205 protein-coding genes, 6 tRNA genes, 3 pseudogenes and 1 riboswitch (2 of these 215 running past the window's edge) are annotated in these 229,040 nt (G+C 67.5%); of the genes and pseudogenes, 111 read left to right on the plus strand and 103 right to left on the minus strand.

The features are described from left to right. Positions 1-224, plus strand: the 3' end of a protein-coding gene (locus DWQ67_RS04145) for a DUF3060 domain-containing protein (protein WP_147433615.1). 286 nt of this gene lie to the left of the window's left edge; the window shows 224 of its 510 coding nt (coding positions 287-510); the start codon falls outside the window, past its left edge; the stop codon is at positions 222-224. A gap of 67 nt (positions 225-291) precedes the next feature. On the opposite strand, the gene DWQ67_RS04150 is transcribed toward DWQ67_RS04145, so the two are convergent. From DWQ67_RS04150 to DWQ67_RS04175, 6 genes are all read right to left on the minus strand, one after another. Further along, positions 292-813 (minus strand): QcrA and Rieske domain-containing protein, encoded by a 522-nt coding sequence (locus tag DWQ67_RS04150; RefSeq protein ID WP_158595363.1) that lies wholly within the window; start codon positions 811-813, stop codon positions 292-294. A gap of 241 nt (positions 814-1,054) precedes the next feature. Continuing rightward, on the minus strand, positions 1,055-3,178 hold the full coding sequence (locus DWQ67_RS04155; RefSeq protein WP_121484341.1) for a 3-hydroxyacyl-CoA dehydrogenase NAD-binding domain-containing protein: 2,124 nt from the start codon (positions 3,176-3,178) through the stop codon (positions 1,055-1,057). Position 3,179: 1 nt separating this feature from the next. Beyond that, entirely contained in the window at positions 3,180-4,415 is a 1,236-nt protein-coding gene (locus tag DWQ67_RS04160) for a thiolase family protein (protein WP_121484342.1), read from the minus strand. A 264-nt stretch (positions 4,416-4,679) separates the two neighbouring features. Continuing rightward, complete coding sequence (locus DWQ67_RS04165) at positions 4,680-5,948, minus strand: HRDC domain-containing protein (protein ID WP_121484343.1); 1,269 nt, start codon at positions 5,946-5,948, stop codon at positions 4,680-4,682. A 31-nt stretch (positions 5,949-5,979) separates the two neighbouring features. Further along, positions 5,980-6,576, minus strand: a complete 597-nt coding sequence (locus tag DWQ67_RS04170; protein WP_233555900.1) for a DUF3000 domain-containing protein — start codon at positions 6,574-6,576, stop codon at positions 5,980-5,982. 54 nt (positions 6,577-6,630) lie between these two features. After that, on the minus strand, positions 6,631-7,683 hold the full coding sequence (locus DWQ67_RS04175; RefSeq protein WP_233555901.1) for a threonine aldolase family protein: 1,053 nt from the start codon (positions 7,681-7,683) through the stop codon (positions 6,631-6,633). 136 nt (positions 7,684-7,819) lie between these two features. On the opposite strand from DWQ67_RS04175, the gene DWQ67_RS04180 reads away from it, so the two are divergent. Then, positions 7,820-9,070, plus strand: a complete 1,251-nt coding sequence (locus DWQ67_RS04180) for an alpha/beta hydrolase family protein (protein ID WP_121484346.1) — start codon at positions 7,820-7,822, stop codon at positions 9,068-9,070. A gap of 7 nt (positions 9,071-9,077) precedes the next feature. Here the strand turns inward: DWQ67_RS04180 and DWQ67_RS04185 are convergent, their stop codons facing one another. The 4 genes from DWQ67_RS04185 to DWQ67_RS04200 all read right to left on the minus strand — a co-directional run bounded on the left by DWQ67_RS04185 (position 9,078) and on the right by DWQ67_RS04200 (position 11,595). Then, complete coding sequence (locus DWQ67_RS04185) at positions 9,078-9,665, minus strand: hypothetical protein (RefSeq protein WP_121484347.1); 588 nt, start codon at positions 9,663-9,665, stop codon at positions 9,078-9,080. Next, positions 9,662-10,165, minus strand: coding sequence for a Cys-tRNA(Pro) deacylase (ybaK, locus tag DWQ67_RS04190; protein ID WP_121484348.1), 504 nt, complete (start codon positions 10,163-10,165; stop codon positions 9,662-9,664). The genes DWQ67_RS04185 and ybaK overlap by 4 nt, the downstream gene beginning before the upstream one ends. A gap of 96 nt (positions 10,166-10,261) precedes the next feature. Then, positions 10,262-10,693, minus strand: a complete 432-nt coding sequence (locus DWQ67_RS04195) for a SufE family protein (RefSeq protein ID WP_121484349.1) — start codon at positions 10,691-10,693, stop codon at positions 10,262-10,264. Next, on the minus strand, positions 10,690-11,595 hold the full coding sequence (locus DWQ67_RS04200) for a sulfurtransferase (RefSeq protein WP_121484350.1): 906 nt from the start codon (positions 11,593-11,595) through the stop codon (positions 10,690-10,692). The genes DWQ67_RS04195 and DWQ67_RS04200 overlap by 4 nt, the downstream gene beginning before the upstream one ends. Positions 11,596-11,791: 196 nt before the next feature. On the opposite strand from DWQ67_RS04200, the gene zapE reads away from it, so the two are divergent. Next, positions 11,792-12,832 carry a cell division protein ZapE gene (gene zapE / locus DWQ67_RS04205; RefSeq protein WP_121484351.1) on the plus strand — a complete coding sequence of 347 codons (1,041 nt, stop codon included), beginning with the start codon at positions 11,792-11,794 and terminating at the stop codon, positions 12,830-12,832. A 124-nt stretch (positions 12,833-12,956) separates the two neighbouring features. Here the strand turns inward: zapE and DWQ67_RS04210 are convergent, their stop codons facing one another. The 5 genes from DWQ67_RS04210 to DWQ67_RS04230 all read right to left on the minus strand — a co-directional run bounded on the left by DWQ67_RS04210 (position 12,957) and on the right by DWQ67_RS04230 (position 13,798). Next, a complete protein-coding gene (locus tag DWQ67_RS04210) occupies positions 12,957-13,196 on the minus strand; it encodes an antitoxin (protein WP_121484571.1) in 240 nt (79 codons plus the stop codon). Between the two features lie 189 nt (positions 13,197-13,385). Further along, positions 13,386-13,462: transfer RNA gene (locus DWQ67_RS04215), tRNA-Gly, on the minus strand. Between the two features lie 36 nt (positions 13,463-13,498). Further along, positions 13,499-13,570, minus strand: a tRNA-Val gene (locus DWQ67_RS04220). 33 nt (positions 13,571-13,603) lie between these two features. Then, positions 13,604-13,674 (minus strand) — tRNA-Cys (locus DWQ67_RS04225). Between the two features lie 50 nt (positions 13,675-13,724). Further along, positions 13,725-13,798 (minus strand) — tRNA-Gly (locus DWQ67_RS04230). 266 nt (positions 13,799-14,064) lie between these two features. Between DWQ67_RS04230 and DWQ67_RS04235 the strand changes: the two genes are divergently transcribed. The 9 genes from DWQ67_RS04235 to hisF all read left to right on the plus strand — a co-directional run bounded on the left by DWQ67_RS04235 (position 14,065) and on the right by hisF (position 22,156). Continuing rightward, positions 14,065-14,910 (plus strand): cytochrome, encoded by an 846-nt coding sequence (locus DWQ67_RS04235; protein ID WP_121484352.1) that lies wholly within the window; start codon positions 14,065-14,067, stop codon positions 14,908-14,910. A 153-nt stretch (positions 14,911-15,063) separates the two neighbouring features. Next, entirely contained in the window at positions 15,064-15,660 is a 597-nt protein-coding gene (def, locus tag DWQ67_RS04240) for a peptide deformylase (protein WP_121484353.1), read from the plus strand. Then, positions 15,657-16,589: a methionyl-tRNA formyltransferase gene (gene fmt / locus DWQ67_RS04245; RefSeq protein WP_121484354.1), complete on the plus strand. Its 933-nt coding sequence runs from the start codon at positions 15,657-15,659 to the stop codon at positions 16,587-16,589. The genes def and fmt overlap by 4 nt, the downstream gene beginning before the upstream one ends. Then, positions 16,586-18,163, plus strand: coding sequence for an RsmB/NOP family class I SAM-dependent RNA methyltransferase (locus tag DWQ67_RS04250; RefSeq protein ID WP_121484355.1), 1,578 nt, complete (start codon positions 16,586-16,588; stop codon positions 18,161-18,163). Before fmt ends, DWQ67_RS04250 begins: the two co-directional genes overlap by 4 nt. A gap of 29 nt (positions 18,164-18,192) precedes the next feature. After that, complete coding sequence (gene rpe, locus DWQ67_RS04255) at positions 18,193-18,858, plus strand: ribulose-phosphate 3-epimerase (protein ID WP_267899643.1); 666 nt, start codon at positions 18,193-18,195, stop codon at positions 18,856-18,858. 76 nt (positions 18,859-18,934) lie between these two features. Next, positions 18,935-19,073: riboswitch (FMN riboswitch) on the plus strand. A 114-nt stretch (positions 19,074-19,187) separates the two neighbouring features. Beyond that, entirely contained in the window at positions 19,188-19,904 is a 717-nt protein-coding gene (gene pnuC, locus DWQ67_RS04260; RefSeq protein ID WP_121484356.1) for a nicotinamide riboside transporter PnuC, read from the plus strand. Positions 19,905-20,030: 126 nt separating this feature from the next. Continuing rightward, on the plus strand, positions 20,031-20,294 hold the full coding sequence (locus DWQ67_RS04265; protein ID WP_121484357.1) for a phosphoribosyl-ATP diphosphatase: 264 nt from the start codon (positions 20,031-20,033) through the stop codon (positions 20,292-20,294). Between the two features lie 126 nt (positions 20,295-20,420). Then, on the plus strand, positions 20,421-21,269 hold the full coding sequence (hisG, locus tag DWQ67_RS04270; protein WP_121484358.1) for an ATP phosphoribosyltransferase: 849 nt from the start codon (positions 20,421-20,423) through the stop codon (positions 21,267-21,269). Positions 21,270-21,388: 119 nt separating this feature from the next. Next, on the plus strand, positions 21,389-22,156 hold the full coding sequence (hisF, locus tag DWQ67_RS04275) for an imidazole glycerol phosphate synthase subunit HisF (RefSeq protein ID WP_121484359.1): 768 nt from the start codon (positions 21,389-21,391) through the stop codon (positions 22,154-22,156). Between the two features lie 97 nt (positions 22,157-22,253). On the opposite strand, the gene DWQ67_RS04280 is transcribed toward hisF, so the two are convergent. Next, positions 22,254-22,895, minus strand: a complete 642-nt coding sequence (locus tag DWQ67_RS04280) for a TIGR03085 family metal-binding protein (RefSeq protein WP_121484360.1) — start codon at positions 22,893-22,895, stop codon at positions 22,254-22,256. Between the two features lie 83 nt (positions 22,896-22,978). Between DWQ67_RS04280 and hisI the strand changes: the two genes are divergently transcribed. The 11 genes from hisI to pyk all read left to right on the plus strand — a co-directional run bounded on the left by hisI (position 22,979) and on the right by pyk (position 38,360). After that, positions 22,979-23,386, plus strand: a complete 408-nt coding sequence (gene hisI / locus DWQ67_RS04285) for a phosphoribosyl-AMP cyclohydrolase (RefSeq protein ID WP_121484361.1) — start codon at positions 22,979-22,981, stop codon at positions 23,384-23,386. A gap of 25 nt (positions 23,387-23,411) precedes the next feature. Beyond that, positions 23,412-24,977, plus strand: coding sequence for an anthranilate synthase component I (locus tag DWQ67_RS04290; RefSeq protein ID WP_121484362.1), 1,566 nt, complete (start codon positions 23,412-23,414; stop codon positions 24,975-24,977). After that, entirely contained in the window at positions 24,974-25,600 is a 627-nt protein-coding gene (locus DWQ67_RS04295) for a Trp biosynthesis-associated membrane protein (RefSeq protein ID WP_158595364.1), read from the plus strand. The genes DWQ67_RS04290 and DWQ67_RS04295 overlap by 4 nt, the downstream gene beginning before the upstream one ends. Before the next feature lie 169 nt (positions 25,601-25,769). Continuing rightward, positions 25,770-26,027: an HGxxPAAW family protein gene (locus DWQ67_RS04300; protein ID WP_121484364.1), complete on the plus strand. Its 258-nt coding sequence runs from the start codon at positions 25,770-25,772 to the stop codon at positions 26,025-26,027. 10 nt (positions 26,028-26,037) lie between these two features. Beyond that, positions 26,038-26,847 (plus strand): indole-3-glycerol phosphate synthase TrpC, encoded by an 810-nt coding sequence (gene trpC, locus DWQ67_RS04305; RefSeq protein WP_121484365.1) that lies wholly within the window; start codon positions 26,038-26,040, stop codon positions 26,845-26,847. A gap of 52 nt (positions 26,848-26,899) precedes the next feature. After that, complete coding sequence (trpB, locus tag DWQ67_RS04310) at positions 26,900-28,207, plus strand: tryptophan synthase subunit beta (protein WP_121484366.1); 1,308 nt, start codon at positions 26,900-26,902, stop codon at positions 28,205-28,207. 5 nt (positions 28,208-28,212) lie between these two features. Continuing rightward, complete coding sequence (gene trpA, locus DWQ67_RS04315; RefSeq protein WP_121484573.1) at positions 28,213-29,016, plus strand: tryptophan synthase subunit alpha; 804 nt, start codon at positions 28,213-28,215, stop codon at positions 29,014-29,016. Next, positions 29,013-30,275, plus strand: coding sequence for a prolipoprotein diacylglyceryl transferase (gene lgt / locus DWQ67_RS04320; RefSeq protein WP_199712595.1), 1,263 nt, complete (start codon positions 29,013-29,015; stop codon positions 30,273-30,275). The genes trpA and lgt overlap by 4 nt, the downstream gene beginning before the upstream one ends. A 414-nt stretch (positions 30,276-30,689) precedes the next feature. Next, positions 30,690-35,270: a glutamate synthase large subunit gene (gltB, locus tag DWQ67_RS04325; RefSeq protein ID WP_121484367.1), complete on the plus strand. Its 4,581-nt coding sequence runs from the start codon at positions 30,690-30,692 to the stop codon at positions 35,268-35,270. Then, complete coding sequence (locus tag DWQ67_RS04330; protein WP_121484368.1) at positions 35,263-36,714, plus strand: glutamate synthase subunit beta; 1,452 nt, start codon at positions 35,263-35,265, stop codon at positions 36,712-36,714. Before gltB ends, DWQ67_RS04330 begins: the two co-directional genes overlap by 8 nt. A 122-nt stretch (positions 36,715-36,836) precedes the next feature. Continuing rightward, positions 36,837-38,360: a pyruvate kinase gene (gene pyk / locus DWQ67_RS04335; protein ID WP_121484369.1), complete on the plus strand. Its 1,524-nt coding sequence runs from the start codon at positions 36,837-36,839 to the stop codon at positions 38,358-38,360. A 117-nt stretch (positions 38,361-38,477) separates the two neighbouring features. On the opposite strand, the gene DWQ67_RS04340 is transcribed toward pyk, so the two are convergent. After that, on the minus strand, positions 38,478-39,062 hold the full coding sequence (locus DWQ67_RS04340) for an ANTAR domain-containing response regulator (RefSeq protein ID WP_121484370.1): 585 nt from the start codon (positions 39,060-39,062) through the stop codon (positions 38,478-38,480). Between the two features lie 91 nt (positions 39,063-39,153). Here DWQ67_RS04340 and DWQ67_RS04345 point away from each other — a divergent pair. From DWQ67_RS04345 to DWQ67_RS04355, 3 genes and pseudogenes are all read left to right on the plus strand, one after another. Beyond that, positions 39,154-39,238 (plus strand) — tRNA-Leu (locus DWQ67_RS04345). Positions 39,239-39,453: 215 nt separating this feature from the next. After that, positions 39,454-40,647, plus strand: a pseudogene (locus DWQ67_RS04350) (anion permease); the annotation flags it as partial. 345 nt (positions 40,648-40,992) lie between these two features. Continuing rightward, on the plus strand, positions 40,993-41,226 hold the full coding sequence (locus DWQ67_RS04355; RefSeq protein WP_325049609.1) for a hypothetical protein: 234 nt from the start codon (positions 40,993-40,995) through the stop codon (positions 41,224-41,226). A 21-nt stretch (positions 41,227-41,247) separates the two neighbouring features. On the opposite strand, the gene DWQ67_RS04360 is transcribed toward DWQ67_RS04355, so the two are convergent. Continuing rightward, positions 41,248-41,709 carry a hotdog fold thioesterase gene (locus DWQ67_RS04360; RefSeq protein ID WP_121484372.1) on the minus strand — a complete coding sequence of 154 codons (462 nt, stop codon included), beginning with the start codon at positions 41,707-41,709 and terminating at the stop codon, positions 41,248-41,250. Between DWQ67_RS04360 and polA the strand changes: the two genes are divergently transcribed. The 4 genes from polA to DWQ67_RS04380 all read left to right on the plus strand — a co-directional run bounded on the left by polA (position 41,708) and on the right by DWQ67_RS04380 (position 48,080). Beyond that, a complete protein-coding gene (gene polA, locus DWQ67_RS04365; RefSeq protein WP_121484373.1) occupies positions 41,708-44,485 on the plus strand; it encodes a DNA polymerase I in 2,778 nt (925 codons plus the stop codon). The two genes, DWQ67_RS04360 and polA, sit on opposite strands and share 2 nt — an antisense overlap. Before the next feature lie 84 nt (positions 44,486-44,569). Continuing rightward, the gene (locus tag DWQ67_RS04370; protein ID WP_121484374.1) at positions 44,570-45,877 is read left to right on the plus strand and encodes a GNAT family N-acetyltransferase; all 1,308 of its coding nucleotides are present in this window, start codon (positions 44,570-44,572) and stop codon (positions 45,875-45,877) included. A gap of 214 nt (positions 45,878-46,091) precedes the next feature. Then, on the plus strand, positions 46,092-47,567 hold the full coding sequence (rpsA, locus tag DWQ67_RS04375) for a 30S ribosomal protein S1 (protein WP_121484375.1): 1,476 nt from the start codon (positions 46,092-46,094) through the stop codon (positions 47,565-47,567). 165 nt (positions 47,568-47,732) lie between these two features. Next, positions 47,733-48,080 carry a hypothetical protein gene (locus DWQ67_RS04380; protein ID WP_121484376.1) on the plus strand — a complete coding sequence of 116 codons (348 nt, stop codon included), beginning with the start codon at positions 47,733-47,735 and terminating at the stop codon, positions 48,078-48,080. Here DWQ67_RS04380 and DWQ67_RS04385 read toward each other — a convergent pair. Further along, positions 48,064-49,260 carry a class I SAM-dependent methyltransferase gene (locus tag DWQ67_RS04385; protein WP_233555902.1) on the minus strand — a complete coding sequence of 399 codons (1,197 nt, stop codon included), beginning with the start codon at positions 49,258-49,260 and terminating at the stop codon, positions 48,064-48,066. The two genes, DWQ67_RS04380 and DWQ67_RS04385, sit on opposite strands and share 17 nt — an antisense overlap. After that, positions 49,257-49,946, minus strand: a complete 690-nt coding sequence (locus DWQ67_RS04390) for an IMPACT family protein (RefSeq protein WP_121484377.1) — start codon at positions 49,944-49,946, stop codon at positions 49,257-49,259. The genes DWQ67_RS04385 and DWQ67_RS04390 overlap by 4 nt, the downstream gene beginning before the upstream one ends. Positions 49,947-50,052: 106 nt before the next feature. Between DWQ67_RS04390 and coaE the strand changes: the two genes are divergently transcribed. Beyond that, positions 50,053-50,667 (plus strand): dephospho-CoA kinase, encoded by a 615-nt coding sequence (gene coaE, locus DWQ67_RS04395; protein WP_121484378.1) that lies wholly within the window; start codon positions 50,053-50,055, stop codon positions 50,665-50,667. A 13-nt stretch (positions 50,668-50,680) separates the two neighbouring features. On the opposite strand, the gene DWQ67_RS04400 is transcribed toward coaE, so the two are convergent. After that, positions 50,681-51,664: a GlxA family transcriptional regulator gene (locus DWQ67_RS04400; protein WP_121484379.1), complete on the minus strand. Its 984-nt coding sequence runs from the start codon at positions 51,662-51,664 to the stop codon at positions 50,681-50,683. Positions 51,665-51,758: 94 nt separating this feature from the next. Between DWQ67_RS04400 and DWQ67_RS04405 the strand changes: the two genes are divergently transcribed. The 4 genes from DWQ67_RS04405 (at position 51,759) to DWQ67_RS04420 (ending at position 57,742) form a co-directional block, all read left to right on the plus strand. Next, positions 51,759-53,060, plus strand: coding sequence for an APC family permease (locus DWQ67_RS04405; protein WP_158595365.1), 1,302 nt, complete (start codon positions 51,759-51,761; stop codon positions 53,058-53,060). A gap of 4 nt (positions 53,061-53,064) precedes the next feature. Further along, entirely contained in the window at positions 53,065-55,179 is a 2,115-nt protein-coding gene (gene uvrB, locus DWQ67_RS04410; protein ID WP_121484380.1) for an excinuclease ABC subunit UvrB, read from the plus strand. Positions 55,180-55,367: 188 nt separating this feature from the next. Then, on the plus strand, positions 55,368-56,444 hold the full coding sequence (locus DWQ67_RS04415) for a TerC family protein (RefSeq protein ID WP_407645793.1): 1,077 nt from the start codon (positions 55,368-55,370) through the stop codon (positions 56,442-56,444). Continuing rightward, entirely contained in the window at positions 56,441-57,742 is a 1,302-nt protein-coding gene (locus DWQ67_RS04420; protein WP_121484381.1) for an MFS transporter, read from the plus strand. Before DWQ67_RS04415 ends, DWQ67_RS04420 begins: the two co-directional genes overlap by 4 nt. Positions 57,743-57,751: 9 nt before the next feature. Here the strand turns inward: DWQ67_RS04420 and DWQ67_RS04425 are convergent, their stop codons facing one another. Genes DWQ67_RS04425 through DWQ67_RS04435 form a run of 3 tightly spaced genes read right to left on the minus strand, consistent with a single transcriptional unit; the run spans position 57,752 to position 62,356 of the window. Further along, entirely contained in the window at positions 57,752-59,104 is a 1,353-nt protein-coding gene (locus tag DWQ67_RS04425; RefSeq protein WP_121484382.1) for an alpha/beta fold hydrolase, read from the minus strand. A 2-nt stretch (positions 59,105-59,106) separates the two neighbouring features. After that, the gene (locus DWQ67_RS04430; protein ID WP_121484383.1) at positions 59,107-59,766 is read right to left on the minus strand and encodes a hypothetical protein; all 660 of its coding nucleotides are present in this window, start codon (positions 59,764-59,766) and stop codon (positions 59,107-59,109) included. Between the two features lie 43 nt (positions 59,767-59,809). After that, positions 59,810-62,356 (minus strand): DEAD/DEAH box helicase, encoded by a 2,547-nt coding sequence (locus DWQ67_RS04435; RefSeq protein WP_121484384.1) that lies wholly within the window; start codon positions 62,354-62,356, stop codon positions 59,810-59,812. A 44-nt stretch (positions 62,357-62,400) separates the two neighbouring features. Here DWQ67_RS04435 and DWQ67_RS04440 point away from each other — a divergent pair, with 44 nt between their 5' ends. Next, positions 62,401-63,183: a trans-aconitate 2-methyltransferase gene (locus tag DWQ67_RS04440; RefSeq protein ID WP_121484385.1), complete on the plus strand. Its 783-nt coding sequence runs from the start codon at positions 62,401-62,403 to the stop codon at positions 63,181-63,183. On the opposite strand, the gene DWQ67_RS04445 is transcribed toward DWQ67_RS04440, so the two are convergent. Genes DWQ67_RS04445 through DWQ67_RS04455 form a run of 3 tightly spaced genes read right to left on the minus strand, consistent with a single transcriptional unit; the run spans position 63,171 to position 65,221 of the window. Then, positions 63,171-63,728 (minus strand): TetR/AcrR family transcriptional regulator, encoded by a 558-nt coding sequence (locus DWQ67_RS04445; protein WP_147433616.1) that lies wholly within the window; start codon positions 63,726-63,728, stop codon positions 63,171-63,173. The two genes, DWQ67_RS04440 and DWQ67_RS04445, sit on opposite strands and share 13 nt — an antisense overlap. After that, the gene (locus DWQ67_RS04450; protein ID WP_121484387.1) at positions 63,721-64,542 is read right to left on the minus strand and encodes an alpha/beta fold hydrolase; all 822 of its coding nucleotides are present in this window, start codon (positions 64,540-64,542) and stop codon (positions 63,721-63,723) included. The genes DWQ67_RS04445 and DWQ67_RS04450 overlap by 8 nt, the downstream gene beginning before the upstream one ends. A gap of 40 nt (positions 64,543-64,582) precedes the next feature. Further along, positions 64,583-65,221 (minus strand): MBL fold metallo-hydrolase, encoded by a 639-nt coding sequence (locus DWQ67_RS04455; protein ID WP_121484388.1) that lies wholly within the window; start codon positions 65,219-65,221, stop codon positions 64,583-64,585. Between the two features lie 114 nt (positions 65,222-65,335). Between DWQ67_RS04455 and DWQ67_RS04460 the strand changes: the two genes are divergently transcribed. The 13 genes from DWQ67_RS04460 (at position 65,336) to secG (ending at position 79,601) form a co-directional block, all read left to right on the plus strand. Next, complete coding sequence (locus tag DWQ67_RS04460; protein ID WP_121484389.1) at positions 65,336-65,707, plus strand: GntR family transcriptional regulator; 372 nt, start codon at positions 65,336-65,338, stop codon at positions 65,705-65,707. A gap of 139 nt (positions 65,708-65,846) precedes the next feature. Further along, positions 65,847-68,732 carry an excinuclease ABC subunit UvrA gene (uvrA, locus tag DWQ67_RS04465; protein ID WP_233555904.1) on the plus strand — a complete coding sequence of 962 codons (2,886 nt, stop codon included), beginning with the start codon at positions 65,847-65,849 and terminating at the stop codon, positions 68,730-68,732. Between the two features lie 93 nt (positions 68,733-68,825). Then, positions 68,826-69,515 (plus strand): HAD hydrolase-like protein, encoded by a 690-nt coding sequence (locus tag DWQ67_RS04470; protein WP_158595366.1) that lies wholly within the window; start codon positions 68,826-68,828, stop codon positions 69,513-69,515. After that, a complete protein-coding gene (locus DWQ67_RS04475; RefSeq protein WP_121484392.1) occupies positions 69,512-70,183 on the plus strand; it encodes a lysophospholipid acyltransferase family protein in 672 nt (223 codons plus the stop codon). Before DWQ67_RS04470 ends, DWQ67_RS04475 begins: the two co-directional genes overlap by 4 nt. Positions 70,184-70,187: 4 nt before the next feature. Then, positions 70,188-72,095: an excinuclease ABC subunit UvrC gene (uvrC, locus tag DWQ67_RS04480; RefSeq protein ID WP_121484393.1), complete on the plus strand. Its 1,908-nt coding sequence runs from the start codon at positions 70,188-70,190 to the stop codon at positions 72,093-72,095. A 44-nt stretch (positions 72,096-72,139) separates the two neighbouring features. Then, the gene (gene rapZ / locus DWQ67_RS04485) at positions 72,140-73,033 is read left to right on the plus strand and encodes an RNase adapter RapZ (protein ID WP_121484394.1); all 894 of its coding nucleotides are present in this window, start codon (positions 72,140-72,142) and stop codon (positions 73,031-73,033) included. A 5-nt stretch (positions 73,034-73,038) separates the two neighbouring features. Then, positions 73,039-74,076, plus strand: coding sequence for a gluconeogenesis factor YvcK family protein (locus DWQ67_RS04490; protein ID WP_121484395.1), 1,038 nt, complete (start codon positions 73,039-73,041; stop codon positions 74,074-74,076). A 38-nt stretch (positions 74,077-74,114) separates the two neighbouring features. Further along, entirely contained in the window at positions 74,115-75,095 is a 981-nt protein-coding gene (gene whiA, locus DWQ67_RS04495; protein ID WP_121484396.1) for a DNA-binding protein WhiA, read from the plus strand. Between the two features lie 175 nt (positions 75,096-75,270). Next, positions 75,271-75,900 carry a superoxide dismutase gene (locus DWQ67_RS04500; RefSeq protein ID WP_121484397.1) on the plus strand — a complete coding sequence of 210 codons (630 nt, stop codon included), beginning with the start codon at positions 75,271-75,273 and terminating at the stop codon, positions 75,898-75,900. A 261-nt stretch (positions 75,901-76,161) separates the two neighbouring features. Then, on the plus strand, positions 76,162-77,172 hold the full coding sequence (gap, locus tag DWQ67_RS04505; protein ID WP_121484398.1) for a type I glyceraldehyde-3-phosphate dehydrogenase: 1,011 nt from the start codon (positions 76,162-76,164) through the stop codon (positions 77,170-77,172). 83 nt (positions 77,173-77,255) lie between these two features. After that, a complete protein-coding gene (locus DWQ67_RS04510) occupies positions 77,256-78,488 on the plus strand; it encodes a phosphoglycerate kinase (protein WP_121484399.1) in 1,233 nt (410 codons plus the stop codon). Positions 78,489-78,491: 3 nt separating this feature from the next. Next, on the plus strand, positions 78,492-79,316 hold the full coding sequence (tpiA, locus tag DWQ67_RS04515; RefSeq protein WP_121484400.1) for a triose-phosphate isomerase: 825 nt from the start codon (positions 78,492-78,494) through the stop codon (positions 79,314-79,316). Positions 79,317-79,349: 33 nt separating this feature from the next. Continuing rightward, positions 79,350-79,601 carry a preprotein translocase subunit SecG gene (gene secG, locus DWQ67_RS04520; RefSeq protein ID WP_121484401.1) on the plus strand — a complete coding sequence of 84 codons (252 nt, stop codon included), beginning with the start codon at positions 79,350-79,352 and terminating at the stop codon, positions 79,599-79,601. Positions 79,602-79,778: 177 nt separating this feature from the next. On the opposite strand, the gene DWQ67_RS04525 is transcribed toward secG, so the two are convergent. The 5 genes from DWQ67_RS04525 to tkt all read right to left on the minus strand — a co-directional run bounded on the left by DWQ67_RS04525 (position 79,779) and on the right by tkt (position 87,338). After that, a complete protein-coding gene (locus DWQ67_RS04525) occupies positions 79,779-80,723 on the minus strand; it encodes a glucose-6-phosphate dehydrogenase assembly protein OpcA (protein ID WP_121484579.1) in 945 nt (314 codons plus the stop codon). Continuing rightward, positions 80,720-82,270 (minus strand): glucose-6-phosphate dehydrogenase, encoded by a 1,551-nt coding sequence (gene zwf / locus DWQ67_RS04530; RefSeq protein WP_199712597.1) that lies wholly within the window; start codon positions 82,268-82,270, stop codon positions 80,720-80,722. The genes DWQ67_RS04525 and zwf overlap by 4 nt, the downstream gene beginning before the upstream one ends. Before the next feature lie 201 nt (positions 82,271-82,471). Beyond that, positions 82,472-84,094, minus strand: a complete 1,623-nt coding sequence (locus DWQ67_RS04535; protein ID WP_121484402.1) for a glucose-6-phosphate isomerase — start codon at positions 84,092-84,094, stop codon at positions 82,472-82,474. A 1-nt stretch (position 84,095) separates the two neighbouring features. Beyond that, a complete protein-coding gene (tal, locus tag DWQ67_RS04540; RefSeq protein ID WP_121484403.1) occupies positions 84,096-85,208 on the minus strand; it encodes a transaldolase in 1,113 nt (370 codons plus the stop codon). A 30-nt stretch (positions 85,209-85,238) separates the two neighbouring features. Continuing rightward, on the minus strand, positions 85,239-87,338 hold the full coding sequence (gene tkt / locus DWQ67_RS04545; protein WP_233555905.1) for a transketolase: 2,100 nt from the start codon (positions 87,336-87,338) through the stop codon (positions 85,239-85,241). Positions 87,339-87,590: 252 nt separating this feature from the next. On the opposite strand from tkt, the gene DWQ67_RS04550 reads away from it, so the two are divergent. Continuing rightward, a complete protein-coding gene (locus tag DWQ67_RS04550) occupies positions 87,591-88,574 on the plus strand; it encodes a heme o synthase (protein WP_121484405.1) in 984 nt (327 codons plus the stop codon). A gap of 611 nt (positions 88,575-89,185) precedes the next feature. Here DWQ67_RS04550 and DWQ67_RS04555 read toward each other — a convergent pair. Genes DWQ67_RS04555 through DWQ67_RS04565 form a run of 3 tightly spaced genes read right to left on the minus strand, consistent with a single transcriptional unit; the run spans position 89,186 to position 91,971 of the window. Next, the gene (locus DWQ67_RS04555; RefSeq protein ID WP_121484406.1) at positions 89,186-90,115 is read right to left on the minus strand and encodes a COX15/CtaA family protein; all 930 of its coding nucleotides are present in this window, start codon (positions 90,113-90,115) and stop codon (positions 89,186-89,188) included. Between the two features lie 48 nt (positions 90,116-90,163). Beyond that, positions 90,164-90,931, minus strand: a complete 768-nt coding sequence (locus tag DWQ67_RS04560; RefSeq protein WP_121484407.1) for an ABC transporter permease — start codon at positions 90,929-90,931, stop codon at positions 90,164-90,166. After that, positions 90,928-91,971 (minus strand): ABC transporter ATP-binding protein, encoded by a 1,044-nt coding sequence (locus tag DWQ67_RS04565; protein WP_233555906.1) that lies wholly within the window; start codon positions 91,969-91,971, stop codon positions 90,928-90,930. Before DWQ67_RS04565 ends, DWQ67_RS04560 begins: the two co-directional genes overlap by 4 nt. 143 nt (positions 91,972-92,114) lie before the next feature. Between DWQ67_RS04565 and DWQ67_RS04570 the strand changes: the two genes are divergently transcribed. The 5 genes from DWQ67_RS04570 to DWQ67_RS04590 all read left to right on the plus strand — a co-directional run bounded on the left by DWQ67_RS04570 (position 92,115) and on the right by DWQ67_RS04590 (position 96,756). Beyond that, positions 92,115-92,852, plus strand: a complete 738-nt coding sequence (locus DWQ67_RS04570) for a helix-turn-helix transcriptional regulator (RefSeq protein ID WP_158595367.1) — start codon at positions 92,115-92,117, stop codon at positions 92,850-92,852. After that, on the plus strand, positions 92,849-94,309 hold the full coding sequence (gene sufB, locus DWQ67_RS04575) for a Fe-S cluster assembly protein SufB (protein ID WP_121484409.1): 1,461 nt from the start codon (positions 92,849-92,851) through the stop codon (positions 94,307-94,309). The genes DWQ67_RS04570 and sufB overlap by 4 nt, the downstream gene beginning before the upstream one ends. Positions 94,310-94,311: 2 nt before the next feature. Continuing rightward, entirely contained in the window at positions 94,312-95,595 is a 1,284-nt protein-coding gene (gene sufD, locus DWQ67_RS04580; RefSeq protein WP_121484410.1) for a Fe-S cluster assembly protein SufD, read from the plus strand. 75 nt (positions 95,596-95,670) lie between these two features. Continuing rightward, the gene (sufC, locus tag DWQ67_RS04585; RefSeq protein WP_121484411.1) at positions 95,671-96,426 is read left to right on the plus strand and encodes a Fe-S cluster assembly ATPase SufC; all 756 of its coding nucleotides are present in this window, start codon (positions 95,671-95,673) and stop codon (positions 96,424-96,426) included. A 3-nt stretch (positions 96,427-96,429) separates the two neighbouring features. Beyond that, the gene (locus tag DWQ67_RS04590; protein ID WP_121484412.1) at positions 96,430-96,756 is read left to right on the plus strand and encodes a metal-sulfur cluster assembly factor; all 327 of its coding nucleotides are present in this window, start codon (positions 96,430-96,432) and stop codon (positions 96,754-96,756) included. Between the two features lie 89 nt (positions 96,757-96,845). Here DWQ67_RS04590 and ypfJ read toward each other — a convergent pair whose 3' ends face one another. Genes ypfJ through DWQ67_RS04610 form a run of 4 tightly spaced genes read right to left on the minus strand, consistent with a single transcriptional unit; the run spans position 96,846 to position 99,764 of the window. Next, complete coding sequence (gene ypfJ, locus DWQ67_RS04595; protein WP_121484413.1) at positions 96,846-97,763, minus strand: KPN_02809 family neutral zinc metallopeptidase; 918 nt, start codon at positions 97,761-97,763, stop codon at positions 96,846-96,848. Then, positions 97,760-98,413 carry a hypothetical protein gene (locus tag DWQ67_RS04600; RefSeq protein WP_121484414.1) on the minus strand — a complete coding sequence of 218 codons (654 nt, stop codon included), beginning with the start codon at positions 98,411-98,413 and terminating at the stop codon, positions 97,760-97,762. Before DWQ67_RS04600 ends, ypfJ begins: the two co-directional genes overlap by 4 nt. Then, the gene (locus tag DWQ67_RS04605) at positions 98,410-99,153 is read right to left on the minus strand and encodes an energy-coupling factor ABC transporter ATP-binding protein (RefSeq protein WP_199712599.1); all 744 of its coding nucleotides are present in this window, start codon (positions 99,151-99,153) and stop codon (positions 98,410-98,412) included. Before DWQ67_RS04605 ends, DWQ67_RS04600 begins: the two co-directional genes overlap by 4 nt. Next, positions 99,150-99,764 carry a biotin transporter BioY gene (locus DWQ67_RS04610; protein WP_121484415.1) on the minus strand — a complete coding sequence of 205 codons (615 nt, stop codon included), beginning with the start codon at positions 99,762-99,764 and terminating at the stop codon, positions 99,150-99,152. The genes DWQ67_RS04605 and DWQ67_RS04610 overlap by 4 nt, the downstream gene beginning before the upstream one ends. 145 nt (positions 99,765-99,909) lie before the next feature. Here DWQ67_RS04610 and DWQ67_RS04615 point away from each other — a divergent pair, with 145 nt between their 5' ends. Continuing rightward, the gene (locus DWQ67_RS04615) at positions 99,910-101,511 is read left to right on the plus strand and encodes an ABC-F family ATP-binding cassette domain-containing protein (RefSeq protein ID WP_121484416.1); all 1,602 of its coding nucleotides are present in this window, start codon (positions 99,910-99,912) and stop codon (positions 101,509-101,511) included. Between the two features lie 17 nt (positions 101,512-101,528). Here DWQ67_RS04615 and DWQ67_RS04620 read toward each other — a convergent pair whose 3' ends face one another. From DWQ67_RS04620 to DWQ67_RS04630, 3 genes are read right to left on the minus strand one after another with little or no spacing between them, the layout of a single operon-like run. Next, positions 101,529-102,428: an SURF1 family cytochrome oxidase biogenesis protein gene (locus DWQ67_RS04620; protein ID WP_121484417.1), complete on the minus strand. Its 900-nt coding sequence runs from the start codon at positions 102,426-102,428 to the stop codon at positions 101,529-101,531. Further along, on the minus strand, positions 102,428-102,814 hold the full coding sequence (locus tag DWQ67_RS04625) for a hypothetical protein (RefSeq protein WP_233555907.1): 387 nt from the start codon (positions 102,812-102,814) through the stop codon (positions 102,428-102,430). Before DWQ67_RS04625 ends, DWQ67_RS04620 begins: the two co-directional genes overlap by 1 nt. Further along, positions 102,807-103,379 (minus strand): DUF3099 domain-containing protein, encoded by a 573-nt coding sequence (locus tag DWQ67_RS04630; protein WP_121484418.1) that lies wholly within the window; start codon positions 103,377-103,379, stop codon positions 102,807-102,809. The genes DWQ67_RS04625 and DWQ67_RS04630 overlap by 8 nt, the downstream gene beginning before the upstream one ends. A gap of 115 nt (positions 103,380-103,494) precedes the next feature. Here DWQ67_RS04630 and fabG point away from each other — a divergent pair, with 115 nt between their 5' ends. Further along, complete coding sequence (fabG, locus tag DWQ67_RS04635) at positions 103,495-104,235, plus strand: 3-oxoacyl-[acyl-carrier-protein] reductase (RefSeq protein WP_121484419.1); 741 nt, start codon at positions 103,495-103,497, stop codon at positions 104,233-104,235. Positions 104,236-104,317: 82 nt separating this feature from the next. Then, a complete protein-coding gene (locus tag DWQ67_RS04640; RefSeq protein ID WP_121484420.1) occupies positions 104,318-105,064 on the plus strand; it encodes an SDR family oxidoreductase in 747 nt (248 codons plus the stop codon). 124 nt (positions 105,065-105,188) lie between these two features. Here the strand turns inward: DWQ67_RS04640 and DWQ67_RS04645 are convergent, their stop codons facing one another. Next, positions 105,189-107,126 carry a VanW family protein gene (locus DWQ67_RS04645; RefSeq protein ID WP_158595368.1) on the minus strand — a complete coding sequence of 646 codons (1,938 nt, stop codon included), beginning with the start codon at positions 107,124-107,126 and terminating at the stop codon, positions 105,189-105,191. 155 nt (positions 107,127-107,281) lie between these two features. Beyond that, positions 107,282-108,169, minus strand: a complete 888-nt coding sequence (gene serB, locus DWQ67_RS04650; RefSeq protein ID WP_233555908.1) for a phosphoserine phosphatase SerB — start codon at positions 108,167-108,169, stop codon at positions 107,282-107,284. A 92-nt stretch (positions 108,170-108,261) separates the two neighbouring features. On the opposite strand from serB, the gene DWQ67_RS04655 reads away from it, so the two are divergent. The 3 genes from DWQ67_RS04655 to DWQ67_RS04665 are packed head-to-tail and all read left to right on the plus strand — an operon-like array spanning position 108,262 to position 110,657. Continuing rightward, the gene (locus tag DWQ67_RS04655) at positions 108,262-109,044 is read left to right on the plus strand and encodes an ABC transporter ATP-binding protein (RefSeq protein ID WP_121484422.1); all 783 of its coding nucleotides are present in this window, start codon (positions 108,262-108,264) and stop codon (positions 109,042-109,044) included. 15 nt (positions 109,045-109,059) lie between these two features. Beyond that, positions 109,060-109,851 (plus strand): sulfite exporter TauE/SafE family protein, encoded by a 792-nt coding sequence (locus tag DWQ67_RS04660; protein ID WP_121484423.1) that lies wholly within the window; start codon positions 109,060-109,062, stop codon positions 109,849-109,851. Beyond that, on the plus strand, positions 109,848-110,657 hold the full coding sequence (locus DWQ67_RS04665) for a TrmH family RNA methyltransferase (RefSeq protein ID WP_121484424.1): 810 nt from the start codon (positions 109,848-109,850) through the stop codon (positions 110,655-110,657). The genes DWQ67_RS04660 and DWQ67_RS04665 overlap by 4 nt, the downstream gene beginning before the upstream one ends. 21 nt (positions 110,658-110,678) lie before the next feature. Here the strand turns inward: DWQ67_RS04665 and DWQ67_RS04670 are convergent, their stop codons facing one another. Then, the gene (locus DWQ67_RS04670; protein ID WP_121484425.1) at positions 110,679-111,119 is read right to left on the minus strand and encodes a VOC family protein; all 441 of its coding nucleotides are present in this window, start codon (positions 111,117-111,119) and stop codon (positions 110,679-110,681) included. Between the two features lie 209 nt (positions 111,120-111,328). On the opposite strand from DWQ67_RS04670, the gene DWQ67_RS04675 reads away from it, so the two are divergent. The 3 genes from DWQ67_RS04675 (at position 111,329) to DWQ67_RS04685 (ending at position 113,995) form a co-directional block, all read left to right on the plus strand. Next, positions 111,329-111,583, plus strand: a complete 255-nt coding sequence (locus DWQ67_RS04675) for a type B 50S ribosomal protein L31 (RefSeq protein WP_121484426.1) — start codon at positions 111,329-111,331, stop codon at positions 111,581-111,583. Positions 111,584-111,722: 139 nt separating this feature from the next. Further along, positions 111,723-112,805 carry a lipoyl protein ligase domain-containing protein gene (locus tag DWQ67_RS04680; protein ID WP_121484427.1) on the plus strand — a complete coding sequence of 361 codons (1,083 nt, stop codon included), beginning with the start codon at positions 111,723-111,725 and terminating at the stop codon, positions 112,803-112,805. Further along, a complete protein-coding gene (locus DWQ67_RS04685; protein WP_121484583.1) occupies positions 112,802-113,995 on the plus strand; it encodes a benzoate/H(+) symporter BenE family transporter in 1,194 nt (397 codons plus the stop codon). Before DWQ67_RS04680 ends, DWQ67_RS04685 begins: the two co-directional genes overlap by 4 nt. A gap of 126 nt (positions 113,996-114,121) precedes the next feature. Here the strand turns inward: DWQ67_RS04685 and pepN are convergent, their stop codons facing one another. The 3 genes from pepN to DWQ67_RS04700 all read right to left on the minus strand — a co-directional run bounded on the left by pepN (position 114,122) and on the right by DWQ67_RS04700 (position 119,819). Beyond that, positions 114,122-116,773, minus strand: a complete 2,652-nt coding sequence (pepN, locus tag DWQ67_RS04690; RefSeq protein ID WP_121484428.1) for an aminopeptidase N — start codon at positions 116,771-116,773, stop codon at positions 114,122-114,124. Between the two features lie 227 nt (positions 116,774-117,000). After that, positions 117,001-119,085: an acyl-CoA dehydrogenase family protein gene (locus tag DWQ67_RS04695; protein WP_121484429.1), complete on the minus strand. Its 2,085-nt coding sequence runs from the start codon at positions 119,083-119,085 to the stop codon at positions 117,001-117,003. A gap of 11 nt (positions 119,086-119,096) precedes the next feature. Beyond that, positions 119,097-119,819 (minus strand): TetR/AcrR family transcriptional regulator, encoded by a 723-nt coding sequence (locus tag DWQ67_RS04700; RefSeq protein ID WP_158595369.1) that lies wholly within the window; start codon positions 119,817-119,819, stop codon positions 119,097-119,099. Between the two features lie 114 nt (positions 119,820-119,933). Between DWQ67_RS04700 and DWQ67_RS04705 the strand changes: the two genes are divergently transcribed. From DWQ67_RS04705 to DWQ67_RS04715, 3 genes are read left to right on the plus strand one after another with little or no spacing between them, the layout of a single operon-like run. Continuing rightward, complete coding sequence (locus DWQ67_RS04705) at positions 119,934-121,232, plus strand: acetyl-CoA C-acetyltransferase (protein WP_233555909.1); 1,299 nt, start codon at positions 119,934-119,936, stop codon at positions 121,230-121,232. A gap of 2 nt (positions 121,233-121,234) precedes the next feature. Further along, positions 121,235-122,572, plus strand: a complete 1,338-nt coding sequence (locus DWQ67_RS04710) for a 3-oxoacyl-ACP reductase (protein WP_121484432.1) — start codon at positions 121,235-121,237, stop codon at positions 122,570-122,572. Between the two features lie 2 nt (positions 122,573-122,574). Next, positions 122,575-123,513: a MaoC/PaaZ C-terminal domain-containing protein gene (locus tag DWQ67_RS04715; protein WP_121484433.1), complete on the plus strand. Its 939-nt coding sequence runs from the start codon at positions 122,575-122,577 to the stop codon at positions 123,511-123,513. Here DWQ67_RS04715 and DWQ67_RS04720 read toward each other — a convergent pair. Both DWQ67_RS04720 and DWQ67_RS04725 read right to left on the minus strand, forming a co-directional pair. Then, the gene (locus tag DWQ67_RS04720; RefSeq protein WP_158595370.1) at positions 123,510-124,718 is read right to left on the minus strand and encodes a glycosyltransferase; all 1,209 of its coding nucleotides are present in this window, start codon (positions 124,716-124,718) and stop codon (positions 123,510-123,512) included. The two genes, DWQ67_RS04715 and DWQ67_RS04720, sit on opposite strands and share 4 nt — an antisense overlap. Positions 124,719-124,943: 225 nt before the next feature. Then, a tRNA-Leu gene (locus DWQ67_RS04725) sits at positions 124,944-125,027 on the minus strand. A 223-nt stretch (positions 125,028-125,250) separates the two neighbouring features. Between DWQ67_RS04725 and DWQ67_RS04730 the strand changes: the two genes are divergently transcribed. The 3 genes from DWQ67_RS04730 to DWQ67_RS04740 are packed head-to-tail and all read left to right on the plus strand — an operon-like array spanning position 125,251 to position 128,491. Continuing rightward, a complete protein-coding gene (locus DWQ67_RS04730) occupies positions 125,251-126,570 on the plus strand; it encodes a M20/M25/M40 family metallo-hydrolase (protein ID WP_121484435.1) in 1,320 nt (439 codons plus the stop codon). Between the two features lie 14 nt (positions 126,571-126,584). Further along, a complete protein-coding gene (locus DWQ67_RS04735; protein WP_325049610.1) occupies positions 126,585-127,739 on the plus strand; it encodes an acyl-CoA dehydrogenase family protein in 1,155 nt (384 codons plus the stop codon). 2 nt (positions 127,740-127,741) lie between these two features. Continuing rightward, on the plus strand, positions 127,742-128,491 hold the full coding sequence (locus DWQ67_RS04740; protein WP_121484436.1) for a class I SAM-dependent methyltransferase: 750 nt from the start codon (positions 127,742-127,744) through the stop codon (positions 128,489-128,491). Here the strand turns inward: DWQ67_RS04740 and DWQ67_RS04745 are convergent. Further along, entirely contained in the window at positions 128,488-128,733 is a 246-nt protein-coding gene (locus DWQ67_RS04745; RefSeq protein ID WP_121484585.1) for a DUF5703 family protein, read from the minus strand. The two genes, DWQ67_RS04740 and DWQ67_RS04745, sit on opposite strands and share 4 nt — an antisense overlap. Positions 128,734-128,812: 79 nt before the next feature. Between DWQ67_RS04745 and DWQ67_RS04750 the strand changes: the two genes are divergently transcribed. The 3 genes from DWQ67_RS04750 (at position 128,813) to mshC (ending at position 131,357) form a co-directional block, all read left to right on the plus strand. Continuing rightward, positions 128,813-129,127 (plus strand): hypothetical protein, encoded by a 315-nt coding sequence (locus tag DWQ67_RS04750; RefSeq protein ID WP_121484437.1) that lies wholly within the window; start codon positions 128,813-128,815, stop codon positions 129,125-129,127. Positions 129,128-129,186: 59 nt separating this feature from the next. After that, positions 129,187-130,023, plus strand: coding sequence for an undecaprenyl-diphosphate phosphatase (locus DWQ67_RS04755; RefSeq protein WP_121484438.1), 837 nt, complete (start codon positions 129,187-129,189; stop codon positions 130,021-130,023). A gap of 62 nt (positions 130,024-130,085) precedes the next feature. Further along, the gene (gene mshC, locus DWQ67_RS04760; protein WP_121484439.1) at positions 130,086-131,357 is read left to right on the plus strand and encodes a cysteine--1-D-myo-inosityl 2-amino-2-deoxy-alpha-D-glucopyranoside ligase; all 1,272 of its coding nucleotides are present in this window, start codon (positions 130,086-130,088) and stop codon (positions 131,355-131,357) included. Between the two features lie 17 nt (positions 131,358-131,374). On the opposite strand, the gene DWQ67_RS04765 is transcribed toward mshC, so the two are convergent. After that, positions 131,375-132,307: a PAC2 family protein gene (locus DWQ67_RS04765; RefSeq protein WP_158595371.1), complete on the minus strand. Its 933-nt coding sequence runs from the start codon at positions 132,305-132,307 to the stop codon at positions 131,375-131,377. Positions 132,308-132,361: 54 nt separating this feature from the next. Between DWQ67_RS04765 and DWQ67_RS04770 the strand changes: the two genes are divergently transcribed. The 15 genes from DWQ67_RS04770 to DWQ67_RS04840 all read left to right on the plus strand — a co-directional run bounded on the left by DWQ67_RS04770 (position 132,362) and on the right by DWQ67_RS04840 (position 150,599). Further along, complete coding sequence (locus tag DWQ67_RS04770; protein WP_158595372.1) at positions 132,362-133,522, plus strand: site-2 protease family protein; 1,161 nt, start codon at positions 132,362-132,364, stop codon at positions 133,520-133,522. Next, positions 133,519-134,727 (plus strand): tRNA (adenine-N1)-methyltransferase, encoded by a 1,209-nt coding sequence (locus DWQ67_RS04775; protein WP_121484442.1) that lies wholly within the window; start codon positions 133,519-133,521, stop codon positions 134,725-134,727. The genes DWQ67_RS04770 and DWQ67_RS04775 overlap by 4 nt, the downstream gene beginning before the upstream one ends. Further along, positions 134,724-136,367, plus strand: coding sequence for a proteasome ATPase (gene arc, locus DWQ67_RS04780; protein ID WP_121484443.1), 1,644 nt, complete (start codon positions 134,724-134,726; stop codon positions 136,365-136,367). The genes DWQ67_RS04775 and arc overlap by 4 nt, the downstream gene beginning before the upstream one ends. Then, complete coding sequence (gene dop / locus DWQ67_RS04785; RefSeq protein WP_233555910.1) at positions 136,364-137,977, plus strand: depupylase/deamidase Dop; 1,614 nt, start codon at positions 136,364-136,366, stop codon at positions 137,975-137,977. Before arc ends, dop begins: the two co-directional genes overlap by 4 nt. Before the next feature lie 37 nt (positions 137,978-138,014). Then, positions 138,015-138,206: a ubiquitin-like protein Pup gene (locus tag DWQ67_RS04790; RefSeq protein ID WP_199712601.1), complete on the plus strand. Its 192-nt coding sequence runs from the start codon at positions 138,015-138,017 to the stop codon at positions 138,204-138,206. Then, positions 138,203-139,603 carry a Pup--protein ligase gene (gene pafA / locus DWQ67_RS04795; RefSeq protein WP_121484444.1) on the plus strand — a complete coding sequence of 467 codons (1,401 nt, stop codon included), beginning with the start codon at positions 138,203-138,205 and terminating at the stop codon, positions 139,601-139,603. The genes DWQ67_RS04790 and pafA overlap by 4 nt, the downstream gene beginning before the upstream one ends. Positions 139,604-139,678: 75 nt before the next feature. After that, the gene (locus tag DWQ67_RS04800) at positions 139,679-140,665 is read left to right on the plus strand and encodes an FKBP-type peptidyl-prolyl cis-trans isomerase (protein ID WP_121484445.1); all 987 of its coding nucleotides are present in this window, start codon (positions 139,679-139,681) and stop codon (positions 140,663-140,665) included. A gap of 105 nt (positions 140,666-140,770) precedes the next feature. Beyond that, positions 140,771-141,172: an FKBP-type peptidyl-prolyl cis-trans isomerase gene (locus tag DWQ67_RS04805; protein ID WP_121484446.1), complete on the plus strand. Its 402-nt coding sequence runs from the start codon at positions 140,771-140,773 to the stop codon at positions 141,170-141,172. Positions 141,173-141,280: 108 nt separating this feature from the next. Next, positions 141,281-143,350: a helix-turn-helix transcriptional regulator gene (locus DWQ67_RS04810; protein WP_147433618.1), complete on the plus strand. Its 2,070-nt coding sequence runs from the start codon at positions 141,281-141,283 to the stop codon at positions 143,348-143,350. Positions 143,351-143,382: 32 nt separating this feature from the next. Continuing rightward, positions 143,383-143,736, plus strand: a complete 354-nt coding sequence (locus DWQ67_RS04815) for a hypothetical protein (RefSeq protein WP_199712622.1) — start codon at positions 143,383-143,385, stop codon at positions 143,734-143,736. 65 nt (positions 143,737-143,801) lie between these two features. After that, a complete protein-coding gene (tatA, locus tag DWQ67_RS04820) occupies positions 143,802-144,095 on the plus strand; it encodes a Sec-independent protein translocase subunit TatA (protein WP_121484449.1) in 294 nt (97 codons plus the stop codon). A 58-nt stretch (positions 144,096-144,153) separates the two neighbouring features. Next, a complete protein-coding gene (gene tatC, locus DWQ67_RS04825; protein ID WP_121484450.1) occupies positions 144,154-144,921 on the plus strand; it encodes a twin-arginine translocase subunit TatC in 768 nt (255 codons plus the stop codon). A 3-nt stretch (positions 144,922-144,924) separates the two neighbouring features. Then, the gene (locus tag DWQ67_RS04830) at positions 144,925-148,083 is read left to right on the plus strand and encodes a DEAD/DEAH box helicase (protein WP_121484451.1); all 3,159 of its coding nucleotides are present in this window, start codon (positions 144,925-144,927) and stop codon (positions 148,081-148,083) included. Next, a complete protein-coding gene (locus DWQ67_RS04835) occupies positions 148,080-149,732 on the plus strand; it encodes an amidohydrolase (RefSeq protein WP_325049611.1) in 1,653 nt (550 codons plus the stop codon). The genes DWQ67_RS04830 and DWQ67_RS04835 overlap by 4 nt, the downstream gene beginning before the upstream one ends. 132 nt (positions 149,733-149,864) lie before the next feature. After that, positions 149,865-150,599: a polyprenol monophosphomannose synthase gene (locus DWQ67_RS04840; RefSeq protein WP_121484453.1), complete on the plus strand. Its 735-nt coding sequence runs from the start codon at positions 149,865-149,867 to the stop codon at positions 150,597-150,599. Between the two features lie 83 nt (positions 150,600-150,682). Here the strand turns inward: DWQ67_RS04840 and DWQ67_RS04845 are convergent, their stop codons facing one another. The 4 genes from DWQ67_RS04845 to DWQ67_RS04860 all read right to left on the minus strand — a co-directional run bounded on the left by DWQ67_RS04845 (position 150,683) and on the right by DWQ67_RS04860 (position 153,670). Further along, positions 150,683-151,030: an RNA polymerase-binding protein RbpA gene (locus DWQ67_RS04845; RefSeq protein ID WP_121484454.1), complete on the minus strand. Its 348-nt coding sequence runs from the start codon at positions 151,028-151,030 to the stop codon at positions 150,683-150,685. A gap of 101 nt (positions 151,031-151,131) precedes the next feature. Further along, complete coding sequence (locus tag DWQ67_RS04850) at positions 151,132-152,145, minus strand: SPFH domain-containing protein (protein WP_121484455.1); 1,014 nt, start codon at positions 152,143-152,145, stop codon at positions 151,132-151,134. 38 nt (positions 152,146-152,183) lie between these two features. Next, positions 152,184-152,642: an NfeD family protein gene (locus DWQ67_RS04855; RefSeq protein WP_121484456.1), complete on the minus strand. Its 459-nt coding sequence runs from the start codon at positions 152,640-152,642 to the stop codon at positions 152,184-152,186. Positions 152,643-152,779: 137 nt separating this feature from the next. Continuing rightward, positions 152,780-153,670: a putative RNA methyltransferase gene (locus tag DWQ67_RS04860; RefSeq protein ID WP_121484457.1), complete on the minus strand. Its 891-nt coding sequence runs from the start codon at positions 153,668-153,670 to the stop codon at positions 152,780-152,782. Between the two features lie 74 nt (positions 153,671-153,744). Here DWQ67_RS04860 and DWQ67_RS04865 point away from each other — a divergent pair, with 74 nt between their 5' ends. Beyond that, positions 153,745-155,886, plus strand: a complete 2,142-nt coding sequence (locus DWQ67_RS04865) for a S9 family peptidase (protein WP_158595373.1) — start codon at positions 153,745-153,747, stop codon at positions 155,884-155,886. Here DWQ67_RS04865 and DWQ67_RS04870 read toward each other — a convergent pair. Both DWQ67_RS04870 and DWQ67_RS04875 read right to left on the minus strand, forming a co-directional pair. Further along, the gene (locus DWQ67_RS04870; protein ID WP_121484459.1) at positions 155,883-156,479 is read right to left on the minus strand and encodes a peptide deformylase; all 597 of its coding nucleotides are present in this window, start codon (positions 156,477-156,479) and stop codon (positions 155,883-155,885) included. The two genes, DWQ67_RS04865 and DWQ67_RS04870, sit on opposite strands and share 4 nt — an antisense overlap. 26 nt (positions 156,480-156,505) lie before the next feature. Then, complete coding sequence (locus tag DWQ67_RS04875; protein ID WP_121484588.1) at positions 156,506-157,672, minus strand: MalY/PatB family protein; 1,167 nt, start codon at positions 157,670-157,672, stop codon at positions 156,506-156,508. Positions 157,673-158,225: 553 nt separating this feature from the next. Here DWQ67_RS04875 and DWQ67_RS04880 point away from each other — a divergent pair. Next, positions 158,226-158,639, plus strand: coding sequence for a DUF6924 domain-containing protein (locus DWQ67_RS04880; RefSeq protein ID WP_121484589.1), 414 nt, complete (start codon positions 158,226-158,228; stop codon positions 158,637-158,639). Between the two features lie 8 nt (positions 158,640-158,647). On the opposite strand, the gene DWQ67_RS04885 is transcribed toward DWQ67_RS04880, so the two are convergent. Continuing rightward, positions 158,648-159,202, minus strand: a complete 555-nt coding sequence (locus DWQ67_RS04885) for a dihydrofolate reductase family protein (RefSeq protein WP_121484460.1) — start codon at positions 159,200-159,202, stop codon at positions 158,648-158,650. Positions 159,203-159,519: 317 nt separating this feature from the next. On the opposite strand from DWQ67_RS04885, the gene DWQ67_RS04890 reads away from it, so the two are divergent. Both DWQ67_RS04890 and DWQ67_RS04895 read left to right on the plus strand, forming a co-directional pair. Then, positions 159,520-160,083, plus strand: coding sequence for a GNAT family N-acetyltransferase (locus tag DWQ67_RS04890; RefSeq protein WP_121484461.1), 564 nt, complete (start codon positions 159,520-159,522; stop codon positions 160,081-160,083). Positions 160,084-160,516: 433 nt separating this feature from the next. Beyond that, positions 160,517-161,962, plus strand: coding sequence for a glycoside hydrolase family 16 protein (locus DWQ67_RS04895; protein WP_121484462.1), 1,446 nt, complete (start codon positions 160,517-160,519; stop codon positions 161,960-161,962). 101 nt (positions 161,963-162,063) lie between these two features. On the opposite strand, the gene DWQ67_RS04900 is transcribed toward DWQ67_RS04895, so the two are convergent. The 3 genes from DWQ67_RS04900 to DWQ67_RS04910 are packed head-to-tail and all read right to left on the minus strand — an operon-like array spanning position 162,064 to position 167,716. Next, on the minus strand, positions 162,064-165,423 hold the full coding sequence (locus DWQ67_RS04900) for an ATP-binding protein (RefSeq protein WP_121484463.1): 3,360 nt from the start codon (positions 165,421-165,423) through the stop codon (positions 162,064-162,066). Beyond that, the gene (locus DWQ67_RS04905) at positions 165,420-166,157 is read right to left on the minus strand and encodes a DUF4194 domain-containing protein (RefSeq protein ID WP_121484464.1); all 738 of its coding nucleotides are present in this window, start codon (positions 166,155-166,157) and stop codon (positions 165,420-165,422) included. Before DWQ67_RS04905 ends, DWQ67_RS04900 begins: the two co-directional genes overlap by 4 nt. Next, positions 166,154-167,716 carry a DUF3375 domain-containing protein gene (locus tag DWQ67_RS04910; protein WP_158595374.1) on the minus strand — a complete coding sequence of 521 codons (1,563 nt, stop codon included), beginning with the start codon at positions 167,714-167,716 and terminating at the stop codon, positions 166,154-166,156. Before DWQ67_RS04910 ends, DWQ67_RS04905 begins: the two co-directional genes overlap by 4 nt. A gap of 148 nt (positions 167,717-167,864) precedes the next feature. Here DWQ67_RS04910 and DWQ67_RS04915 point away from each other — a divergent pair, with 148 nt between their 5' ends. Beyond that, entirely contained in the window at positions 167,865-168,935 is a 1,071-nt protein-coding gene (locus tag DWQ67_RS04915; protein WP_121484466.1) for a DUF808 domain-containing protein, read from the plus strand. Between the two features lie 124 nt (positions 168,936-169,059). Here the strand turns inward: DWQ67_RS04915 and DWQ67_RS04920 are convergent, their stop codons facing one another. The 4 genes from DWQ67_RS04920 to DWQ67_RS04935 form a co-directional block, all read right to left on the minus strand. Beyond that, complete coding sequence (locus tag DWQ67_RS04920; protein WP_121484467.1) at positions 169,060-169,353, minus strand: DUF1540 domain-containing protein; 294 nt, start codon at positions 169,351-169,353, stop codon at positions 169,060-169,062. A gap of 238 nt (positions 169,354-169,591) precedes the next feature. Next, positions 169,592-169,774 (minus strand): hypothetical protein, encoded by a 183-nt coding sequence (locus tag DWQ67_RS04925; RefSeq protein ID WP_121484468.1) that lies wholly within the window; start codon positions 169,772-169,774, stop codon positions 169,592-169,594. Positions 169,775-169,873: 99 nt separating this feature from the next. Continuing rightward, positions 169,874-170,524, minus strand: coding sequence for a hypothetical protein (locus DWQ67_RS04930; protein WP_121484469.1), 651 nt, complete (start codon positions 170,522-170,524; stop codon positions 169,874-169,876). 120 nt (positions 170,525-170,644) lie between these two features. Further along, positions 170,645-171,304 carry a hypothetical protein gene (locus tag DWQ67_RS04935; protein WP_199712604.1) on the minus strand — a complete coding sequence of 220 codons (660 nt, stop codon included), beginning with the start codon at positions 171,302-171,304 and terminating at the stop codon, positions 170,645-170,647. A gap of 129 nt (positions 171,305-171,433) precedes the next feature. On the opposite strand from DWQ67_RS04935, the gene DWQ67_RS04940 reads away from it, so the two are divergent. Both DWQ67_RS04940 and DWQ67_RS04945 read left to right on the plus strand, forming a co-directional pair. After that, a complete protein-coding gene (locus tag DWQ67_RS04940; RefSeq protein WP_121484470.1) occupies positions 171,434-171,811 on the plus strand; it encodes a DUF3054 domain-containing protein in 378 nt (125 codons plus the stop codon). A gap of 86 nt (positions 171,812-171,897) precedes the next feature. Then, positions 171,898-172,179, plus strand: a complete 282-nt coding sequence (locus tag DWQ67_RS04945; RefSeq protein WP_121484471.1) for an Lrp/AsnC family transcriptional regulator — start codon at positions 171,898-171,900, stop codon at positions 172,177-172,179. A gap of 6 nt (positions 172,180-172,185) precedes the next feature. On the opposite strand, the gene trpD is transcribed toward DWQ67_RS04945, so the two are convergent. Further along, on the minus strand, positions 172,186-173,229 hold the full coding sequence (gene trpD / locus DWQ67_RS04950) for an anthranilate phosphoribosyltransferase (protein WP_121484472.1): 1,044 nt from the start codon (positions 173,227-173,229) through the stop codon (positions 172,186-172,188). A 232-nt stretch (positions 173,230-173,461) separates the two neighbouring features. Between trpD and ctaE the strand changes: the two genes are divergently transcribed. The 4 genes from ctaE to qcrB all read left to right on the plus strand — a co-directional run bounded on the left by ctaE (position 173,462) and on the right by qcrB (position 177,772). Beyond that, a complete protein-coding gene (gene ctaE, locus DWQ67_RS04955) occupies positions 173,462-174,112 on the plus strand; it encodes an aa3-type cytochrome oxidase subunit III (RefSeq protein WP_407645787.1) in 651 nt (216 codons plus the stop codon). A 64-nt stretch (positions 174,113-174,176) separates the two neighbouring features. Beyond that, positions 174,177-174,983, plus strand: coding sequence for a cytochrome bc1 complex diheme cytochrome c subunit (qcrC, locus tag DWQ67_RS04960; RefSeq protein WP_121484474.1), 807 nt, complete (start codon positions 174,177-174,179; stop codon positions 174,981-174,983). Positions 174,984-175,049: 66 nt separating this feature from the next. After that, on the plus strand, positions 175,050-176,102 hold the full coding sequence (gene qcrA / locus DWQ67_RS04965; RefSeq protein ID WP_121484475.1) for a cytochrome bc1 complex Rieske iron-sulfur subunit: 1,053 nt from the start codon (positions 175,050-175,052) through the stop codon (positions 176,100-176,102). 5 nt (positions 176,103-176,107) lie between these two features. After that, entirely contained in the window at positions 176,108-177,772 is a 1,665-nt protein-coding gene (gene qcrB, locus DWQ67_RS04970) for a cytochrome bc1 complex cytochrome b subunit (protein WP_121484476.1), read from the plus strand. Between the two features lie 78 nt (positions 177,773-177,850). On the opposite strand, the gene DWQ67_RS04975 is transcribed toward qcrB, so the two are convergent. From DWQ67_RS04975 to DWQ67_RS05005, 7 genes are all read right to left on the minus strand, one after another. After that, entirely contained in the window at positions 177,851-178,291 is a 441-nt protein-coding gene (locus DWQ67_RS04975) for a DUF7832 domain-containing protein (protein WP_121484477.1), read from the minus strand. A 47-nt stretch (positions 178,292-178,338) separates the two neighbouring features. Continuing rightward, positions 178,339-179,178 (minus strand): GntR family transcriptional regulator, encoded by an 840-nt coding sequence (locus DWQ67_RS04980; RefSeq protein WP_121484478.1) that lies wholly within the window; start codon positions 179,176-179,178, stop codon positions 178,339-178,341. Between the two features lie 84 nt (positions 179,179-179,262). Beyond that, positions 179,263-179,661, minus strand: a complete 399-nt coding sequence (locus tag DWQ67_RS04985; protein ID WP_121484479.1) for a cytochrome c oxidase subunit 4 — start codon at positions 179,659-179,661, stop codon at positions 179,263-179,265. A 6-nt stretch (positions 179,662-179,667) separates the two neighbouring features. Then, complete coding sequence (gene ctaD / locus DWQ67_RS04990) at positions 179,668-181,389, minus strand: aa3-type cytochrome oxidase subunit I (protein WP_121484480.1); 1,722 nt, start codon at positions 181,387-181,389, stop codon at positions 179,668-179,670. A gap of 6 nt (positions 181,390-181,395) precedes the next feature. Beyond that, a complete protein-coding gene (ctaC, locus tag DWQ67_RS04995) occupies positions 181,396-182,283 on the minus strand; it encodes an aa3-type cytochrome oxidase subunit II (protein WP_121484481.1) in 888 nt (295 codons plus the stop codon). Positions 182,284-182,449: 166 nt separating this feature from the next. Then, on the minus strand, positions 182,450-182,815 hold the full coding sequence (locus DWQ67_RS05000; protein WP_121484482.1) for a HesB/IscA family protein: 366 nt from the start codon (positions 182,813-182,815) through the stop codon (positions 182,450-182,452). 79 nt (positions 182,816-182,894) lie between these two features. Further along, on the minus strand, positions 182,895-184,313 hold the full coding sequence (locus DWQ67_RS05005) for a M20/M25/M40 family metallo-hydrolase (protein WP_121484483.1): 1,419 nt from the start codon (positions 184,311-184,313) through the stop codon (positions 182,895-182,897). A 71-nt stretch (positions 184,314-184,384) separates the two neighbouring features. On the opposite strand from DWQ67_RS05005, the gene DWQ67_RS05010 reads away from it, so the two are divergent. Then, complete coding sequence (locus tag DWQ67_RS05010; RefSeq protein ID WP_147433619.1) at positions 184,385-184,954, plus strand: DUF3043 domain-containing protein; 570 nt, start codon at positions 184,385-184,387, stop codon at positions 184,952-184,954. A 116-nt stretch (positions 184,955-185,070) separates the two neighbouring features. Beyond that, complete coding sequence (locus DWQ67_RS05015; RefSeq protein WP_121484485.1) at positions 185,071-185,670, plus strand: SRPBCC family protein; 600 nt, start codon at positions 185,071-185,073, stop codon at positions 185,668-185,670. A 32-nt stretch (positions 185,671-185,702) separates the two neighbouring features. On the opposite strand, the gene DWQ67_RS05020 is transcribed toward DWQ67_RS05015, so the two are convergent. The 11 genes from DWQ67_RS05020 to hrcA form a co-directional block, all read right to left on the minus strand. Further along, positions 185,703-186,770, minus strand: coding sequence for a quinone-dependent dihydroorotate dehydrogenase (locus DWQ67_RS05020; RefSeq protein WP_121484486.1), 1,068 nt, complete (start codon positions 186,768-186,770; stop codon positions 185,703-185,705). Between the two features lie 5 nt (positions 186,771-186,775). After that, positions 186,776-187,624: an isoprenyl transferase gene (locus DWQ67_RS05025; RefSeq protein ID WP_121484487.1), complete on the minus strand. Its 849-nt coding sequence runs from the start codon at positions 187,622-187,624 to the stop codon at positions 186,776-186,778. Beyond that, complete coding sequence (recO, locus tag DWQ67_RS05030; protein ID WP_233555911.1) at positions 187,575-188,429, minus strand: DNA repair protein RecO; 855 nt, start codon at positions 188,427-188,429, stop codon at positions 187,575-187,577. Before recO ends, DWQ67_RS05025 begins: the two co-directional genes overlap by 50 nt. A gap of 101 nt (positions 188,430-188,530) precedes the next feature. Beyond that, on the minus strand, positions 188,531-190,273 hold the full coding sequence (gene leuA, locus DWQ67_RS05035; protein WP_121484489.1) for a 2-isopropylmalate synthase: 1,743 nt from the start codon (positions 190,271-190,273) through the stop codon (positions 188,531-188,533). A gap of 189 nt (positions 190,274-190,462) precedes the next feature. Continuing rightward, the gene (gene era, locus DWQ67_RS05040) at positions 190,463-191,413 is read right to left on the minus strand and encodes a GTPase Era (protein WP_121484490.1); all 951 of its coding nucleotides are present in this window, start codon (positions 191,411-191,413) and stop codon (positions 190,463-190,465) included. Then, entirely contained in the window at positions 191,410-192,696 is a 1,287-nt protein-coding gene (locus DWQ67_RS05045; protein WP_121484491.1) for a hemolysin family protein, read from the minus strand. Before DWQ67_RS05045 ends, era begins: the two co-directional genes overlap by 4 nt. After that, positions 192,696-193,169 (minus strand): rRNA maturation RNase YbeY, encoded by a 474-nt coding sequence (gene ybeY / locus DWQ67_RS05050; RefSeq protein ID WP_121484492.1) that lies wholly within the window; start codon positions 193,167-193,169, stop codon positions 192,696-192,698. Before ybeY ends, DWQ67_RS05045 begins: the two co-directional genes overlap by 1 nt. Continuing rightward, on the minus strand, positions 193,166-194,233 hold the full coding sequence (locus DWQ67_RS05055; protein ID WP_121484493.1) for a PhoH family protein: 1,068 nt from the start codon (positions 194,231-194,233) through the stop codon (positions 193,166-193,168). Before DWQ67_RS05055 ends, ybeY begins: the two co-directional genes overlap by 4 nt. A 73-nt stretch (positions 194,234-194,306) precedes the next feature. Continuing rightward, on the minus strand, positions 194,307-195,140 hold the full coding sequence (locus DWQ67_RS05060; RefSeq protein ID WP_121484494.1) for a 16S rRNA (uracil(1498)-N(3))-methyltransferase: 834 nt from the start codon (positions 195,138-195,140) through the stop codon (positions 194,307-194,309). Between the two features lie 2 nt (positions 195,141-195,142). Then, complete coding sequence (gene dnaJ, locus DWQ67_RS05065) at positions 195,143-196,264, minus strand: molecular chaperone DnaJ (protein ID WP_121484495.1); 1,122 nt, start codon at positions 196,262-196,264, stop codon at positions 195,143-195,145. A gap of 30 nt (positions 196,265-196,294) precedes the next feature. Further along, complete coding sequence (gene hrcA, locus DWQ67_RS05070; RefSeq protein ID WP_121484496.1) at positions 196,295-197,323, minus strand: heat-inducible transcriptional repressor HrcA; 1,029 nt, start codon at positions 197,321-197,323, stop codon at positions 196,295-196,297. Between the two features lie 199 nt (positions 197,324-197,522). On the opposite strand from hrcA, the gene DWQ67_RS05075 reads away from it, so the two are divergent. Both DWQ67_RS05075 and DWQ67_RS05080 read left to right on the plus strand, forming a co-directional pair. Beyond that, positions 197,523-198,380, plus strand: coding sequence for a DUF3097 family protein (locus tag DWQ67_RS05075; protein ID WP_121484497.1), 858 nt, complete (start codon positions 197,523-197,525; stop codon positions 198,378-198,380). Between the two features lie 148 nt (positions 198,381-198,528). Further along, complete coding sequence (locus DWQ67_RS05080) at positions 198,529-198,948, plus strand: DUF4870 domain-containing protein (protein WP_233555912.1); 420 nt, start codon at positions 198,529-198,531, stop codon at positions 198,946-198,948. Positions 198,949-198,977: 29 nt separating this feature from the next. Here DWQ67_RS05080 and hemW read toward each other — a convergent pair whose 3' ends face one another. Together hemW and lepA are read right to left on the minus strand one after the other, a co-directional pair. Further along, the gene (gene hemW, locus DWQ67_RS05085) at positions 198,978-200,225 is read right to left on the minus strand and encodes a radical SAM family heme chaperone HemW (protein ID WP_121484498.1); all 1,248 of its coding nucleotides are present in this window, start codon (positions 200,223-200,225) and stop codon (positions 198,978-198,980) included. Further along, positions 200,225-202,075 (minus strand): translation elongation factor 4, encoded by a 1,851-nt coding sequence (lepA, locus tag DWQ67_RS05090; protein ID WP_121484499.1) that lies wholly within the window; start codon positions 202,073-202,075, stop codon positions 200,225-200,227. The genes hemW and lepA overlap by 1 nt, the downstream gene beginning before the upstream one ends. 131 nt (positions 202,076-202,206) lie before the next feature. Here lepA and DWQ67_RS05095 point away from each other — a divergent pair, with 131 nt between their 5' ends. Beyond that, complete coding sequence (locus tag DWQ67_RS05095) at positions 202,207-202,842, plus strand: type II toxin-antitoxin system PemK/MazF family toxin (RefSeq protein ID WP_121484500.1); 636 nt, start codon at positions 202,207-202,209, stop codon at positions 202,840-202,842. A 148-nt stretch (positions 202,843-202,990) separates the two neighbouring features. After that, positions 202,991-203,251 (plus strand): 30S ribosomal protein S20, encoded by a 261-nt coding sequence (gene rpsT / locus DWQ67_RS05100; RefSeq protein WP_121484501.1) that lies wholly within the window; start codon positions 202,991-202,993, stop codon positions 203,249-203,251. A gap of 135 nt (positions 203,252-203,386) precedes the next feature. Here rpsT and holA read toward each other — a convergent pair whose 3' ends face one another. Next, entirely contained in the window at positions 203,387-204,403 is a 1,017-nt protein-coding gene (gene holA, locus DWQ67_RS05105) for a DNA polymerase III subunit delta (protein WP_121484502.1), read from the minus strand. 159 nt (positions 204,404-204,562) lie between these two features. Between holA and DWQ67_RS05110 the strand changes: the two genes are divergently transcribed. Continuing rightward, the gene (locus DWQ67_RS05110) at positions 204,563-205,294 is read left to right on the plus strand and encodes an alpha/beta fold hydrolase (RefSeq protein ID WP_121484503.1); all 732 of its coding nucleotides are present in this window, start codon (positions 204,563-204,565) and stop codon (positions 205,292-205,294) included. A gap of 239 nt (positions 205,295-205,533) precedes the next feature. Here the strand turns inward: DWQ67_RS05110 and DWQ67_RS05115 are convergent, their stop codons facing one another. Next, entirely contained in the window at positions 205,534-206,232 is a 699-nt protein-coding gene (locus DWQ67_RS05115) for a CPBP family intramembrane glutamic endopeptidase (protein WP_121484504.1), read from the minus strand. A gap of 102 nt (positions 206,233-206,334) precedes the next feature. On the opposite strand from DWQ67_RS05115, the gene DWQ67_RS05120 reads away from it, so the two are divergent. Further along, positions 206,335-206,946 (plus strand): TetR/AcrR family transcriptional regulator, encoded by a 612-nt coding sequence (locus tag DWQ67_RS05120; protein WP_158595375.1) that lies wholly within the window; start codon positions 206,335-206,337, stop codon positions 206,944-206,946. A gap of 58 nt (positions 206,947-207,004) precedes the next feature. On the opposite strand, the gene DWQ67_RS05125 is transcribed toward DWQ67_RS05120, so the two are convergent. Continuing rightward, complete coding sequence (locus DWQ67_RS05125) at positions 207,005-209,395, minus strand: ComEC/Rec2 family competence protein (RefSeq protein WP_158595376.1); 2,391 nt, start codon at positions 209,393-209,395, stop codon at positions 207,005-207,007. A 64-nt stretch (positions 209,396-209,459) separates the two neighbouring features. Continuing rightward, entirely contained in the window at positions 209,460-210,332 is an 873-nt protein-coding gene (locus DWQ67_RS05130) for a ComEA family DNA-binding protein (RefSeq protein ID WP_121484507.1), read from the minus strand. A 155-nt stretch (positions 210,333-210,487) separates the two neighbouring features. Between DWQ67_RS05130 and DWQ67_RS05135 the strand changes: the two genes are divergently transcribed. Beyond that, positions 210,488-211,288 carry a hypothetical protein gene (locus DWQ67_RS05135; protein ID WP_121484508.1) on the plus strand — a complete coding sequence of 267 codons (801 nt, stop codon included), beginning with the start codon at positions 210,488-210,490 and terminating at the stop codon, positions 211,286-211,288. A 45-nt stretch (positions 211,289-211,333) separates the two neighbouring features. Here DWQ67_RS05135 and DWQ67_RS05140 read toward each other — a convergent pair whose 3' ends face one another. From DWQ67_RS05140 to DWQ67_RS05160, 5 genes are all read right to left on the minus strand, one after another. Beyond that, the gene (locus tag DWQ67_RS05140) at positions 211,334-212,299 is read right to left on the minus strand and encodes a DegV family protein (protein ID WP_121484509.1); all 966 of its coding nucleotides are present in this window, start codon (positions 212,297-212,299) and stop codon (positions 211,334-211,336) included. A 4-nt stretch (positions 212,300-212,303) separates the two neighbouring features. Further along, complete coding sequence (leuS, locus tag DWQ67_RS05145) at positions 212,304-214,808, minus strand: leucine--tRNA ligase (RefSeq protein ID WP_267899644.1); 2,505 nt, start codon at positions 214,806-214,808, stop codon at positions 212,304-212,306. Between the two features lie 269 nt (positions 214,809-215,077). Beyond that, on the minus strand, positions 215,078-216,598 hold the full coding sequence (gene glpK / locus DWQ67_RS05150) for a glycerol kinase GlpK (RefSeq protein WP_121484510.1): 1,521 nt from the start codon (positions 216,596-216,598) through the stop codon (positions 215,078-215,080). Between the two features lie 27 nt (positions 216,599-216,625). After that, complete coding sequence (locus tag DWQ67_RS05155; RefSeq protein ID WP_121484511.1) at positions 216,626-217,402, minus strand: MIP/aquaporin family protein; 777 nt, start codon at positions 217,400-217,402, stop codon at positions 216,626-216,628. A 100-nt stretch (positions 217,403-217,502) separates the two neighbouring features. After that, positions 217,503-219,254 carry a glycerol-3-phosphate dehydrogenase/oxidase gene (locus DWQ67_RS05160; protein WP_121484512.1) on the minus strand — a complete coding sequence of 584 codons (1,752 nt, stop codon included), beginning with the start codon at positions 219,252-219,254 and terminating at the stop codon, positions 217,503-217,505. 200 nt (positions 219,255-219,454) lie between these two features. Here DWQ67_RS05160 and DWQ67_RS05165 point away from each other — a divergent pair, with 200 nt between their 5' ends. From DWQ67_RS05165 to DWQ67_RS05175, 3 genes and pseudogenes are all read left to right on the plus strand, one after another. Next, positions 219,455-220,405 carry a sugar-binding transcriptional regulator gene (locus tag DWQ67_RS05165; RefSeq protein WP_147433620.1) on the plus strand — a complete coding sequence of 317 codons (951 nt, stop codon included), beginning with the start codon at positions 219,455-219,457 and terminating at the stop codon, positions 220,403-220,405. A 9-nt stretch (positions 220,406-220,414) separates the two neighbouring features. Beyond that, complete coding sequence (locus DWQ67_RS05170) at positions 220,415-221,311, plus strand: alpha/beta fold hydrolase (RefSeq protein WP_121484514.1); 897 nt, start codon at positions 220,415-220,417, stop codon at positions 221,309-221,311. A 164-nt stretch (positions 221,312-221,475) separates the two neighbouring features. Then, positions 221,476-222,490: pseudogene (locus DWQ67_RS05175) on the plus strand (transposase). Between the two features lie 109 nt (positions 222,491-222,599). Here the strand turns inward: DWQ67_RS05175 and DWQ67_RS05180 are convergent. The 7 genes and pseudogenes from DWQ67_RS05180 to gmk form a co-directional block, all read right to left on the minus strand. After that, positions 222,600-222,899: a hypothetical protein gene (locus DWQ67_RS05180; RefSeq protein WP_147433621.1), complete on the minus strand. Its 300-nt coding sequence runs from the start codon at positions 222,897-222,899 to the stop codon at positions 222,600-222,602. Positions 222,900-223,434: 535 nt separating this feature from the next. Next, positions 223,435-223,580, minus strand: a pseudogene (locus tag DWQ67_RS13975) (recombinase family protein); the annotation flags it as partial. 50 nt (positions 223,581-223,630) lie between these two features. Continuing rightward, a complete protein-coding gene (locus DWQ67_RS05190) occupies positions 223,631-225,676 on the minus strand; it encodes a primosomal protein N' family DNA-binding protein (RefSeq protein ID WP_158595377.1) in 2,046 nt (681 codons plus the stop codon). An 81-nt stretch (positions 225,677-225,757) separates the two neighbouring features. Beyond that, positions 225,758-226,960 carry a methionine adenosyltransferase gene (metK, locus tag DWQ67_RS05195; protein WP_121484516.1) on the minus strand — a complete coding sequence of 401 codons (1,203 nt, stop codon included), beginning with the start codon at positions 226,958-226,960 and terminating at the stop codon, positions 225,758-225,760. Further along, positions 226,957-228,270, minus strand: a complete 1,314-nt coding sequence (gene coaBC, locus DWQ67_RS05200) for a bifunctional phosphopantothenoylcysteine decarboxylase/phosphopantothenate--cysteine ligase CoaBC (RefSeq protein WP_121484517.1) — start codon at positions 228,268-228,270, stop codon at positions 226,957-226,959. Before coaBC ends, metK begins: the two co-directional genes overlap by 4 nt. A gap of 13 nt (positions 228,271-228,283) precedes the next feature. Then, entirely contained in the window at positions 228,284-228,583 is a 300-nt protein-coding gene (rpoZ, locus tag DWQ67_RS05205) for a DNA-directed RNA polymerase subunit omega (RefSeq protein ID WP_121484518.1), read from the minus strand. Positions 228,584-228,636: 53 nt separating this feature from the next. Continuing rightward, positions 228,637-229,040, minus strand: the 3' portion of a protein-coding gene (gene gmk / locus DWQ67_RS05210) for a guanylate kinase (RefSeq protein ID WP_121484519.1). Its footprint extends 184 nt past the window's final position; only the last 404 of its 588 coding nucleotides appear in the window; its start codon lies off the right edge, out of view — the gene reads right to left on this strand; it ends in the stop codon at positions 228,637-228,639.

Here is a 229,040-nt window from a genome sequence, read left to right on the forward strand (position 1 = left end):
GCGAGTGCAACAAGCTCACCGTGAGCGCCATAGGCGCCCTGGTCATCGCGGACTCGATCGGTTCCCTTGACGTCACGGGCACCGGCGTCGCCGTGGCAGCGGGCTCGCTGAAGCGGCTCACCATCAGCGGCACCGGCACCATGATCTCCTACGCCGGGACGCCGCCCGCCGTGGAAGATCGAGGCTCCGGCTCCGCAGTGTCCTCAGATCCGCTCACGGACTGAGGCCGGCGGTCCCACTGCCAACCTGTGGCCACAGGCGAACAGCGACCGGCTGCCCGCGACGGCGGGATCACAGGTAGACCATCACCCGGTCCTTTTCGATCGCGGCCGCGTAGCGCTCCAAGGGGCGCGGCGCCGGGCCGGACACCACGGAGCCGTCCTTGGCGCTGAAGGTGGATGAGTGGCAGTCACAGAAGAACTGCGTGTTCTCTGACGTGCCGACCTGGCACCCGGCGTGCGTGCAGACCGCCGAGTACGCCAGCACCGTGGTCTCGTCCTGGCGGTAGAGCAGCACATTGGCCTTATTGATGCTCACGGCCGCCTCCGCGCCCACGGCCAGCTCCGACGCCGCGAGCACGTCATGCCCCGTGCCGGACGCCGAGTCTGGGGCGGCAGGGGCCTGCTCCGGCGCGGCGGGGGCGGCGCATGCGGCCAGGCCCAACGCGGCGCCGGCAACCACGGTGCCGCCAAGCAGGGTCTGCCCCAGCATCTGGCGCCGGCTGCGACAACAGGAGCCGGCCTCCGTCACGGGCCTCGATGCGGCGGCAGAGGCAGAGGCAGAGGCAGGGGAAGAGGTCTCGGTGTGGCTCATTCCGTCATCTTTCCACCTCGGCGCTGTGATTGCGCTGAGCATGATGCGGAAACTCGGTGCGGATGTTGGGTTGGGTAAAACGGATTCTTTGCACGGCAGTCACACGGCAGTCACACGGCAGCCGCCCGGCACGTGCCAGCGCCGTTGTGCTGCCCAAGATCCCGCAGACGCCGACGGCGGCCGCCTGAGTCAGGCGACCGCCGCTGGGCAGTGTGTTCCGAGTGTTCCCGGACGGTGAGGATCAGCCGTGGAAGCGGCGACCGTTCACGCGCTCCGAGGCGCCCTCTGCGTCCAGGTACGGCGTGAGCCCGCCGATGAACATGGGGAAGCCCGCGCCCAGGATCATGCAGAGGTCAATGTCCTCTGGCCCGGCAACAACGCCCTCATCCAGCATGAGCTGAGCCTCCAACGCCAACGCATCCTGCGTGCGGCGCAACAGCTCCGGGCCCGTGAGGGGGCTGTCCCCGAAGCTCATGACGTCCATGGTGGACTGCGGGATGGAGACGGAGCCGTCCTCAGCCTTGACCCAGAGCGAGGTGATCTTGTGATCAATCAGGCTCTGGATGTTGGTGGAGAGCGGGAAGCGATCCGGGAAGGCGTGGTGCAGCGTCCCGGACACGTGCTGGGCCACCGGCAGGCCCACCATCGCGGCCAGCGTGAACGGCGACATGGGCAGGCCCATGGGACGCAACGCGGTATCCGCGACCTCCGCCGGCGTGCCGGCGTCGAACGCCGCCTGGACCTCGCCCATGAGGCGCAGCAGTAGGCGGTTGACCACAAAGGCCGGAGCATCCTTGACCAGAACCGCGGTCTTGCGCAGGCCCTTGGCCGTCACGAACGCGGTGGAGAGCACCTCATCCGTGGTGGAGGGGCCACGCACAATCTCCACCAGCGGCATGTGCGCCACCGGGTTGAAGAAGTGGAAGCCCACCAGACGCTCGGGGTGCTTCAGGTCAGCGGCCATCTCCGTGACGGAGAGCGAGGAGGTGTTGGTGGCCAGGATGCACTCGGGGGAGACAATGGCCTCCACCTCGGCAAACACGGCCTTCTTGACGCCAATCTCCTCAAAGACCGCCTCAATGACCCAGTCGGCGTCCGCGTAGACGGACTTGTCCACGCTGCCCGTGATGAGTGCCTTGGTGCGGTTGGCGGCGTCCTGGCTGAGCTTGCCGCGGGAGAGCTGCTTCTCAATCTCAGAGTGGGCGTGGGACACACCCTTGTCCACGCGCGCCTGGTCCATGTCCGTCATGACCACGGGAACCTTGAGCTTCTGGGCAAAGACGAGCGCCAACTGGGCGGCCATGAGGCCGGCACCCACCACGCCCACCTTGGTGACCGGGCGGGCCAGCTTCTTATCCGGCGCGCCTGCGGGGCGCTTGCCGCGCTTCTGCACCAGGTCAAGGAACGCGTAGACCGTGTGGTGGAACTGCGGCGTGCCCATCAGCTCGGTGAGCGCCTCCACCTCCAAAGCGGCGCCCTCCGGCTGGGAGAGCGTGCGGTTGGCCTCAAAGACGTCCAACACGCGCAGCGGGGCAGGGGCGGCTCCGGAGGTCTTGGCCTCCACCAGCGCGCGGGCCTTGGCAGTTGCCTTGGCCCAGCGCTGGGCCACCGCCTCATCCAGCGGATCCACAGCAAAGGGACGCTTGACCTCCACCGTGCCCTGGAGCACCTTGTCCGCCCAGAGCAGGGACTGCTCCAGGAAGTCGGCGGGCTCAAAGAGGGCATCGGCGCCGCCAAACTTGGCCAGGGTGGCGCCGTTCAGCGAGCGATTGTTGCTCAGCGGGTTCTCGATCATGACCGTCAGCGCGGCCTCGGGACCCACCAAGCGCGGCAGGCGGTAGACGCCGCCCCAGCCCGGGACCAGGCCGATGAAGGCCTCCGGCAGGCCCAGCCCGTTGGCACCCGTGGAGACGGTGCGGTAGGTGCAGGCCAGGGTGACCTCAAGGCCACCGCCCAGCGCCACGCCATTGATGAAGGAGAACGTGGGCACGCCCAGGTCTGCGAGCTGGTCGTAGACGGCGTGGCCAAGGCGGGCCATGTCGCGGCCCTGCTCCGGCTCTCGCAGCGAGGACACGGCGGACAGGTCCGCGCCGGCCGCAAAGACGTAGTCGGACCCGGTGACGCCAAGCGCCTGGATCTGGCCGGACGCGGCGCGGGCGCCCTGCTCGGCGATGGCGCGGCCAAACTCAATCATGGTCGCCGGGCCCAGGGTGGCCGGGCGGGTGTGATCATGCCCGTTGTCCAGGGTGATCAGCGCCAGGACCTGGCCGGAAGGCAGCTTGATGTCCTGCACGAACGAGTGCGTGACGACCTCGTCCGGGAGGATGTGAGTGAGGGACTCAAAGCGGGCAAACGCGTCGTTCATCTCAAGCGTCCTTTCCGTAGTTGGCGTGGTGCGGGTTTTCCCAGATGACGGTTGCGCCCATGCCGAGGCCAATGCACATGGTCGTGAGGCCATAGCGCACCTCCGGCTGACGCTCAAACTGGTGGGCCAGCTGGTTCATGAGGCGGATGCCGGAGGAGGCCAGGGGGTGACCCATGGCAATGGCTCCGCCGTACTGGTTCACGCGGGAGTCATCCTCGGCAATGCCGAAGTGATCCAGGAAGGCCAGGACCTGCACGGCGAAGGCCTCGTTGACCTCAAAGAGATCGATGTCCTCGATGCTTAGGCCGGCCTGCTTCAGCGCCTTCTCCGTGGCCGGAACCGGGCCAATGCCCATGACCTGCGGCTCCACACCCGCGTAGGCGAAGGAGACCATGCGCATGCGCACGGGCAGGCCCAACTCCTCGGCGGCGTCGGAGGAGGCCAGCAGGGCCGCCGTCGCGCCGTCGTTCAGGCCTGAAGCGTTACCAGCCGTGACGCGCCCGTGAGCGCGGAACGGGGTGCGCAGGGACGCCAGGTCCTCCAGGGAGGTGCCCGGACGCAGGGACTCGTCGGTGCCCTGCAGTGCAAAGCCGCCGTCCTTGACGCGAGCGGCGACCTCTACCAGGTTGTCCTGGATGTCACCGCGTTCGTACGCTGCGCTGGCCTTGGCCTGGCTGGCCACGGCGTAGCGATCGGCGCGGTCCTTGGTGATGGCCGGGTAGCGATCATGCAGGTTCTCCGCGGTGTTGCCCATGTTCAGCGCGGCGGGATCCACCAGGCGCTCGGAGACAAAACGGGGGTTGGGGTCCACATTGGAGCCCATCGGGTGATGGCCCATGTGCTCCACGCCGCCGGCCACGACCACGTCCGCCGCGCCAAACGCGATGGCGCCGGCCAGGCTGGTGACTGCGGTCATGGCGCCTGCGCACATGCGATCCACGGCGTAGCCGGGAACGGTGTTGGGCAGGCCGGCCAGCAGGGCCACGGTGCGGCCAAGGGTCAGGCCCTGGTCGCCGGTCTGGCTCGTGGCGGCAATCGCGACGTCGTCGATGCGTGCCGGGTCAAGGCCCGGGTTGCGGCGCAGCAACTCGCGCACCGTCTTCACGGAGAGATCATCCGCGCGGACGGAGGCAAACATGCCCTTGTCGCCGGCCTTGCCGAACGGGGTACGGACCCCGTCAACAAATACGACGTCGCGGACCGCGCGATTGCGGTGGGTAGTGGGTTCTGGCGACACAATGCCTCCCAGGAGGTGATAGAGGGTTCCCGACCAGCATGTCAGGAAAGGTGATCCTCGACATACGCTACTCACCGGTAACACTTCGGTGCAAGCCGGACGCGCCCTGAGCGTAAAAGCCCCCGTTCGCGGAGGCGAACGGGGGCAAAAACGGGGGCAAAAACGGGGGCAAAAAAGGGAGCTCAGGGTGCCCGAAAGTGCGAGCCGTGCTGGCCGCGGAAAGCTGGCGCTACCTCCGCGGCTGCTCGGGCGCTTCTTCCGCCACTACTTCCGCAGCTGATCCGGGTCAAGGAAGGCCACGGTGAGCACGGCGGCCGTGCGCTCCACCTGCCAGGTGCGTGCTCCCAGGCGGTAGAGCTCCTGGCTCATCCCGCTCAGGTCCACGGTCTGCGGCGGTCGCCAGCAGATCTGCTTGAGGATGGCCGGCGTGATCAGGTTCTCGCTCGGCATGCCCAGCTTCTCTGCCTCCCTGGCCACGCGATCCTTGGCGGTTTGATAGCGGGCGGCGGCCTCCGGGTGGCGCTCCGCCCACGCGCGCGGCGGCGGCGGGGTGTCGCTCTTGACGTGCAACAGCGGCAGGTCCTCTGTGGTGCGGGCGCGCTGCAACGCCGCCAGCCACCTGGGGGCCTCCTTGGACGCAAAACGCCCCACAAACCCTGAGGTGGCGATGAGCTGGGGCACTGTGCGGGGCATGGCACGGGCGGCGGCAATGAGAGCTGTGTCTGGCAAGAGGCGGCCAGGGGCGCGGTCCTTGGCCTCCGCCAGGTGCTCGCGCTCCATCCACAACTCCCGCACCGCGGCCAGCTGGGCCGGCTTGCGCAGCTGGTGCAGGCCGTGGGTGCGCCGCCACCGATCCTTCTTGGGGGCCGGGTCAGGCGCCGTGCGCTCCGCCTCAAACTCCTGGCGGGCAATCTCTTCCTTGCCCTGGCCGCGCAGCAGGGCGCCCATCAGCTCACGCAGCGGGATCAGCACCTCCACGTCAAGAGCGGCGTAGTTGAGCCACGGCTGGGGAAGGGGGCGGGTGGACCAGTCGGCGGCCGAGTGTTCCTTGGCCAGCTTGAGCCCCATCATGGTCTCCACGACCGGCCCGAGACCCACGCGAGGCAGGCCGGCCAGCCGGGCGGCCAGCTCCGTATCGAAGAGCGCATCGGGGCTCATCCCCACCTCGTGGAGGCACGGAAGGTCCTGGTGCGCGGCATGCAGAATCCACTCCACCCCGCGCAGCGCCTCGTTGATGTCCGCGAGGTCTTCAAAGGCCTCCGGATCAATCAGGATGGTGCCGGAGCCCTCGCGGCGCAACTGCACCAGGAACGCGCGCTGACCGTAGCGGAACCCGGAGGCCCGTTCGGCGTCAACGGCCACCGGACCGGTGCCTGCAACGAGGGCCCGGACGGCACCCTCCAGCGCGGTGGGCGTGTCAATGACGGGAGGGACGCCGTCTGAGGGGGCGGTGAGCGGGTGCAGTTGCTCCGGGTCGCGTTCAGGGATGAGGCCTGAGGCAAGGTCCGAAGGATCGAGGGGGAGAGCGGTCATGATGACCCGATTCTAGCCGCGATGGCGCGGCCTACGTGAGCCGGACGCGGGGGAGGGGGATCACGCCCTCCGGGAGCGGCGGCAGTCCGGCGAAGGAGGCCACCATGTCCACCCAGGCCTCCAGGTGGCTGGTGACGTTGGGATGCAGCGGGGTCCAGGAGGCGCGCAGCTCAATATCGATGCGCTCCTCGCTGCCAGCCATGGACCCAAAGTTCTCCCCGAGCACGCGGGTGGCGGTGCCCCCGGCCATGGTGTGCGGCGCGTGGTGATCACGCAGCGCGTCCACCAGCCAGGTCCAGGCCACGGAGCCGAGCATTTGGTCGTTGCCCATCTGCGGATCCAGCTGGGCCCGTAGGAAGGTCACGATGCGGAAGGATCCGCCCCAGACGGGCTGCTCCTGCGGGTCATACAGCAAGATGAAGCGGCCGGTGGCCAGTTCCTCTTCTTCCTGGCCGGCCAGGACGGAGCCGCTCACGTCCGCGGAGAGTGCCACGGCGAAGGGGGCCAGTCGGGTGGGGGCCGGGATCTCTTCCAGGGTGACCTCGGAGCGCAGCGCGGCCCGGCGCAGGGAATCAAGCGCCGTTTCGAAGTCCCGGGGGAGGCCCACCCCCTGCCGTGTTACCGTCACGCTCCCAGAGTAGGGTCGCTGGTCGACGCCGCGTGGGAACCACGCCGTTCCGGCTCACTGTGCCTGGCTGAGGAGCCGCGCCGCGGCCAGGAGATCCGTCACGGCGGAGCCGGGCGTATCAAAGGCGCACATGAGCCGCGCGGGGGCGGCGGGGGTGCCCGCGCCGTGGAAGGTGAACTGCTGGCGCAGTGGCTCAAGCATGGCCTGAGGCAGGGAGACAAAGACCGCGTTGGATTGCACTGGCTGGGCCAGTTCCACGCCGTCCAGTTGCTGCAGCTCCTGGCCAAGGCGTGCGGCCAGCCGGTTGGCGTGGGCCGCGTTGTTGCGCCACAGTTCTGAGCCATAGAGCGCGATGAGCTGGGCGGAGACGAAGCGCAGCTTGGAGACCAGCTGCAGGCTCCCCTTGCGCAGCAGCGGCACGGCGTTGGCACCGGCCTCCGTGAAGGTCACAACCGCCTCCGCGAGCATGGCCCCATTTTTGGTGCCGCCCAGGCTCAGCACGTCCACCCCAGCGCCAGACGTGAGCTGGCCAAGGCCAACCCCCAGGTGTTCCGCGGCGTGCACCAGACGGGAGCCGTCCACGTGCAGCGCCATGCCATGAGCATGCGCGGCCTTGGCCAGGGCCGCGGTCTCCTGTGGCGTGTAGGCGGTGCCGAGCTCAGTGACATTGGAGATGGACACCGTGGTGACTTGGGCATGGTGCTGATTGCCCAGGTCCTGGGCCGCGGCGTGGATCTGCTCCGGTCGCAGCTTGCCGTCCGGGGACGGCACGCTCACAATCTTGAGGCCGGCGCTGCGCTCCGGGGCGCCCGCCTCGTCCAGGTTGATATGGGCGCAGTGCGGAGTGAGGACCGCGCCCCAGCGTGGGGTCACCGCCTGCAGCGCCAAGACGTTGGCGCCGGTGCCGTTGAGCACGGGAAACGCCGTGACGCCTGGCCCAAAGTGTGAGCGGAGCACCTGTTGGAGCTGCTCCGTGTAAGGGTCTTCGCCGTAGGAGTCCACGTGGCCGCCGTTCGCGGAGGCAATGGCCGCCAGAACCTCCGGGTGGATCCCCGCGAGGTTATCGGAGGCAAAGGTGTGGCGATTCACGGGGTGCAAGGGGTTCACGCACTCATCGTAAAGCGGTGGGTGCGACGTTGTGGCGCCGACGGAGGCACACAGGCGACCAGCCGCCGTCGAGCAGTAAACAACGATGTTGCTACACATACCCCCAGCGTTCAGGATCAAATGAGAGGATGACGCTATGCCCAAGCGCTCGAATTCCCAGCCCGAGACCGCCCGCCGACGTGGACTTGGACCCACCGCCTGGACCTTCCTTGGTCTGGGCATCGGTGCCGCCGCCGGATCAGCCGTAGCCGGCGTGATTGGCGGCCTTGCCACGCTCTTTGCCCGCGAGGTGGTGACCCCGGCCAAGGAGCCCCTGGAAGACATCGACATCCTCGCCGTGATCCAGACGGCGCACGGGCTTGAGGTGGTGCTCCCGGTCACCGAGGAGAGCGTCAAGCCCGGCACTTACTCCCTCTGGTTCGACGGCGACCGCGGCCATGCGCGCCTGGGTGAGGTGACCAAGCGCGGGGTGGATGGAACGCTCCAGCGCAGCATCATCACCGTGGACAAGGGCGAGCTGTCCAAGGCCAAGCGCGGCCGCATCGGTGGCAGCGTGTACCTGCTCCCCTCAGATGTGGGACTTGAATACCAGGACGTGGAGGTTCCGGTCTCCGCAGGCAAGGCCCCGGCCTGGCTCATTCCAGGGACCACCCGCCAGGACACGTGGGCCATCATGGTGCATGGTCGCGGAACGCGGCGCCTGGAAACCCTCCGCGCCCTCCCGACCGCTCACGCCGCCGGCATGACCTCCCTGATCGTTAGCTACCGCAACGACGGCGAGGCCCCGGATGTGAACAACGGCCGCTACGGGCTTGGCACCACCGAATGGCGAGACATTGACTCCGCCATGGCCTACGCGATTGAGCACGGCGCGCGGGACATTGTGCTCTTTGGCTGGTCCATGGGCGGCTCCATCACCTTGCAGGTGGCGGACCGCTCCCAGCACCGCACGCGCATCCAGGCTCTGGTCCTAGACGGCCCGGCGGTGAACTGGTTTGACATCCTTGATCACCAGGCCAAGCTCAACAAGATCCCCTACGTCTCCGGGCGCTTGGGCACCTGGCTGCTCTCCCACCCGTTCGGCAAGCGCATCACCGGGCTCACCGCGCCGCTAGACCTGCGCGCCCTGGATTGGGTGGCCCGCGCGGAGGAGTTGCGCGTCCCCACGCTGATCCTGCATTCCGAGGACGACGACTTTGTGCCGTTTGCCTCCTCCGCCGCGTTGGCCGCAAAGAACCCGCGCGTGGTGGAGCTGGTCCGCTTCCGCACGGCCGGGCACGTTCGCGAGTGGAACGTTGATCCCACGCGCTGGGAAGACACCGTGGCGAACTGGCTTGAGTCCGTGTTCACCGCCCCCGTACCCGGCATGGTCCCGGCCGCCAAGTAGGGCCGGTTCAGCCCAGCAGCGTGTCCCACTGGGGCATGACCAGGCGTCGCGGCTCTTCTAAGAGATACCGCGAGCCGAACCAGTCGAACTCCAGTGCGGCCATGAGTTCCGTGTCGATGAGCGCGCGCCCCACCCGTTGGGGCGCGCCGCCGTCCTCCGGCGCATTCACGAGCACCTCAAAACGCGTTCTGGAGATGCGCGTGATGGACGCGGGGGTACCAGAATTGCTTGGCCCGCCCCAGATGGGCAGGTGCAGCGGGTTGGCCATGGCCAGGGGAGGGAATCCCGCCGGGTAGGCCCGGTCGCTCTCCTCATGCACACGCCCCGGCCCCTCCTGGATGCGCAGCACACGCGTGGCCGGGGTGTATCGCATGGAGAAGCCGCCATCCACGCTCTGGCAGGCCGCGCTGGCGCCATCCACCCACATCTCCAGCCGGTAGTGCGCGCTCTCCCCGTCCTGCCCCACATGCCGCACGCTCGCGGTGAAGGGGTGGCGGGTGCGCTCGTCCTTCAGCCCAGCAATAAACCGGATCAGAGCCACAGGATCCATGCCCGACGCCGCGTGGTCACGCGCCGCCGCCGCCGGCGCGTTCATGGGCGCACCGCCAGTTCGGCGACGGTGGCGTGGGTGAGGCGGGCCAGGTCTGCCCCGCCCAATTCCACGTCAAGCCCGCGGCGCCCGCCGGAGACATAGATGCTTGGCAGGCGCAGGGCGGAGGCGTCCAGGGCCGTGGGGAGCAGCTTCTTTTGTCCCAAGGGGGAGATGCCGCCGGGCACGTAGCCGGTGCGCTGGGCAGCCAGGTGCTTGTCCGCCAGGCTGACCTTCTTCACGCCAAGCGCGATCGCTGCTGCCTTGAGGTCCAGCTTCGCATTCACCGGCACGACGGCCACCGCCAGATCGCGGCCGTTGCCCACGTCAAGCACCAGCGTCTTGAAGACCCGTTCTGCGCTGACGCCCAGCTCGCGTGCCGCCTCCGCGCCAAAGTCCGTCGCGGCGTCGTCGTGCTGGTAGGCGCGCACCGTGTGCGCCGTTCCGGCCTGTTCCAACAGCACCAGTGCCGGGGTTCCCGCGGCTTCCTTGCTCTTCTTACCCATATGGCCAGTGTGCCAGGACGGGGCGTCAGGAACGGGTGCCACGGGGACGAGGGCGGCCCGCACGCTGCGGGCCGCCCTCGGGAAACGAACGCGAGGCTAGGCCCGGACCTCGAGGGCCACGCGCCGTTTGATGCGGCCGAGCATGGCGCTCATGCCGCGCAAGCGCAGGGGACTCACGGCCCGGGTCAGGCCAAGCATGGACGGGAAGTCATCCGGCACGGCGAGCACCTCTGCGGCGCTGAGGCCGTGCAGACCCTCGGTGAGCACGCCCGCAAAGCCGCGGGTGGTGGGGGCCTCACGCGGGGCCGTAATGAACACGCCCACCGTGCGGTCCCCGTCCTGGGCTACCTCCACGGTCAGGAACACGGGGGACTGGCACTCCTCCACCCGCTCCAAGTCGGCATCGGCATAGCGTGCCGGCAACTCGGGAAGGTTGTCAGAGAACTCCAGCAGCAGCTCAAGGCGCTCATTCTCTGGCATGGCGTTGAAGTCCTCGGCGATCTCCGCCAGCTCTGCGGGCAGGCTCATCGGGCGGCCCCTACGGTGCTCAGTTCCCCGGCGTCCGGGCCCACGGCGACCGGCACGCCGACGGAGTTGCCCCACTCCGTCCAGGAGCCGTCATAGTTGCGCACGTTCTCAAAGCCGAGCAGGTGCTGCAACACAAACCAGGTGTGGGAGGAACGCTCACCGATGCGGCAGTACGTCACCACGTCGTCGCCGGCCTTGAGGCCCGCGGCATCCAGGTAGACGGCCTCCAGCTCGGCGCGCGGAAGGAAGGTGCCATCCGCGGCCACGGCCTTGGCCCACGGCACGGAGGCGGCCGTCGGGATGTGGCCCCCACGCAGGGCGCCCTCCTCCGGGTAGTCCGGCATGTGGGTGCGCTCACCCGTGTACTCCGGGGCGGAGCGCACGTCGATGAGCGGGCCCTGGCCCAGGTGGTTCAGGACCTGAGGAAGGAAGGCCCGCAGCGTGCTGTCATCTCGCTCAATCACGGGGTACTCGGTGAGCTGGCGCTGCGGCTTCTGGCGCGTGAGTTCGCGTTCCTCTGCCACCCACTTGTCGCGGCCGCCGTCCATGAGGCGCACGTCCTGATGGCCAAAGAGGGACAGGACCCAGAGCGCGTACGCGGCCCACCAGTTGCTGCGATCGCCGTAGATCACGATGGTGTCCTCGCGGGAGATGCCCTTGGAGGAGAGCAGCGCGGCCAGGCCGGCGCCGTCCACATAGTCGCGGCGCACCGGATCATTGAGTTCCGTGTGCCAGTCCAACTTCACCGCGCCGGGCAGGTGCCCGGTCTCGTAGAGCAGCACGTCCTCATCAGACTCGACGATCACCACGCCGGGGGTCTCAAGATTCTGGGCCACCCACTCGGTGGAGACCAGGCGCTCCGGGTGCGCGTACTGCGTGTAGTCGGGCTGTTCGCTGCTCATCTTGGCTTCTTTCCACGGGGGCGTTCCGCTGTCTGCCGCGGGGTATCAGCCCGCGTGGTGCTTCCCTGTGAGCCTAGTAGCCAGACCCGCGGCGCGCTGTGTGGCGGCACACGTGAGGTCACAGTCCGCGATCGGCGTAAAATCGTCTGGTCCGCCCTCCACCACGCATCAGCGCGATAAAGGAGAACCACGACTCGTGGCTCAGATTCAGCACCTCACCGACATCACCCCGCAGGTCTCCGCCGACCAGCTCCTCGCGGAGATGCATCCCTCGTACCGCTTCGGTGAGGTCTCCTTTGACACCTACATCCCGGACCCCAACCAACCGAGCCAAGCGGCCGCCGTCGAGCGTTTGCGCCGTTTTGCCGGTTCCGTGGGGCAGGGCACCGGGGGCGGCTTCCTTGGCAAGCTTTTTGGCAAGTCAAAGAGCAAGGAACCAGCCGGGCTCTACCTGGACGGCGGCTTTGGTGTGGGCAAGACCCACCTGCTGGCCTCGCTGTGGCACGCCAGCAGCGGCAAGCGCGCCTTTGGCACCTTCGTGGAGTACACCAACCTGGTCGGCGCGCTCTCCTTCCGCAAGGCCGTGGACGTGCTCAAGGGGTACGACCTGGTCTGCATCGACGAGTTTGAGCTGGATGACCCGGGGGACACCGTGCTGATGTCCCGTCTCATGCGTGAACTGGCGGACGCTGGCGTGAAGCTGGCCGCCACCTCAAACACCCTTCCGGGCTCGCTGGGCGAGGGGCGATTCGCCTCGCAGGACTTCAAGCGCGAGATCCAGGTGCTGGCGGATCAGTTTGAGTCAATGCGGATCGACGGCGTTGACTTCCGCCACCGCGGGCTGCCGGACGCGCCGGCACCGCTGCCGGATTCCGAGGTGGACGCCGTGGCGCAGGAGCGCTACCCGGACGCCACCATCGCGATCGATGACTTTGCTGCGCTGATGGACCACCTCTCCAAGGTGCACCCCTCGCGCTACCGGCAGATGCTCAAGGGCACGGACGTGCTGGCGCTGCACAACGTCGAGACCGTCACCAACCAGGCCACGGCGCTGCGCTTTGTGGTGCTCGCGGACCGCCTGTATGACAAGGACGTGCCGATCCTGGCCTCCGGGCTCCCCTTTGATCAGCTCTTCACGGAGGAGATGATGACAGGCGGGTACCTGAAGAAGTATCACCGCGCCGTCTCCCGCCTCACCTCGCTGGTGCGCGAGGGGCAGGGAGTGGCCGAGCGCTGAGCCGGTGGCCCAGGCACGGAGCAAGGGCCCGGTCCCGTCTCACGACGGTACCGGGCCCTTGTTCATCCTTACGACGACGCCGCGAGTGACTCGCTGCGCCGGGGCAAGGGGGAGGGGGAGGTGATCAGGCCTTGGGCTCGCCCGGCTTGTCTTCTCCAGCCATCTTCTCGGTCAGACCGGAAGCGGCGCCTTGCACCTTGTCGACCTTGTCGGCGAACTTGCCGCCAGTCTTGTCGTCAATGAAGTCGCCGGCCTTCTCGATGCCGCCCTTGATGGCCTCCTCGTTCTTCGCAACCAGATCCTGCGCCTGGCCAACGAGTCCCTCGGCCTTGCCCTTAATGCCGTCGATGAAAGACAAAGGCACCTCCTCTCCGCTGGTGGGGTACACGTGACCCCGTTCGGAAACGAGCTTAGGGCAGGCCGGGCCTCTGGTGAAGACCCTGAGCGCCGCGGCGTGCAATGTTTGCTGAGGGCTGACACCGCCGGCAAGGCAGCGCGATCGCCAGCCCCACAACGAAGAAGGGCCCCACTCAATGAGTGGGGCCCTTCACTTTGGAGCGGACAACGGGATTCGAACCCGCGACCTCCACCTTGGCAAGGTGGCGCTCTAGCCAGCTGAGCTATGTCCGCATGTTGCTACTCACACCAAAAACCCGGGGGTTTTCGTGCGCGATACTGGGATCGAACCAGTGACCTCTTCCGTGTCAGGGAAGCGCGCTACCGCTGCGCTAATCGCGCCTAAACATCAGGCTGTGCAATCCTCAAACCACGAGGTGGGGACGGGATTCGAACCCGCGTATACGGCTTTGCAGGCCGCTGCCTCGCCTCTCGGCCACCCCACCATTTCCGTGTAAACACGGTGCCCGGCAAGCCGGGCAGCAAGTGGATTGCGAGCGGACAACGGGATTCGAACCCGCGACCTCCACCTTGGCAAGGTGGCGCTCTAGCCAGCTGAGCTATGTCCGCATGATGGATTGCTGCGCCGTTTCACCGGAGTTACCGGTGTCCCAATCGCTTCGATCCAACGAGTGAAGACTCTAGCCCACGGCGCAGACTTCCTCCAAATCGGTGCCTCCCTCATTGGGGAACGTGGCGATGCCTTGGCGATAGCGGCCGCTTGCGCCGATTGGCGCGGAATCTGCGGGGACACGGCCGGTACAAGATGCGGGGCAGAATCCAGTGGGCAAGGAGCCCGCCAGCGGGGTGTCGGGGCCCCGTGACAGGATGAATCCATGACCCAACCGCAGCTAGCCCACAGCACCGATTTTGGACGGATGTACTCCCGCACCTTGGGCGGGCTGCCAGAGGTCCCCTCCATCACCACAGTGATAGGGCAGGGCAACACGGACCTGAGCGGCTGGGCGGCCCACATGGCCGCCACAGCAGTGGTAGCTGATGACCGGCTCCCGCAGGCCATGGGCCAGCCGGCCCAGCTGCGGGCCATCGCCCGCCAGGCCACCGGTGCGGCTGAACGCTTCCGCGATGACGCGGCGGCGCGGGGGGATCGGGTGCACTCCTACGCGGAGCAGATGGCGCTGCGCACGCTGGGCCGCCCACATGACGTCGCAGGGCACAGGGAGTTGCTCAAGGAGCACGGGGAGGGTGCCTTCGCGGACCGCTTTGACGACTGGTGGGATGGCTACGGGGTGCGCCCGTTGGACCCCGAGGTCACCGTCTGGAACGCCGAGGTGGGGTACGCAGGCACCCTGGACCTGGTCGCGGAGATTGGCGGGCGCGTGTGTCTCATTGACTACAAGACCAAGGGCACCACCAGGGACGGGCGGGTGAAGCCACTGGATCCCAAGGTGGTGATGCAGCTCGCCGCAGGCGTCCAGGCTCAGGAGCGGCTGGTGGATGCGGAGAAGGGCACCTGGGAGGCGTGGCCCTACCCCAAGGACGCCATGCTGCTTGGGGTGGCCTTGGGTGAGACGGAGGTGCTGACGCAACGCGCGGAACCGGCCGTTTTACCTGCCTACTGGCGCCGTTTTTGGGCCCTGCGCCAGGTCTGGGAATCCGGGCATCAGCTGGCCTCGCTTGGGCCGGCCCTGCGGCCCGTGCCACCGCCGGCTGGCTCGTAGCCACCACGCAGCGTTCGCCGTGAGAACCAGCAGCGGCCCGAGTGCTGCCCACGCGCTGGATCTGCCAAGCAGGCCCCGGGCGGCCGCTCACCGTAGAATGGGGCCGATGCCCCGAACGGGGCTGTTCCCCATTCCTTGCAGGAGGACCCGCCAGTGACGATCCTGGCCGTTCGCCTGGTGGGCGACCCCGTGTTGCGCACCCCGGCCGAGCCCGTGACCCGCTTTGACGACGCCTTCCGGCGGCTGTGTGCGGACATGCACCAGACCATGGACGAGGTGGACGGCGTGGGACTCGCCGGCCCGCAGGTGGGGGTGGGCCTGCGCGTCTTCACCTACCACGTGGGAGATCAGCGCGGCACGGTGTGCAATCCCGTGCTTGACCTTGCCCCGGCCCGGGACCTTGAACCGGATCCCGGTTCCGAGGGCTGCCTCTCCGTGCCCGGACTCTCCTTTGCCCTGCCCCGTGCTGCGCGGGTATCCCTTCGCGGCCAGGACGAGCACGGCGAACCGCTCAGCTTGGAGGGCGAGGGGTTGCTGGCTCGCTGCTTCCAGCATGAGACGGACCACCTCAACGGAATCCTCTACGTGGATCAGTTGAAGGGGGAGACGCGCAAGCGCGCCTGGGCCTCCATCCGGGACGGCCGCTTTGCCCAGCACGCCGCTGGCGTCGAGGCCGAGCGTTCCTTCGCCGTGGGCTCTGCCTTTGGTGGCGCCGTGGGCGGCGCCTTTGGCACGGGTGCTCGCCGATGAGCCGCCTCATTTTTGCCGGCACCCCGGTCACGGCGGTCCCGGCCCTGCGCAGGCTGGTGGCGGACGGCCACGAGATCGTTGCGGTCCTGACCCGCCCGGATGCGCCGCTTGGACGCAAACGCGTCCTCACGCCGTCGCCCGTGGCACAGGTGGCGCAGGAGCTGGGGCTCGCCCTCATCAAGTCATCCAAGATCGACGACGCCACGCACACCGCGCTGGTCTCCGCCGGTGCGGACCTCGCAGTGGTCGTGGCCTACGGCGGGCTGATCCCGCGCCGCACCCTGGACGGCGTTCCCCACGGATGGGTGAACCTGCATTTCTCTTTGCTTCCGGAACTCCGCGGCGCCGCACCGGTCCAGCACGCCCTGATCCGTTGCGCCGACATCACGGGGGCGTCCGTCTTTGTCCTGGAGGAGGGCCTGGATACCGGCCCGGTGCTGGGCATGATGACGGAGGCTGTTCGGGACAAGGACACCACCGGAACCCTTCTTGACCGCCTGGCCCACGCCGGATCCGAGCTGCTCTCGCAGGCCGTGGCCGGCTATGTCTCCGGACAGGTGGTTCCGATTCCCCAGACGGGAGAGCCCACGCTGGCCCCCAAACTGGGGCGGGAGGACGGGCGGGTGGACTGGACCCAGCCCGCCCGCGCCGTGAGGGGTCGCATCGCCGGCACCACACCGGAGCCTGGTGCTTTCACCGAGATCAGCGAGGCGGTGCTCAAACTGGCCCGCGTGGAGGAGGAACCGCTCGTGGACCACCTTTCGCCGGGCACGGTGTGGGTGGAACCGGGCAAAAACGGGCGGGTGCTGGTCGGCACCGGCTCTCACGCCGTGGCTCTCACCGAGGTGCAGCCAGCAGGCAAAAAGATGATGAGGGCCGCCGATTGGGCGCGTGGCCTCCAAAGCGAGGACAAGGTGTTGCTGGGATGAGCGGGAACGACGAACGACGCGGCGGCGGTCAGAACAAGGCAAAGCGGGGCGGGCGCGGGCAGGGCGGCTCGGACCGCCGCGATGAGCAAGGCCGCCAGCGCCACCGCGGGCAGGGCGGGGGAGAGCGCCAGTTTGGCGCCATGGCCCCCGGGACTCGCTCGCGCACCGCAGACCCCGCGCGAGCAACGGCCTTTGAGGTGCTGCGCGCGGTGGAGGAGAACGACGCCTACGCGAACCTGGCGCTCCCGGCCGCCATCCGGCGGCACCAGTTGGACCGGCGCGACGCAGGCTTTGCCACGGAGCTGACCTACGGCGCGCTGCGCGAGCGTGGGCGCCTTGACGCGATCCTCAGCCGCTGCATTGATCGGCCGCTGGCGCGGGTGGATGCCCCGGTCGTGGACGCCCTGCGTTTGGGCGCCTACCAGCTGCTGCAGATGCGCGTGCCGGCGCACGCGGCGCTGGACGCAACCGTCGCGCTCACGCGTGACCTCATCGGCGCAGGAGCCGGCGGTTTTGTGAACGCCGTGCTTCGCCGCGTGAGCGAGCGCACCCCGCAGGAGTGGGATGCGTTGGTGGTGGAGGGCGCCGCGGATGAGATGGAGGCCCTGTCCATCCTCACCTCACACCCCGCGTGGATTGTGCGCGCGCTGAAGCAGTCACTGGTGGTGCACGGGCGCTCCGCAGAGGATCTTCCCGGGCTCCTGGCGGCGGATAACGCCGCGCCGACCGTGAACCTGGTCTCCCTTCCCGGCTTGGGGGATCCGGATGCGTTGGCTGAGGCCGGCGCGGAGCCCTCCGATCTGGTGCCGGGGGCCTGGCTGAGCGGCCTTGGCGGTGACCCCGGCCGGCTTCCAGGCGTGGCAGAGGGCACCGTGCGGGTCCAGGATGCCGGGTCGCAGCTGGTGGCCCGGGCGTTGGCCGCCGCGGAACTTCCGCAGGGCGGGCCCGACGCCGCGTGGCTGGATCTGTGCGCGGGTCCCGGCGGTAAGGCGGCCCTGTTGGCTGCCATCGCCGCGGATCGGGGTGCGCACCTGGAGGCCAACGAGGTGGCGCCACACCGCGCCCAGCTCGTGACCCAGGGTCTCAAGGCCGTGCCGCAGGACGCCTGGCACATTGAGGTGGGAGACGGGCGCCGCTACGCGCAGGAGGCGCCGGCGCGTTTCGATCGCATCATGCTGGACGCCCCGTGCTCCGGCCTTGGCGCGTTGCGTCGGCGCCCCGAGGCCCGTTGGCGCAAGCAGCCCTCTGACATCCCCGCGCTGACCAAACTCCAAGGTGAGCTGCTGCTCTCAGCCTTTGACGCCCTGCGACCCGGAGGCGTGCTGGCCTATGTCACGTGCACCCCGCACGCCGCGGAGACGCTGGCCGTGGTGGAGGACCTGTTGCACCGCCGCCCGCAGGCACGGCTCATGGACACCGGTTCCGTGGTGGACTCGGTGGCCTGGCCGGACACGGTGGGTGCCACACGTCCCGCCGATGCGATGATCGGCTCAAGCACCGGATCCACGGTGCAGCTCTTCCCGGACGCGCAGGGCACGGACGCCATGTTTATGGCGCTGTTCACGCGCGTCTGATCCCTTCCCGCCGGACCCCAGGAGTTTTTGTGAGCCACGCAGCCCGTCCCTGTGCCATTCATCCCAGCATCCTCTCCGCGGACTTCATGCGGCTGGAGGCGGAACTGCAGGCCATCTCAACGGCTGATGCGGTGCACGTGGACGTCATGGATAACCACTTTGTGCCGAACCTGACGCTGGGGTTGCCGATTGTGCAGGGGGTGCAGCGAGTCTCCCCGATTCCCCTTGACGTTCACCTGATGATCGCGGATCCGGACCGCTGGGCGCCGGCCTACGCGGAGGCGGGGGCGGCGTCCGTGACGTTCCATGCCGAGGCGGCCGCGGCCCCCATCAAGCTGGCGCGGACCCTGCGTGAGCTGGGCTCCAAGTCCGCCATGGCCCTGCGCCCGGCCACCCCGGTGGAGCCGTTCCTTGACCTGCTCCCCGAGCTGGACATGCTGTTGCTGATGACGGTGGAGCCCGGCTTTGGCGGTCAGGCGTTCCTGGAAGTTGTGGTCCCCAAGATTCGGCGGGCGCGTGCGGCGATCGACGCCGCGGGCGGCACGGTGGCGCTGCAGGTGGACGGAGGCGTGACCACTCAGACCATCCGCATGGCAGCGGATGCTGGGGCGGACACCTTTGTGGCCGGTTCCTCGGTGTATGGCGCGGAGGACGTCGCGGCGGCGATTGAGGGGCTGCGCCACGCCGCACGGTAGGGCGTCACGTTGCGTCGCACGCCGCACCCCGGATTTCCCACGGGCCGGATCAGGTGGTGTGATGTGCGTACACATTTACGTGCTCCGGGGTCGGTGAAATTCCGAACCGGCGGTGATAGTCCGCGACCCGCAGACCGCCTCTCACGAGGCAACGTGCGGTTGAACTGGTGAAATTCCGGTACCGACAGTCAAAGTCTGGATGGGAGAAGCACGGATGCGGCGCAAGCCGTGTCGGCATGCGCTGGCGACCTCACGTCGTCGAGCGCGCATGCCGGCACCGTTAGTGTCTGCGTTCCCCCCGGAGCCATCGCGGTTTCGAGAGGAGAACAATGGATTTTCTGCGATGGCTCACTGACGCCTTCAATTCATACATCACCCTGCCAGGCGGCCAAGCGCTGCTGGTGCGAGAGGTGGTGGGCAACGTCTTTGGCCTGGCCAGCGCGCTGGGCGGAATGCGACGCAAAATCTGGGCCTGGCCCGTCGGCATCATCGGCAATCTGCTGCTGTTGACCGTCTTCCTGAGCTCCATCCTGAGCCCGGATAGCTCGGCGCCGTCCCTGCTGGGGCAAGCCGGACGCCAAATCATGTTCATCGCCGTATCCGTCTACGGATGGGTGCAGTGGAAGCGGTCCAAGAACGAGGGCGGCACCGCAGTGGTGCCCCGCTGGGCCTCCTGGCCCACGCGCCTTGGCCTGGTGCTGGTGTTGGTGATCGGCACCGTGGCCCTGACCCCGCTCTTCAAGCTGCTTGGCTCCTACGATCCCGTCTGGGCGGACGCCTGGACGTTTGTGGGATCGCTGCTGGCCACCTACGGGATGGCCAAGGGGTGGACGGAGTTCTGGCTCATCTGGGTGGCCGTTGACGTGGTGGGGGTGCCGCTGCTGTTCAGCGCCGGCTACTACGCCACGGGGTTCATGTACCTCTTCTACGGCTGCTTCACCGTGGTCGGGTTCATCGTCTGGGCCCGGGCGCAACATCACGCCAAGCCAAGCGTGGAGACCCGCCACCTTGACCCACGAGTGGGGGCCAACCGCCCCGAGAACTGATGCCTCCCCGCATGACCCATCGCCATGGCCCGTGAGCACCCGCTCGCGGGCCTTGGCGTCTGGGTAGCGCAGGTCACGTCGTCATGAGTGCGGGCCCGGAGCCGGCACGGCGGTACTCTGAGGCACGTGAAAACCTTCGAATCGCTTTTTGCGGAGCTCTCCGCCAAGGCGCAGGAACGCCCCGAGGGCTCCGGCACTGTCGCGGAGCTTGATGCCGGTGTCCACTTCATCGGCAAGAAAATTGTTGAGGAAGCGGCCGAGGTCTGGATGGCCTCCGAGCATGAGAGCCTCGACGAGGCCGCTGCGGAGATGTCCCAGCTGCTGTACCACCTGCAGGTCATGATGCTCGCCAAGGGCATCTCTCTGCAGGACGTATACAAGCACCTGTAGCCGCTACCGACGCCCCGTGCGTCCGCAGCGGCCGCCCCCGCCCCCTCCACGACGTGCGCCCAGCGGCGCACACCGCAGCGCGAGCCGCCCCAGAGCAGGCTGGCGCACCCAGGAAGGCTTGACACCATGCTTCGTATCGCCGTGCCCAACAAGGGCTCCCTCTCAGACGCCGTCTCCTCCATGCTCGTGGAGGCCGGCTACCGCCAGCGCCGCGACCACCGCGAACTGGCCATCATTGACCCCGAGAATGACATCGAGTTCTTCTACCTGCGCCCGCGAGATATCGCCGTGTACGTGGGCAAGGGTGTGCTGGACCTCGGCATCACCGGCCGCGACCTGTTCCAGGACGCCGAGGTGGATGGCGGCGCTGAGGAGCTGATGCCCCTGGGGATCGGCAAGTCAACGTTCCGCTTTGCCGGGCACACGGGGGAGTTCACCTCCATTGAGCAGCTCAATGGCAAGCGCATCGCCACCAGCTACCGGTCCCTGGTGGATCACTTCCTGGCGGAGCGCGGCATCGACGCCACGACGGTCCGCCTGGACGGCGCCATCGAAACCTCCATCCGCCTGGGTGTGGCGGATGCCATCGCGGACGTGGTGGAGACCGGATCCACCATGCGCGCCGCCGGGCTGGAGCCCTTCGGAGACTCCCTGATGCAGTCGGAGGCCATCCTGATTGGGCCCGCGGGGCACGCCCCTGCCGGGCTTGATGTGCTCCAGCGCCGCCTCACCGGTGTGCTGGTTGCGCGGCGCTACGTGCTCCTTGACTACGACATCCGCAAGGATTTGGTGGAGCAGGCCGCGGCACTGACCCCGGGCCTTGAATCTCCCACGGTCTCCCCGCTGCGAGACTCCGACTGGGTCGCCGTGCGCTCCATGGTGCGCAAGGAAACCACCAACCAGGTCATGGATGACCTCTATGACCTGGGCGCCCGCGCCATCTTGGTCACAGCGATTGACGCCTGCCGTATCTGAGGCACAGCAAGACTGAACTGCCCGACGCCGCGTGGCAACGCGGCGTCGGGCAGGTGGCCTTCCAGCCGTACCCCCGTTCACCGGCTGCCTGGCGGCCGCCGCAACCCAAGGAGCCTCCCGTGCCTGTCGCCATTCGTGTGATCCCCTGCCTTGATGTTGACCACGGGCGCGTGGTGAAGGGCGTGAACTTTGAGGGCCTGCGAGACGCCGGGGATCCGGTGGAGCTTGCTGCACGCTACGGCCGCGAGGGCGCGGATGAGCTGACCTTCCTGGACGTCACCGCCTCCTCCGGTGACCGCGAGACGGTCTACGACGTGGTGCGCCGCACCGCGGATCAGGTGTTCATTCCGCTGACCGTCGGCGGGGGAGTGCGCGCGGTCGCGGACGTGGATCGCCTGCTGCGCGCCGGGGCTGATAAGGCCTCCATCAACACCGCCGCGGTGGTGCGCCCGGAGGTCATCAACGAGATCACCGAGCGCTTTGGGTCCCAGGTGCTCACGCTGTCCCTTGACGCCAAGCGCTCGGAGAAGGCGCTGCCCTCCGGCTTTGAGGTCACCGTCAAGGGCGGTCGCGAGGGCACCGGGATCGACGCGGTGCAGTGGGCGCAGGAGGCGGCCAGGCGCGGCGTGGGAGAGATCCTGCTCAACTCCATTGACGCGGACGGCACCAAGGACGGCTTTGACCTGGAGATGATTAGGGCGGTGCGCCGCGCCGTCAACGTCCCGCTGATCGCCTCCGGTGGTGCGGGGACCCCGGAGCATTTTGCCCCCGCGGTGCACGCAGGCGCCGACGCAGTGCTGGCCGCATCGGTGTTCCACTTTGGCCCGGATGACATGATCTCGCGGGTCAAGGCGGCCATGCGCGCGGCCGGCTGCGAGGTCCGCTAGCAGTCAGGTTCGCTAACCGTCAGTATCGCTAGCAGTCAGCTTCGCTGACGGCCAGGCGCGCCCGGCCGCTCGCGAGGGGCGTCCCTTGGGTCGCGGCTCAGACCTGCGCGGTGTAGGCGGTGAAGCGCCGCACGGCGGCAGGGGCGCCCTCAAAGGTCACCAGAGCGTGGTCGTTGCGCCCGTGGGCGTGCATGGCCAGTTCGCCGATCTGGCCAAAGAGGGCCACGGAATCCGCGCCCTGGCGCACGCGCCGGCGTTGACCGTCCGAGCGCACCAGGATCACGCCAACCCCCGCGCCGCGGTACAGCATCCCCGCGCGCTTGAGCAGTTGGTTCCACAGCGCCTCGTCGTAGCCGGCCTCCAGTGCCCGCGGTGCCCAGCGCTCGCGCGAACGGCGGGCGTCCTCGGTGTGGACAAAGTACTCCAGCAGGTTTGCGGCCTCATCCACCCGGCGCGAGCGCAGCGGGCTGACCTTGCCGGGCCCGGCCCGGAACTTGGCTACCAGGAGGGCGTAGACGTCCGGGTCCTTGGCCTGCGTCGCGATGGTCTCTAGGCGCCGCTCCATGCCTTTTTGCAGGGGCCCACCAATGATTCCGGCGGCCCAGACGCTGTGCTCTCGCAGCATCAAGTGAGCCGCCAGGTGCCGGGTCTGCCACCCCTCGCACAGCGTGGACTCCGTGGGCCCTGCGGCGAGCAGGGTCTCGGCCAGTGCTTCTCGGGAATTCGCTGCGTAGTCCATCACCGCGATACTAGCCCGGAGTGGGGCCGCTGTGGAGGCTGACACGGGCGGATCCGTGAGCCCGCCCGCGTACGATGGACCCGATGTCTCAGAATGCCCCGGAACCCCGCCCCGTCTCCAGCCCACTCGATCCCGCGATTGCCCAGCGCCTCAAGCTGGATGATCACGGGCTGCTCGCGGCGATTGTGCAACAGCACGACACCGGTGAGGTGCTGATGCTTGGCTGGATGGACGCCGAGGCGCTGCACCGGACGCTGACCACGGGCCGGGTGACCTTCTGGTCCCGTTCCCGGCAGGAGTACTGGCGCAAGGGGGATACCTCCGGGCACGTGCAGTGGGTGCGCTCCGTTGCGCTGGATTGCGACGGCGACGCGCTGTTGATCCGGGCGGACCAGGTGGGGGCCGCCTGCCACACCGGAAGCCGCACCTGCTTTGATGGCCGGGACCTTGGCGCCGTGGTCGGCACCGGTCACTTTGCCGTTCAGGACTAGATTGCAGCTCTCGAAAGGAGATGCCGTGCCCCGCTTCGGTGTCATTGACCCCACCCCAGAACGCTTCGCGGAGCTGGCCGCCTCTCGCCGCGTCATCCCCGTCACCCTGACGGTGCTGGCGGATGCTCTGACGCCGGTCGGCGTGTACGAGCGGCTGGGCGCCGGGCGCCCGGGCACCTTCCTGATGGAGTCCGCGGCGGAGGGCGTTTGGTCCCGCTACTCCTTTATTGGCGCCGGTTCCGCTGCCACGCTGACGAGCCAAGACGGCCGGGCGGTGTGGCTGGGCGACCCTCCGGCCGGCGTGCCAAGGGAGGGCAACCCGGTGGAGGTGCTGCGGGACACGGTGGCGTATCTGGCCACCCCGCGCCCTTCCACCGGCGCGCCCTTCACTTCCGGGTTGGTCGGTTTTGTGGGCTGGGAGGCGGTGAGGCACTGGGAGCGCCTGCCCCACCCGCCGCTGGATGACACGCACCTGCCGGAACTGGCGATGAACCTGGTCACCGACATGGCCATTCACGACAACGTTGACTCCAGCCTGACGCTGGTGGCCAACGCCTACAACAAGGACGGCTTGGACACGGGCGTTCAAGGCGCGTACGACGACGCTGTGGCGCGTCTGCGCCGAATGGTCACCGAGCTGGGACGCCCGGCGACGACGCCAGAGGCCCCCGCCGTCGTCGGGCAGCTGGACGTTTCCCGCGAGGAGCTCTTTGGCGCCGTGCGCCACACCTGGCCTGAGGAGGCCTACCGCGAGGCCATCAGCCGCACCAAGGAGGCCATCATTGACGGCGAGGTGTTCCAGGCGGTGGTGGCGCGCCGCTTTGAGCTGGAGACGGACGCCGCGCCGCTGGATGTGTACCGCGTGCTGCGCGCCACCAACCCCAGCCCGTACATGTACCTCTACACCTTTGAGCACCCGGACGGCGGCACGTACTCCGTGGCAGGCTCCTCGCCGGAGGCGCTCGTGACCGTCAAGGGCCGGGACGTGGTTACCCACCCGATCGCCGGCTCGCGCCCGCGCGGCGGCAACTACGAGGAAGACCAGCTCCTGGAAAAGGATTTGCTGGGAGATGAAAAGGAGCGCAGCGAACACCTGATGCTTGTTGACCTCTCCCGCAATGACCTGTCCAAGGTCTGCGTGCCAGGCACCGTGGAGGTCACGCAGTTCATGGAGGTGGAGCGTTTCAGCCACATCATGCACCTGGTCTCCAACGTGGTGGGGACACTCGAGGCGGACGTGAGCGCGTATGACGTGCTCGCCGCCACCTTCCCCGCGGGCACCCTCTCCGGCGCGCCCAAGCCGCGCGCCCTGAGCCTGCTGGATGAACTAGAACCGGTCCGGCGGGGGGTCTACGGCGGGGTGGTGGGCTACTTTGACCTCTCCGGGGACATGGACATGGCCATTGCCATCCGCACGGCGCTGCTGCAGGACGGCGTGGCCCATGTGCAGGCGGGCGGCGGGATCGTGGCGGACTCGGATCCGGACGCGGAATCCCTTGAATCCATGAACAAGTCCTTTGCCCCGCTGCGGGCGGCCTACGCGGCGGGCAGCCTTCGCGCCGCGGCAGAAGTGATGGGAAACGAATCGTGACTGAGACAGAGCCCAAGCGGCTGTTGAGCCGCCGCAACGTGATCCTGCTCGGCATCGCCGCCGGCCTAGTGGGCCTGCTAGGGGTCACCCAGACCTGGATCACGGTGCCGCCGCCCAGCTCGGGTGTGCAGCTCGGCAGCGTCGCCGTCTCCGGTGCGGACGCCGCGAGCGCCGTCCTGGCGCTGACGGTCGTGGGCCTGGCCTGCGCCGTCGCCGCCACCATCGCCGGCAAGATTGCCCGCTACATTGTGGCCGCCGTGCAATTCCTGGTGGGGGCCGGAGTGGTGGGCTTTGTTATCCCGGTGCTGCTTGACCCGCACAAGGCGGCAGCGGCCAAGGTCTCCGAGGCCTTTGGGCTGCAGGTGGTGCCGGATGCCGCGTATCAGCTGAGCTTCTGGCCCGTGGTCTCCATGGTGGGTGGCGTGTTGATGGTGTTGGCGGCTCTGGCGCTGGCGTGGTCAAGTCGCGGTTGGACCAGCGGTCACCGCTACGAGCGCACCACGGGTGGGCGGGCGGTGGTCACCAACGAGACGATGGATGACATTGACCGCTGGGATGCCTTCACGGAGGGGGAGGACCCCACGGAGGGCGACGGGGACGTCAAGGGCGCTCGCTACCACTAGGCCCACGGCCGGCCGCGCCCGCCGCCACGCCCCGCTCGCCCCGCCGCCACGCGACTCCGATGGGCTTTTCGACGGCGTGTAGTGGCACAATGTTTGTGGCGGTCTTCTGGATCGTTCATCGCATCACCCTGACGCGGCCCGCCGCCGCACCCGAGAAGGAGCCCACCCCATGGTGACCACGCAGCAGCAGATTACCCACGACCCGGTTTTTGAGGACGTGCCAGGCCACGGCAATACCATCGCCGCGTGGGCCATGTTTGGTGTCATGTTCATCGGTGTTGTCATCGGCTGCTTGGCCTTCGTGTGGGCCAACCTCATGGGTGTCGCCATTGGCGGCGGCGTGATCATCCTCGGCCTGATCGTGGGCCTGGTGCTCAAGGCCGCGGGCTTCGGTGTGGGCGGCAAGCACACCAAGTCGGATCACTGACCGTATCGCCGTGACGGTCCTCGACGACATCATTGCGGGGGTCCGAGAGGACCTCGAGGTCCGGCGGGCCGCGGTTTCCGAGGCGCAGTTGCGAGAGCGTATTGCGCTCACCGCTCCTGCCCGGGATGCCTTGGCTGCGCTCACGCCCTCTGCGCAGCGTCCCTTTGGTGTGATCGCCGAGGTTAAGCGCAAGTCGCCCTCCAAGGGCGAACTGGCCGCCATCGCAGAGCCGGCACAGCTGGCCGCGAGCTACGCGGCCGGCGGCGCCGCGGTGATTTCCGTCCTGACGGAGCAACGCCGCTTTGGCGGCTCCCTCGCCGACCTGGACGCCGTGCGTGCCGCGGTGGACGTGCCGGTGTTGCGCAAGGACTTCACGGTTGATGCGTACCAAATCCTGGAGGCCCGCGCTCATGGGGCTGACCTGATCCTGCTCATCGTTGCGGCGCTGAGCGATGCACAGTTGCGCCAGTTCCTGGACCTGACCCACTCGCTTGGCATGAACGCGCTGGTGGAGACGCACACCGCCGAGGAAGTCCGGCGAGCCAGAGCCCTTGGCGCCAGGCTCGTGGGCGTCAACGTGCGCAACCTGAAAACCCTGGACGTTGACCCGGCCCGCTTTGCGGACCTGGCTCCGTCCCTCCCCACCGGTACCGTGGCCATCGCGGAATCCGGTGTGGCCGGCGTCGAGGACGTCACGAATTATGCGCGCGCGGGCGCGGACGCCGTTTTGGTGGGTGAGGCCCTGGTCAAGGGTGCCGACCCCCAGGACGCCGTGGCCCGCTTCACCGCGGCGGGGGCCGCAGTGCGCGCCAAGAGCTGACCGCCACGGCGCGCGAGCCGCGCCGGTCGGACCGAGCGAGTGAGGAGCACTCATGTCCACGCAATCCCCGTCCTCCATTCCGGATGACGCAGCAGAGCGGTTCCTGACTAACGGTGGACTGCGCCACGCGCCCGGCCCGTACTTTGGCGAGTATGGGGGCCGCTGGATGCCGGAGTCCCTCATCGCCGCCCTTGATCAGTTGGAAGAGACCTTTGAGAAGGCCAAGCTGGACCCGGAGTTCCTGGCGGAGCTGGAGGATCTCTCACACAACTACGCCAACCGCCCGTCGCTGCTGACGGAGGCCAAGCGCTTTGCTGAGCACGCCGGCGGCGTGCGCGTCTTCTTGAAGCGTGAGGACCTGAACCACACGGGATCTCACAAGATCAATAACGTGCTGGGGCAGGCGCTGCTGGCTCGTCGCATGGGTAAGACGCGCCTCATCGCGGAGACCGGGGCTGGCCAGCATGGCGTGGCCACGGCGACGGCGGCCGCACTCTTTGACATGGAGTGTGTGGTCTACATGGGTGAGGAAGACACCCAGCGCCAGGCCCTGAACGTGGCCCGGATGGAGCTGCTTGGCGCCACCGTAATCCCCGTCAAGGCGGGCTCCCGCACCCTCAAGGACGCCATCAACGAGGCGCTGCGAGACTGGGTCACCAACGTGGAGACCACCCATTACCTTCTGGGCACGGCCGCTGGCGCCCACCCGTTCCCGGCCCTGGTGCGGTACTTCCACGAGGTCATTGGCGAGGAGGCACGGGAGCAGATCCTGGCTCAGACCGGGCAGCTGCCGGACGCCGTGTGCGCGTGCGTGGGCGGCGGGTCAAACGCGATCGGGATCTTCCACGGCTTCCTGGATGATTCCTCCGTGGCTCTGTACGGCCAGGAGGCCGGGGGAGACGGCGTGGAGACCGGACGCCACGCCGCGACCATCAATCTGGGCCGCCCGGGCGTGCTGCACGGCGCGCGGACCTACCTGATGCAGGACGAGGACGGGCAGACGGTGGAGTCCCACTCCATCTCCGCCGGTCTTGACTACCCAGGCGTTGGGCCGGAGCACTCCCACCTGGCGGACATTGGCCGCGTGGTCTACGAGCCCATCACCGATGCGGAGGCTATGGACGCGCTGCGCCTGCTCAGCCGCACCGAGGGCATCATTCCCGCGATCGAGTCCTCCCACGCCCTGGCCGGAGCCATCAAGGCCGGCCAGCGTCTCGCGGAGCAGGCGCGCGCGGAGGGCACGGACGCCTCCAGCAAGATGGTGCTCGTGAGCCTCTCCGGTCGCGGGGACAAGGATGTGGCCACCGCCGGTACCTGGTTTGGCCTCATCGATGAAGCCACAGCGAAGAAGGGGGAGTGAACGCCATGAGCGCCACCGCTCAGATCGTCTCCAAGTCCGCGGCCGCCATTGAGGCTGCGCGCGCGCAGGGGCGTCCTGCCCTCATCACCTACCTGCCGGCGGGCTTCCCCGACGAACAGGCCACGATCGACGCAGCTGTGGCGATGGCCCAGAACGGCGCCGACGTGATTGAGGTGGGCATCCCCTACTCAGACCCGGTCATGGACGGCCCGGTCATCCAGGCCGCCACCACTCAGGCCCTGGCCCGCGGATTCCGTGTGGAGTCCATCTTTGAGATCGTTGCGGGCATCACCACCCGTTGCGACGCCGCGGTGCTGGTGATGACGTACTGGAACCCCGTGATGCGCATGGGCGTTCACGAGTTCTCCCGCCGCCTTGCCGAGGCGGGCGGCGCCGGACTCATCACCCCAGATTTGATCCCGGACGAGGCCGCAGAGTGGTTCGCGGCCAGCGACGAGTTTGGCCTTGACCGCGTGTTCCTCACGGCACCGTCCAGCACCCCCGAGCGGGTCGCGGCCACGGTGGAGGCCTCCCGCGGTTTTGTGTACTGCGTCTCCGTGATGGGAGTCACCGGCGCGCGCACCGAGGTCTCGGCCGCCACCCGTGGTGTGGTGGATGCAGCGCACCAGGCGGGGGCCCAACGGGCCTGCGTTGGCCTGGGTGTCTCCCGCCGCGAACACGTGGTGGAGATTGGTGAATACGCCGACGGTGTCATCGTCGGTACGGCGCTGGTGGCAGCACTTGGTGAGGGCGGCGTTCCCGCCGTCGCCGAGCTGACCGCCAGCCTGAGTGGCAAGGACGTGGCATGAGCCTCCCCATCGCGGCAGCTGTGCTGCCCCTCTCCATCCCCTCCCCGCCTCAGGAGATGGCCCGCTTCAGCTTGGGCCCCCTGACCATCCACATGTACGCCCTGTGCATCCTGCTCGGCATTGTGGTGGCGCTCTGGCTCACGGTGCGCCGGTGGCGAGCCCGCGGCGGCGAGTCTGACGTGATCTGGGACGTGGCCATCTGGGCCATCCCCTTCGGCATCATCGGCGGCAGGCTCTATCACGTGGTCTCCTCGCCGGATGCCTACTTTGGGCCCGGCTATGACGGCACGGGAGACCCGATCAAGATCCTTTACATCTGGAACGGTGGACTGGGCATCTGGGGCGCCGTGGCTTTGGGCGCCGTTGGCGCCTGGATCGGCACCCGCCGCGCCGGCGTGCGGCTCTCCGCCTTCGCGGACGCCGCCGCCCCTGGCCTGCTCCTGGCGCAGGCGATTGGCCGCCTGGGCAACTGGTTCAACCAGGAGCTCTTCGGCAGCCCCACCACCCTGCCCTGGGGCCTGCAGATTGATCCCACCAGCCCCAATTTCCCGCCGGGTTTGCCAGCGGACACCCTGTTCCACCCCACGTTCTTGTACGAGATGCTCTGGAACCTGGCGGGCGTGGCGGCCCTGTTGCTCCTCGATCGCCGCCTCAAGCTGCGCTTTGGACAACTGGTCTGGCTGTACGTGGTGATCTACACCGCCGGCCGCACGTGGATCGAGGCCCTGCGCATCGATGAGGCCCAGATGATCACCATCGGTGGCATTGAGCAGCGCCTGAACGTGTGGACCTCCTTGCTCCTGTTTGTGCTTGCCGTGGTGATCCTGACCTTCTGCGCCGTCAGGGCGCGCCGCATGGACCAAGCGGACTTCATGTACCTTCCCGGGCACGGCCCGGCGGAGCTGGAGGAAGCCGGGGACGGCGACCAGGCGGACACCCTGCCCGACGCCGCTGGCTCGGCTCCCGGGGCGACGCCCGGTCGTGCCTCCACGACGGACACGGGCACAGTCACAGCCGCAGGTACGGCCACCACGACGCTGCCCACCGCGAGCGAGTCGGCCGTCCCGACCGCAGCGGCGCAGACCCGAGCCAGGCGCAAGGCGGGCCCGCGTCACGCACCCGAGGCGGCGGCGTCCAGCACAGAACCGGCCACCGCCGAGGACTCTCCGTACCCCACGGCCGAGGATCTGGCAGATGATTCCGGCGCCGTGACGACACATGACGACGGCTCGATTGACGGTCAGCAGAGGGATTCCTGACCGCACGGGAGGCCAGTAAACGCGCGGATTCTGATCCGCGCAGGAAACAGGGAAGGCACGCGTGGGCAATGCGCCTGCGACGGCCCGTTTACATCCCTGACATGATTCAGCCGTAGTGTGACGGCACCCACTCCGAGCAAAAGGGTGGGTGCAGGGGAACGTCGCTAGATGCCCCCACCACTCGACCCGATGCGCCACCCGTCACCCCGGGCGGCGAGCAGGGGAGAGGGGCAGCCCACCAGGCAGCCCATCAGCCCACGACGAGGTGGGCGAGTGTTCCCGATCTGCAACGCAATCGGGGACGGACAGCCGGTTCGCGGGGCAGACACAGCCGCCCTGAGCTCAGGCTGCGACGAGGCTCGCCGCATCCCCCTGGGCGCGTCTCGCCCATCACGTCGATGCGAAGGACGCCTCATGACACCGTCCCAGCCGGGTACGCCCGAGTTGAACCCGTTCCGCCGCTTTGCCGCGATCCCGGAGGCCACCGGCCTGTACGATCCGGCCAACGAGAAGGACGCCTGCGGGCTGGCCGTGGTGGCCACCCTGCACGGGGCACCCACCCACGACCTGGTGCAGAAGGCCCTGGAGGCGCTGCGCCGGCTGGAGCACCGCGGCGCCGTGGGCGCAGACGAGGGCTCCGGAGACGGTGCTGGACTCCTGACGCAGATCCCGCACGAGTTCCTCGCGGCAGAGGTGGACTTTGCCTTGCCCGCCCCCGGGCACTACGTGGTCGGCACGGCCTTCCTGCCGGACGACGATGCGGACGAGGCGGAGGCCCGCGCCGGCCTAGAGGAATTGGCCCGTGACGAGGAGCTGACGGTGCTTGGCTGGCGCCAGGTGCCCACCGACCCCTCCGTGCTTGGCGCAGGCGCGCGCTCCTGCATGCCGCGCTTTGCCCAGCTGTTTGTGGCCCCCACCGACGGGGACATCAGCGACCTTGATCAGCGAGTCTTCCGGGTGCGCAAGCGCGGGCAGAACAAGTTTGGTGTGTATTTCCCCAGCTTCTCTTCCAAGACCATGGTCTACAAGGGCATGCTCTCCACGGCGCAGCTGGCGCCGTTCTACCCGGATCTCTCCGACCCGCGTTTCACCACGCGCATCGGCATTGTGCACTCCCGCTTCTCCACCAACACCTTCCCCTCGTGGCCGTTGGCCCAGCCCTTCCGCACCATTGCCCACAACGGCGAGATCAACACCGTCAAGGGCAACCGCAACTGGATGCGCGCCCGCCAGTCCCAGCTGGCCTCGCCGCTGCTGGGTGAGGTCCCGGAGGAGCTCTACCCCATCTGCACCCCAGGCGCCTCTGACTCGGCCTCCTTCGACGAGGTGGCGGAGTTGCTGATGCTGGCCGGGCGCCCCTTGCCGCAGGCGATCATGATGATGATCCCCGAGGCCTGGGAGAACGACACCCAGATGGACGCGGATAAGCGCGCGTTCTACGAATACCACTCCATGCTCATGGAGCCGTGGGATGGCCCCGCCGCCGTGGCGTTCACCGACGGCGAGCTGGTGGGGGCCGTGCTGGATCGCAACGGCCTGCGCCCGTCTCGTTATTGGGTCACGGAGGACGGCTTTGTGGTGCTGGCCTCCGAGGTGGGTGTGGTGGACCTTGACCAGTCCACCGTGGTGCGCAAGGGGCGCGTCTCACCGGGCAAGATGTTCCTCATCGACACGGTCCAAGGCCGCATCATCGAGGATCAGGAAATCAAGGCCACGGTGGCGCAGGCCAATCCGTGGCGGGACTGGGTCAAGCAGAATCTGCGCAGCCTGGCTGAGCTGCCGGAGCGCGAGCACATTGTGCACGGCGCGGGTTCCATTGAGCTGCGCCAGCGCACCTTTGGCTACACGCATGAGGAGCTCAAGATCCTGCTGGCGCCGATGGCCACCACGGGCGCCGAGCCCCTGGGCGCCATGGGAACTGACACCCCGGTGGCCGTGCTGGCCCAGCGCCCACGCCTGCTCTTTGACTACTTCCATCAGTCCTTTGCGCAGGTCACCAATCCGCCCCTGGATGCCATCCGCGAGGAGCTCGTCACGAGCCTGCGGACCACCATTGGGCCGGACGGGAACCTGCTGGCCGGCCGCTTTGAGCCCACCAGCCAGATTGCCCTTGACTTCCCGGTGATGACCAACGATCAGCTGGCCAAGATCGTCCACCTGCGCAACGAGGACGGCGTCAAGGAGACGCTGCGCGTGCGCGGGCTCTACCGGCCCGACGGCGGCGCGGATGAGTTGGCTGCGCGCCTCACGGAGATCTGCGAGAAGGTCTCGGCGGCCATCAATCGCGGCGTGAAGTTTGTGGTGCTCTCGGATCGCGATTCAACCGCCCAATGGGCGCCCATCCCGTCCCTGCTGCTCACCTCCGCGGTGCACCACCACCTGCTGCGCGCCGCGAATCGCGTGCGTGCCTCTCTCCTGGTTGAGGCGGGCGATGTGCGCGAGGTACACCATGTGGCGGCACTGGTGGGCTTTGGCGCCACCGCCGTGAACCCCTACCTGGCGTTGGAGACCGTGGAGCACATGGCCCGCCGGGGGGACCTGGAGGGTGTGAGCCCGGACCAGGCCAACAAGAACCTGGTGAAGGCCCTTGGCAAGGGCGTGCTCAAGATCATGTCCAAGATGGGCATCTCCACGGTGTCCTCTTACTGCGGCGCGCAGACCTTTGAGGCGCTTGGCCTGGCCCGCCCCTTGGTGAATGCCTACTTCTCAGGGACCGCCACGCAGATGGGTGGCGCCGGCCTTGACGTGCTGGCGGAGGAGACCCGTCAGCGTCACGAGGCCGCGTACCCGGCGGATGGCAACGAGATGCCCCACCGATCCCTGTGGACCGGAGGCGAGTACCAGTGGCGCCGCGACGGTCCTCCGCACCTGTTCAATCCGGAGACGGTGTTTAAGCTTCAGCACGCCACCCGCGAGCGGCGCTTTGACATCTTCCGGGAGTACACGCGGGACGTGGACCAGCAGTCCCACGAACTGAAGACCCTGCGTGGTCTCTTCCGCTTCCGCGACGGTGAGCGCCCGGCCGTGCCGGTGGAAGAGGTGGAGCCCGTCTCCGCGATCGTGAAGCGCTTCTCCACCGGGGCCATGAGCTATGGCTCCATCTCCAAGGAGGCGCACGAGACGCTCGCCATCGCCATGAATCGGCTGGGCGGAAAGTCCAATACCGGAGAGGGCGGGGAGGATGTTGACCGCCTGCTTGATCCGGAGCGCCGCAGCGCCGTGAAGCAGATTGCTTCTGGCCGCTTTGGTGTGACGAGCCTGTACCTTAGCAACGCGGATGACATTCAGATCAAGATGGCCCAGGGCGCCAAGCCGGGCGAGGGCGGCCAGCTGATGGCGCAGAAGATGTACCCGTGGGTGGCCAGCACGCGCCACAGCACTCCCGGTGTGGGGCTCATTTCCCCGCCGCCGCATCACGACATCTACTCCATCGAGGACCTGGCCCAGCTGATCTTTGACGCCAAGCGCGCCAACCCCTCCGCCCGGGTGCACGTCAAGCTGGTTTCCGAGGTGGGGATCGGCACCGTGGCGGCCGGCGTGACCAAGGCCAAGGCCGACGTCGTGCTGGTGTCTGGGCACGACGGCGGCACCGGTGCCAGCCCCCTGAACTCGCTCAAGCACGCCGGCGCCCCTTGGGAGCTGGGGCTCGCAGAGACGCAGCAGACGCTGATGCTCAACGGCCTCCGCGAGCGGGTGGTGGTCCAGGCGGACGGCCAGCTCAAGACTGGCCGCGACGTGGTCATCGCGGCGCTGCTCGGGGCCGAGGAGTTCGGTTTTGCCACGGCGCCCCTGGTGGTCTCTGGCTGCGTCATGATGCGGGTCTGCCACCTGGACACGTGCCCGGTGGGAGTGGCAACGCAGAATCCGCTGCTGCGCTCCCGCTTCACCGGCAAGCCGGAATTTGTGGTGACGTTCTTTGAGTACTTGGCCCAGGAAGTCCGCGAGCTGCTGGCGCAATTGGGCTTTCGCAGCATCGAGGAGGCCGTGGGCCACGCCGAGATGCTGGAGCTGGATGATGCGATTCGGCATTGGAAGGCGGATGGCCTTGACCTCTCCGGCCTGTTTGGTGAGTACCAGCGTCCCTTTGGCGGGACGCTGCACAACTCCACCGCGCAGAACCACGAGCTGGACAAGCATTTTGACAATCAGCTCATTGAGCTCAGCCACGACGCGCTGAAGCATCGGGATCCCGTGCGGATCACGCTGCCGGTGGTCAACACGGACCGCTCCGTGGGAACCATGCTTGGCCACACGGTCACCAAGACCTTTGGCGTGGAGGACCTGGCACCGGACACCATCGACATCACGCTCAGCGGCCCGGCCGGGCAATCCCTTGGCGCGTTCATGCCAGCTGGGATCACCCTGCGCCTGTGGGGCGAGGCCAACGACTACGCGGGCAAGGGGCTCTCCGGTGGGCGCATCATCATCCGCCCGGGGCGCGAGGCCGCGTTCTGTGCGGAGGAGAACGTGGTGGCAGGCAACGTGATTGGTTACGGCGCCACCTCAGGTGAGCTGTTCCTGCGCGGACTGGTGGGGGAGCGCTTCCTGGTGCGCAATTCCGGCGCCACGGCGGTGGTGGAGGGGATTGGCGATCATGGGCTGGAATACATGACCGGTGGAACCGCTCTGATCCTCGGTTCGGTTGGCCGCAACCTGGCCGCCGGAATGTCCGGAGGCGTGGCGTACGTGCTGGACTTGGACCACTCCAGGCTCAACCGCGAGGCGGTGGCAGGGAGCGAGCTGATCGTGGAGACGCTGCCCACGGAGGACGCCGAGCTGGTGCGCACCCTCCTGCAGCGCCATGGCGAGGAGACCGGCTCAGACGTAGCGGCCAAGTTGCTCCTTGACTGGCAGGAAACCAGCACCCGCATCACCAAGATCATGCCGCGCCACTACGCCACCGTGCTTGCCACGCGGGCGCAGGCGGTCGCGGAAGGCCTGGACCCGGACGGCGAAGCCGTGTGGTCCCGAATCCTGGAGGCAACCCGTGGCTGACCCGCGCGGATTCCTGACCACCCGTGAGCGCGAGACCCAGAAGCGCAGGCCAGTGCCAGTGCGCCTCATGGACTTCAAGGACGTCTATGAGAAGCCGGACCCGACGGTGCTGCACCGTCAGGCCGGGCGCTGCATGGACTGCGGCGTGCCGTTCTGTCACCAGGGTTGCCCGCTGGGCAACCTGATCCCGGAATGGAACGACCTGGTGTGGCGCGGCCGCATGGATGAGGCCGTGGAGCGGCTGCACGCGACCAACAACTTCCCGGAGCTCACAGGCCGCCTGTGCCCCGCCCCCTGCGAATCATCGTGTGTGTTGGGCATCAATCAGCCCGCCGTGACGATCAAGCAGGTGGAGGTGGCCATTGCGGACGCGGCGCTGGCGGGGGAGGGCATAGCGCCCCAGCCGCCCGTGCGCCACACCGATTACACCGTGGCCGTGGTGGGCTCCGGCCCGGCGGGCCTCGCCGCCGCCCAGCAGCTCACGCGTGCCGGTCACACCGTCGCGGTGTATGAGCGCGATGCGGAGATCGGCGGCCTGCTGCGCCTTGGCATCCCCGACTACAAGCTGGAAAAGGAGATCCTTGACGTCCGCGTGGAGCAGATGATGGCAGAGGGCACCCGCTTCCGGACCAACGTCGAGGTGGGCAAGGACATCTCGTGGTCTCAACTGCGCCGTGGCTACGACGCGGTGATTGTGGCCACGGGCGCCACCGTCCCCCGGGAATTGGGCATCCCGGGTCGCGATCTGCACGGTGTGCACCACGCCATGGAGTACCTGACCCGGTCCAATCAGACCGTCTCCGGGCAGGCCCCGGCGGACCCGATCGACGCGCGCGGCAAGCACGTGGTCATCCTCGGCGGCGGCGACACCGGCGCGGATTGCATCGGCACCGCGCACCGCCAGGGTGCCGCATCGGTGACCACCCTGGCGATCGGCAAGCAGCCACCAAGCGAGCGCGTGGCGAACCAGCCGTGGCCGGTGCACCCTGCGCTCTTTGAGGTCGCGAGCGCCCATGAGGAGGGTGGCGAGCGCACCTACCTTGCCTCTACGGTGGAGTTTGTTGGGCACGACGGCGTGCTGACGGGCCTCAAGGTCGCGGAGACGGAGTACACGGATAATGGGCGCGTGCCCAAGGCCGGTACCGAGCGAATCATCCCTGCGGATCTGGTGTTTTTGGCACTGGGGTTCACCGGCCCGGAGAAGGCCGGCTTGGACGCCCAGCTCGGCGCCGCCTTTGACGAGCGCGGGCAACTCACGCGCAGCGAGGACTACGCGGTGGCTCCGGGAGTGTTTGTGGCAGGCGATGCCGGCCGCGGGGCCTCGCTCATCGTCTGGGCCATCGCCGAGGGACGCTCGGTGGCGGCCAGCGTGGAGCGCCACCTGCAGGGTGCCACGGCCCTTCCGGACCCCGTCCGTCCCACAGATCGAGGCTTTAGCCTCTGAAGAGTAGTACGCTGGTGATGGTGACCACAGGAGTTTTCTGGGGTGACCACCACCGCACGGTGCGCCGAGGAAGTCGCCCGCAATTTTTGACATCAAACGTTGAAAGAGAGGGCTGACTCAAGGTGAGACGAGCTAAAATCGTCGTCACGTTCGGACCCGCCATCGCCACCCTGGATAAGGCCAGGGAAGCGATTGAGGCAGGCATGAATGTGGCGCGACTCAACATGAGCCACGGCGACCACGCAACCCACGCGGACATTCTGGCGAATCTTCGCCAGGCGTCCTCTGACCTCCAGCAGCCCATCGGCGTCTTTGCCGATCTGCAGGGGCCCAAGATCCGCCTCGAGACCTTCGCGAACGGCCCCCACCTGCTCAAGGAGGGTGACAAGTTCACCATCACGACGCGGGATGTGCCGGGCGACGCCACGGAGTGTGGCACCACGTTTAAGGGACTTCCCGGAGACGTTGCCCCGGGCGATGCGCTGCTGATCAACGATGGCAAGGTGCGCCTGCGCGCCGTGTCCGTGACGGACACCGACGTGGTGACTGAGGTCATCGTCGGCGGAGAGGTGTCCAACAACAAGGGCATCAACCTGCCCGGCGTTGCCGTGAACGTCCCCGCCTTGAGCGAGAAGGACGAGGACGACCTGCGCTGGTCGCTGCGTGCCGGCGTGGACATGATCGCGCTCTCCTTTGTGCGCCGTGCCGACGACATCGATCGCGTGCACCAGATCATGGAAGAGGAGGGGCGCCGCGTCCCCGTCATCGCCAAGATCGAGAAGCCGCAGGCCGTGGAGGCCCTGGAAGAAATCATCGACGCGTTTGACGCCATCATGGTGGCGCGCGGCGACTTGGGCGTCGAGCTGCCCCTGGAGGACGTGCCGATCGTTCAGAAGCGCGCCGTGGAGCTGGCGCGCCGCTGGGCCAAGCCGGTCATCGTCGCCACTCAGGTCCTGGAGTCCATGATTGACGCCCCGACGCCGACGCGCGCCGAGACCTCCGACTGCGCCAACGCCGTCCTTGACGGCGCGGATGCGGTGATGCTCTCCGGCGAGACCAGCGTGGGCAAGTACGCGATCGGCGCCATCAAGACCATGGCGCGGATCATCGAGTCCACCGAGGATCACGGGCTCACCCGCATTCCGCCGCTGCTGGCCCGCCCCCGCACACGCGGTGGCGCCGTCACGCGCGCCGCCGTAGAGGTGGCACAGGAGGTGGGTGCCAAGTTCATCGTTGGCTTCACCCAGACCGGAGACTCGGCCCGCCGCCTCTCCCGTATGCGCCCGGAGACGCCGATGTTTGGCTTCACCTCCAATCGCCAGACGGTGAACTACATGTGCCTCATCTGGGGCATCACCCCGCGCCTGGTGGAGTTTGTGGACCACACCGACAAGATGAGCCAGCAGGTGGAGGAGGAACTCCTCGCGCTGAAGCTGGTGGCTCAGGATGACATGGTGGTGGTGGTTTCGGGTTCGCCTCCAGGCAAGGCCGGCTCCACCAACTCATTGCGCGTGCACCGCATTGGGGACATCCTTGAGGGTGGCCCGGCCGGTGAGCGCAACGAGAAGCGTCATGAGGAGATTCGTCCTTGGCGCACCCGTGAACAGGCCGCGGTGGACATCGTCCGTCGCATGAACGAGCGCTGATCCTGCGCTGAGTCCAGCGGCAAGCCTGCCGGACACGACAAAGCCGCCGCACCCCTCTTCGGGGAGCGGCGGCTTTGCGCTGTCCGTATGGAGTCGGAAGGCCGTGCCTGCCGGTGCTTAGCCCTTGATCTGATCCAGCACTGCGTCTGCGACCTCTCGCATCGAGAGCCGCCGATCCATGGAGGTCTTCTGGATCCACCGGAACGCGTCCGGCTCCGTGAGGTTGAGCTGTTCCATGAGCCGGCTCTTGGCGCGGTCCACCAGCTTGCGGGTCTCAAACTGCTCCTGCAGATCGGAGATCTCCGCAGCCAAGGCGGAGATCTGCTCGCCACGGGAGATCGCGATCTCGATGGCGGGGACCAGGTCCGCGGCGGTGAACGGCTTGACCACATAGGCCATGGCTCCGGCCTCCTGCGCGCGCTCCACCAGTTCGCGCTGGCTGAAGGCGGTGAGCAGGACCACGGGCGCAATCCGCTCCGCGGTCAGGGTCGCCGCAGCCGTGATGCCGTCCATGATGGGCATCTTGACGTCCATGAGGACCAGGTCGGGGCGGAACTCGCGTGCCAGTTCCACGGCCTGCTCGCCGTTGACCGCCTGAGCGACCACGTCATAGCCCTCGTGTTCAAGCATCTCGACGATGTCGAGTCGAATGAGGGTCTCGTCTTCAGCAACAACAACGCGACGAGCGGGCTGGGTGCTCATGTGAGCGGCTCCTTGGATGGGTGCGGCAGGTGGCTGGTGAGCTCGATGTGCGAGTTCACCCCTCAGCCTAGTAGAGTAGAGCGAGTGCCTCGCCCGAGTGGCGGAATTGGTAGACGCACCGCACTCAAAATGCGGCGATGAAAGTCGTGCGGGTTCGAGTCCCGCCTCGGGCACCACAGCAAGGCCCCCACACTCCGGTGTGGGGGCCTTCGCGTTTCCCGGACCGCGCCCGCTGAGCCCCCTGTCCACCCCAGCAGGGAATTGACCCTTAGCGCACAGGCTTTAGTATGGTTCCGGCCCTATGTCTGAACGCAGGGTGAACGCCCGGTGACCCACGCCCTCCCGTGGGGTGAACGGCACGTCCGTCCCGTCATCTCAACAGAGGAAATGCATGGACCCGCTCCTGCTCGTGGTCATTGTCATCGCCCTGGCGTTGTTCTTCGACTTCACCAACGGCTTCCACGACACCGCCAACGCCATGGCCACCCCCATCGCCACCGGCGCCATCAAACCCAAAACCGCGGTGGCCCTGGCCGCCGTGCTGAACCTGGTGGGTGCCTTCCTCTCCACAGAGGTGGCCAAGACCGTCTCCCACGGCATCATCAACGAAGGCGACGGATCCGGCAGTGTGGCCATCACGCCGTCGATCATTCTTGCCGGGCTCATGGGCGCCGTGGTCTGGAACCTGTTGACCTGGTTGCTTGGACTTCCCTCCAGCTCCTCCCACGCGCTCTTTGGTGGGCTGATCGGCGCCGCGATTGTGGGCGCCGGCTTCGGGGCCGTGAACTACGGGACCCTGGTGGATAAGGTGCTGTTGCCCGCCCTGGCCGCGCCGCTGATTGCGGGCTTTGCCGCCTACCTTGCCACCAAGTTGGCCTATTGGATCACCAAGCGCCCCTCCGGCTCCGCCTCTCCCAGGCGCGGCGGTTTCCGCGTGGGACAGATCTTCTCCTCCTCGCTGGTGGCGCTGGCCCACGGCACCAATGACGCCCAGAAGACCATGGGCATCATCACCCTGGTCCTGATCTCCGCTGGGCATCAAAGCAAGGGCAGCGGGCCCGAGTTCTGGGTGGTCGCTGCGTGTGCCGTCGCGATTGCGCTGGGCACCTACACCGGCGGCTGGCGCATCATTCGCACCATGGGCACGGGCCTCACCGATGTGAAGCCGGCCCAGGGCTTTGCGGCCGAGGTCTCCACCGCGTCCGCCATCCTGGCCTCTTCCCACATGGGCTTTGCGCTCTCCACCACGCAGGTGGCCTCCGGCTCCGTGATTGGCTCCGGCCTGGGCCGCAAGGGCGCCGGCGTGCGCTGGCGCACCGCAGGGAAGATCGCGACGGGCTGGCTGTTCACCCTTCCCGCCTCCGCCGCTGTCGGGGCTATCGCCGCGGCACTCACGCACCTTGGCCTGCCCGGCCTGATCGTCCTCATCGTGCTTGGCCTCACCGCGATCACGGGCATCTTTGTGCTGTCCCAGCGCCAGTCGGTGACCCATGACAACGCCATGGCGGACGTTGAGGCCTCCAGCGCGGCCGTGCACATTCCCAGCAAGAAGGAGCGCCGTGCCGCCGGGCGCCAGGCCCGCGAGGCCGCTTCTCAGGCGCGCAAGGCCCGCAAGGCGGCCGACGAGGCCGCGAAGCAGGCCAAGGAGGCCAAGCACCAGGCCGCGACCGAGCTGCGCGACGCCCGCCGTCGCCTCGATCGCGACGATGCGGCGACCCGCTCGCTGCGTACGCCCTCTGCCGCCACCCCCGCTGACACGCTCGACGCCGCCGCTGACGCCGGCTCCGGCGTGTCGGAACCGTCCGACGTCGAGCGGGCCGCTGACTCGCGGGCCGTTGAACCGTCCAACGCGGGTGGCTCACGCACCGCACCCGCAGCTCCGGAGGGCCAGCACCGCCCGGAGTCCAACCCCACCCAGGAGCGCTGACCCATGATCGAGTGGATCTCATTTGTGCAGGTCGCCGGCGCAACCATGATCTCCGCGCTGCTGGTCGTGGGGCTGTATGGCCTCGGCGTGCGGCTCCAGGCGGTCGCTGAGGATCAGAACCGAAACCGGACCCTGCAGCGAGCGGGGTCATGGCTGTGCTTTGGCCTCTGCGGGGTGCTGGTGCTGTTCGGGATCATCCTGATCATCCCGGCCCTGCACTCCATCGTTGGGCTCTAGCCTTCCGATTCTCAGCGCGTCTCAGCGCGGGTCAAGTAGCTGATTGGTGATGCGCGCTGTGGCGATGCGCTTGCCCGCCTCGTCAAAAACCTCGATCTGGTGCGAGGTGCTGCTGCGGCCCAGGTGCAGGGGAGTGCAGATGCCCCGGACCACGCCGGAGCTGGCCCCGCGGTGGTGGGTGATGTTCAGGTCCACGCCCACCGGGTTCTTGCGGCCCTGGGTGTGGATCGCGGCGGCGAAGGAGCCCAGCGTCTCCGCGAGCGCGGCGGTGGCCCCGCCGTGCAGGATCCCGACCACCTGCTGATTACCCTGAACCGGCATGGTGGCGACCACCCGCTCCACGGTGAGTTCCTCGAAGTGAATGCCGAGTTTGGGGCCAAGGGTTCCCACGCCGTGGCTGGTCAGCATGGGCCAGATCTCGAGGGGGACGCCGGCCTCGGTGAGCTGGGCGGCAAACGGGTGGGATGCGAAGTTGTCAGTCATGGGCACTAGGCTTGCAGTTGTGAGTCCAGCCGCCAAGTCTTCCTCCGTGTCCTCCGCCGCCGCTAGCGCCTCCGGTGAGGCCAAGCGCCCCCGGCTGCTCATCCTTGATGGGCACTCCATGGCCTTCCGCGCCTTCTTTGCGCTCCCGGCGGATAACTTCTTGACGGCCACCGGTCAGTACACCAATGGCGTGTACGGCTTCGTGGCCATGCTGCTCAAGATGATTGAGCAGCGCGAGCCCACTCACGTCGCGGTGGCCTTTGACCTGGACACGCCCACCTTCCGTTCGGAGTCCTATGCCGAGTACAAGGGCGGGCGCAACGCGACGCCGGAGGAGTTCAAGGGCCAGATCCCGCTGATTGATCAGGTCATGGGCGCCCTGAATATCGTCACGATCACCAAGGATGGCTACGAGGCGGATGACATCCTCGCGACCCTCTCCTCGCGTGGAGAGCGGGACGGCTTTGACGTGATTGTGGTCTCCGGTGATCGCGACGCGTTCCAACTCATCGATGAGCACGTCACGGTGCTGTACCCCAAGAAGGGCATCTCAGACCTCCCGCCCATGGACGCGGCCGCGGTGTTTGAGAAGTACGGCGTGCAGCCTGCCAACTACCCGGACCTGGCGGCGCTGGTGGGTGAGAAGGCGGATAACCTGCCGGGCATCCCCGGCGTGGGTCCCAAGACGGCGGCGAAGTGGATTTCCCTCTACGGAGACACGGAGGGGGTGCTGGCCCACGCAGACGAGGTCAAGGGCAAGGCGGGCGAGAGCCTGCGGGCACACATGGACGATGTGCGCCGTAACCGCGAGCTCAACGCGCTGCTGCGTGACCTTGACCTGCCGCAGACCTGGGCGGAGATGGAGCTGCGTGCCCCCAACTCCGAGCTGGTGGATGAGCTCTTCAACGTCTTGGAGTTCAGGACGCTGCGCAAGCGTGTGGCGGACGTGTTCGCGGCCCCAGAGGAGCCAAAGGAACTGACCGAGGTGGCCCAGGCGCTCCTGCCCACGACCGCCAAGGAGCTGAACGCCTACCTCGATGCCGCCCCAGAGGCACTGCAGGCCCTGGACGTGGTGCTGGAGCCGGTGGCGGGGGCGTCCCCTGGGACGCCGGATGAGGTTCTGGCCATCGGCTTGGCGCGGGAGGGCGCCACCGCGTGGCTGGACCCGACCCAGCTCGACGACGCGAGCAGCCGCGCGCTCTCGGCCTACCTCGCGGACGGTGCGCGTCCCAAGGTCATGCATGACTACAAGCGCTCGTTTAAGGCGCTCCGGGCCCGCGGCCTGGAGCTGAGCGGCGTGGTAGATGACACCATGATCTCTGCCTATCTGGACCAGCCGGATCGGCGCAGCCACGATGTGGTGGATCTGGTGCAGGTCTACCTGCACGAGTCCCTGGAGGAGGAGCCTGCCTCCGCCCAAGGCGAGCTGGCCCTTGATTTGGACGGCGGCGACGGCGCTGAGGCGGCGCGCGCGGCACACTCGGTGCGGCGCGCCGATTCCATCCTTCGCCTGCACCAGGAACTGGCGGAGCGGCTGGCGCAGAACGGCCAAGGCGCCCTGCTCACCGACCTGGAGCTGCCGCTCTCTCGCATCTTGGCTGACATGGAGGACGCCGGGATTGCCGTGGACGTGCCCGCGCTGGAGGCACTCATGGATCAGTTCAAGGCGACCATGGAACAGGCCAAGCAGGAGGCCTACGAGGCCATTGGTCATGAGGTCAATCTGGGTTCGCCCAAGCAGCTCCAGGTGGTCCTCTTTGAGGAGCTTGAGCTACCCAAGACCAAGAAAATCAAGACCGGATTCACCACGGACGCGGCCAGCCTGCAGGAGCTGCTAGAGAAGACGGGGCACCCGTTCCTGGTGGCGCTCATGGCCCACCGCGACGCCTCCAAGCTGCGCCAGACGGTGGAGGGGCTGCGCAAGGCGGTGTCAGAGGACGGACGCATTCACACCACGTACGCCCAGACCATCGCCGCCACCGGCCGGCTCTCTTCGTTGAACCCCAATCTGCAAAACATCCCCGTGCGTTCGGAGGAGGGCCGCCGCATTCGCGAGGTCTTCACCGTTGGCCAGGGCTACGAGACGCTGCTGACGGCGGACTACTCGCAGATTGAGATGCGCATCCTGGTGCACCTGGCAGAGGACGAGGCGCTGATTCAGGCGTTCAAGGACGGAGAGGACCTGCACCGCTTTGTGGGCGCCCACGTCTTTGATGTTGCCCCGGAGGATGTCACCTCCGCCATGCGCTCCAAGGTCAAGGCCATGTCTTATGGCCTGGCGTACGGCCTGAGCCAGTTTGGTCTGTCCAAGCAGCTCAACATCTCAGTCGATGAGGCGCGGACGCTGATGAAGGACTACTACGCACGCTTTGGCGCGGTGAAGACCTACCTGGCGGAGGTCGTCATGAAGGCCAAGGATGACCTCTACACGGAGACGCTCCTGGGGCGCAGGCGCAATCTGCCGGACCTGGCCTCTGACGTGCGCCAGCTCCGGGACATCGCCGAGCGCGCCGCGCTGAACGCGCCGATTCAGGGATCCGCCGCGGACATCATCAAGCTAGCCATGCTCGCCGTCCGCCGTCGCCTTGACGCGGAGGGGCTCAATTCCCGCCTGCTGTTGCAGGTGCATGACGAACTCATCGTGGAGGTGGCACCCGGGGAGCGCCAGGCCGTGGAGGCCCTCCTAGTGGAGGAGATGGGCTCCGCGATGGAACTCAAGGTGCCGCTGGACGTGCACGTCGGCAGCGGCCGCACCTGGCAGGACGCCGGGCACTAGCCGGCCGCCGCATCACCGCGGCGCGCCATCACAGCGCTTCACAAGAGACCTACACAGACGACCAGGAAAGGGCAGCTGCCCAGCATGAGCGAACTGCGTTTTGAAAGCTTCACCGTCCAAGGCGAGCCCGGCTCAGCGGATCCCCGCGGCGCCGAATTTGTCAACGCCATTGACTACGGCTTCCTCGAGGCCGTGCGTGAGCCGGAGCAGTTGCTGACGCAGCTGGACCGTTTCCGCGCGGACGGCGCCCTGCTCAGTGCGGTCTATGACGACGAGCAGGACCCGCGCGCCGTGGAGGCCGCTCGCCCGGTGGCGACCTTCGGTGAGTACCTGGGGCAGGTCTGCGTGGCTGAGGGAGAGGTGCTCCCTTCCCACATGATCACGGAGGTGACGGTCCGGGGCACCCACCGCCGCCGCGGCATTCTTTCGCGGCAGATGCGCGCGGGCCTGCAGCGAGCCCGGGAGCAGAATCTGCCCCTGGCGCTCCTGACGACCTCCGAGGGTGGGATCTACGGACGCTTTGGCTTTGGCATCGCGGCGGAGTCCGCCACGGTGACGGTTCAGGCGCGCGGCGGCCTTGGCCTGCGACCGGAGGTCGCGGAGGCGCTGAAGGCCTCCGGACTGCGCACCTTTGTGCCCTCATGGGAGGCCTTCCCCGGCCTGTACCTGGACGCCTTTGCCGCCTTCCAGTCCGTGACTCCCGGCCAGACCGGCCACACCCAGGCCTACCGCGACCGTGCGGCGGGCAGCAAGAATCCTTGGGGAGTTCCTGGCCAGGACACGGACTGGCGACCGCTGGTGGTCGTGGATGAGGCCGGAGCCGTGCAGGGCTACGCCATCTCCTATGTGAAGGAGGTCCATCAGGACCAGGTCCTTCACATCGCGGACCTCGGCGCCGTGAATCCGCTCGCGGAGCTGGCCCTGTGGGAGGCGCTGGCGGCCACCGACCTGGTGGAATCGCTGCGCTGGCGCGAGGCGCCCCTTGACTTCGCCCTGCCCGCGGCGCTGGTGAATTACCGCGATGTGGCCACCGAGCGTCGTTCTGATCGCCTCTGGGCCCGCGTTCTTGACGTCGCGGCCGTTTTTGAGGCGCGCGGTCTGAGCCAAGACGGGGCCCTTGCCCTGCGGGTGAGCGATCGGCTTGGACTGATCGAGGGGGAGTATCTCCTGACCCGTGAGGGCGGCGAGACGCTCGTGAAACCCGGCCCCGCGCCGTCGGGCACCGCCACTCTTGAGGTGGACGCGGAGACCCTTGGCTCCATCCTCTTCGGCACCGCCCGCGTCGCGAACCTGGTGGCGGTGGGCCGCGCCACGGCCATCGGCGCCACCGGCACCGAACTGGGACGCCTGCTGGACACCGAGCGCGCCTCGCGCAACAGCTACACCTTCTAATTCACGCGCGCCCGCCGCCCCGCATTGCGGGGCCGGCGGGCGCGCGTGTGAGGCCCGCCACGGCGCGTCGGCGCTTTGACCAGGCACCCCCTTGAGCCGTACACTGGAGCGGTCCGCGCCTTCTGTGCGCGGGAGCAATAAACCCAATCATCTTGGCGTGCGCCCCGAGTGTGCGCGCCGACCGACTTCCTATCCGCATCGGAGCCCCTTCTACATGACCATCACGAACCCGGAGAAGACCGGAATCCCTCAGGTCGCCATTAACGACATCGGCTCGGAAGAGGACTTCCTCGCCGCTGTTGATGCAACGATCAAGTACTTCAACGATGGCGATCTCGTTGAGGGCCAGGTCGTTAAGGTCGATCATGACGAGGTCCTCCTGGACATCGGCTACAAGACCGAGGGTGTCATCCCGTCCCGCGAGCTCTCCATCAAGCACGATGTGGATCCGTCCGACGTCGTCGCCGTGGGCGACACCGTGGAGGCCCTTGTTCTCACCAAGGAGGACAAGGAAGGCCGTCTGATCCTGTCGAAGAAGCGCGCTCAGTACGAGCGTGCCTGGGGCGACATCGAGAAGATCAAGGAAGAGGACGGCGTCGTCACCGGCACCGTCATCGAGGTCGTCAAGGGTGGCCTCATCCTGGACATCGGCCTGCGTGGCTTCCTCCCCGCCTCCCTCGTGGAGATGCGTCGCGTCCGCGACCTGGCCCCGTACATCGGCCAGCAGCTGGAAGCCAAGATCATCGAGCTGGACAAGAACCGCAACAACGTGGTCCTGTCCCGCCGTGCCTGGTTGGAAGAGACGCAGTCGGCCGTTCGTACCGACTTCCTCAACAAGCTCGAGAAGGGCCAGGTCCGCGAGGGCGTTGTGTCCTCCATCGTCAACTTCGGCGCCTTCGTCGACCTGGGCGGCGTGGACGGCCTCGTGCACGTCTCCGAGCTCTCCTGGAAGCACATCGACCACCCCTCCGAGGTGGTTGAGGTGGGCCAGAAGGTCACCGTTGAGGTCCTCGAGGTGGACATGGACCGCGAGCGCGTGTCCCTGTCGCTGAAGGCCACCCAGGAAGATCCGTGGCAGGCATTCGCCCGCACCCACGCCCTGGGCCAGGTTGTCCCGGGCAAGGTCACCAAGCTGGTTCCGTTCGGCGCGTTTGTGCGTGTCGAGGACGGCATCGAGGGCCTGGTGCACATCTCCGAGCTGGCCGAGCGTCACATCGACCTCGCCGAGCAGGTTGTCTCCGTTGGCGAAGAGATCTTCGTCAAGGTCATCGACATCGACCTGGAGCGTCGCCGCATCTCGCTGTCGCTGAAGCAGGCCAACGAGGGCGTCGATCCCGAGGGCACCGAGTTCGATCCGGCTCTGTACGGCATGGCCGCGGAGTACGACGAGCAGGGCAACTACAAGTACCCCGAGGGCTTCGATCCGGAGACCAACGAGTGGCTTGATGGCTACGAGGCTCAGCGTTCGGTCTGGGAAGGCCAGTACGCCGAGGCTCAGGCCCGCTGGGAGGCCCACAAGAAGCAGGTTGCCGCCGCTGCGGAGCAGGATTCCGCTGCAGGCACCGCCGCTGCTGCACCGGCCACCTACTCCTCAGAGGCCCCCGTGGCCGAGGATTCGGAGACCGATTCCGGCACGCTGGCTTCCGACGAGGCGCTTGCCGCCTTGCGTGAGAAGCTCACCGGCAACTGATTGCTTCCCGGTCACTGACCGGGGCGCGTCAACCGCTTGAGAGGGCGGGCCTTCCCCACGGGGAGGGCCCGCCCTCTTGGCGTTTCAGGAGCCAGAAGCGGGAGCGCGTGCCGGCGGGCGGCCGGCGCAAGAATGAGGAACACGACGCACGGAAGGGAAGCCAACATGAGCCAGGACTGGGTCAAGGTCACGCGAGAGGACGGCGAGACGGTGGGCTGGCTTGAGCCCCTGGATGCCGAGTATGCGCTGTTGCGCCCGAGGGATGTGCTTGGCCACGTGGCCGGTCCGGATGCCGAGTGGGTTCCGGCGGAGGAGTGCCTGCAGGAGCTGGGGCTGGCGCATGTGGCGGAGGCCTGGAACCTAGATGGGGATCCGCGGGCCCTCAGCATCGTGGAGCTCTCGTCAGCTGGGATCTGGGTGGGCGACCGGATGCTGACGAAGGCCCTAGCACCCACCGAGCGGGTGATGGTGGCGTGGCCGGATACCGCGGGGCGGCTCAGCCGCGGCGCGTAGAGACCGTCAGCGTGAAGGTCTTATCCCTGGCCAGCTGCTGGGTGGGCCCCACCAGCCGTTCAAGGCGTGGCCTGTAGCGCAGGTGGGAGTTCCACACGCAGACGAGCGTGCCGCCCGGGCGCAGCATGCGGGCGGCGGAGCGGATGAGCTTGCTGGCGATGCCGGTGTGCACGGTGCCGCCCTGATGGAAGGGCGGGTTCAGCAAGACCAGCTCCGCCGCGCCGTCTGGGAGATGATCGCCGCCGTCCGCTCGCACCACGCTCACGCGGTCCTGCACGCCGTTCAGCGCGGCGCTCAGCTCGGCGGATGCTACGGCGTCGGCGGAGTCATCGGTCGCCTCGATGTGGGCCTGGGGCCAGGTGAGGGCGGCCCAGCAGGCGATGGTGCCGTTGCCGCACCCCAGGTCAACGACCAGGGGCGTGGCGAGGGCGGCCTCCCCAGGGGGTAGCTGCCAATCGCTTTGATCAAGGGTGCGCAGCATCAGGGCGGTGCCCGGATCCAGGTCCGCGCCGCCAAAGGCCTCTGCCAGGGCGGCCAGTTTCAGGCGCCGCCCCCCGGCGTTGACGGTGCTGTGGACGGGCGCAGGCATGCCCGACGCCGCTGGGTTACCTTGCGCGCCCGGCCCGGCCACCGCGCTGTGTTGGGCCAGCAGCAGCCGGGACTTGCGTTCAGCGCGCTGGGGTTGCACCTGGCCAAAGTGCTGGGCCAGCGGTGCGTTCATGCCAACGCTGAGGTGCTTGATGCGCCCGCCGGCGATCAGGAGCGCGTCCGGGGCGGCGTGGGCCGCCATCCGGGCCCCGCGCTCCACGGCCGCCACGGACCGGGGCAGCTGCCACAGGATGAGCCGGGCCCCAGCGAAGGAGTCCGGATGAGCTGGCAGGTGGCGGTAGCCGGCCGGATCCAGCTGCACTTCCGCGGCGTTGGCATCGAGCGCACGCTCGTGCACCAGGCGATCTTGGATCACGCGCATGCCGTGCAGGCCCTGGGCAAGAAGGGAGAGCGTGATGGCGCCGTGGCGTTCTCCGACCACCACGACGTCCGCCCCCGTGAGGCCCCGCTCGCGGGCAGCAACCAGGCCCTCGCGGACCAAGAGTTCGTCAGTGGCGTCGTGCGCCTGCAGGGTGGGATCCTCCACGTCGGGGCGGCGGCTGAGCAGGTCCAAGTCCAGGGGAGTGCTCACTGCGCCCACACCGCCCGGCCCCTACTCGTGCTTGCGCGTCCGCCCAGTGCCTGTGCCACGCGGTCGGTGGCTGCGCGCAGCGCGGCTTCCGCGTCGTCGACCGCCAAGGTGACGTGTGCGGCGTCGGCCGTGTACTGGGTGGAGGTGACCGCGGGGCCCAAGGCGCGCAACGCATGCTCGGCGCGGCCAGCCTCGGCGATGGGAATCGTGACGACCAGCTCGCGGCGGCGGATCCAGGTCAAGGGGGTCGCGACGCTGAGGGCCTGGGAAACCGAGTCGGAGTATGCGCGCACCAGCCCGCCCGCTCCCAGGAGGATGCCGCCAAACCAGCGCGTGGTCACGGCGACCACGTCGCTCAGGTTCCGCACGCCCTGGGAGACCTCACGCTGGAGCAGGGCCTGCATCATGGGGACCCCGGCTGTGCCGCCAGGTTCGCCGTCGTCGCTGGAACGCTGGATCTCGCGATCAGGGCCAAGCACAAAGGCGCTGCAGTGATGGCGCGCGTCATGATGGGCTCTGCGCTGTTCCTCAATCACCTGGCGCGCCGCGTCCTCGCTACCCACCGGAACCAGGCGGGTCAGGAAGACCGAGCGCTGAATCTCCAGGGTGTGCTCCACCTCAGCCGCCACGGTGGTGTACGCCGTGGCGCGCGCCTGATCGGCGGGGTGAACGGGGAGGGAAGACACGGGCCCAGTCTATCCGGCCGCGCCGCGCGATGGTCCTCAGGTGCCGCCCCGGCGTTCGCCTTCAGCCGCGGCTCCCGCCGTCCACCGTTTGGGGCAGAATGGCGGCATGTCTCCCACTGCCTCCCCCCGCCCTCGCATCGGCCTCACCGGCGGCATCGCCTCCGGCAAGTCCACCGTGGCCCGACTGCTGGCGGCCAAGGGCGCCGTCATCATCGACGCCGACGCCATCGTGCGCGAGCTCCAACAGCCCGGGGGAGCGGCCCTGGCCGGCATCGTCTCCGAGTTTGGGGAGGGCATGCTGGCGCCGGATTCAACCCTGGACCGGGCGGCCCTCGGGGCGCTCGTCTTTGGTGATGACCGGGCCCGCGAGCGCCTCAACGCGGTGGTCCATCCGCTCGTCCGGGAGGAGGCCGCCCGGCGCATCGCGGCGGCGCCGGAGGGTTCCACGCTCGTGGAGGACATCCCCTTGCTGGTGGAGACGGGCCAGGCCGGCCGCTTCGATCGGGTTGTGGTGGTGCAGGCATCGCGGGAGGAGCGCATCCGCCGGATGGTCTCGGACCGGGCCATGACGCCCCACGACGCGGCGGCACGCATCGACGCGCAGGCCACCGATGCCCAGCGCGCGGAGGTGGCGACCGACGTGATCACGAACGACGCCGACGTCGAGCATCTCAGCGCTCAGGTGGACGCCTTCTGGGAGTCCCTGGGACGGGCCGAGTAGCGGGCCGTCAGGTCTAGGAAGCCGGTCTTCCGGCGGCGGGCTCTTCGGCACCTGCACGAAAAGCGTGGCGGTAGCGAGCCGGGGTGATGCCCAGCGCGCGCACGAACTGCAGCCGCAGGCGGTCCGCGTCCCGGTAGCGAACCCTGGAGGCGATGGCGTCCAGGGGGAGGGCGGAACGCTCCAGAAGTTCCTGGGCTGCCCCCACCCGCCGGCTGGTGAGCCACTGGTGGGGGGTCGTTCCCAGTTCGGCGGCAAAACGCCGCGCAAAGCTGCGGGGGCTCATGCACGCGAGTGCCGCCATGCTCCCCACCGTGTGCGGCTCGGCGAGCTTCGAGAGGACCCTTTCCAGGCTGGGACCGAGCGTGGCGTCCCTGGTGGCAGGCACGCCGACCTCGAGGTATTGCTTTTGATTTCCTTCCCGATGCGGCGAAACCACCATGCGTCGGGCGATGGCGCTGGCGATGGTGTGCCCCAGCTCGCGGCGAACCAGGTGGAGAAGTGTGTCGATGGCGGCGCCAGTGCCTGCAGCGGTGATCACGGATCCGGCGTCGATGTACAGGGCATCGGGCACAACGGTCACCGACGGGTACTGCTCCTGTAGCTGATCCGCGTACATCCAGTGTGTGGTGCAACTGAGGCCGTCCAGCAGGCCGGAGTCGGCCAAGAGGAAGGCGCCGCTACACAGCGACACCAAGATGGCACCGTTGTCCCGCGCTTGGAGCAGGGCCCGGCGCTCCGCGTCCGAGCAACGAGAGGGCAGCGAGGCGCTGACGATCACGATGTCCGCGTCGAGCAGGCCGGCGAGCGAATGCGTGGCCTGCACGCTCACCTGCGCGGTGTGCTTGGTGACGACGGAGCGGGGGCCGTCCTCCGCGCAGACCCGATAGTCAAAGCGGGGCACGCCGGCGTCGGTGCGGTCGATGCCGAAGACCTCCGCCGTCATGCCGAATTCAAAGAGGGAGAGCCCGTCCCTGACCAGAACCGCCACGCTTTTCATGTTTCATGAGCTTACGCGCGGATTGGCAAGAAAGCACGGGAAGCTGTCCTTTCTACCAGTCGACCGGCCACACCACGCCTACAAGACTGGAGGAATGAGAAAAAGCGCGGCAGTGGAGAACGAATCAGGCTTCCTCTCGCGCACGGGCGCCGTGGTGGTGGCCTTCGCCTCGGTGGTCGGATCCGGAGTGGTAGTGGTCCCTGCGGCCGTCCTGGCCGGGAGCGGCTCCGCGGCGGTGCTGGTGTGGGTCTCGACCGCCTTGCTGTGCGTGCCCATGATCATGCTGTTCCGCGACACCGTCCTCCGTTCGGGTGGAGCGGCGGATCCACTGCGCCACAGCGTGCACCGAGGGCTGGGCCCCACTGCTGGCCGTATGATTCCGCTCTGCTTTGTTCTGGTGGTGGTGGTGGGTTTACCGACCAGCGCCGTCGCCGGAGCGCACCTGCTCGCTGCGGTGGTCCCGCTTCCGTTCCCACCCGTGGCCCTGGCCGTGGTGGTGTTGGGGATTGCCGTCGCGGCGAATCTGGTGGGAGGCAGGGCCAGTGCGCAGGTGCAGGCATGGGGTGCCGGAGCGCTGGTCGCGGTGCTGATGGTTGCCGCCGCGGTGGCCGCGCAGCACCCGGCTCATGATCTCCGGTTGGTCCCGGAGGCGGCCGGTCTATGGGCGGTTCCGAGCGGGATGCTCATCGCATTCTGGGCCGTCGTGGGCTTCGAGAACCTCACCTTCGTGGCCAGGGACATGCGCAACCCACGACGTGATTTTGGCTTTGTCTCCGTGATTGCGCTGATACTCCTGGTGGGGCTCGCGATTCTCCTGACCGTCGTTACCTCTCTGCGTTTGGCCACGGCGGACCCGGTGACGGGGGTGATCGACGCGGTGCAGGCCGGCATCGGGGGACAGATCCTTGCGCCGATCGTGGCCGGGGTCGGCGCCGGTGGGGTACTGCTCAACGCCCTGGCCTGGGTGCGGGGATGTGCGATGGTGTTGCAGGGTGCCTCCCGCGAGGGCATCATCCTGCCCGGGCGGCTGGTCTCTCCCGGGGAGGCCCCGCGCAGGGCCATCTGGGTGCTGTCGGTGTGCTTTGTGCTCACGCTGATGGTGCTGTCTCTGTGGCCGGAGCGGGTGGTTGACCTGCTCGCCGCGGCCAGCGCAGTGTTCGTGCTGATCTATGTGATGTGCATTCTTGCGTACCTCAGGCTGCGTCCGCCGCTGGGATGGGCGCTGGCGAATGTTCTTGTGCTGGCCGTCATGATGCTGATGCTGCTCGGTTCCGGAGTCAGATCCGTGTACGGGGTGTGCGTGCTGCTCGTGGCCGCTGTGGTGGCCGGGCCGGTCTTCCGGAAGCGAAATCCGGCCGATCCGGAACCGAGGTGTCGGCCCCGAGCCGTACCCTAGGAGCATGTCTCTTGCTCAGAAAATTGAACGCGTTGTTGCCCCCTTTGAGGTGATCTCGGAGTTCCGTCCAGCCGGGGATCAGCCCAAGGCCATCGCAGAACTTTCCGAGCGCATCAACGGCGGGGAAAAGGACGTGGTGCTGCTGGGCGCCACAGGAACGGGCAAGTCCGCTACCGCGGCCTGGCTCGTGGAGGCCGTGCAGCGGCCCACGCTGGTGTTGGTCCAAAACAAGACCCTGGCCGCGCAGCTGGCCAACGAGTTCCGCGAGCTCTTGCCCAATAACGCGGTGGAGTACTTCGTCTCCTACTACGACTACTACCAGCCTGAGGCCTATGTGGCGCAGACGGACACCTTCATCGAGAAGGACTCCTCCGTCAACGAGGAGGTGGAGCGCCTGCGGCACTCCGCCACCAACGCGCTGCTGACGCGGCGGGACGTGATCGTGGTCGCCACGGTCTCCTGCATCTACGGCCTGGGTACTCCTGAGGAATACATCGAGCAGATGGTCACGCTCAAGGTGGGCCAGGAGATTGACCGCGATGTGCTGCTGCGCCGCTTCGTGGGAATGCAGTACGCGCGCAACGACATCGACTTTCACCGCGGCACCTTCCGCGTGCGTGGTGACACGGTAGAGATCATCCCCATGTATGAGGAGCTCGCCGTGCGCGTGGAGCTCTTTGGGGACGAGATCGAGTCCATCCAGACGCTGAACCCGCTCACGGGTGAGGTGGTGCGGGATGAAACGGAGATGTACATCTTCCCGGCCTCGCACTACGTGGCCGGCCACGACCGCATGCAGAAGGCCATCACGTCCATCGAGGACGAACTCGCGGTGCGGCTGCAGGAGTTTGAGGAACAGCACAAGCTGGTGGAGGCTCAGCGGCTGCGCATGCGCACCACCTATGACCTCGAGATGATGCAGCAGATGGGCTTCACCAACGGCATTGAGAACTACTCGCGCCACATCGATGGACGCGGGCCGGGCTCCGCCCCTCACTGCCTGCTTGACTACTTCCCGGATGACTTCCTGCTGGTCATTGACGAGTCCCACGTGACGGTGCCGCAGATCGGCGCCATGTATGAGGGGGACATGTCCCGCAAGCGCACCCTGGTGGAGCACGGCTTCCGCTTGCCCTCCGCCATGGATAACCGGCCCCTGAAATGGGACGAGTTCCAGGAGCGCATTGGCCAGACCGTCTACATGTCCGCCACACCAGGCAAGTACGAGCTGGGTAAGGCGGATGGTTACGTGGAGCAGATCATCCGGCCCACGGGCCTGGTGGATCCCCACGTGGTGGTCAAGCCAACCAAGGGCCAGATCGATGACCTGCTGGGAGAGATCAACGAGCGCGTTCAGAAGAATGAACGCGTGCTGGTGACCACCCTGACCAAGCGCATGGCAGAGGACCTGACGGGGTACCTGGCGGAGAACGGCATCAAGGTGGAGTACCTGCACTCCGATGTTGACACGCTGCGACGCGTTGAGTTGCTGCGTGAGCTGCGCCAGGGCGTCTTTGACGTGCTGGTGGGCATCAACCTGCTGCGAGAGGGCCTAGACCTCCCAGAGGTCTCCCTCGTGGCGATCCTGGATGCGGACAAGGAGGGCTTCCTGCGCTCGGCAACCTCACTCATCCAGACCATCGGGCGTGCCGCTCGTAACGTCTCCGGTGAGGTCCACATGTACGCGGATCGCATCACGGATTCCATGCGCCAGGCGCTGGATGAGACGGATCGCCGCCGCGAGATCCAAGAGCAGTACAACACCGACCACGGCCTCTCGCCGCAGCCGCTGCGCAAGAAGATCGCTGACATCACGGACCAGCTGGCCCGGGAAGACGCAGACACCGCAGAGCTCCTGGGCAACTTTGACTACGGCAAGGGCCACCGCGGCTTCACGGCCATCGGAGGCGACGGGAAGGCCGCGAATCAGGCCGAGCGCGCGCTGGCCCGCGACGGCCTGGTGGTGGCACCAAGCGAGGACCTGGCCTCGCTCATCAAGCACCTCACCGACCAGATGCACACCGCCGCATCCGATTTGCACTTCGAGTTGGCGGCACGCCTGCGTGATGAGGTGCAGGATCTGAAGAAGGAACTGCGCGCCATGCGCTCCGCGGAATGAGCACCGCGCCGCTCGTGTAATATTGGTCAAAGCGTAGGGGAGTATCCTTCAGCGCCGAACTCGTCAACACGTGGGGCACCGTTGCCCCGCCGGGTACGGCGGCCGCCCAGGGCGGTGGAGAGACTTGCGGGAATCTCAGCACCCTCGCCATTGCGGGCGGGGGCTCCCCGAAAGGCAGATCCCCCGTGATCACACCGACCCTGACGCTCGCGGCCGGCGGCTCCGTGCCCGCCGCCTCAGCAATTCCCCCGCTCTTTGAAATCGGCTCCTTTGTGGTGCTGATCGCCGTGCTGATCTTTGATCTGGTCTACGTCTTCAAGCGGCCCCACATCCCCTCCATGAAGGAGGCGGCGCTCTGGGTCTCCTTCTACGTGGCCCTGGCGCTTGGCTTCTTTGGCCTCATGTGGACACTGGTGGGGCAGGGCGAGGCCCTGCAATTCCTGGCCGGTTGGGTCACCGAGTATTCGCTGTCGGTAGATAACCTCTTTGTCTTCATCATCATCATGGCGAACTTCGCGGTGCCGCGGAAATATCAGCAAGAGGTGCTGATGGTGGGCATCATCATTGCCCTGGTGCTGCGCGGAATCTTCATCATGGTCGGCGCCACCGTGATTGAGAACTTCACGTGGGTCTTCTACCTCTTTGGTGCCTTCCTGCTCTTCACCGCCGTGCAGCAGATGCGCTCCGCCACCTCCTCGAACGGACACGGCGAGGAATCCGGGCTGATCAAGAAGATCACTGGCCGGCTCAAGCTAGCGCCGGACTTTGACGGCAACAAGCTGCGCACCACGGTCAACGGCAAGCGCATGTGGACCCCCATGCTCGCGGTGCTGATTGCCCTTGGCCTCACCGACCTGATGTTTGCCGTGGACTCCATTCCCGCGATCTTTGGCATCACCCAGAGCCCCTTCATCGTCTTCACGGCCAACATCTTTGCCCTGATGGGACTGCGCCAGCTCTACTTCCTGCTGGGTGGTCTGATGGACCGCCTGGTGTACCTCACGCACGGCATCGCGGTCATCCTTGGCTTCATCGGCGTGAAGCTGCTCTTCCACGCGCTCTCCCACAACGAGCTGCCGTTCCTGAACGGCGGCGAGCGGATTGCGGTCCCCGAGATCAGCACCGAGCTCTCACTCCTGGTCATCGTGGGCACCATTGCGCTGGCGGTCGTGGCCTCGCTCGTTTCACCCAAGGGCCGCGCCGTAGCATCCGCGCACCGTGAGGAGGTCGTCCGCATCAAGGAGTCATCTAAGCTGAGCCAGTGACCGCCCAGGACGATGCCAAGCCCACGCCACCGGAATCGGCTCCGACACCGGCCCAGGCTCGCGCCCACACCAAGCATCTCTTCGTCTTGGCCTCGGCGCAGATCCTGTCTGGCGTGGGCAACGGCGCCGGCCTGGCGCTGGGTGCGCTGCTGGCGGCCAAGCTCTCCGGCAGTGCTCACTGGGCCGGCACGGTGACGGTGGCCATCTCCTTGGCCGGTGTGATCACGGCTCTGCCGCTGGCCCGGCTGGCGGTGAACAGAGGGCGCCGATTCGCCCTGACGACCGGATACGCGCTGGGCGCGGTCGGTGCCGCCGGGATGATGCTGTCCGCGGCGCTGGGAAGCTTCGCTCTCCTGCTGTTGGCGGCACTGTTGCTTGGCGTGGCTGCCACCACGAACCTGCAGGCACGCTTCGCCGCGACGGACGGCTCGGCGCCCGGACGCCGGGCGCGTGATCTCTCCATGGTGGTGTGGGCACTCACGATCGGCGAGGTCGTGGGGCCAAGTCTTGCCGGGCCAGGAGCGGACCTTGCAGCCGGACTTGGCCTGCCCACGGACGCCGGGGCCTTCCTCTTCTCCACCGTGGGCCTGATCTTCGCGGCCGTCATCATCGCCGTGGGCCTGCGCCCGGACCCGCTACCCGCCCGCAGCGAGGCAAGGGACCTGGCGCCCAAACCCTCCATCGCGCAGGGCCTGCGGGCGTTGCGCAGCGCACCCGGCGCCGGGGTGGGGGTTGCGGCCGTCGCCGCCGGGCATGCGTGCATGGTGGCCGTCATGTCCATGACCACACTGCATCTCGCCGCCCTTCACCACGACCAGGGTGCGGCGGGCCCGTCCGCACACACGCTCACGATCGTTGGCCTCACGCTCTCCGGCCACTTCGCCGGGATGTACGCGTTCTCCCCGGTGGTGGGGTTCCTTGCCGATCGCTGGGGTCACCGCCGGGCCCTGCTGTGCGCTCAGCTGCTCTTTGCGCTGTCCGCGCTGGCCTGCATCCTGTTCCCAGGAAACGTTGGCCTGGTCTCCGTGGCGCTCTTTGTGCTTGGTGTGGCCTGGTCCTTCTCTTCCATCACCGGCTCCGCCGTGGTGGCTGACCTGGTTCCGGACAAGGGCCGTGTGGCGGCGCAGGGGCTGACGGATGCCTGCATGAGCGGCGGCGGCGTGCTGGCCGGCCTGGGGTCCGGGTTCCTGCTGGCGGCGTTGGGCTATCAGGGCCTCAACGCGGCCTCGCTCGCGATCGCGGTGCTGATGACCGTGCTGATCGTGGCGAGGGTCCCCGCCGCGCGGCGTGCCGCATAACGGGCGGCCTCACACCTCTTCGCTGGCGGCGATCGCCGCGTCCGTCATGGCCAGCAGTGCGCCAATGATCAGGTCGGGGTTGTCCCCAATACCGTCGTGGTGAAACTCGTCGCTCTCCCAGACCTGCACGCCGCGCACGGCGGCGGCGGTGGCGAGGGAGAGCTCGCGGTCAACGTAGATGTCGTCCGTGTACATGGCCGCGGCCACTGGCACGGTATTGGCGGCCAGCTGCGCGGTGTTGTACAGCGGGCCCCAGCCCTGATATTCGGCCAGGGCATGCGCCAGCGGTGCCAGGGGGATCAGCGCCGGGTCCTGCTCGTAGTCGGCGGGCAGGGCCATCTCTCCCAACAATCCGGGACGCTCGGCGTCCTGGCGGAACTGCGGGAAGGACTCATCCAACACGCGCTGCGCCGCCCACCGCGTGGACTGGCCCGAGGAGTAGATGCTCTCCTGCAGCAGCCAATAGAGCGGGTTGGCGCGGTGGTCCAGCTGGGATTGCAGCGTGGAGAGGAAAGACGCGGACAGGCGGTCCTGACCGTCCACCTGCACCACTGCCTCCTCCAGCGCGTAATGCAGCCCCTCCACGCGGGTGTTTCCACCCAGGAACATGCCCAGGTGCTGCACCGTCAGCTCGGTGACCTCGCGGCCGTCGGCCAGGCGCTCGGGTTCGCCGGCCGCCCGACGCGAGCGCACGACGTCGTACACCTGGCTCAGGCGCGCGGCGTCCTGCGGGTGCCGGCCAAGGAACTCGGCCTCGCGGGCAGCGATGCGGGGGAAGGTGGCGCGGTAGACCGTCGCGGCATCGCCGCGCAGCTCTCCCAGGCCGCCCGTGATGAGGCAGCGCTCCAGCGACGCCGGAGCCAGGGACAGGTAGCTCAGCGTGATGAAGCCGCCGTAGGACTGGCCCAGGCTGCTCCATTGCTCAATCCCGAGCGTCTGCCGCACCGCCTCGGCATCGGCGACGATGTCCGGGGCGCGGAAATGGCTCAGGTACTCCACCTGCGCCCGCACCGGACCAAGGGCCGCAAGCGTCCTGGCATCGATGGGGGAGGAGAGGCCGGTGCCGCGCTGATCAAGGAGCAGCACGCGGAAGCGGGGTAGCAGCGCCTTGAGCCAGCCGCTGGCCCCGCCGGTGGGGCGCAACGCGGCAAAGCCCGGCCCGCCCTGGTGATACACCAGCCACGGCCGCTCCTGCGCCTCGTCGGTGTCCTCGCTGACGGCGCGCGCGTACACGGTGATGGTGCCGCGAGCGGGGTCGGCGTGATCCAGCGGCACCTCAAAACGGTGCCCGGACGCGCGAACGCCCCGCCACTCGGTGGGCTCTTCGCTCCAGGTCAGTGTGGCGGGGCGTGTCAGCGTCATGCTCAGCGGGTCGCGGTGAGCGTGAGCGTGGCGTCGGCGGTCTTGAGGGTGGTCTTGTTTCCCTCGGTGCTTTCGGTGACCTTGCCGGTGAACGCCTGGTGGATCTGGCCGGCGGCGACCGCACCCGCGGACGTGCCGCACTTGCTGGTGGTGGTGCCCTCGGGCAGTTCCACCGTGAGCTTGTCGGCCTTGCCGGTGACGGTGAAGACGGCTCCGGAGCACAGGCCAATGGTGGTGAGCTGGGTGCCCTCCGGGGTGGCGGGGTCACCCATGACGCTGAGGCCACGGAAGGTTCCTGCCTGCACCGGCTTGCCCTTGATCTCGATGGAGTCCACCGAGTAGGTGACGGAGCTCTTGCTCTTCAAGATGGAGGCGTCTGCGGCGGAGTCTGAGGTCTCGGCGGCGTGGCCGCCGGCGGACTCGGAGGGCTGTCCCGACTCGGAGGCGTGACCCGACTCAGAGGCGGATTCGCTGGCGTGCTCCGACTCGGAGGAGTGCGGCGCAGGCGCGTAGGTGGAGGCAAGGTTTGAGCCCGACGGGGTCGGGGAATCCATGCTGGTGATGTGGTCCGGGTTGCAGGCGGTCAGACCAAGGGCCACCAGCGCGAGCGGGGCGACGACGGCCAGGCCGCGGCGCAGGGAAGGGCGAGAGTTCAACGACATGCTCCTATCTTAGCGACGCGACCGCCCGAGTGCCGTCAGGCGCTCAGCCGTCTAGTCGTCCCAGTCGTGTCACGTGCACCACGGCCTCCCCGGCCTCATCCGAGGCGTCCAGGTCCACGACCGCGTCAAAGCCCCAGTCGTGATCCCCGGCCGGGTCGGCAAAGGCCTGACGGCAACGCCAGATTCGCTTGCCATCCGCGTCCTTGCCCGGCGTGATGGAGACCAGGGCGGGGGAGCGGCCACCGGGGCCGTCGTTGAGATCCTCGTGCTCGGCAAAGTAGTCATCCAGCAGATCCGCCCACGCATCGGCGTCGAACCCGTCCTCGCCGTCCAACTCGCCAAGGGCCCGGTCATCCTCGCGTCCAAAGAGCTTCACGCGGCGGAAGAGCTGGTTGCGCACCATGACCTTGAAGGCGCGCTCGTGGTCGGTGAGGCGGGAGGGTGGCTGGGGAATTTCGTGGCCGTCGTCGCCAGGAACCTTGCCTGCGGAGAGTGCCTCCCACTCATCCAGTAGTGAGGAGTCGGTCTGTTCGATGATCTCTCCCAGCCACGCCACCACGTCCTGCAGGGTGTCCGTGCGGCCCTCCTGGGGCACGGTCTGGCGCAGCGCCTTGTAGGCATCCGTGAGGTAGCGCAGCAGCACACCCTCTGACCTGGCCAGGCCGTAATACTGCACGTAGTCGCCAAAATCCATGGCGCGCTCAAACATGTCACGCACCACCGACTTGGGCTTCAGCTCCAGGTCCGCCAGCCATCCGGCGCCCTTGCGGTACTGCTCAAAGGCGGCGTCCAGCTGTTCCTCCAGCGGGCGCGGCTCGGTGATCAAGTCAAGGCGGGCCATGCGCTCGTTGTACTCCACGCCGTCCGCCTTCATGGCGGCGATGGCCTCACCCTTGGCCTTCTTGATCTGGGCGGTGATGACCTGGCGCGGGTGCTCCAGCGTGGCCTCGATGACGGAGATGACGTCCAGGGCGTAGCCGTCATCCTCCGGCTGGAACATTTCCAGCGCGGCGATGGCAAAGCCGGAGAGGGGCTGGTTCAGCGCAAAGTTCTCTTGCAGGGTCACGGTCAGGCGCAGGTGGTTGCCGTAGCGGTCCGGTGTGCTGGTTCGCTCAATCACGCCCGTCGCCATCAGCTCCCGCAGGATGCCGAGCGCCCGGATGATGTGTGCGCGCTGGCGCACCGGAGGCTCGTGGTTCTCCGTCAGCAGGGCCCTGGCCGCGCCGAAGGTATCGCCCTCGCGCGCCAGCAGGTTCAGGATCATGGAGTTGGTGACCTTGAAGGAGGAGTTCAGCGGCTCCGGATCCGCATTCACCAGCCGGTCAAAGGTCTTCTCCGTCCAGGAGACAAAGCCCTGGGGCGCCGACTTCTTCTTCACCTGGCGCAGCTTCTTCTGGTCATCGCCAAACTTGCCGCGCGCCTTGGTCATGGCCTTGGCGTTTTCGATGTCATGCTCCGGCGCCTGCACCACCACGTCCCCGGCGGTGTCGTACCCCGCGCGCCCGGCGCGGCCGGCAATCTGGTGGAACTCGCGGGCGCCAAGATGGCGGGTGCGTTCGCCGTCGTACTTGGACAGCGCGGTGATGAGCACCGTGCGGATGGGGACGTTGATGCCCACGCCCAGCGTGTCGGTGCCGCAGATGACCTTCAGCAGGCCGGCCTGCGCCAACTGCTCCACCAGGCGGCGGTACTTGGGGAGCATCCCGGCGTGGTGCACACCAACGCCCTGGCGCACCAGCCGGTTCAGCGTCTTACCAAAGCCGGCCGAGAAGCGGAACCCGCCGATCAGCTCGCCGATCCGGTCCTTCTCCTGGCGCGTGCACAGGTTCAGGGAGAGCAACGACTGCGCCCGCTCGATGGCCTCCAGCTGGCTGAAGTGGACCACGTAGACCGGCGCTCGGTGCGTCTGCACCAGCTCCTCCAGCGTCTCTTGCACCTGCTCGGTGCCGTAGTGGTAGTACAGCGGGATGGGACGCTCGGCGCCGGCCACCGTCACGGTCTTGCGCCCGGTGCGCTCCGTCAGGTCATCCTCAAAGAAGTCGGTGGGGCCCAGGGTCGCGGAGAGCAGCAGGAATTGGGTGTCCGGCAGCGTGATCAGCGGGGTCTGCCAGGCCCAGCCGCGCTGGCGATCGGCGTAGAAGTGGAACTCGTCCATGATGACGACCCCCACATCGGAGTCCGCGCCGTGGCGCAGCGCAAGGTTCGCCACAATCTCCGCGGTGCAGCAGATGATGGGTGCGTCCGGGTTCACGGCGGAGTCGCCGGTGACCATGCCGACGTTGTTGGCGCCAAAGATGCCGATCAGGTCAAAGAACTTCTCAGAGACCAACGCCTTGATGGGCGCCGTGTAATAGCTGCGCTGGCCCTTCGCGAGGGCAACAAAGTGCGCGGCGACCGCGACCATGGACTTACCCGAACCGGTGGGCGTGGCCAGGATGACGTTATTGCCCTGGACCAGTTCCATCACCGCCTCGTCCTGGGCGGGGTAGAGCGAGAGGCCTCGGGAGGTGACCCATTCCGTGAACGCGCCGTACGCGGCGTCTGGCAAGTGGGCGGCGGTGACGTCCGGGACGCGGTCTGCGAGGTTCATGATGCTGCCAGCCTAGCCGCGTTCGGCGGGCGTACGGTGGCCCTATGAGATGGAATCCACAGCAATATTCACGCTTCGGCGATCACAGAACACGTCCCTTTCACGATCTGGTGGCGCGCGTCGGCGCGGAGGATCCGCTGACAGTGCTCGACGTCGGGTGCGGGCCTGGCGACGCGACGGCCACCTTGCTTGGGCGCTGGCCCGGCGCACAGATCCGCGGTGTGGATTCCTCCGTGGACATGATTGAGGCGGCCTCCGGGCTGGCACGCCCCGGGCTGGGGTTCAGCGTGCAGGACGCCCACGAGGTGGACGTGAGCCAGGCCGATGTGGTCCTGAGTAACGCCATGCTGCAGTGGCTGCCGGATCACAGGGAGCTACTGGGGCAGTGGGCGGCGAGCATGCGGCCGGGTGCGTGGCTGGCCTTCCAGGTTCCAGGCAACTTTGACGCCCCCAGCCACGCGCTGATGCGCACCCTGGCCGAGTCGGAGTCCTGGTCCGGGGAGCTGGGAGGGTTGCTGCGCGGCGCCGAGTCGGTGGCTGATCCGGCCGAGTACGCCGGGCTGCTCCTTGACGCGGGCTGGCGGGTGGACGCCTGGGAGAGCACCTATCTGCAGTGGCTCCCGGGCCAGGATCCGGTGCTGGAATGGGTCCGCGGGACCGCGTTGCGCCCCATCCTTGACCGGCTGGACGCGGAGGCGGCCGCGCGCTTTGAGGCGGAGTATGCGGCGCTGCTGCGTCAGGCGTACCCCACCCGCCGGGGGCCGGACGGTGAGCCGACCACGGCGCTGCCGTTCAGGCGCGTGTTTGTGGTGGCTCAGCGGGTCTGAACCCCTAACGCTCGCTCCACCGCGAGCGCAAAGCTCTGGTCGGTGCTTTCGGGGAGGGCAAACGCTCCGCTGGACTCGAGCGAAATGAAGCCATGCACCGTCGCACGGAAAACGCGCACGGCATGGACGGCGTCCGTCTCGTTGAGCCGATGGGTTCCCAGCGCGGCATGAACAATGCCGAGCAGCGCGGCACTGATCTGCTCGTCGGCATGGTCCCCGGCCTCCGGCGCGCGCACGGTCAGCGGATACAGCGCCGGATGCCTGCGCGCATAGTCCCGGTATGCGTCAGCGAGCGCCCGCGCGGCGCAAGGGCCGGACAGGCCAACCGTGGCCGCGGCGAGATCGCGGGCCAGCTCCGTTTTGGCTGAGTAGGTCACGGCACTGCGGAGCTGCCCCAGGCCGTTGACGTGCTTGTAAAGGGATGGAGTCTGGACCCCCAGGTCCTTGGCCAACGCGGCCAAGCTCAGCTCATCGGTGGGGTGGGCATCCATGAGTTCTGCCGCGCGCTCCACCACTCGCGCGGCGTTCAGGCCGGCCCTAGGCACCGGGCATCACCCGCTGGAGAAAAGCCGCGACGGCATCCGCTGTGAGTTGGGGTTCCTGGGCATGTGGGTAGTGACCGCTCTCCCGTGCCATGACCTGCTCGGCGCCCAGCGCGTCAGCCAGCCAGTCGGCTTCCGCCTGAGGATCCTTAAAGTCCGGGTCCTGCGTCCCCATGATGACAAGAGAGGGGGCGGTGACTTCCGCGAGCCTGGCCTCCGCGACCGCATGGTCCGTCTGGGCCACGGTGCGGGAAAAGGCCCTGGCGTAGCCGGGCCTGCGCAGGGCGGCCCCGACCGCGTTGCGGTACTCGGCGAAATCGGCGGGTTGAGTTCCGGCATACAGGGTGGGCATGTACGCCTTCCAGACCTGGGCCGCCCACGCCGGCTTGGTGATGAAGCGCAAGAGGGCCTTGCCCAGCGCGCTGTGCGGCGGGTTGCGGACAAAGGGGCCCACCAGGATCAGCGCGGAGACCAGCTCCGGCCGCTCGGCTGCGGCGATCACCGCCGCCCCTGCCGCCAGGGAATTGCCGAGCAGTACGGCCGGTTCGCCGATCGCCTCCGTCAGGGCGATCAGGTCGGAGGCGGTCTCCGGGTCGCCGTAGGCGGGGAAATCCGCGTCGCTATCGCCATGCCCGCGCAGGTCAGTCGTCACCACCCGATACCCCGCAGCGACCAAAAGCGGGCTGAGGTGGCGGAAGGTGGAACGCAACTCCGCCATGCCGGGAACCAGGATCACGAGCGGACCGGCACCCTGTTCGTCGTAAGCAATCCGCCCGTGAGGGAGTTGCAGGAACTGTGTGGCGGGAGCAGGGGTCATAAAGCTAGGCTAGTTAGCCACTAGGCTAATAGCAATAGCTTTACCATCCGCGTTCCTTCCACTCCGTCAGGTGCGCTCGCTCCCGGCCAAGCGTGGTCGGCTCGCCGTGGCCCGGCAAGACCTGCGCCGCGTCGTCGAACACACCAAAGAGACGCTCAGTGACGTCGGTCAGGAGCGATGAAAAGCGCTGAGGGTCCTGCTCCGTATTTCCCACGCCACCCGGGAAGAGGCTGTCGCCGGTGAAGAGCAGCGTCGCTTCCGGGCGGCGCAGCGCAAAGGCCACCGAGCCCGGCGTGTGACCGCGCAACGCGATCACCTCCAGCGTGAGGGGGCCGCTGCTCACCGTGTCCCCGTGCGCCAGGCGGGTGGAGATCCGCACCCCGCGCTGGGCCTCGATCGCGTCCGCATCCTCGGCGCCGGCCACCAGCCGGGCCCCGGCAAAGGCGGGCAACGCTCGCGTGTGATCCCAGTGCTGATGGGTGGTCGCGACCACCAGCTCGCCGGCCTCACACGTCCCAGCGGAGACGTATTCGCGCAGCGCCGGGGCATCGTCGGCCGCGTCGATGAGGATCTGCGCACCGGAGGCCCGGTGGCTGATCAGGTAAGCGCGGTTGTCCATGTCAGAGACCGCGAGGGACTGCACCAGTAGTTCCGTGTCCTCAAAAATCCTTGTGCTCATGCCGGCCACGCTACCGAAAGGCGCCGCGCGCGGAGGCGACGTACGCTGGGGGCCACGCCACACGCCGTCGGGCACTGCGCCCTCCCGCAGGCCCCGCCAAGCACAGGAGATCGCATGCCGCAGAGCCTGGAGACCTTTGTCCCGCAGGGGCAGGAGCCGCCGTACCTGCAGGTGCGCCGCCGCATCGCCGCGGACATCGCCTCCGGCGAGATCGCGGTGGGCACCAAGCTTCCCAGTGTGCGGGCGCTCGCGGAGCAGCTGGGACTCGCGAACAACACGGCGGCGCGGGTCTACAAGGAGCTGGAGGCCACCGGGGTCGTGGAGACGCGCGGGCGCAACGGCACCATAGTGACCCGGCGCGGCTCCAGCACCCCGGCGCGCGTGGAGGCGGCGGCGCAGAAGCTGGCCGCAGAGGCGGCCACGGCTGGAATGCCCGACGACGCGGTGTTGGCTCTGGTGCGCGCGGCGTTGGCCTCGCAGCGCTAGGCCTGCAGAGCCGGTCGTGTCATCGGGTGGCGCACAGAAGGTCAAGACACGCCAAGTGGACTAGAACATATGTTCGCTTTGGGCGATGTGAGGGCTTTGTCGCAGCAAAGTGTCCGGGTGCGCCGCTAGACTCGCGCTCGTGCCACAGAAGACTTCCAGCCCCGCCGTGCCCACGCGTCCCGACCTCACCCGCCTGGTGGTTCAGGGGGCCAGGGAACACAACCTGAAGAACGTGTCGGTTGACCTGCCGCGTGACTCCATGATCGTGTTCACCGGCCTCTCCGGATCCGGCAAGTCCTCCCTGGCGTTTGACACCATCTTTGCCGAGGGGCAGCGCCGCTACGTGGAGTCGCTCTCCGCGTACGCCCGCCAATTCCTTGGCCAGGTGGACAAGCCGGACGTGGACTTCATCGAGGGGCTGTCCCCGGCCGTCTCCATCGATCAGAAGTCCACCTCCAAGAACCCGCGCTCCACCGTGGGCACCATCACGGAGATCCACGACTACCTGCGCCTGCTCTTTGCGCGCGTGGGTCACGCGCACTGCCCAATCTGTGGCGAGCCCATCACCAGGCAAACGCCGCAGCAGATCGTGGACAGGCTGATGGAAGAGGAGACCGGGACGCGGCTGCAGATCCTGGCGCCCGTGGTCCGGGCCCGCAAGGGCGAGTTCGTGGACCTCTTCCAGGAGCTCTCCACCGCCGGGTACTCCCGCGCCCGCGTAGACGGGGAGACCGTGCAGCTCACGGACCCACCCAAGTTGGCCAAGCAGATCAAGCACACCATCGAGGTGGTGGTAGATCGCATCGCCGTCAAGGACAGCGTGAAGCAGCGCCTCACCGACTCGGTGGAGACGGCGCTCAAGTTGGCAGATGGCCGCGTGATCGCGGAGTTCGTGGATCGCGACGCTGAGGACCCGGCGCGCACGCGTACGTTCTCCGAGAAGTTGGCGTGCCCCAACGAGCACCCGCTGGCCCTCGATGAGATTGAGCCGCGGACCTTCTCCTTCAACAACCCCTTTGGCGCTTGCCCCACCTGCTCCGGCATCGGCGTGCGCCTCGAGGTGGATGAGGAACTTGTGGTCCCGGATCCCGAGGCCACGCTGGCCGGCGGCGCCATTGCCCCCTGGTCCATTGGCAAGTCTGTGGCCGAATACTGGACCCGCCTGCTGGCCGGGCTGGGGGATGAGCTGGACTTTGACATCGAGACCCCCTGGCAGGAGCTGCCGTCCAAGGCCCGCAAGGCCATTTTGCACGGCAAGGATCACAAGGTGGTGGTGCAGTACCGCAACCGATTTGGTCGCGAGCGCAAGTACGCCACCGGCTTCGAGGGCGTCATCTCCTACATTGAGCGCAAGCACGTGGAGACCGAGTCGGAGAACGCCCGCGAGCGCTACGAGGAATACATGCGTGAGGTGCCGTGCCCTGATTGCCAGGGCGCGCGCCTGAACCCGGCCGCACTGTCCGTGACCGTGGGGCATAAGTCCATCGCAGAGGTCTCTGAGCTGCCGCTGCGCGAGGCACTGGACTTTGTGGATCACCTTGAGCTGTCCCAGCGCGAGATCAAGATTGCCTCAGAGGTGCTGAAGGAGGTGCGTTCCCGCCTGCGCTTCCTCCTGGACGTGGGGCTGGACTATCTCTCCCTTTCCCGCGCCTCCGCCACCCTTTCCGGCGGCGAGGCCCAGCGCATCCGGCTGGCGACGCAGATCGGTTCCGGGCTCGTCGGCGTCCTGTACGTGCTGGATGAGCCCTCTATCGGGCTGCACCAGCGCGACAACCGCCGGCTGATAGAGACCCTGACGCACCTGCGGGATCTGGGCAACACCCTGATCGTGGTGGAGCACGACGAGGACACCATCGCAGAGGCCGACTGGATCGTGGATGTGGGTCCCGGCGCGGGCGAGCACGGCGGCGAAATTGTGCACTCCGGGTCCCTGGCGGAACTGAAGAAGAACCAGCGCTCGGTGACGGGCGCCTACCTCTCCGGCCGCAGGAACATCGAGCTGCCCAACTCCCGCCGCAACGTGGACGCTGAGCGCATGCTGAGGGTCATTGGCGCGCGTGAGAACAACCTGAAGAACGTGTCAGTGGACATCCCGCTGGGAACGCTCACCGCCGTGACCGGCGTGTCCGGCTCCGGCAAGTCCACCCTGATCAACGACATCCTCTACCGGGTGCTGGCGACCAAGCTCAACCGCGCCAAGCTGGTGGCGGGCCGCCACACCCGTGTGGAGGGACTGGAGCATCTGGACAAGGTGATCCACGTGGACCAGAGTCCCATCGGGCGCACCCCGCGCTCCAACCCCGCCACCTACACCGGCGTCTTTGACCACGTGCGCAAGCTGTTCGCGGAGACGCAGGAGTCTAAGGTGCGCGGTTACCTGCCCGGACGCTTCTCCTTCAACGTGAAGGGCGGGCGCTGTGAGGCCTGCTCAGGGGATGGCACGCTCAAGATCGAGATGAACTTCCTCCCGGATGTGTACGTGCCGTGCGAGGTGTGCCACGGGGCCCGCTACAACCGCGAGACCCTCGAGGTGGAGTACAAGGGCAAGACCATCGCGGACGTGCTCAACATGCCCATCGAGGAGGGTGCCGAGTTCTTCGCGGCCTTCCGTCCCATTGCGCGCCACCTTGAGACGCTGGTGGACGTTGGCCTGGGTTATGTGCGCCTTGGGCAGCCGGCCACCACGCTCTCCGGCGGCGAGGCGCAGCGCGTCAAGCTGGCCGCGGAGCTGCAGAAGCGCTCCAACGGCCGGTCCATCTACGTCTTGGATGAGCCGACCACCGGCCTGCACTTCGAGGACATTCGCAAGCTGTTGCTGGTGATCCAGGGGCTTGTGGACAAGGGCAACTCCGTCGTCGTCATTGAGCACAACCTTGACGTCATCAAGAGTGCCGACTGGGTCATTGACCTTGGTCCGGAGGGCGGCTCCGGCGGTGGCACCATCGTTGGCCAGGGAACGCCGGAGCAGTTGGCCAAGGTGAAGGCCAGCCACACGGGATTGTTCCTCAAGGAAGTCCTTGGCTGATGGTGCGGCGCGGCTCCGTGCCAGCGACACGGGTAGATACCGCTAGGGGCATGGATCGCGTTGTCTGAGCATGCCGATGGCAGAATACCGAGCGTGTCGCACTCTGCCGCCAACCCAGTCGCCGTCTTCTTTGATCTTGACGGCACCCTTGTTGACCCCGCCGGCGGCATCACGGGCGGAATAGCCCACGCCCTGGAGGCCAATGGCCTGGCGGTTCCGGAGGAATCCGTGCTGTCCTCGCTCGTGGGGCCGCCGCTCTCGATGGGCCTGCGCAGCATTGCCGGCGTACCGGAGGGGCAGGTGCCGGCAGTGATCGAGTCCTACCGGGGCTGGTATGAGACGCACGGCATGGCCCAGTCAACGGTGTATCCGGGCATCCCCGAGGTGCTGGACGCGTTGGCGGCCAGCGGGGTGCGAGTGGCCGTGACCACGGCCAAGCCCCAAGCCCTTGCGGTGCGATTGCTGAGCCTGCACGGGCTCGCGGCCCGCTTCGAGGCCATTGTGGGAACCTCAAACAACGAGCTGGAGGCGCACGCCGCCTCCGGTTCCAAGGAGGCGTTGGTGCGCTCGGCCTGCCAACTGCTCTCCGTGGAGGCCTCGCGCAGCGCCGTGGTGGGTGATCGGCACTTCGACATCCTGGCTGCCGTCGCCACCGGCGCCCGCGCCATCGGCGCCGGCTGGGGCTTTGCCGTGGGGGACGAACTCCTCGAGGCAGGCGCAGACGTCGTTGTTGATTCGCCGTGGCACCTTGCCCACACGTTGCTGAAGGAGGACGCAGCATGAGCATCGGAATGACGATGTTGAAGCCGGTGGTCGCCGGTGTCATCCGCACTGCCTTCCGTCCCATCGTGACCGGCATGGAGAACGTCCCGAAGGACGGGCCCATCATCGTGGCCTCCAATCACCTCTCCTTCTTTGACTCGGTCATCATCCAGGCGCTCATGCCGCGCAAGGTCGCCTTCTTTGCCAAGGCCGAGTACTTCACCACCCCCGGCTTCAAGGGGCGCTTCATGAAGGCCTTCTTCACGGGAGTGGGTTCCATCCCCGTGCAGCGCGGCGAGCAGGCCGCCTCCGTTGCCGCGCTGGATGCGCTGGTAGAGATCCTTGAGGCGGGCGGCGGAGTGGGAATCTACCCCGAGGGAACCCGCTCCAGGGACGGCTTGCTTTACCGCGGACGCACCGGAGTGGGATGGCTTGCCCTGACCACCGGAGCCACCGTGATCCCCGTCGGCCTCATCGGCACGGACAAGCTGCAGCCCGCGGACTCCAATCGCATCCGGCTACACCGCTTCACCCTCAAGGTCGGCGCTCCGCTGCGCTTTGAGCACCCCGGTGCCAAGCATCCGCTCCCGCTGCGCCGCAAGGTCACGGATCAGATCGTTGACGCGGTGGCCGAGCTCTCCGGCCAGGAGCGCGCTGCGGGCTACAACCAGACGCCAAGCGCAGAGTAGAGCCATGCCGGATCCAGCGTCATACCGTCCCAAGACAGGCGAGATCCCCACAGACCCGGGTGTGTACCGGTTCCGCGACCCGCACGGGCGTGTCATTTACGTGGGCAAGGCCAAAAACCTGCGCCAGCGCCTCACCTCCTACTTCCAGGACCAGCGCCACCTGACGCCCAAGACCCGCAGCATGGTCACCACGGCGGGCAGTGTGGAGTGGACCGTGGTGGGCTCCGAGCAGGAGTCCCTGCAGCTGGAGTTCACCTGGATCAAGGAGTTTTCTCCCCGGTTCAATATCATGTTCCGGGATGACAAGACCTACCCGTACCTGGCCGTGACGATGGGGGAGAAGTACCCCCGCGCCCTGGTCATGCGAGGGGATAAGCGCAAGGGCACCAAGTACTTTGGGCCGTTTTACCCGGCCAAGGCGGTACGCGAGACGCTGGATACGGTCCTGCGCGTCTTCCCGGTGCGTTCCTGCACCGCGGGGGTCTTCAACCGCGCAGAGCGCAGTGGACGCCCCTGCCTCCTGGGTTACATCGGCAAGTGCTCAGCCCCGTGCGTCGGGCGTGTCACGCCTGAGGAGCACCGCGACCTAGCCAACGAACTGTGCGACTTCATGGGCGGGGATGGCACCAAGTTCATTCGCCAGATCGAGGGCCGCATGAAGCAGGCCGTGGCACAGCTTGACTACGAGTCCGCCGCCCGGCACCGGGACGACATCGCGGCGCTGCGCCGCGTGTTTGAACGCAACGCGGTGGTCCTGGATGAGAAGACGGACGCGGACATCTTTGGGCTGGAAGAGGATGACCTTGAGGCCGCGGTTCAGGTCTTCCACGTGCGCGGCGGGCGCATCCGCGGCCAGCGCGGCTGGGTCATGGAGAAGGTGGAGGACGTCACCGACGGCCAACTCCTGGAGCAGTTGCTGCAGCAGGTCTACGGGGACATGGAGGACGCTGATCGCATGCCGCGAGAGGTCCTGGTGCCCGTGCAGCCTGATGATCAGGAGGCGCTGACCGGGTGGCTCTCCGGCCTGCGCGGCGCCAAGGTGGACGTGCGTGTACCCCAGCGTGGTGCTAAGCGTGAGCTGGCCCAGACGGTGCAAGAGAACGCCAGGCAGGCCCTGGCTCTGCACAAGACGCGGCGCGCTGGCGACGTGACGGTGCGCTCCGCCGGCCTGCAACAGATCCAGGACGCCCTTGACCTGCCGGAGCCGCCGCTGCGCATGGAGGGTTACGACAACTCGCACGTCTCCGGCACCAATGTGGTGGGCTCCATGGTGGTCTTTGAGGACGGGCTGCCCAAGAAGAGTGACTACCGCCGCTTCACCGTGAAGGGTGAGGCTGCACGGGATGACACCTCCAGCATGTATGACGTGATCTCCCGCCGCTTCCAGCACTACCTGGAGGAATTGGCGGGGGAATCGGAACTGGTCTCCGGAGAGGTGGACGCGGAGGAGAAGGCGCCGGCTCGCTTCTCTTACCCGCCCTCCCTGGTGGTGGTGGACGGCGGTCCGCCGCAGGTCGCGGCGGCACAGCAGGCGCTGGCTGACCTGGGCATCACCGATATCTCGGTGGTGGGCCTGGCCAAGCGCCTGGAGGAGGTCTGGGTGCCCGGGGATGACTTCCCCGTCATCCTCCCGCGCAACTCCGAGGGACTCTTCCTGCTCCAGCGCCTGCGAGATGAGTCCCACCGCTTTGCCATCACCTTCCACCGTGAGCGCCGCGGTAAGAGCATGATTCAGTCCCTCCTGGACGATGTCCCGGGTCTGGGCGCCTCCAAGCGCGCGGCGTTGCTGAAGCACTTTGGCTCCGTCAAGAAGATGCGCGCCGCCTCCCTGGAGGAACTGCAGCAGGTCAAGGGCGTGGGGCCCACCTTGGCGGCGGCGGTCCTCTCCGCGCTCAGCGACGAGAGCGCGTAAGCCGCGGCGCACGGGTGGGCCAGGCCGCGGGCTAGGGTGGTGCCATGACATCGACGCCGCAGGTCGTGAAGCCAACGCAGTCAGAGGTGGTTGTCCTCACCGGTACGTCCGGTGCCGGGCGGACCACGGCAGCCCATGCCCTGGAGGACATGGGCTGGTACGTGGTGGACAATCTGCCGCCGCAGATGCTCCAGCCCCTCACGGACCTGGTGGCGCGCACCCCTGAGGCGTTGCCCAAGCTCGCCGTGGGGGTGGACATTCGCTCCCGCAACCTCTTTCCCACGCTGCGAGACGCCCTGGACGCTATGCGCGCCGCCGGCGTGAACTACCGCGTGGTGTTCCTTGACGCCAATGACGACGTTTTGGTGCGCCGCTTTGAGCAGGGGCGCAGGCCTCACCCGTTGCAGGGCGAGGGGCGCATCGTGGACGGCATTCAGGCGGAGCGCCTGCTGCTGGCAGATCTGAAGGACTCGGCGGAGATCGTCATCGATACCTCCACCACCAACGTCCACGAGCTGGCCGCCAATGTGCACGAGGTGTTCTCCGAGGACGGCCCCATCGTGTTGCGCCTGAACGTCATGAGCTTTGGCTTCAAGTACGGGCTCCCGGTGGACGCCAATTACGTGGCGGATGTCCGCTTTGTGCCCAATCCCCACTGGATCCCGGAGCTGCGCCCGCACACGGGCCTTGACCCGGACGTCTCCGAGTTTGTGCTCTCCGCGCCCGGTACACAGACCTTCATTGACCGCTTCGTGGAGGCCTTGGTCCCTGTGCTGGATGGCTACCGGCGCGAGCGCAAGCATTACGCCACGATTGCCGTGGGGTGCACGGGCGGCAAGCACCGCTCGGTGGCGATCTCTGAGGAGATTGGCAAGCGCCTGCGCCAGATGACGGACGTCCGGGTCGCGGTGACCCACCGCGACCTGGGACGGGAGTGAGCTAGATGGATATCCCCACCGGCTTTTTGCCGATGCTTGCGCCCCGACTCAGCCCGCCCACGTCTGCGGCGCGCTGGCGGGTGACCGCCTTGGGCGGTGGCCATGGCCTGTCCGCGTCGCTGCAGGCGCTGCGCAGCCTCGATGCTGAGCTCACCGCGGTGGTCACGGTCGCGGACGACGGCGGTTCCTCCGGCACCCTGCGCCAGGAGTTTGGGGTGCTCCCTCCGGGGGACCTGCGCATGGCCCTTGCGGCTTTGTGTGATGACACCGAGTGGGGCCGCACGTGGGCGGATGTGATGCAGCATCGCTTCACCACGCTGCCTGACTCGCCGGGCACCATGGACCAGCACGCCCTGGGGAACCTGCTGATTGTGGCGCTCTGGGAAATGATGGGTGACCCGGTGGATGGCCTGCGCTGGGCCGGGTCGTTGCTTGGCGCGCGGGGCACCGTGTTGCCCATGAGCCTGGCGCCGCTGACGATTCACGGCAATGTCCTCACACAGCTCGACGGCGGCGGGCTCAGTACCCGGCGCATCGTGGGTCAGTCGGCTCTGGCGATCGCGGCCCAAGCCGGCACGGTCAGCGACGTCACCTTGGAGCCTGAGGACGCCGCTGGCACCCCGCAGGCGCTCGCAGCCCTGGAAGCTGCGGACTGGAACATTCTTGGCCCCGGCTCTTGGTACACCTCGGTGCTCCCGCACCTGCTGCTGCCGGATGTGCGCAGGGCCTTGGAGGACTCTCCGGCCCGGACGCTGGTGACCATGAACCTGCAGACCCACACCACGGAGACCAACGGCATGGATGCCGCGGCTCATCTGGACCTGCTGGGTCGCTACGCGCCTGGGCTGGTGATTGACGCCGTGTTGGCTGATCCCAGCTCTGTGGAGGACGAGTCGCGCTTCCGTGCGGCGGCGGAGCGGCTGGGTGCTCGCGTGTTCTTCGATAGAGTGAGCGTTCGGAGCGGTGAGCCGGTGCATGATCAGTTGCGCTTGGCCGCCGCCTATCGCGATGTCTTCGAAACATTCGAGACGACCGGCTCATAAGCCGGCTCGCGCAGTGAAGTGAAGGGACCCGGTTCGCTATGGCATTGACGGCCTCCGTCAAGGACGAACTCTCGCGCCTCGAGGTCAGGCAGACCTCCCAGCGCCGTGCAGAGGTGTCCACCCTGCTCCGCTTTGCCGGTGGGCTGCACATCATCTCCGGCCGCATTGTGATTGAGGCGGAGGTTGACTCGGCGGCCACGGCCCAGCGGGTTCGCAGGGCCCTGGCCGAGGTCTACGGCCACCGTGCGGACGTGATTGTGGTCTCCGGCGGCGGCCTGCGCAAGGGCGAGCGTTACGTGGTTCGTGTGGTGCGCGATGGCGAGTCGTTGGCCCGCCAGACCGGACTGCTGGACGGGCGAGGACGCCCCGTGCGCGGGCTGCCAGCCACAGTGGTCAACGGCGCGGTCGTGGATGCCGAGGCGGTGTGGCGCGGGGCCTTCCTTGCGCACGGATCGTTGACGGAGCCCGGCCGTTCCTCCGCGCTGGAGATCACCTGCCCAGGCCCCGAGTCGGCGCTGGCGTTGGTGGGCGCGGCCCGCAGGCTTGGGCTCACGGCCAAGGCCCGCGAGGTGCGTGGCGTGGATCGCGTGGTGCTGCGGGACGGCGACGCCATCGCGGAGTTGCTGCGTCGCATGGGTGCCTTCGGCACCCTCAAGGTCTGGGAGGAGCGCCGTCAGCGCAAGGAGGTGCGGGCCACCGCGAACCGCCTTGCCAACTTTGACGACGCGAACCTGCGGCGCAGTGCGCAGGCCGCGGTCGCGGCAGGCGCCCGCGTGGCGCGTGCCCTGGAGATCCTGGGTGACGACGTCCCGGAGCACCTGAGCGACGCCGGTCGGTTGCGTCTGCAGCACAAGGAGTCCAGCCTGGATGAGCTGGGCCACCTGGCAGACCCGCCGCTGACGAAGGACGCGATTGCGGGCCGCATCCGGCGGCTCCTGGCCATGGCGGACAAGGCGGCAGCGGAGCGCGGCGAGCCCGGAACAGAGGCGGCAGTGTCCATGGAGGACCTGGACGACTAGCTCCGGACACGCCCGGGCGTAGTACCCGCCGGGAATATCCGGCACGTCACAGTGTGTTGTCTAAGACGTACCCTTCCGCGCTAGTGTCGAGGGGTAAGGCGGGCCGCGCAGGTCGTGGGTCGTCAGAGGAAATCGCGGGCGGACAGCGTGCCGCCCTTCGAGTTGGAGGAATCACATGTCGCAGTACACCCTCCCGGAACTGCCGTACGACTACGCAGCTCTGGAGCCCAACGTCTCCGCCCGCATCATGGAGCTGCACCACGATAAGCACCACGCCACCTACGTGGCGGGCGCCAACAAGGCCCTGGAGCAGCTCGCCGAGGCGCGCGAGAAGAATGACTTCGCCAACGTCGCCAAGTTCTCCAAGGACCTGGCCTTCAACCTGGGTGGGCACACCAACCACTCGATCTTCTGGAACAACCTCTCCCCGGAGGGCGGCGACCGTCCCGAGGGCGAGCTGGCCGCCGCGATTGACGACGCCTTTGGCTCCTTCGACGCCTTCCAGGCGCACTTCACGCAGGCCGCGCTGGGCATCCAGGGCTCCGGCTGGGCGCTGTTGGCGCTTGAGGGCCTGGGCGGCAACCTGGTCATCGAGCAGCTCTACGACCAGCAGGGCAACGTCCCTGTGGGCACCACCCCGCTGTTGATGCTGGACATGTGGGAGCACGCCTTCTACCTGGACTACGTCAACGTCAAGGCCGACTACGTCAAGGCCTTCTGGAACATCGTGAACTGGGCGGATGTCTCGGCTCGCTTTGAGGCCGCGCGCTCCGGCGCCCAGGTCCTCATCACCCCGGCTCGCTGAACCGGCCCAGTGGCGGGCAATAGCGCCTGTGAGAGCACTCACAAGATCGCTATTTCCCGTGTAGACTGAAGGCAACTCAGCACCCGCGCTGGCGCCGTCACTGACGTGGCGGCGCCGCCGCGCGGGAGAGTTTTAGCCCCGCTTAGGGGTCTCCAGACACGACGATGTGTCCCCGGTCCATCATGGAAATCCGGGCCGCGTCGATCTGAGTCGGATCACTTTCCCCCTCGCCGCGGCCTGCTCGTCTCAAGGAGCACAGCAGTGACGACACGCATCGGCATCAACGGGTTCGGCCGCATCGGCCGCAACGTCCTCCGCGTTATTCAGGCCCAAGGGCGCGACGTGGAGATTGTTGCAATCAACGATCTCGCCCCCGTGGAAGACATCGCGATGCTCATCAAGTACGACACGATCCTGGGCGCATACCCGGGCACGGTTTCGGCTGACGGCCAGAAGCTGATCGTGGACGGTAAGACCATCACCGTGACGCAGCACCGCGACCCCGCGGAGAACGAGTGGGCTGCCGCTGGCGCCGACGTTGTCCTCGAGTGCACCGGCCTGTTCACGGATGGCGAGAAGGCCAAGGCGCACCTGGCAGGTGGGGCCAAGAAGGTCATCATCTCTGCTCCCGGCAAGAACGTTGACGGCACGTTTGTGATGGGCGTCAACGAGGACAAGTACGACTCGGCGAGCATGAACGTGATCTCCAACGCCTCGTGCACCACCAACTGCCTGGCCCCGCTGGCCAAGATCATCAACGACGAGTTTGGTGTCGTTGAGGGCCTCATGACCACGGTGCACGCCTACACGGGCGATCAGAACCTGCACGACAACGTCCACAAGGGCGACAAGCGCCGTGCCCGCGCCGCCGCGCAGAACACCATCCCCACCTCCACCGGTGCCGCCAAGGCCATTGGCGCCGTGCTGCCGGAGCTGGATGGCAAGCTCAACGGTTCCGCCCTGCGCGTCCCAGTCATCACGGGCTCCATCACCGACCTCACGGTCCTCGTGGAGAAGCCGGTGTCAGTGGAGGCCGTTAACGCCGCCTACAAGAAGGCAGCCGAGTCCGGTCGCATGGCCCAGTACGTGAAGTACAACGAGGACCCGATCGTGTCCTCTGACATCGTGACGGACCCGCACTCCATGATCTTTGACGCGCCGCTGACCCAGGTCATTGGCCAGACCGTCAAGGTCTTTGGCTGGTACGACAACGAGTGGGGCTACAGCTCCCGCCTGGTGGACATCGCCGCGTTTGTTGGCGAGAAGCTCTGATCTAGGCCCTTGTTTGGCTCCGGCGCCCGTCACACCCCCTGTGGGTGCGGCGGGCGCCGTGCTGACCGCCTAGAGTTGACACCATGAGTGCACAAACCCTTGATGACCTGCTCTCCGCCGGCGTAGCTGGCCGCACGGTGCTGGTCCGCTCCGACCTGAACGTCCCGTTGGACGACGACCGCAAGATCACCGATGATGGCCGCGTCCGCGCCTCCATCCCGGTGATCACCAAGCTCTCTGAGGCCGGCGCTCGCGTCGTCGTGATGGCCCACCTTGGCCGCCCCAAGGGCGAGCCGGACCTCACGTATTCCATCCGCCCCGCGGCGGAGAAGTTGCGTGAGCTCTCCGGGCTGGACGTCGCGGTCGCCACCGATGTGGTGGGTGAGGACGCGCAGGCGCAGGCCGCCTCCTTGCATGACGGCCAGGTGCTGGTCGTGGAGAACGTCCGCTTTGAGGCGGGGGAGACGTCCAAGGACGACTCGGCCCGCCAGGAGCTGGCCGCTCGCTACGCCGCTCTGACCGGAGAGAACGGCGCCTACGTCGACGACGCGTTTGGCGCCGTGCACCGCAAGCACGCCTCGGTCTTTGACATTGCCGCGGTGCTGCCCGCGTACCAGGGTGACCTGGTGCGAGATGAGCTGCTGGTGCTCAAGCGCCTCACCGAGGACCCTGAGCGCCCCTTCGTGGTGGTGCTCGGCGGGTCAAAGGTCTCTGACAAGCTGGCCGTCATTGACCGCCTCCTTGACATCGCGGATGAGCTGCTGGTGGGTGGCGGCATGATGTTCACCTTCCTCAAGGCGCTGGGCCACGATGTGGCCGGAAGCCTGCTGGAGGAGGATCAGCTGGACACGGTGCGCGCCTACCTGGCCCGCTCGGAGGCCGGTGCCGCCAAGATCACCCTGCCCACCGACGTGGTGGTGGCGGCCCGCTTTGCGGCGGATGCGGACCACGAGATTCGCCCGGCTGATTCCATCTCCGGCGGCAGCATCGGCTCCTCCGGGCTTGGCCTGGACATTGGTCCTGATTCTGCGGCGGCCTTTGCCGAGCGGATCAACGCTGCCAAGACGGTCTTCTGGAACGGCCCCATGGGCGTGTTCGAGATCCCGGCTTACGCGGAGGGCACCCGCACCGTGGCGCAGTCCCTGGCGGACACCAAGGCCTTCACCGTGGTGGGTGGCGGCGACTCCGCCGCCGCGGTGCGCGCCCTCGGCTTTGCCGATGCTGACTTTGGCCACATTTCCACCGGCGGTGGCGCTTCCCTTGAGTACCTCGAGGGCAAGCAACTCCCCGGCCTGATCGCACTCGAGGGGAACTAACTCATGGCAACGCTGACCAATGGCGCCTTTGATCGCCGCCCGCTGATCGCGGGCAACTGGAAGATGAACATGGATCACCGCCAGGGCATCACGCTCCTGCAGAAGACCGTGTGGACCCTCCAGGATGCCAATCACGACTTTGACCGGGTTGAGGTCGCGGTGTTCCCGCCCTTCACCGATCTGCGCGGCGTGCAGACGCTGGTGGCCGGCGATGACCTGCCGGTCGCCTACGGCGGCCAGGACCTGTCCCCGGCGGAGTCCGGCGCCTACACGGGTGACATCTCCGGCCAGTTCCTCCAGGCCCTCGGTTGCACCTTTGCCCTGGTGGGGCACAGCGAGCGCCGCACCCTGCACAGCGAGGGCGACGACGTGGCGTTGGCCAAGGTCCAGGCGGCCCTGCGCCACGAGCTGACCCCCATCCTGTGCGTCGGTGAGGACCTTGAGGTTCGCCGTGCCGGCACACACGTTGCGCACACGCTGGACCAGGTGCACGCGGTCATCAACGAGTTGGACGCCGCCACGGTGGCAACCCTCGTGATTGCGTATGAGCCCGTCTGGGCCATTGGCACCGGCGAGGTGGCCGGCCCGGAGGATGCGCAGGAGATGTGCTCCGCGATCCGCGAGGCCGTGCGTGCCCAGCACGGGGACGACGCCGCTGCGGGCGCACGCCTGCTGTACGGTGGCTCCGTCAAGGCCAACAACGTGGCCCAGATCATGCGTGAGCGTGACGTGGACGGCGTGTTGGTCGGGGGAGCCAGCCTTGACGCAGCAGAATTTGCTAGTATTGCACGGTTCGAGCAGCACCTTGTCACCGACGAAGCCCGCTGATCGACACCGCGAACTGAAAGAGGAAGTACTGACGTGAACGCGTTGACGATCGCCCTGCAGGTCCTCGTGGCCGTATGCAGCATCCTGCTGGTCATGACCGTGCTCTTCCACAAGGGTCGCGGCGGCGGCATCTCCGACATGTTCGGCGGCGGCATGGCCTCCTCGCTGGGCTCCTCCGGCGGCGCCGAGAAGACCCTGACCCGCCTCACGGTGGGCATCGCCCTGGTCTGGATCGCCGCCATCATCGGCCTTGCTCTCATCATGCGCTTTAACGTCGAGGCCTAAGAGCCCCGGCAGCAGCACAGCAAAGGGCGGAACCCGCAAGGGTTCCGCCCTTTGCTGTGCCCGGGCACCTGGCCCCGAAGGGCAGCCCGAACCGCCGCCCTGACGGCGCCTGTCACCCGCTGCCTCGGGACCTTCCCTGGAGTGCGTTGCCCGACGCCGCGGCGTCGGGCAACGCACTCAGCGCGGGCTGGGTGCCACGGAAGAGCGGTCGTACTGCGCCAGGCCGCGCGTGAGGACGCGACCAAACACCACGTCGTCGTCCAGGCGTCGCAGCTCCTCGGTGAGGCAGGCCGCGAGCGAGCGGACCGGCATGGAGACGCGTTGCACGCTCTGGCCGGGCAGGTAAAGCTCTGCCAGATCGCCCCGGGGGCGCGAGAGTTCCACGTCCCCGCCGCGGCGGGAGAAGCGCACGCCAACCAACGGCGAATCCCCGGCGGCCTCTGCCATGAAGACGGGCACGTTGGGCAGGGCCAGCTGCAGCCAGGCCGCCAGCAGCGCGGTGCTGGGGGAGCCGACGGAACCCTGAACGGTGATGTCGCGCAGCGTGTGGACGCCAAACTGCTCCGTGATGCTGGCGATCTGCGTGCGCCACAGGGTCAGGCGGGTCCAGGAGAGGTCGCTATCGCCGGGGCGCCAGCCACGGGCCAACCGCTCCAGTGCCTCACTTGGTTGCTCCTCCGCGCTCGCGTCCGTGATGCGGCGCTGAGAGATGCGCCCGAGCGGCGTCGTGGAGACGTCCTCTGGCACGCCGTCAGGCCACCAGGTGACCACCGGGTCATCGGGGAGCATGATCGCGGAGATGAGGGACTCGTTGGGCTGGGCCAGCTCACCCTGAACACGCAGGGTGATGACCTCTGAGGCGCCGGCGTCTCCACCCACGCGAACCTGCGCGTCCATGCGGGTGGGAGCGTCCGGGTCGCCAGTGACCACGGCAATGACGCGGCAGGGATGCTCACGCGCGGCCTCCTGGGCGGCGGTGATGGCCCGCTCCTCGCGGCCGGGCCGGGTGACCACCACCAGGGTGAGGACGCGGGCGGTGCCGCCAACGTCCCCCTGCTTGCGCAGCATCACGAGGGTCTTGGCAACCTTGGCGGTCAGGGTGTCCGGGAGATCAACAATCATGGGCGGCGCCACGTCCTTCCATCTTTGGCCAGCAGCTCGTGTGCGGAGTCCGGCCCCCAGCTTCCGGGGGCATAGGGCTCTGGTTGCTGGGTCAGCTCAGCCCAGAACTCCTCAAAGGGATCAAGGATGCGCCAGGACTGTTCCACCTCCGCGTGGCGGGGGAAGAGCGGCGGCTCGCCCAGGAGAACGTCCAGGATAAGGCGCTCATAGGCCTCCGGGGAGGACTCCGTGAAAGAGGTGCCGTAGGAGAAGTCCATGGTCACATCCCGCACCTCCATCTGGGTGCCGGGCACCTTGGAGGCGATGCGCAAAGTGGCCCCCTCGTCAGGCTGCACGCGGATCACCACGGCATTCTGACCAAAGTCAGCGCCGGTGTTGTCGTGGAAGAGCAGATTGGGGGCCTTCTTGAACACCACCGCGATCTCGGTGACGCGCCGGCCAAGGCGCTTGCCAGCCCGCAGGTAAAACGGCACGCCGTCCCAGCGCCGCGTGGCAATCTCCAGGCGGATGGCGGCAAAGGTCTCCGTAGTGGAATGCGGATCAAAGCCCTCCTCCTCCAGGTAACCGTTGACCTGCTCGCCGCCCTGCCAACCCCCGGCGTACTGACCGCGGGCGCTGGCCGAGCCCAGGTCAGTGGGCACCTTGACGGCGCTGAGCACCTTCTCCTTCTCGGAGTGCAGCTGCGCGGCGTTGAAGCTGATGGGCTCCTCCATGGCCGTGAGGGCCAGGAGTTGGAGCAGGTGATTCTGGATCACGTCCCGGGCCGCGCCCACGCCGTCGTAGTAGCCGGCACGGCCGCCAATGCCGATGTCCTCCGCCATGGTGATCTGCACGTGGTCTACGTGCCCCGCGTTCCAGAGCGGCTCAAAGAGCCGGTTGGCAAAACGCAGGGCCAGCAGGTTTTGGACGGTTTCCTTGCCAAGGTAGTGATCGATGCGGAACACATCGTCCGGGCGGAACACCGTCTCCACCACCTCGTTGAGCTCCCTGGCGCTGTCCAAATTGTGGCCAAAGGGCTTCTCAATCACCACGCGGCGGTAAGGCTGCAGGCCGGTCTCCGGGTCCTGCCAGCTCTGCTTGGCCAGGCCGTGCTCATTCAGCTTGCCGCAGACTGCCTCAAAGGCCTTGGGCGGGATGGACAGGTAGAAGGTGCGGTTGCCGCCGGTGCCGCGGGTGTCGTCCAGTTCCTGGAGCACCTCGCCCAGGCGCTCAAACGCGTCATCATCCTCAAAGCCGCCGGAGACAAAGCGAAAACCACCGGCCAGCTGGTTCCACACGTCCTCGTTGAAGGCGGTGCGGGCACGTTCCTCAACCCACACCCGCGCCTGGGCCACAAACTCCTCGTGGCTCCAGTCGCGGCGGCCAAAGCCAATCACACCGAAGCTGGCCGGGAGCAGGCCACGATTGGCCAGGTCATAGACGGCCGGCAACAGTTTCTTGCGGGCAAGGTCGCCGGTGACGCCAAAGAAGATCAGCGTTCCCGGGCCAGAAATGCGCTTGAGCCGGCGGTCTTGCCGATCGCGCAAGGGGTTTGCGGTGGGGGACATGGTGGCAGCAGCCTCCGCGGGGAAAGGAATGGGGGGGATGTGCGCCACGCTGAGGGCCGGCGCCCGCCACACGGACCCGGTCAGGGGCCCACGGACGCGCGGCCCGGTTCCGGGCCGTAGGCAACCCCGTGCCAGGGAACCCCTTGGTAGGGGTTGCCTGGCCCAGGACTCCCTATGAGAGGAACCGGGCCGCGCACCGCATCAGAGCTGGGCCAACGCCTCGCGCAGCTGCGCCAGGCCCGTCTCGGTGTTGGTGAAGCGCAGGCGCAGCACGGGCAACTCGTGATCCGCCAAGACCTGAGCGTCGCCGTCGGCCTGGGCCTGGATCAGCTCGCCGAAGGTGAACTCGCGCTCGGGGATCTGCAGATCGTTGCCATCCGTGGCGCTGAGCTGCAAGAACGCGCCCTCGGCGGGGCCGCCCTTGTGGAACTGCCCGGTGCTGTGCAAAAAGCGTGGTCCCCAACCAAAGGTCACCGGACGCTGCAGCGCCGCGGCCAAGGGGCCACGAACCTCCGCGAGGTCCACCAAGCCGATGCGGTCAAGGTAGGCCTGCACGGCCACGTAGCTGCGCGGACCAAGCGCACCAAAGAGCGCGGCGAGGCCGGAGCGCAGATCGGTGATCCCGCCCGCGATGGACGCGGAGGCACGCAGCTCCACCGCGCCGTCCACCGCCAGGGGCGTCTCCGGCTCCGGAGTGGCATCCAGCAGGCCGCGGGCGGCCACCTTGGCGGCCTCCACGTCCGGCTGGTCAAAGGGGTTGATGCCCAGCAGCTGTCCTGCCACGGCGGTGGCGTGCTCCCAGATCGCGAACTGCGTCCCCAGCGAGCCGGAGAGCAGCACCTGGTCCTTGACTGCAGCATCGGAATCGGCGCCAGCCGGTGCGTCCAGGTCTTCCACCAGGCGCACCAGCAGGACATCGTCCCAGCCGCCGGTCGCATCGGCGTCTCCCGGATGGGCCACGACCGGAAGGATGCCCTGGCCGTGCTTGCCCGTGGACTCGGCGATCAGCTGCTCCGCCCAGTCACCAAAACCGACCAGGCCGGAGCCCTCATCAACGATCACGATCTTGTTGCGCAGGGGCTTGGTGCCGCCCAACGCGGCGCCGAGCACCAAGGCCGGGTTCGCGTCGTCGTCCTCAGCCAGCTCCGCCTCTGTAGCCTCCGCGTCGTCCAGCAACGAGAGGATATCCACGCCGGCCAGGCCGGAGGGGACCAGGCCAAAGGCCGTCAAAGCCGAGTAACGCCCGCCCACGTTGGGGTCGGCGTTAAAGACGCGGTAGCCGGCCTCGCGGGCGGAACCGTCCAGCGGTGAGCCGGGATCGGTGACCACCACGATGCGGGTGGCGGGATCGATGCCGGCGGCGGTGAAGGCAGCCTCAAAGATGCGGCGCTGCGAGTCGGTTTCCAGCGTGGAGCCGGACTTGGAGGAGACCACCAGGACGGTGGCCTCGATCCGGTCCTCGACGGCGCGGTGCACCATGGTCGGATCGGTGGAGTCAAGCACGGTCAGCTCCACGCCTGCGGTCCTGGTGATGACCTCGGGGGCAAGCGAGGAGCCGCCCATGCCGGCCAGCACCACACGGTCCACGCCCTGGGCACGCAGCTCATCGCGCAGCGCAAGGATGGGCTCAATCAGCGGGCGGGAGGCGGCGGCCGGGTGCACCCAGCCCAGGCGCTTGGACGCCTCCGGCTGGGCCTCGGCGCCCCACAGCGTGTCCGTGAGGGCAGAGAGCTGGCTGGCAAAACGCGACTCGACAAGCTGGGGGACTAGTTCGTCAGCGGCCACTGCGGCTGCGCCGCCGGTGGCGATACCGAAGGCTGCCATCTCAGGCCTCCTTCGCGGCGTCGAGGGAGGCCTGCAGGTTCTGCAGCAGCTCCGCCCACGCGACGTCGAACTTGTCCACGCCCTCGGTCTCCAGCTGCGACACCACATCGTCGTAGTCGATGCCCAGCTTGGAGAGCGCGTCAAGAACCTCATCTGAGGCGGCGTACTTGCCCTCGATGGTGTTGGCACCGTCCGCGCCGTGGTCCGCCACGGCGTCCAGCGTCTTCTCCGGCATGGTGTTGACCGTGCCGGGGGCAACCAGGCCGTCCACGTAGAGCGTGTCGGAGTAGTCGGGGTTCTTCACGCCGGTGGAGGCCCAGAGCGGGCGCTGCGGGCGGGCTCCTGCATCCGCCAGAGCCGCCCACCGCTCGGAATCAACGGCCTCCTCGTAGACCTGGTACGCCAGGCGGGCGTTGGCCAGTCCGGCCTTGCCGCGCAGCGCCAGGGCCTCATCGGTGCCGATGGCCTCCAGGCGGCCGTCGATCTCCGCGTCAACGCGGGAGACAAAGAAGGAAGCCACGGAGTGGATCTTGGAGAGGTCGTGGCCGGCGGCGCGCGCCTTCTCCAGGCCAATCATGAAGGCATTGATGACGCCGCGGTAGCGCTCCAGATCAAAGATCAGGGTGACGTTGACGGAGATGCCTGCACCAAGCACCTCGGCGATGGCCGGGAGGCCCTCCTCCGTGGCGGGAATCTTGATCAGCACGTTCTCGCGGGCCACCGTCGCGTGAAGCTCCTTGGCCTGGGCGATCGTGGCCTCGGTGTCACGAGCCAAGCGCGGGTCAACCTCGATGGACACGCGGCCGTCGATGCCGTCGGTGGCACGGGAAATGTCCGCGAACACATCGCACGCGTTGGCGACGTCGTTGGTGGTGATGGCCATGACGGCCTCGTCAACGCTCGCGCCGGAGAGCGCCAGCTCCTTGACCTGCGCGGCGTAGGACTCACCCTGAGACAGGGCTGCGGCGAAGATCGAGGGGTTGGTCGTCACACCGGTGACGTCCTTGGAAGTGATGAGGGCGGCGAGGCTGCCGGAGGTCAGGCGCTCGCGGGAAAGATCGTCAAGCCAGATGGACACACCGGCGTCCGCCAGTGCACGGGTAGCTGAAGTCATGAGTAAAGCCTTTCGCTAGGAAGGAAGAGGTCAGGAGCGGGTTGCGGCCAGGGAGTCGCGGCCCGCCTGGGCCACCGCCTCCGCCGTAATACCGAAGTCGCTGTACAAGGTCTTGTAGTCCGCCGAGGCGCCAAAGTGATCAAGGGTCACCAAGCGGCCCAGGTCGCCAACCCACTCGTGCCAGCCCTGGGAGGACGCGGCCTCCACGGCGACACGTGCGCGCACGGCTCGGGGCAGAACCAGCTCGCGGTACTCGGCGGACTGATCGCGGAACCACTCCACGGACGGCATGGACACCACGCGGGTGGGGACACCCTCCGCCTCCAGTGCGGACTGGGCCTCCACGGCCAGCTGCACCTCAGAGCCGGTGCCGATCAGGATGACCTCGGGAGCGCCGTTGGACGCGTCCTTGAGGGTGTAGCCGCCACGGGAGGCCAGCTCTGCGGAGGCGAATCCGTCTTCGCCGCGCGGGAAGGTCGGCACGTTCTGACGGGTCAGGACAATGCCGGTCGGGTGGTCCTGGATCTCTAGCATGCGCCGCCAGGCCTGGGCCACCTCGTTGGCGTCCGCCGGGCGGATGACGTCCAGCTTGGGGATGGCGCGCAGCGCGGCCAGCTGCTCCACCGGCTGGTGCGTGGGGCCGTCCTCGCCCAAACCAATCGAGTCGTGCGTCCACACGTAGATGGAGGGGATCCCCATCAGCGCGGACAGGCGAATCGCGGGGCGCTGGTAGTCGGAGAAGATCAGGAACGTGCCGGAGTAGGCACGCAGGGTGGAGGAGGTCACGATGCCGTTGACGATCGCCGCCGCGGCATGCTCGCGGATGCCAAAGTGCAGCACGCGACCGGCCAGGTCCGCCTTCCACGACTTGGTCGTGAACTCCACCGGGTTAAAGGACTTGGCGCCCTCGATGGTGGTGTTGTTGGAGCCGGCCAGGTCAGCGGAACCGCCCCAGAGCTCCGGGAGCTCGGGAGCCAGGGCGTTGATGACCTCGCCGGAGGCCTGGCGCGTGGACTTGTCCTTGCCCGCCTCAAAGGTGGGCAGGGCGTTGAGCCAGCCATCGGGGAACTCGCCGCGGTTAATGCGGTCGTACTGGGCCACCAGCTCGGCGGGGGTGCGCTCGCGCCAGGCGGCGAAGGCGGCATCCCACTCGGCGTGTGCCTTGGCGCCGCGGGCGCCAACCTCGCGCACGTGAGCCAACACCGCGTCGTCGAGCATGAAGGACTGATCCGGGTCAAAGCCCAGGATCTCCTTGAGGCCTGCCAGCTCCTCCGTGCCCAGCTTGGAGCCGTGGATCCCGCCCGTGTTCTGCTTGGTGGGGGAGGGGAAACCGATGATGGTGCGCAGGGCGATGATGGAGGGCTTGCCCGTCTCCTGCTCAGCGTTGCGCACGGCCGAATCCAGCTCGGCAACGTCCTCCACGTACTGACCCGTCTTGGTCCAGTCCACGCGCTGGGTGTGCCAGCCGTAGGCCTCGTAGCGGGCCAGGACGTCCTCGGTGAACGCCACATCGGTGTCGTCCTCGATGGAGATCTTGTTGTCGTCGTAAATCACCACGAGGTTGCCCAGCTGCTGGTGACCGGCCAGCGAGCTGGCCTCAGAGGTGACGCCCTCCTGCAGATCGCCATCAGAGGCAATCACGTAGATGCGGTGATCAAACGGGGAGGTGCCGGCCTGGGCGTCGGCGTCAAACATGCCGCGCAGGCGGCGCTGTGAGTAGGCAAAGCCGACGGAGCTGGCCAGTCCCTGGCCCAGCGGGCCGGTGGTCATCTCAACGCCGGGGGTGTGACCGTACTCCGGGTGACCCGGGGTCAGCGAGCCGGAGGCACGCAGCGACTCAAGGTCCTTCATCTCCACGCCGTAGCCGGAGAAAAAGAGCTGCAGGTACAGGGTCAGCGAGGTGTGGCCCGGGGAAAGAATGAACCGGTCGCGGCCGGCCCAGTCCGGGTCCGAGGGATCGTGGCGCAGGTGGCGCTGGAAGAGCAGATACGCGGCCGGTGCCAGCGACATTGCGGTTCCGGGGTGGCCGCTTCCGATCTTTTCCACCGCGTCTGCCGCGAGGACGCGGCTGCTGTCGACTGCGCGCTGGTCCTGCTCGGTCCACACGAACTCGGGTTGAGTGTTCGACACCTTAGGTTCCTCCGATTCACTGCCAATTGAGCGGGGCCTCATGGATTGAGCGAGGCCCCAAAGACAGCACACAACGCCGCAGGGATGCGGTGTCGTGCTGCCCTGGACGTCCTACCGTGTAACACCCTATCCCGAAGGGCTATTCCATAGACGGTCCATTTCACACCGCGTCGCCGAGGGCCCATCGCCCCAAAGACTTCTACAAGCGGTAGACTGACTTGGATCACCTGTGCCGTAGAAGAGGTCATACGCATGTCCATCCCCACCGCGGTCGCCGAGACCAGCCAGGCGGACCCTTCCGTCCGCCAACCCGGCGAAGGCCTCGGCGAATTCGTCCAGCGCAAATCCAAGGCCTACCTTGCGCTGACCAAGCCGCGCGTCATCGAGCTGCTGCTCGTCACCACGCTGCCCACCATGATCTTTGCCCAGCACGGCTGGCCGGATGTCATGGTGATGGTCGCGACCATGGTGGGCGGCGCCCTGGCCGCCGCATCCGCAGGCGCCTTCAACTGTTACATCGATCGCGATGTCGACAAGATCATGAAGCGCACCAAAAACCGCCCGCTGGTCACCGGCGAGATCACGCCAGGCAAGGCCCTCGCATTCTCTTGGGTGCTCGGCGTGATCTCAGTGGCGATCCTCTGGCTTGGCGCCAACGCGCTGGCCGGGTTGCTCGGCATCGCCGCCATCTTGCTCTACGTGGTCTTCTACACGCTGATCCTCAAGCGCCACACCACCCAGAACATCGTGTGGGGCGGCGTGGCCGGCTGCATGCCCGTCTTCATCGCCTGGGCCGCCGTCACCGGGACCATCGAATGGCCCGCCGTCGCGCTCTTCCTGGTGATCTTCCTCTGGACGCCCTCGCACTACTGGCCGCTGTCGATGAAGTACGCGGATGATTACGAGGCCGCGGACCTGCCCATGCTCGGCGCCGTCGCCACTGGCCGCACGGTCGCCACGCAGGTGGTCCTGTACGCCTGGGCCACGGTGGCCTGCTCGCTGCTGCTGATCCCGATGGGCGCGGCCGGCTGGGTCTACACGGTCGTGGCGCTCGTGGTTGGCGGGATGTTCATCGCCGAGACGCACCGCCTCTACGCCGAGGCCCAGACGGATCACAACGCCAAGTCGCTGAACCGCAAGGCCATGCGCGTGTTCCACTTCTCCAATCTGTACCTGACCTTTCTGTTCATCGCCGTGGCGATCGACCCGTTTGTTGGGCAGCCGGTCCTGGGCTAGTCCCTGATTCCTGGTGCGCGAGCGCCCCGTCCGCGTTGATGCGCGGGCGGGGCGCTTTCGTGTTCGGGGGGGTGGTCCGGAGGTCCGGGTGGTCGGGCGGTCGGTCGGTATCAGCGCGCGGGAAGCGGGCTTATCGGCGTCGAGCGGCCTTGAAGGGTGCTTCGTGGCGATAGGGCCGCTTGGGCGCGCGGCGTTCGGTCGGGTTCGGAGCTTGGGCGTGCGGCGGCGGGTCGCCGGGGCCGACGCGGAGGTGGGCCCGCTGCGTTCGGCGCGCGGGGAGCGGGCTTATCGGCGTCGAGCAGGGTTGTGGGGTGCTTCGTGGCGATAGGGCCGCTTGGACGACGGCGTTCGGTCGGGTTCGGAGCTCAGCCCGCGGCGTTCGGCGCGCGGGAAGCGGGCTTGTCGGCGTCGACCCGTCAACAGGCGCGCCCATAGCGGCGCTCCAGCCACCACGCGCCTGACACTCCAGGCCTAGAAGAGACTCGTCCGTGGGCTAAGCCTTGGCGGCTTGCGGACACAACAACAGCGCCGTCCCGGACACCCCGGGACGGCGCTGTTGTTGTTGTAGGTGCCTCAGCCGCGGGCGCCACGCCCTGCTTCGGCGTCCAGCCTCACTTCGTCGGCACCAACGCGGTCGCGCGGTCCCACACATTGGTCGCAGCCACCATGAGCAGCGCTGACCCGAGCATGTGGCACAGCACCAGCCAGATGGGCAGGCCGGTGAAGTGCTGGGTGTAGCCGATAGCGCCCTGCACCAGGATGACCACGACCAGCCACACCAGCCCGTGGCGTAGCAAGGCGGGGGCCTTGCGGCGGTAGGCCAGGAGCAACGCCACGAGTGCGGCAGCGACCAGCAGGTACACGGGCACCACGTGGATGCGGGTCACCAGGTCTGGGTTGAAGTCGTGGCGGGGTGCTTTGGCATCGCCGGCGTGGGGGCCGGTGCCGGTGACGATGGTGCCGAAGATGACGGCGAGGGAGGCCAGGACCAGGATGGCCCAGGCCAGCATGCGCTGGGTGGAGTCCACCGAGCCGCCGGAGATGCCGCCGGGGTGCGGGTGGGAGGCCAGGCCGGTGCGGTTGACCAGCAGGGTGGCCATGCACACCAAAAAGGCTGAGGCCAGGAAGTGTAGCGAGACCACCCAGGGGTTGAGGTGCGTCCAGACGGTGATGCCGCCGATGATGGCCTGGATGGGGATGATCGCCAGCAGCCCAAGCGAGAGCAGGAAGATGGTCCGGTGCTGCTTGCGCGCGCCCCAGACGGACACGATCGTGGCGACCGCGATGGCCACGAGCACAAAGGTCAGCGTGCGGTTGCCGAACTCGATGATGCCGTGAATGCCAGACTCGGGGACCGGAGTCATGGTGCCGGGCATGCAGTTGGGCCAGGAGGCGCACCCCAGGCCGGACTTGGTCAGGCGCACGGCCCCGCCGGTCACGATGATGCCGATTTGGGAGATCAGGGAGGCGATCGCGAGGCGGTGCGCCAGCGGTGTGATCTCGGTGGGCAGGCGCCGCCGGCGGGTGGTAGCGGTACTCATGGTGTCAGTCTTCTTTCTTCTTCCGGGCTGCGGCGAGGCGCGCCCGCGTCATTCCCAGCGGAACCAGCGCACGGCCGCTGCGGTGCCGAGGACGGCCCACACGGCGAGCACCAGCAGGCTCGTTGGATCGAATCGCCCGTGGATCAGGGCCGCGCGCAGCCCCTCTCCCAGGGCGGAGGAGGGCAGGAGGGTCGCCACCGTGCCCAGTAGCCCTGGCAGCTTCGCCAGCGGCAGGAGCAGGCCCCCGACTGCGGCGAGCAGGACCCAGATCAGATTGGTGATGGCCAGGGTGGCTTGGGGGCGCAGGGTGCCCGCGATGAGCAGCCCCAGGGACGTGAAGGCGGCGGCGCCGAGCAGCAGGATCACCAGCGCGGGCAGCCAGCCGGGCAGGGCGGGGTGCCATCCCATCAGGCGGGCAACCACGCCGATCACCACCACCTGTACAGCGATGACGGCCAGCACGGCCAGGCCCTTGCCAAGGATCAGCCCGCCGCGCCCAAGCGGCGTGGTGGCGAGCGAGCGCAGCACCCCGTATTGGCGATCAAATCCGGTCTGGATGCCCTGCCCGGTAAAGGCGACGGACACCACGCAGAGCGCCAGCACGCCGGGAGTCGCGGCATCTATCCGTGACGGCGCGAAGCCGTCAAGTAAGTCAAGCCAGGTCAGCGCCACCATGGCCATCAGCGGCAGTGCCAGGGACACCAGGAGCTGCTCGCCGTTGCCAAGAATGGTCTTGATCTCGTACCCGGCCTGTCGCAGCGCGCGCAGCGCGGCCGGCGCCGGGCGGGACGGCACCAGGGTGCTCTGGGCGCTCATCGCTGCCTCCTGCCGGCCACGCGAGCCAGCCGGGCGCGGGGGCCCTGCGGTGCCGGTGGCGTCTGTTCGGTGCCGGTTTCTGTGCCCGACGGCGTCTGCTCGGCTTCCGCCGCCAGCGTCAGGAAGGCGTCCTCGAGGCTGCGACGCTCCAGGCGCAGCTCGCGCGGCAGGATTCCGGCGGCCGCCCATTCGGCGGTGATTCTGGCCAGTGTCGCGGGGGAGTCAAGCGCCGGGACCTGCCAGCGGCCGGCCGCGAGAGGGAGGGCATTGATACCACTGGGCCAGGTCGGGACCACGCCGTCGGCAAAGGCCACGGTCAGGTCTCCCGGGCCGTCCGCCCCAATGAGTTCCTCTACGGTTCCGTGGGCCACGGTCCGGCCGCGATCAATCACAAAGATGGTGTCGGAGAGCCGCTCGGCGTCCTCCAGCAGGTGGGTGGTCAGCACAATGGCGCGGCCGTCCGCTCGCAGCTCGGTGATGAGCTCAAAGACGACTTGGCGCGATTGCGGGTCTAGCCCGGCGCTTGGCTCGTCGAGGAAGAGCACCTCGGGGTTGCCCACCAGAGCCACGGCCAGGGCGACCCGCTGCTTCTGCCCGCCGGAGAGTCGGCGGATGCTGGTTCCAGCAAACTCGTTCAGGCCAAGCCGTTCCGCCAACTCGTTGACGGGCCGGGGTTGCGCGTAGAGGCCGGCCACGTGACGCAAGTAGGCCAGCGGCTTCTGCGAGGGCGGTAACCCGCCGTCCTGCAACATGACGCCCACTCTGGCGCGCAACTGAGCCGGGGCGCGCCAGGGTTCCTGATCCAGCAGGCGCACCGTGCCGCCGTCGGGCTGGAGAAGGCCCTGCGCGCAGGCAAGGGAGGTGGATTTTCCGGCGCCGTTGGTGCCTAGCAGCGTGGTCACTGCGCCGCGTTGGGCACTGAAATCGACGCCGCGCAGCACGTCCTGGTGGCGCCCACCGGCCCCACGGAAGCTTTTGAGCAAGCCCGAAACGTAGACGGCGGGGGCCGTGTCGGGGGTGGTGATGACGTTCGGGGGCACCTGATGATCCTACTGTCTTCGACGCCGTGTAGTAGAAGCCGGGGGCGTGAAGGCATGCCTTACTGGCAGTGCTCAGGGTATTAGGGGAGACTGTAGTTGTGTATTTAGAGGCTCCGGGGACCGCGCCCGTCGATGAAGCGCCGGTGAACGTGAAGGATGCCGATCGCAGTACCCGCGACCGGGTCTTGAGGACTGTGCTTGAGCACGGTCCCATTACGGCCGCGGAATTGGGCCGACGGCTGGGTTTCACCCCCGCCGCCGTGCGCAGGCACTTGGATCGGCTGGAGGAAGACGGCCTGATTGGCGTCAAGGACGTGCCGCAGAAGCGTGCTCGCGCCGGCCGCCCGGCCCGTCACTACGTGGTGGATCCCACCGCGCAGGTCCGCCTGGGCAACGAGAACGGCAGGATGGCCGTCCAGGCCATTCACATGCTGCGGGAGATGGGCGGCCAAGAGGCTGTGAAGGCCTTTGCCCAGCGGCGCGCCGCCGAGCAAGAGGAGCGCTACCGCGACGCAGTCAAGGACGTCCCGGCAGGCGTGGAGAGGGCGGATGCCCTGGCCGCGGCCCTGTCGGAGGATGACTACGTGGCCTTCACCCGCGTGGTGGACGTCTCCACCGGCACTCACGCCATGCGCAGCCTCCAGCTGTGTCAGGCGCACTGCCCCGTGGTGGACGTGGCCCACGACGTCCCAGAAATCTGCGAGGCGGAAACGGAAATGTTTGCCCGCCTCCTGGACGTTGACGTGAGAAGGCTCGCCACGATGGCCGCGGGCGGCCACGTCTGCACCACCCACATACCCCTCGGTCGCGACGTGGATAACGGCGTACCCGAGAAGAGAACCAGAATCACGATTTCCAAGAAGCAGGAGAGGACGCGATGACGGAACAGATGGCCCCCAGCGCCACGGATCCCGGCGTAATCGCCGAGATCCTCGAGAACAACCCTGAGCTCGAGGGAATCGGCAACTACCAATACGGTTGGTCAGATGCCGATTCCGCGGGTGCCTCCGCCAAGCGCGGAGTCAACGCGGATGTTGTTGCCGATATCTCAGGTAAGAAGAGCGAGCCGGAGTGGATGCTCCAGCGCCGCCAGAAGGCCCTGAAGTACTTTGACCGCAAGCCCATGCCGACCTGGGGTCCCGACCTCTCCGGCATCGACTTCGACAACATCAAGTACTTCGTGCGCTCCACCGAGAAGATGGCAGAGTCCTGGGAAGATCTTCCCGCTGAGATTCGCGACACCTACGAGAAGCTCGGCATCCCCGAGGCCGAGCGCAACCGCCTGGTCTCCGGCGTGGCCGCCCAGTACGAGTCCGAGGTGGTCTACCACCAGATCCGCGAGGACCTTGAGCAGCAGGGTGTCATCTTCCTTGATACCGACACCGCTCTGAAGGAGCACCCGGAGATCTTCGAGGAGTACTTCGGCTCCGTCATCCCGGCCGGCGATAACAAGTTTGCCGCGCTGAACACCGCGGTGTGGTCCGGCGGCTCCTTCGTTTACGTCCCCAAGGGCGTGCACGTGGAGATCCCGCTCCAGGCCTACTTCCGCATCAACACGGAGAATATGGGCCAGTTTGAGCGCACGCTCATCATTGCCGATGAGGGCTCCTACGTTCACTACATCGAAGGGTGCACGGCCCCGATCTACAAGTCGGATTCGCTGCACTCCGCCGTGGTGGAGATCATCGTGAAGAAGAACGCCCGCGTTCGCTACACGACCATCCAGAACTGGTCCACCAACGTGTACAACCTGGTGACCAAGCGTGCCATCTGCGAAGAGGGCGCCACCATGGAATGGGTGGATGGCAACATCGGCTCCAAGGTCACCATGAAGTACCCGGCCGTCTACCTCACGGGCGAGCACGCCCGCGGCGAGACCCTGTCCATCGCCTTTGCCGGCGCCGGGCAGCACCAGGACACCGGGTCCAAGATGGTGCACATCGCCCCCAACACCTCCTCCTCGATCGTCGCCAAGTCGATCGCGCGCAACGGCGGCCGCTCCGGCTACCGCGGCCTGGTGCAGGTGCGAGAGGGTGCCAAGGGCGTCAAGAACAACGTGGTCTGTGACGCCTTGCTGGTGGATCAGATCTCCCGCTCGGACACCTACCCCTACATCGACGTCCGCGAGGACGACGTCACCATGGGGCACGAGGCCACGGTCTCCAAGGTTTCCGAGGAGCAGTTGTTCTACCTGATGGCCCGCGGCCTCGCGGAGCAGGAGGCCATGGCGCTGATCGTGCGCGGCTTCGTGGAGCCTATTGCCCGCGAGCTGCCCATGGAATATGCGCTCGAGTTGAACCGCCTCATCGAAATCCAGATGGAAGGATCCGTTGGCTGATCATGGCTGAGTCGATCACCACCCCGCGCCCCAAGGGCGCTCCGCTCATCGCCGGTTTCACCGAGGAGGGCGAGGACCTCTCGCCCCTGAACCTTGCCTCCGCCAACGTCTCCCCGTTGGGCGGTGACGCCGCCAAGGCGCACTCCCACGGTGGCGGCAACAGCGGCGCCAAGGAAGCCTCGCGTGCCGGCCGCCTGTCCTCCTTTAACCCGGAGGACTTCCCGACGCTGACCGGCCGCGAAGAGGACTGGCGCTTCACCCCGCTCAAGCGCCTCAAGGGCTTGGACAAGCTGGAGCTCGACGGCGCGGCCGCACCTCAGGTGCGAGTCGTCACCGAAGAGGGCCAGGACGTCCTGGTCGAGACCGCAGCGCTGGATGATCCCCGCGTGGCCTTCTTGGCCCCCGAGGACCGCGTGGCGGCCAACGCCTTCAAGGGCGCAGGCCAGGCCACCATCGTCACGATCCCCGAGGGCGTCACCGGCGTTCGCGCCGTCGTGACCCTGCGCGGCGAGGGGCTCACCCCCTCCGCCCAGCACCTGGTCGTCATCGCGGCACCGGGCTCGGAGTCCACCGTGGTCCTTGACCACGTGGGAACTGCGGTCCTGTCCCAGAACGTCGAGATTGACGTGCAGGAAGGGGCCCGCCTGAACATGGTCTCCCTGCAGCGCTGGGATGACGACGCGGTGCACGCCTCCGATCAGCAGGCACGCATCGGCAAGGACGCCTACCTGAAGCACACTGCGGTGTCCTTTGGTGGCGACCTGGTGCGCGTCACGCCGTCGGCCCGTTTTGCCGCCCCGGGCGGCGAGGCACACCTCTTTGGCCTGTACTTCGCCGACGCCGGCCAGCACCTTGAGCACCGTCTCTTTGTGGACCACGCAGCCCCCAAGTGCACCTCGCGGGTGCTCTACAAGGGTGCGCTGCAGGGCCACGATGCCCACGCGGTGTGGATCGGCGATGTGCTGATCCGCAAGGAGGCCGGTGGAACCGACTCCTTCGAGGCCAACAAGAACCTGGTGCTCACGGACGGCGCCCGCGCCGATTCCGTGCCGAACCTGGAGATCGAGACCGGGGCCATCGACGGCGCCGGGCACTCCTCCACGACGGGTCGTTTTGACGACGAGCACCTCTTCTACCTGATGGCCCGTGGCATCGATGAGAAGACCGCCCGCCGCTTGGTGGTGCGTGGCTTCTTGAACGAGATCATTCAGAAGATCGGCGTCGAGTCGATCGAAGAGCAGCTCTACGCAGCCATTGAGGCAGAGCTGGCTCAGACAGAGATCTGACCCCACGGTCAGATCCGCTTGATGACCCTTCCGCACTTTTTCGCCGGGCATCCCGGCAGAGAAGAGAAACACCCTATGTCTACCCTGGAAATCAAGGACCTGAAGGTCGGTATTGAAACCGAGCAGGGCCTCAAGGAGATCCTGAAGGGCGTGAACCTCACCATCAACACCGGTGAGACCCACGCCATCATGGGCCCCAACGGCTCCGGCAAGTCCACCCTCGCGGCGACCATCGCAGGTCACCCGCGCTACATCGTCACCGAGGGCCAGATCCTCCTTGACGGCAAGAACGTCCTGGAGATGTCCGTGGATGAGCGCGCCAAGGCGGGCCTCTTCCTGGCCATGCAGTACCCGGTGGAGATCCCCGGCGTCACCATGACGAACTTCCTGCGCACCGCCAAGACCGCGATCGACGGCGAGGCCCCCAGCCTGCGCACGTGGACCAAGACGGTCAAGGGCGCCATGGAAGAGCTGCGCATCGATCCCGACTTTGCAGCCCGCAACGTCAACGAGGGCTTCTCCGGTGGCGAGAAGAAGCGCGTGGAGATCCTCCAGCTGGAGCTCTTCAAGCCCAAGTTCGCCGTGCTGGATGAGACGGATTCCGGCCTGGACGTTGACGCGCTGAAGATTGTCTCCGAGGGTGTCAACCGCGCCCAGGAGCAGAACGAGATGGGCACCCTGCTCATCACCCACTACACCCGCATCCTGCGCTACATCAAGCCTGATTTTGTGCACGTGTTTGTGGACGGCCACGTGGCCGAGCAGGGCGGCCCCGAGCTGGCCGACCGCCTCGAAGAAGAGGGCTACGACCGCTACCTGGCCAAGGCCTGAGCCATGGCTGAGGGCAATGCACAGGCCTCGATCGAGGATGTGACAGAGGCGCTTCACGACGTGATCGACCCGGAACTGGGCGTGAACATCGTGGACCTTGGCCTGCTCTACGGCATGGCTTACAGCGATGACGGCGCGCTGCTGATCGACATGACGCTCACGACGGCGGCCTGCCCGCTGACGGACGTCCTGGAGGAGCAGATCTCCAAGTCGCTGGATGCCATGGTGGATGAGTGGCGCGTGAACTGGGTCTGGATGCCGCCGTGGGGTCCCGAGCGGATCACCGAGGACGGCCGCGACCAGATGCGCGCGTTGGGCTTCAACATCTGATCCACGCGTGATCGCACCAAGCGCCGCGGCCCCGCCACCCTATGGTGGCGGGGCCGCGGCGCTTGTGTCGGAGCCGGGTGCTGGCCCGGCTACGGCGTATTCAGGTTGTCGGTCTGGAAGGTGTCACACACCCCGGGATCGCCGGACTCGTAGCCGGCCATGAACCACGCCTTGCGCTGCTCGGAGCTGCCGTGGGACCAGGACTCGGGGGAGACCCGCCCGGTGGTCTTCTGCTGAATGTGATCGTCGCCGACCGCGGCTGCGGCGGAGAGCGCGGAGTCCACGTCCTGCTCGGTGAGCTGCTTGATGAGGCGGTTGCCGGAGGCGTCCGTGGTGCTGGAGGCGTGGTTGGCCCAGACGCCCGCGTAGCAATCTGCCTGGAGCTCCACCCGCACCGACCCGCCCTGGGAGCCGGAGCCCCGCTGGGAGTTTTCGATGGCTCCGGTCAGGTTCTGCATGTGGTGCCCGTACTCGTGTGCCACCACATATTCCTGGGCCAGCGCTCCGTCATCGGCACCGTAGTTCCGCGTGAGTTCCGCAAAGAAGCTGGGGTCGATGTAGATGGTGGAGTCGCCGGGGCAGTAGAAGGGCCCGACGGCGCTCGTGGCGGAACCGCAGGCCGTGTTGGTGCCGCTGGAGAAGATTTTTACCCCCGGCGCCTGGAACTGGACGCGGACAGAATCCGCGCCCTGATCCTTCCAGTAGGAGTCGAGTGACTGGACCGTGCCAAGGATGCGGCAGTCCTCGCGCTCGTTGGCGCTGGCACCGGTGGTGCAGCTGTTGATCTCTGCGCCTGCTGTGTTCTGGATCTCGCTGGTGCTCTGGGCCGGGTCGCCGTTGACCACCCCGGAAAGGGCCTGCGGCCCGAAGATGATGCTGAGCACCAGGACGATGATGCCGCCGACGCCACCACCGATGGCCAGGCCGGGGCGTCCGCCGCCGCCACCGGCGCCGCGGGCGTCGTTCACGCGTGTGGGGTCCAGCTGGGACCCTTCATTGAAGCTCATGGGGACAGATTACGGCGTGATCGGCGCTGCGCGGGCTCTGGCAGTCCGCGCGCCGCGAGCGCGTCGCCCGCGTCGCGAGCCCTGGCTACCGCAGTGACGCCAAGGTGGGTGGCGGTGCGCAGCGGCGCGCGCCGCAGGCCGCGGGCGGCCGCGGCCTCTCGTGAGCGGGCCCAGTTGGCGCTCAGATCCGGCAGGGTGCGCACTATCAGGGCCAGCACCAGTTCCGCGTGGGAACGTGGCAGCCCGACGACGCCGGCGGCGCGTCCCAGCCCATCCATCAGCACGGCGGTGGGCGTGGTGAGTAAGAGCAGGCGCGCCAGTTGCATCAGCGCAAACATGCTCGCCAGCAGCCCGATCGCGGCGCCGGGACCCTCAATGAAGAATTGGTAGGCGCCCAGGATCAGGAAGAGCCACCACCACCAGCGCAACGGGCTGGCCCAGGCGCCAAGCACCTCCTTGCCCGCTAGTGCGTACAGCAACACGGTCAGCAGCAGCAGGCTCACGCCGACCGGCCAATCACGCCAGATGGTGCCCACGATGCCCAGCGCCACCAGCGCGGCGTACTTGACCCACAGCGGTGCCCGGTGCAGGAGCGACGTCCCAGGTACGGTACGCAGCAGGGTGCCTGGGGAGAGGCGGACATGGCTCACGACGGTGTTTCCTCGCGGGCGGGCCAGGGAGTCTTGCCCTCTGCGGCGGCGATGTACGCGGCGATGAGCTCGGCTGGGTCGCCGTCCGCCACCACCTGGCCGTCGTGAACCCACAGGGCCCGCTCGCAGGTGGAGGCCAGCTCCAGGTCGTGGGTGGCCACCAGGAGCCGCGCGGGTGCGTGCGTCAGGGCCCGCACCACGCGGTGGCGGTTGACCAGGTCTAGGGCCGCGGTGGGCTCATCCGCCAGGACCCACGAGGGTTCGGTGGCGAGCACGCCGGTGAGTGCCACTAGCTGGCGCTCGCCACCGGAGAGGTCAAAGACGCTGCGCTCGGCCAAGTGGCCTAACTCCTGTGCTTCGAGGAGCGCCAGCGCGGCAGCGCGTCGCTCCTTGCGGTTCATGGCGCGCCTGCGCAGGGAGAGCTCTACGTCCTCCACCACGGTGGGCATGATCAGTTGCGCCGCGGTGTCCGCGAAGAGGAAGCCGAGTCGCTGACGCACCCCAGCGGCGTCGAGCGCAGGGTCTATGCCGTCCACCAGGACCCGCCCGCCATGCAGGGGGCTCAGGTGGGCCAGCGCGCGCATCAGGGTGGTCTTTCCCTGGCCGTTGGCGCCGATGAGCGCAATGCGACGCTCGCGCAGGGTCACATCCGTGGGGTGCAGCAGCGTCCGGGCCTGAACGCCAGGGGAGGCGGCCACCGTCACGGTGGCCGCCTCCAAGACGAGTGAGGGGTATGTCACAGGGCGGCGGTCCTGCGGGTCGCAAGGGCGGGGAAGGCCTTGAGGACGCCCACTGCGAGGGCGGCCGCCAGGGCTGACTTCACGAGGTCTCCGGGCCAGTAGGCGATGTCCGCCAGGAACGCGGCCTGCAGGGAGAGGTGCCCGTTGATCATCATGCCGAGGATACCGGCAGGGTGGATGATCAGGATGGAGCCGGCCAGGGCGCAGGCAAAGAGCCACAGGCCGCGCCAGCGGCGGGCCCGGCGCAGCACCAGGGTGGACAGCGTGCCGATCACCACAGCGGCGATGGGGAAGGCGAGCAGGTACCCGGCGCTGGGGGAGGCCAGGGCGCCGAGCCCGCCGGAGAAGCGGGCGAAGACGGGGAGGCCGGCCAGGCCAACCACCACGTAGACCAGGACGGCGAGGCCGCCGCGGCGGGCGCCGAGCAGCAGGGCGGTCAGCGCCACGCCAAGGGTTTGCAGGGTGATGGGCACGCCAAGCGGCCCGACGGGGATGGCGGGGGCCAGGGTGAGGGCGGCGATCAGGGCCGCGAAAACGGCGATGAGGGCCAGGTCTCTGGGCAGGGTGGACTGGCGCGGGGACGCCGGCGCGGTGGGGGAGGCGGTACTCATGCGAATATCGTACTTGAACGCTGTTCAATGCTTGACAAGGTGTTCCATGTCGCACTGACCCCGCGACGGCGCCAAGGCGGCTAAACTTGTTCGGTTGGCCCGGGGTGTCCCGGGTAGCACCCCCGCGAAAGGAACCCGAGCAGTCGTGATCGCCGTCCAGGACTTGGAGTTGCGTGCAGGAGCGCGCCTACTGATGGATCAGGTGAGCTTCCGAATCGACGCGGGGGACAAGGTGGGGTTGGTCGGACGCAATGGCGCCGGCAAGACCACCATGACCAAGGTGCTGGCCGGGCAGACGCTGCCCGCGGGCGGCACGGTCACCCGCACCGGTTCCGTTGGCTACCTTCCGCAGGACACGCACCTGCCGGACATGGAGCAGCTGGCGCGCGCCCGCATCCTCTCCGCCCGCGGTCTTGACGTGGTGACGGCCAAGCTGCAGCAGGCACAGGAGGACATGGCCAGCGAGGACGAGGCCGTCAGCGCCAAGGCCATGCGCAACTACGATCGCCTCGAGTCCGAATTCCTGGCCGGCGGTGGCTATGCCGCCGAGGCGGAGGCCGCTGCCATTTGTAGCAACCTTGCCCTGCCGGAGCGCATTCTTAACCAGCCCATTGGCACGCTCTCCGGTGGTCAGCGCCGCCGTGTGGAGCTGGCACGCATCCTTTACTCCAACGCCGACACCCTGCTGCTGGATGAGCCGACCAACCACCTTGACGCCGACTCGGTGACGTGGCTGCGAGACTTCCTGATGGCGTACGAGGGCGGTTTCCTGATCATCTCCCACGCCACCGATCTGCTGGACGCGGTGGTGAACAAGGTGTACCACCTGGACGCCAACCGGGCCACGATTGATCAGTACAACCTCTCCTGGAAGAAGTACCTGACCCAGCGCGAGACGGACGAGCGCGCCCGACGCCGCGAGCGCGCCAACGTGGAAAAGAAGGCCGGCGTGCTGCTGGCCCAGGCAGACAAGATGCGCGCCAAGGCCTCCAAGGCCGTGGCAGCGCAGAACATGATCAAGCGCGCCGAGCGCATGGTCCGGGGCCTGGAGGACGAGCGCCAGAGCGATCGCGTGGCTGCACTGCGCTTCCCGGACCCGGCGCCCTGCGGCAAGACGCCGCTCACGGCGGAGGGGCTCTCGCGTTCCTACGGCTCGCTGGAGATCTTCACGGGCCTGGACCTGGCCATCGACCGCGGCTCCAAGGTGGTCATCCTTGGCCTGAACGGTGCGGGTAAGACCACCCTGCTGCGCATGCTCGCAGGTGTGGACAAGCCGGATTCCGGTGAGGTGATTGCCGGGCACGGGCTCAAGGTGGGCTACTTTGCCCAGGAGCACGACACGATCGATACCAGCCGCTCGGTGCTAGAGAACATGCGCAGCACCGCGCCCTCACACCTGGGCGGTGCCGATGTGCGCAACATCCTTGGTTCCTTCATGTTCTCCGGCGACGACGTGAACAAGCCCGCCGGAGTGCTCTCCGGTGGTGAGAAGACGCGCCTGGCCCTGGCCATGATTGTGGCCAGCCACGCCAACGTGCTGCTCCTTGATGAGCCCACCAACAACCTGGATCCGGCCTCGCGTGAGCAGATCCTGAACGCGCTGGCCAGCTTCTCTGGCGCCGTGGTCCTGGTCTCTCACGATGAGGGCGCCGTGGAGTCGCTGAATCCCGAGCGAGTGCTGCTGCTCCCGGATGGCACCGAGGACCTCTGGAACGACGAGTACCTGGAACTGGTGACCCTGGCCTAGCGCCCCCGGGCGCCCGCCTAGCGCTGCTGGTGCGAGGGGCCCGCGCCGTCCAGGAAGGCATCCTCCACGTCTTCATCGTGCGGCTTGCCGTCCCTCCGCGGCTTCACTGCTCGGGCCCGCGGGGCCCTGCGGGCACGGAAGATCTGCTCCTCGCCGCGCGCGGCAGCCTCTGCCGCCGCGGCCTTGTCGTCGCGGTTGATCTTGGCCTGTTGCCGCGCCGCGTAGCCAAATCCCACAAAGAACAACACGCCGAACGCGGCCCATTGCAGCGCGTAGGACCAGTGCATGCCCTCATCCGCCTCCGGCTTGGGCAACGCGGTGGGCCGGGTCGCCGCAGCCGGGTCCTCAGAGGCCAGCAGCCCATAGGCGCCGGTCTGCACGGGCAGGCCGGTCTTTTGGGCCGTTGCCGCCAGCTCAATCGAGGCGATTTGGCCCTGGGGTGCATCGCGTCCGATGTTCGGCTCTCCCGGCTTGAGCCGCATGGTCACGGTGACAGTTCCGCTCGGGGGAGCGGGCACATTGTCCGGGTGCTGCTCCGCACCCTGGCCATTGGGCATCCATCCGCGATCCACCATGACCACGGTGCCGTCCTGGGTGCGGAAGGGGACCAGCACCTCCATACCGATGGCGCTGCTCAGGATGCGCTGGCGCACAAAGAGCGTCTGGTCGGGGACGTACTGGCCCGTGAGCCGCACCGGGGCATACAGGCGTTCCTCTGGCAGCTGGGCCAGCCACGACCGCGCCGTGGCAAGGTCCGCAGGGGCTGCGTCCCAGTTCGCGGCCACCTGGCGATTCTCGCCGGAGACCTCCGCACGGCGATCCCACTGCCACCAACTCAGCCCGGCACAGACCACGGCAAAGATCATGACAAGCACAAGCCAACCGACCCAGCGGGTACTGGCGAGGAAGCGGTACATCAACCCTCCGAGGGGGAAGCAGTGGGTGAAGAAGACGAGGTGAGGGCTGCGGGCGGGGAAGCGCGGGGCAGGCTCTCCACCGGCACCGCCTCGCGGAAGAAGCCCCGGGTGGAGAGGTAGTCCGTGAGCCAGTCGCGGTGCTCCGGGCAGGCCAGCCAGGTCTTGCGCCGCTGCGGCGTGTGAATCTTGGGATTGTTCCAGAGCAGCGCCCACGCGGCGTCCTGGCGGCATCCCTTGCGGGAGCACTGCGGGGACTCGGGCCCGTTCGCATGGTGGGGCGGCGAGGACTCAACCGGGCGCCCGGAGTGCCCCGGTGTACCCGAGGAGCTCAACGACCCGGATGAACCGGGTGATCCGAGCGAACCGAGCAGGTCAAAGTCACTCATCCGGCTCGCCCCGGTCCCGATCCCGGTCCTGGCCCCGGTCGCGCGGCGCGGCCTGGGTGGGCTCGTCCTGGAACCACTCGCCGTCGATGATCTCGTGCTCCTGCGCGGCCGCAGCACCGCCGGCGTCGCCGCCCGCGTCAGCAGCCGCCCCAGAGGTGGAGGCGCTGCCTGGCCGCCCGGCCGAGCCAGCGTCGTCGGGCAGGGAAGAATCTTGAACGTCCGCGTCCGCGTCCGCCCCCGTGTTGTGAGTGCCTGCACCCAATTGATCCCGGAGCGGGCCGTCCACAAACGTGACGCCCCCGGGCGCCTGCGGCGGATCCTTAATGAGGTTGGCGCCCATGACGGCCATCCAGGGCAGGATCGTGGCGATCACCAGCAGGGCCAGCCCCCACCAGATGTAGCCGGCGTGCGCCAGCAGCGCGCCGACCACAAAAAACACCACGCGGAAGGCCATCTTGATCACATAAGCGCGAATGCGCTGATGCGACTCGATGGAGGCCGCCTCGTTGGCGTCGGTGATGGAGTGCACGTGGGGTTCCTTGCGCTCTCCGGGCTGAGGATTCATTACTGGACATCATCCCACCGCTGTGGCGACTGCCCCAAACCAACGGGTAGCGTGCGGTGCTGGCTAGGATAGAGCGGCACCGTGAATCAACCGCACACCGCAACGAAGAGGACCCATGAGCACCACGCGGACCAGCACTACGCAGACGCCCGAGCCCCGCACCGTCCTGGTGACGGGCGGCAACCGGGGGATTGGGTTGGCCATCGCCCGGGCCTTTGTTGCCCAAGGTGACCGTGTCGCCATCACCTCCCGTTCAGGGCAGGGGCCCGACGACGTGTTTACCGTAGCGGGCGACGTCACCGACAGCGCCAGCGTGGATGCCGCCGTCACGGCGGTGGAAGAGCACTTTGGCCCCATCGACGTGGTGGTCGCCAACGCCGGCATCACGCACGACATGCTGCTGATGCGTATGAGCGAGGACGACTTCACCTCGGTCATCGATACCAATCTCACCGGCACCTTCCGCGTGGTGCAGCGCACCGTGAAGGGCATGATCAAGAAGCGCCGCGGGCGCATCGTGCTGGTCTCATCCGTGGTGGGCCTGCTTGGCGGCGCCGGTCAGGCCAACTACGCGGCCTCCAAGGCCGGCCTGGTCGGCTTTGCGCGCTCCGTGACTCGCGAGCTGGGCGCTCGTGGCATCACCGCCAACGTGGTGGCCCCCGGGTTCATCGAGACGGAGATGACGCAGGTTCTGGAGCCGGAGCTCAAGAAGAAGTACCAGCAGCAGATTCCCGCAGGCCGTTTTGCCCAGCCGGAGGAGGTGGCGCGCGTCTGCACGTGGCTTGCATCCGATGACGCCGCATACATCTCCGGCGCCGTCATCCCCGTGGATGGTGGCCTCGGCATGGGGCACTAAGCCCCACCCCACACTTTGCCCCCTTGCCGCAGCAGTGGCACGTAGGATTTCGCCGCGTTAGCGGCGCACAGAGAGGAAACACATGGGATCCATGGACGGAAAGACCGTCATCGTCACCGGCAGCTCACGCGGCATCGGCGCAGAGACCGCCAAGCTGCTCGCCGCAGAGGGCGCAGCGGTGGTCATCAACTACCGTGCCAAGGCGCCGCGCGCCAACAAGGTCGTGAAGGCCATCGAGGAGGCCGGCGGCAGCGCCGTGGCCGTCCAGGCGGACCTCACGGAGGCGCAGGGGCGCCAGGCGCTCGTGGACGCCGCACTGATCAACTTTGGTTCCCTGGACGCGCTGGTCCTGAACGCCTCCGGCGGCATGGAATCAGACCGCGGCGAGGACTACGCGCTCAAGCTCAATCGGGACGCTCAGTTGGGCATGCTGGACGCCGCTGCGGCCAAGATGCCGGCCGGGTCGCGGGTGGTGTTCGTGACCAGCCACCAGGCGCACTTTATCGATACCGTCCCCACGCTTGACGCCTACGAGCCCGTGGCACGCTCCAAGCGCGCTGGCGAGGTGGCGCTGCGCGAGTGCATCCCCGCGCTGGCGGAAGAGGGGATCAGCCTGGTTGTGGTCTCCGGCGACATGATCGAGGGCACCATCACCGCCACGCTGCTTGACCGCGTGGAGCCTGGCGCCATCGCGGCCCGCCGCGAAGAGGCAGGCAAGCTCTACTCCGTGGAGGAGTTTGCCGTGGAGGTCGCCAAGATGGTCAGCGCAGACGTTGAGAGCGGCCACACCGAGATTGTGGGCGGCGGCAAGGGATTTGTTGACGCCTAGCCCCACCTGAGGGCCGGTGGCATCTCACAACAACAGCGGCGCTCCTCCCGATCGGGAGGAGCGCCGCTGCTGTTGTACTTGCTCAGGGCTCAGGGCTCAGGGCTCAGGGCTCAGGCCCGTGGTGTCAGCCGCAGCTGACGTTGGGCCAGGCGCCGTACGTGGTGTTGTAGGTCTCCAGCGGCTTGGCCTCACCGTTGTGCGTGAGCTGGCGAGTGACCTTGATGGAGAAGCCCTGCTTGCCGGTGCTCTCTGGGGTGCAGCTGGCGGCGTTGGACTTGATGGTGCGCGGCGAGGTGAAGGCGTATTTGGCACCGGTCTTCGTCTTCACGTCCCAGTACTGCTTGCCCCACACCTGCATCTTGACGTGGCTGTCGGTCACCCACATCTGCACCACCACGGGCGCGTCGGTGGTGTTCTTCCAGCGGACGTTGATCTGACCCTCCCAATACGTGGACTCCTGGCCCACGGGGTAGCGATCAAACCAGCGTGAGTGCGCCTTGTACTGCAGCATCTCGGCACCGGAGAGGAACCCGGCGTTGTAAGACATGGTGGCGATCTGCGAGATGCCGCCGCCCATGGCCTTGGTGGAGACGCCGTTCTCAACGACGCCGGAGGAGTAGTAGCCGTTCTCAGCGGTGATGGCCCCGAACTCCTTGGCGAGGTTAAATTCCTGGCCCGGCAAGACAACGGTGCCGTTGACCTTGGCGGCTCCGGTGCGCAGGTTCTTGGTGCGCACCGAGTCGTAGGTGGGGTAGATGGTGGAGAGCTTGGCCACGACCTTGTCGGCGTTCCACTTCTGGGCCTGCGCGGTGGTCACGGTCGGGGCCGTGACCTTGAGTTCAACGGTTGCGGTGCGATCCGTGGTGGCGGAGGCCTTTTGCACGGCGGCCACCAGGTCCTTGGCGTCAATTCCCTTGCCCTCCTTGGCGGGAACAACGACCGGCTTTGCGCTGCCGCCGGAGCCCTCCAGCTTGAGGGTGGCGTCCTGGCCGGAGGACTTCATGGCGGGATTGGCCTTGACCACATCGGTGACAAGCTTCTCGCCGTCCAGGCTCAAGGCGGGCTTGTCTCCTTCGGTGGACACTGTGGCTGCATCCCCGAGCTTGGCCGCCGTGATGGTGGCGGTTTTGCTGCCATCTGACACGGTCATGGGGCCGGCCACGAGCGGTGCGGCGGTGTTCTTGGCGAAGTCATCCCAGGCCTGAGCCGAGACCTTGGGGGCGGCCACGGTCGTGGTGGCGGGGATCTTGCCATCCGAGTGCAGCCACTGGGTCTTGAAGGCCTTAGCGGTAGCCTCCACATCCACCGTGAGGCCGTCCTTGGGGGCGGTCTGGGAGGCCTTGCCTTGAGCGAAGGTGAGGTTGCCTTCCACCGGCTTGGAATCCAGGTCCTTGGCCGCGGTCTCGATCGCGGATGTGAGCTTGGCCGGGTCGCTCTTCTGCACGGCTGAGGTCTCCGAGGAGCCGAAGATGCGAGAAGAGATGACCTGCGGGTCCCAGCTGAAGCCGGTGAGGTGATCAAGGGTTGCGTCAACGTCCACGCCGAGACCGGCGTCGCTGGGCTTGACTGCCAGGGACTGTTCGCCTGCCGTGAGCTGCAGGGCCTTGTCGGAGCGTGATTCCAGCTCCGTGGCCAACTTGGTGCGAGCGTCCGCTGCGGAGAGGCCAGAGAGGCTGACCCCCTCCACCGTGAGCTGGGAGGGAAGCTTGTCTTGGGTCAGGAAGGCCGCGCCCGCGTAGACGGCGCCGGCCAACACCACCACGCCGCAGATGGTCCAGGCCACTGCCTTGCCCTTGCGACGCTTGGGTGCAGCGGCCACTGCGGGCTCCTCGGGGTCAGTCGGTGCGGATGTGGCGGCCAGGACGGCGGGCTGCACAGCCGTGGGGGCGGGGTCTTGGTCCAGCTCGGTCACCGGTGCGGCGTCCCCGTTCTGGGGGCTCACTCGCGGTGACTCTGGCGGGGGTGCGATCGGCGTCGCTGCCTCGCTGGGTGTGACCGGCTGGGGCGTGGTCTTATCCTCCGCGTCCCCGGGGGTGGGGCCTGCGGGCTGATTCTCGCTCACGACAGTTCTCCTCATACGTCAGCCCCGCGGTGCGACAAGGGCCTTGCACATCGTAGAACTTCCTGCGGGCAGATACCTCCACCTGGAGGCGGAAATCAGGTCACAAATCGGCATTCATCTCCCGTGCGTGTGGCGGCGCCCCGTGGGAGAGGACGTCACGACCACCCGAGTGCCGCGGAAACCGTGTCAAGGCGGCGCACGCCAAGGACCCCGTCGCAGGCGTTGCGCAGGGCAGGCTTGGGGCGCACCCCGACCGCGTATCCGGCGATCGTCAGGAGATCAAGGTCGTTCGCGCCGTCGCCAAGCGCCACGGTGTGGGTGGCCTTGATGTCATCCGCCGCGCACCAGCGGCGCAGCGCCGCGGCCTTCGCCGCGCGATCCACCACCGGACCCTCCACGGTTCCGGTCAACACGCCGTCGCGCACTCCCAGCTCGTTGGCCTGGGCGTGATCCAGTCCCAGCGCCTGGGCCAGCGGTTCAAGCACCTGGATGAAGCCGCCGGAGACGGCTCCCACCCGGTGGCCGTTGGCGTGGGCGGCCGCAATGAGATCAAGCGCGCCCGGCATGGGCGTGACCTGCTCCGCCACCTCCGCGATGACGCGCACCGGGAGCCCCTTGAGCGCCTGCACGCGGTGATGCAGCGAGGCCGCAAAGTCCAGCTCCCCGCGCATGGCACGCTCGGTGACGGCGGCGACCTCCGCCTCGCGCCCGGCGTGGGCGGCCAGCAACTCGATGACCTCCTCTTGGATCAGCGTCGAGTCCACGTCAGTCACCACGAGTGTCCTGCGCGAACCAAGCATGGCGGCAGGGGTCAACAGCGCGCTGAGGTCCTCGGTGGTTTCCTCTTGCAACAGCGCCCGGAGCGCGCTCAGCGCCGACTCCGGGGCGTCCAGCTCCCAGGAGCCGCCCTGCAGCCCCTCCAAGGCAGGGGCCTGGACGGGCCGGGCGTCGATGCCGCAGGCGGAGAGCCAGTCGGCCGCGCGGCGATCCACCGCGGAGGAGCCCGGGGCGGCAAAGAGGCTGAGACGAGGGAGGGTGCTCATGGGACTATCTTGGCCTCGCGCGACGCGTGCGCGTGCATGCGTGACGCCGCGTCGCGCGGCAACCAGGCCCGTGGTGGCCTAGTCTTGACGGCATGAGTGCCGTCCTCCAATTCTCAGATGTTTCCGTGACCCGTGGCCGCCAGCAGCTCTTGCGCAATGTGAGCTGGAGCGTCAACGAGGACGAGCGGTGGATCGTGATGGGCCCCAACGGGGCGGGCAAGTCCACCCTCATGCGCATCGCCTCCACCAAGATGTTCCCCACGACGGGAACGGTCACGGTGCTGGGCGAGCGCATGGGCGCGGTGAATCTGGCGGAGCTGCGCCCCTCGATCGGCGTGGCCTCAGCGGCGCTGGCCAGGGAGATTCGCGAAGACGAAAAGGCGCTCGACGCCGTGGTGTCGGCCGCGTACGGCATGTCCGGTCGGTGGCGCGAACTCTACGACCGCGAGGACGAGCGGCGCGCGCTGCGCTTGCTGGCCGAGTGGGGCGCGTCCACGCTGCTCAGCCGCAGTTTTGTGACCCTTTCTGAGGGCGAGCGTCAGCGGGTGCTGATCGCCAGGGCGCTCATGACGGACCCCGAATTGATGTTGCTTGACGAGCCCGCCGCAGGCCTGGACCTGGCCGGGCGCGAGGAACTGGTGGCTCGCCTCGCCGACTTTGCCGCCTCAGAGGTGGCACCCACCATGGTCATGGTGACCCACCACCTGGAGGAGATTCCCGCGCACTTCACCCACGTGATGTTGCTGCGCGCCGGCCAGGTCGTGGCGCAGGGCCCGCTGGAGCAGACCCTGACGCAGTCCAACCTGGAGACCACGTTTAATCTTCCGCTGGAGCTGCACCGCACGGGGGCCCGTTACACCGCGTTCGCTCGCTAAGCGGGGCCCACCGGCATGGAACTGTGGCAGGCCCTCATCGTCTTGTTCGCCGGAGTGTGGGCAGGCACCATCAACTCCATCGTGGGTTCCGGCACGCTCGTGACGTTCCCGGTCTTGGTGGCCGTGGGACTGAGCCCGGTCAACGCAGTGGTCTCCAACGCGATAGGGCTCGTGGCCGGTGGAGTCTCCGGGGCCTGGGGGTACCGGGCGGAGCTGGCGACAGTCAAGCGGACCGTGTGGCGGCTGCTGCCAGCCTCCGTGGTGGGTGCCCTCATTGGTGCCTACCTCTTGCTGCACCTGCCGGAATCGGTCTTTGGGATCGTGGCCCCCATCCTCATCCTGGTCGCCGTCCTTCTCGTGATCGTCCAACCCAGGATCTCCGCCAGGGCCAAGGCGCGCTCCGGTGCCCAGACGCTGAGCACCCCGGATCTGCAACCGCTTTCCACGCTGTTGGTGATCCTGGTGTTTGGTACCGGCATCTACGGCGGCTACTTCACCGCCGCGCAGGGCGTGATCCTGATGGGCCTGTTTGGCATCATGCTGCAGGGGTCCATGCAACAGGCCAACGCCATCAAGGTGGTGCTCAGCCTCGCCGTGAACCTGGTGGCGGCCATCGCCTACCTCATCTTTGCCTTTGAACGCATCGATTGGACGGCGGCGCTGCTGATCGGCGCTGGTTCCCTCTTTGGTGGCTGGCTCGGCGCGCGGATCGGTCGCAAGCTCTCTCCCAACGTGTTGCGAGCCTGCATCGTGGTGCTCGGCCTCGTGGCGTTTGTGCATCTGGTCTGGGAGCTGTTCGCGGCATGAGCATCGTTGAGATTGGCTCCACGCAGGACCCGCGCCTGGCTGACTACGCGGCGCTGACGGACGCAGCGCTGCGCGGTACGCGCTCGCGTTTCATCGCCGAGTCCACCGTGGTGGTGCGCCGGGCACTGGAGGCCGGGTGCGTGCCGGTGTCCTTCCTCCTGGAGGGCAAGCATCACGAACTGATCGCCGAGCTGGCTGCCTCCCACCCGCAGGCCCCGGTTTTTGTGGGGGACTCAGCGGCGCTCCAGGAGCTGACCGGTTTCCATCTGCACCGCGGGGCCCTTGCCAGCTTTGAACGTCCCCAGCCGCTCCCGGTGGCGAGCCTGCTGCACAAGCTTGACCGCGGCGTCGGGCAGCGCTCCCGCGTGGTGGTCTTGGAGGATCTGGCCGAGCACACCAATGTGGGTGCCGCGTTCCGCTCGGCCGCCGCCTTTGGGGCGGACGCCGTGCTGGTCTCGCCCCAGTGCTCGGATCCGCTCTATCGGCGTTCCATTCGTGTCTCCATGGGCACCGTGTTTCAGGTGCCGTGGACCCGCGTTGAGCCGTGGCCAGCGGGGATCTCCGAGCTGCAAGCGGCGGGATACGTCGTGGCCGGGATGACGCTGGGGGAGGGCGCCATCTCCTTGGATGAGCTGGTGGCACAGGATCACCAGCGACTGGCCCTGGTCTTTGGCAACGAGGGTCACGGCTTGCGCCACGAGACGGAGGCGCTGGTGGACCGGCGCGTCACCATCCCCATGATGGGCGGGGTGGATTCGCTCAACGTGGCGGCGTCCGCTGCGGTGGCGCTGTACTCAACCCGGTAGCAAGGCAGCGGTGCTCTGCCCCTAGCGCTTCTTCGTGAGGTCTTGGGCCAGCATCACCAGGATGCCGCTTGGCCCGCGCAGGTACGTCAGCTTGTAGACGTCCTGGTAGTTGGCCACGCCGCGCAGCGGGACGCAGCCGTGAGTGGCAGCGATCTGCAGGGCGTCTCCGATGTCATCAACGGCCAGGGCCACGCGGTGCATGCCAATCTCGTTGGGCTGCGTGGGCTCGGTCTCGATGGCCTCCGGGTGGATGTACTCAAAGAGCTCAATCCGCCCGCCGCCGTCCGGCGCCTCCAAGAGGGCGATCTTGGCGTGGTTTCCGTCCAGCCCCACCGCCGTGTCCGTCCAGTCGCCGCTGACCTCATCGCGGCCAAGCACGCTCAGTCCCAGGTCCGTGAAGAAGGCCACGGCGGCCTCCAAGTCGCGTACCGCAATGCCCGTGTTGTCCAGCCGTGTTGCCATGAGCGTTCCCGTCGTTGGGCCGCGAAGCTGTGTGCCCGGGCGTGTTGTGATCGTACGCTTGCCGCCGCGCCGGTCGGTGATTCTGACTGGCCGCCTCAGCGTGTAGACTGGAGTGTCGCTCTCGCGCGCTTTGTTGCGTGCATCCGGGCGGCCACCAGACACATTCGCCCCTGGCAAAATCCAGGGGCCACGACCACAAGGTGAAACTCATGAAGCCTGGAATCCACCCGAACTATGGCCCCGTCGTGTTCCGCGACCTGGCCTCCGGTGAGACCTACCTGACCCAGACCACGGCTAAGAGCCAGAAGACGATCGAGTGGACGGATGGCAATACCTACCCCGTCATCGACGTCGAAATCTCTGCCGCGTCCCACCCGTTCTACACGGGCAAGCAGCGCATCATGGACTCCGCCGGTCGCGTGGAGCGCTTCAACCAGCGCTTCAAGGGCTTCGGCGGCAAGTAAGCCTCCCAGCTCCACCGGTCAAAAGCCCCGCTTCCAGTTTCTGGACGCGGGGCTTTTGCGTGCGCCGCCCCTGCGGATTCCCCTGGCGCCGGGGACACAAATTTCCGCGGGCGCTGGCCTGGAGCGATAACCTGGGGGAGTGATTCAGAGCCAACAAGACACCCCCGGTCAGCACCACGGCGAGTACAAGGTCCCCGGCGGAAAGCTGGTGGTTGCCGACCTTCAGGTCAGTGACGGCGCCATCAGCGCGGCGCGGATCAACGGTGACTTCTTCCTGGAGCCGGATGAGGCCCTGGATGACATCAATGCGGCCCTGGTGGGCGTGCCCGCGCACGCCTCCCACGAGGAGTTTTCACGCACGGTGCAGGATGCGATCCGCCCGGACGCTGTGCTCTTTGGGTTCGACGCCCGCTCGGTCGCCACGGCGGTGCGCCGCGCCCTTGGGCTGGCCACCACCTGGGGAGATCACGAGTGGCAGATCCTTGGCCCCACGCCGTATCCCATCGCCGTCAATGTGGCCCTGGATGAGGTCCTGACCCGGCAGGTGGGTGCCGGTCTGCGCCCGCCCACCATGCGCATCTGGGAGTGGAACGAGCCTGCCGTGGTGATCGGCTCCTTCCAGTCCCTGCGCAACGAGGTGGATGCGGAGGGCGCGGAGCGCTTTGGCGTGCAGGTGGTGCGCCGCATCTCCGGCGGCGGGGCCATGTTCATGGAGGCGGGCAACTGCATCACGTATTCGCTCTACCTCCCACAATCCCTGGTGGACGGAATGTCCTTCGCGGACTCCTACCCCTTCCTTGACGCGTGGATCATGGACTCGCTGCAGCGCGTGGGCGTGAACGCCCACTACGTCCCGCTCAATGACATTGCGACGGACGCCGGCAAGATCGGTGGCGCGGCCCAGAAGCGCCTGGCGGGCGGCGGCATGCTCCACCACGTGACCATGAGCTATGACATCGACGCGGACAAGATGACGCAGGTGCTGCGCATCGGCCGCGAGAAGCTCTCAGATAAGGGCATCACGAGCGCCAAGAAGCGCGTTGACCCCCTCAAGCGCCAGACCGGTCGCAGCCGCGAGGAGATTCTGCAGACCCTGCAAGAGGTCTTTGCCGAGCGCTACGGGGCCACCGCCGCCCAGCTGGACACGCGCACGGTTCAGGAGGCGCGGGACCTAGCGCGCACCAAGTTTGAGACGGAGGAGTGGACGGCGCGCGTCCCGTGACACGACCGGATGCACGCCCCCACCCGGGCCAGGATTCAACCGGCCTTCAGGAGGTCTCCGCCGGTGCCGTGACGGCGCTGGTGGGCTTCACCTCTTCCTTCGCCGTGGTGCTGACGGGCCTCGGGGCCGTTCACGCCAGCGGCGCCCAGGCGGCCTCCGGCCTCATGGCGCTGACCCTGTTAGTAGGCCTGACGACGCTGGCGCTGGCGCTAGCTCACCGGCTCCCCATCACGGTGGCCTGGTCCACCCCTGGCGCGGCCGTGCTGGTAGGCGCCGGCGCCGCCGTCGGGCAGTTCTCTGACGCAGTGGGCGCCCTCCTGGTCTGTGCCCTGCTCCTGATCGCCACCGGGCTCTGGCCGTGGCTTGGCCGCCTGGCCCAAAGCATCCCCACGGGAATTGCGCAGGCCATGCTGGCCGGTGTGCTGTTTCCGCTCTGTCTTCAGCCAGTTCTTGGCGTGGCGAGTGACCCGTGGGCGGTGCTGCCGGTGATCCTGGTGTGGCTGCTTGGGCTGCGCTTTGCCCCGCGCTGGGCGGTGCCGCTGGCCTTCGTGGCGGCGGTGGCCGTGATCGCGGTGCACCTGATCGCCAGCGGCCGCGGTGTGGAGGCAGGGGTGCTGCTGCCCGCCTTCGCGTGGACCTGGCCCACCCTTTCCGTCACCTCGCTGATCGGGGTGGCCCTGCCGCTGTACGTGGTCACGATGGCCTCGCAGAACATTCCCGGCGTGGCGGTGCTGCGCAGCTTTGGCTTCACCGCCCCGTGGCGTTCTTCCTTGCTGGTCACAGGCTTGGGCTCTGCGCTCGCGGCCCCCTTGGGTGGGCACGCGATCAACCTCGCCGCGATTTCCGCCGCTCTGGCAGCGGGGGAAGAGAGCGGCGTGCCACAGGAGCGCCGCTGGCGCTCGGCCGCCTGGGCGGGAGGCTTCTACGTGCTGCTGGGACTGGGCTCGGCGGCGGTGGTCGCGGTCGCGGTCCTCGCGCCGAACGGTGTGTTGGCGGCGGTTGCAGGGGTGGCGCTCATCGCCACCCTGGGATCAGCCGTCCAGGGCGCGTGGGAGGACTCGCAGGAGCGCGTCGCCGTGGTGGCGACGTTCCTGGTCGCGGCCTCCGGGGTGGCCTTCGCCGGGATCAGCGCGGCCTTCTGGGCCCTGGTCGTGGGTCTTGTGCTGCGCTGGGCCCTGGCACGGCGGTAGCGGGCGACGGCGGCGGCGACGGTACCGGGCCACGGCGGTAGCGGGCGACGGCGGTACCGGACGACGACGGCGGCGGGGCAGCCAAGCCGCCCCGCCGCCGTCGGGCCCTGCTGTTGTTGCCTGCGCTCAGCCCCGCCCGGCCGCGGCACGCGCGGCGTAGCCCTGCGCAAACAGCCGGCGCTCCAGGTCATCCAAGCCCTCCAGGACCAGGCGGCGCAGGGCCTGCGGCGCCTGAGCGTGGTCCCGCAGCCAGGCCTGAGCCGCCAGCACCTTGGGATGCGTGCTCTCATCACCCAGGTCAAGGTTGGCATCCCCAGGGAAGAGGCCGGTGACCACGCGCGTGGCCTGCCCCTGGCTCTGCCTGGCCCACAGCTCCTCGATGCGCTCCCAGTACTCGGCGTCGTGATCCCCGCTCACGCCGGAGGGATCCACGCCGTAGCCGTCAAGGGTGGCCTGGAGCTGATCGTTGCTGAGCGCGACTCCGTCGGCATCGGTGCCGCGGAAGGCTGCCTCGCGGGCGGCCAGCTTCACGTCCGCATCCGGGCGGGCGGCCAGGGCGCGGCTGAGGCCGGTCTGGCTCACGGCGGTGGGCGCGGCATCGCGGGAGGCCTGCAACTGCTCCGCGTCCACACGGGAGTGCGCGGCCAGCGCGGTCAGCGCCGCCCACGTCAGATCCTCACCCAGGCCAAAGTCCGGGTCCTTGACCCAGGAGGCCACCAGGTCAAGGACCTCGGGAACCGGGGTCTTCTGGTGACTCAGCGCGCCCAAGAGGCAGCGCAGCTTCACGGTGCGGGCGTCGCTTGGCTCCGGGGACTCCAGCACCTCGGTCACCAGGAAGGTGACCCAGCGGCTCACCAACTCCTGGCGTGCGGATTCGGTGGAGTACTCAAAGAGGCCGGTGTTGGCCTGGGAAAAGACCTGCGCCAACACCCCGGAGTCCTGGATCAGTCCCGAATGCGCCACGGCGCCGTCCACAAAACGCTCGGGGGAGAGCAGGCCGTCCCTGGTCAGGTTCCAGGCGGCGGCCAGCGAGATGGCGCGGGCCAGCTCGCCGTCCAGCCCCGCGGAGAGCACCGTGTCTAGCGTGACCGGGTCCAGGCCCAACTTGGCGTAGCTGAGGTCCTCATCGTTGGGCAGCAGGGCCTCGGTGGCGGGGCGGCCCACCAACTCCGGCACGTCCACGGCCGCACCCTCCAAGCGCACCTCAAAGGAGGAGGCGAGCGTGGCGGGCTCAAGGTCTTGTTGCGGCGTGTAGGCGCCCACTCGCACCACGTGCGGGCGCAGCACGGTCTCGCCGCTGCGCGGGTCAGCGCCGTCCTGCAGCAGGCGGGCGGCGGTGATGGTGCCGTCCTGGCCCACGCTGGTCTCCAAGGAGAGCCGGTTGACGCCGGCCGTGGTGAGCCAGGCCTGCGCCCAGCCGGCCATGTCCCGACCTGACGCGGCGGAGAGCTCCTCGAGGAAGTCATCCAGGGTGGTGTTGCCCCAGGCATGCTTGCGGAAGTAGGAGCGGGCTGCGGCCAGGAACGCGTCCTGGCCCACAAAGGCGGAGAGTTGTTTCAGGACGGAGGCACCCTTGGCGTAGGTGATGCCGTCAAAGTTCTGATCGGCGGCCTCCAGGTCAACAATGTCCGCCACGATGGGGTGCGTGGTGGGGAACTGATCCTGGCGATACGCCCAGGCCTTGCGCCGGGAGGCAAAGGTGGTCCACGCCGTGGTGAAGTCGGTGGCCTGATCCACGGCCAGCGTGCCAACGTAGTCCGCGAAGGACTCCTTGAGCCACAGGTCATCCCACCACTGCATGGTGACCAGGTCGCCAAACCACATGTGGCACATCTCGTGCAGGATCGTGTTGGCGCGCTGCTCGTGCTGGGCCTGCGTGGCGGGGGAGGTGAAGACGTAGTGCTCGGTGAAGGTCACCAGGCCGGGGTTCTCCATGGCGCCCAGGTTGTACTCCGGCACAAAGGCCTGGTCGTACTTGCCCCACGGGTAGGCGAAGTCAAAGTGGGTGTGGAACCAGTCCAGGCCGCGCTTGGTGATCGCGAAGACCTCCTCCGCGTCCATGCTCGGGGCCAGCGACGCGCGGGTCATGAGGCCCAACGGGATCTGCACGTCCTCGCCGGAGGCGGTGCTGCCGGCGTAGTGATCACTCCACAGCGCGTACGGTCCGGCCAGGAAGGTGGCGATGTACGTGGACATGGGCTCGGTCTGGGCAAAGCGGCGGGTGCTGTTGGCGCCGGTTGCCTCCTCGACGTCCAGCAGGGCTCCATTGGAGCCCACGTGCCAGGCGGTGGGGGCCGTGATGCTGGTGCTGAAGCGGGCCTTCAGGTCCGGCTGATCAAAGCAGGGGAAGATGCGGCGGCAGTCCGCCGGCTCGTTCTGGGAGTACAGGTAGGTCAGGCCGTCCGCCGGGTCAACAAAGCGGTGCACGCCCTCGCCGGAGCGTGAGTAGAGCGAGCGCGAGGCGATCCGCACGGTGTTGGTCTGTGCCAGGCCGCGCAGGTGAAGGCGTGCCCCGTTCACTACAGCGTCCAGGTCCTGCTCCACGCCGTTGATCTGCACTGACTGCACGGAATGACCCAGGTAATCCAGGAAGGTGGACGTACCGGGGATGGCGTCCAAGCTGATCTGCGTCACGAGGGGGTAGCTGAGCTGGGCCGGGTCAGCGGCCTCGCTGAAATCGAGCTGAAGTGTGTAGGCGTGGGTGCGGACGGCGGCCGAGCGGGCGGCTGCCTCGTCGCGGCGAAGGTTCTCGTTCGGGGGGCGCAATGCGGAACTCATCCAGCTATTTAATCATTGCTTCACATCTCGTGGTCGGTTCTTGGGTGAGCATCTGACAACGGCCCGACGACGCTTGGTTGGGGCCCAGCGCGCCAAGCGGCAGGCCTCGTGCCCTGCACAAACACGCCGGCCCGGGCGCGCTGGGTGCGCGTCCGGGCCGGCGGTCACTGGGTGCGGGCCCGCGTGGAGCCGGCGCTCAGCAGGTGGTGTGCCGAGGGGCGGTGTGCCTAGCGGCGGGCGGCCTTGGCCTCCGCGCGGCGGCGCTTGACCAGCACGCGCTCATCCACGGGGGACTCGGGATCCGCGCGCAGGTGGCGGTAGTACTCCGCGGCCTCGTCCTGGCGGATCTGCTCGGCGCCGGAGGAGATGGGTGCGCGCAGGTGGGCCTGCGTGTAACCAAAGGCGTCCACCAGATCCTGTGCGTGCGGGCGCAGGCGGGTGATCAGGCGGTTGACGTATTCCTTGAGGGTGCGTGCGCGCTGCACGGAGAGGCGGCCGTTCATGAGGAACCAATCCAGCTCATCCTCAATGGTGGTCAGCGCGAAGAGATCGCGGACCCAGGTGAGGACCTTGAGGGAGTCGGCGTCCTTGACGGACTCCAGCCCGCGGGTGAAGGCTTCCCACTGCAGCAGGCGTGCGTGCATGTGGGCGGCCTGAATCAGCTCCTCCTGGTGGGAGTTGAACGCGGCGGCCTGCTCGGCGGGGCTGGCCTTGGCCACAGAGGCCAATGCACGGCCTATCTCGCCGATCGCGACCTCCACCCGCTCGGTGAGCAGGGCGCGCTGGACCTCGGGGTCCTTCAGGTAGTTGGCGGTGCGCTTCTCTGAGCCGGTATCAGCGGCGTCCTGACCCAGGGCGCGCAGGCCGGTGCGGGCCAGGATCTGCTCGGCGCCGGTGCGCAGGGCGTAGCGGGCCAGGTCTGCGGGTTTGGCGCCCTTGAACTGGGCGGAGAAGTCCGTCAGGAGGCGCTTGCCGACTAGCTGCAACAGAATGTTGTTATCGCCCTCGAAGGTCGTGTAGACATCCAGGTCGGAGTGCAGGCCGGTGAAGCGGTTCTCTGCCAGGTAGCCGGCGCCGCCGCAGGCCTCGCGGGCCTCCTGGAGGGTGCTCATGGCGTCCCAGGTGGTGGTCGGTTTCAGGGCCGCGGCCAGGGTCTCCAGATCCTGGCGCCCCTCCTCCGTGTCCTTCTCTCCGGAGAACACGCCGTCGAAGGCCACCAGGAGTTCCTCGTGGCTGAAGGCGCCGGCGTAGGTGCGGGCGATGCGAGGGATCAGGCGGCGCTGGTGGCGCTGGTAATCCATGATCACCTCTTCTTCGATGTCGCTCGCTGCGTTGAACTGGCGACGCTGGTTGGCGTACGTCACGGCGATCTGCAGGGCCACCTTGGAGGCTGCCACTGCGGCGCCATCCAGGGAGACGCGGCCCTGAACCAGGGTGCCAAGCATGGTGAAGAAGCGGCGCCCCGGGGACTCGATGGAGGAGGTGTAGGTGCCGTCCTCATCGACGTTGCCGTAGCGGTTGAGCAGGCTGGTGCGGGGGATGCGCACGTGGTCAAAGTGCAGGCGGCCGTTGTCGATGCCGTTGAGGCCACCCTTGACGCCGTCGTCCTCTCCGCCAATGCCCGGCAGGAAGGCGCGGTTCTCGTCGCGAATCGGCACGTAGAAGCAGTGCACGCCGTGGTTCACACCGTTGGTGATGAGCTGCGCAAAGACCGTTGCGGCGGTGGCGTGCAGGGCGGCGTTGCCCAGGTAGTCCTTCCACGCGGCGCGGAAGGGCGTGTTGATCACGAATTCCTGCGTGGAAGGGTCATACGTGGCGGTGGTGCCGATGCTTGCGACGTCGGAGCCGTGGCCCGTCTCCGTCATGGCAAAGGCGCCCGGGACGGAGAGGTCCATGATGCCTGGGAGGAGCGTGTCCTGGTGCTCCTTGGTGCCAAGGTGCAACACCGCGGAGCCAAAGAGGCCCCACTGCACGCCGGCCTTGATCTGCAGGGACGGGTCCGCGGTGACCAGTTCCTCGAACGCGGCAATGTTGCCGCCGTTGTCATCTGAACCGCCAAGGCGGGACGGGAAGGCGCGGTGCACGGCGCCGGTCTTGACCAGCTCAAACATGTTCTGGAAGGTGCGCTCGCGGTGCTCGGGGACGGGCATGCCCTCCACCTTGTGCAGCTGGGGGTTGGTGGCCAGCTCGCGGGACACGCGGCGGGCGTCCGCCCAGCGGCCCATCAGCTGCTCGCCAACGGCGGCAACATCCAGTCGCGGATCCTCGGTGGTCTTGGAGGCGGAGGCGGAGGTGGGAGTTGTGGAGGTCATGGCCTGTCCTTTCACGCGATGCTGGAGAGCTGCTTGGTGGTGGGGGTGGATCCGGAGTCCGTGGCGGACCCGGTGATCAGGGGAGCGGCGATGCCAGAGAGCAGCCACTCGGTGAGGGTTCCGGCCAGCGCGTCCGCGCTGGGGCTGGAAGTGGGATCCGCGACCCAGCGATCGCCCGCCGCGCGGATCAAGCCAAGGGCCGCCGTGGGCCAGAGGGAGAGCAATTCCGGTGCAGGCACGCGGTTGGTGGCGGCAAGCAAAGCCTGCAGGTGCTCGGTCATGAGGATCACGAGCTCATCCGTCAGCGCCCGCACCTGCTCCTGCGCGTTGCCCTCGGCGGGGCCGAGCACAAAGGCGTAGGTATGTGGGGAGGCGGCGGCTTGGGCCAGGTAAGCGCGGATCATGGCCTGGAGCGTGTCCACAGGCCCGGAGGCCTTGTGGCCCGCGGAGACCACGGCGCGGCGCACACCGAGCACCACGTCGTTGCCGATCGCGGTTCGCAGGCCCTCCTTGCCGCCAAAGTAGCGGTACAGGACTGACTTGCTGGTGCCCGCCTCCGCGGCGATCTGGTCCATGGGAACGGCGGGGCCGCAGCGGTGGATGGACTTGCGGGCCGCGCGGATCAGCTCCGCGCGGCGTTGCTGGCGGTGATCCGCCCAGCGCACGTCGCGGCCGTCGGCAGCGTCGTCTGGCTGTTCGCCAGCAGCGTCGGAGGAGGGTGTGGTGAGGTTCACGATACCGAGCGTATCAGGTACGCTGGGTATCGGTCAGTAGGGGGTGGTGACATTCCCGCGACCACCAGCCAAACAGGTCGCAGCCAGACCATCATGAGGAGCCACGAGATAGCCATGGGCCAGAATCTTTCCCAGAACCGTCCCGCCGTCGTTATTGGCGGCAACCGCATTCCCTTCGCTCGCGCCAACGGCGCCTACGTCGGCGCATCCAACCAGGACATGATGACCGCAGCCCTTGACGGGCTGGTGGCGCGCTTTGGCCTGCAGGGCCAGCGCATCGGGGCCGTCGCCTCCGGCGCGGTGCTGAAGCACTCCCGCGATTTCAACCTGACCCGCGAGGTGGTGCTCGGCTCTGCCCTGAGCCCCCAGACCCCCGCCTATGACGTGCAGATGGCGTGCGCCACCGGCCTGGAGACCATCGGCTCCCTCGCAGACAAGATCAAGTCCGGCCAGATCGAGTCCGGCATCGGTGGCGGCGTGGACACCGTCTCCGACGCCCCGATCGCCGTCTCGGATGACCTGCGCAACGTACTCCTGGCGGCCGGCCGCGCCCGGTCCCTGAAGGACCGCCTCGCCGCCTTCGCCAAGCTGCGCCCGCGTGACTTGGCGCCGTCCGCGCCCGGCACCGATGAGCCGCGCACCGGCCTCTCCATGGGTGAGCACCAGGCGCTGACGACCCAGCGCTGGGAGATCACCCGCGAGGCTCAGGACGAGCTGGCGGCCGCAAGCCACCAGAACCTGGCCGCCGCCTATGACCGCCACTTCTTTGATGACCTGATCACCCCGTACCGCGGGCTGGCCAAGGACAACAACATGCGCGCGGACTCCACGGTGGCCAAGCTCTCCAAGCTCAAGCCGGCCTTCGGCAAGAGCCTGGGGGACCAGGCCAGCATGACCGCAGGCAACTCCACGCCGCTGACGGACGGCGCCTCCGCCGTGCTGCTCGGCTCCGAGGAGTTCGCCGCGGAGCATGACCTGCCGATGCTCGCCAACTTCGTTGACTACGAGCTGGCCGCCGTCGACTTTGTCTCCGGCGAGGAGGGCCTGCTCATGGCCCCCGCCTACGCCGTGCCCCGCATGCTGGCACGCCAGGGTCTGACCCTGCAGGACTTTGATTTCTACGAGATCCACGAGGCCTTCGCCGGCACCGTGCTCTCCACGCTCAAGGCCTGGGAGGACCCGGAGTTCTGCAAGGACAAGCTGGGCCTTGACGCCCCGCTTGGCTCCATCGATCGCAGCAAGCTCAACGTCAACGGCTCCTCGCTTGCGGCCGGTCACCCCTTCGCCGCCACCGGCGGGCGCATCGTCGCCACGCTGGCCAAGATGCTGCATGAGAAGGGATCTGGCCGCGGCCTCATCTCCGTCTGCGCCGCCGGCGGCCAGGGCATCGTCGCGATCCTCGAGGCGCGCTGATCATGGCGGATCAGTACTTGGACTTCGCCAACACTCCCTTTGGCCGCTCGCTGGCCAAGCGACTGGGTTTGCCCGCGCCGGTGCGTCTGCGCCGCTACGAACAGGGCGCCGCCCTGATCCCTGGCGCTGCCATGGTGATCGGCTCCTCCGAGCTGGCTCGCACCACCGGTGAGCTGCTCCTGGGCTGGGGCCTCGAGGTGCGCACGCACGACGCCGGCCACGCCAAGTTGGGTGCCATTGTGGTGGTGCTCGACGACGTGACGACGCCGGCAGATTTGTCCCCGCACGCCTTGACGCTTTCGCCGGCGCTGAAGCGCCTGGCGCCCGGCGGACGCGTCATCACGATCGCACGGCCGGAGCAGGACGGGGACGCCCCCGAGCTCGCCGCCGCCCGCCTGGGTGTGACCGGCATGCTGCGCTCCGTGGCCCACGAGCTGCGAGGCGGAGCCACCGCCAACGGCATCGAGCTGGAGGGCTCGCTTGACCTGAGCGCACCCAGCGCCCAGGCCGCGCTGCGCTTCCTGCTCTCCGGCCGCAGCGCCTACGTCGACGGGCAGTTCCTGCGCGTTGACTCCCAGCGCGGGGTGCTTCCCCAGGACGCGGACCGCCCGCTGGTCGGCAAGGTCGCCGTAGTGACCGGTGCCGCGCGCGGCATCGGTGCGGCCATCGCCAGGGTGCTGCGCCGCGACGGCGCCACGCTGGTCGTGGTGGATGTACCGCAGGCCGGGGACGCCCTGGCCAAGGTCGCCAACGAGGTGGAGGGCACCGCGTTGCAGCTGGATGTGACCCGCCCCGAGGCCGGCGAACTGATTGCGGCCCACGCCAAGGAGCGCCACGGCGCCCTGGACATCGTGGTCCACAACGCCGGCATCACCCGGGACAAGCTGCTCGCGAACATGGACGCGGCCAAGTGGGATTCCGTCATTGCCGTCAACATCGAGTCGCAGCTGGCCATGAACCGGGCCTTCAAGGCCGCGGGCCTTGATCAGCTGCGCATCGTCTCCCTGGCCTCCACCTCCGGGATCGCCGGTAATCGTGGCCAGAGCAATTACGGTGCCTCCAAGGCCGGCGTGATCGGCATGGTGCGCGCCAGCGCGCCGCAGCTGAGCAGCGGCGTGGCGGGCATCAACGCCGTCGCCCCTGGTTTTATCGAGACCGAGATGACGGCCAAGATCCCCTTCGCCACGCGCGCCGCCGGCCGCCTGATTCTGCCCAGCCTGCAGCAGGGTGGCCTGCCGCGGGACGTGGCAGAGGCCATCTCCTTCCTGGCCTCAGACTCGGCCGCTGGCATCAACGGACGCACGCTGCGCGTGTGCGGCCAGAGCCTGATCGGGGCCTAGGCATGCAGACGGTGGTCCTGGACAAGGTGCCAGCGCTTGGAGCCCTCTACGCCCAGGCCGCGCTTGGGGCCACGCGTCGCGTGCGACGCGTGGCGCCGGGCTCGCTCCCGGACGTCAGTGCCGAGGCGCGGGAGGTTCGCATCAGCGAGGAATCGCTGATCCAGTACCAGCGCCTGCTGGGGGACGCGGTCCGCGAGGAGGTGCCGAGCGTGTTCCTGCACGGCACCGTCTTTCCCGTGGCGCTGTGGCTCCTGGCCCGCAAGGACTTTCCCCTGCCGCTGCTTGGCATGGTGCACCTGAGCAATCATGTGCGCCACCTGCGCCCGGTGAGGCCGTCTGAGACCCTGACGCTGCGCGCCCACGCACGCGACCTTCGTGTGCACCGGGCCGGCACCCAGGTGGACCTGATCTCTCAGGTCCTGGTGGGTGAGGAGCTGGTCTGGGAGGGGCGCAGCGTCTACCTGGCCAAGGGCGTGTCACTGGAGGGTTCTTCCCGTCCGGAGGCAGAGCCGCACCCGGACTTTGTCCCGCCAGCGACCACGGGACGCTGGCGCCTTGACGCCACGACCGGACGCCGCTTTGCGGAGGTGCTGGGGGACTTTAACCCCATCCACCTGTCCCTGGTCAGCGCCAAGCTGCTGGGTCTGAAGCGGCCCATCGCCCACGGCATGTACCTGGCCGCCCGCGCGCTCAAGTCCGCGGCGCCGCACGGTGTGGGTTACGCCTGGGAGATTGAGTTCGCCGTTCCGGTGCAGCTACCTGGCAGCGTGGAGTTCGCGCTGACCTCTGCAACGCAGAGCTCCGTGGGGCCCGGCACCTCCGACGAGGAGCCGGGCAGCGTGGGCTTTGTTGGGTGGGACGCACGGAAGGTGCGCCCGCACTTTGCCGGCTCGGTGGTGCCGCTGGCACTGGCCGCGACGGTGGGAGCGGGGACCGACTAGAGGGCTGGCGGTGCCGAGTGCGCCGCTGACAGCTCTGAATACAGCGCGACCAGGGTCCGTGCGGTGGCATCCCAGCCCCGTGCGGACCCTGTCTTTGCGGCCTCGCGCTCCCATTGCTGTGGGGCATGTCCCTGCCGCACCAGGGGTTCAAGGGCGTCCGCCCAGCGTTCGGGGTCAAGGCTGGTCACCAGCATCCCGTCCACGTCGTCGCGGATGAGCGTGCTCAGGCCGCCCACATCGTGGGCCACCACCGGCGTGCCGCTGGCCAACGCCTCCGCGGCGACCAACCCGTAGGTTTCGTGCCGAGAGGGCATCAGCACCAGATCCGCCGCCCGGTACCAGGACGCCAACTCCGCCTGTGGCACCGCTGGCAGGGCCGTCACCCGGTCGCCGATCCCGGCCTGGCGCGCCAGCTCCTCCGGATCCCTCGCGTCCATGCCGGAGCGTTCCCCGATCAGGACCAGGCTCGCCTCCAGGCCGCGCCGTTGCAGTGCCGCCACCGCGCCGAGCGCTATCTGCGGACCCTTGTAGGGCTGAATGCGGCCGGCAAAGAGCAGTCGCAAGCCAGGCGCGGCGACCGGCCAGCGCGCCGCAGGGCCAAGCGGCGTAAAGATCTCTGTATCGATGCCGGGGCTGACCACGTGCACCTTGCCCGGGGCCACGCCAAGGTCCGTCACCAATTCCCGGCGGTCCGCGGCGGTATTGGCCGTCAACGCGTCCGCCTCGGCGCCGATGCGGGTCTCCGCCGCGAGGCGGCCCATGTCCGCCTCAGAGGCCCCTGCGTGGTGCGCCTTGCGCGCCGCGGTGGTGTGCATGGTGTGAATCCACGGTGCGCCAGAGGCGCGGCGCAGCAGCCGTGCGGCCTCCCCGGAGAGCCAGTAGTGGGAGTGGATGGGAGCGGCGGCGTTGAAGTCGGGATGCAGCTGGACCCGGCGGGCAAAGTCGGGGACCACGGCGCGCAACTCCTCCTTGCTCAGCGGTGTGGCTCCGCCGGCGGGGACGCCGTGCACCGTGAGGCCGGGCTCGGGGGAGTGGCTGCGATCCTCCGGCCAGCGCGTGAAGATGTGAACGTCGTATCCAGCTCTTGCCAGAGCGCGGGAGGAATTCAGGACAAAGACGTTCAGCCCACCGGCATCGCCCTGTCCGGGCTGGGAAAGGGGGGAGGTGTGGAGGGAGAGCACGGTGACGCTCTGCGTTCTCGGCACGTGCCCTCCCTTCCGGCGTGTGAGCGCCGTGCAACTGATGGCGCATGACAATTCTTGGCGCATGCGCGCTGTGTCGAAAGATGACCTGGGGAAAAGATGGCCAGGGGAAAAGATAACCAGGGGAAAAGCTGACCACGGGAGCCTGGACTCCGGGCCACAACCAGACCTCACGTAAGGGAACGCGAAAGGCCCCCGGGTTTGATCCCGGGGGCCTTTCCCATCTTGTGCGCGAAGGGGGACTTGAACCCCCACCCCCTTTCGAGGACTAGCACCTCAAGCTAGCGCGTCTACCTATTCCGCCACCCGCGCAGGTGGTGATCCGCTTCCAAAAGCCAGCGGGGCAACGAGAAAATCTTAACACGGGGCCCGGGGGCACCCCAAATCGGGAGGACCGTCCGGTGAACACCTCACCACGGCCCGGGGAGCGAACTAGGGTGGAGGCAGAACGGCCCGCCGCGGGCTCTGGCGCGCGGACAGGGCAGCCCGGGGCGGCGAGTCTGGCCCGCCCGGAAGGACACTAGCGGAGGCTCATGTGACTGGAAACACCGATTCCCTCGACCTGGACGCAGAAGTGGTGCGGATTTGCCGCGAACTGATTCGTTTCGACACCAGTAACTTCGGCGGAGCCGCGGACTCGGCGAATGAACGGCCGGCGGCCGACTACGTGATGGGGCTGCTGCAGGAGGTGGGTCTGGAGCCGGAGCTGTTCGAGTCCGCGCCGGGCCGGGCCAACGTGGTGGTGCGCATTCCGGGCCAGGACCGCGGGCTCCCGGCGCTCGTGGTGCACGGTCACCTTGACGTGGTGCCCGCTTTGGCAGAGGACTGGAGCGTGGATCCCTTTGCCGGCGAGCTGCGCGAGGGCATGATTTGGGGCCGCGGCGCCGTGGACATGAAGGACATGGACGCCATGATCTTGACCGCCATCCGGGACCTGGTCCGCCGGGGGGAGCGTCCGCGAAGGGACCTGATCGTGGCCTTCTTTGCCGATGAGGAGGCCGGTGGCCGCTACGGCGCCCAGTGGCTGGTCTCCGAGCACCCGGAGCTGTTTGCCGGCGCCGGCGAGGCCATCAGCGAGGTGGGAGGCTTCTCCACTGAGGTGGACGGGACCCGGGCCTACCTGGTGCAGACCGCGGAAAAAGGCATGGCGTGGACCGGCCTGACCGCGCATGGCAAGGCCGGGCACGGCTCGCAGATCAATCCGGAGAATCCGGTGGCGCGCCTGGCCCAGGCCATCACCCGCATCACCGAGCACCCGTGGGGCATCAGCTACCGGGAATCCACCACCGAATTGCTCCAGGGCGTGGCGGGCATGAGCGGGACGGCCTTTGACCCCCAGGATCCGCAGCCCCAGTTGGACGCGTTGGGATCCGCCGCGAAGTGGATTGGTTCCACGCTGAGCACTTCCATCAATCCGACGGTGCTGAAGGCCGGCTACAAGGACAACGTGATTCCCTCCACGGCGCAGGCGCGCCTGGACATCCGCACCCTGCCCGGCGAGCATCACTCCACGCTTGACACGGTGCGTGAGCTGGCCGGGCAGGACGTGGACGTCGAGGTGGACGTGGAGTTTGAGGCCATGGAGTCCCCGGCGGACACCGCCCTGGTTGCGGCCATGACGTCGCTGCTGAAGGAGGAGGATCCGGGGTGTGAGGTGTTGCCGTACATGCTGGCTGGCGGTACGGATAACAAGGCGCTGAGCCGCCTGGGCATTGTGGGCTACGGCTTTGCGCCGCTGCGCCTGCCCGCGGATCTTGACTTCACTGGGCTCTTCCACGGCGTGGACGAGCGGGTCCCGGTGGACGCCCTGACGTTCGGTCGGCGTGTGCTCTCCCGCCTGCTGGCCGAGTACTGAGCGGGGACGCGATCATGAGCCTGCGCGTGGAAGAACTCCTCAGCCCTGCCCTGCTGCGCCACCTGCGAGAGCGTGCCGCGGAGCACGACCGCGACAACAGTTTTGCCCAGGAGGACCTGGATGAGCTGATGGAGGCCGGCTATCTCAAGGCCATGCTCCCGGAGGAGTTGGGAGGTCAGGATTGGGGTTTCGCCGAGGCCATCCAGGCCCAGCGCCTGCTCTCCGCCCACTCGCCCGCCACCGCCCTAGCGATCAACATGCACCTGGTGTGGACGGGCGTGGACCGGCTGCTGCTGGCCCGCGGCGACGATCGCCTCGGCTTCATGCGCCGCTGGGTCAGCGAGGGAGAGGTGTTGGCCTTCGGCGTGTCAGAGCCGGGCAACGACGCCGTCCTCTTTGACTCCTTCACCACCGCGACACCGGTGGAGGGTGGCGGCTGGAACCTCACCGGACTCAAGATCTTCACCTCCAACTCCACGGCGTGGACGCGGCTTGGCGTGTTTGGCAAGGACACCTCGGGGGATGAGCCGCGGTTGGTTCACGGCTTTGTCCCGCGCGGCGGCGGCGCGGAATCCGTTCCGAATTGGGACGCGCTGGGCATGCGCGGCTCCGCCTCGCACTCCACCCAGCTCGACGCCGCGTGGCTGGATCCGGCGCATGTGCACAGCATCCTGCCGGTGGGGCCCAACCCTGACGCGCTGATCTTTGGAATCTTTGCCTCCTTCCTCAGCCTGACGGGTGCCGTCTACGTGGGCATCGCGGACCGGGCCGTGCAACTGGCGGCGGGCCATCTGACCCTGCGACGGGACCGCGCCACCCGTCAGAGCCTGAACCAAGACGAGCTGCTGCGCCACCGGGTGGCCCAGGCCGCCATGGCCCAGCTGGCCCTGGACGCTCAGGCCCGGATGCTTGGCCTTGACCTGGATGGGGGAGCGGATCACAGCGCCTCCTGGTTCCCGCGCCTGGTCACCTTCCGCACGCAGGCCGGGGATGTGGCCAGGGATGCGGTTCTGGAGGCCATCAAGGTCTCCGGCGGCGCCAGCTACTCCCGGGGCACTGAGCTGGAGCGGCTCTACCGCGATGTGCTGGCAAGCCTCTTTCACCCCTCCAATGACGAGTCTGCGCACAGGACGGTGGCCGATTGGCTGCTGGGCCCGCTGGAGGACTAGGGATGGCCGACTACGACGAGCGCATTGTCGCCCTCTACGACCTGGACAATCCGGACGGGCCAGATCACGACTTTTACCGATCGCTGGCTGCTCTGAGCCAAGTCAAGGCCATCCTGGACGTGGGCTGCGGTACCGGGATTCTCACGGTCACCCTGGCCGCGGGAGGCCGCCGAGTGGTGGGCGTGGATCCGTCCCCGGCCATGTTGGCCTTTGCGCGTCGGCGTCCAGGCGCCGACGGCGTGGAGTGGATCGACGGCGATAGCCAGGCTGCCCCCCGCGTGCCCTTCGACCTTGCAGTCATGACCGGCAACGTGGCCCAACACATCCCCGAGGCCCACTGGGAGCGAACGCTGCGCGACCTCCGTGCCCGCATGGCGGACGGCGGGATGCTGTCCTTTGAGAGCCGCAACCCGCAGGCGCGGGCGTGGGAAGGCTGGGGCTCGGGGGAGCGGTCCACCCGAGAGACCCCCAGGGGTCCACTCGCTGAGTGGACCGAGGTGGAGCGGGTGGACGAGGGCCTGGGGGACGGGAGCACGGTGCGGCTTCGGGAGCACAACCGCTTCGGGCGGCAGGGCGACACCGTCATCACGGAGCAGACACTGCACTTTCGCTCACGCGCAAAGATCGAGGCGGATCTGCGAGTGGCTGGCTTTGAGGTGGAGGCGGTCTACGGCGACTGGGCGGGCACTGCGCTGGATGCGCCGCGGGAGAAGCCGGCCACGCTCATGGTGTTTGTGGCGAGGGCTCGCTAGGGCCGGGTTGCGCGCAGCGAGCTGGAGACCCGCATGACCCTGCGGCGCATCCAGTAGCGGCGCAGGCCGCCCTGATAGATGCAGGTGCGCGCCAACTCCCAGCGCCCGTACTCGGAATGCTCCGCCAGGGCCCGGCGCGCCTCAGAAACTGGCTCTCCGGGGTTGACGGTCACGATGAGGTATTCAAAGCCCGTATCGCCGTCGCGGTGCCCCGCGGGCGGGGTCATGATCTTCTGCTGCATGGTGGGCTCATTGCACACCTGAATCGGGGCCAAGGGCAAGCCCTGCCATTTCCGGGCCAGCGGCTGTAGCGTCACTGCTATGAGCAACGATCCCCGCGCAGCCCTTGACGCCCTGACCTCCGCCCTTGCCGAGCACCTGAACGCAGTAGCCAACCGACGCAGCGACGAGGATCCGGCGGTTGATGAGGCCTACGATCGCATCGCCGAGACCTTCGAGGCCTATGAGGACTCCCTGTGGGACTCCTACTCCGAATCGACGCCGCTTGACCTCTTTGCCGCAGAGGACGACGAGGATGAGGATGAAGACGGTGACGAGGAAGACACCGAGGACAACAACGAGCTAGAAGACGCCGAGGATGACGCGGATGGGGAGGGCTCAGCCAACCAGGCGTGAGCGTACTCACCGGGCGCGGCGGCTCACGGCCGCGCGCCCGGTGAAGTAGTCTTCACCGAGTGAACTGGTTGTATGCGGCCATCCTGGGCCTGATCCAAGGTCTGACAGAATTCCTGCCCATCTCTTCGAGCGCGCATTTGCGCATCGTGGGCGGCTTCCTCCCCGGGGGAGGTGATCCCGGCGCCGCGTTTACCGCGATCACGCAGTTGGGCACCGAGCTTGCGGTCATCGTCTTCTTCTGGCGAGACATCGTGCGGATCATTAAGCACTGGTACCTGTCCATAGTGGGCAAGATTCCTCGCAATGACCCCGATGCCAAGCTGGGTTGGTTCATCATCCTTGGCTCCATCCCGATCGGCGTGCTTGGCCTGATCTTTGAAGACAAGATCGATAGCACCTTCCGCAGTCTCTGGATTGTCGCGACCATGCTCATCGTCTTTGGCATCTTGCTCGCCGTCGCGGATTCTTACGGCAAGCAGCGCCTTGAACTCAAGGACATGAATGCCCCGCAGGGCGTGCTTTATGGCCTCTTCCAGGCCTTGGCGCTGATCCCGGGCGTCTCCCGCTCCGGCGGCACCATCACCGGTGGCCTGTTCATGGGCTTCACCAGGGAAGCCGCCGCGCGCTACTCCTTCCTCCTCGCGATCCCCGCCGTGTTGCTCTCCGGCGGCTACAAGCTCTTCAAGTCCGTCCGCGACGGCTTCACCGGTCCCTACGACCTGGGCCAGACGGCCTTGGCCACCGGCATCGCCTTCGTGGTGGGCCTGATCGTCATTGGCTGGCTGATGAAGTACATCTCCACGCACTCCTTCCGCGCCTTTGTTTGGTACCGGATCGCCCTTGGCTTCCTGCTCTTTGTGCTGCTTGGCCTTGACCTGATCCCGGCCGTCGCCTGAGCGGCTCCTAGCGGCCACTCACCCCTGCCACACCCCCTCACCGAGTCTGGAGTCACGCCGTAGTGCACGCCTGGTCTGCCCCCACCGTTCCCACCATCCCGGGCACGCCGCCCCCGCTTCGGGTGCATGACACGGCCGCACAGGCGGTCGTGGAGGCCTCCCCGGAACGCGCTGCCTCTCTCTACGTCTGCGGCATCACTCCGTATGACGCCACCCACCTTGGCCACGCCAACACCTATGTGGCCTTTGACCTGCTGCAGCGCCAGTGGCTAGACGCCGGTTTGGACGTCACCTATGTGCAAAACGTGACGGACGTTGACGACCCGCTCCTGGAACGCGCCACCGCCACCGGAGTGGATTGGCGTGATTTGGCCGCCTCTCAGGTGGAGCTTTTCCGCAACGACATGCTGGCGCTGCGCGTGCTGCCCCCGCAGCATTACGTGGGCGCCGTGGAGTCCGTCGAGTGGATTGTTGACGGCGTGGAGGAGCTGGCCTCCCGCGGCCTGGCGTACACGGTGCCCGGCGGGGAGGGCGAGCCGGACGGCGATGTGTACTTCGACGTGGCCGCCTCCGAGTCCGCGCTGTGGCAGCTCGGCAGCGAGTCCCACTACGACGAGGCCACCATGCTGACGCTCTCCGCCCAGCGTGGCGGCGACCCCGACCGCGCGGGCAAGCGCGGGCGGCTTGATCCCCTGCTTTGGCGCGTGGAGCGCCAAGGAGAGCCGGCCTGGGAGGGCCGCAGCCTGGGGGCCGGGCGCCCCGGTTGGCACATCGAGTGCTCCCTGATCGCAGTGCACACGGTGCCAGGGACCCTCACCGTGCAGGGTGGCGGCTCCGATCTGATCTTCCCGCACCACGAGTTTTCCGCCGGGCACACCGCCGCCCTCGCAGATCGCGAACTGGCCCAGCACTATGTGCACACCGGCATGGTGGGCCTGGACGGCGAAAAGATGAGCAAGTCCCTGGGCAACCTGGTGCTGGTCTCCAAGCTGCTCGCGGCCGGCGTGGATCCGCGTGCCATCCGCGTGGTGCTGCTTGGCCAGCACTATCGCTCGGATTGGTTCTACGAGGAAACGCTGCTGACGGCTGCACAGGAGCGCCTCGCTGCCTGGACCGCGCGCCTGCCCTTCACGACGCTGACGAGGGCGCAGGCCCTGGTGAGCGCGCTGCGCTCCGCCATGGCACAGGATCTGGACTCGCCTGCGGCGCTGGCGGCGCTGGATGCGTGGGCGGCTGAGACGGCTGAGCAGGTCACGGAACCCCTGCCCGACGGCGCCGGGTCGGCTTTGGCGCGCGACGCGGTCGACGCGCTGCTCGGCATCCGCCTGGACTGAGCCCAGCACGCCTCTGGTTAGTCGACGGGCGGTCGGCGCTGCAGGTAGCGCTCAAACTCCCGAGCGATGGACTCCGCCCGCGCCTCAGGGAGGGCGGCCGCGTCGGTGCGGGCCTCGAGGGATTCCACGAGCGCCCCGATGCGTGCGTCCGCGGCCGCGAGCCGGTCGGCACCAAGACGCCACGCCGCGGCGTCCTCCTCTAGGTCTCGGACATCCAGCGTGAGGTCGGCGAAGGTTGCCACCGCATCCAGCAGCCGCAGGGTGGCCAGGGGCTGCGGAGCGCCCGCTACGTAGGAGGGGACTCCCACCTCCAGCTGCAAGGTGGGCCAACCGGCCGCGTCCGCCGTGTGGGCCACCACATCGGAGAAACCCAGGGCGCCAAGGCGGCGCGGTTCGTCCGCGTCCAGGTGCCCGCGCACGGTGGGGTCCTCGCTGCTGCACCAGACCGGAAGCGGACGCGTGTGGGGCACCTCCTGGGAGGTGGCCGCCAGCTTGATGGCGCACGTGGCGCCCTCTGAGGCCGCGATGGCCAATAGTTCAGCGGCGAGACCCGCCCAGTGGTGACTCGGCTCCGGTCCGGAGGCGATCAGCAACTCGGTTTCTCCCACGCCGTCCACCCGCATGAGGCGCAGGCGCGGCCATCTGACCCGCCGCACGCCGTCGGGCCCTGTGACCGCCGTGGGGCGGTGCACCCGCAGATCGTGCAGGTCATCCGCCTGGTTTTCTGCTCCCGCCCACGTGGCCTCGACCTTCCTGGTGCCCGGCAGCCCGGCCAGCAGGGCCAGGGCGCTCGTGACCGTCCCGCCGGCGTCCTCCCACCCGCCAAAGCCGAGCAGGAGCACCACGGGACGCTCGCCCGGGGCGGTGTCCCTGTGCATCCAGGCCTCCGCGGCGCTGCGTGGCGCGCGTTCCTGCTCTGGTGGCTGCTCCTGTGCTTGGCCCCGTGTCATGTGGCCACGGTAACGCGCGCCGGGGCACTTGCCCCAGACCTTAGACTTGAACCCATGTCTGCCACGCCCACTCCCGCGCGCCCGTGGTTCGACCGACCCCTCTCCTTGGGTTCGGTGGCGGGTGTTCCCGTGGCGCTGTCCACGTCGTGGCTGCTCATCACCGTCGGCATGGTGGCCCTGTTCACCCCGCGGATTCTGGAGAGCCTGCCGACCTTGAGCTGGGTGGCCGCCGCCGCCGTGGCCCTGGCCTACGCCGTGATCCTGGCCATCTCGGTGCTGTTGCATGAGGTGGCGCACGCGCTGGCCGCGCGCTCGGTTGGCTGGACCGGATCCAGCATCGAGATCACGCTCTGGGGAGGCCACACCAGCTTCCGCGAGGTGGATTCCACCCCCGGGCGCTCGCTCTATGTCTCCCTGGTTGGCCCGCTCGTCAATCTCGTGATCGGCGGGGTGGGGCTGTTGCTGATGCAGGGGCAGCCCCTGTACGGCGTGCCTGGCCTGCTGCTGAGCATGGCCGTGTACTCCAACCTCGCCGTCGGCATCTTTAACGTCTTGCCCGCGCTGCCCCTGGACGGCGGGCGCATCGTGGAATCCCTGGTGTGGCAGCTCACGGGCTCACAGGCCAAGGGGACCATCGCCGGCGGCTGGGCCGGGCGCATCCTGGTGGGTCTAGGCGTGGTGGCGCTGGCCGTGTTTTGGGTCCGCGGCGCGCAGGGCCCCTCCCTCATCCTGCTGGTCCTGGCCGTGGTGGTGCTGCTGCCCATCTGGCAGGGCGCCAGCGCCGCGCTGAAGCACGGACGGCTGCGGCTCTCGCTCGAGCAGGTCAACATTGAGGCCCTCATGTCTCCCGTGGAGATGGTGCCCGCCGGGACCAGCGTGGCCGGCGCCATTGAGGTGGGCGTCTTGGACGGCACCGTGATTCTGGCCATGGACCCGGAGCGCCAGCACCTGCTGCGCGTCATGCCAGAGGCCGTGCTTGCGGTCCCCGAGCAGCTGCGCGCGGGAACCCCCGTGACGCGCGCCGGGGTTCCGGCGGACGACGCCGGCGTGGTCACCTTGGGCTCCAACGGCGACGCGCTGGTGCGCGCGGTCGTCGAATCAGTCAGCGGGACGGTCCTGGTCGTTGATCAGGACGGGCAGTGCATCGGCGCCGTCCGCAGAGAAGTTGTCATCGCGGCCATCGAGGGCCGCGTACGGAAGGAATCCCAGAAGTGAATGACGAGCAGTTCCCCACTCCCACCGGCGCCGACCACCGGCGCGGGCCCTTCCGCCCGGGGGATCGGGTCCAGGTCACGGACCAGAAGCGGCGCATCAACACCCTGACCCTGCGCATCGGCGGGGAGTTTCACTCCCACGTCGGCGTGCTCTCCCACGACGCGATCATCGGCCAGCCAGAGGGCTGCGTGGTAGAGAACTCCGACGAGGTGCGGTACCAGTGCCTGCGGCCGCTGCTCAAGGACTTTGTGCTCTCCATGCCACGCGGCGCGGCTGTGGTGTACCCCAAGGACGCCGCCCAGATCGTCACCATGGGAGACATCTACCCGGGTGCCCATGTGGTGGAGGCAGGCGTGGGCTCCGGCGCCCTGACCATCTCCCTGCTGCGTGCGGTGGGAGACGGCGGCAGCGTGCACAGCTTTGAGCGCCGCGAGGAGTTCGCCGATGTGGCGCGTGGCAACGTCACCACCATCTTTGGCGCGGTTCCCCCGGCATGGAAGCTCTCGCTGGGTGACTTCCAGGAACGGGTCCTGGAGGAGAAGGCGCCCGGTTCCGTTGACCGCGTGGTCCTGGACATGCTGGCCCCCTGGGAGTGCCTGGACGCCGTGGCCACGGTGCTGGCCCCCGGCGGGGTCTGGATCAACTACGTGGCCACCGTCACGCAGCTCTCCCGCGTGGTGGAGGCCATCCGCGCGGACGGCCGCTTCACCGAGCCGGACTCCTTTGAGTCCATGGTGCGCGGCTGGCACGTGGACGGCCTGGCCGTCCGCCCGGATCACCGCATGGTGGCCCACACCGGATTCCTCATGACCACCCGCCGCCTGGCGGACGGTGCCCAGGGCATTCCCCACGCCAAGCGCGTGAAGGAGGCCTCCTACTCCGCTCAGGACCTGAGCGCCTGGACCGCGGATCACTCCGAGGAGGCCTGGGTTCCCGAGGCATTGGGGGAGCGCGGCGTGTCCGTGAAGAAGCTGCGCAAGTCCGGGCGCGAGGCCCTGCGCACCGCCCAGGCCGGCGGCGCCGACGTGGACGAGTTCATGGATCAGGCCATGTCCCGCACCGTCTCTACACCGCGGGCGCCGCGAGCGGCTGATCCTGAGGCGCAGACCCCGGCGGACACGCAGGCCGCGGAACCCGAGAGTCACGCGCGGCATCGCGGCACCGCGCCGGTGGTCGAAGAAGGCGAAGGAGACAGCAAGGCATGAGCCAGACCGGGAACCAGGCAGGCGGCACCGAGGCGCCGCACAACGAGCTGGTGGAGGCGCGACGGCGCGCCCAGGAGCTCTCCTTCAAGCTCACCGAGGTGAGCACGCAGAACACGCGCTTGGTGGATGCCCTGACCCGTTCCCGGGACAAGCTGGACGGCCTGCGTGCGGCGCTGGAGCATGACGGCGACCTGCCCATGGGCCACGGCGTGATTGTGGCCGTACATCAGGGCGGCACCGCGCTTCCCGGCACGTCCATCGCCTCCGCGGACGTGCGCAGCGTGGACGTGGCGCACGGCGGGCGTCGGGTGCGCACCGCGGTGTCCCCGCTGGTGGACTTTGCCGGCCTGCGCGCGGGCACCGAAGTGTTGCTCAACGAGGCGCTGGTGGTGGTGGCCACGCTGCCGCGCACCGGCACTGGCGAGCTCATGACGGTGCGCGAGGTGCTAGATGAGGCCCGGCTGCTGGTGGCCGGACCGGCGGATGATCAGCGGGTCGTGACCCTGGGCGGGGAGCTGCTGATCTCACCGCCGCGGCCGGGGGACCTGGTGATCGTGGAGCCACGCAGCATGGTCGCCACCCAGGTGGTGCGCCCCCAGGGATACTCCGCGCTGGAGTTGGAGCACGTCCCGGACACCCGGTACGCGGACATCGGCGGGCTTGGCCCGCAGATCGAGTCCATCCGCGACGCCGTCGAGCTGCCGTTCCTGCACCAGGAGCTCTTCGCCGAGCACGCGTTGCGCGCCCCGCGCGGCGTGCTGCTCTATGGCCCTCCCGGCTGCGGCAAGACCCTGATTGCCCAGGCCGTGGCGCATTCGCTCTCCGAGGAGACCGGAGCCCAGGGCTACTTCCTCAACATCAAGGGCCCCGAGCTGCTGGATAAGTACGTGGGCGAGACGGAGCGTCAGATCCGCCTGATCTTTGCCCGTGCCCGCGAGAAGGCGGCCGCGGGTCATCCCGTTGTCATCTTCTTTGACGAGATGGACGCGCTGTTCCGCACCCGTGGCACCGGCGTGTCCTCCGATGTGGAGACCACGGTTGTTCCCCAGCTGCTCGCGGAGATTGATGGCGTGGAGACGCTGGAAAACGTGCTGATCGTGGGCGCCACCAACCGCGAGGACATGCTTGATCCTGCACTGTTGCGGCCCGGGCGCCTGGACGTGAAGGTGCGCATCCGCCGCCCGGACCGCGCCGGCGCAGAGGAAATTTTGGGCCTCTACCTCAATGCGAAGGTTCCCCTCTCCGAGGAGGCGCTGGCCCGGCACGACGGCGATCGGGAGGCCACCGCGCGCGCCCTGCGGACCGCGGCGGCGGAGGAGATCTTCCGCACCGACTCACTCACGGCGCTGCTGGAGCTCACGGACGAGGACGGAACGATCACGCAGCTGCACCGCGGCGACCTGGTCTCCGGCGCCTCGCTGCGCAACATCGTTGACCGCGCCAAGCGTGCCGCGATCAAGCGCCTGCTGGCCGGCGGCGTGCGTGGGCTGGACGCGGAGCTGGTGCGCCACGCGGTGATCGACGAATTTGCCGAGTTGGGGCAGATGCCGGCCAGCAGCGATCCGGAGGAGTGGGCCCGGGTCTCCGGGCGCCGCGGTGCCCGGCTGGTGAAGGTGCGCTCGCTGGCGGCCGCGCCGTGAGCGCGCAGGCCCCGCGCGGCGTCGAGCCTCAGGACGGGGGCCGCCCCGGCCGCCGGATCATGGGCTTGGAGACGGAGTTCGGGATCCTGGCCCCGGGCCTCCCGGAGCTGAGCCCCACGCAGCTCTCCGCCGCGGTCGTCACCGCGATGGTGGAGGTGGCCCAGGAGCTGGGTTCACGCGGGGCAGGCGCGCCGTGGGACTACGTGCACGAGCGACCGCTGCAGGACGCGCGCGGTTTTGAGCAGGAGCGCGCCACAGCGGATCCTAGCCAGCTCACGAACGAGGGCGCGGTGCTGGACGCCAGGCAGATTGCGCTGGAGGACGGGGATGCCTGGGCGGCCCTGAAGTCCGAGCAGGACGTGCTCATGAACCTGGTGCTTGGCAATGGCGCCCGCTTTTACGTTGACCACGCCCACCCCGAGTACAGCTCCCCAGAGACCAGCAATGCATGGGACGCCATGACGTGGGACCTGGCGGGGGACCGCCTGGCCTCCCGCGCCGCGGAGTTGGCCGGGCAGCGGCTCGGCACCGAGGTGTTGCTGCACAAGAACAACACCGACGGCAAGGGCCAAAGCTACGGCGCGCATGAGAACTATTTGGTTCCGCGCGCCCTGCCGTTTGACTCCCTCGTGGACGGGCTCACCCCGTTCTTTGTGACCCGGCAGGTCATCTGTGGGGCCGGGCGCGTGGGGCTGGGGCGTCGCGGCGAGCGCCCGGGCTTCCAGCTGTCCCAGCGGGGTGACTTCTTTGAGAATCGGGTGGGGCTGGAGACCACCATCAGGCGCCCCCTGATCAACACGCGCGACGAGCCGCATGCGGACGACGCGCGCTTTAGGCGCCTGCACGTCATCATCGGCGACGCGAACCTCTTCCCCGCCTCCACCCTGATACGAGCAGGGTCCACGTCCCTGGTCCTGCGACTGATCGAGGATGGCCTGGCGCCGCGGATCACGCTGGCGGACCCGGTGGGGGACCTGCAGCGGGTCTCCCACGACCCGGGACTGGGCGCCACGCTCGTGGCGGACGGTGGGCGCCGGCTGACGGCGCTGGACATCCAGGAGCTCTACCTGGGGGCCGCCGAGCGCCATTACGGCGACCCGGAGGATGCCGAGCGGGAGGCGCTGCGCCTGTGGCGCCGCTGCGTTGACCTGCTGCGTGCCGGGGATCCGGCGGCCGGTCACTGGGTGGAATGGCGCGGCAAGCTCAGCCTCATGGAGCGCTACCGCGAGCGCGGCCTGGCGTGGGATGACCCCAAGCTGGCGTTGGTGGACCTGCAGTGGGCGGACCTGCGCCCGGGCAAGGGCCTGGCGAACGCGCTGCTGCAGCGCGGCCAGGCGGCCGGCATGGTGGGGGAAGGTGAGGTGGAAGCGGCGCTGACCACACCGCCGTCGGACACCAGGGCCTGGACCCGTGGACGCACCCTGACCCGCTTCCCGGAGGCCGTGGTCGCCGCCAACTGGGACTCGCTCTCCCTCTCCCTGGATTGCCTGCCCCAGCTGGTGCGCGTGGGGCTGCCGGATCCGTGGCAGGGAACCCAGGCGCTGACGCAGGGGCTCTTTGAGCCGGGGGCGCGCGTGCAGGAGCTGATCAAGTCCCTGCGGGGGCTCTGAGGCGCCACGGCGTGCGCCGTCGTGCCAAGATGGGGGCATGGCACAGGAACGCATGCAGGGGCAGAAGAGCGGCTGGGAGCAGTCCAAGGTCCACGAGAATGAGGCGCTGAGCGCCATCAAGCACAACCGTGACGCCGGGGTGGACAACCTCTTGGATGAGATTGATGGGCTGCTGGAGACCAACGCGGAGCAGTTCGTGAAGGGCTACGTCCAGAAGGGCGGCCAGTGAAGGAACGCATCGTCGGCATCGAGACCGAATATGGTCTGGCCTATGACGCTGCCGGTTCCAAGCCGCAGACCATCGAGGAGATCGCTCGGAGGCTCTTTGCCCCGGTCGTGGAATGGGGACGCTCCACCAACGTCTTCCTGACCAACGGCTCGCGGCTCTATCTTGACGTTGGCTCCCACCCGGAGGTCGCCACTGCTGAGTGTGTGGACCCCCTGGACCTGCTGGCCCAGGACCGCGCCGGAGTGCAGATCCTTGCGGATCTGACCGCGCGGGCCCAGGCCGGGATCCGCGCGAAGGGCGGAGAGGGCAGCATCCACCTCTTCCGCAATAACGTGGACTCCGCGGGAAACTCCTTTGGATGCCACGAGAACTACCTGATCCCCAGGCGCCTTGAATACGCGCGCCTCACGGATCACCTGCTGCCCTTCCTCGTCACCAGGCAGCTGCTCTCCGGGGCAGGGCACGTGGTGCAGGGCCCGGACGGCGCCCGCCTGGTGCTCTCCCAGCGCGCCGAGCACATGTGGGAGGGCGTCTCCAGCTCCTCCACCCGCTCCCGGCCCATGATCAATACCCGCGATGAGCCACACGCGGACGCCGAGCGCTTCCGCCGGCTGCACGTGATTGTGGGAGATACCAACATGGCGGAGGGCAGCACGCTGCTCAAGACCGTCTCCACCCACCTGGTGCTCTCCTTGCTGGAGACGGGACGGGTGATGCCCTCCTGGGCCATCGCCAACCCCGTGAAGGCCCTGCGAGAGATTTCGACAGAGGCCAGCGCCACCACGCAGCTGCTGCTGGCGGATGGGCGCACCGTGACGGCCCTGGAGGTACAGGAGTACTTCCTGGAGGCCGCCACGGAACACGCCAGATCCACCGGCATGGATTCCGGGGTGGTTCCGGAGGTCCTGGAGCTCTGGGCGCGCACCCTGCGCGCGTGGGCCGCGCAGGACCTGGACCCCGTCGCGGACACGCTAGATTTTGCCGCCAAGCGCTCCCTGCTCACGCGCTACGCGGAGCGCCACGGGCTGGACCTGGGGGACCCGAGGGTGGCCCGCCTGGAGCTGGCCTATCACGACGTGGCCCCTGGGGCCGGCCTGGTGCCCGGCCTGGAACAGCGCGGACTGCTGCGCCGCTTTACCGACCCGGCGGCGGTCTCCCAGGCCCGTTCCGAGCCGCCCCGCGGCAGCCGCGCGGAGATCCGCTCGCGCTTCTTGCACGCCGCACGGCGCGCCGGCGTGGACCATCAGGCGGACTGGCTGCACCTCAAGCTCACGGAGGAGCCCTCCAAGACCGTGCTGCTCACGGACCCCTTTGCCACCAGCGACCCCGCCGCGGATGAACTGATCCAGGCGTTGGACACACTGCCCACTGTGCATACTCACAGCACGGCGTTATAGCCTTCAGGGTCGGGTGTTTTGCACCCTCCCTGTCACCAATACCATGCAACCGACACGACGAAAGTGATTCTCCGCGTGCGTAAGCTCTCTGCCGCCGTTCTGGCCGGCGCTCTCATGTTCACCCTGGCCGCCTGCGGCAACGACGATGGCAAGTCCAGCTCGCCCTCGTCCTCTTCCAGCGCGGCCGCCGCCTCATCCGGCGCAGCCCCCGGCAGCAGCGCAGCGCCCGCTCCCGCCAAGGAGTCCGGCGATCAGAGCGTGTTGGGCAAGGCCACCGTCACTCAGAACGAGCAGGGCGCCAAGGAGCCCACCGTGAAGTTTGAGACGCCGGTCGCCGCGGACGCGAAGGTGGGCGCCCGCCTGGCCAACCCCGGAACCGGCGACGAGCTGAAGGAGGGGCAGATGCTCTCCGTCAACATCGCCCCATATGACGCCGCCACCGGCAAGCAGGTGGAGAACGCCGACTACAAGACGCCCAAGAGCATCAAGATGACCGCGGCGAGCTTCGCCGGCGGCCTGGAGGATGCTTGGGCGGTCATGCAGACCGCAAAGGTCGGCGCGGACGTCTCCGTGTTGGTCCCGGCGACGGCCACCGGAGGTAAGGCACAGTTCTGGGTGCTGCACGTCAAGGAGCAGAAGGCGGCAGCCGTGACCTGGAACAAGTCTGACCAGGCCGGAGACAAGATTGAGGTTGCAGAGAAGGCCGGCGCGTACACGCTCACGCTCCCCAAGGGTGATGACCCCACCAAGCTGAAGGTTGACGTGCTCAAGAAGGGCACCGAGGGCAAGGCGGCCACCGCCACGTCCCAGGTCTCCGCCCTGTACGCGGGTGCCCGCTACGCCAACGGCGTGCAGTTCGATGGCAACTTCGACACCAACACCCCGGCGGCGTTTAAGCTCAACGAGGTCATCAAGGGTTGGACCCAGGGCCTGACCGGCCTCAAGGCCGGCTCCGTGGTGGTTCTGACCATCCCGAAGGACCTGGCCTACCCGACCGCTGCCGCAGGCAGCGGCACCGAGGGTGCGCTGGTCTTCCTGGTCAAGATCGACAAGGTTTCTTGATCGCCGGCGGTGGCCGCGGCCACCGCAAACAGGTGTTCTGAACCTCACATTGGCCTCAGCAACATCACGATGTCCTTCTGAAAATCACTACGCAGGAGCATGAATATGTCCTTTGGTAACCGCTCATTTGACCTTGACCGCGGCAAGCCCGAGATTGATTTCCCGGGCACCGACGTCCCCACCGAGCTCGTCATCATCGACGAGGTGGAGGGCACCGGAACCGTGGTGAAGGCGGGCAACACCGTCTCCACCCACTACGTCGGCGTCTCCTGGAGCACCGGCGAGGAGTTTGACGCCTCGTGGAACCGCGGCGCCCCGCTGGACTTCACGGCCGGCATTGGCCAGGTCATCCAGGGCTGGGACCAGGGCCTGCTTGGCATGAAGGTGGGCGGTCGCCGCCGCCTGGAGATCCCCGCGTCCATGGCTTACGGCCACCGCGGTGCCCCGCCGGCCATTGGCCCGGATGAGGCGCTCATCTTTGTGGTGGATCTGCTGGCCGTTCGCTAAGCAGCCACCCGCCGGGACCGGTCTCCCGGACCCCGGTTCGGCAACACCCCGTCCGCCCGCAGCGCAAGCCGCTCGGGTGGGCGGGGTGTTCTCGTATAGCCTGCTGTGGTGCCCCAACAGGATCGGACCGAGAAGCTCGTCAGCCTCACCTACGCGCTCTTAACGACGCGCGTGGGCTACACCCGTACCCAATTGCGGACCATGGTGGACGATTACCAGGACTTGAGCGAGGACGCCTTTGAGCGCAAGTTTGAGCGGGACAAGGAAACCCTGCGCAATCTGGGCGTCACACTCGTAGACGGCAAGGGCCGCCGCGATCACGGCTCCCTGGACTCTGAAAACGAGCGGCGCTATCGCATCCTGGCGGAGGACTACCAGCTCCCGTCGCTGGAGCTCGGCGCCCAGGAGGCCGCGGTCCTTGGCCTGGCCAGCAGCGTGGTGGCCGGCGGCGGATTGGGTCTGCAGGCGGCCCGCGCCGCTGAACGTCTTGGCGTGGACGCCCGCTCCGACCAGGCGCTCTTCAGCCCCCGCATCGATGGGGGAGAGGAGCATCTGGAGCCGCTGATTCGCCACGTCAGCGCCAGCCAGCCGGTGCGCTTTGAGTACCGCACCGCGAACGGGCGCGAGTCCACCCGCACGGTCATGCCCTGGGGCCTTGGCCACCGCCATGGGCACTGGTACCTGGCGGCCGGCGATACCGCGCGGGATGGCGAGCGCCTCTTCCGGTTGGATCGCATCACCAGTTCCATTGCGCGGGCCGCGCCCAAGGCCTCAGATCACATCCCGGACGCCTACGGCCGCCCGGATCGCTTCAGCATGGCCGCCGCCCTTGATCGCCTGGAGCGCTCCAGCCCCACCCGCACGGCCCGCCTGCTGGCGCAGGGCGTCAGCGGTGGCACCCTGGCCGCCCGCGCCGTCTCCCGAACGGACGGCGCTGACGGCGTGGAGCTGGCGGTGGAGTACGCGGATGAGGCGGACCTGGCCAGGGAGATCGCAGCGGAGGGCGTGCGCGTCCTGGCGCCGGCCTCCCTGGCCGCGGCGGTGCTCTCAGTGCTGGACGACGCCGTGGCCGGGGTAAGTGCCCCGGCGCCCCGCTACAAGTTGTCGCGGCACGCCGGCGGCCGGGCCTCCGCTGAGCAGACAGTCTCCCGAGCCCTTGACCTGGTGGCCTTTGTGGTTCAGCGCGGAGGGGCCAGCATCGACGAGGTCATGGAGCGCTTCGGCCTGGACCGGGACGAGCTAGAGGCGGAGCTGACCCGGCTGCGCTTCTGTGGCGTGCCCAACGGGCAACACGATGAGCTGCTGGATGTGGAGTGGGACCAGGAGACGGTCTCCATCACCAACGCCCAGGTGCTCTCCCAGCCCATGAACCTCAGTTTGGTGGAGGCCACCACGGTGCTGATGGGTCTTGACGCCCTGGCCTCGGCACCCGCCGGCGCGCTGAGCGCTGACTCGGCACGCGCCGTCGAGCAGTTATCGGCACGCCTGCGTGGCCTGCGCCCCGAACTGGCGGACTTTGACCGGATCATCGCTGTGCGCGCCGCGGCACGCGAGTCCGGCCCGCTGGTGGGGGAGCTGGCACAGGCCATCGACGAGCGCCACCCGGTCCGGTTGGACTACGCGGGCCGTCACGCCCGCAGCCAGCGCGTGGTGGAGCCCGTGCGGCTCATGGACGTGGGCGGGCGCAGCTACCTACAGGCCTGGTGCCGGCTGCGACAGGGCCCACGCACCTTCCGCCTTGACCGGATGGTCAGCGCGGAGACGCTGTCAGAGGTGTTTGGGGTCGACGACGCGCGGGTGCGCGCCGTGCGCGGCGCGCCCTTTGAGCCAGACGCCGCCGCCCCTGAGGCCGAGGTGCTCTGGGGCGGCGCCTGGGCGGATGCTGCCCACGCACATCACCCGGAACGCACGGGCAAGAGTGCCGAGGGCATGGTGAGTACCATTCGCGTCCGGGACCACGATCACCTGGTCCGGCTGGCGGCCCTCTCCGGCGGCGCGGTCAGGGTGCTGGGGCCGGAGGCGGTGCGCGACGGCGTGCTGGCGGCGCTGGAGCAACGGCGCCAGGCCGCGTCGTTGGACGTGGAAGCGATCCAGACGGTGGGCCAGACGGTGGGCCAGACGGTGGGCCAGACGGCCGCCGCGAAGACAGAGACAACAACTGAGGCGGGGAAAAACTGATGCCGTGGTGGTCATGGACCCTCATATGGATCGTGCTGGTCTTGCTGTTGCTTGGCATGCTGACGCTTGGCGCCATCTACCTGTGGCGCAAGGCCAAGGCGTTGCTGGCGGAGGCGAGCCGCGCCCAGGAAGAAATCACTGCCGCTTACTCCGGCGGTGAGCCGCTGTCCGCCCCGGAAAGCGCCAGGGGTTCCGTGCCCGTGGGCTGGGACGCCGCCTTTGCTGATCCCGCAGTGGTTCGGGCCCAGCGGGAGGAGGACAAGGACGTGCGGGTGGATCGCCGCCGGCGCCGCCGGATCGACTCGCTCTACGCCAACGGCCGGCCGCGGCGCTGGGGAGACGTCATGGACCCGCCGGACGCGCAAGACACGCGTTCATCGGAGTGAGGCTGGCACCCAGGTGGGTCGCCTAGACTGGCCATAACTATTTTTATCGCTGGGAGATTTTCGTCATGCCACATCTTCAGGGATGGCACCTTGTCATCATCATCGTTCTGGCTCTGCTGCTCTTCGCAGGCCCCAAGCTGCCCAAGATTGCGCGCAGCCTTGGACAGTCCATGCGCATCTTCAAGTCTGAGGTGCGCCAGATGAAGGACGACGACAAGCCGGGAACTGCCGCCACGCCGCCGTCGCCCGCCGCTCCGTCTTCCCCCACTGCCGCGCCGCATGACCCGGCGCAGCCCTCGCAAAAGGCCCCGGTGGAGGGACGGATCGTGGACGACGGCCCCCAGGGCCCTCGCGCCTGACCCGCGCTGACTCATAGTGGTCGCGAAATCGAAGCGCGCCGTTAACCCCGAGGGGCGCATGCCCCTCAAGGCGCATCTCATTGAGGCGCGCAACCGCCTGTTCATCTGCCTTGGCGTCTTGCTCCTGGCCATGATCGGTGGTTTCTTCCTGTACCGCCCCGTCATGGAGTTCCTGGGGCATCAGCTCTCGGAACAGGGAGCCACGCTGAACTACGCCAGCGCCGTCTCCCCGCTTGACCTGATGATCAAGGTCTCGCTTTGGATTGGGCTGGTGATCTCCTCACCGGTGATCCTGTGGCAGCTGTGGGCGTTCATTGTGCCCGGTTTGCACAAGAAGGAGCGCCGCATCTCCCTGGCGTTCGTGTGCGTCGCCGTGCCGCTTTTTGTGGGCGGCGTGGCGCTGGGCGTCTACGTCCTGCCGCACGCCACGCAGTTCTTTGCCTCACTGGTGCCAGAGGGGCAAAGTCAGATCATCGAAGCGGGCGCCTACATTCCCTTTGTGGTCCGGCTGACGCTGGCCTTTGGTGTGGCCATGCTGATCCCGGTGCTCATGGTGGGGCTGAACCTGGTCGGCATCCTGCCGGCTCGCACGGTGGTGAAACACTGGCGCATCACCGTCTTTGTCATCGCCCTCTTTGCCGCGGTCGCCGCCCCGGGTGGCGAGGCCATGACCATGATCATCCTTGCCGTCCCGCTGTTCACCCTCTTTGGTGCCGCCTTAGGTTTGTGCTTTGTTTTTGACAAGCGCAAGGCCAAGCGGGCCCAGGCCCAGGCTGAGGAGACGGCGGAAACGGCGGACACCGCCCAACCCCTCGAGGAGCTCTGAGTCTTGCCCTCACGCCGTCGTGCCCCCCGCCCTTCCCACCCGGAAAACGACGCCCAGCCAGGCAGTGCAACCGCGCCAGGCAATTCAACCCGGCCAGGCAATTCGACCCGGCCGCGCGCGGCAGGGCAGGTCGCTTCCGGCCAGCCGGAGGACGCCTCCCCGGCGGCCCGTTTTGCCGCCGCCAAGGTGCGTGCCAGTGAGGCGCGCACGGAGTTGGGGGCCTTCCGCGAGACCCTTGGTTTCCCGCTGGATCCCTTCCAGCTGGAGGCCTGCGCCTCGTTGGAGCAGGGGCGTGGGGTTTTGGTGGCTGCGCCCACCGGGGCGGGCAAGACCGTGGTGGGCGAGTTTGCGGTGCACCTTGCGCTCCATCACGGAACCAAGGCGTTTTACACCACGCCTATTAAGGCACTCTCTAACCAGAAGTATTCCGAGTTTGTGGCCCGCTATGGCGCGGACCGTGTGGGGCTGCTGACCGGCGACACGGCCATCAACTCGGAGGCGGACGTGGTTGTCATGACCACCGAGGTGCTGCGCAACATGCTGTACGCGTCCTCGCCCACCCTGAACGGGTTGGAGTACGTGGTGATGGATGAGGTGCATTACCTGGCGGACAAGGACCGCGGCGCCGTCTGGGAAGAGGTCATTTTGCACCTGCCGCTGAGCGCGCGCGTGGTGTCCCTTTCCGCGACCGTCTCCAACGCCGAGGAGTTTGGTGGGTGGTTGGCAGAGGTGCGTGGGGCCACCGATGTGGTGGTCTCCGAGCACCGCCCGGTTCCGCTGTGGCAGCACGTGCTGGTGGGCAACCGCCTGGTGGATCTCTTTGCTGAGGACGTCTCCTTTGACCGCTCGGCTGATGCGGACATCGCTGCCACGGTCAACCCCGAGCTGGTCAAGCTCTCCCGTCGCGGCCCGGCCCCGATGCGCTCGCGTGAGAACGAGGTCAACGCGAGCCGCGGCAATCACTACCGAGGCGGCAAGCAGCGCGGCCGCGGACGGCCCGGACCCAAGACCCGCGAGGGCATGGGGTCCGGTCGCCTGACGGCGGACGGCGCGGCGAGGCACCGCACCACCTCACGCCCCCAGACGGTTGCCACGCTCGACGACGCGGGGCTGCTCCCAGCCATCGTCTTCGTCTTTTCCCGCAAGGGGTGCGAGGCCGCCGTCTCGCAGTGCGTGCGCGCAGGAGTGCGGCTCACCTCCCGGCAGGAGCAGTTGGAGATTGAGGCGACGCTGGAGGACGCAGCCCGCCGCCTTCCGGCGGAGGACCTGCAGGTGATTGGCTACTGGCCGTGGCGCGAGGGCCTGTTGCGCGGCATCGGCAGCCACCACGCCGGGTTGGTCCCGGTCTTTAAGGAGGCCGTGGAGTATCTCTTTGCCCGTGGACTGGTCAAGGTGGTGTACGCCACGGAGACTCTGGCGCTTGGCGTGAACATGCCCGCCCGCTCGGTGGTCCTGGAGAAGCTGGACAAGTTCAACGGTGAGACCCACGCTCCCGTGACCCCGGGGGAGTACACGCAGCTCACGGGACGCGCGGGCCGCCGCGGGATCGACGTGGAGGGCAACGCCGTGGTGACGTGGCAGCAGGGCATGGACCCGGCCGCCGTGGCCGGCCTGGCTTCCCGGCGCACCTACCCGCTCAACTCCAGCTTCCGCCCCACCTACAACATGAGCCTGAACCTGCTCAGCCGCTTGGGGCAGGTGAAGGCGCGCGAGGTGCTGGAGCAGTCCTTTGCCCAGTACCAGGCGGATGCCTCGGTGGTGGGGCTGGCCCGTCAGCTGTCCGCCCGCCGCGAGTCCCTGGACGGGTACGCCGAGGCCATGCATTGCCACCTGGGTGACTTTGCCGAGTACGCGGAATTGCGCCGCCGCCTGAACCTGGCACAGAAGCACGCCTCCCGCTCGCGCACGCGGGCCAAGCGCTCCGCCGCGGAGCTCTCCTTGGAGGCCCTGGGGCGCGGGGATGTGGTGGAGCTGCATGGCCCGCGCAACCTGGGCCATGCTGTGGTCACGGAGATCTCCCGCTCTTTGAAGGATCCCCGGCCCACCGTCATCACCATGGACGGCAAGCTGCGCCGGGTGGCGCCTGCGGACCTGGACCGTCCCTTGGAGGTGCTGACCACCCTCCGGGTGCCCAAGCACTTCACCGGCCGCACACCGCAGGAGCGCCAGGACCTGGCCGCCGCCATGCGCCACGCCCTGGTGGACGCGCACCCGGAGCCTGCACGCCGCACCCCCGGCTTTGCTTACCCCGGGGCCCCGGATGATCAGGCGGAGGCGGAGCGGCTTGAGCGCGAGCTGAAGCATCACCCCTGCCACGCTTGCCCGGACCGGGAGCACCACTCCCGGTGGGCGGATCGCTACCGCAAGCTCAAGGGGGACGTGGATCAGCTGCAGTCGCAGATCAACGGGCGCACCCACTCCATCGCGCGGACCTTTGACCGCGTCGCCGCGGTGCTAGAGGCCGTGGGCTATGTGAAGGGCCGCGGGGAGGAAACCCGCATTACCGACGCGGGGCACACCATGCTGCGCCTGTACGGCGAGCGGGATCTGCTCAGCGCCTTGGTGCTCAGCGACGGCCTGCTTGAGCACCTGACCCCGCCCGCCATGGCGGCGGCGGCCACGATTTTTGTGTTCCAGCCCAAGCGTGACTCCGACGTGGCGCCGCGGCACTGGCCCCAGGGCGTGAAGCAGGTCTGGGACGGCACGGTCAAGGCGTGGAGTGACCTGGAGGATCTGGAGATCCAGCACAAGGTCAACACCACCCCCGCGCCGGACGCGACGCTGGTGGAGGCCATGCACCGCTGGGCGTGCGGCGAGGACCTGGCGCGTTCCCTGGAGGACGTGGATGTGGAGGCCGGCGACTTTGTGCGCTGGGCCAAGCAGACCATCGACTTCCTGGGTCAGCTGGCCCAGAATCCGGCGGTCTCTCCCACCGTGGCGCAGACAGCGTCCTCTGCCGCGGAGCTGGTGCGCCGCGGCGTGGTGGCGGCCTCCAGCGTGGTGGGCAAGGGCGCCGGACCCGCTGGCCCCGCAGACGTGGAGGACCCGGACCCCGCCATTTCCGAGGCCGAGCAGGCCCGGCTTGAGGCACTGGCGCAGGCGGAAGAACACCCCGCGGCGCCGCAAACATCCGCACCACATTCGGAGGGCCCCGCAGAGTGAGCCACGCAGTCATGTACCTCGGCGCCGCGATCTATGCGGCGGAGGACCCCTTTGCCACGGCGTTGCTGGTGGAGGACGGACAGATTGTCTGGATGGGCACCGACACGGCCGCGCGCACGCTGCTGGGTGAGCACATCCAGAGCGTGGACGTCCGCGGTGCGCTCATCGCGCCCGCCTTCGTGGACTCCCACGTTCACCTCACGGAGATGGGCCGCGCGCTGGAGGGCCTGGAGCTGGGCCACGTGACGGGCGCCGGCCAGCTGCTGGCCGCTGTGGCGCTGGCCGCCGCAGCATTGCCGCAGGGTGCCCCCTTGCTTGGCCACGGTTGGGATGAGTCCACCTGGGATGATCCCACGTTGCCCACTCCGCAGGAGTTGGAGCGCGCGGCGCAGGGCCGCGATGTCTACTTGGCGCGCAGGGATGTGCACACGGGCCTGGTCTCCACCGCGCTGCTGGCGCGGGCTGGCATTGTGCCCGACGCCGCGGGGGAAGGTCCCGACGCGGCCGCCGGTTCCGGCGCGGGGGCCGGTGGGCTCAGGGAGGCGGACCACGCCGCAGTTCGTGACCTGATTCTGACGGCAGATGTGCCCAGCCGCATGCGGTGGCAACGGATCGCCCTGCGTTCCTTGGCCGCCTCCGGGCACGCGGCCGTGGCGGAGATGGCGGCGCCCCACGTCTCCGGTCTCAAGGACCTGACGGCTCTGGTCTCCTTGCTGGATGAGGAGGAGGCCTCCCTTCCCGCTGTGTACCCGTACTGGGGTGAGCTGGTGGAGACCGAGGAAGAGGCCGCGGAGCTGCTGCGCCGCTTTGGCCGGCGACTGTGTGGCCTGGGCGGGGACCTCTCGGTAGATGGCTCCTTCGGCTCACACACGGCCGCCCTGCGCCAGCCCTACGCGGACGCAGAAGGCACGGGTGAGTTGCACCTGAGTGCCGAGCAGGTGGCCGCCCACGTGGTGGCCTGCACCCGCGCGGGCACCCAGGCGGCGTTCCATGCCATTGGCGACGCTGCGGTGGATACCGTGTTGGCCGGCTTTGAGTTGGCAGCGGAGCGGGTGGGGGAGCGGGAGCTGCGGCGCGCGCACCACCGCCTGGAACACGTGGAGGGGATCGATGCACAGGGGATTGAGCGCATGCTTGCCCTGGGCCTCACGGCCTCCGTGCAGCCCCGTTTTGATGAGTTGTGGGGCGGGGAGGACGGGCTCTACGCCACCCGCTTGGGCCCGGAACGTGCCCTGGCCCTGAATCCCTTTGGGTCCCTGTCCGCGGCCGGGGTACCCCTGGCGTTGGGCAGCGACGCCCCGGTGACGCCGGTCCGGCCGTGGTCCGCGGTCAAGGCCTGCATGGATCATCACGTTCCCTCCCAGCGCCTCCCTGCGCGGGCCGCGTTCCTGGCCCACAGCCGGGCGGGTTACCGCGCCGTGGGGGAGCCCAATCCGCTGGCGGGCACACTGCGTTGGGGAGCCCCGGCCACCTTCGCCATCTGGGAACCGTCCGAACTGGTGGTGGCCACCCCAGAGGGCGCCGCGGCCAGTTTCAGCTCCGACGCCCGGGCCCGCACTCCCATGCTCCCCGACCTGGAATCTGGGGCGCCGCGGTGCCTGCGAACGGTCCGTGACGGCGTGGTGCTCTTTGACGCCGGGGTGCTCTAAACCGCGTCGCAGGCTCGTGAGTCCGCCGTCACGGGTGGCAGCGGCGGCAGTTCGCGTATGAGTCGGTAGAATGAGGCCTGGCCACCTCCGTGGGCCGCAGTCCCTTTTCCCTTTCGAAGGACCGATCAGCGCGTGCGAGTGCTCACCATTATTCCGACTTACAACGAGCTTGAGTCACTCCCCAAGACGTTGGGTCGCCTCCGCAAGGCCTGCCCTGACGTGGACGTGCTGATCGCCGATGACAACTCACCGGACGGCACCGGTGACCTGGCGGATTCCTTCGCTGCCAAGGATGAGCGCGTGCACGTGCTGCACCGCCGCGGCAAGGAGGGTCTGGGCGCCGCGTACCTGGCGGGCTTCGCCTGGGGCCTGGAGCGTGACTACGACGTGCTCGTGGAGATGGACGCGGACGGTTCACACCAGCCGGAGCAGTTGCCGCGTCTGCTGGCCGCCTCCGAGGCTGGCGCTGACCTGGTGATCGGCTCGCGTTGGGTTCCCGGTGGCGAGGTGGTGAACTGGCCGCTTTCTCGCAAGGCCATCTCCCGCACCGGTTCCTTTGTTTCCCGTTTCTTCCTTGGCCTCAAGACGCGCGATGTGACGGCCGGCTACCGTGCCTACCGCGCCAGCACCCTGCGCGGGCTTGACCTTGGCGCCGTGGACTCCGTTGGCTACGGCTTCCAGGTGGACATGACCTTCCGTACCGCGCGCGCCGGTTACTCCATTGCCGAGGTGCCCATCACCTTTGTTGAGCGCGAGTTTGGCGTCTCCAAGATGAGCGGCTCCATTGTCCAGGAGGCCGGCATCAACGTGGTGAAGTGGGGCCTGGCCGCGCGCCTTGAGACCCTGCGCAAGAAGCTGGGCCGCTAAAAAGCACGGCACAACAAAAGGGTCCGTTCCCCTTGAGGGGGAACGGACCCTTTAGTGTTCCCCCTGAGGGGGAAGGGACCTGACTAGGCCTTGACCTTCTCGCCGCGCGCCTCGCGGAGGAAGTTCAGGCGATCCTTGAGGATCACCTCGAGGTCCTCCGTTGCGCGACGCTCCAGGAGCATGTCCCAGTGCGTACGCTGCGGCTTGTCCTTGCTCGGCAGTTCCTCGGCACCGTCGGCACGGTGTGCCTTCTTGCCGGTCTTGGTGTGCCACACCGGGGGGACGTCCGCCTCCATGGCGAAGATGACCTCCACCTTCTCCCCGTCGTCGCACAGATAGGTGACGGTCTGGCGCGCTGCCGGCTCCACACCGGCCTCAGACTCCATCGACTGCGAACCAAGGCGCATTCCGCGCAGGCTGCGATCACTCATGCTGACTCCTCACGTGCTTCACTCGCTTCCATAGGCGTTAACCACTAAAGCGGGCTGTGCATTCCCCACGCACGTTTCCGGCGCGGCTCCGACCTCTAAGTCTAGTTGATGTCCGGGTAACCGGGGGACCGATGACCAGGCCCGGTGACGGGCGGGACCGGCGGAACCTGGGGCTCCGGCGCGCGCCAAGCCGTGGGCGTGCCGGGGGTGGGAGCGGAGGACGAGGACGAACCCGAGCCGCCACCAAAGGCACCAAAGGCGCCGGAGACGCCCTTCAGGGCATCGGTCACATCGCTGGGGATGATCCACAGCTTATTCGCGGAGCCCTCTGCGATCTTGGGCAGCTGCTGCAGGTACTGGTAGGCCAACAGCTTGGGGTCAGCATCCGCGGTGTGCACGGCCTCGAAAACCGTCTGGATGGCCTCTGCCTCACCGTTGGCGCGCAGCACGGCTGCCTTGGCCTCGCCCTCTGCGGAGAGGATGGCCGCCTGGCGGGCGCCCTCCGCCGTCAGGATCTGTGACTGCTTGGTGCCCTCCGCGGTGAGGATGGCGGCGCGGCGGTCACGCTCGGCGCGCATCTGCTTCTCCATGGAGTCCTGGATGGACAGTGGCGGATCAATGGCCTTGAGCTCCACGCGGGAGACGCGGATGCCCCACTTGCCGGTGGCCTCATCCAAGACGCCGCGCAGCTGGCCGTTGATCTGGTCGCGGCTGGTGAGCGCCTCTTCCAGGTTCAGGCCACCCACGACGTTACGCAGGGTGGTGGTGGTCAGCTGCTCCACGGCGCGGATGTAGTTTTCAATCTCGTAGGTCGCCGCACGCGGGTCGTTGACCTGGTAGTAGACCACGGTGTCGATGTTGACCACCAGGTTGTCCTCGGTGATGACGGGCTGCGGCGGGAACGGCTGGACCTGCTCACGCAGATCAATCACGTGTCCCAGCTTGTCCACAAACGGAATCACCATGGTGAGTCCGGCGGAGGCCGTGCGGTGGTAGCGCCCCAGGCGCTCCACCAGGCGGGCGCGGGCCTGCGGGATGATGTGAATGGACTTCACCAGGATGACGATCACCACGATCACCAGGACCAGGGCAACAATCAGGGCTGCTTCAGGCATGTCTTCATTCCTCTCTCAAGAGTGGACGGGGGAGCGAATCAGTAGTTTTTGACGTTGGCGGAGAGGTACGCGGTGGCGCCCTCAATCCTGAGCACCACGGCGTGCGTGCCCGGTGCAAGCGGGCCTTGATCCTCGCTGCGTGCGCTCCAGGTCTCACCATCAATCTTGGCGGTGCCGGCCAGGCGGCTGGTGGGCTCAAGCACCAGGGCGGCGGCTCCGATGAGCCTGTCCACGTTGGTGAGGGCGTTGCTATTGGCACGTTTGAGATGGCGCAGCGCAACGGGTCTGAGTCCCACGATCAGCGCCAGGGAGACCAGCCCAAAGACCAGGACTTGGAGCCAGAAGGGCGCGTCCAGGAGCGCGGCGACCACACTGCCGAGGGCGCCACCGGAGAGCATGGCGAACCAAAGGTCGAGGCTGAGCATCTCGATCGCCACGAAGACGAGCATGAGCGCCAGCCAGAAGGCCCAGGAGTTCTGGAGCAACCAGTCGAGCATCGTGCCTCCTCCATTGAGGTCCGGCCAAGGTCCCGGTGCGGGGCCTGTGGTTCAGATATGCCGCGCCGGTGTTCCGGCGCCTCACCAGTCTTTCAGTTGGCGCGAATGATTGCGTCACCCGCGCGGATGACTTGTCCCTACGGGCGTAAGCGGCGGTAGGCGTGGACCACAAAGCGACTGGAAACCGTGCGCTGTTCCGGTCCCGAGTGCATCCGCTCCAGCAGCTGCTCCCGCGTGTGGTGATGACCGGCCGGGCCCATGTGGGCCAGGTCCGCGGCGGCCTCCCGGCCCACCGCAAGATCCGAGGCCACCTCGATCCGCTCCACCTCTTCCCAGCCGGCGCCAAAGGCCTCCGCCAGGCGGTCCTCCTTGCGCTCGTCAATCCCCAAGAGCCCGGCCGCGTCCTCCAGCTGCGCCAAGTGCCCGGGCTGCGGTATCGCGATGAGCGCCACCCCGCCCGGGCGCACCACGCGCGCAAACTCCGGCGGATTGCGAGGGGCAAAGACGTCCAGCAGAACATCGACGCTGTCTGAGGCCACGGGCCACAGCTTCCAGGTGTCCCAGATCAGGGACATCACGCGTGGGTCCCTGGCGGCGCGCTGGGCGCCCGCGCGGGAGAGGTCCATGTCGATGGCGCGCGGCCAATGGCCGGCCTGCTCCAGCGCGTCAAGGACGGCATGGGAGTAGTAGCCAGTACCTGAGCCGGTGTCCGCGAGGAGCACCCTGCGGCCCTGGACGTATTGCAGGGCCAGCCCGGCCAGGGCGCTCGCCAGCGGCGCGTAGTTCCCCGTCGCCAGCCAGCGCTCCCGCGAGGCCACCATCTCCGGGGTGTCCTCCTTAAAGGGGCTGCCCTTGCCACCCAAGAGGCTCACGTGACCCTGCCGCGCGGCGTCGTAGCGGTGGCCCTCCTCGCAGAACAGCGCGGCGGGGCGGCCGTCCGCGCGCGTGCTCAGCTGCAAGTCCAGCCCGCAAACGGGGCAGATCAGGGGCCACTTGGGCGTGGTGGGTGCGGTGGAACGGTGGGACACGCTGACTCCGTGGTCGTAAAACAAGAATGGTAAAAGCGATTGACTTTGTAGTGCGGCTCCGGTGGACTCCGAACATGCTGCCCGAACACCTTGACCTCATCCCCACTCTATCGACGCCGGCGGTCCATCCCGGCGACGCCTGGGCCGCCGTGGCGGTGACGCGGCCGGTCCTCTCGGCGGATCGCTACAGCACGCAGCTGTGGCGGGTGGAGCTGGATGGCACTGGCACCCGGCGTCTCACCCGGGGCGCGGGGGACTCGGAACCGCGTTTCACGCCCGACGGCGAGCGGCTGGTTTTTCTGCGCGAGGACAGTGACGGGCGGGCGCAGCTGGCCGTCATGGACTCCGCGGGAGGGGAGCCGTGGGTCTTCACCGATGGCCCCCAAGGAGTAAGCGAGTTTCAGCTTTCCCCCAACGGCCGCTGGGTGGTCTTCACGGCGGGGCTCCCGGAGGCCGGCCGCGCGGGCACGCTGCCGGAGGTCCCGGCGCACGCCGAGGCGCCGCGTCGCGTGACGGACATGAACTACCAAGCCAACGGTGCCGGCTACCTGGACGGCCGCGCCGTCGGGCTCTATGTGGTGCCGTTGCTGGAGCCGGGGGCCCCGTATCTTGCGCCGACCGGCGCGGCCGCGAGGGACGCCGAGGACACCTTCGAGGAACAGCGCGAGGCTGGCGCCGTTCTGGGTGCAAGGACGGGCCTGCCGCTGGCGTTACGCGTGTTCGATGCGGGGGAGCGGCGCGCTCAGAGCCCGTACGCGGTGCAGTTCGGCGACGACTCTGGGTCGGTGCGGTTCCTGTTGCCAGAGGACGCGGCGCGAACCACGCTCGCGGTGCGGCGGCTGCAGCTGAGCATCGACGCGCTGCTGGATAGCCCTTGGCCGGCCACAGCGGAGGAGGTGGACGCGCTGGATCTGCCACGGGCGTCCGTGCTGGCGACGGAGGCCAGCGACGCGCCCGGTACCGAGTTCGCTGAGGCGGTGCGCTCCGGCGGGCGCAGCTTCCTGTTGGGGGCGCAAACCGGGGAGGACGGGCTGCGATTTGCCGCCCTCAACCTGGCCGTGTGGGCAGAGGCGGCGCCGCGCCGCGAGAGCCTGCGCAGCCTCACGGATCCCGAGCCCGTGGGGTACGCCGCGCTAGCCGCGGATGTGTCCTCCGCCAGAGACTCGGTCCTGGCCGTGCCGGTGGAGCGCGGCAGCTCCGGAGTGCATCGGATCGCGGCGGACGGAACGGTGAGCGTGCTGGTGGACGGGTCGCTCCAGCCGGACGGGGCGCTACAGGTCACCGGAGTAGCCGCCGGCGGCGAGGCCATCGTGGTGGCGTACAGCGATGCGGGGCACAGCGCGGAACTGGGGTTGGTGACGCAGGGTGGTGTGACGCGCCTGAGCAACTTCAGTGCGAACCTCAACGCCGCGGCAGCCCCCATCCTCCCGGTGGAACTGGTGGTGGATTCCTCCGACGGATACCCGGTGCACGGGTGGGTCTTTGTGCCAGAGGGCGCCGGCCCGCATCCAGTGCTGCTCAACATTCACGGCGGGCCCTTTGCCGACTTTGGCTGGGGCTGGTTTGACGAGGCGCAGACCTACGCGCGTGCCGGCTACGCCGTGCTGCAATGCAATCCGCGCGGCTCCGCCGGGTATGGGCAGCAGCACGGGCGCAGCATCCTCCGGGCCATGGGAACGGTGGACGAGCAGGACGTGCTGGCCTTCCTTGACGGCGCGCTTGAGCGGATGGCCGCGCTGGATGGCGAGCGTGTCGGCGTCATGGGCGGCTCCTACGGGGGCTTCCTGACAGCGTGGCTCACCACACGGCATCACCGCTTTGCCGCGGCGATCGTGGAGCGCGGCTTCCTTGACCCCGTGAGCTTTGCAGGCACCAGCGACATCGGCAGCTTCTTTGGCAGCAATTACGTGGGCACCGACCCGCAGGAACTGGCGGCGCAGTCTCCCATGGCGCAGGTCTCGCAGGTCCGCACGCCCACGCTGGTGATCCATTCCGAGCGTGATTTGCGTTGCCCCTTGGAGCAAGGCCAGCGCTGGTTTGCCGGGCTGCAGGCGCAGGGTGTGGAGTCGGAGTTGCTGATCTTCCCGGGCGAGACGCACGAGTTGACTCGTTCCGGCAGCCCCAGGCACCGGCGCGAGCGCTTTGAGGCGGTGCTGGAGTGGTGGGACAGGCACCTTCCCATGCAAGGGACGGCCAAGGCGCCAAGCGGCGCTTAGAAACCGAGCGCCTCGCGCGCCAGTTCCGGTCCTGGAGCGGACCAGAGCCGGGCGTAGTTCTGGCTGGTGGCCAGGCTGCGCGTGTGCGCCTTGTCTATGTAGAGGGTGCCGCTGAGGTGGTCCGTTTCGTGCTGGAAGATCCGGGCCTGCCAGCCGTGCAGCTCCGCGGTGTGCTGGGTCCCGTTCGCGTCCATCCAGGAGGCCAAGATGTCCGCGGGGCGCGTGACCGCAGCCGTGTACCCCTCCATGGAGAGACACCCCTCGTAGTGGGTGGCGGTGCGCTCGCTGGTGGCCTCGTAGCTGGGGTTGATGGCCACCAGAAACTCGAGCGGTGCGCGCTCTCTGGCGCTGGCCACGTCCTCGCTGATGGGCCAGAGGTCCTGGAGCACGGCGAGTCGCAGGGGAAGGCCAATCTGTGGGGCCGCCAAGCCGACGCCCGGCGCGTGCAACATGGTGGAGCGCATTAGCTGGATGAGCTGCGCCAGCTCCTCTCCGCTGGGCTGGCCGGTCCATTCCTGCGCCTGCTGGCGCAGGACCGGATCTCCCAGTTGAACGATCGGCAGGGTGGGCTCAAGGCCAAGCGGAGACGTCATGCACTGATGGTGTCACGGCCCACTGGCTAGGCCGTGCGGGCCGCCAGGGCCTGTCCCATGCGCTCAAGCATCTGGATCAGGATTGGTTCAGGAGTCGCGTACACAAGCCGAACGTGGTTCTCGTAGCCCTGGCCGCACGGTGCGCCGTCGCTCAGCGCCACCCCTGCCTCGCGGCGGAAGAACGCCGCGGGGGGCTCGCCCAGGTTCAGGGCAGAGCAGTCCAACCAGCCAATGTAGGTGGCCTCGGGACGGTCCATCGTGACGCCCGGGAGGTGCTTGGCCACGAGTGAGACCAGCAGATCGCGCTCGGTGTCAAGGTATTCCAGCACCTCATCCAGCCAGGGTCCGCCCTCACGGTAGGCCGCGGTGTTGGCGCAGACGCCCACGGTGGAGGTGAGCTTGTAGGTGCGCTCACCGTGTGCGGCCCATTGCGCCCGGTCCTCCTCGTTGCTCAACACCAACTGGGCGCACTTGAGCCCGGGCAGTCCAAAGGCCTTGGAAGTGGAGGTGGCCGTGATGGCCTGGCGGGCGGCGACGGGGGAGAGGGCTGCGAAGGGCACGTGTTGGGTGCCGGCCAGGACGACCGGGGCATGGATCTCGTCGCAGAAAACGCGCACGCCTTCGTGACGCGCCACCAGCGCCTCCACCGCCTCCAGCTCTGCCCGCGAGTAGACGCGGCCCGTGGGGTTGTGCGGGTTGCACAGCACCAGGAGGCCGCCGTTCTGAGCCAGGGCGGCGTCCAGCCCGTCCAGATCAAGCTCGTAGCGTCCGTTCACGCGCACGTGAGGCACCTGGATGATGGGGCGGCCCATCTCCGTGGGGATCTGCAAGAAGGGCATGTAAGCAGGGGTGGGCACCACGACGGCGGAGCCAGGGCGGGTCAGGAATCGCAGGGCGAATTCCAGGGCGGAGAGCACGTCCGGGAGGGGCTCGATGGACTCAGATGCCAGCTCCCAGCCGTAGCGTTCCCGAGCAAAGTCGGCAAAAGCTCGGCGCATCTGCCCGGTCAGGTGCTCGGGGAGGTAGCCGTAGCCGCAGCGCTCAATCGCATCATGCAGGGCCGCCTCCACCGCTGGCGCCGTGCCGAAGTCCATCTCCGCGATGAAGGCACCCAGGTGCTGGGGCTCGTTGGCCCACTTGAGGCTGCCGCGCCTGCGCAGGGTCTCAATGTTGGTGGCGTTGATCTGGTCCATCAGGGTCACGGCTGGCTCCTTTGCATGCCCTGAGGTGGGCATTTTGAGCGGTCGACTCATAATCTCTTGTTCCCAAGATACACGACGTGCTCCCTGTGTGTCCCGTGGAGCCATAAGATCCGGTGCCTCGGCGGGAGCGAGGAGCGGAGAAGACCTGGACGCAGAGGGGGAGTGGGGCGTTAGAGGCGGAGAAGAACATATCCAAGCCTCATGAATGTGTTTCGCGACGGGAGCGACAGGGCGCGTGAAGACGCTCTCGTGACGAGAATCGGCAGGAGAGTCAGGGGATCGTCTCGGACAGATGAACCCCGACCGAACGGGGGTGGCGCAGCGTGGGCCATCGCCAGCCCGAGGGCCGGCGCCAGCGCCCCCAGCGTGAACGGCGGGTCGGTCGGATTCACCTACCCACGATCGCAGACTCGGGTCCAGTCCAAGAGCATTGTCGTGAAGTAGTGCTGTAGCAGTGACTGAGGTACCGGGCGGGGGAGCGGCCGGTCTCGCGGCACACCAACAAGGGCGCTCAGTGTGCTTGTTGGTGTGCTTCACTGTCGGCATGCCACTCGTTCCGAGCACGGAGAATTCGCTCCTCGTCCGCACCAGCTTTGTTGATCCCGCTGCGTGGACGGACGCGCTGACGGCTGTCAGGACGAAGAGCCAGGATGGTTTTGTCGCTGCAGTTGATGTCCTTGACGATCGGGCGTGGGAGAAGGCCGACTGGGAGCAGGTCCGCAGTGCTGCCCTGGCGGCCCAAGAGCATGCGGCAGTGCTCTTTATTGCGGATGACCAAGCGTTGGTAGCGGATTTTCCCCTCTTGGTCATAGACCTCAGCGAGGCTAAAAACAGGCCTTTCCGGTGCGTGGCCAGCGAGCTGTGGGGAGTGGACAACAATCTGAATATCGCCAACATGGACTACTCAGAATTCGCCGAGGCGACTGACCAGGATGGGGTCTTCAGGGGCTTCGACTAGGGGTTAGATCAGATCGCCGGACGGTAGCGGGCGTAGGTGATCCCGCTGTGGAAGGCTTGCGATCGCAGAAGCTCGAGCTGGGGGATCTCGTAGTTGTCGGGGAAGAGCCTGCGTCCCCGGCCCTGCACCACCGGAAAACAATAGAGGCGGTACTGGTCTACGAGCCCCGCCTGGATCAGTTCGTGGCACAGGGTGATGCTGCCTGTGAGGACGATGTCCTTGCCGGGCTCAGCTTTCAGTGCGCGCACCTGCTCCACCATGTCGCCCGAGAGCAGGGTGGAATTTTGCCACTCAGGGTCGGTCATGGTCGTGGAAACGACGTACTTCTGGACGCTGTTGAGTTGCTCGGAGATCCCCGTCTTGTCGTCCGTCTGATGCGGCCAATACCCGCGGAAGTCTTCGAAAGTCTGCCGCCCAAGCAGGAGTGCGTCTGACTCGCGATCCTCGCGTTCCAGCTGCTGATTCAGGTCGGTGTGGTCCTTGGCTTGAGGGTCAAACCAGTCGCCGAGCATCTCGACGGACCCGTCCAACGTGATGTTCTGGGTGATCGCTAGCGTCCTCATGGCAGCGGCTTCTCTCTGTCGATTCCCACTCCAACCCGATGCTTCGGGCGGATCAGGCGCGCCGGGCCCTTGCGAGAACTCGTCGCGCGCCGTCGCCCGAGTACATCACGCCGTCGAGTTTCTACTCGTTGTGAGTAGGGCCGTGGGCAGGTCGATGAAGACCGTGAGCAGCCCCCTTTTGGGGTGATCGGTAAAGCGCCGATAATCTACATTATGTCAACTAGGCCGTTCGGGACCACTCCTCTTCCCACGAATGCTGACTGCACATCGCGGTGTACCCCGTGGCGCCAGATGAGCGCGCACGTAAGGTGGCGTGCATGCAACTGCGCCCACTCGATGTCAACGACCACCCGGGTATGGTCGCTGCCTTTCAAGTAGAGTGCGCGGCCACCCAGCACGCCCGCCCGGGGCGGGTATCGCAAAGCCAGGACGCGCGCCTGCTGGGTTGGCGTGCCGAGGATGGTTTGCGCAAGCGCCTCATCGGCGCGTGGGACGAAGAGACTTTGCTTGGCTTCGCCGCTGGGATGAATGCCACCGACTCCCCTGAAACCACGTGGGTCTTTGTGTGGGTCGCACCGCAACACCAGGCTCGGGGAATCGGAACCACGTTGGTGCGTGCCATCGAAAACGCCTCAGTGGAATCGACGAACAGCTTTGTTGCCAGCGCCTACAGGCCAACGGCGCAAGAAGTGGAATGGCTCACCCAGACCTTTGCGCGTCGCCTGGGCTACACACTTGCCACCTCGGAGACCGTGGTGGAGCTGGACTTGGCGCACGCCGACCTTCCAGAGGCCTCGGCGGCCCGCGGCTACACGATCTCCCCACACCTGAACGGAGTGCCTCTCCCCCATCGAGTCCATCGCGGTGGACCCTGGCGGTGACGTTGCCGCCTGGACCTGCCTGCTCGTCCCGCCCCACGCCGGCTCGGCACGGTGCGCAGGATCCGCACCAGCAGCGACGATCAGAACGTGTGGATGCGCTCCATTAACGCCCGGCTCGGCTTTGTGCCGGTGGAGGCGGAGGCGCTTCTGCACAAGCGTCGAGGGCCGGTGGAGCCGCGCTGAGTCGGCAAGGCGCAGTGCCCGACGCCGCTTGGCTGGGAATAAATCCCGACGTTAGGTTCAATTCCACAAAGGTAAAGAGGTATTGCACTAGGTAGTGGGTGGCCCGCGTTATGGGTAGTCGCAGGGGAATACTGAAGTATCTATCCAGGTATCCCAGGGTCATTCCCTCACTACATTCTGCGGTATTGTGATCTAACAGTGTTTGCTCTGGCGGCAAGCGCTTTACCCCCATTCCCTGAAGGATATTTCTATGCTTATCACTCGTAGACCACGCCGGGGTGTTTTTGCACTGCCGGTCGTCGCGGCGGTGCTGCTCAGCGGGGTCGTCGTTAGCTCACCCTCGCTGCAGACTCGCGGGGCGCAAACGGCCGCACCGCAGATGGAGCGCGCCGCGGCCATCGTCCTTGACGGCAAGCCCTGGGACCTCAAACCAGGCGAAACCAGGCGTGGTGATCTGGGCACCTCTACGGGTCACACCACCACCAAGCAGCGCGTGACCTTGAGCAGCGGTCAGGGCATCAGCGTGGAGGTGCGCCTGCGTGAGAGCACCGCCGGGTACTACGCCGTGCGCCTCTACCAGGCCAAGGACGGTCAGCGCTGGATCAACGCCGAGCGTGTGGTTGCGGGCAAGCGGGCCACCCTGAAGTCCGTCAAACTCGCCAACGCCCCTGCCACCTCCCAGTCGCTGTGGCTCAGCGCCGAGGTGCAGAATGAGCCCTCCGGCGACCGGATCTGGGCCTCAGCCTGGGACGCGGCTGGCGCCCGTCCCGCAGAACAGATCTCTCATCTTGACCGCCCGGCACTCCCCCGCGCTGCGCCGGCCAAGACCAGCATTCAGGCCACGGCCAACGCCGCGAATACTGGTCCCGTCAAGGTCACCCTCGGCGAGCCCCAGTTCAAGGATGTGGATGAGACCGTCCTGACCCCGGGCACCTGGGGCTCCCCCGCCTTCCGGACCGACTTCCCCACCGGCGCTGCCAATCCGCTCACCGGATGGACGGTGCGCAATGACACCTACGTGGGCTACGACGTGGGCTACGTCAAGGCAAGCAACGTGGAAATCCGCGACGGCGCGGCGATCCTCTCCACGCGCAAGGTGGATACCCCGTGGGTCATGAAAGATGGAGTCAAGCGCTATTACTCCACCGCATACATGGACACAGACACCACCTTCTCCCAGGCCTATGGCCGCTGGGAGATGCGCGCCAAACTGCCGACCGTGAAGCAGAAGTCCAAGGGCATTTGGCCCGCGTTCTGGCTGCGCCCCGTGGACAAGGGAACCGGCGAACTGGACATCATGGAGGCGTACGGAACGCCAAAGACGGTGCACAACGCCTCTGAAACCAATTCCCTGGCGACAGTTCACTACGGAACCATGGCGGGAGAGAACCGCACCCACACCGTGGGCTTCACTCCCAAGGAGATTGACGTCAACGACGGGCGTTTCCACACCTGGACGCTGGAGTGGACCCCCAAGGGCGTGACGTTCTTTGTGGACGGCAAGGCCTACTTCACCCAGCTGCGCGGGGCCAATCCCACCTGGGATGCCCTGTATCAGTCGGGACGGAAGTACTCCATCCGCCTCAACGTCCAGGCCGGCAGCGAATACGCGGGCCAGCCCAATGACAAGGACACGGCTCCCCACACCGAATACGTGGTGGATCACGTGAGGGCCTGGAGCTACAAGGCGGGCTAGGACCGCCGTGACCCCAAAAAAGGGGGGGCAGCGCCATGCGGCGCTGCCCCCCTTTTTAGCTGTGCCTCGACCGGTGCCTCGACCGGTGCCTCGACCTGTGCCTAGACCGCCGGCTCTGCGTCCCTGAATGGGGTGACAAAGGAATAGCCCGTCACCTGGTTCTTCGTCACGGACAGGTTCAGGTCCATGTGCGGTTCAAGGGCGGTGACCTTATCCAAGGGGGCGCCGATCACCAGCTGGAAGCCCAGGCCGATCCACGCTTGGACTGCGCGCCCGGCAAACTCGCTGTCAGACTTCACAAAGCCCTCATCGAGGAACACGGGTGCAAAGCGCGGACGGGTGCGGGTCTCGTCGCCCAGTTGGTAGCGCAACGCGGAGCCCACAATGAAGGCCACCAGCTCCTGGGACTCGCCACCGCTCTTGCCACCAAGGGAGGCGTAGGAGCTAATGACGTTTCCGGCCGGCCCCAGCCGCGCCGCCGTCATCTCCAGGTGCTTGCGCACATCCAGGAGCTCATCGCGGCGGGCGGCACCCTTCCCTTCGGTCTGGGCCAGCAGGCCCATGAACTCGCGCAGGCGCTCAAAGCGCTGCTCGGACTCCGCCTCGCTCCACTCGCTCGCCACATCAGAGGAGAGCTCGCGCAAGCGGCGCCGGAAGCTCACGAGGGCCTCTGGTGCCAGGCGGCGGACCTCAATGCGCAGCCTGTCCCCCTGCGGGCCAAACGGAAGCGACTCAAGGATCTGATTGACCGGCTCCAGGCGCTCCTCGATGTCCGCCATGGATGCGTCATAGGCATCGTGGAGCAGCTTCAGGTCGTTGCCGCTCCAGTTCTGGAAGCGACGGCTGAAGACCTGGCGGCGTTCAAAGAGGCCGTGGCGCTTGATCTCCTCTGAGATCCCCCTGAACTCCTCATAGGACTCCACGCCTGCGCCGCGGTTGGGATCCGGCCAGCGCTGGTTGAAGTGGGCAAAGGTACCCTCCAGCGCCTCGCGGGCCGCGTCCGCCGCCTTGCGTTCCCTGGCTGCCCGCTCATCCAGCTCGTGGCGCAGAGCGCGCACCACCTTGGCCAAACCTCGGTGATCCACCTCGTCGTCGCGCTCGCGCAGCAGCACATCCAGGTGGTCGTGATCATCCTGATCCAGTTCCACCCCCGCCTCATGGCGCAGCTGCTCAATCCCGTCGCTGACCTGGTCCTGGCGGTCCGTGAGAGCGGACCACGCCGCCTCCAGGTCGCGCTCGTGGTCGCGGGCGCGCACCAGCTCCTCGCGCGCCGTCTCCAGCTCGGCGCTGATGCCCTGCTCACGCTGGCGCAGCGCACCCAGGAGGTCAGACTTCTCTAGCAGTTCATCCAGCTGGGCGCTCAGGGACTCCACCTGCGCCTGGGCTGCAGCGGTATCCACCTGCTCCCAGCGCACCGTGGCCAGCGCCGTGAAGGCATCGCAACGCGAGCGCAGCGAGGCCAGCTGCACGCCAATGGCGGCGCGCACGTCCTCGTGTTCACCCAGGCGGGCCGTCAGAGACTCAGCCTCTTGCTCAATCTCCCGGCGCCGGTCGGCATTGGAGAAACCAAGGATGTCCTGCTGTCCACGGGACCTGCCGTGCGCTCCCCCAGAACCACGCGAGGTCTGCCCCTGCGGGGTCACCTTGGGCAGCTCGCCACCTAGCTCGGCGGCGGTGTCCACACAGAGATGATCCACGCCCGGGCGCGTGACCCGTTCGGCGACCCAGGCGGAGAACGGTGAGTCCTTCAAGATGAGCTTGCCGGAGACCATGCCCGAGTCCTGGGGAAGGCGCAGGGTGGCGCTCAGGTCCACGCCCTCAAAACTGACTCGCGTCTCGAGGCGCAGGGAATCGATGCTCTCGCGGATCTGCTGCTGGCGGCGGGCGTCCATCAGCAGCGTCAGCCCGACGCCGCGCAGCGTCACCTCTGCAGCGTGCCGCCAGCTCGCGTGTTCCGGCGCGATATCTAGCAACTCAGCCGCGAAGGGAAGGTCCTCCGCGCGCAAACCGCAGGCCTCGGCAATCTGGCGGCGAGCAGCGTCGTGCCCTACCGGAACGCGGCCGTCGCGTGAACGCAACGACTCGTGTTCCGCCTGTAACTCGGCCCGCCGGGCCTTGAGCAACGGCGCGGCCTCCACCTGAGCGTCGCGCTCGGCACCCAGGGCGGCCTCCCGCTCCGGCGCGGCGGCCAGGAAATCTGCGCCCTGCGCCTGCAGCGAGGCGAGGGCGGCCGCGTTGTCGCATTCCATGCCGAGCGAGCGGCTGAGCCGGTCCAGATCGTGGCGCGCGTGCTCAATCCGCTCGGCACGCGAACGGGCCTCGTCCAGGCGCGAGGTCAACAGGTCAAGGGCCCCGCCACCCTCCGCCCGCTGGCGTTCCTGCACCTGCGCCAACTCCGAGGCAAGAGTGGCGGTGTTCTCCTTGGCGAGCACCAGGCGTGAGCGCGTGGCGGTGCGATCCCGGCGGTTGGCCTCCTCTGCCTCCCCCAGCAACCTCTGCTCCACGAGCAGAGCCCACAGGGAGAACGGGGTCTGGCCGCCCTCCTTGGCCAGCCCAAAGGTGTCCAGACGCCTGGCCCGTTCGTGCGACTCAAGGTAGGCCGCATGCAGCGCGTCGATGCGCTCCAGGGCGTGCACCTTGGCGCCGTCCGTCTCCAGGTCCTCATAGGCCTGGTTCAGGCTGCGGAACTGTTCCAGGGCGCGGTCTGCCACGGCAAAGGTCTGGGGCTCCTCCAGCACCATCTGCTTATACAAGCTGTCAACGGTCTTGACCTGGTACCCGGCCTGGATCCGCGCCAGCAGGCGCAGGGCGTTGTCTCCCCCGCCGTTGGCCCCGATGCCAAGGCGAGTGGTGAGCGCATCGGTGAACTTGAGGTCAGTGTCGTGATAGCTCAGCCCAGCGAAGCGTGCGCGCAGGCTGCGCGGATCAAAGCGGCGCTCGGCAAACTCCTCCAACTCGGAGAGGTCAAGCGCGCCACCCAGGGTGAACTTGCGGGCCAGAACGTCGGTGGAGCGAGTGGCCCCGGCCGCGGCGTAGTAGACGCGCAGCGCGGTGAATAGCCGGCCCCGATCATCAACAAAGGTCATGGCGAGGGCGCCCCACACCGGGGTCTTCTCACCGCGCAACACCTCATCGGTGAGCGCCTCGCCGTCGCGGGCGGAGTCACGCTTGCCACGCAGGTAGGAGAGCACGTTGCGCTGGTCCACGCCGCGGGCCCTGCCCTGCGTTGCGTCATTGGACGCGCCGTTGAACGGAACGGTACTGGGCATCATGAGCGCAAGGTAGGCATCAAGCAAGGTGGACTTGCCGGTGCCAGAGGCCCCGGAAAGCAGGGTGCTTCCGGGGGCAAACTCCACCACGTGATGGCCGTGGAAGCCGCCCCAGTTCACCATCTGCAGGCTCTGCGCCTTCCACTGCATGGTGCCCTCTGAGTAGCCGGGAAACATCGGGATCTCGCTCATGCGGGGTTCTCCTCACTTGCGCTCTCCCCGGCCAGCCCGGGCCGGTTGAGTTCCATCAGACGTCTCACGAGCTCCTCCAGCCTGGGAAGCGGCAGGATCACCTCGATCACGTCGGTGATCTCGAAGCGGTCTTCCTCTGCGCCGCTGACCAACACGCCAGCGGCGCGCAGTGACTCCACGGCGGTGTGCGCGCGGGCTTGATCCCCTGACACGTCCCCGGCGTGGGCGGGCCTAAAGCGCTCCACCGCATCCAGGCAATCCTGCAGGTCAACGAAGACCCGCGCGCTCCCGGCCGAGCGCTCCGCCAGGTGGCGTTGGCGCAGCTGGACCAACAGCACCGTGGCCTCGCGGGAATACGCCGTGTCACGGAGCAGGGCCGGGAAGGCCCCGCCGCCCTCGCCGCGGATTTGCGTCTTGTAGGCCACGCCGCGCTCGTCGTCGATGACCAACTCAAGGAAGAGGTCATGCAGGCGGGAGGAGAGCAGCCGCCTGCTGGGACCGGACAGCGTGGCAAATTCGCGCGGGTGGCGCTCCACCGTGATGACCTGGTGGCGCAGCAGCTCCACGAGGGCGCGGCGTTCCGGCAGGGTCAGCGTGCCCTCATCGCCCTCATAGATGGACAGGCTGGAGGCGGAGTGATCCTCAATGCCAGAACCCGCCTCGTGGGCGGCTGCGGTCTCCAGCGGATCCGCCGCCTCCGCAAAGCGATCGCTACCGCGGTGCTCGGCACTCATCCGTTGTCCTCTTCCTTCTCCTGCTGGCTCCCTTGAGGCGCCGTGGTGCTGTGTGGGCTGGTGCGTGGGCTGTTGCGTGGGCGGTTGTGCGGGCCTGGATCGGCGAGTTCTAGGTGCGGGATGCTCAAGGTGCGCAAGCTCCCGTCGGGGCGCTGCGCCGTCACGACGTCGAACTGCCCGCCGCCCCCTTCTGGGTCAAGGCCCCACTCCGCCGCCAACTCCATGAGGCCATAGAGTTCCACCGGGCGTCTGAGGTGCTCCGGGAGGGTATTGAAGGCCTCTCCGAGGCTGGCGCTCTGCCCCGCGTCTAGGGAGCCAAGGACGCCCTGTCGCACCTCGCGCAGCAGCGGACCGCCGTAGCGGCGGACGTCGCTCAGGCTCAGCGGCTCGGGGGCTTCGTCCAGCACGTGCGCCAGTGGTTCGGCGGGAGGCGGTGGTACCGGGTCGTGGAGGCGAAGGCGCAGGTGCGCCAACTCGGCGCGAGCCGGCATGCGCTCAAGTGAGACGGCGTCGCGCGGACGGGCCGTCTGCATCCACAGCGCCAACTCCTGTTGCAAGCGGTGCAGGACCTGGCTCACCCGCCGATCCGCCGCGGCGTCCGCGCTGGAGAGGTAGTCGGCCAAGGAACGCGAGGCCTTGTGTTGCCTGCTTTGCACGTCGTAGAGGCCGCGGCGCAGCACCGAGGCAGCGCCAAGGAACTCCGAGCGCGCCTTGGGGCTCAGGTTCGCGGCGAAGGGGTGCTCAAGGATGGTGCGCAGATCCTCGCGGAAACGCGCCAACAGGGCGTCGTCGTTCAGGATGCGCAGCGCGCCCTCAAAGGCCCGCCCCTCATCGGTGGCGGTCATGAGGTGCTCGCTGGCCTCGAGGTACGCATCGAGCACCTCGCCCTTGGGGCGGTCATCGCGGCGGAAGTCGTTGATCATCTTGCGGTGGATGCGTTCAAGGGACTCTTCCACGCGGCGGAAGTCACCGGGGAGCTGGGCCAGCAGGTCGGTGACGTCGGCGTAGCCGGTGCCCATGCTCTCCTCGTCCGCGCGGGACATGGCCCCGCCTGCGGCCAACCGCTCCAGCTCTGCGCCGAGGGCATCAATCTGCGCCTGCAGTCCGGCCATGCGGGCCTGCCGATCCGGGTTGGCCTCAGAGGCCCAGCGGCGGGCTGCATCAAGGATGGTGGTGAGGCGGGACTCGCTCAGCAGCGCACGCTCGCTGGTCAGGCCGCCCATGACCCGGTCAGCGACCAGGGCGTGGCTGGTGCGCTCGTAGGCCTCGCCGCCGTCCTCGGTCGGGATGCGGGTCAGCCATTGTTCGTGGGTCCAAGACAGGCACAGGGTGCGGCCGGTGGCATGTGGAGGGACCTCGTGGCCCAGCTCCCGCAGCTCCTCCAGGTAGGAGTCCACCTGGGAGTGCAGCCGCTCGGCACGCACCGCTCCCCCGCGCGCTCCAAAGGTCAGGCGAAAGACGCCAAGGACCAGGGCGGACCACTTGTGATTGATGAGGTTCAGGGCCGGCCCGCGGGCCGCCTGCCCCAGGCGGTGCATCTCCGCCGCGAGATCACTCACCGCGCGCCCATCCAGGAGGGAGTATCGCCACGCCTTTTCACCACGCGCATCCATCCTTTGATCTGGAATTTCTTGGGGACGCCTCGCAAACGCGCCCCCAAGAGCATATCGGCATGGGCCGGGGCGGTGTGCACCTTAGGATGAGTGCATGGCCGGTGGATTAGTAGCACTTCTTGACGACGTGGCAGCCCTCGTGAAAGCGACCGCTGCCTCTCTTGACGACGTGGGCCTGCTGGCCGGAAAGGCCAGCGCCAAGGCGATGGGTGTGGTGGTGGACGACGCCGCGGTGACCCCCCGCTACGTGGAGGGGCTCTCGGCCAACCGCGAGCTACCGATCATCTGGAAGATCGCGCTTGGCTCCATCCGGAACAAGATGCTCTTCATCCTTCCCATTGCGCTGCTCCTGAGCGCCTTTGCACCCTGGGCGCTGACCCCGATCCTCATGGTTGGCGGGCTGTACCTGGCTTTTGAGGGTGCGGAAAAGATCATGGAGAAGCTGCACTGGATCTCCCACCATGAGGCGGAGGGCAACGGACAAAAGGACGAGAAGACCGTCATTAGCGGCGCCGTCCGCACTGACCTGATCCTGTCCGCGGAGATCATGGTGATTGCCCTCAACGAGGTGGATCACGAGCCCGTCTTCCGCCAGGCCATCATCCTGACCGTGGTCGCCTTCCTGATCACCATCCTGGTCTACGGCGTGGTCGCCCTGATCGTCAAAATGGATGACATCGGGCTCAAGCTGGCCGTGCAAAGGAACGGCGCGGTCAAGACCTTTGGCCGCGGCCTGGTCAAGGCCATGCCCATCGTGATGGCCGTGCTGGCCAACGTTGGCATCATCGCCATGATGTGGGTCGGCGGACACATCCTCCTGGTCGGCACCAACGACCTGGGTCTCACGGCCCCCTACGAGCTGGTGCACCACTGGGAGGTCGCCGTCCATGACGCCACCGGCGGCGCCGGGGCCGTCCTCGGCTGGCTCGTGAACACGCTCTGCTCCGCGATTATCGGCTTTGTGATCGGCGCTGCCGTCGTGGGCGTCGTCATGCTGGTGCGCCGTGCCCTGCCCCAGAAGCAGGCTGCCGCGCACGGCGCTGAGCAGGCCGCAGCGGAGCCCACCGGGAAGGACACTGTGCCCGACGCCGCTCGGCCCGGTTCCAGCCGGCCCGTCGCCTCACCGGAGCCCACCGACACGGCGTCGGGCGGCACCGAACGCTAACGCCGGCTTCAAGGCCCGCAGCAACACGTAAGCAGGCCCAACAAGGCCAGATCGCCACAGCGCCGCGTCACCCATGAGGGTGACGCGGCGCTGTCGCGACCGGAGCGGAGTATGTCGGTTGGGGTCAGCTGGCCTGGTAGCTGAGGCAGTCGGCGGCTTCTGCGCCCGGGCCGATGCGCACATTCTGGGCCCCACACATGAGGTCCTCATTGTGCACACACTCGGAGCGCTGGCAGGCGCCCACATGCGCGAGCACCTTGGGCAGACCACCCAGTGCTCCGGTATCGATGAAGGTGCCGCAACTGGCGTGGGATTGGCTGCCAGAAACGGTGATGGCGAAGGCGTTGCAGTCGTGGTCGTGGTTAAAGGCGCAGGCCTGAACCGTGCACCCGGCTACCTCGGTGACGTGAGCGGTCATTCGATCCTCCTGGTCCGTGGGTGGACTGCGAATCTACGCCCCTGCCGCAGCGCAAAGAAGGCCTTTCCTGCGCATGAAATGGGTGCGTGAGGTGGCAAGGGTGTCCTTGCCACCACGCGTCACTCGTGAGCGATCTTGCGCGCTCACGCCAGGCAACGAAGGCCGGGCAGCGCACGCCACTCGTGGCGGGATCAGAGGCCCTGCTGCGCGGCTTCCCGGACTGATGGCCGCGGGCTGCTCAGAGGTAGCCGTCGGTGGAGAGCGTCTCCGCCTTTTCGTCCTGCAGGGCCTCTTGTGCCTCGGCCGCGCGCTGGACGGGGGTGGACTCCACTGCCTCGCCATCCGGCAACCGCTCCACACCCTCTTCGTCCTTGAAGAGCTCGTTCGGCTCGTCGGACTGCGCAATGTGCTTGCCGCTCATGGTTCCTCCACGATCCCGACGGCACGGGCGGCCGTCAAAGGTTCCTTGATCTTCCAGCCTCGGGCGCCTGGGGACAAGCATCCGAGCGGTGTGTTCGCCCTAAGCATGCAGTGTCAGCAGCACCGCGAGCCCCGCGCAGGCGGCCGCGACAAGCACGCTGACGGAGGTTCCAAGGATGAACCGTTCCGCAGCGCCCTGCCCTTGGCTGGACTTCAGTTCCGGGAAGCGGCCAAGCCCCTTCAGCGCAAGCACCACGGCAAGGCCCTCCGGCCATCCGGCCAACAGGGTGCTCGTGACGCCCGCGCGCTCAAACACGCCGATGAGGGATCCGCCGCGCAGAAGCGAGGCTCCGGGATCCGCCGCGTCGCTGGTGGCCTGGCGGCTCTCCCCCGGCGCGGAATCCGCCGGCTGGTTGGATTCCTCTTCCTCGGCGGGCGCGGCACCAGGCGCCGCACCGGGCGTCGGCGCGGCACCTGGAGCCCGCATTCGCGTCAGGGAGAGGACAGCCATGGTGATGGAGGAACCTGCGCTGATCGCCGCAAGCACGCAGAGGGGTTGGGCCCACCAGACAGGAAGCCCCTCGTCATGTTGCGCAGCCACCACCGCACACACGGCGGCGGCCCCGAGCAGCAGGACGGATCCGAGCGCTATGAGCCGTGCCGCGCCCCGTGCCACCCGATGCGGCGCAAACAGTGTGGGTGCAGAGAGCGCCGTGGCCACCACCATGAGCGCAGCAGCGATCCATGCCATGCCTCAGCCTCCAGCCTCGTTGCGACTGCCAGTCACGATGTGCCTGCCAGTCTCGATGTGCCTGCCGGTCTCGATGTGCTCTGTCAGGGATCGCCCGCGAGCGGGCTCCCTGTGTCCAGCCTAGCTTTGGCCGCCGACGCCTCGCTCAGACGCCTCGCCCAGCCGGTCCCGTTTCTCCGCCGGCCCAGCCGCCAACGCGGTGAGGGTGCGCTCCAGGGCCGGCACCACGCTCTCCACGAGCGCCGCCGCCTCCTCCACCTGACCCGCCGCGAGCCGGGAGGACACCGCCTGCTGCGAGATGCCAAGCCGCTCGGCGATCTGAGCCTGGGTGGAACCCGCTGAGCGCAGCGCGGCCGCCTCGGCTTGTTGGGGTGTGCGGCGAGCCAGGGTCAGGCTCAGTAGGCTCAGCTCCGCCTGCAGCCGAGCCGCCTCTGCCGGGTCACTCGGAACCACCACGCCGATACGCCCGCTCAGGGTCTTGGCCCGCTCCACGGCGACGCGCGCCGCTTCGAAGGCCTCGCCGCTGCCCGCCCGCGTCTCGGCCGGGAGCGGCAGATGCACCCGCCCCACCCCCAGGCCGACGCTCCAGCGCCCACCGGCACCCAAGCTCAGGGCAACGCCGATCGCCGCCCCAGCGTCGTCGAGCACTGCCTGGACCTCATCACCCGCCGTGCGCTGAAACGGGCGCACCGTGGGAACACCGGCCAGGCTGGTGATGAGGGCTGGGACTTCGTCCTCGCGGCGGCGCGAGTCGCGCTGGTCTATCGTGATAACGATCATATACAGACTCTAGACCTTGTTTTCCGACTTACAAAGTCTCTGGCTTGTTTTCTTCGATACAACCCATGGGGGCTGTGCCCGCCTCGCGAGTGACCGGCGAGGGTGCCGCGCCAGCCTAGAATCGGAGGCATGCGTCGCTATTCCTGGCTCCCGTGGTTCGCCCTGGACATTGTGTTGGTCATCGTCTTTGCCGCCTCTGGCAGGGCCTCCCACGAGGACACCGCGAGCGTGCTCGGCACCCTGAATGTGGCCTGGCCGTTCCTGGTTGCCCTGGTGATTGGCACCGTGCTCACCAAGCCCTGGAAAACCATCAACGAGGTATGGCCATGGGGATTGCTGGTGTGGCTCATCACCGTTCTTTTCGGCATGGCGCTGCGGGTACTCACCGGTGGGGGCTTTGCCTTGGCCTTCCTCTTTGTGACGCTTGGCATCCTGGGGCTGTTCCTGTTGGGCCGCCGAGCCGTGGCCGGGCTCCTCATTCGCAACCGCGTGAAATTGCGCGGCTAGACGCCGAGCTGCCACCCCGCTCGGGTAGCGTGGGAGGCGCAATGGGACGGCATCAGCCCGCCCCGCGCGAGCCTTGAGGAGGGCCCATGATCACCGCATTTGTCATGATCCAGGTGGACGCTGGCCTCATCCCGGAGGCGGCACAGCAGATCTCCGAACTGGAGGGCGTGGCAGAGGTGTACTCCATCGCCGGCGGCGACTGGGACCTGATCGGTGTGGTGCGGGTGCGCAGGCATGAGGACCTGGCGGACGTGATCCCCAACCGACTCTCCAAGGTGCCAGGCGTGGTCGGGACCACCACCCACATCGCCTTCCGGGCCTTCTCGCAGCACGACCTTGAAGCAGCCTTCAGTCTGGGCCTGGAGTAGTCGCGACTAGCTGTTGGTGGACCGGACCCAGCGCTCAAGGACAGCTGCAGCGGCGCCGGAGTCGACGGCGCGCTCGGCACGTACCAGCGCGGCCGCGATGCGGTCCCTGAGGCTGCCCTCCGCCGAGACGTCATAAGCCACCAGTGCGCCAGCCGCGTTGAGTAGCACCGCGTCGCGGACGGGGCCATGCGCTCCACCAAGCAGATCGCGCACCACCTGGGCGTTGTGCGCCGCGTCGCCGCCGCGCAGGTCATCCAGGGTCGCGCGGGCCAGGCCCACGGATTCGGCGTCAAAGTCACTCTCGGTGATGGAGCCTTCGCGCACCTCCCAGACGTGATTGCTGGTCGTGGTGGTGAGCTCATCAAGCCCGTCGCCGCCACGGAACACGAGGGCCCGTTTGCCACGCGCCGCAAGCACCCCAGCCATGATCGGGGCCATGCGCTCATCCGCGCAGCCGATGGCTGAGGCGGACGGATCCGCCGGGTTCGTCAAGGGCCCCATGAAGTTAAAGGCTGTGGGCACGGAGAGCTGACTGCGCGCCGGAGCGGCAAAGCGCATGGACGGGTGGAAGATCTGTGCAAAGCAGAAGGTCATACCAGCGGCATCGAGGACGGCCGGGAGCAGGGACGGGTTGAGGTCTAGCTTGACCCCCAGTGCACCGATCACATCCGCGGAACCGGAGCTTGACGAGGCGGCACGGTTACCGTGCTTCACCACACGCGCGCCGGCGCCCGCCGCGACGATGGCGGCCATGGTGGAGATGTTGACCGTGTTCTGGCGGTCGCCGCCCGTCCCGACGATGTCCAGGGTTTGCCCGGTCACACTCAAAGGCTGCGCCGCCGCAACCATGGCCTCAACGAGACCGGTGAATTCCTCCACCGTCTCCCCCTTGGAGCGCAAGGCGACGAGGAAGCCCGCCACCTGCACATCGCTCGCGTTGCCGTCCATGATCTCTGCCATGGCCCACTGCGACCAGCGCACGGGCAGGTCCTCCCCGGCGATGAGGGCGCTCAAAACTACGGGCCAGGTCGGATTCATCGGCTCAGTCATGGAGGAACTCACTCCGTCAGATTAGCGGGCAAGTCCGGTCCGTGGCCTCCCCCGCGACGCGATGAAGCCAAGATGACGGCCACCACGACACGCCATGTCTACTACCGGTGGTAGAACTCTGGTGCGCCTAAACCCGCGCCAATCCGCGGATCCGGGCCGCATCGGCGGATTGGCGCGGGACTCGCCCCTGTCCGCGTTGGGTAAATCGGCCCGAAGTGAGGATAATGAACGGGTGACCACTGCGACTTCATCACTCAGCCCCACGGCGCACTCCATCCCGAGGCGCCCAAACATGGTCGCCGTCGGAACGATCGTCTGGCTCTCTTCAGAGCTGATGTTCTTCGCGGCCCTGTTTGCCATGTACTTCACGCTGCGCGCAGCTGTGCCCGAGGTTTGGGCACAGGACGCCGCGGTCTTGAACTTCCCCATGGCCCTCATCAACTCCACGATCCTGGTGCTGTCCTCCGTGACGTGCCAGCTTGGTGTGAACAAGGTGGAAGCCCACGGCAAGCCGGCTCAGCCGCGCCGCACCGGCTCCATCATGGACATCAAGAACTGGGGCATGGCCGAGTGGTTCATCCTCTCGTTCCTGATGGGTGCCGTCTTCGTCGCCGTCCAGGCGTTCGAGTACACCGAACTGATCCACGAGGGCATCAGCCTTTCCAGCTCCGCCTTTGGCTCCGTGTTCTTCCTGACCACCGGCTTCCACGGCCTGCACGTGATTGGTGGCTTGGTGGCATTCCTGCTCATCGTTGCCCGCGCGTACATGGCCCGGAACTTCGGCGCTCACGAGGCCACCAGCGCCGTTGTTGTGTCTTACTACTGGCACTTCGTCGACGTGGTGTGGGTGGCCCTGTTCATCATCATTTACGTCATCAAGTAATCCCGCGGTGCCCCATCCGCAGGGGCGTCAATCTCGCACCACCCCCGAAGTGAGGACTCAGCTCGTGAAGGCTCTCTCGCAACGTCGGCGTTCGCCGCTGGCGGTGTTCGCCCTCCTCGTTATTGGCCTGATGGTGACCGGCGGTCTCTACGCCGTCGCCGCAGGCTCAGTGTCAGAGGCAAAGGCCGCCGAAGGCTCCCAGGCCACCGTTGGCAACGCAGAAAACGGCCAGAAGCTGTTCGCAGCTAACTGCGCCACGTGCCACGGCCTGAGCGCCGAGGGATCCAACTCCGGCCCCTCCTTGGTGGGCGTTGGCGCTGCCTCCGTCGACTTCCAGGTTGGCACCGGCCGCATGCCCATGCAGATGCAGGGCCCGCAGGCGCAGGCCAAGCCGGCTCAGTTTGACGAGCAGCAGACCAGTGACCTGGCCAGCTACGTCGCCTCCCTCGGCGCCGGACCTGCCATCCCCTCAGAGGAAGAGCTGGACACCAAGTCCGTCTCCGACGAGGACCTGGCAGAGGGTGGCGCCATCTTCCGCGTCAACTGCGCCATGTGCCACAACGCTGCAGCAGCCGGCGGCGCCCTGACCCGCGGCAAGTTCGCTCCGACCCTGAGTGGTGTGACTGAGAAGCACATCTACGAGGCCATGGTCACCGGACCGCAGAACATGCCCGTCTTCAACGACTCCAACATCACCCCGGAGGAGAAGACGCAGGTCATCGCTTACCTGAAGCAGCTGGAAACGCAGGGCTCCCCGGGCGGTAACGCCCTCGGGTCGCTTGGCCCGGTGGCAGAGGGGCTGTTCATCTGGACCGCCGGCCTCGGCCTCATGGTTGCTTTCACTATCTGGATCACGTCCCGTCACGCGTGACCCTCAGGGCTTTCAGTCCTCATCACACACTTCACACGCACATCTGAGAGAAGGTAGAGAGACACTATGAGCGACGAAAGTCACGGTGGCTCGAGGAACTCGGGCGCCGTCGATCCGGTCGGTCAGGGAGGCGTGGACCAGTTCCACAATCCCGGTCTGCCTCACCACGCCGAGCGCATCACCGACAAGGATCCGCGCGCAGTCAAGCGCGCCGAGACCCAGGTCATGGTGCTATTCATCATCTCGGTGATTGGAACAGTGCTGTTCTTCGTCGGTTACTTTGGGGTTGGCCACTCGGGCATCGAGATCGGCACCAAGCTTCGACTGCAGAACACGCTGATCGGTCTGGGAACCGCATTCGCCATGCTGGGCATCGGCTTGGGAATCATTCACTGGGCCAAGGCGCTCATGCCGGACCACGAGTCCGTCGAGCTGCGCCACGAGATTGCTCCCGAGTCCCAGCGCGCAGAGGCGCAGGAGATCATCGAGACCATTCTCGAGGAGTCAGGGATGGATCGCCGTAAGGTGCTTCGCAACACCCTGATCGGCGCCGTGCTGGTTGCACCCATCCCGGCCGTCTTCATGTTCCGCGATCTTGACCGCTCGCAGCTGGGCGCCAACGCCATGGTTGACCGCCTGCGCCACACCATGTGGGCCAAGGGCGTGCGCCTGGTGCGTGACCCGTCCGGGCTGCCCATCAAGGCCTCCGACGTTCAGCTGGGTTCGGCGTTCCACGTCATCCCGGAGGGGCTCAACGAGCTCAAGGAGGGCAAGCTCAACGAGAAGGCCAAGGCAGTTGTGCTGCTCATGCGTCTTCCCGAGGACAAGATGACGGTCTCCCCCGGTCGCGAGACCTGGAACGTGGACGGCATCGTTGCCTACTCCAAGATTTGCACGCACGTGGGTTGCCCGGTTGCTCTGTACGAGCAGCAGACGCACCACCTGCTGTGCCCCTGCCACCAGTCCACGTTTGACCTCACGCAGGAATGCAAGGTCATCTTCGGCCCCGCGGGACACGCGCTGCCGCAGCTGCCCATCGAGGTTGATTCCGAGGGTTACCTGGTCGCTCAAAGCGACTTCCAGGAGCCCGTTGGCCCGAGCTACTGGGAGCGTGGCTGATCCTCATGACTCAGACTTCTGAATACACCCCCAAGACGAGCACCGGCCGTATCGCCAACTTCGTCAACGAGCGCACCGGCGCGGCTGGCATGGTCAAGGAGTTTGGCCGCAAGGTCTTCCCCGATCACTGGTCCTTCATGTTCGGTGAGGTCGCGCTGTACTCCTTCGTCATCTTGTTGCTCTCGGGCACCTTCCTGACGTTCTTCTTTGACCCGTCCATGGCGGAGACGCACTACGACGGCTCCTACATCCCGCTGCGCGGGGTGGAAATGTCCGTGGCGTATGAGTCCTCGCTGGCCATCTCCTTCGATGTCCGTGGCGGCCTCTTCATGCGCCAGGTGCACCACTGGTCCGCGCTGCTCTTTGTGGCCGGCATGTCAGTGCACATGCTCCGCATCTTCTTCACCGGCGCCTTCCGCCGCCCGCGCGAGCTCAACTGGGTTGTTGGTGGTGTGCTGCTGATTCTGGGCATGGCCGCCGGCTTCACCGGCTACTCGCTCCCCGATGATCTGCTCTCCGGCAACGGCCTGCGCATTATCGACGGCGTGATCAAGGCCATCCCGGTGGTCGGTACCTACATCTCCTTCTTCCTCTTTGGAGGGGAGTTCCCCGGCACCGCCATCATCGGCCGCCTGTATATGCTGCACATCCTCTTGGTGCCAGCCCTCATCCTGTTGATGATCGTGCTGCACCTGATGATGGTGGTCATCCACAAGCACACCCAGTACCCCGGCCCGGGCCGCACCGAGAACAACGTGGTCGGCTTCCCGGTTGGCCCCGTGTACGCCGCCAAGGCCGGTGGCTTCTTCTTCGTGGTCTTTGGTGTTGTCGCCTTCATCTCGGCACTCTTCACGATTAACCCCATTTGGAACTACGGACCCTATGACCCCTCCCCGGTGTCCGCGGGTACGCAGCCTGACTGGTACATCGGCTGGGTTGACGGCGCGCTGCGCCTCATGCCGGGTGTTCTTGGAGACTTCTCCTTTGAACGCAACGTGGCACTGCCTTGGGGAGAGAACACCTTTGTGTTCAACGTGCTCCTCCCGGCGCTTGGCCCGGCCATGCTCATCCTGGGTCTCATGTTCACCTGGCCCTGGATTGAGCGCTGGATCACCAAGGACAACCGCGAGCACCACCTGCTTGACCGCCCGCGTAACGCCCCCTTCCGCACCGCGGTGGGCGTGGCCGGCGTGGTCTTCTACTGCACCACCTGGGCAGCAGCCTCCTCCGACCTCATCGCCACGCACTTCCACGTGTCGCTGAACGATGTGACGTATTGGCTGCGCACCATCTTCATCGTTGGTCCGTTCATCGCGTTCTGGATCACCCGCCGCATCTGTCTCTCGCTGCAGCGCAAGGATCGCGAGACGGTGCTGCACGGGCGCGAGGCCGGCATCATCATCATGAGCCCCGAGGGTGGCTTTACGGAGAAGCACGAGCCGCTCAACGAGTACAAGCGTTGGCGCCTGGTCTCCTTCGATACCCCGGTCTACGTTCCGGCCCAGCCGGACGAGGACGGCAAGATCACCAAGCAGGAGAAGCGCCGCGCCAAGTGGTCCAAGTTCTTCCTTGAGGATCGAGTGGCACCGGTGACCCCGGCGGAGCTGGAGGCAGCGCACCACCACCATGAGGTGGAGGGCGGCGACGAGCCAAAGGCGTTGGGTCACTGACCTGCCCCGCCACGCAATACCAGCAGGGCCTCCCCCATCGAAAGATGGGAGAGGCCCTGCGGCGTTTCAGACACAGGATCAGTGCAGGCGGGCCTGTCGCTTGCGCCAGCTGGCCAGCGCCTTGTCTAGGTAGGGACGCACGCGGTCGTAGCTCTCCCACGTATCTGGGGCGTGGTACATGGTTTCCAGCCGCAGGCGCCGGACGGCCCGTTCGTAGTCGCGGATGTAGTGCGGGTCCTCATCAGTGCTGGAGTAGTACTCGTGGGCAAAGGCGTTGCCCTCCTCGCTGAGATGGGCGTCCAGGAGCTTGCGATCGCAGCGCTGATGGATGAAGTACGACGGCGCTTGGCGCCGTTGCGACATGACCTCGCGGTCCGCCTCGGTGAAGGACTTGGGGTCCGTCAGCTCATTCTCTAGGCACCAGGCCAGGAAGATGCCAACGTGGGTCACTGCAGCCCGCTCGTTCAGGTTCTCGGGGAAGTCATCACCCAGGTGCCATGCGTCGTCGTCGTACTTCATGCCACGCTCCTTCCCCGCCCGCCCTAGCTGCTCATGTGGCGTCCAGGCTACCGGAAGGGGCGGGTAGGCGTTCCGGAGCGGGTCAGGGGCACGGAGAGCCGGTAGCGGTCGGCGCGGTAGAACACCGCGGAATAGTTGATGAGGGCTTCATCCGCGAAGGCGTGCCGCACCACCTGGAGCAGCGGGTCACCCTCCTTGATGTGCAGTAGCCGGGATTGCACCAGTGATGCGGCAATGGCCTCAATTTGGTCCTCGCCGTACTCCAGCGTGATCCCGTAGCGCGTCTCCAGGAGCCGGTAGAGGGAGCGTGGCGCGCGCTCCGAGGCCAGCCCAGGAAGGCGATCTGCTGGAAGATAGTTCTCATCCACGGCCATGGGGGCGTTATCCGCGAGCAGCAGGCGTTGCAGGTACACCACCGGTGCGCCCACCTCCAGCCCCATCTCACGGGCCAGCCAGCCCGTGGCAGTCGTGGATTCGAACCGCAACACCCGCGAACCGGGGCTCATCCCCCGGCTTTGCATGTCCTCGGAGAAGGAGGTCAGCCCCACCCGTGGCGTGCCCTTGCGCCGTGGGACAAAGGTCCCCAGGCCGGGAACGCGCTCCAGCACCCCCTCTGCCACCAGCGCGTCCGTGGCCTGCCGCAGGGTCCCGCGGGAGACCTGCAGTTCTTCCGCCAGCTCCCGCTCTGAAGGGAACGGGTCCCCGGGGCGGGCCTGCAGCCGGATGATGTGCCCGACGACGCGGGTGAGGGCCTGGTGCCGTGACTCGCCACTGCGCTGGCGGCCGCCGCGCTGGGCCGGCTGCTGTCCAAGCGGTTCCAGGTGCCATGCCGCGGTGAGGGGGGCCAGGAGCTGGCGTCGATCGGCACGCAGACGCAGGGAGGACATGTCCCCATTCTTTCACCCACAACGCCGCAGGGGGCGTACCGCGCATGATGCGCGATACGCCCCCTGCGGGACGGGCGGTCTGGCTCAGTGAGCCCAGTCGCCGCGGGACAGCTCGAACGTCCAGCCGATGACAGCCACGATGGCGAAGCCGGCGCCGATGAACAGGATCCACCAGCCCACTGCCAGTCCGAGGAAGCCGGTGGCTGCGGCCAGGCCGAGCGAGACCGGCCACCAGGACCACGGGGTGAAGGAGCCGTAGATGCCGGCCTTCTCCGCGATCTCACCGTCGGTGCGGTCCTCCGGACGCTCGCCGATGACGGCAGAGTGCTTGTAGAGGTACACGCCGACCATGGTGGTCATGCAGCCCACGAGCATGATGGCCAGGAAGCCCACCCACTCGTGGAATCCGGTGAGGAAGCCGTAGATGGCGCCCAGCGGGATGAAGATGAGGCCCCAGAGGAACAGAGTTGCTTCTTTACGCATCAGTGATCACCGATCGCCTTGGTCGGCCGGGCCGAAGATCCGCGCGACGCCGCCCGTGGGGGTGACGCGGTTGGTAGCCAGCTCGGGGTGGTGCAGGTCAAGTGCCGGTCGCTCCGAGCGGATGCGCGGAAGCGAGTGGAAGTTGTGACGCGGCAGCGGGCACGGGGTGGCCCACTCGAGCGAGGCACCAAAGCCCCACGGGTCATCAACCTGGACACGGCGTCCGTTGCGGGCGGTCAGGAACACGTTCAGGAAGAACGGGATCATGGAGACGCCCAGCAACATGGCACCGGTCGTGGAGACCTGGTTCATGAACTCGAAGCCATCCGAGGGCAGGTAGTCGGCGTAACGACGGGGCATGCCCATCACACCTAGCCAGTGCTGCACCAGGAAGGTCAGGTGGAAGCCTACAAAGAGCAGCCAGAAGTGGATCTTGCCGAGGCGCTCGTTGAGCATCTTGCCGGTCCACTTGGGCCACCAGAAGTAGAAGCCAGCGAACATGGCGAAGACGACGGTGCCGAAGACCACGTAGTGGAAGTGCGCCACCACAAAGTAGGTATCGGAGACGTGGAAGTCCAGCGGGGCGGAGGAGAGCGTGATGCCCGTGAGTCCGCCAAACAGGAAGGTGGAAAGGAAGCCGAGCGACCACAGCATGGGTGTCTCGAAGGTCAGGGACCCTCGCCACAATGTGCCGATCCAGTTGAAGAACTTCACGCCGGTTGGCACCGCAATCAGCATGGTCATGAAGCCGAAGAAGGGCAGCAGGACCGCGCCGGTGACGTACATGTGGTGGGCCCACACGGCAACGGAGAGGGCGGCAATCGCAATGGTTGCGTAGACCAGGCCCTTGTAGCCAAAGATCGGTTTTCGCGAGAACACCGGGAAGATCTCTGACACCACTCCAAAGAAGGGCAGCGCAAGGATGTAGACCTCGGGGTGGCCAAAGAACCAGAACAGGTGCTGCCAGAGAATGGGGCCACCATTCTCCGCGTCGTAAACGTGGGCCCCGAATCGTCTATCAGCTCCGAGGGCAAACAGCGCTGCCGCCAGGGGCGGGAAGGCCATCAGGACCAGCAGCGACGTGATCAGCGTGTTCCACGTGAAGATCGACATGCGCCACATGGTCATGCCGGGTGCACGCAGGCAGATGATCGTCGTGATGAAGTTGACCGCACCGAAGATGGTGCCGAAGCCGGACAGCGCCAGGCCAAAGACCCAGAGATCCCCACCCACGCCGGGGCTAAAGGTGGTGCTAGAGAGCGGCGCGTAGGCAAACCAACCGAAGGAGGCGGCACCCTGCGGGGTGATGTAGCCGGCCATGGCGATGGTGGAGCCAAACAGGAAGAACCAGAAGGCCAGAGCGTTCAGTCGCGGGAAGGCGACGTCGGGTGCGCCGATCTGCACTGGCATGAGGACGTTGGCAAAGCCGGCAAAAAGCGGCGTCGCAAACATCAGCAACATGATGGTGCCGTGCATGGTGAAGAGCTGGTTGTACTGCTCCTTGGTATGCACAATCTGCATGCCGGGCTCCCACAGCTCGGCGCGGATGATCAGAGCCATCACGCCGGCGATGCAGAAGAAGAAGAAGGACACGATCAGGTACATGTACCCGATCTTCTTGTGATCGGTGGTGGTGATCCAGTCAACGATCATCTTGCCCTTGGACCGGGGCACCACCATGGGTGCGATGGTCCGGGCCTCGTCAGTCGCGTACTCGTAAGTTGTCACGACGGATCACTTCCCTTCCGTGCTGGGCTCGGCCGGCTTGTGCGTTGCGTCGTTGGTTGGAACGACCCCAAGGCGGTTGTAGTCGGAACCGACCTCACCCTCGGGCAGCTTGCCAACCTGCTTCTGGAACTCGTCGAGGGAGACCACCTTGACCTGGAACAGCATCTCGGAGTGGTACTCGCCGCAAAGCTCGGCGCACTTGCCCTTGAACGTTCCCTCGCGCTGAGGCGTCAGGTACATGTAGTTGGTCTTGCCCGGGATCATGTCCAGCTTCTGAAGGAAGGCGGGAACCCAGAAAGAGTGGTTGACGTCGCGAGAGTTGAGCTCGAAGGTGACAGGAACGTTGACGGGCAGGTAGAGAGTCGGAAGATTGGACTCATCCACCACCTTGCCGGGCTCGTGCACCTGGGTGGTCTGCGCGTAGTGCTTGTCACCCTTGTAGTCGTAGTTGAAGTCCCACGCCCACTGCTTGCCGTAGACGTTCACGACGAGCGGCGAATCCACCGGCTTATCAACGGCGGTCTGGGTCGCGTCCGTAAACGTGAAGAACGTGACAACAAGTGCCAGCGGCACGGCCGTGTAGAAGACCTCCAGCGGCAGCGAGTAGCTCAGCTGACGCGGGTATCCCGTGTCGCCCTTGCGGCGGCGGTAAGCCACGATGCACCACAGCATCAGGCCCCAGGTGATCAAACCGATCACCAGGGACGCGATCCAGGAATGGTTCCACAGCTCCATGATGGAGCGGGTGTGGTTGGTCGTTTCCGGGTCATCCAGGGGCAACCAGCCCTTGGAGGCCTCGGGCGTGCAGCCGGCGAGAGCCAAAGCTCCCACTGTTGCCAGCCCGGCGAACCGGAAGGCTTTCCGGCGACCGCTGGTTCGGTCTTGCGAACTCACAGACGGCCCTTCCTCTTGGTTATGCGAATGATGATGTCTAGGTACCTCGTCGATCGCGCGGGGGACGCGTGGCTGACGAAGGTTCTCTACCTCGTGTAGAGGATACCCCGATGGGACCCAGGGCGCGGCACTGGCGCGCCGCTAGATGCGACGCGCCAGGGCTGGCTCAGTGGAAGGAATCGCCGCAGGCACAGGAGCCACCGGCGTTCGGGTTATCGATGGTGAAGCCGACCTTCTCGATGGAATCCTCGAAGTCCACCGTGGCGCCGCTCAGGTACGGCACCGACATGCGGTCCACGATGACCTCAACCCCGTCATAATCACGCACGGAGTCTCCGTCCAGGACGCGCTCGTCGAAGTAGAGCTGGTAAATCAGGCCGGAGCAACCGCCCGGCTGCACGGCGACTCGCAGGCGCAAGTCCTCGCGGCCCTCCTGCGTGAGCAGGGTGGACACCTTCTCGGCAGCACCGGGGGTCAGCAGCACCTCGTGGGTGGGCATCTCCGTGGTGTCGCCGCTAGCGATCGTGGTCATGTCGTGCTCCTTCGTGCTCGATCATGTCTGGTGCCCGCTCTCGCGGCCGGACACGTACTCCTAGTCTACTGCGAATGCGCTAGCCCTGGCGCGCTTCTGCGGCGAGCCGAGCCAAGAGCAGCGCCTCCGCAAGAACGGCGTGGTCGAAGTCGCCAAGGTGCAGGGACTCATTGGCGCTGTGAGCGCGTGAATCCGGGTCCTCCACGCCGGTAATCAGGATCTGTGCGGAGGGGTAGAGCTCGGTGAGATCCGCGATGAACGGGATGGATCCGCCGATTCCCATGGACACAGGCGTGGTGCCCCACGCCGTCTCCAGGGCCCACATCTCTGCCTGCGCGGCGCTGCCGCTCAGGTCGGAGCGGAAGGAGGCGCCGGCCTCAGTGGTGCGATACGTCACCTCTGCGCCCAAGAGATCCTGGGCTGCGAAGTGCTCCTCCATGGCACGCGCCGCGTCCTGGGGGTCCTGGCCGGGAGCCACGCGGACGGAGACCTTGCCGCGGCACACGGGCGCGATCGTGTTGGAGGAGAGCGCCACGGAGGTGATGTCCATGCCGATCAGGGAGATGGCGGGCTTGTTCCACAGCCTGTCCGCGACGGGGCCGGACCCCGCCAGACGGACGCTGTCCAGGATGCCGGCGTCCGCGCGCAGGGTCTCCTCGGGGTACTCCACCTGTGAGACCTCTTGCTGGAGCAGCCCCTTGACCGCCACGTTGCCTTCAGCGTCATGCAAGGTCGCGACCAGTCGCGCGGCCAGCGTCGGCGCATCAAGCACCGGGCCGCCGTACATTCCGGAGTGCACGGCGTGATCAAGCACGCGCACCTCAAACTCGCCCGCGGTCATGCCGCGCAGGCTGGTGGTGAGCGCGGGGACGCCGATCTTCCAGTTTCCTGAGTCCGCCACGATGATCACGTCCGCGCGCAGCAGCTCCTGGTACTTCTCCAGGAAGGCGCGGAAGGACGGGGATCCGGCCTCCTCCTCCCCCTCAATGAAGTAGATCAGGCCAAGGCCCTGCGCAGCCGTGGCCTCCGTGATGGCGCGCAGGGCACCCACGTGGACCATGATCCCGGCCTTGTCATCCGCGGCGCCGCGGCCAAAGAGCCGGTCGCCGCGTCGAGTGGCCTCGAACGGTGGGGTGTCCCAGAGCGCCTCGTCACCGACGGGCTGCACGTCGTGGTGGGCGTACATGAGAACGGTCGGCATGCCCGGCGCGGCGGCCCTGCGGGCAACGACGGCGGAGCGGCCCTGCGTGCCGTCTTCGGCTATCGCGTTCAACAGCTGCACATCCTCCAGCCCCGCCTCTCGCAGCAGCTCTGCCACGGCGTGAGCACTGGCCTCGACATGGGCCGGATCCAGTCCGTCCCAGGCAATGGAGGGGATCGCGACCAGGTGCGTGAGATCGGAGATGCGACGCTCCGCGTCGGCGTCCACAAGGTCGGAAAGTCGCTGGATGGTCTCTGCGGTGACGGAGGCAAAGTCCGCGTTGGGCGAATCAGTCATGCCTCCACCCTAGCCATCCTCTGCGGGACGGTACTATTGGAATTGTGTTTGGACTGAAGAAGCAGAATGCGATGCCAGAAGCCGACGAAAGTGTCGAGGAGACTCAGGCGCGCCTGAACGGCGCCAAGTCTGCCCCCACCCCTCGCCGCAAGGACCAGGTTGCTGCTCGTCAGCGCCCGCTGATCGCGTCTGATCGGACGCAGGCCAAGGCCAATGATCGTCAGCGTCGCGCCGAGCAGCAGGATCGCATCCGCCGCGGCATGGCCACGGGTGAGGAGCAGTTCCTGCTCCCTCGCGACCGGGGACCGCAGCGACGCTTTGCACGTAACTTTGCGGATGCGCGCACCTGCATCGCCGAGTTCTTCTTCCCCATCATCATCCTGTTCTTCATCGTCTCCATCGGTCTCTCGCCGTTGTTGGGCTATCAGGGGCAGCTGGCCACCACCTTCAGCATGTACGGCGTGCTCCTGCTGGTGGCGATTGACATGTTCTTCACGTGGCGTGCACTCAAGAAGCGCCTGCTGACCAAGTTTGATTCGGTGGAGCGCGGCGTGCTCTGGTACGGAACCTTCCGCACCCTGCAGCTGCGCTTCATGCGCCAGCCCAAGCCGCAGGTCAAGCGCGGCACCAAGCTGGAGTAAGAGCGGCTCATCGCCAAGGCCCTCGGGAAACCGGGGGCCTCTTGCTTTTTCCCGGCGCCACCCAGACGCCTCACTCACCGCCTCACTCACCGTCCCCTCCCGATCGGAGCCAGATCATGAGCCACTCCCCCGCACAGCACCCCTGCGGCAGCGCCGTCTCCAGGGAGGAGGGCACGGGCCTGGCGTTCCAGCGCAGCTACCCGGTCAGCGCCCGACGCCTGTGGGCCGCCATCGCGAGCAGCGCCGGCATGGCGCCGTGGATCGGCGAATACGACGGAGACCCCGCCGCTGGGTCGGTCAGCTTCCGGATGACCGCGGAGGCCGTTGACGCTCCGGCCATGACGGCACGCATTCACCGGTGCGAGCCCGGCCGGCGTTACGAGGTCAGCACGGCAGAGCCCGCCGGTGGAATCCACCTGATCCTGGAGATCCAGGACGGCGCGCAGGGGGCGGCAGCCAAGGAACAGGGCAGCGCAACGGTGGCAGGCGCGGAGTCCAGCCAGCTGATCTTCACGCACCTGAGTTCCGACCCGGGCGCTGCGAGCATGTGGGGCCCGGGATGGGAGTACTACCTGGACCGGCTGGGACACACGCTGGACAAGGTGACGCCGGAGGGCGCATGGCCCGCCGCGGACACCATCAGCCCCACGTTGCTTGACTTCAACGAGTACCCGGAACGCTTTGGCGCGCACTACGCCGCCATCACGCTGGGCTAAAAGCGCCCCGCGTGATGGACCGCGCCGAATGATTACCGAGCCGTGCGGCGACGAAGCAGTCGGTTGATGCGAGCGGCCCAGAAGGGCCCCTGATACAGGAACGCCGTGTAGCCCTGCACCAGATCGGCTCCGGCCTCCAGGCGCTCCACCACATCCTCCGGGGTGCTGACACCGCCCACCGCGATCAGGGCAATCTCCGCGGGAAGTTGCGAGCGGAGGCGCCGCAGAACCTCAAGCGAGCGCGCCTTCAGCGGCGCGCCGGAGAGCCCGCCTGCGCCCATCTGCTCCACCTTGGCCGCCGGGGTGAGCAGCCCCTCACGGGAGATGGTGGTGTTGGTGGCCACCACGCCGTCGAGCCCTAGCTCCATCGCGAGCCGCGCCACCGCGTCCACGTCCTCATCCGCCAGGTCCGGCGCAATCTTGACCGCCAGGGGAACGCGGCGGTCCGTGGCCCGGTCCGCCTCCTGGCGCACCGCTAGCAGCAGCGGTCGCAGGGACTCCACGTCCTGAAGCAGGCGCAGGCCAGGGGTGTTGGGTGAGGAGACGTTGACGACCAGGTAGTCGGCGTACGGCGCCAGGGTGCGGGTGCTGAGGCGGTAGTCCTCCACCGCCTGCTCCAACCCCACCAGCTTGGTCTTGCCGATATTGATGCCGATGATGGGCCGGGTGGAGGCGCCGTAGCGCTTGCTCAGCTTCTCCCGCGTGGCGGCCAATCGCGGCGCCAGGGCCTGGGCACCCGCGTTATTGAAGCCCATGCGGTTGATCAGCGCCTGATCCTCCACCAGCCGGAACAGGCGCGGGGCCGGATTGCCCGGCTGGGCCTGCCCCGTGATGGTTCCCACCTCAATGTGGCCAAAACCCAGTTCCGTCAGGGCCGTGGTGCCGTGGCCGTGCTTGTCAAAGCCAGCCGCCAGGCCAAAGGGAGAGGGGAAGTCAAGGCCCATGACGGTGACCGGGCCCGCCGGACGCGTCATGGCTCGCAGGAGGGGCCCGGCGCCGCAGCGCTCGGCCAAGCGAATCATGGAGAAGCCGATGGCGTGGGCGCGTTCGGCGTCCATCCCGGAGAAGAAGATCTTGAAGAAGGTGGGGTAAAAACGCATGCTGTTCAGGCTCCGGGTTGGCTCTGCTTGGGCTGGGTCTGTGCCGGGATCTGCGCTGGGGCATCCGCTGGGGTGTCAACGGCGCCGCCGTAGCGGCGATCGCGGCGTGCGTAATCCTCGATGGCACGCCACAGCGTGCGGCGATCAACATCCGGCCACAGCTCATCCAGGAACACCAGCTCGGCGTAGGCGGACTGCCACAGCAGGAAGTTGGAGGTGCGCTGCTCCCCCGAGGTGCGCAGGAACAGGTCAACGTCTGGCACCTCCGGCTCATCCAGCCGCGCGGCGATGCTGCGCTCGCTGATCCCGGAGGGCTTGATGCGCCCGGCCGCCACATCCTCAGCGAGCCGGGTCACCGCATCCACAATCTCCGCGCGACCGCCATAATTGACGCACATGACCAGGTCAAGGACGGTGTTGGATTCCGTCAGACGCTCGGCTTCCTTCAGCTCCTTGACCACGGAGCGCCACAGCCGGGGCTCGCGGCCGGACCACCGCACGCGCACACCCCACTCGTTGAGCTGGTCCCGCTGGCGCCGGAGCACATCGCGGGAGAAGCCCATCAGGAAGCGGACCTCATCCGGGCTGCGCTTCCAATTCTCCGTGGAAAACGCGTAGACGGAGAGGTACCGGACGCCCGCCTCGATGGCGCCAGCAACGACGTCGAGCAAGGCCTCTTCCCCCGCGCGGTGACCCTCCGTGCGCGGCAGGCCACGCTGATTGGCCCAGCGGCCATTGCCGTCCATGACGACCGCGACGTGACGCGGCACCACGGCGTGTGGCCAGCTGGGTACCTGCGCGCCGCTAGGGTGCGGCGCCGGGTGCAGCGGCGTGGGGTTGGTCGCGGGCGGCACTGAAACGGCGGCCTGGCGGCGGGTCAAGCGGGGGCTCACTGGCGGGCGTTCTCTCCACGAGGCGTAAGGATTTGAGGGCACGTTCTAGGTGCCACTGCACGTATTCTCCCACGATGGAATCCGCCTCCCTGACCTCGCCAGCGCTGGCCTGCGCCACCGTGGCCCAGTTCCCCGTGAGCAGGGCTGCCAGGAGGCGGATGGTGCCGGGTGCAGGGCTGCGTGAGCCGGCGGGTCGGCAGGAGGCGCACACCGAGCCGCCCAACTGAATGTTCAGGGCCTCGTGCGGGCCCGGCGTGGTGCACCGCGCGCAGTCCGTGAAGCTGGGCGCCCACCCCGCCGTGGAGAGTGCACGGAGCAGGTAGGAGTTCATGATCGTGGCCGCGACGCCCTCGCCACGGGCCACCATGGCCAGGGCCCCGTGCAGTAGCCGGAACTGGGGGCCGGTGGTGTCCACATCGGTGCTGGTCAGGCGCTCCGCCGTCTCCACCATGGCCGCGGCAGCGGTGTAGCTCTGGTAGCTGGCGGCGATGGGCGCGCCGTACTGATGCAGCAGCTGTGCCTGGGTGATGGTGTCCAGATTCTTGCCGTGGATCAGCTGCAGATCCACGTGCATGAACGGCTCCAGCGTGGCGCCCAGCTTGGAAGAGGTACGGCGAACCCCCTTGGCGACGGCGCGGATTTGCCCGTGATCAGGGGTGAGCAGCACCACGATGCGGTCCGCCTCCCCCAGCTTGTGGTGGCGAAGGACGATGGCCTCGGTCCGGTAGGACTTGGCGCTATAGCCGCTGCGTGCCGTGCTGCTCACCCCCCTCAGATGACCTGGTGGCCCATGGACTCGATAGTCCGGTGGACCCGGTGGACCCGGTAATTCCGATCAATCCGCTCCGACTCTAGACCGGTGGGGGCCTAGACGCTGGAGGTTTCGCGGATGGCGCGATTCACGGCGGAAACCACGGCGTTGAGCGAGGCCACGGTGGTGTTGGTGTGCACCCCGGCGCCCCACAGGACCCGATCCCCCACGGCGCACTCGACGTAGGCGGCGGCGCGTGCCTGGCCGCCCTCCTCCAACGCGTGCTCCGTGTAGTCAAGGACGCGCACGTCCACGCCCTCGGTGCCCAGCAGCCTCACGAAGGCGTTGATGGGGCCATTGCCCTTTGCCAGGCGCTGGTGCTCCACCCCGTCGATGAAGAGCTGTGCCTCCAGTTCCACCTCTCCCAGGTCATTGGACTGCGTGATGACGCGGCCAAGTCGGTAGTGGCCCCAGCGTTCCCCGGAGGACTCCACCGGCAGGTACTCGTCCTGGAAGGCGCTCCAGAGCTCGGAACTGGTGACCTCGCCGCCTGCCTGTTCGGTGCGGCGCTGGATGACGCCAGAGAACTCCACCTGTGCGCGGCGCGGCAGGTCCAGCCCGTGATCGTGCTTGAGCAGGTAGGCCACACCACCCTTGCCGGATTGGGAGTTCACGCGGATCACGGCCTCGTAGCTGCGGCCAAGGTCCTGCGGGTCGATCGGCAGGTAGGGGACCGCCCACGCGATCTGATCCGTGCTCTTGCCAGCGGCCTTGGCGTCCGCCTCCATGGCCTCGAAGCCCTTTTTGATGGCGTCCTGGTGGGAACCGGAGAAGGCGGTGAAGACCAGGTCCCCGCCCCACGGGGAACGCTCCGGCACCGGCATCTGGTTGCAGTACTCCACAGTGCGGCGAATGTGGTCCATCTCCGAGAAGTCGATCTGCGGGTCCACGCCCTGGCTGTAGAGGTTCATGCCCAGCGTGATCAGGTCAACGTTGCCCGTACGCTCGCCATTGCCAAAGAGGCAGCCCTCGATCCGGTCGGCGCCGGCCATGTAGCCCAGCTCCGCCGCAGCCACACCGGTGCCGCGGTCATTGTGGGGGTGCAGGGAGAGCACCATGGAGTCGCGGTGGCGCAGGTTGCGGTGCATCCACTCGATGGAGTCCGCATAGACGTTGGGGGTGGCCATCTCCACCGTGGAGGGCAGGTTGATGATGACCTTGCGCTCGGGGGTGGCGCCGAGCACCTCTGCCACCTCGTCGCAGATGCGCCGGGCAAATTCCAGCTCGGTACCCGTGTAGGACTCCGGCGAGTACTCGTAGAAGATCTCGGTGCCGGTGAGCTGCTCCTCGTACTTCTTGCAGAGCATGGCGCCATGCAGCGCGATGTCCACGATGCCGTCCTCGTCCTGGCGGAAGACCACGCGCCGCTGCAGCACGGACGTGGAGTTGTAGAGGTGCACGATGGCGCGGTGCACGCCCTCCAGCGCCTCGTAGGTGCGCTCAATCAGGTGCTCGCGGGACTGCGTCAGCACCTGAATGGTGACGTCCTCCGGAATGAGGCCGCCCTCCACGAGCCGGCGAACAAAGTCAAAGTCCGTCTGCGAGGCGGACGGGAAGCCGACCTCGATCTCCTTGTAGCCCATCTTGACCAGCAGCTGGAACATCTTGAGCTTGCGGTCCGTGTCCATGGGATCAACCAGGGCCTGATTGCCATCTCGCAGATCAACCGCGCACCAGCGCGGGGCCTGCGTGATGACCTTGCCCGGCCACGTGCGATCGGGGAGGGTGACCTCGATCTGGTCCTGGAAGGGGACGTACTTGTGGAAGGGCATTCCGGAGGTGCGCTGGCGGTTGTGCATGGTTCGTTTCCTTCGCGGCTGGTTCGTGGGTGCTTGGCCGGCACGCTAAGACTCCGCGACGAGGGGACGGCCCGAACTTATGCGTCCTGTGGCACCTCGCCGCGGCAACCAAGAAGGAGTAGCGCCTGCAGCATGCGAGTGACGCTATCACCACCCCTGGGCGCTACTCCTTGTGTGACGCAGCTTGTCTCAGAAGCCGAGACGGCCCAACTGCTTGGGATCGCGCTGCCACTCCTTGGCGACCTTGACGCGCAGATCAAGGTAGACCTTGGTGCCCAGCAGCTTTTCGATGTTGGCGCGAGCCCGCTGGCCCACGCCGCGCAGGTGCGCGCCGCCCTTGCCGATGATGATGGCCTTCTGACTGGGACGCTCCACGTACAAGAACGCGTAGATGTCCGTCATGGGGCTATCCGCCGGGCGGTCCTCCCGCGCGTTGATCTCCTCCACCACCACGGCCAATGAGTGCGGCAGCTCATCCCGCACGCCCTCCAGCGCGGCCTCGCGGATCAGCTCCGCGATCAGCACCATCTCCGGCTCGTCCGTGAGCTCACCGGCCGGGTACAGGGGCGGTGAGTCGGGGAGGTACTTGGTGAGCACCTCATCCACGGACTGCACCTGGTGACCCTTGAGCGCTGAGACGGGCACAATCGCGGCGAAGCCCTGCCCGCCAAGCACCTCATCTCCCAGCTTCTCCACCTCAAGCAGATGGGTGCCCAGCTGCTCGTGGTTGACCTTGTCCGTCTTGGTCACGAGCGCCACCACGGGCGTGCGGCCAAGTCGGGAGAGCTGCTCCACGATGAAGCGGTCTCCAGGGCCAATGGGCTCATCTGCTGGGGTGCAGAAGCCCACCACATCCACCTCGGAGAGTGTGGTTGCGACCAGGTCGTTGAGGCGCTGGCCAAGGAGGGTACGCGGGCGGTGCAGCCCGGGGGTGTCCACGAGCACCAGCTGGTGATCTGGCCGGTGCACAATCCCACGGATGGTGTGGCGCGTGGTCTGCGGCTTGGAGGAGGTGATGGCAATCTTCTGACCCACCAGGGCGTTGGTCAGGGTGGACTTGCCTGCGTTGGGGCGGCCAACAAAGGAGGCAAAACCGGCCTTGAAGCCCTCAGGGTAATTGTGCGGGTCCAGCTCGGTCACGAGGAGGTCTCCTTGGGTTCGGATTCTGCGTTGAGTTCATGGGGTGTGGCACGGCGCGCGCGCACCGTGCCGATGCGGTTGCGCCGTCCCGAGAGGGAGCGGGCCGTGAGCACCAGCGGCGGGACCACGACGCTGGAACCGACGATCGGGACCCGGCCAAGGGCCTTGGTGAGCAGCCCGCCCACCGTGTCCACCTCGTCGTCGTCCATTTCTAAGCCAAAGAGGTCACCGAGCTCGTCCACCTCCAGCGCGGCCGGAACAATGAAGGCGTCCTCTCCGTCAGCCTCCACCTCTACGCGCTCGGCATCGTATTCATCATCGATCTCGCCGACGATTTCTTCTAGCAGGTCCTCCAGCGTCACGAGCCCGGCGGTGCCGCCGTACTCATCTACCACGATCGCCACGTGGACCGCCTCGCGCTGCAGCTCGGGGAGCAACTCCCCCACCGGCTTGGACTCTGGCACGTAGCGCGCCGGGCGGGCCACGCGGGCCACGTCTTCCTCCGAGCGGCCCTCCACCACCACGGTGCGGACCAGGTCCTTGAGGTAGACCACCCCGCGCACGTCATCCGAGTCATCGCCGATCACGGGCAGGCGTGAGCAGCCGGAGCGCAGAGAGAGGTTCAGGGCCTTGCGGGCGCCGAGGCCTGCCGGGGCGGTGATCATGTCGGTGCGGGGCACCATGACGGCGCGCACCCTGGTGTCCCCCAGCTCAAAGACGGAGTGGATCAGGTCCGCCTCCGCGTCCTCCAACACGTTGGCCTCATTGGCGCGGTCCACCAGGTCGCGGAACTGGTCCTCCGTGAAGAAGGTGTCCTCCTCCGTGCTCGCGGAGCGGGGGGTCACGGTGCGCACGAGCCACCCGGGCAGGGGGCCAAGCAGCGCCGTGCCAAAGCGCACCAGCGGCGCGGTGGCCGCGGTGATGGCGGCGGCGTGCAGGCGCCCCAAGCGGCGCGGGGACACGCCCACGACCAGGAAGCCGACGGCGGCCATGGTGAGGGTGGCCCAGAGGCCGGCCCACCAGACCTGATCCAGCAGGGCCATGTACGCCAGGGCCAGCGCCACGCCGGAGGCGGACTCAAACCAGATGCGCCAAAAGCGCACAGCGCGGGTGTGGCGCACCGGATCCGCCAGAATCACGCGGAGGCGCGGGCGTTTGCCATCCTCCGTGAGGCGTTCGGCCTCCGCGCGGGGAAGGGCCAGGTAGGCGGATTCCACCGAGCTCAGCAAGGCGGCGGCCGCCACGAAGATCAGGGCAAGCACCGCCAGCAACCAGATGGTCACTACTGAATCGTCTCCTTCGGGGCCGGCCGGCCCAGGAAGCCCTCCAGCAGCTCACGCTGCAGCCCAAACATCTCCGTCTTCTCCTCCGGCTCGGCGTGGTCATAGCCCAGCAGGTGAAGCATTCCGTGGGTGGTGAGCAGGTCCAGCTCATCCTGGGTGCTGTGCCCGCCGCGCTTGGCCTGATCTGCCGCGATGGTGGGGCACAGGACGATGTCCCCAAGGAACCCGGGCCCGCTCAGGGCGCTGGGCGTGCCGGGACGCAACTCATCCATGGGGAAGGACATCACGTCCGTGGGGCCCGCAAGGTCCATCCACTTCACGTGCAGCGCGGCCATGGCTTCCTCGTCATACAACACGATGGAGACCTCCGCATCCGGGTGAACGTAGAGGGCATCCATGACGTGGCCCGCCAGAGCCGTGAGCTCCTCCAGGTCCACCTCCTGGCCGGACTCGTTGCTGACTTCCACGCTCACGCGCTTGTCCCTTCGTTGTTGTGCTTGCGCCGCGCGCGGGAACCCTGCTGACCCACGGTGGAGCCGGGGCGCTGGGACTGGGCGTCGTCCCAGCGGGTGTACGCGTCAACGATGTCTCCCACCAGGCGGTGGCGCACCACGTCGCCTGCGGTGAGGTGGCACATCGCGATGTCGTCGATGCCCTTGAGGATGTCCGTGACGACCCGCAGCCCGGACTGCTTGCCGCCGGGCAGGTCCACCTGTGTCACGTCACCCGTGACCACGATGCGGGAGCCAAAGCCCAAGCGGGTCAGGAACATCTTCATCTGTTCCGGGGTGGTGTTTTGTGCCTCGTCAAGAATCACAAAGGCGTCGTTGAGCGTGCGACCGCGCATGTACGCCAGCGGCGCCACCTCAATGGTCCCGGCCGCGATGAGACGCGGAATGGACTCCGCCTCCACCATCTCATGCAGCGCGTCATAGAGCGGGCGCAGGTACGGATCAATCTTGTCCGCGAGCGTGCCGGGCAGGAAGCCGAGGGACTCCCCCGCCTCCACGGCCGGGCGGGTCAGGATGATCCGGGAAACCTCTTTGGCCTGCAGCGCCGCGACGGCGCGGGCCATAGCAAGGTAGGTCTTTCCCGTGCCGGCTGGGCCGATGCCAAAGACCACCGTGTGGGTGTCCATGGCCTCCACGTAGGCGGCCTGGTTCAGCGTCTTGGGCCGGATGCGGCGGCTGCGGTGACGCAGCACGTCGGTGGTCAGCGACGGGTCCGGGGCGGCGGCGGTGAGCTGACGCTCCGCGCGGATGAGGCGTTCCACCACGTGGGCGGTGATGGCTGACCCGCCCGACGCCGCGGCGCTGGCTTGGTCTATGACGCGGCGGACCGCTTCAAGCTCGGCCTGAGGCCCAGTCATGCGCAGGGTTTGACCCAGCGGCCGGAACGTCACCTGGGGCCAGACCCCGGCCAGAATCCTGAGCAGGGTGTCCTGCGGACCCAGCGTCGCGATCATGCTGTCCGCGTCGGAAAAGCCGATGTCGGCGGAGGAAGCGGTGTCGTGGGGGTCAGTGCGATCATCCGGCATGGATGCGTGGGGCCTCTCGTAGGGCGGGACGTGCGGTGTGGCTGAAGGTGCGGCGGGGTGCGCCGTGGCAAGTCTAGTCGTCAAGCGCGGAAGCGGGCTCGGACTGCTCCGCCTCGTTGTCAGCGGCGAGCTCGCTATAAGCGCCCACCGCGGACCGGACCAGGACCAGCGCCACGGCGCCGGCCGTGGACGCCCGCAAAACGTGGGTGCCCACGTGGACCACCTTGGCGCCGGCCGTCTCAAAGCGTTCCAGCTCCTGAGCGGAGATGCCGCCCTCCGGGCCCACCACCAGGGCAATCTCACCAGTGGGCAGGCCGCCCTTGGACTGAACCCAATCCAGGGTCGCCGCCGTCAGGGGCCGCGTGGCGCTCTCATGCAGCACCAGCGCCAGCCCCCCGCCCTGCACCACGCCGGCCAGGCGGCGCTCCAGCTGCGAGGAGGAATGCAGCTCTTCCACGGGAGGCAGGCTGTCCCGGCGGGATTGCTTGACCGCGGCCACGACCTGGTTCTCCCACTTGGCGTGGGCCTTGGCGGCCCGCTCCTCCCGCCAGCGGACAATCGAGCGATCCGCCTGCCAGGGAATCACCGCATCGATGCCGATCTCCACGCACGTTTCCACGGCCTGGAGGTCCCGATCCCCCTTGGCCAGCGCCTGGACCAGGACGGTGCTGACCGCGCTGCGGCTCTCCTGTTGCACGGAGTCCACCCGCAGGCTCACGCCCTCGGCCCCGGCCGTCAGGACGGTGCACACCCAACGCGAGCCCGCGCCGTCCACCACGTCAACGCCCTCACCCGGCTGGATGCGCTTGACGCGCGCATGCCGGGCCTCAGATTCGCTCAGGCGCAGAGTGGATCCCGCCGTGGCGCCTGCCACGGCGGCCGGGTCCAGGAAGGACTGGCGTGACATGGCTAGCCTCGCAGCTTGTCCCGCAGGCGTGACATGAGGCCGCGCTGCTCAAACTTGCCCTCGGTGAAGGTCTCCCCGCGCAGCTCTGCCAGCTTCTCCAGCAACTCACGCTGAGCGTCGTCCAGGTTGCGTGGGGTGGCCACGCGCACCTCCACGACCAGGTCGCCGCGGCCGTTGCCGCGCAGGCGGGGCACACCCAGATCCTCCAGGCGCACGGCATCCCCTGATTCGCTGCCGGGCTTGATGGAGACGGTCTGCTCACCGTCAAAGGTCTCCAAGGTCACGTCAGTGCCCAAGGCGGCCGCCGTCAGCGGAACCGTGAGCACCGCCTTCAAATCATTGCCCTCGCGCTCAAAGACCGGGTGACGCTCCACATCGATCTCCACGTACAGATCACCCTGGGGGCCACCGCCCGGCCCGGCCTCGCCGCCGCCGGCGAGGTGAATGCGGGTGCCGGAGGAGACTCCGGCGGGGATCTTGAGCTGCTTCTCCAGCTGATCGGCAACGCGGCCGGCGCCCTGGCACTCGGGGCAGGGCTTGGGCAGCGTGGTTCCGTAGCCCTGGCAGGCGGGGCACTCGGCCAAGGTCATCATCTGGCCAAGGATGGAGCGCACTGGGCGCTGCACATGACCGGCGCCGCGGCACACATCGCAGGTGGCGGGGTGGCTGCCGGGCTCGCAGCAGCTGCCCTCACACAGCGGGCAGATCACGGCGGTGCGCAGCTCCAGCGGGTAGACCGTGCCCTTGACGGTGTCCTCCAGACTGATCTGGATGCGCACCAGGGCGTCGCGCCCGGGCTCGGTGCGCGAGCGGGGGCCGGCGGAACCGCCGGAGCCGCCAAAGAACTGATCGAAGATGTCTCCGAAGCCACCAAAGCCGCCGCCTCCGCCAAAGCCGCCCTGGGCGCCGTTGCCGTTCTCGTTGCCGGTCGCGTCGTAGTTGCGGCGCTTCTCGGCATCCGAGAGCACCTCATAGGCGTGGGAAACGGCCTTGAACTGGTCCGCCGCCTCGGGCCCGGTATTGACGTCCGGGTGGAGCTTGCGGGCCAGCTTGCGGTAGGCCTTCTTGATCTCCTCGCCGCTTGCGTCTGCGCTCACGCCGAGGGTCTCGTAATGCGATGCCATGGGGTTGGCTGCTTCCTTCTTGGTTGAGGTTTACGCCGACAGAATGCGGCTGAGATACCGGGCGATAGCGCGCACAGCGGCGATCGAGCCCGGGTAGTCCATACGGGTGGGTCCAAGGACCCCGATCATTGACTGGTTGCCAGGGCCGTAGCCGGAGGCCACCACCGAGGCACCCACCAAGGGTGAGTCCACGTTCTCTGAACCGATGCTCACGGCCACGCCGTAGGCATCTTGCTCCAGTTCGGAGAGCAGGCGCAACAGCACCACCTGCTCCTCTAACGCCTCAAGGACGGGAGTGATGTTGCCGTGGAAGTCCTGTTGGGCCCGCGCCAGGTTCGCGGTGCCGGCCATGACCATGCGATGCGAGCGGTCCAGACGCGAGAGGTCAGCCACGGCCCCGGAGACGGCGGTGGCCAGCGGAAGCTGCTCCGCGGGGACCAGTCCGCTCAGCGCGGCGAGCAGCGTGGGGACATCGGCCAGGTGCTTGCCCACAATCAGGCCAAGCACCAGTTCCTTCACCCGCGCCAACTCCAGCTCAACGCTGCCCAACGGCACGGCGATGACGCGCTGCTGCACCGAACCGGAGGTGGCGATGAGCACCGCCAAGACCTGACCGGAGCCCAAGGCGACCAACTCGACGTGACGCACCCGAGCGTCGTCGAGCCGGGGAATCTGAATGACCGCCACCTGATGGGTCAGGTGCGAGAGCACGCGCACCGTGCGCGCCAGGACCTCATCCAGGTCATCGGTGCCCTCCAAGAGGGACTTGATGGCGCGTTTCTCCGCAGAGGAGAGCGGCTTGACCTCCTCGATCCGGTCCACAAAAAAGCGGTAGCCCTTCTCGGTTGGCACGCGCCCCGCCGAGGTATGGGGGGCCGTGATGAGGCCCTCATCCTCCAAGGCCGCCATGTCGTTGCGGATGGTGGCCGCGGAGACCTGCAGCCCGTGGCGCTCCACCAGCGCCTTTGAACCCACCGGCTCGCGGGAGTTCACGTAGTCCTCCACCACCGCGCGCAACACCTGGAGGCGTCGCTGGCGCGAATGACTCTGCTCCGACATACCCCTCCTGTGTTCCATGGTGCGCGCTGGCGCTCACTGGTGCGCGGGCCAAGAACTGGCACTCGCGATCAACAAGTGCCAAGTCTAGGCCGCACGCGCGCGGCTGTCGCCTCGGCGCGCATCACCCTGAGCGAACACCGGCGCCGGTAGCCTAAAAGGGCCGCGGGGACGGGCCCCGCGCGCACCAAAGGAGTGGCGAGTGCAACACGGTTGGGGACCCCAGGATCTCTCCGCACCCCAGCGAAAGGCGCTGCGCAAGGTGCCCGCCGCGGTCGGGCTACTACTGGAGGACGTGGAGTCCGGCTGGGTGGGTGAGGTGGTACGCACCGAACGCGCCGGCGGCGTGCGCGTGCTGGTGCTGGAGGATCGCAAGGGCCGCAAGAAGTCCTTCCCCGGCGGCTTTGGCTTCCTGATTGACGGCGAACCGGTGGAGATCGTGGAGCCAGGCTCCGTGCCCGCAGCGCCCACCAAGCAGGCACCCCAACGCTCCGCCTCCGGCTCGGTCTACCTTGCCAACGCCCCGGCCCGCACCGCGCGCGCCGCCCGCATCTGGGTGGAGGGCGCACACGACGCCGAACTGGTGGAAAAGGTCTGGGGCCACGATCTGCGCGTGGAAGGGGTGGTGGTGGAGCCACTGCACGGCGTGGATGACCTGGCCGGGGCCGTCAAGGACTTTAACCCCGGACCGCAGCGGCGCCTGGGGGTGCTCGTGGATCACCTGGTCACCGGATCCAAGGAGCACCGCATTGCCCAGGCAGCCATGGCCGTCCCCGGCGCGCGCGGCAATGTGCTGGTGCTTGGCCACCCGTATGTGGACGTGTGGCAGGCCGTGCGCCCCGGCGCGGTGGGCCTGGACGCCTGGCCGGTGGTGCCGCGTGGGGAGGAATGGAAGCAGGGGATCCTGCGGCGGCTTGGCTGGCCGCACACCACCAAGGAGGACGTGGGCCTTGGGTGGAAGCGCATCCTGTCCGGTGTGCGCCACTACGGCGACCTGGAGCCCTCGCTGCTTGGCCGGGTAGAAGAACTCATCGACTTCGTCACATCCGGTGAGGCGTGAGGGCTACGGCCAGTTTGGTTTCCTAGAATGGCCTCTACGAGTTTGTTGTGCGCCGCTGTCATGGTGCGCTTCGGATGACCTGCCTTGACCTGCACCTGATGTGCTTTAGCGCTGACGTGCCTCTGAACTGTGACGAAAGGACGCCTCGGTGACTTCGCAGCCTGACAACGGCCGCAACCGCTCCGCCTCCGCTGGGCAGCCCACTGGGCTGAGTGGTTCCGCGCCCCAGGCCCTGCCCCTGACCCCGGGCGAGGATCGCCGCTGGGCCACCATGGCGCACTTCGTGTCCCTGGCCGGGTTCCTTCCCAGCCTGATCATTCACTTGGTCTACCGGGACCGCGGCCCCTTCACGGCCCAGGAGTCACGCGAGGCGTTTAACTTCACCCTGCCGCTCTCCGTGCTGATCGTGGTCTCTTTCGTCTTGGGGTTCATCCCCATGATCGGCTGGGCGTTCTCGCTGTTGGCCGTGCTGCTGTGGCTGCTCATGACCATCCTCGGCATGATCGCCGGTGTGCAGGTCAACAAGGGGCGCCCCTACCTGTACAAGTTCAACCTGCGGATGTTCTAGGCGCTCGCTCCCGCCGCGCCCCACACGGCTTAGAAGCCGAGCAGGGTCCGCACCACGGCGTCGGCTAGCAGCCGGCCCCGCAGCGTCAACACCACGCGGCGCTCCCCGTCCGCACCCGGCTTCAGCGCCGCCTGCGGATCCGCGAGCCCATCCGCGACCAGCCCGGCCACCCGCTCGCGCTCATGCGGGGCAAGCAGGGACAACGGCAGCCCATCGGAGAGTCGGATCTGCAGCATCACGTCCTCCAAATGGGAGGCCTCCGCGTCCGGCAGCTCACGCGCGTGTACCGGGGCCAGCCCGGCGTCCAAGCGCTGCTGATAGGCCGAGGGGTGCTTCACGTTCCACCAGCGCACGTCCCCCACATGGCTGTGCGCGCCGGGGCCCACACCCCACCAGTCCTGGTTCAGCCAGTACGCCACGTTGTGGTGCGCGCGGTGCTGGGGACCGCGGGCAAAGTTGGAGACCTCATACCAGCCGTAGCCGGCCTGGCCAAGCAGCTGATCCGCCAGCACGTACTTGTCCGCGTGGTCGTCATCATCCACACCCGGCACCTCGCCGCGGCGAATCTGCGCGGCCAGTTTGGTGCCGTCCTCGATGATGAGCGCGTACGCGGAGATGTGGTCCGGTTCCATGGCGATGGCGGCCTCTAGCGTGGTGCGCCAATCCTCCAGGGACTCCCCCGGCGTGCCGTAGATCAGGTCAAGGCTCACGCCAAGGCCGGCCTCGCGGGCCCACTGCACCGCCAGCGGCACGCCCTCTGGCGCGTGCGTGCGATCCAGCACCTTGAGCACGTGAGGCACGGCGGATTGCATGCCAAAGGAGACGCGCGTGAAGCCGGCAGCGGCCAGCGTCTTCAGCGACTCCGGTGACACCGAATCCGGGTTGGCTTCCGTGGTCACTTCTGCCCCAGGAACCAGGCCAAAATGCTCGACGGCGCGGTGCAGGGTCCGCGCCAAATCCTCGGCTGGGAGCAGGGTGGGGGTGCCGCCACCAAAGAAGACGGTGCTCAGGGGTCGCGAAGGCGACCCGGCGTCGTCGAGCACCCTGGCGGCGAGGGCCAACTCGGCCGCCATGGCGTCCGGGTAGGTCTCGCGAGAGGCCCCGTGGCCCAGCTCCGTGGCCGTGTAGGTATTGAAGTCGCAGTAGCCACAGCGCACGGCACAGAAGGGAATGTGCGCGTACAGGCTGAGGGTGCGGCCCGCTGAGGAGGCCATGGCCTCCGGCGGAAGGGAACCGTCCAGCGGAGCCGCGTCCCCCTCGGGAAGGATGGAGGGCATTACTTCTTCTTCTTGTCGCCCTCGTCAGAGGACAGTGCCGCAACAAAGGCCTCCTGGGGCACCTCCACGCGGCCCACCATCTTCATGCGCTTCTTGCCTTCCTTCTGCTTCTCCAGCAGCTTGCGCTTGCGGGAGATGTCGCCGCCGTAGCACTTGGCCAGGACGTCCTTACGGATGGCGCGGATGTTCTCGCGGGCAATGATGCGGGAGCCGATGGCGGCCTGAATGGGCACCTCAAACTGCTGGCGCGGGATCAGCTCGCGCAGCTTGCCGGTCATCAGCGTGCCGTAGGAATAGGCCTTGTCGCGGTGGGTGATGGCGCTGAACGCGTCCACCTGCTCGCCCTGGAGCAGGATGTCCACCTTCACCAGGTCAGCGACCTGTTCGCCGTCCGCCTTCCAATCGAGGGAGGCGTAGCCGCGGGTGCGGGACTTGAGCTGGTCAAAGAAGTCGTAGACGATCTCCGCGAGCGGCAACCGGTAGCGCATCTCCACGCGCTCCTCGGAGATGTAATCCATGCCGCCCATGACGCCGCGGCGCTGCTGGCACAGCTCCATGATGGCGCCGATGTACTCCGCCGGGGCAATGATGGTGGAGGAGACCATGGGCTCGCGCACCTCCATCACCTTGCCGGAGGGGAACTCTGAGGGGTTCTTCACGTGCAGGTGGGACTTGTCCTCCGTGACCACGTCATACTCCACGTTGGGCGCGGTGGAGATCAGGTCAAGCTTGAACTCGCGCTCCAGGCGCTCGCGCACAATCTCCAGGTGCAACAGGCCAAGGAAGCCCACGCGGAAACCGAAGCCAAGCGCGGCAGAGGTCTCTGGCTCGTAGGAGAGCGCAGCGTCGTTGAGCTTGAGCTTGTCCAGCGCGTCACGCAGCACCGGGTAGTCGGAGCCGTCGATGGGATACAGGCCCGCGAACACCATGGGCTGGGGATCCTCGTAGCCGCCCAGGTTCTCCTTGGCCGGCTTGTGGTTGGTGGTGACCGTGTCACCCACGCGGGACTGGCGCACGTCCTTCACGCCCGTGATGAGGTAGCCCACCTCGCCCACGCCCAGCCCCTTGGTCGGGGTGGCCTCCGGGGAGGACACGCCAATTTCTAGCAACTCGTGCTGGGCCATGGTGGACATCATGAGGATGCGCTCGCGCGGGGAGAGCTGCCCGTCCACGACGCGCACATAGGTGACCACGCCGCGGTAGGAGTCATAGACGGAGTCAAAGATCATGGCGCGCGCCGGGGCGTCCGCATTTCCCTTGGGGGCCGGAAGCTGGCGGACCACCTGGTCCAACAGTTCCTCCACACCCACGCCGGTCTTGCCAGAGACGCGCAGCACGTCCTCCGGCTCCACGCCGATCAGGTGGGCCAGCTCCGCCGCGTACTTATCCGGCTGGGCGGCCGGCAAGTCAATCTTGTTGAGCACCGGGATGATGGTGAGCTCGTTCTCCATGGCCAGGTACAGGTTGGCCAGCGTCTGCGCCTCGATGCCCTGCGCGGCGTCCACGAGCAAGATGGCGCCCTCACAGGCCGCCAGCGAGCGGGAGACCTCATAGGTGAAGTCAACGTGGCCCGGCGTGTCGATCATGTTCAGCGCATAGGCGACCCCGTCCACCTCCCACGGCATGCGAACGGCCTGGGACTTGATGGTGATGCCGCGCTCGCGCTCAATGTCCATGCGGTCCAGGTACTGCGCGCGCATATCGCGGGCATTCACCACTCCGGTGGATTGGAGCATGCGGTCTGCCAGCGTGGACTTGCCGTGATCGATGTGAGCAATGATGCAGAAATTGCGAATCACTGCCGGATCGGTGTTGGCGGGCACCGGTGCGGTGCGGGCCTGGGGAGACACGGAGGTTCATCCTCGTTTCAGGGTCAACGTCAAAACGGGTGGGCGCGCGGAACGTGCCCTTCCTTGCATTCTCTCACGAGGGTGCCCGCTCCCCCGGCACGGCGGGGCGGCGCGCTGGTAGTTTGGCGCGCATGGCATCTTCCTCCCGCTGGTTCTCCGTGGCCAAGCAGATCCTTGGCCCGCTCGTGAAGTCGTTTTTGAACTCAAGGCAGGGTTCCGGCGGCGCTGACGGCGCAGCCCGCCGCCCGACGTCGAACGGTTCCGGTTCCCCGCGCCCCTCCGGTTCCAGCCGTCCCGGCTCATCCGGCCGCGCCGGTGCCGGGGCCCGCTCCGGTGCCGGCGATGGCAGGGTGGATGCCCAGGAGGCCGCCCAGCGCGGCGCCGCCTATGCGGGCGACTATTCCGGCGTGCCGCAGATGCACTACTCCCCTCAGCCGGATGGCCGCCCGGATCCCGGGGAAATCGTGTGGGCCTGGGTGCCCTATGAAGAGGATCACTCCCAGGGCAAGGACCGGCCCGTGCTCATCATTGGGCGCGACGGCGTGCACCTGTTGGCGCTCATGCTCACGTCCAAGGATCACACCCGCCAGAATGACAGGGATTACGTGGATGTGGGCACCGGGGCTTGGGATCGCCAGGGCCGTCCGAGCGAGGCCAAACTGGATCGCATCTTGCGTTTGGATGAGGCGGCGGTGCGTCGTGAGGGCGCCGTGCTGGACCAGGCTCGCTTTGATGGCGTCGCCGCGGCGTTGCGCCAACACGGCTGAGACAGCCTGGCCTGTTACACTCTTCACTAGTGTGTCCGCGCAGGTCTGCGGGCACTCGAGGCGAACATCTCCGGTATCCCCACGCCACTCAGTCGTGTTCGGCTCGGAACCCTCAGACCATCCATCCATTCGTCAAGAAGGACAACCCGTGGCGAACATTAAGTCCCAGAAGAAGCGCATTCTCACCAACGAGAAGGCGCGCCAGCGTAACGCTTCCGTGCGTTCCGATCTCAAGACCGCCATCAACAAGGTGCACAGCGCCGTTGATGCTGGCGACAAGGAGATCGCTGTTCCGGCCCTGCAGAACGCCAGCCGCAAGCTGGATAAGGCCGTGAGCAAGGGCGTTATTCACAAGAACAACGCTGCGAACCGCAAGTCGGCTATCTCCAAGAAGGTCAACGCGCTCTGAAACGCGCCGGTCCCCTCGCGGGATCGTTGATCGCTTGGCTTCGAAGGCCCCTCCTCTTTTGAGGAGGGGCCTTCGGCGTTGTCGGGCGTCTTTTGCCTGCTGGAGCGTTTCCGCGCCGGCGCGGCGGCAGCCGTTCTACCGGCGGGCGGCGGCCAGGCGGGAGATGGAGACGACGGCGCGTTCAATCGCGTACTCGGGGTCCCGGCCCTCGCCCTTGATGAGCGCGTCGGTCTGGGCCACCAGTCGCACACACTCCGCCAAGTCCGCCGGGCGGAAGCGCCGGGCGGCCTCCTGCGCCTGCTGCACCTGCCACGGGGCCATCTTCCAGCGCGAGGCCAGCTCACCCGTTGATTCGCGGGCGCCGGCCACACGGGCGGCCTGGCGCACCTTCATGCCCAGCGCGGCCACGAGCGGGACGGGGTCCACTCCCGTGGCCAGGGCGTGACGCAGCAGGGAGACGGCCTGGGCGCCGCGCCCGGCCACCGCCGCGTCTGCGACGGCAAAGCCGGTGGCCTCCACGCGGCCGCCAAAGTATTGCTGCACGGTCTCTTGAGTGACCGCCCCCTCCGTGTCCTCCATGAGCTGGCGACACGCCGAGCCGAGCTCTGCCAGGTCGTTGCCGACCGCCGCGACCAGGTCCGCCACGGCGCCGGACTCAATGCGGCGGCGAGCGGCCTTGAACTCCTGCTGAACAAAGTCCGCCTTCTCCGCGTCCTTCTTCAGCGGGGTGCAGTCAATGACGAGTGAGGCCTTCTTGAGCGCGTCCAGGAGCCCCTTGCCACGTTGGCCTCCCCCATGATGGGCCACCAGGACCACCTCCGGATCCGGCGCGGTCACGTACCCCGTCAGGTCCCGCTGGGTGAACTCGTTCATGGATTCCAGCCCGTGGAACTCGATGAGCATGGGGCCGCCAAAAAGCGAGGGGCTTGCCGCGAGCAGCAGCTCACCGGGCTGGTAGTTGGCCGCGTCGAACCGGGTGACCTCTACGTCCTCTGCTTGAGCGCGCGCCAGCTCGCGAATGCGCTGGAAGGCGCGGGCCGCCTGGTAGTCGTCAGCGCCGGTGAGCAGCACCAACGGGCGCGGCTCGGCCTCGCGGAAGGACAGGCCGCGGGCGGCCTTGGACCCTGCCCTCGATGAGGTGCGCGGTGGCATGCATGCTCTCCTGACGCTGCGGTGCCCGTAGGTGTTTCCCGGGGCCGCTTCAGTCTATCGGGGACCCCGGACACTGAGCCCGGTTGCCCACAGGGCGCGGCTGGTGGTGTTGCGCGCCCTAAGTTCCTGCATCCGGATCTTTGCGACGAGAATGACGGCATGCGATTGCACTCAACGACGACCGGCACCGGTGACCTCCACGTGGGATTGATCCACGGACTCGGCGCAGCTGAGTCGACCTGGAACCCACTGCTGGAGCGAATGTTGGCCACGGGCCGCTACACGGTGACGACCCTGGACTTGCGTGGGCACGGCGTCAGCGACCGCGCCTCCTCTTACTCGCTCGCGGCGTTCGCCGACGACATCGTGGAGGCACTGCCCCAGGGGATGCACAGCGTGGTGGGGCACTCCCTCGGCGGCGCGGTGCTGGTACGAGCCGTGGCCCGTTTGCGACCCGCCCACGCGATCTACCTCGATCCCGGATTTGGCCTCGCGCTGCCGACGAGGGGCCTTGAGGGGAAGCTCTTTTGGGCGGTGCCACCGCTCACGCTGGGCGTCATGGCGCGACTGCAAGCGGGAAAGAGTGCCATGGTGCACGACGCCCTCGACGACGACGTCCGCAGTGCGATGAAGCTCAGCCAGAAGCAATTCGACGCGAAGATGGCCACGAAGGTGCTCCGTGAAGTTGCGTTCCACCCGGTCGCCATCGCTGCGCCAGAGGTGCCGTCGACCATCGTTCTCTCCGACGACTCTCCTGCCGTATTGCCAGAGGCCCTAGCCGTTGGGTTGCAGCGCAAGGGGTGGGACATTCGCCGGCTCCCCGGCATCCACCACGACATGCACCTCGAAGACCCGGACCGCACGTTGACGGCCATCGCGGACGTGCTCTAGGTGTCGTGACCGGCCACGAGTGGTGTGCGCCCGCGAGTGGTGATTTTTGGGGGGTGGCGTTCTTCCTCCAGGAGGCGCGGGGTTGATCTGTGTGCTGATGACGGAGGAGCCCCAGAGTCCGTGCGCCGCCATCGCGACGACGAGGGCGCCGGAACAGCGGAGGAGGAAGTAGGACGTGATCAGATAGTCCACCGATGTGGGCTGGGCCTACGCGACGTCCTGACCAGCGGTGAGCAGGGTCAGAGGGCGGCGGTGAGAAGGAGCGAGACGATGGTACCGACGGAGTTGTTCACGACGTGGACCACCACCCCGGGCCAGATGGAGCGGGAGCGCACCGTGAGTACGGCGGCGATCGATCCGACGATGATCGCGGGAATGAGGGCCAGGTTGATGCCGTGCGCCAAGGCGAAGATCGCGGTGCTGACGAGGACCGCGACAACGGAGCCGTAGCGGGTGAGGGCGTTGGTGAGAACGCCGCGGAACGCGAATTCCTCCCCGGCCCCCGTGAGAAGTCCCAGAAGGATCAATTGCACCGCCAGGGACACCCCACCAGCGCTGGCGGCGTCTTGGTAGGAACCCTGCGGGTCCACGAGCGCGTCACCGGTCAGTGCCACAACCACCAGGACGACGACGCGGGACAGCACGATCGCCGCGAGGCCCAGGCCAAGCCCGATGAGCAGCCAACGCCAGGAAACACGGCGCACACCGAACGCCCCCCAGCCGCGGCGTCTGATCACGAAAGCCGCGCCGAAGGTCGCGAAACCGAGAACACCCGACAAGGCCGCAAACACATGGCCTCGGAGTGCCTCATTCCCGGTGGTGAGGTGGACCAGTGCCGGCGGGAGCAAGAGCAGCAAGCCCACATAGGTCACCGCGGCTGCGGCGACCTCCGGCCACCCCGGGCGAGTCGCTGCGGACGTTCGTGTGGATTCCACCATTGACACTTGGGCCCCCTGTAAAGTCGCGAAGCGCCTACTGGCACTTTGTGACAGAGATTAGCATGCTGATGGGCGTAGGGTCACCATGTGACAGAAGCGCGCGTGCCCATCGATCTTCGCCGCCGGCCCGATGCCCGGTTGCAGGTGTCTCGTCTTGCTGCGGAACTCTTCTGGCGAGATGGGGTATCGGCCACACGAGGCGAAGACATCGCGGCCGCGGCGGGGATCTCCACCCGCACGCTCTGGCGCTACTTCCGATCCAAAGAGGCCTGCATCGAACCGGTGCTGGAGGAGTTCGGCCGCCGATTCGTGGCCGTCCTCGCCGCGTGGCCGTTGACTGCGACAATCGAGGAATTCTTAGGAATGCCTGGCATCGCGGGACCCGTGGTGTACTCCGTCGACGACGTGCTCGCCATGAGGATGATTCGACTGGGGTTCGACGAACCGGCGTTACGCAGTTCCTGGTTGATGGTGTGCGACGACGCGGAGCGTCAGTGCGCGCAGATCTTCGGACTACGGCTTGGGCTGGACGAGTCTTCCAGGGAGCTCAAGCAGATCACGGCATCCGTGTCCGGTGCCGTTCGGGCGCAGAACGACTGGCTCAGTGTGGACTTCGTTGACCGACAATTCACCCCAGATGGCGGAGAGTTGTTGGCCATGCTTGCCCAAGCGGTGAGGGACGGGAGCAACGGCCACCTGGGAGCCGCTGTTTGAGCGTGGAAGGCAGCCCGCCGGAGCGTAGATAAGCCGCGTCCCTGCTCATTCCCCCTGCTCATTGGTGGTTCCACACCCGCATTCCCTCCGGGGTTGCGCGTACGACGATGTCACCGTCCTTGTCGGTGCGCTGGATGGCAGTGCCAAGGCTCACGAGGGTGTCGATGGTTTTGGGTGCGGGGTGCCCATAGTCGTTGTCCTCCCCCACGCCGATGAGCGCCAGGTCCGGGGCAAAGGCCCGGGGTACGTCGGGACCCCCATTGGCCGCCCCGTGGTGGGAGACCTTGAGCACGCGGTAGGCGCCGGGGTCTTCGGCGGTGGCTGGCGCAAAGGCTCCGGGCACGCGGGCCAAAGCGGCCCGGGCGGCATCCTCCTCCAAGTCGCCGGCGATCAGCACGTCGAGGCGAGAGCCGGAGGGCGCCGACGTCGCCCGGATGACCAGCGAGGCATCGTTCTCCTCGTGCGCCCTTGGCACGAGTTTCACCTCCACGGTCCACGTCCCGCACCTTGTTGAGGTGGGGGCGGTGGCTTGTTGGGCGCCAGGGACGGGCGCGGCCCGCGTGGCCGTGCCGTAGGCGACGTGCTGCGCGGGCGCGACAGCAAGGGCTGCCCGGAGCCCTCCCACGTGGTCCGCATCCAGGTGGGTGATGAGTGCCGCGCACAGGCTGGTGACCCCGGCGCCCCTGAGGCAGTCCTGAACTCCGCCGTCCTTGGGACCGGCGTCGATCAGGAGGGCTTGCCCGTCCCCGGCCATCAGCACCGTGGCATCGCCTTGGCCCACGTCGCAGAACAGCAGATCCCCATCTTGAAGGGCTGTCCCCGCTCGCCCCACACTCCAGCTGGGAACCAACCAGCCGCCGAGAAGGCACAGGATCGCGGACACGGACCACGCCACCCAAGATCGCGTGCGTCGGCGTTGGGCGGCTCGCCGGTACCGCCACAGCCACTCGGAGGAGGCGGCCAGTTCGCGCCAGTGCTTCCAGCGCCGTGCTAGGCCCCAGGCCATGACGGGGCCGCCCCAACACAGCCCGGCGGCCAGTGCGGGTCCGGCGGCACCCTCTGGCCACTGCATCAACGCGCCGTGCTCGCTGACCCATGCGCCGATGCTGGCCACCGCCTGGGCCGGGATTAAGCACGCCACCGCCAGCGGCCAGCACCACGGCTGGCCCACTCCCGCCATGGCCAGTAACCACGGGCCGAGCGTCCCTACCAGCGCCGCGCAGGGAGCCGCCAGCAGATTGGCGGGGATCGTCAGCGTGGATTGCTCCGGGCTGAGCATCACGAGTACCGGCGTGCAGGCCACCGTGGCGGCCACACAGACGCCCAGTGCCTCGGCGCACCACGTGGGCAGCTTGAGGGCCTGCCCCACGCGTGTGAGGGGCGGCGAGAGCAGCACGATCCCTGCCGTGGCCACGACCGAGAGTTGGAAGGCTGCCAGCTGCAGATGCCACGGGTCCCAGGCCACCAGGACTGTGACGGCCACCGCCAGGAGTAGCAGTGACAGGCGGGGCCGTCCGATGCTCACGGCTATGGCCGCGAGCGCGCCCATGGTGGCGGCCCTGAGCACGCTGGGTTCCGGGCCCACCAGCACCACAAAGAATCCCAGGGCGACCAGACCCACTGGCAGCCTTGCCCACCGGGGCACTCGAAGCCTGCGGCAGAGGGCGAAGACCCCAGAGAGCAGCAGCACCACGTTGGCACCACTCACGGCGGTGAGATGGGAGAGCCCGGAGACGCGCATGTGTGCGGTCAGCGTCTCATCCTGCAGAGTCCTATCCCCCGCCACCATGCCCGGCACCAGGGCGCTCCCGCCGCCAAGCCACTCCGGCCACGGCGGGGCCTCTGAGACTCCTTGCGGCTCAAAGAGGGCGCGCAATGCCATGCGCTGGGCGCTCGGTGCATCCCGCGGTGGCAGCGGCTCAGAGAGCGGAGGCGAGACCGAGCGCAGACGAAGGGCTGCGGGCTCCCGTTCATTCAAGGGCGTCGCGACGAACCAAGCCGTGAGGATGGTTCCGCGTTCGGGTTTGCCCCGATCCTGGTCCCCCAGCGAGAGGAGTGCCCGCACACCGTGGCCGGGCCCGCTCAAAATCCTGGCCTCCACCAAGGTCCCGAAGCGACTGCTGCGCGCGTCCTCCACTGTCACCACGCTGATCCGACTGCGGTCCAGCTTGAGCAACGTTTCTGCGCGGTCCCTACCAGCGGCATCCGCAGTGGTTCCCGCGAGCAGTACAGCGAGCAGGGTGAGACTCAGGAGAACCGGTCCCTGCACCCCACCGAGCGCCTGGAAGCGCACAGGGGCGCCGTCGGGGCGGGTAGCGCGAGACAGCCGGACCCGGCGGCGCCACCACCATGCCAGCCAGAGCAGGACTACGAGGCAACAGCTCACGGCGGCAAACAGCGAGACCCACGCGGGCCAGCCCCACACCACGTAGGCCGCACCAACAGCCACGGTGCACACCAAGGGAATGACCCCGCGTAGCCGCGATGGCGCACGGCCCGGACGCGCCCCACGCTCAGTCATAACTCACCAGCCCCTCTAGCTTGGCGAGCATGGCGGGGCCAATGCCAGGTACAGCGTCGAGATCCGCAGCGGAGGTAAAGCGTCCGTTCTGCTCCCGAAAGGCGATGAGCCGCGCGGAGAGCGCCGGCCCAATCCCTGGGAGCTCCTGTAATTGCTCCGCGGTGGCCTCATTGATCCTCACGATTCCGGGCGTCGCCCCCTGTGGCCCGGGACCACCCGCGGCTGGCGGCAAAGCGCCACCGCCTGGTGTGGAGCCGGGGGAACCCTGCGAGCCCCCAGATGTCTCGCCGCGCTTGGGGACGCGGAGTTGCTGGCCGTCTTGCACGGGCGCGGCCAGATTTACGGCGGCAAGATCCGCGTCCTTCTTGGCGCCGCCTGCCGCGGTGATGGCGTCGTTGATGCGGGCCCCGGCCGTCAGCCGGTACAACCCCGGCTTCTTGACGGCTCCCACAATGTGCACGTTGGGGCCAGCGGCGGGCGCAGCCGAACCCGGTGGACTCTGGGCCGCGCCGCTCACCGCCGGTGAGGCGGCACCCGGTGGTGCCACACCCTGCTCCGCGGCTTTCTCCCCACCTGACGCTGGCGGCGAACCGGACAGTTGCGCTTGGGAAGAGGCTGAGGCGCGCGGGAGCAAGGTGCCGCTCGCGGCCTCGGACGGACTCAACCGCCACAGCACCACCCCGGTTGCAGCGAGCAGGGCAAGCAGCAGCGCCTTCCAAGCATGACGGCGGACGATCCCGCCGCGGGCTGCCCCAGGATCCCGGTCGGCCGGGCTCAGGTCCAGCGCGTCCCAGGGCGCAGTGTCGCGCGCCTCGCAGGCCTCCGCCGACGGTTGCGCGTCCTGATCCCCACCATGACGTCCCATCCCTCGAAGCTACGACTGAAGGTGTGAACCCGTCCGGGCAGAGAGGATGTCGGTGGATAACTCGCCGACGAAACCGCCGGGAGCGGCGATTGTGAGGGACCTGGCCCCACCTGGTCGCGAGCCAAGGTGTCGGGTGCAGGCGCTAGGGTGCAGACATGAATGAGAAACAGCCCGCTCGTGCCTCGGGACAGAACTTCGCTCAGCTGCTCGACAGGGCGGCGCAGCTACCCGGAGTCCGGATCGATCGGGAAAAGTTCCTTCGGTCTGCGCTCAAGCGTTACTGCACCGAGGACGAAATCAACCGGGCAGTCTTAGAAACTCCAGCCACGGCCGGAATCCCGCTCAAAACCATCACCGCAATCGCAAACTCTGCCATCACGCACGAAACGAGTAGGGTCACCGGCCTCTCGACCGCAGCGGGTTTCCCCGGCGGCTTGGCCATGGTCGGAACTGTTCCGGCAGATGCGGCTCAATTCGTGGGTCACATGCTTCGGATAGCCCAAAAGCTTGCCTACATTTACAGTTGGCCTGACCTCTTCGTTGACGACGGCAAGTCTGACGAGATCGACGAGGCGACTCAGGGGATGCTGATTCTCTTCGTTGGGGTCATGCTCGGCGTTAGCTTGGCTCAAACTGGCGTGACGAAGGTGTCTAGTCTTATCGCCGCGCAGGTGGCGAAGAAGCTCCCGCAACAAGCGCTGACCAAGGGAGCGGTTTACCCGATCGTCAAGAGGGTTGCCGGGTACCTCGGCGTTTCGATGACGAAGAAATTGTTCGCCACTGGAGTCGCCAAGGCCGTCCCGGTCGTGGGTGCTCTCCTTTCGGGTGGCCTGACCCTCGGTACCTTCTTGCCTATGTCGAAGAAGCTGCAGAAGCACCTCGCCAGCCTCGAGCTGACGAAGCCAGGCCTGCGACCGGACGATCTCATTCCTGCTGATCCGGAGCCCACGAGCTAACCTGCGCACGATCGGACTGAGGCGGCCATGGCTCTTGGGCGCCGCTCAGTTGCCCTCGCCGGCGCGAATCGGCACCACCTCGGGGTCCTTGCGGACCACCAGTGCAATGGCCCCGGCTCCGGTGTGCGCGGCCAGCACGGCCGGCACGGGCGTGACCAACACGGGCCGGACGGTCAGCGGCGCCATGGCGTCCACGACCTTATGCGCCAGGTCCCCGGTGCCAAAGTGATGCACGCCGATGGTCACGATGGACGGGTCTTCCCCCGCCTCAGCCGTGCCAAGCTCAATCATCCGCGCCACGGCCTTGGCCATGGACCTGGTACGTTCCGCGGCCACGATGGCCCCGGATTCGTTCACGCTCAGGAGCGGCTTCACATTCAGCAGCGTCCCCAACACGGAAGCGGCTGCGCCAATGCGCCCACCCCGGCGCAGTTGCTCCAGGGACGGCACGCTAAACCAGACCTTGGACGCCTGACCTGACCGTGCCGCGCTCAGCACCTCAGACAGCGGCGCCCGCGCCGAGGCACGCTCCAGCGCGGAGAGCACCGCGAAGCCCTCCCCTAGCCCCACATTCAGCGAGTCGACGACCGTGGTGGGCACCGCTGATCGCTCAGCCGCCCAGCGGGCAGCGTCCGCGGTTCCGGACAGCGCGGAGGCGATCGTCACGATCACCACGTGGTCAAAGCCCTCTTGCGCCGCCTGGTCAAGCACCCGCAGGAACTGCCCCGGAGCCGGGCGGGAGGTGGTGACCCGCTTGCCAAGAGCCAGCCCAAGGGCCAGCTCTGTGTGGACGTCATCCACGCCCTCGATGTAGACCTGCTGATCCACCGTGACGGGCATGGGCAGCACCCGCAACTGTTGGGCGTGCTCCTGCACCACCTGCTCGGGCAGCCCGGCGGCGGTATCGGTGACGATGAGGATCTTGGGCCCCCGGGAACGGCCGCGGGGGCCCCGGGCGAGTCGATGAATCAACTCGGCCCAACGGCCCCCGCTCTCCTGTCCCTGGGACATGGCCCTACTTAGTGACCAAAGAAACCAGCTTGGGAGCGCGAACAATCACCTTGATGATCTCCGCATCCCCCACGCTGCGCTTCACCTGCTCGTTCTCCAGCGCCATGCGCCGCAGCTCCTCCTCAGAGATGTCAGCGGGCACCTCCAACTTGGCGCGCACCTTGCCCTTGATCTGCACCACGGCCGTGACGGACTCCTGCACCAGCAGCGTCTCATCCACGGCAGGCCAGGGAACGTTGGCCACAAACGGCTCGTGTCCCAGGCGCGCCCACATGTCCTCCGCGGTGTACGGCGCCACCAGGCTCAGCAGCAACGCCACCGCCTCCGCGGCCTCACGCACGGCCGGATCCGCGCCACCCACGGAGGAATCAATGCTCTTGCGCGTGGCGTTCACCAGCTCCATGCTCTTGGCGATCACGACGTTGAACTTGCCAGAATCCAGCAGGTTCAGCGAGTCGTGCAGCGTGCGGTGAGTCACCGAGCGCAGGGCACGGTCACCGGTCGTGACGTCCACGCCGGGCGCGGAGGTCACGTCCCCAGCCAGGCGCCAGGCCCGGGCCAGGAACTTCTGTGAGGCGCCCGGGGACACGTCCGCCCAGTCCACGTCATCCTCAGGAGGGGAGGCAAAGATCATGGTCAGGCGGATGGCATCCACCCCAAACTTGTCCAGCTGCTCGCCCAGATTCACGCCGTTGCCCAGCGACTTGGACATGGCCTTGCCCTGGTTGAGCACCTGTCCCTGGTTCAACAGCTCCTTGAAGGGCTCCTTGAAGGTCAGGTGGCCTAGCGAGTGCATGACCTTCGTGATGAAGCGCGAGTACAGCAGGTGCAGAATCGCGTGCTCCACCCCGCCCACGTACTGATCCACGGGCAGCCAATTCTTGGTGGCCTCAGGCTCAAAGGCGTGCTCGGTGGAGCGCGGGGAGGCAAAGCGCAGGTAGTACCAGGACGAGTCCACAAAGGTGTCCATGGTGTCCGTATCCCGCGTGGCGGGACCGGAGCACTGCGGGCAGGCCACGTTGACCCACTCCGACGCCGCGGCCAGGGGCGACTTCCCCTTGGGCGCCAACTGCTCACCCTTCAGGTCATCCGGCAGGCGCACGGGCAGCTGATCATCCGGAACCGCCACCTCGCCGCAATCGGCGCAGTGAATGATGGGAATGGGGGCACCCCAGAAGCGCTGGCGGGAGACCAACCAGTCCCGCAGGCGATAGTTGGTGGTGGCCTGACCCAGGCCCTTGTCCCCCACGACCCCAATGGCCTGCGGCACGGCCTGAGCCTTGCTCAGCCCATTCAGCGGGCCGGAGTTGACCAGCACGCCGTCTCCCACCACGGCCACGCCGGAGACCGACGGGTCCTCATCCTCGGTCTGCAACACCACGCGGACGGGCAGGTCCATGGCGCGGGCAAAGTCCAGGTCGCGCTGATCGTGGGCGGGGACGGCCATGATGGCGCCCGTGCCGTAGTCCGCCAGCACGTAGTCAGAGGCCCAGACGGGGATGGTCTCGCCGGAGAGCGGGTTGATGGCCGTGCGGCCCAGGTACACGCCGGTCTTCTCGCGATCGGTGGCCTGGCGCTCAATATCAGAGAGCGCCTTGACGGACTCCCGGTAGGCCTCAAAGTCCGCGCGGGCCTCTTCGGTGACCAGCTCCGCGGCCAGCGGCGCGTCCACGGCAACCACCATGAAGGTGGCCCCGTACAGGGTGTCCGGGCGAGTGGTGAACACGGGCACGTCGTGGGCGCGCTGGGTGGGCGTGGCCTCGATGCCAAAGCGCACGTGGGCGCCGCGGCTGCGACCAATCCAGTTGCGCTGCATGGCCAGGACGCGCTCAGGCCAGTGGCCCTCCAGCTCATCCATGTCATCCAGCAGGCGGTCGGCAAAGTCGGTGATCTTGAAGTACCACTGGTTCAGCGACTTCTTGGTGACCTCGGTGCCACAGCGCTCGCACCGACCGTTGATGACCTGCTCGTTAGCCAGCACGGTCTGATCCTTGGGGCACCAGTTCACCGGAGAGTTCTTGCGGTACGCCAGCCCATTCTTGAACAGCTCCAGGAACAGCCACTGCGTCCAGCGGTAATACTCCGGATCCGAGGTCTGCAGGCGGCGCGTCCAGTCAGAGGAGACGGCATAGCGCTGGAAGGAATGCGCCTGGGTCTCAATGTTCTTGTACGTCCACGCGGCCGGGTGCTGGTTGTTCCGAATCGCCGCGTTCTCCGCGGGCAGGCCAAAGGAATCCCAGCCGATCGGGTGCATCACGTCATAGCCGGCATGGCGCCAGTGACGGGCCACCACATCACCCATGGCATAGGCCTCCGCGTGGCCCATGTGCAGGTCGCCGGAGGGGTACGGGAACATGTCCAGGACGTAGCGGCGCTCCTTGAGGCCATTGTCCGCTGGGACAAACACCCCCTGATCCACCCAGGTCTGGCCCCAACGGGCCTCCATGGCATGGAAATCGTAGACGTCCTCAGACGCCTCGTCAGTGGGAGCGCTCTGCGCGTCAGACACTGTTGAATCCCCTCTCAAACCTGCGGTTCACGGTGATCGGAACAAGATCACGTCCCGGACACGCACAAGGCGCCCCGGGACGGCCTCCATCCTACGTCAGCACGGGCCGCGGGCAGGCGCGTCACGTGACTGTGCCCGACGCCGTGTGGCGGGGCAGCGCTCCCCCGCCACACGGCGTCGGGCAGGGTCCTTCAACGCCGCCGGCCCGGCACCCCCTACGGGGTACCGGGCCGGCGGAAACAGGCAGAAGCCGAAAGGTGATCAGCTGATCACTTCACGTCCTCATCAACCCAGTCGTAGGACTTGGTGATGGCCTTGTGCCACAGACGCAGAAGGCGCTCGCGCTCCTCCGGAGCCATGGACGGCGACCAGCGCTTGTCCTCGGCCCAGTTGGTCTTGAGCTCACCCAGGCCGGACCAGAAGCCCACGGCCAGGCCCGCGGCGTACGCGGCACCCAACGCGGTGGTCTCGGTGACGGCCGGGCGAACCACGTCCACGCCCAGAATGTCGGCCTGGAACTGCATCAGCGCCTCGTTGGCGGTCATGCCGCCGTCAACGCGCAGCTCTGCCAGGGGCACACCGGAGTCCTTGTTGACCGCGTCAATGACGTCCGCGGTCTGGAAGGCGGTGGACTCGATCGCGGCACGGGCAATGTGCCCGCGGTTCACGAAGCGGGTCAGGCCCACGATCACGCCACGCGCGTCCGGACGCCAGTACGGGGCGTACAGACCCGAGAAGGCGGGGACGATGTAGGCGCCGCCGTTGTCCTCAACGGACGCGGCGAGCTCCTCCACCTCGGGGGCGGAGCTGATCATGCCGAGGTTGTCCCGCAGCCACTGGATCAGCGACCCGGCCACGGCGATGGAACCCTCCAACGCGTAATGCGTGGGCTCGTCACCGATCTTGTAGCCAACCGTGGTCAGCAGGCCGTTCTTGGACTCAACGACCTCCTCACCCGTGTTGAAGATCAGGAAGCAGCCGGTGCCATAGGTGTTCTTGGCCTCGCCCGTATCAAACGCGGCCTGACCAAAGGTGGCCGACTGCTGATCGCCCAAGATGCCGGCAATCGGCACCTCGCGCAGCAGCTGCGAGCCGTGCACCTCACCAAAGACGCCGGAGGAGGACTTGATCTCCGGAAGCATGGACATGGGGATGCCGAAGACCTCGGCAATGTCCTCACGCCATTCCAGGGTGCGGATGTCCATGAGGAGGGTACGGGAGGCGTTGGTGACGTCCGTGGCGTGCACGCCGCCGTCCACTCCGCCGGTGAGGTTCCACAGGACCCAAGAGTCGGTGGTGCCAAAGAGCAGATCGCCCTTTTCGGCGCGCTCGCGGGCGCCCTCAACGTTGTCGAGGATCCACTTGACCTTGGTGCCAGAGAAGTAGGTCGCCAGGGGCAGGCCCACGGTGGACTTGAAGCGGTCGGTGCCGCCGTCCTTGGCCAGCTCATCCACAATGTTCTGCGTGCGGGTGTCCTGCCACACAATCGCGTTGTAGACGGGCTCGCCCGTGTTCTTGTCCCACACCACAGCGGTCTCGCGCTGATTGGTGATGCCCACGGCCTGGATGTCGTGGCGAGTCAGCGAGGCCTTGGACAGCGCCTGGCCAATGGCCTCACGCGTGTTGTTCCAGATCTCTGCCGGGTTGTGCTCAACCCAGCCGGCCTGCGGGAAGATCTGCTCGTGCTCGAGCTGACCCACCGAGACAATCTGGCCCTCGTGATCAAACACGATGGCGCGGGAGGACGTGGTCCCCTGATCAATGGCAATGACGAACTTCTTCTCAGACATGTGCTGCTCCTTCGGTGGAGGGATAGATCAGGCGCCGGCTGCCTTGGCGAGGAACTCGATGGGCGTGCCGTAGATGCCGACGTAACCCAGGTAGACGAGCCCGGCAAGGACACCGCCGATGATGGGGCCAGCGACGGGAACCCACGAGTAGGACCAGTCCGAGCGACCCTTGCCCTTGATGGGCAGGATCGCGTGGGCGATGCGGGGGCCGAGGTCGCGAGCAGGGTTGATCGCGTAGCCGGTGGGGCCACCGAGGGAGGCGCCGATGCCAACAACAACCAGGGCAACGAACAAGGGGCCAAGACCGGAGGCCGTGTAGCCCGAGACGAGGACGGCGATGACGAGCACGAAGGTCGCGATGACCTCGGTGACCAGGTTCCAGCCGTAGTTACGCATGGCAGGGCCGGTGGAGAAGACGCCCAGCTTGGTGGCCGGATCCTCTTCAGCGTCGAAGTGCTCCTTGTAGGCGAGCCAGCACAGGACGGCACCAAGGATGGCACCAACCATCTGCGCGGCGATGTACACGGCGATGGAGGTCACGTCCACGGCGATGCCGGGGACAAACTCCTCCTTACCGGAGACGGCCAGGCCAATGGTGACGGCCGGGTTCAGGTGCGCGCCGGAGGCGAAGGAGAGGTAAACGCCGGTGAAGACCGCGAGGCCCCAACCGAAGTTGACCATCAGGGTGCCGCCGTTGAGACCCTTGGTCTTGGCAAGGGCAACGTTGGCGACAACGCCACAGCCCAAAAGGATGAGCATGGCCGTACCGGCCAACTCACTGAAAAAAACTGCTCCCAGAGACATCTTTGACTCCTTCTCAGTGGCGGAACAGTTTCCGCCGGGTGCGAGGCCGTCGCCCTCCATAGCGGAGGGCGACGGTACTACGTGTGCGAGAGTGCTGAACTTACAGCTTGGCCCCCAAGGAGGCCATGCGGTGACGCTCCACCAATACGGCGTGAGCGAAATCTGATTCTTCCTTGGTGCGCGTGGCATCCCAGCCCAAGGCTGCGGCGAGTCCCTCAGAAACTTCCGTGATGGTCTCATCCGTCACCAGGCCGCGGAAGGCGAGGTTGGTGCGGCGCACAAACACGTCCACGGTGTGACCCACCTGCTCCTCCTGTGCAAACCACAACAGCTCGCGGGTGCTGAGCTCATCCGTGGTCTTGAGGATCTGATCCTCGCCGCCGGCGATGAACTCCGCCACGTCGCTGGCGCGGGTGCCGTAACGCTCCAGCAGCACCATGGCGCGGCCAAGGGTCATGCCGGTGGCGCGCAGGGACTCCAGGTAACGCTGCTGAGCTGCGTCGCCCTCCGGGTAGTCCTTGCCTCCGCCGATGGGCAGGTCCTCCGTGGAGAGGCGGCGCGGGGAGCCAAGCACCTTGAGGGTGTCGTTGGCCAGGTGCTCGGAGAGCGCGCGGAAGGTGGTCCACTTGCCGCCGATCAGGCTGAAGTAGGTGGAGCCGCCCTCGGTGCGCTTCTCGATCTTGTAATCGCGAGAGACGCGGCCGGGGTTCTCTGCATCGTGCTTGGGCAGAGGGCGCACGCCGCAGAAGGTGTAGACGATCTGCTCGCGGGTCACGTTGATGGTGGGGAACACGTGCTTGATGAGATCAAAGAAGTACTGGATCTCTTCGTCCGTGGCGACCGGCTCATCGCCGGGGCCGGCGTCCAGGTCGGTGGTGCCCACGAGCACGCGGCCCAGCATCGGGTAGATGAGCACAATGCGCCCGTCCTCGTGCTCAAAGAAGATCTCGCGGCCGCGCGTGGCCTCCAGCAGTTCCGGGTGATCCAGCACAATGTGGCTGCCCTTGGTGCCGCCCATGTAGGCGGTGGAGGCGCCGAGCGCCTCGTTGGTGCCGTCCACCCAGTTGCCGGTGACGTTGATGACCACGTCTGCGGCGAAGGTGAACTCCTCGCCGGTCAGTTCATCTCGCAGCACGGAGCCTTCGCTGTTGTGCCCCACGGCGCGCACGTAGTTGGCGGAGCGGCCGTGGCCGGTGGCGTCGCCCTCGGTGACGAGGTCCATGATGAGGCGCTCGGGGTTGTGAACGCTGGCGTCGTAGTACGTGCCAAGGAAGTTGGTGTCCTGGCGCAGCTCCGGCATTTCCTTGGCCACGGCCTTGCGGCCCCAGGTGAAGGAGTGCTTGGGGGCGGAGGCGCCGGCGCGGGAGTACAGGTCATACATGGTCAGGCCCATCTCGATCACGGCCGCGCCGCGCTCCCTGGGCTTGCCGGAGTAGTTGAACAGGAACTTCATGGGCGCGTTGAACAGGCCGGAGAAGACGCTGCGGATCGGGACGGAGGTGCGCAGCGGGCGCACGTAGTGCGGCGCCAGGCGCAGCAGGCGGTTGCGCTCCTGCACGGACTCCTTGACGAGGCGGAACTCGCCGTTCTCCAGGTAACGGATGCCACCGTGGATCATGTGACTGGACGCGCCGGACGCGCCGTTGGCGTAGTCAGCCGCCTCAATCAGGGCCACATCAATGCCCTGCAGGGTCAGGTCGCGGTACGTGGCCACGCCGTTGATGCCGCCACCCACAATCAGCACCTGCGCGCGGGGGCGTCGCTTCAGTGCAGCTACCACCTCGCGCTCGGAGCCCCCACGCGGTGCAGGGGCGTTGAGGGAACCGGCGGTGACCGAATCCTGAGGTGACATGTGGGTCCTCCGTAGAAGCTACTTTGCTTGTCGCGCCACACGCGGTCTAAATAACCTGCGTGGCTACGTGACCGGGTTGCGGTCCTATCTGAGATCCTGGAACTGTTTGGACGAACGATCAAGAGCGATGCACATACGTGCAAGGAGGCCCAGTGCTTCACGTGACCACCGGCACACATCACCAGAATAGGCGTGCGCAGATGCTGTTGGCTATCGCCAAGGGCTACTACGAGGATCACCGGACCATGGACTCCCTGGCCAAGGATTGGGACGTCTCACGCTCCACGGTCTCCCGCGCGCTTTCCGAGGCCCGCGAGCGCGGGATCGTGGAGATCCGCCTTCACGACCCCACGCACGGAGTCCGCGACTTGGCCGCCACCCTCAGTGCCCGCTATTCCGCGCATTTCACGGTGGTGCCCACCATCGTGGGAGACAGCGCTGAGCAAGAGTTGGACCGGGTCGCCAGCGTGGCGGCCCAGCTGATCGGCGCCACGCTTGGTCACGGCGATGTGCTGGGAGTGGCCTGGGGCACCACGGTGCGGGCCGTGTCTCAGCGACTGACACGTCACCCCCTGACCGGGGCCACGGTGGTCCAGCTCAACGGCGCAGGCAGCCCTACCTCGACCGGGCATGACTACGCGGCCGGAATCCTTCAGCGCTTTGGCAGCGCCTTTGACGCGGAGGTGCAGTCCTTCCCCGTCCCCGCCTTCTTTGATGACCCCGCGGCCCGCGATCTGCTCTGGCGTGAGCGCTCCATCCGCCGCATCCTTGACCTGCAGGAGCGCATGAGCATGATGGTGGCCGGCATCGGTTCCCTGACCGCCTCCGTCACCAGCCACCTGTATGACAGCGACTTCTTGGACGCCTCTGACTACGAGCTGATTGCGCAGGAGCGGGTGGTCGGTGACATCGCCACACGCTTCTTCCGCGCCGATGGCACCCATGACGGCATCACCGTTAACGCGCGCTCCACTGGTCCCGACTTTGCCACCCTGCAGTCGGTGCCCCGCAGGCTGGGCGTGGTGCACGGTCGCGGCAAGGTCACTGGCTTGTTGGGCGCGCTGCGCGCGGGGCTGTTCACGGAGGTGGTGGTGGATGAGACCGCTGCCAGGGCGGTGGCGGAGGCCAAACCGGCAACGCCCACCCACTAGGCTCGGTTCGTGAGCATTCCCTTTGACACCGCACTCATCGATGACCGCGAGGCACTGACGTTGAGCGTGCGCGCAGGCGGCAGCACGGTGCGGACGTGGGCCTACCCGGCTCGCAACACCCCGCGCGGCGTGATTCTCATGATTCACGGCTTCCGCGGGGATCATCACGGCTTGCGCCGCCTGGTGAATGCCCTTCCCGATTATCTGGTGATTGCCCCTGATTTGCCCGGCTTTGGCGCCACGGGCCCGTTCACCACCGCCGCGCATGACGCGCCCGGCTACGGCGCGGTGATCGACGCCCTGCGCACCGAGCTGGAGTTGCCCGCCAGCACCGTTTTGCTGGGGCATTCCTTTGGCTCCATCGTTACCTCCCACTACGCGGCGGCGCACCCCGAGGCCTTTTCCCGGTTGATCCTGGTCAACCCCATCTGCGAGCCGGCACTGGAGAGCTCTCAGGCCCTGGCCACCCGCGCTGCGCAGGCGTACTACGGCGGGGCGGCCGCTCTACCGCTGGCCGCCGGCGAGGCCCTGCTGCGCGCCCGCGTGGTGGTGGATGTGACCACGGCGGCGATGCTCACCTCCCGCGACCCGGTGACGCGCCGCTATGTGCGGGACCAGCACCGGGCGTATTTCGCCGGGTTCAGCGACCCGGACACGCTGCTGGAGTCCTACCGTTCTTCCATCACGCACACGGTGCGCGACGTCGCTGGGCGCCTCACCATGCCTAGCCTCCTGATCGCTGGGGAGACGGATCCGCTGGGTTCGGTGGCGGGCCAGGAGCGCCTGGCCGCCCTGATGCCCGACGCCGCTTTGGTCATGATCCCGCGCGTGGGTCACCTGATTCACTACGAGACGCCGCAGACCGCGGCAGACGCCATCGAGGCGTTCCTGGCGCGCGTCCCCTAGCGGGCCCTCTCTTGCCGGGAGTTCGGTCAGTTGCCGCGACTTTCGTAGGGCTTTGGCCGAACTCGAGGTCAAAAGTTCTGCTCGGGGAATCTGGCTCTTCACGAACTGGGGTGTCATCGCTTGAGCGTGCCGCTGGTCGGGTAGAGCGCCAGGTCTGCCTGAGGATGGAAGTTCTCTCGCTTCCCATCCGGAAGACCTCAGCGTGCCTCACCCACAATTTCACGACGCCCGATTTGACCACGTTCTGCCGGCTAGATGAGCTCGGACTTCACGCTGTCGGGGAGCATCTGTCGCCCCATCGCGCTGTCATCGATGCCGAGTCATCGAGTCGGACCGGTGGTGCCGGTGCGAGCACTGCGGTCGGACGTGGCGGCAGGACACGTCGCAGGTGGCCGTACCGCGCTCGAAGGTCTCCCGCGGTGGTCTCGGGTGGGCGCTGACGGGGATCGTTGTTGACCATCTCACCGTGTCGCGTGTCGCGTGTCGCTGTAGGCCTCGGGGTGTCTTGGCATACGGCGAATAACGCGGTCATCTCCGACGGCAAGCGTCGGCTGATCGATGACCCGGCTCGGTTCGATGGGGTGACGAGGATCGGTGTCGATGAGCAAGTCCGGCGGCATCCTCGGTTCGTGGACATGGCCCCGGGGCGCTCGAAAGTGGTGTTCAAAGAGTGGCTCGCCGGAGGGCCGAAAGCGTGGCAGAGGGGATCGAGGTGATCGTGATGGACGGGTCAACGAGTTCAAGACCGCAGCCGCGCAAGAAGTCCCCGGCGCGAGCCTGCTCACCGACAAGCAGTCCGCTCGTCTGGAGGACGTGTTAGCCATCGAGGTACACATCGAGGTCGACGCGACCTGGGGCATCTATCAGCGCTTGGTCCCCGCGTACCGGGGATCCGACAAGAAGCTCATGCAAGCCCTGATCGATGCGGTCAGCAGCGGTGTTCCCGCCGCGCTCGTCGAGATCCGACGCCACGGCCGGACGCTGAAGCAGCGTGCCGTTAACATCCTCGCGTTCTTCGGCCGGCCCGGCACCATCAACGGCCCCACCGAAGCCAACAACGCCAGGCTCGAACACCTCCGCGGCTCCGCCCTCGGCTTCCGCAACCTCACGAACTACATCGCCAGATCATTCCTCGAGATCGGTGGATTCAGACCGCTCCTACAACCTCGATTGCGATGAGCCAAAAAAGCGCCCCCCCTCATCACGAGGTGGGGCGCTTTTTTGCTCTCGGACATCCGATCAACTAGCCCGAAAGGTCCGTGTGCATTCGCCCAACGTGACGGACCCGTCAGGAGGGAGGGCTGTCTTTGCCAGCGACACCCACCTGCCAAAAGTCCAACACCACCGAGTCATCTGCAAGCTCGCGCCTGAGCTCGCGCAGAAGAATCTGCGCATCACGGTAGTGCAGGGTGAGGAACTCCTCACTCGGCCAACCCCGCTCATGATCATAGTGATCGTCGAAGAAGCTTTGCCAAGACCTCAGGCGTTCGATCAGCTCCGGTGATACGGAAAGTTCTTCGGCCGTGGGTTTCTCGTGGTATCCGACCCACCACACCGGCAACATGCCTCCAACGGAGTACTCAGCCATCAATTTGATAGGCCACGGCCCAACATCATGAGCCGTCATATCCGGCAGTTCCCGCCGGGAAATGAAGTGATCACTTTCTTGTTGTTGGAGGATATCACGACCGTCGGCCTCAAGGTTACCTTGTCACCGTTCCTGTGATTAATCATGTTGACCGGCGTCGTATAGCGTGTTTTCCCGAAGCCAGCGCCGTAAATCGCGGATGGCGAGCTCAAGGAGCTCTTGCTCACGTAGGCCATGAAGTCATCCCACGATGATCCGCCGCCAAATCGTTAGCGGCAACGAGTGGAGTGAATTGCCTCATTCTTTTCTTTCCTGCCTTTGCTATCAGTCGGTTACTGATTGAATCACAGACCAGCCTTTAGCCCCACCCCTTAGACGCGGTGGTGTACTAGCCCACCCACCTAGGTGTGCAGGAAAGTGCACGTGAGGTCGCGAACCAGGCGCGACTATTTCCAGCGCAGAAAGGCTGATATCTACTGCCGCGATTCACGTCTCACGCGCACATCGGGAGACGAGTGCCAGCCGCACAGAAACGACCGATACTGAGCTTGACCTCGCGACGGGTGAGTTCATCAACGACGTCCTTTGCATCGCGCCGCGACCTGGCCAGTCGGTCGGACTTGGTCACCACGAGGTATCCCCGCCCCGGCAGGTTGCTAGTGCTTGCCCAAGCCCAGCACGAAGCCCTATGGTACTTCCTGCCGTTCTTGATGTTCATGGCGCCTCACGCATTAGAGCCCCTGCGGATCATCCACCCGCACACGCACCATGGGATCCCGGCGCAGGGAACCCAGGGCCTTGCGCCGGCGCAGCAGCTCGGTGGTCTTGGCCCCGTGGGCGTGGTCAAAGAAGAGGATCCACCGGTGTTCTCCCTCATCCTCCCCCGGGGTCGGACCCACCCGGCGTACTGGGGCGGCATCCACCATGTCCTCGGCAAAGGCGTCCGCCGCCGCGGCGGCGCCTTCCAAAGTTGCGTAGCGAATCGCGGGCGGGAGGCGCACCTGAGAGCGCTCCGCCAGTTCCCGCTCGGCGGCGCCGGCTGGATCCCATCGCACCAACGCCTGCCCCTGCGGGGACGGATGCCCGGTGAGGATCACCACCCCGCCCTCGGAACGGCCGCGCGCAAGCGAGGCCGCGCTGAACCAGCGGTGCAGGGTGTCCTCCCCCACTCGCAGGCCCTCGGGTGCCAGCTGCGCGTCGGCGTCGAGCAACAGGACCGCCGCATAGCCGCCCTCCGCCAGCGGCTCCACCCCGGGGGTGGAGATCACCAACGCAGGCGCCCCCGGAACCGACAGCACGCTGTCAGCGCCGGTGCTACGCACCACGGGCACGCCGGGGAACGCCCGGCCCAGCTCCTCCGCCGTGCGATCCGCGCCCACCACGCTGGCGCGCAGACGGTGCCCTGAACAGATGGGGCAGGTGAAGCCGCGCGCGTAGGTGCCGCACCAGCGGCACACCGGATCCCCGTTGGCACTCGTCAGAGCCAGTGGCCCGGTGCAGGCCGTGCACCGAGCGGGCTCGCGGCAGTCCTGGCACCGCAGGCTGGGCAGAAAACCCTTCCGAGCCACCTGCACCAACACGGGGCCACTGAGCAACGCCTTCTTCGCGACCTCCCATGCGATGCGCGGAAGCCGCGCGGCGTGCAGGACCGGGTCCCGTTGCGCCTCAAAGTCGTCCGAGGAGGCCCGCACCAACGGCGCGGCGTCCCGCAACACCGCGCGAGGGGCACTGAGCTGCCTGGCCCACCCGGTCAGGACCAAGCGCTGGGCCTCCGCGCTACGGGCAGCTGAGGAAAAGAGCGCTCCGCTCCCCTCCAGCGTGGCCCGCAACAGAAACACCTCGCGCGCATGATGATAGGGCGCACGGGGCTCCACATGGCTTGAATCGTGGTCATCCCACATGGCCAGCAGACCCAGGTCCCGCACGGGAGCAAAGGCCGCGTTGCGGGTGCCGATCACGATCTTGACCTCACCACGCAGCACGCGCAGGAAGGAGCGGTAGCGCGCCGTCGGGCCGTCATCCGCCGTCAACCGCGCAAATCCGGACTCCCCCACCAGAGGTTCCAGGGCCGCGGACAGCCGGCCGACGTCGCGGGCGTCCGGCACCACCACGATGGCGCCGCGCCCGCCGGCCGCCGTGGTGGCTGCCGCGATGGCGAGGCGCTGCGCCCAGCCGTCGCCGCCGTTGGGGGTCACGGAGAGCACCGCGCGTGGTGCGGCGCCCTCAAAGAGTTCCTCCAGGAATTCGGGGCCGCGCTCTTCCACGGTCCACAGCCCGGGCTCCGGGCGTTCGGGACCCGTGAGCGGCACCCCGGGGCCCTCTCGCTCCACCTTGGCCACGCGCGGCACCACCACGGCCCTGAGCACGTCCGCGACGGTCCCTGCGTAGCGCTCGGCCACGGCATGGGCCAGTGCCAGCGCCGTTGGGGCGAGCACCCGCTCGGCGGAGACCACCGAGGTCAGCGGGATGGGCTTGACCCCGGCCTCCGGGTGCTGGACCCGCTCCACCAGGTAGCCGTTGAGCCGGCGCCCGCCGAAGCGCACGCGCACGCGAACACCAGGCTGGGCGTCGCGGTCCAGCTCCGCCGTCACCAGGTAGTCAAAGGTCCGGTCCAGGTGCGGCACCGGTGTCTCCAGGACCACCCTGGCGATCGGCAGGGAGGCGGCGGGAACGGGCGCGCCGAGCGCGGGGCTCTGTGTACCGTCGGCCTGCGATGGCGGCTGCGGCTCCAACTCAAAGAGCCCGGCCGGCGCCTGCGGGGACTCCTCGGCACTCATGACTGCGGCCTCAAGGCCAGGAACCCGATGGCCGGATTCTCACGCATGGGGCCCCCTGCCCGGCGCCTCATGGCGAGGGCCTCAGGCGCTGAACCAGGAACGCAGTGCGTCCACGCGGTCCAGGCGCTCCCAGGTGAAGTCGGGATCGGTGCGGCCAAAGTGACCGTGGGCCGCGGTCTTGCGGTAGATGGGACGCTTCAGGTCCAGATCCTCCACGATGCCCAGCGGGCGCAGGTCAAAGATCTCTTCGATGGCCTGCGAGATGCGCAACGGGTCCACCGTCTCCGTGCCAAAGGTCTCCACGTAGAGGCCCACGGGGCGGGCCTTGCCGATGGCGTACGCCACCTGCACCTCCACGCGTTTGGCCAGGCCTGCAGCCACCACGTTTTTGGCAACCCACCGCATGGCGTACGCCGCGGAGCGGTCCACCTTGCTTGGATCCTTGCCGGAGAAGGCGCCGCCGCCGTGACGGGCAAAGCCGCCGTAGGTGTCCACGATGATCTTGCGACCGGTCAGGCCCGCGTCCCCCACCGGGCCACCAATCACGAACGGGCCGGAGGGGTTCAGGATGATCTCCGTCTGGGAGACGTCCAGGTCCGTGGTCTTCATGACCGGGCGCACCACGGCGTCCAGCAGATCCCGGCGCACATCCTCGATGCTGTAATCCATGGCGTGCTGGCTGGAGACCACCACGGTCTCCAGGGACACCGGGGTGTCCCCGTCATAGCCGATGGTGACCTGGGTCTTGCCGTCCGGGCGCAGGCCCGTCAGGATGCCGTCCCGGCGCACACGCGTGAGCTGCTGGGAGAGGCGGTGGGCCAGGTGGATGGGCGTGGGCATGAACACGTCATTCTCATCAGAGGCATAACCGAACATGATGCCCTGATCCCCGGCGCCCTGCATATCGCGGCGATCCACGGCCACGCCCTCGCGAACCTCGAGTGAGTTAAAGACGCCGTCCGAAATCTCTTGGGACTGCTGCCCAATGGAGATGTTGACGCCGCAGCGCGCGCCGTCAAAGCCGTTGGCGCTGGAGTCATACCCCAGATCCAAGATGGTGTTGCGCACCAGCTGCGGGATCTCCACGTAGCCGTTGGTGGTCACCTCACCGGCGACCTGCACCAGCCCGGTGGTGGTCAGCGTCTCTACCGCAACCCGCGACTCCGGGTCCTGCTCAAGCAGGGCGTCAAGGATGGCATCCGAGATCTGGTCACAGATCTTGTCCGGATGCCCCTCGGTCACGGATTCGGAGGAAAAGAGGCGCAAAGAGGGGTTCTGGGTCACTCCACCACTGTACCGGGAGCGGCCGACACCATGCGGGTCACCATGACCCCGGTCACGGCCCTGGCCACGTCCGCCTTGTCACCGGAGGACATGATGGGCTCCGCGCCGTCCGCAAAGAGGATCGTCACGTCGTTGTGGTCCGTGGCGAAACCCTTATCCACGCCCACCTCGTTGACCACCAGGATCTCGCAGCCCTTGCGTTGCAGCTTGTGACGCGCGTACTCCAGGACCGAGTGATTCGCATCCCCGGTCTCCGCGGCAAAGCCGACAATGAGCGGCGGCAACGCGTCCGCCCCGCCGGTATCTTGGCTGGCGCGGGCGGCCACGACCCCGGCCAGCACGTCGGGATTGCGCACCAGGGTGATGGTCGGCGCGCCGTCCTCTCCCACCTTCTTGATCTTGGCGTCCACGTACTCCGCCGGGCGGAAATCCGCCACGGCGGCCGCCATGACCAGCGCGTCCGCGCCGGGGGCCAGTTGCCCGACGGCGCTCTGCAGCTCCAGCGCGGAGCCCACGGCATGCACGGCGACGCCCTGCGGGGTGGGCACCTCAAGGTGCGCGGCGATCAGGTCAACCTGCGCTCCGGCGTCGCGCAGCGCGATCGCCAGGGCCACACCCTGCTTGCCGGAGGAGCGATTGCCGAGGAAGCGCACGGGGTCAAGCGGTTCTCGGGTGCCGCCTGCGCTCACGACGACGCGGCGCCCGGCCAGCGGCAGCTGCGCGGCGGCCTCGGTGCCGGCGTCCGCGGGAGGTTCGCCCGCAGCGTCGACCGGCAGGAACGGAACCAACGCCGCCATCAACTCGTCCGTCTCGGGAAGGCGTCCGGGGCCGGAATCCGGGCCGGTCAACCGGCCAACGGCCGGATCAACCACGACCACGCCACGGGAGCGCAGGGTGGCGACGTTGGCGACGGTGGCCGGATGCAACCACATTTCGGTGTGCATGGCCGGGGCCATGACCACCTGGGCCTGAGTAGCCAAGAGGGTGGCCGTCAGCAGATCATCCGCGCGGCCGGTGGCGGCACGCGCCAGCAGGTCCGCTGTGGCGGGCGCAATGACGACCAGATCCGCGTTTTGACCCAGGCGCACGTGATTCACCGCATCCACGGCCTCAAAAACGCTGGTGCGCACGGGACGCCCGGAGAGGGCCTCCCAGGTGGCGGCACCCACAAACTCAAGGGAGTTGGGGGTGGGGACCACATCCACTTGGTGCCCGAGCGCACGCAAGGCCCGGACCAAGGAGGTGACCTTATAGGCGGCAATGCCACCGGCCACGCCCACCACGATCCGGGCCGTGCGTGAAGTGCTCACGTGAGGTGAGACCTTACTCGGAGAGCTCGACGCCGGCCTCGGCGTCTTCGGCAACGGCCTTCTCGGAGAGCGGGGTCACGGAGAGCATGCCCTCATCAAACTCGCGCATGGCGATGGAGAGCGGCTTCTCATTCATGCGGGTGTCCACCAGCGGGCCGACGTACTCAAACAGGCCCTCGTGGAGCTGCGCGTAGTAGGCGTTGATCTGGCGGGCCCGCTTGGCGGCATCGATGACCAGCGCGTACTTGGAATCCGTGCGCTTGAGCAGGTCGTCGATCGGGGGGTTGATGATGCCTTCGAGGTTCTGAGCCACGATCAGTCCTTACGTGTGGAGAAAAAATCTTGCAGACGGTGTGAAAAGGTCAATCAGCCGCGCGGTCCGGGTTGCACACCCATGACCCGCACGAGTTCTTCCGCCGCGCGCTGCACGTCGTCGTTCACGATGACAACATCGAATTCCGACTCGGCAGCGAGCTCTAGCTTAGCGGTTTCCAAGCGGCGCTGCTGTTCCTCGGCGCTCTCGGTGCCGCGGCCCACCAGGCGGTGCACCAATTCCTCCCAGCTGGGAGGCGCCAGGAACACAAAGCGCGCGTCCGGCATGGTCTCTTTGATCTGCCGGGCACCCTGGAGGTCAATCTCCAACAGCACAAACTTGCCCTCCGCCGCCGCGTCCACCACAGTCTGGCGCGGGGTGCCGTAGGAGTTGCGCCCGTGCACCACGGCCCACTCCAACAGCTCACCCTGCTCCGCCATCTGCGCAAAGCGCTCGC

Origin of the sequence: Galactobacter caseinivorans (assembly GCF_003640665.1) — a bacterium.
In the GTDB taxonomy this organism is placed as follows: Bacteria; Actinomycetota; Actinomycetes; order Actinomycetales; family Micrococcaceae; genus Galactobacter; species Galactobacter caseinivorans.

Excerpts from the sequence above, each read along its gene's own strand:
- DWQ67_RS04150 (WP_158595363.1), bottom strand. The coding sequence starts at position 813 with ATGAGCCACACCGAGACCTCTTCCCCTGCCTCTGCCTCTGCCTCTGCC.
- DWQ67_RS04155 (WP_121484341.1), bottom strand. The coding sequence starts at position 3,178 with ATGAACGACGCGTTTGCCCGCTTTGAGTCCCTCACTCACATCCTCCCG.
- DWQ67_RS04165 (WP_121484343.1), bottom strand. The coding sequence starts at position 5,948 with ATGACCGCTCTCCCCCTCGATCCTTCGGACCTTGCCTCAGGCCTCATC.
- DWQ67_RS04180 (WP_121484346.1), top strand. The coding sequence starts at position 7,820 with ATGCCCAAGCGCTCGAATTCCCAGCCCGAGACCGCCCGCCGACGTGGA.
- DWQ67_RS04185 (WP_121484347.1), bottom strand. The coding sequence starts at position 9,665 with ATGAACGCGCCGGCGGCGGCGGCGCGTGACCACGCGGCGTCGGGCATG.
- ybaK (WP_121484348.1), bottom strand. The coding sequence starts at position 10,165 with ATGGGTAAGAAGAGCAAGGAAGCCGCGGGAACCCCGGCACTGGTGCTG.
- DWQ67_RS04195 (WP_121484349.1), bottom strand. The coding sequence starts at position 10,693 with ATGAGCCTGCCCGCAGAGCTGGCGGAGATCGCCGAGGACTTCAACGCC.
- DWQ67_RS04200 (WP_121484350.1), bottom strand. The coding sequence starts at position 11,595 with ATGAGCAGCGAACAGCCCGACTACACGCAGTACGCGCACCCGGAGCGC.
- DWQ67_RS04235 (WP_121484352.1), top strand. The coding sequence starts at position 14,065 with ATGACCCAACCGCAGCTAGCCCACAGCACCGATTTTGGACGGATGTAC.
- fmt (WP_121484354.1), top strand. The coding sequence starts at position 15,657 with ATGAGCCGCCTCATTTTTGCCGGCACCCCGGTCACGGCGGTCCCGGCC.
- DWQ67_RS04250 (WP_121484355.1), top strand. The coding sequence starts at position 16,586 with ATGAGCGGGAACGACGAACGACGCGGCGGCGGTCAGAACAAGGCAAAG.
- pnuC (WP_121484356.1), top strand. The coding sequence starts at position 19,188 with ATGGATTTTCTGCGATGGCTCACTGACGCCTTCAATTCATACATCACC.
- hisG (WP_121484358.1), top strand. The coding sequence starts at position 20,421 with ATGCTTCGTATCGCCGTGCCCAACAAGGGCTCCCTCTCAGACGCCGTC.
- DWQ67_RS04280 (WP_121484360.1), bottom strand. The coding sequence starts at position 22,895 with ATGGACTACGCAGCGAATTCCCGAGAAGCACTGGCCGAGACCCTGCTC.
- hisI (WP_121484361.1), top strand. The coding sequence starts at position 22,979 with ATGTCTCAGAATGCCCCGGAACCCCGCCCCGTCTCCAGCCCACTCGAT.
- DWQ67_RS04300 (WP_121484364.1), top strand. The coding sequence starts at position 25,770 with ATGGTGACCACGCAGCAGCAGATTACCCACGACCCGGTTTTTGAGGAC.
- trpB (WP_121484366.1), top strand. The coding sequence starts at position 26,900 with ATGTCCACGCAATCCCCGTCCTCCATTCCGGATGACGCAGCAGAGCGG.
- trpA (WP_121484573.1), top strand. The coding sequence starts at position 28,213 with ATGAGCGCCACCGCTCAGATCGTCTCCAAGTCCGCGGCCGCCATTGAG.
- lgt (WP_199712595.1), top strand. The coding sequence starts at position 29,013 with ATGAGCCTCCCCATCGCGGCAGCTGTGCTGCCCCTCTCCATCCCCTCC.
- gltB (WP_121484367.1), top strand. The coding sequence starts at position 30,690 with ATGACACCGTCCCAGCCGGGTACGCCCGAGTTGAACCCGTTCCGCCGC.
- DWQ67_RS04340 (WP_121484370.1), bottom strand. The coding sequence starts at position 39,062 with ATGAGCACCCAGCCCGCTCGTCGCGTTGTTGTTGCTGAAGACGAGACC.
- DWQ67_RS04355 (WP_325049609.1), top strand. The coding sequence starts at position 40,993 with ATGATCGAGTGGATCTCATTTGTGCAGGTCGCCGGCGCAACCATGATC.
- polA (WP_121484373.1), top strand. The coding sequence starts at position 41,708 with ATGGGCACTAGGCTTGCAGTTGTGAGTCCAGCCGCCAAGTCTTCCTCC.
- DWQ67_RS04360 (WP_121484372.1), bottom strand. The coding sequence starts at position 41,709 with ATGACTGACAACTTCGCATCCCACCCGTTTGCCGCCCAGCTCACCGAG.
- DWQ67_RS04370 (WP_121484374.1), top strand. The coding sequence starts at position 44,570 with ATGAGCGAACTGCGTTTTGAAAGCTTCACCGTCCAAGGCGAGCCCGGC.
- rpsA (WP_121484375.1), top strand. The coding sequence starts at position 46,092 with ATGACCATCACGAACCCGGAGAAGACCGGAATCCCTCAGGTCGCCATT.
- DWQ67_RS04380 (WP_121484376.1), top strand. The coding sequence starts at position 47,733 with ATGAGCCAGGACTGGGTCAAGGTCACGCGAGAGGACGGCGAGACGGTG.
- coaE (WP_121484378.1), top strand. The coding sequence starts at position 50,053 with ATGTCTCCCACTGCCTCCCCCCGCCCTCGCATCGGCCTCACCGGCGGC.
- DWQ67_RS04400 (WP_121484379.1), bottom strand. The coding sequence starts at position 51,664 with ATGAAAAGCGTGGCGGTTCTGGTCAGGGACGGGCTCTCCCTCTTTGAA.
- DWQ67_RS04405 (WP_158595365.1), top strand. The coding sequence starts at position 51,759 with ATGAGAAAAAGCGCGGCAGTGGAGAACGAATCAGGCTTCCTCTCGCGC.
- uvrB (WP_121484380.1), top strand. The coding sequence starts at position 53,065 with ATGTCTCTTGCTCAGAAAATTGAACGCGTTGTTGCCCCCTTTGAGGTG.
- DWQ67_RS04425 (WP_121484382.1), bottom strand. The coding sequence starts at position 59,104 with ATGACGCTGACACGCCCCGCCACACTGACCTGGAGCGAAGAGCCCACC.
- DWQ67_RS04430 (WP_121484383.1), bottom strand. The coding sequence starts at position 59,766 with ATGTCGTTGAACTCTCGCCCTTCCCTGCGCCGCGGCCTGGCCGTCGTC.
- DWQ67_RS04435 (WP_121484384.1), bottom strand. The coding sequence starts at position 62,356 with ATGAACCTCGCAGACCGCGTCCCGGACGTCACCGCCGCCCACTTGCCA.
- DWQ67_RS04440 (WP_121484385.1), top strand. The coding sequence starts at position 62,401 with ATGAGATGGAATCCACAGCAATATTCACGCTTCGGCGATCACAGAACA.
- DWQ67_RS04450 (WP_121484387.1), bottom strand. The coding sequence starts at position 64,542 with ATGACCCCTGCTCCCGCCACACAGTTCCTGCAACTCCCTCACGGGCGG.
- DWQ67_RS04455 (WP_121484388.1), bottom strand. The coding sequence starts at position 65,221 with ATGAGCACAAGGATTTTTGAGGACACGGAACTACTGGTGCAGTCCCTC.
- DWQ67_RS04460 (WP_121484389.1), top strand. The coding sequence starts at position 65,336 with ATGCCGCAGAGCCTGGAGACCTTTGTCCCGCAGGGGCAGGAGCCGCCG.
- DWQ67_RS04475 (WP_121484392.1), top strand. The coding sequence starts at position 69,512 with ATGAGCATCGGAATGACGATGTTGAAGCCGGTGGTCGCCGGTGTCATC.
- uvrC (WP_121484393.1), top strand. The coding sequence starts at position 70,188 with ATGCCGGATCCAGCGTCATACCGTCCCAAGACAGGCGAGATCCCCACA.
- rapZ (WP_121484394.1), top strand. The coding sequence starts at position 72,140 with ATGACATCGACGCCGCAGGTCGTGAAGCCAACGCAGTCAGAGGTGGTT.
- DWQ67_RS04490 (WP_121484395.1), top strand. The coding sequence starts at position 73,039 with ATGGATATCCCCACCGGCTTTTTGCCGATGCTTGCGCCCCGACTCAGC.
- whiA (WP_121484396.1), top strand. The coding sequence starts at position 74,115 with ATGGCATTGACGGCCTCCGTCAAGGACGAACTCTCGCGCCTCGAGGTC.
- DWQ67_RS04500 (WP_121484397.1), top strand. The coding sequence starts at position 75,271 with ATGTCGCAGTACACCCTCCCGGAACTGCCGTACGACTACGCAGCTCTG.
- DWQ67_RS04510 (WP_121484399.1), top strand. The coding sequence starts at position 77,256 with ATGAGTGCACAAACCCTTGATGACCTGCTCTCCGCCGGCGTAGCTGGC.
- tpiA (WP_121484400.1), top strand. The coding sequence starts at position 78,492 with ATGGCAACGCTGACCAATGGCGCCTTTGATCGCCGCCCGCTGATCGCG.
- DWQ67_RS04525 (WP_121484579.1), bottom strand. The coding sequence starts at position 80,723 with ATGATTGTTGATCTCCCGGACACCCTGACCGCCAAGGTTGCCAAGACC.
- zwf (WP_199712597.1), bottom strand. The coding sequence starts at position 82,270 with ATGTCCCCCACCGCAAACCCCTTGCGCGATCGGCAAGACCGCCGGCTC.
- DWQ67_RS04535 (WP_121484402.1), bottom strand. The coding sequence starts at position 84,094 with ATGGCAGCCTTCGGTATCGCCACCGGCGGCGCAGCCGCAGTGGCCGCT.
- tal (WP_121484403.1), bottom strand. The coding sequence starts at position 85,208 with ATGACTTCAGCTACCCGTGCACTGGCGGACGCCGGTGTGTCCATCTGG.
- DWQ67_RS04550 (WP_121484405.1), top strand. The coding sequence starts at position 87,591 with ATGTCCATCCCCACCGCGGTCGCCGAGACCAGCCAGGCGGACCCTTCC.
- DWQ67_RS04555 (WP_121484406.1), bottom strand. The coding sequence starts at position 90,115 with ATGAGTACCGCTACCACCCGCCGGCGGCGCCTGCCCACCGAGATCACA.
- DWQ67_RS04560 (WP_121484407.1), bottom strand. The coding sequence starts at position 90,931 with ATGAGCGCCCAGAGCACCCTGGTGCCGTCCCGCCCGGCGCCGGCCGCG.
- sufB (WP_121484409.1), top strand. The coding sequence starts at position 92,849 with ATGACGGAACAGATGGCCCCCAGCGCCACGGATCCCGGCGTAATCGCC.
- sufD (WP_121484410.1), top strand. The coding sequence starts at position 94,312 with ATGGCTGAGTCGATCACCACCCCGCGCCCCAAGGGCGCTCCGCTCATC.
- sufC (WP_121484411.1), top strand. The coding sequence starts at position 95,671 with ATGTCTACCCTGGAAATCAAGGACCTGAAGGTCGGTATTGAAACCGAG.
- DWQ67_RS04590 (WP_121484412.1), top strand. The coding sequence starts at position 96,430 with ATGGCTGAGGGCAATGCACAGGCCTCGATCGAGGATGTGACAGAGGCG.
- ypfJ (WP_121484413.1), bottom strand. The coding sequence starts at position 97,763 with ATGAGCTTCAATGAAGGGTCCCAGCTGGACCCCACACGCGTGAACGAC.
- DWQ67_RS04610 (WP_121484415.1), bottom strand. The coding sequence starts at position 99,764 with ATGAGTACCGCCTCCCCCACCGCGCCGGCGTCCCCGCGCCAGTCCACC.
- DWQ67_RS04620 (WP_121484417.1), bottom strand. The coding sequence starts at position 102,428 with ATGTACCGCTTCCTCGCCAGTACCCGCTGGGTCGGTTGGCTTGTGCTT.
- DWQ67_RS04625 (WP_233555907.1), bottom strand. The coding sequence starts at position 102,814 with ATGAGTGACTTTGACCTGCTCGGTTCGCTCGGATCACCCGGTTCATCC.
- DWQ67_RS04630 (WP_121484418.1), bottom strand. The coding sequence starts at position 103,379 with ATGAATCCTCAGCCCGGAGAGCGCAAGGAACCCCACGTGCACTCCATC.
- fabG (WP_121484419.1), top strand. The coding sequence starts at position 103,495 with ATGAGCACCACGCGGACCAGCACTACGCAGACGCCCGAGCCCCGCACC.
- DWQ67_RS04640 (WP_121484420.1), top strand. The coding sequence starts at position 104,318 with ATGGGATCCATGGACGGAAAGACCGTCATCGTCACCGGCAGCTCACGC.
- serB (WP_233555908.1), bottom strand. The coding sequence starts at position 108,169 with ATGAGCACCCTCCCTCGTCTCAGCCTCTTTGCCGCCCCGGGCTCCTCC.
- DWQ67_RS04655 (WP_121484422.1), top strand. The coding sequence starts at position 108,262 with ATGAGTGCCGTCCTCCAATTCTCAGATGTTTCCGTGACCCGTGGCCGC.
- DWQ67_RS04660 (WP_121484423.1), top strand. The coding sequence starts at position 109,060 with ATGGAACTGTGGCAGGCCCTCATCGTCTTGTTCGCCGGAGTGTGGGCA.
- DWQ67_RS04665 (WP_121484424.1), top strand. The coding sequence starts at position 109,848 with ATGAGCATCGTTGAGATTGGCTCCACGCAGGACCCGCGCCTGGCTGAC.
- DWQ67_RS04670 (WP_121484425.1), bottom strand. The coding sequence starts at position 111,119 with ATGGCAACACGGCTGGACAACACGGGCATTGCGGTACGCGACTTGGAG.
- DWQ67_RS04675 (WP_121484426.1), top strand. The coding sequence starts at position 111,329 with ATGAAGCCTGGAATCCACCCGAACTATGGCCCCGTCGTGTTCCGCGAC.
- pepN (WP_121484428.1), bottom strand. The coding sequence starts at position 116,773 with ATGAGTTCCGCATTGCGCCCCCCGAACGAGAACCTTCGCCGCGACGAG.
- DWQ67_RS04695 (WP_121484429.1), bottom strand. The coding sequence starts at position 119,085 with ATGACCTCCACAACTCCCACCTCCGCCTCCGCCTCCAAGACCACCGAG.
- DWQ67_RS04705 (WP_233555909.1), top strand. The coding sequence starts at position 119,934 with ATGGGCCAGAATCTTTCCCAGAACCGTCCCGCCGTCGTTATTGGCGGC.
- DWQ67_RS04710 (WP_121484432.1), top strand. The coding sequence starts at position 121,235 with ATGGCGGATCAGTACTTGGACTTCGCCAACACTCCCTTTGGCCGCTCG.
- DWQ67_RS04715 (WP_121484433.1), top strand. The coding sequence starts at position 122,575 with ATGCAGACGGTGGTCCTGGACAAGGTGCCAGCGCTTGGAGCCCTCTAC.
- DWQ67_RS04735 (WP_325049610.1), top strand. The coding sequence starts at position 126,585 with ATGAGCCTGCGCGTGGAAGAACTCCTCAGCCCTGCCCTGCTGCGCCAC.
- DWQ67_RS04740 (WP_121484436.1), top strand. The coding sequence starts at position 127,742 with ATGGCCGACTACGACGAGCGCATTGTCGCCCTCTACGACCTGGACAAT.
- DWQ67_RS04745 (WP_121484585.1), bottom strand. The coding sequence starts at position 128,733 with ATGCAGCAGAAGATCATGACCCCGCCCGCGGGGCACCGCGACGGCGAT.
- DWQ67_RS04750 (WP_121484437.1), top strand. The coding sequence starts at position 128,813 with ATGAGCAACGATCCCCGCGCAGCCCTTGACGCCCTGACCTCCGCCCTT.
- DWQ67_RS04765 (WP_158595371.1), bottom strand. The coding sequence starts at position 132,307 with ATGACACGGGGCCAAGCACAGGAGCAGCCACCAGAGCAGGAACGCGCG.
- DWQ67_RS04770 (WP_158595372.1), top strand. The coding sequence starts at position 132,362 with ATGTCTGCCACGCCCACTCCCGCGCGCCCGTGGTTCGACCGACCCCTC.
- arc (WP_121484443.1), top strand. The coding sequence starts at position 134,724 with ATGAGCCAGACCGGGAACCAGGCAGGCGGCACCGAGGCGCCGCACAAC.
- DWQ67_RS04790 (WP_199712601.1), top strand. The coding sequence starts at position 138,015 with ATGGCACAGGAACGCATGCAGGGGCAGAAGAGCGGCTGGGAGCAGTCC.
- DWQ67_RS04805 (WP_121484446.1), top strand. The coding sequence starts at position 140,771 with ATGTCCTTTGGTAACCGCTCATTTGACCTTGACCGCGGCAAGCCCGAG.
- tatA (WP_121484449.1), top strand. The coding sequence starts at position 143,802 with ATGCCACATCTTCAGGGATGGCACCTTGTCATCATCATCGTTCTGGCT.
- tatC (WP_121484450.1), top strand. The coding sequence starts at position 144,154 with ATGCCCCTCAAGGCGCATCTCATTGAGGCGCGCAACCGCCTGTTCATC.
- DWQ67_RS04845 (WP_121484454.1), bottom strand. The coding sequence starts at position 151,030 with ATGAGTGATCGCAGCCTGCGCGGAATGCGCCTTGGTTCGCAGTCGATG.
- DWQ67_RS04850 (WP_121484455.1), bottom strand. The coding sequence starts at position 152,145 with ATGCCTGAAGCAGCCCTGATTGTTGCCCTGGTCCTGGTGATCGTGGTG.
- DWQ67_RS04855 (WP_121484456.1), bottom strand. The coding sequence starts at position 152,642 with ATGCTCGACTGGTTGCTCCAGAACTCCTGGGCCTTCTGGCTGGCGCTC.
- DWQ67_RS04865 (WP_158595373.1), top strand. The coding sequence starts at position 153,745 with ATGCTGCCCGAACACCTTGACCTCATCCCCACTCTATCGACGCCGGCG.
- DWQ67_RS04870 (WP_121484459.1), bottom strand. The coding sequence starts at position 156,479 with ATGACGTCTCCGCTTGGCCTTGAGCCCACCCTGCCGATCGTTCAACTG.
- DWQ67_RS04875 (WP_121484588.1), bottom strand. The coding sequence starts at position 157,672 with ATGGACCAGATCAACGCCACCAACATTGAGACCCTGCGCAGGCGCGGC.
- DWQ67_RS04880 (WP_121484589.1), top strand. The coding sequence starts at position 158,226 with ATGCCACTCGTTCCGAGCACGGAGAATTCGCTCCTCGTCCGCACCAGC.
- DWQ67_RS04885 (WP_121484460.1), bottom strand. The coding sequence starts at position 159,202 with ATGAGGACGCTAGCGATCACCCAGAACATCACGTTGGACGGGTCCGTC.
- DWQ67_RS04890 (WP_121484461.1), top strand. The coding sequence starts at position 159,520 with ATGCAACTGCGCCCACTCGATGTCAACGACCACCCGGGTATGGTCGCT.
- DWQ67_RS04895 (WP_121484462.1), top strand. The coding sequence starts at position 160,517 with ATGCTTATCACTCGTAGACCACGCCGGGGTGTTTTTGCACTGCCGGTC.
- DWQ67_RS04900 (WP_121484463.1), bottom strand. The coding sequence starts at position 165,423 with ATGAGCGAGATCCCGATGTTTCCCGGCTACTCAGAGGGCACCATGCAG.
- DWQ67_RS04905 (WP_121484464.1), bottom strand. The coding sequence starts at position 166,157 with ATGAGTGCCGAGCACCGCGGTAGCGATCGCTTTGCGGAGGCGGCGGAT.
- DWQ67_RS04915 (WP_121484466.1), top strand. The coding sequence starts at position 167,865 with ATGGCCGGTGGATTAGTAGCACTTCTTGACGACGTGGCAGCCCTCGTG.
- DWQ67_RS04920 (WP_121484467.1), bottom strand. The coding sequence starts at position 169,353 with ATGACCGCTCACGTCACCGAGGTAGCCGGGTGCACGGTTCAGGCCTGC.
- DWQ67_RS04925 (WP_121484468.1), bottom strand. The coding sequence starts at position 169,774 with ATGAGCGGCAAGCACATTGCGCAGTCCGACGAGCCGAACGAGCTCTTC.
- DWQ67_RS04930 (WP_121484469.1), bottom strand. The coding sequence starts at position 170,524 with ATGGCATGGATCGCTGCTGCGCTCATGGTGGTGGCCACGGCGCTCTCT.
- DWQ67_RS04935 (WP_199712604.1), bottom strand. The coding sequence starts at position 171,304 with ATGATCGTTATCACGATAGACCAGCGCGACTCGCGCCGCCGCGAGGAC.
- DWQ67_RS04940 (WP_121484470.1), top strand. The coding sequence starts at position 171,434 with ATGCGTCGCTATTCCTGGCTCCCGTGGTTCGCCCTGGACATTGTGTTG.
- DWQ67_RS04945 (WP_121484471.1), top strand. The coding sequence starts at position 171,898 with ATGATCACCGCATTTGTCATGATCCAGGTGGACGCTGGCCTCATCCCG.
- trpD (WP_121484472.1), bottom strand. The coding sequence starts at position 173,229 with ATGACTGAGCCGATGAATCCGACCTGGCCCGTAGTTTTGAGCGCCCTC.
- qcrA (WP_121484475.1), top strand. The coding sequence starts at position 175,050 with ATGAGCGACGAAAGTCACGGTGGCTCGAGGAACTCGGGCGCCGTCGAT.
- qcrB (WP_121484476.1), top strand. The coding sequence starts at position 176,108 with ATGACTCAGACTTCTGAATACACCCCCAAGACGAGCACCGGCCGTATC.
- DWQ67_RS04975 (WP_121484477.1), bottom strand. The coding sequence starts at position 178,291 with ATGAAGTACGACGACGACGCATGGCACCTGGGTGATGACTTCCCCGAG.
- DWQ67_RS04980 (WP_121484478.1), bottom strand. The coding sequence starts at position 179,178 with ATGTCCTCCCTGCGTCTGCGTGCCGATCGACGCCAGCTCCTGGCCCCC.
- DWQ67_RS04985 (WP_121484479.1), bottom strand. The coding sequence starts at position 179,661 with ATGCGTAAAGAAGCAACTCTGTTCCTCTGGGGCCTCATCTTCATCCCG.
- DWQ67_RS05000 (WP_121484482.1), bottom strand. The coding sequence starts at position 182,815 with ATGACCACGATCGCTAGCGGCGACACCACGGAGATGCCCACCCACGAG.
- DWQ67_RS05005 (WP_121484483.1), bottom strand. The coding sequence starts at position 184,313 with ATGACTGATTCGCCCAACGCGGACTTTGCCTCCGTCACCGCAGAGACC.
- DWQ67_RS05010 (WP_147433619.1), top strand. The coding sequence starts at position 184,385 with ATGCCAGAAGCCGACGAAAGTGTCGAGGAGACTCAGGCGCGCCTGAAC.
- DWQ67_RS05015 (WP_121484485.1), top strand. The coding sequence starts at position 185,071 with ATGAGCCACTCCCCCGCACAGCACCCCTGCGGCAGCGCCGTCTCCAGG.
- DWQ67_RS05020 (WP_121484486.1), bottom strand. The coding sequence starts at position 186,770 with ATGCGTTTTTACCCCACCTTCTTCAAGATCTTCTTCTCCGGGATGGAC.
- leuA (WP_121484489.1), bottom strand. The coding sequence starts at position 190,273 with ATGCACAACCGCCAGCGCACCTCCGGAATGCCCTTCCACAAGTACGTC.
- DWQ67_RS05055 (WP_121484493.1), bottom strand. The coding sequence starts at position 194,233 with ATGCCGGATGATCGCACTGACCCCCACGACACCGCTTCCTCCGCCGAC.
- DWQ67_RS05060 (WP_121484494.1), bottom strand. The coding sequence starts at position 195,140 with ATGTCACGCCAGTCCTTCCTGGACCCGGCCGCCGTGGCAGGCGCCACG.
- dnaJ (WP_121484495.1), bottom strand. The coding sequence starts at position 196,264 with ATGGCATCGCATTACGAGACCCTCGGCGTGAGCGCAGACGCAAGCGGC.
- hrcA (WP_121484496.1), bottom strand. The coding sequence starts at position 197,323 with ATGTCGGAGCAGAGTCATTCGCGCCAGCGACGCCTCCAGGTGTTGCGC.
- hemW (WP_121484498.1), bottom strand. The coding sequence starts at position 200,225 with ATGCCCTCCATCCTTCCCGAGGGGGACGCGGCTCCGCTGGACGGTTCC.
- DWQ67_RS05095 (WP_121484500.1), top strand. The coding sequence starts at position 202,207 with ATGGCATCTTCCTCCCGCTGGTTCTCCGTGGCCAAGCAGATCCTTGGC.
- holA (WP_121484502.1), bottom strand. The coding sequence starts at position 204,403 with ATGCCACCGCGCACCTCATCGAGGGCAGGGTCCAAGGCCGCCCGCGGC.
- DWQ67_RS05110 (WP_121484503.1), top strand. The coding sequence starts at position 204,563 with ATGCGATTGCACTCAACGACGACCGGCACCGGTGACCTCCACGTGGGA.
- DWQ67_RS05115 (WP_121484504.1), bottom strand. The coding sequence starts at position 206,232 with ATGGTGGAATCCACACGAACGTCCGCAGCGACTCGCCCGGGGTGGCCG.
- DWQ67_RS05130 (WP_121484507.1), bottom strand. The coding sequence starts at position 210,332 with ATGGGACGTCATGGTGGGGATCAGGACGCGCAACCGTCGGCGGAGGCC.
- DWQ67_RS05135 (WP_121484508.1), top strand. The coding sequence starts at position 210,488 with ATGAATGAGAAACAGCCCGCTCGTGCCTCGGGACAGAACTTCGCTCAG.
- DWQ67_RS05140 (WP_121484509.1), bottom strand. The coding sequence starts at position 212,299 with ATGTCCCAGGGACAGGAGAGCGGGGGCCGTTGGGCCGAGTTGATTCAT.
- glpK (WP_121484510.1), bottom strand. The coding sequence starts at position 216,598 with ATGTCTGAGAAGAAGTTCGTCATTGCCATTGATCAGGGGACCACGTCC.
- DWQ67_RS05155 (WP_121484511.1), bottom strand. The coding sequence starts at position 217,402 with ATGTCTCTGGGAGCAGTTTTTTTCAGTGAGTTGGCCGGTACGGCCATG.
- DWQ67_RS05160 (WP_121484512.1), bottom strand. The coding sequence starts at position 219,254 with ATGTCACCTCAGGATTCGGTCACCGCCGGTTCCCTCAACGCCCCTGCA.
- DWQ67_RS05165 (WP_147433620.1), top strand. The coding sequence starts at position 219,455 with ATGCTGTTGGCTATCGCCAAGGGCTACTACGAGGATCACCGGACCATG.
- DWQ67_RS05180 (WP_147433621.1), bottom strand. The coding sequence starts at position 222,899 with ATGGCTGAGTACTCCGTTGGAGGCATGTTGCCGGTGTGGTGGGTCGGA.
- DWQ67_RS05190 (WP_158595377.1), bottom strand. The coding sequence starts at position 225,676 with ATGAGTGCCGAGGAGTCCCCGCAGGCGCCGGCCGGGCTCTTTGAGTTG.